The organism is Streptomyces sp. KL116D, from assembly GCF_030766975.1.
Lineage (GTDB): Bacteria > Actinomycetota > Actinomycetes > Streptomycetales > Streptomycetaceae > Streptomyces > Streptomyces longispororuber_A.
In genome coordinates this window covers 110,820-333,908 of record NZ_JASERH010000046.1, presented here as the reverse complement: position 1 = coordinate 333,908, position 223,089 = coordinate 110,820, and the positions used below count along the sequence as shown (strand labels likewise).

Here is a 223,089-nt window from a genome sequence, read left to right as displayed (position 1 = left end):
CGTGTACGAACTCGTCGACCGGGACCTGCCGTGGGACGAGGCGCAGCGCGCGTTCATGCGCGAGTACCGCCCGCAGTCCCTGCTGCAGCGCCTCATCGAACCCGAGGAGATCGCCAACATGGTGGTCTACCTCGGCTCGGACCAGGCGTCGGCGACGACCGGGGGCGCACTGCGCGTCGACGGCGGATACGTGGATTCCATCCTGCCGTGAGCGGTGCCACGGGCGGACCGGGGGTACAACGGACGGCATGGACAATCGCACCTGGCTGACGCTCGCAGCCCTGGCCGCGCTCGCCATGCTGGTGGTGACCGGGGTGCTCCTGGTGCGCGTGGTCAAGGCGCGCAGACTGCTGCTCGACGCGGGCATCCCGCTGCGCAGCAAGGCCCTGTTCTGGGTCGCCGTGCTCTACACGATCTCGCCGGTCGACCTGCTGCCCGACCCCGTCTACCTGGACGACATCGGGCTGCTCCTGGTCGCTCTGAAGGCGCTGCACGCGGCGGCTCGGCGCGAAGGCATCGAGCCGGACAAGCTCTAGCCCAGGCCGCTAGCCCCGGCTGAAGGGGAGCTTCGCCGTGAGCCAGGTGACGAGGGCTCCAGGGTTGCGGCTCTGGGTCCACAGGCGTCCAGGGCCGGTGAACTCGAAGACGAGGCCCTCCCCGGACTTCAGCGTCTGCATCAGCCCGCGCGTCACCTTGCGCGTCGTGTACGTGACCTCGTCGCCGAACGCGACCAGGTGGCCCGAGTCGAGGACGAACCGCTCGCCCGGCTTCAACTCGACCTCGTCCAGGGCCCCGTAGCACGCGGCGACCACCTGGCCCCGGCCCTCGGCGCGGACCAGGAAGCCGCCCTCGCCGCCGGCCAGGTTCTTGAACCCGCCCCACTTCGTCTCCAGCTCGACGCCGTCCGACGAGCAGAGCCACGCGCCGCGCGCCAGGTTCAGGGCGCCGTCGACCGGGACGGCCGTCACGTCGCCCGGCAGCTGCGCCGCGAGATCCACCCAGCCGCCCTCGGCGTCCGCCGTGAACCGGGTGACGAACAGCGACTCGCCCCCCATCACGCTGCGCTTGAGTCCTTTCATGAGCCCGCCCTCGGCCTTCGCCTCCACGGCGATGCCGCCGGACGTCGCCATCATGGCCCCGGACTCGGCCCGGACGGTCTCCCCGGCGGCCAGGTGCACTCGGGCCACCGCGAACGAGGGATTGTGTCGTACGTCGATCTCCATGGCTCCGAGCCTACGAAGCGCCGGCCGTGCACCGCCTCGGCCGAAAGTCGCGAGCCCGTCGACCATCGGCTGTTCCGGGCCTGCCGGACGGGCGAGCGGCCCGGTGCGGTCAGGCGCGGAAGTGGGCCCGCCGCCGCAGCTCCGCCAGGCTGCCGTGGAACACGCTCTCGCCCCCGCCGCCGCCCCGCACCGGCCCTTCGGACGAGTACTGCCAGAACAGCCAGTCGTCCCGGCGCGGCGCGTTCCCCTCCGGGTCGAAGTCGGGCAGCCAGCGCGGGTACGGGGCGAGGGCCGTCGTGCCGTGCAGCTGGTCGCGGACGTAGGCGTCCCTGACGTAGACGATCGGTGGCTCACCCGTCGCGTCCTGCACGGTCCGCAGGAAGGCGAGCACCTCCGACACCTTCGGCTCGGGTGTCGCGAAGGCCGCCTCCAGGTCGAGGACCGGCGGCAGCTCACCCCGGCCGGTCCCCGTGTAGCCGACCTCCTTCGCCTGCCGGAGGAAGTGGCGGGCCTGTGCGGCGCCGCCCGCGTCGGTGCGGAAGAAGTGGTAGAGGCCGGTGATCAGTCCCGCCGAGCGGGCGCCGACGAGTTGGTCGCGCAGTGCCGGGCTGACGAAGCGGGTGCCTTCGGTGGCCTTGATCATGGCGAACTGCTGGGCCGCACCGAGCGCCTCCCAGTCGTTGTCGCGGCTGTAGGAGGACACGTCGGTGCCGTGCACGGGGAAGGCGGCCGCGGACGTCCTGCCCCCGCGGTCGTCGCCGCCGGAACCGGACCCTGCGGCGGCCAGCAGGTACCCGGCCACCGCGGCGCCGCCGGTGACGACGGCGGCGAGCAGCGCGAGGGCGGCCCGCAGCCGAAGGTTCGTGCGTGGCCGTGCGGGACCGTCCGCCGCGAGGGTCCGCTCCAGGCGGTCCAGGGCCCGGTCCTCCTCCTGGTTCACGGCATGGACCCGGCGCAGGCCCGCCGTGATGCCGTCGGTGTCGGTGTCGGTGTCGGCGGTCCGGGGCAGCGCCGGGACCGTCGCCTCCGCGTCGGGCGCCGGCGCCCGGTCCGGCACGGTGCCGTTCAGCGCCCGCACCTGTCGGTCCAGGCCCGTGATCCGGGTGCGCAACCGGGCGGCGACCCGCTCGATCCGGTCCAGCCGGACCCGGGCCAGGGACAGCTCGTCGCGGGCATGGGCGTGCCGGCGCTCCGCACGGGTCAGTGCCACGCCCGCCGGGACGCCGTCCGCCGTCGTCCGCGCGCCCGGCACGGCCAGTTCGTCGATCTGGCGCTTGAGGTGGTTCACGAGGTGCAGCAGGAGCAGGACGAGCTGCTGCGACCGGCTGCGGGCGCGCTCCAGCTCCGCCTGCGCCTCCAGCGCCCGGGTCAGCCGCTCGTACACGTCCACCAGCGCGGCCGGATCGGCGGGCCCGGGCGCCACGGCAGCGGGTTGCCGCGCCGCCCGCAGCAGCGCGAGGGCCCGCTCCCGGCAGACGGCGCGGTCCCGCGGGTGCGGGCACGTCGCCCGCACCAGCCGCACCACGAAGTCCTCGCGCGGCACCTTGCCGCCCAGATACACGCCGAGCTGCGAGGTCGAGTAGCCGACCGGTCCCGACAGCTGGGCGTACGTCAGACCGCTGCGGTGCACCAACGACCGCAGATACGTGGCCAACTCCTCGGCCTGGGGCGTCTCTGCCCGTACCGGGGCGGGGGAGCGGCCCCCGCGGGGGCGGGGTCGGCGGGATTCAGGACCGGTGCCGGACATCCGCACCGCCCTTCCGCGCGGCGTACCCGTCCGGCGCCGTGCGGGACAACCCCCGGGTTGTCCCGACCTCACCAGGGCGGACGCGGCACCGGCGGGCAGGACGACTCCCCGCCTGGCACAGTCCGTCGTCGTCGCCCCGGCCACCACCGGGATCCCCGCCACCGGAGACGTACATGATCGTGCCCCTGTCCCTGCCGTCCCGCGGCCCGGGTACCGGAGCGGCGCCCCGTGCGCTGCTCGTCGCCCTGACCGTGCCGGCCCTGTTCCTGACGACGGCCGCCACGCTGCCCGCGCTCGTCGTGCTGCCCTTCGTGCCCGGCGGAGTCGCCCGGGCCGTCCGCCTGACGTCCGCGCTGACCGCCTTCGCCACGGCGCTGCTCGCGCACAGCCGGGAGACGGGGCGGTGACGCCGCGGGTGCCGTGCCCAACGAAGGGCCGGGGGCCGGGACATGGTCGTAGCGGGGGCGCGGGGAGGCGCCCGGTGTGCGTCAGGGGCGGGGAATTCCGTTGAGAACGCGCCGCCGCTCGGCGAGAGTCTGCGGCATGGAGTTCTTCTGCTACCACCGCGACCGGCCCGGCTCCCGCCCGCTGCGCGAGGAGCTGACCGAGGCGCACTGGTCCTACATGGACGGGTACGCCGAGCAGCTCGTCGCGCGCGGCCCGACGTTCGCCGCCGACGGCGAGACCCTCACCGGCAGCGTGCACATCGTCGACGTGCCCGACGCGGCGGCCGCGCGGGCGTTCGCGTTCGACGAGCCGAGCTATCAGGCCGGTGCGTACCGGGACGTGCTGGTGCGGCGGTGGCGCAACGAACTGGGGCGCACGATGTGGGAGTTCGCGGGCGGCCGCACCGGGGGCAACCGCTATCTCGTGCTCGGGCTCGGTGAGCGGGGCGGCGACGAGCAGGCCGTGCCGGCGCCGGCCGACCGGGACGACCTGATCGCGTTCGGGCCGTTGCTGTCCGATGACGGGGCGACGTGGGTGGGGACGGTGGCGCTGGTGCGGGCCCCTGACCGGGAGGCGGCTCGCGCCGTGCTCCGCGGGGACCGGTATGCCGTGGTCGAGGTCCACGACTGGGAGTTCGGCGGACGTCGCTGAGGTGTGGTCCGGTGCGGGCGTCGCCGTGGTTGCTCGCGCAGTTCCCCGCGCCCCTGGAAAGCCGACTGCGCGCCGTGGGTGCGAGTGGTTGTTTGCCGACCGCGGGTCCGGTGGGGCTTCTCGCGCAGTTCCCCGCGCCCCCAAAAGGCCCGTGGCCGCACCTGTCTGTTTGCCGGGTGCGGGAGCGTCGTGGTTGCTCGCGCAGTTCCCCGCGCCCCTGGGGGCGTGCGGCTTCGCCGCTGCCCCTCGGGCGACCCATGAGACGGCGCACGAAGTGCGCCTCTCAGGGGCGCGGGGAACGGCGCGAGAAGCCCCACCGGACCCGCGCTCGGCGACGCTCCGGAATGTCCCCTACCGCAGCCGATATCCGGACAACCCGCCACGTGAAGACCCCGCGAAACTTCTGTGCTCGCCCGTCCCGCCCCACGTCGGAGACCACCTCACTGACCCGCCGCTTCACCGACCCCTCACACCACATTCCGAACGCACGGCCCAGCGGTGACTCCCGCCCGGCCGCGGCCGGTTGACGTACCGCGCCGCACGCGTTCGATTGACGGGACCACACCGGTACCGCACTGTCGCCGGGGTCACAGCTGGAGTCGCGCCGCCACGTCCTGGCGGCGCCCGGTTCAGGGGGAAACCATCACTCGGCACAGACGTCTCCGCAGTCCTGCCCGCAGCGCCCTGCTCACGCTCTCCGCGCTGCTCGCGACCACCGCACTCACCGTCGCCGCCCTGCCGGGCACGGCCCTCGCGGCCACGCCCGACGCGGACCGCACCCACCAAGTGACCTACCAGGGGCGCACGTTCACCGTGCCCGCGTCCTGGGACGTCGTCGACCTCGACAAGGCGCCGGACAGCTGCGTCCGCTTCGACCGGCACGCCGTCTACCTCGGCACGCCCGGCACACAACAGAACTGTCCGGCCAAGGAGTTGGGCCGCACCGAGGCGCTCCTCGTGGAGCCGGTCAAGGGCGCGGACGCCCACCGCGCGGCGCACGTCACCGAGAACCGCACGGCGAAGACCTACCGGGCGGACGCCGCGGGCATCACCGTCACCGCCGTCTACGGACGCGACAAGGACGCGGTCCAGGACGTGCTGCGCAGCGCGGACCTGCCGGTCGACGACGCGAGCCCGGCCCCGAGTGCCAGGCCGCAGCCGTCGATCCAGGCCGTGCCCAAGGACGCCACGTCCTTCCAGGGCAAGGGCTTCGACAAGTGCGAGGCGCCCTCCACCCAGCAGATGAACGCCTGGCAGGAGTCGTCCCCGTACAGCGCCGTCGGTGTCTACATCGGTGGGGTGAACGCGGGCTGCCCGCCGGACTTCGACGCGGCGTGGGTGCAGACGCAGTACGACAACGGCTGGCGGTTCTTCCCGATCTACGTCGGCCCGCAGGCCGAACGCAGTGCCGGCAGCTGCGACGAGGACTGCGAGGTGATCACCGACCCGCAGGCGCAGGGCGCGGCATCGGCACGGGACGCGGTCGCCCAGGCGCAGGGCCTCGGCTTCGGCGAGGGCTCGGTCCTCTACTACAACATGGAGCACTACGCGCGGGGCGGCGCGGTCACCGGCCGGGTCCTGGACTTCCTGGAGGCGTGGACCACGACCGTCCACGAACTCGGTTACGTCTCCGGCGCCTACGGGAGCGTGTCCTCGCTGATCGTCGACCTCGTGGCCCAGGACGGCACCGGCTACACCCAGCCCGACGTCGTGGACTTCGCCCGCTGGGTCGCCCCCGGCGGCGAGGCGGGCGAGCCGCCGGCCGACACCGCCGACCCGCAGATCCCGGACCACCTGTGGGCGGACCACCAGCGCATCCGGCAGTACTCCGGCGATGTCTCGGAGACGTACGGCGGCGTGACGATGGCCATCGACGCCGATCTGCTGGACGTGGGCGAGGGCGTGGTGCAGCCCCCGCAGCCGAAGGACACCGCGCTCGCCTACACGGGGACGAAGACCCTCTCCAACGGCTCGCCCGCGGAGCTGTCCGCCACGCTCACCGAGAAAGAGGGCGGCGCCCCCGTCGCCGACCGCGAGGTCTCCTTCGCGCTCGGCACCGGGGACACGGCGCAGACCTGTACGGGGAAGTCCGACGCGAAGGGCGTGGCGGCCTGCACCGTTTTGTCGGTCGAGCAGGCGCTCACGGCCGACGCCACCGTGCCGGTCGCCGCGAAGTTCGCCGGCGACGACGCGTACAAGGCGTCGGAGGCGGGCGCCGAGCTGCAGCTCCAGTACGTGACCGGGCGGGCCTACGGTCTGTACGGCAAGGTGTCCGTCCTCGGTCTGCCGGTCGTCACCGGGCCCACCCCGGACACCGGGCAGGTCCGCACGGCGGGCGCGGGCCGCACGGCGCCGCCCTGCACGCAGAGCGTCAGCGCCCTCGTCCTGTCCGCCGACGCCCTGTGCGCCGACGTCACCACGCGGACGGGACCGAGCGGTGCCACGGCGTCCGCGACCGTCGCCAAGGCCCGCATCGGTCTCGCCGGGCTCCCGGTCGTCGAGCTGTCCGGCGTCACCTCGTCGGCGCAGAGCAGCTGTTCGGCGACGAAGGGCAGCACGGACCTGACGCTGAAGATCGCGGGCGCGCCCGTCGACATCGGGGACGCGCCGAACGTCACCGTGGATCTCGGCGCGGGCGCCAAGCTCGTCGTCAACGAGCAGCTCGCGACCGGTGACGGCCTCACCGTCAACGCGGTGCATCTGACCGCGCTGGCCGGCGCCGTGGACATCGTGGTCGCCTCCAGCGCCTCGGCGGCGCACAACTGCGGCTGACCGCAGGGCAGTACGGTGTCCCGGCCGTCGCCGACGGCCGGGACACCGGCACGTGACCCGCTCAGACCGTCGCCTCCCGGGCGTCGGCCACCCGCGCCCCGGCCACCGGCCGCTCACCGAGCTCCTCGGTGGGCACCCGGTGCGTCTCGCGCGCCGTGAGCGCGGCGACGACCGGCGGCAGGCACAGCGCCGCCGTGAACAGGGCCACCGCGAACCAGTCGGCGCCGTCGGGACCCGCGATCTGCGCCGCGAACGTCACCGCGAACCCGGCCACGGCGAAGCCGATCTGGGTGCCGATCGCCATGCCGGAGAGGCGCACCCGCGTCGGGAACATCTCGCCGTAGAAGGCGGGCCACACCGCGTTCGCCGCGCTGTAGACGACGCCGAAGGCGAGGATGCCGAGCGTGAACGTGAGCGCGTACGAGCCCGTGGAGATCGCCCACAGGTACCCGAACATGAGCAGCGCGCTGCCCGCCGCGCCGACGAGGTAGACGGGGCGGCGTCCGATGCGGTCCGCCAGCCGGGCCCATAGCGGGATCGTGCCGAGCGCGACCAGGTTGGCGAGGGCGCCCACCCACAGCATGGCCGAGCGATCCATGCCCACCGCGTCGCTCGTCGCGTACGACAGCGCCCACACGGTGAAGATCGTGCTGACCGACGCGACGAGCGCGCCCGCGATCACCCGCAGCACGTCCGCCCAGTGGTCGCGCAGCAGCACGGCGAGCGGGAGCCGTGCCACGCCGCCGGAGGTGTTGGTCTGCCGGGAGAACTCCGGCGTCTCGTGCAGCGTGCGCCGGATGACGTAGCCGACGACGGCGACCACGACGCTCAGCCAGAACGGGATCCGCCAGCCCCAGGACAGGAGTTGGTCCTCGGGCAGGGCCGCGATCGGCAGGAAGACGAGCGTGGCCAGGAGCTGCCCGGCCTGGGTGCCGCTGAGCGTGAAACTGGTGAAGTAGGCGCGGCGGTGGGCCGGTGCGTGCTCCAGGGTCATCGATCCGGCGCTGGCCTGCTCGCCGGCCGCCGAGATGCCCTGCAGCACCCGGCAGAGCACGAGGAGGAGCGGCGCGAGGCCGCCGACCTGGTCCCGGGTGGGCAGACAGCCGATGAGGAACGTCGACAGGCCCATCAGGACCAGCGTGAACACCATGATCTTGCGGCGGCCGAGGCGGTCCCCGACGTGGCCGAGGAAGAAGGCGCCGACCGGCCGGGCGGCGTAGGCCACGCCGAACGTGGCGAGCGAGAGCAGCGTGGCGTTCGCCGGGTCCGACTCGTCGAAGAACACCTTCGGGAAGACGAGGGCGGCGGCGCTGCCGTAGATGAAGAAGTCGTAGTACTCCAGGGCGCTGCCGATCCAGGCGGCGAGCGCCGCTTTGCGCGGCTGGCCCTGCGGGGCGCGGGGCGGTGCGGCGGGGACGGACACACGGGCTCCTTCGGGGGGACGAGAAGGGGAGAGGTGCCGGGGCCCTGTGGGGTGAGCGGGTCGGCTGGGCCGGAAGCACGTCCGGCTAATTAACCCACTGGATAGTTAGTAGTGGGTGGCTACGGATGTTGCGCCGGTGTCACCCACCTGTCAAGGGGTCGTGCCGAAGGAAGGCTGCCGGGGCGCGGTGCGGGTCAGCCGGCCGGACGTCCGGCCGTGAGATAGGCGATGACCATGTCGCCGAGCATCGTCCGGTAGTGCTCGCGGCGGTCGGCGGCCGTCAGGTCGCGGCCGAACAGGGCGCCGAACGTGTGCCGGTTGGAGACCCGGAAGAAGCAGAACGAGCTGATCATCGCGTGCAGGTCCACCGCGTCCACGTCCGCGGTGAAGAGCCCCTCGGCGCGGCCCGCCTCCAGGATCCGGTGGATCACGTCGATCGCCGGCGAGTTGAGGGAGCTGAGCGTCTCGGACGCGGTGATGTGCTCGGCGTCGTGGATGTTCTCGATGCTGACCAGCCGGATGAAGTCCGGGTGCGCCTCGTGGTGGTCGAAGGTCAGCTCGGCGAGCCGGCGGATCGCGGCGACCGGGTCGAGGTGCTCGACGTCCAGATCCCGCTCCGCGTGCCGGATCACCGCGTAGCTGCGCTCCAGGACGGCCGTGAACAGCTGCTCCTTGCCGCCGAAGTAGTAGTAGATCATCCGCTTCGTGGTGCGGGTGCGGGCGGCGATCTCGTCGACCCGGGCGCCCGTGTACCCGGCGCGGGCGAACTCCTCCGTGGCGACCGCGAGGATCTCGGCCTTCGTGCGGGCCGCGTCGCGGATGCGGCCCTCGCGTCGCGCCGGCTCTTCGACAGTGGTCATGAGGATCCTTCGGGCGGGAGGACGGCTGGCCTGTGCTGTTCCTGGCGATTGTAGAAGCCGGGCCCGCGCACCGTTGTGGCCGTCACCCCTTCCCAGGGGCGGGCCCGGCTTGATATGAGTAACGAACCAGTTCGTACATTAAGTGTTCCCGTTCGTCCGGCCAGGAGGTCCCCGTGCCGCAGGACTCGTATCTCGTCGGCCTGATCGGAGCCGGTATCGGCCCCTCGCTCAGCCCCGCCCTCCACCAGCGCGAGGCCGACCGGCAGGGCCTGCGGTACCTGTACCGGCTCCTCGACCTCGACACCCTCGGCGAACGCCCCGAGGCGGTCGGCGCCCTGCTGCGCGCCGCCCGCGCCACCGGCTTCGACGGCCTGAACATCACCCACCCCTGCAAGCAGCTCGTCATCGAGCACCTCGACGGACTGTCCCCGCAGGCCGCGGCGCTCGGCGCGGTCAACACCGTGGTCTTCGAGGAGGACCGCGCCGTCGGCCACAACACCGACGTCACCGGCTTCGCCGCCTCCTTCGCCCGCGGGCTGCCCGAGGCCCGCATGGAGCGCGTCGTGCAGCTCGGCGCCGGGGGAGCGGGCGCCGCCGTCGCGCACGCCGTCCTCACCCTCGGCGCGGGCCGCGTCACCCTCGTCGACGCGCTGCCCGAGCGGGCCGCCGAGCTGGCCGCCTCCCTCGACCGGCACTTCGGCGCCGGCCGGGCGGTGCCCGCGCCGCCGGACACGCTCGCCGAGCACCTCGCCGACGCCGACGGCATCGTGCACGCCACCCCGACCGGCATGGCCGCCCACCCCGGACTGCCGTTCCCCGCACGGCTGCTGCATCCCGGCCTGTGGGTCGCCGAGGTCGTCTACCGGCCGCTGGAGACCGAGCTCGTCCGCACCGCCCGCGCACTCGGCTGCGCCGTCCTCGACGGCGGCGGCATGGCCGTCTTCCAGGCCGCCGATGCCTTCCGCCTCTTCACCGGACGCGAGCCCGACGCCGCCCGGATGCTCGCCCACTTCGCCGAACTCACCGTCGCCGACGGCGCGGTGGCAGGCGCGAGCTGACCCGATCGGCCACCCTCGCCGTCACGCACCACCCGCCCCGCACCGAAGGAGCCCGCCGTGCGCACCTCCATCGCCACCGTCTCGCTCAGCGGATCGCTCACCGAGAAGCTCACCGCCGCCGCCCGCGCCGGGTTCGACGGCGTCGAGATCTTCGAGAACGACCTGCTGGCCAGCCCCCTCGCGCCCGAGGAGATCCGCTCCCTCTGCGCCGACCTCGGGCTCACCGTCGACCTGTACCAGCCGATGCGCGACATCGAGGGCGTGCCCGCCGACGAGTTCGCCCGCAACCTGCGCCGCGCCGAGCACAAGTTCCGCGTCATGCAGCGCCTCGGCGCCGACACGGTCCTGGTCTGCTCCAGCGTCTCGCCGCTCGCCGAGGACGACGACGCGCTCGCCGCGTACCAGCTGCGCCGACTCGCCGAGCGGGCCGCCGACTTCGGCATCCGCGTCGCCTACGAGGCGCTCGCCTGGGGGCGCCACGTCAACACCTACGACCACGCCTGGCGCATCGTCGAGGCCGCCGACCACCCCGCGCTCGGCACCTGCCTCGACAGCTTCCACATCCTCGCCAGGGGCAGCGACCCCAAGGGCATCGAGGACATCCCCGGTGACAAGGTCTTCTTCCTCCAGCTCGCCGACGCGCCACTGCTCTCCATGGACGTGCTGCGCTGGAGCCGCCACCACCGCGTCTTCCCCGGCCAGGGCGACCTCGACGTCGCCGGGCTCCTCCGGCACGTGCTGCGCACCGGATACCGGGGACCGCTGTCCCTGGAGGTGTTCAACGACGTGTTCCGGCAGGCCGAGGCCGGACCCGCCGCCGTCGACGCGCTGCGCTCCCTGCTCGTCCTCCAGGAAGCCGTCGGCGAGGGCGAGCTGCCCCGCCCCGTCGTGCCCACCGGCGTCGCCTTCACCGAACTCGTCACCCCCGACGTCGAACCCGCTGCGGCCCTCCTCACCGCACTCGGCTTCACCCGCACCGGCCGCCACCGCGGCAAACCCGTCGACCTGTGGGAGCAGGGCGCCGCCCGCGTCCTCCTCAACACCGGACCCGCAGCCCGCCGCGACGGCACCGTCCTGGCCGCCGTCGGCCTGGAGTCGCCCGACCCCGCCGGCGCCGCCCGCCGCGCCGAGGCCCTGCTCGCCCCGGTCCTGCCCCGCCGCCGCACCACCGGTGACGTTTTCCTCGACGCGGTGGCCGCACCCGACGGCACCGAACTCTTCTTCTGTGCCACCGACCGCCCCGGACTCCCCAGCTGGACCGCCGACTTCGAGCCCACCGGCGAACAGGCCGGCCCCACCGGCATCAGCGGCATCGACCACCTCGCCCTCACCCAGCCCTGGCACCAGTTCGACGAGGCGGCCCTCTTCCACCGCGGCGTCCTCGGCCTCGACGCGCACGGCAGCGTCGACGTCGCCGACCCGTACGGACTGCGTCGCAGTCGCGCCTTCGCCACCGCCGACGGCGCCGTCCGCGTGGCCCTCGGCGTCGGACCCGCCCCCGGCGACGAACACACCCACGCTCAGCACATCGCCCTCGCCACCGACGACGTCGTCACCGCGGCCCGCCGCTTCCGCGCCGCCGGCGGACAACTGCTGCCGGTGCCAGGCAACTACTACGACGACCTCGCCGCCCGGTACTCGTTCGCGCCGGGCGAGCTGGAGACGTACCAGGAACTCGGCATCCTCTACGACCGCGACGCCCACGGCACCTTCCGCCACTGCTACACGCACACCGTCGGCCGGGTCTTCTTCGAACTCGCCCAGCGCGACGACGGCTACCGGGGGTACGGCGCGCAGAACGCCCCGGTGCGGCTCGCCGCACAGCACGGATCCGGTTCCGTGGCCGTGCGCTGACGGAAGGTCACGGAATCGCTTCGACTCATCGGCGGCTCAGAAACCACGCTTACGCTCGTAACCCGACAGACCCGAACGCCGGGGCGCGGGTTCGGGGCGCGGGTTCGGGGGGTGGGGAGACCGATGACCAAGGTGAGGTTCCGGGCGGGCCGGGCGCTGTCCGCGCTGCCCTACGGCGTGATGGGGCTGGTCGGGATCGCCGAGCTGGCGACGCCGACCGGGTTCGGACTGCTGCCCCTGATGTCGCTCGGCCCGGCCTTCGCGGGCCTCGTCGGCAGCAAGCGGCGCACCGCGCGGATCGGCATGGTCGCCGTCCTGCTGTGCGTGCTGCTCGCCGCGTACGACGGCACGCTGGGCAAGCGGCGCGTGTACATCGCCGCGATCAGCGTCGCCGGCGTCACCGCGGCCGGTCTCGCCGCCGTCGCCATGCGGGAGCGCAGGGACGCGGAGTTCGCCTCCGTCCGCTCGATCGCGGAGGTCGCCCAGCGGGTCCTGCTGCGACCGGTGCCCCGGGTGGCCGGACAGCTGCGGGTCGCCGTCTCGTACACGTCGGCCGTGGCGCAGGCCAGGATCGGCGGCGACCTGTACGAAGTGGTGGCCTCGGCCGACGGCACCCGGGCCATCATCGGCGACGTCCAGGGCAAGGGACTCGAAGCGGTGGAGACCGCGGCCCTGGTGCTCGGCGCCTTCCGGGAGGCCGCGCACGACGAACCCGAACTCGCCGGTCTGGGAAAGCGGTTGGGCCGCGCCGTCGACCGGGAGCTGCAGGGCGAGAAGTTCGTGACGGCGCTGCTCGTCGAGGTGGCGCCGGACGGGCACGAGGTGACGTTCCTCAACTTCGGGCACCCCGCGCCCCTCCTGGTGCGCGCCGACGGGTCCACGGCCTTCCCCGAGCCCCGGCAGTACGCCCTGCCGCTCGGCCTCGGACTGCACGGCGGCGAGGACCCCGACCCGTACACGGTCGCCTTCGTCCCCGGCGACCAGCTGCTCCTCTACACGGACGGCGTCAGCGAGGCGCGGGACGGCACGGGCGACTTCTACCCGCTGGCGGACCGGGTGGCCCTGCTCAAGGACCCGGATCCGGACGCGGCCCTCGAAGGGCTGCGCACGGACCTCGTGGATCACGCCGCCGGCCCGCTGCACGACGACGCGGCGATGCTGCTGCTGCGCCACCGGGAGGACTGACCCGCCGCCCCTGCTAGCCGCTCCGCCGCGCGATGTCCTCCAGCTCGGCGCGGTACGCCGCCCACTCCCGGGGGTCGCGGGAGGGCAGCGAGTCGTTGTCCTCCTGGTAGCCCACCGCGCCGTCGAGGCTCTCGCGCAGGATGTCGGCGTGCCCCGCGTGGCGCTGCGTGTCGGACAGCACCCGCACCAGGAGGTGGTGGAACGTCGCCTCGTTCCGGCCCTCGGGCCACCACGGCACCGCGCCGACCGCGTCGAGCGCGAGCGCGTCGATCGCCGCGTCGGAGTGGGCCCAGGCCCGCCGGTAGCCCGCCACGATCTGCTCGCGGGTCTCGTCCGCGGTGGCGTACATGTCCTTCTCCGGATCGGTCGGCGGCTCCCCGTGCGGGCGGCCGAACGTGTCGCAGAAGTAGCCGAGTTCGACGGCGGTCAGATGCTTCAGCAGGCCCAGCAGATTCGTCCCCGTCGGCGTCAGCGGCCGCCGCACGTCGTAGTCGGAGAGTCCGTCGAGCTTCCACAGCAGGGCGTCGCGCGCGTCCTGCAGATAGCGGCGCAGATCGGCCTTGTGCCGGGCCTCGCCCGTTCCGAGATCATTCATGGGGGCAGTCTGCCGTCCGCGTCCGCACGGCGGCACCGCGGGTGCGCGGCGGGTGCGGGCGAGCCGCCGATGGGGTTCGATGGACGGGTGCGACACGAGCAGCAGCGCAGCGCGGACGACCCCCTGACCGGCCTCCTCGACCGGGTCCGTGGGAGCCTCAGCGATCTCGACGACGGCGAGCCCGCCTCGTACATCCCCGAGCTCGGCCGCGTCGACCCGGCCCTGTTCGGACTGAGCCTGTGCGCCCTGGACGGACAGGTCTACGGCAGCGGCGACACCACGGCGCCGTTCACCGTGCAGTCGGTGTCCAAGCCGTTCGTCTTCGCTCTCGCGCTCGCCGACCGCGGCCTGGAGCACGTGCTCGGGCGGGTCGGCGCCGAACCGAGCGGCGAGGCCTTCAACTCCATCCGCCTGGAGCCGGTCACCGGACGCCCGCCCAACCCGATGGTCAACGCCGGTGCCATCGTGACCAGTTCGCTCGTCGCGGGGGACACCGCCGACGCCCGCTTCACCCGCATCCTCGACGGCCTCGGCGCCTTCGCGGGCCGCCCCCTCACCGTCGACGAAGCCGTGTACACCTCGGAGTGCGCCACCGGCGACCGCAACCGCGCCCTCGCCTACCTCATGCACAACGCGGGCTCCCTCACCGGCGACGTGGAGGAACAGCTCGGCGTCTACTTCCGGCAGTGCTCCGTCCTCGTCACCTGCGACGACCTCGCCGTCATGCACGCCACCCTGGCGGGCGGCGGCGTCAACCCGGTCACCGGCGAACGCGTCGTCGCCCCGCGCCACGCCCAGCACGTCCTCGCCGTCATGGCGACCTGCGGCATGTACGACGCGTCCGGGCAGTGGATGCTCCAGGTCGGCATGCCCGCCAAGAGCGGCGTCTCCGGCGCGATCGGCGTCGCCCTGCCCGGCCAGTTCGGCATCGGCGTGTTCAGCCCGCCGCTGGAGGAGAAGGGCAACAGCGTGCGCGGCATCGCCGCCTGCCATCTCCTCTCCGACCAGTTCGGACTGCACCTGATGCGCGCCACCGTCCCCCAGCGCAGACCGCTGCCGCCCCGTTCCCTGCACCCGTCCCCGCTGCGCTCGCTGCGCCACCGCCCGCGCGACCAGCGTGCCGCCCTCGACGCCCACCCGGACCGGATCCGCGTCCACGTCCTCCAGGGCGACCTGGACTTCGCCACCGCCGAGCAGACCCTGCGCGCGGCCCGTGAACTGGCGCCCGCCGTCGGCTGGTTCGCCCTCGACCTCACCCGCGTCGGCCGCATCGAACCCGTCGCCGCCGACCTGTTGCGCGCCCTCGGCGAGGACCTGCGTGCCCGCTCCGTGCGCATGGTGCTCGCCGACCCCGACGAGCGGCAGGCCATGGCCCGCACCACCGACGAGTTCCCCGACCTCGGCCGCGCCCTGGAGACCTGCGAGGACGACCTCCTCACCGACCTGGGCCTCGACCCGGACGCCCCGGTCCCGCTCGCCGACTGCGACCTGTTCGGCCGCGCCGACGCCTCCCTGCGCCACGCCCTGTCCGAGGCCTTCGACACGCTGCGGCTGGCCGCCGGGCAGACCGTCGACCAGCCGGCCGAGCGGCTGCGGGAGCGGATCGTCCTCTGGTACGTCGAGTCGGGGCGCCTCGCCGTCTGCGCGGACGCCGTCCCCGCCGACGCGGTCGTCGTGCGGCGCGCCTGGTCGGCGGGCCCGGGCGCGGCCCTCACTCCGGCCGACTTCCCGCCCCGCTTCACCCGCCAGGTCCTTGCCGAACGCGACACGGTGTGCCGCACCCTCACCGCGGAGGGCCTGGCCCGGCTGCGGAAGAGCGTGCCGGAAGCCGTGGCGGTCCTGGAGCGGGCGCCGCTCGAAGGGGCCGAGACGGTGGACCGGGCGGACGGGGTCTGAGCGGCTCTGGGCTGAGCGGCGGGTCAGCGCCCGTTCGCGGAGAAGTGCTGGTAGTCCGGGTGCGCCCAGCGCGCTCCCCACGGCCAGCCGACCCGGCGCATCGCCGTGGTGACCGCGTCCCCGGCGCGCAGCATGCCAGGGGCGCGGCGGCGCCGGTCCAGGTAACGGGCCCCGGCCGCCGGATGGACCCGGCCCCGGCGGTCGACGTACGGGTTCTCCAGGGTGTTGATGTCGAGTGCGTCGCCGTACGAGTGCTGCGAGCGGACTCCCGAATTGCCGGTCACGCCACGGCAGTTGAAGGCCGACGTGTTGTCGTCGGCCATCGCGGCGGGATCGCTGCCGCCGTACGCGGCCATGGTGCGCATCCGCCGGATCGGGAACCGTGCGGCGAACGCCTTGCCCAGCACGTACACGACGTCGTGGACGGCCCGCTCGTGCACGACCAGCTCGCCCTGGTGGACGCGGTGGTCGAACCCCCAGTGGGTGAGCCGGACCAGCCGCAGGCGGCTCGGCCCCACCGGGCACCCGGCGTGCCAGCTGCGGCCGAGGCGCGCCGCGGTGACCTTGCTGACCTGGTACGTGAACCGGGGCGGTGCGGCGGACGGTGCGGGGGCGGCGTGGGCCGGCAGGACGCCGGCGGCCAGGGCGAGGGCCGTCGAGGTCACGGCGAGACGGAGGCGAGGAGGCACCGGGTCACCGTAGAAGGCGCGGGCCGGGCGGGCGGCGGGAAACGCCGGGCGTTGGTGCGTACGGGGTCGGTGCCCCGGCCGGTCACGAGCTGCGGCGGCGCCGCCGGGCCGCGACCGCGAGCGGGTCGACCTCCGGATGGGACCAGCGCCCGGCCAGCGCCAGGGACTCGGCGCGGCCGTCGCTGACGTGGTCGAGCGCGAGAGCGGCCGCCCGGTCCGCGTCACCGGCCGCGATCGCCGCGTACAGCTCCTCGTGCTCGGCGCACTGACGGGCCGGGTCGCGCTGCGCGGTCAGCCGGAACAGCCAGTGCGTGCGCGCTTCCAGGGGCCGCATCATGCTCGTCAGGAGCGGGTTCGCGGCGAGTTCCACGATGTCCGTGTGGAAGCCCGCGTTCGCGGCGGCGATCGCGGCCCTGTCCTGGTCCCGGGTCGCGGCGCGCGCGGCGTCGAGACGGGCCCGCAGCCGGGCGAGCCCCGCCGCGTCGGACCGCTCGGCGGCGAGCCGCGCGGCCAGTGACTCCAGCGACTCCCGTACGTCGAACAGATCGCGGACGTCGGCCGGGGTGAACGGCGCGACCAGTGCGCCCCGGTGCGGCACGAGCAGCACCAGGCCGTCCGCCTCCAGACGGCGCAGTGCCTCGCGCAGCGGGATCCGGGAGACGTCGAGCTCCGCGGCGAGATCGCGCTCCACGAGCCGTTCGCCCGGCTGGAGTTCGGCCTCCAGGATGCGCCGCCGCAGCGTGTCGTACGCACGGTCGCGCAGCGAGCCGCGCGCCGCGCCCGCCGGCTGTGCCGCTGTCACCAAGGGTTTCCTCCGATCGGATGCCGCTCTCACAGTAAGCGGACCGGACGGGGCGGAGCGCACTGCTAACCGGCCGCTAACACGCGGGCAACACGGGGCTCCCAGACTGAGGGCGCGTAACGGTATACCACTAGCGGGCCCGCGGGCCCCTCCCTCTGGAGGCATCTCAGTGGCACACACCCCTCCCCGGCGCGCGGGCGCCGTCGCGGCCGGACTCGGTCTCGTCCTGCTCACCGGGTGCGGCGGCGCGTCATCGGCGCAGACCGGCGCCGCGGACTCCGGCGACCTCAAGGTCGGCGTCCTGTTCCCCGGTTCGCTCTCCGACGACGGATTCATGGAGTCGGCGTACCGCGGATATCAGCGGGCGGCGCGGGAGCACCGGGGCAAGGTCGCGTTCAGCAAGGTCGAACAGGTCCAGGCCGCCGACTACGAGCAGGCCCTCGTCCGCTTCGCCACCACCTCCGACCTCGTCGTCTCGCTCGGCGGGCAGACCGACGCCGACGTCCGCAAGGTCGCCGCCCGCTTCCCGAAGGTGAAGTTCGCCGAGATCGGCGGCCCGGCCGACGCCCGCCCGACGGCCAACCTCGCGCTGTACGACCCGCAGCAGGCCCAGGCCGCGTTCCTGTCCGGCGCGGCCGCCGCACTGCTGTCGCAGAAGAACACGGTCGGCTTCGTCGGCGGCGCCGAACTGCCCGCCATCGTCAACGCGGCCAAGGAGTTCGAGCGCGGTGCCAAGGCGGCCGACCCCGAGGTGAAGGTCCTCGCGCCGAGCTACGTCGGCGACTTCAACGACGCCGCCAAGGCCAAGCAGTCCGCCCTCGCGAACTACGGCGCCGGAGCCGACGTCCTCGGCCAGATCCTCAACCTCGGCCACAAGGGCGTCGCCCAGGCCGCGCACAGCCGCGGCACCACCCTCATCGGCGGCCCGATCGCCCACGAGTGCGGCACCGACGAGGCGTACGCCGGATACGTCGAAACCGACATCGGCGCGGAGATCGAGTACGCCACCGACCGACTGGTGAAGGGCAGTTGGACAGCGGAGGCCGTCCACTTCGGCCTCGCCTCCGACGTGCCGCACAACGACCTCGTGCTGTGCGGCACGGCGGACCCGGCCGTGACCGAGCAGCTCGACGACCTGAAGGCGAAGCTCGCGTCCGGAAAGATCACCACTCGATGACGGCGGCACCCGCACTGGCGATCACCGGACTCACCAAGTCCTACGGCGGCGTACGGGCGTTGGACGGCGTCGACCTCGTCGTCGACGCCGGCACCGTGCACTGCGTCCTCGGCGAGAACGGCGCGGGCAAGTCCACCCTGTGCCACGCCGTCGGCGGCTCGCTCACCCCGGACACGGGCACCCTGCGCCTGTACGGCGAGGAGTACGCGCCGCGCCGCCCCGCCGACGCCCTCGCCGCCGGGGTCGCGATGGTGCACCAGCACTTCAGCCTCGTCGGCACCCTCACCGTCGGCGAGAACCTGCGCCTGCTGCGCCTGCCCGGCCTCGCCCGCCGGGTCGCGCAGGTGCGCGACGAGTACGGACTCGACCTCGAACTCGACGCGCTGGTGGGGGAGTTGCCGGTCGGCGTGCGACAGCGCGTCGAGATCGTGAAGGCGCTGCTGCGCGCACCCCGGCTGCTCGTCCTCGACGAACCGACCGGTGTCCTCGGCCCCGCCGAGACCGACGCGCTGCTCGTGACGTGCCGCCGGATCGCCGACGCCGGACACGCCGTCGTCCTCGTCACGCACAAGCTCGGCGAGGCCGCGCGGGCGGGCGACGCGGCGACCGTCCTGCGCGGCGGCCGGGTCGCGGGCGGCGGACGCCTCGCCGAACTGCCCGCCGAACGCCTCGTCCCGCTGATGATCGGCCGCGCCGCCGAGACGCTCGACGCGTCGCTGGCGGGCGCGGTCGGGCTGGGCGCCCCCGCGCCCGCAGCCCAGGACACCCGCACCGCGCCCACCGGTTCCGCCCTGCGCCTGCACGACATCACGGTCCTTCGCCCCGACGGCACCCGTGCCCTGGACGGCACCGGCCTCGACGTCCGGCTCGGCGAGATCGTCGGCATCGCCGGGGTCGAGGGCAACGGCCAGAGCGAACTGATGGCCGTGCTCGGCGGGTCCCGTACGCCGGAGCGGGGCGTGGTGGAGATCGGCGGCCGGGACCTGACCGGGGCCGGGCCCGCCGCCCGCACCCGCGCGGGACTCGGCGTCGTGCCCGAGGACCGGCACCACGAGGGCTGCGTCCCGCAGCTGTCCGTCGCGGAGAACCTGCACCTGGGCCGCCTCGACCGGTTCCGCAGGATGGGCGTCTTCCTGGACCGGCGCGCCCTGGCCCGGGCCACGGCCGACGTCCTCACCGACCACGCCGTGCGCGCCGCAGGCCCCGACGCCCCGATGGCGTCCCTGTCCGGCGGCAACCAGCAGAAGGTCGTCCTGGCACGGGAGCTGGCGCTCGAACCGCTGGTCTGCCTCGCCGCCGCGCAACCCACCCGCGGTCTCGACATCGGTGCCGTGGACGCCGTGCACACCCGCATCCGCGCCGCCGCCGCGCGCGGCGCGGGCGTCCTCGTCGTCTCCGCCGAACTCGACGAACTCCTCGCCCTGTGCGACCGCGTCCTCGTCGCCTACCGGGGCCGCCTCCTCGGCCCGGTCGACCCCCGCGATCCCGCTGCGCGGGAGCGGATCGGGCAGCTGATGGTGGGCGCCGATCCGGTCGGGACACAGCCGGTCGGGACACAGCCGGTCGGGACACAGCCGGCCGGGGCCGAGTCGACCGGGGCCGAGTCGACCGGGGCCGAGTCGACCGGGGCCGAGTCGACCGGGGCCGAGTCGACCGGGGCCGAGCCGGCCGGGGCCGAGCCCAGCGGGACCGAAGCGACCGGGACCCAGCCGGTCGGCGTCGACTCGGCTTGACGGCACCGCCCGTGTCGTCCTCCCTCTGCGTCGTCCCCGCTCCCGTCACCCCCGCAGGCCCCGCCATCGTCTCCCCGAGGACCCTCATGCCCCTGCCCGCCGCCACCACGGCGCCGCCACCGCCCCCCTCGCCGGCGCCCACGTCCCCTCCGTCTCCTGAGCCGCACCGCGCCACCCGGCTCCACGCCCTGACCCGGCACCCCGTGTCCGTCGCCGTGCTCGCCGGACTCGTCGCCGTCGGCGTCGGGCTGCTGCTCGTCATCGGCGCGGGCGCCGACCCGGCCGTCGCCGGGGCCGCCCTCCGGGAGGGCATGTTCGGCTCGCCGTACGCCATCGGCAGCTCCCTCGACTCGGCCGCCGTGCTCGCCCTCATCGCCACCGGCTTCACCGTCGCCCACCGCGCCGGACTCGTGAACGTCGGCGGCGAGGGCCAGTTGTGCGCGGGCGGCACCGCCGCCGCGGCCACCGGCCTCGCCCTGCCCGCCGGGACGCCGGGCGCTCTCGGTGTGCCGGCGATCCTCGCCGCGGGGTTCCTCGCCGGGGCCGCCTGGGCGGGCATCGCCGCGTGGCTCAAGGTCCGGCGCGGCACCAGCGAGGTGATCACCACCCTGCTGCTGAACTTCGTCGGCATCGGGATGGTCGCCGTCTCCGTGCACGAGGAGGCGCTGCTGCGGCAGCCCGTCACCTCGTCGGAGACGCTGCCGCAGTCCGCACCACTTCCCGCCGGGGCCCAACTGCCCCTGATCGGCGGCCCGGAGTCACCCGCGACGGCCGTCGTCGTCATCGCCGCCGTCCTCGCCGTGGCGACGGGCGTCGTCCTGCGGCACACGGCCGTCGGCCTGCGACTGACCGCCGTGGGGCACTCGCCCGCCGCGGCCGCCCGCCTCGGGTTGCCCGTGGGCCGGCTGGAAGGCGGCGGCCTCGCCTTCGCCGGCGGACTCGCGGGCGTGGCGGGCGCCTGTCTCGTCGCCACCGCCCCGTACGTCCTCGCCGAACACTTCTCCTCCGGCTACGGCTTCTCGGGCCTCGTCGTCGGTCTGCTCGCCCGCGGCTCGCTGACCGCCGTCGCCGCCGCAAGCCTCCTCTTCGGCTTCCTCACCAGCGGCGGCATCAACCTCCAACTCGCCGCCCAGGTACCGGCGTCGACCGTCCAGATCGTGCAGAGCGTGCTCGTCCTGGTCATCGCCGCCGCCCTGCTCGTCACCCACCGCCGCACCGGGAGCACGTCATGAGCGCCGTCCTCGACGAACTCGCCGCAGGCGGCGTACGGATGGCGCTGCCGCTGCTGCTCGCCTCCTCCGGAGAACTCCTCAGCGAACGTGCCGGAGTCCTGAACCTGTCCGTCGAAGGCATGATGCTCACCGGCGCGTTCGCCGGCGCCGCCGGTGCCCACGCCTCCGGCAGCGCGGCCGTCGGCGTGCTGACCGCGCTCACCGCCGGTCTGCTCTTCGCAGCCCTGCAGGCCCTGCTCAGCGTGACCCTGCGCGCCGACCAGATCGTCACCGGCATCACCGCCAACGCCCTCGCCCTCGGCGCGACGACCTACGGCTCCCGCCTGCTGTTCGGCGACGGCTCGCAGGACGCGCTGCCCGGCTTCGACCCGCTGCCCGTACCCCTCCTGCACCGCATCCCCGTCCTCGGTCCGGCCCTGTTCGAGCAGACCCTGCTCGGCTACGCCGCCCTCGCGGTCACCGCCGTGCTCGCCGTGGCGCTGAGCCGCCGCACGACCTGGGGACTCGCCGTCGACGCCGTCGGCGAGGACGCCGTCACCGCCGACCGCTGCGGCCTGCCCGTGCGGACGATCCGGTACGCGACCGTACTGCTCACCGGCGCCACCTCCGCCCTCGCGGGGGCCCAGCTCGCCCTCGCCGACGTGCACGCCTTCAGCGACAACATCACCGGTGGCATCGGCTATCTCGCCGTCGTCGCCGTGATCGCGGGCCGCTGGCGCGCCTGGCCGACGCTGCTCGCCTGCCTCGTCTTCGGCCTCGCCCAGTCCCTCCAGTTCGCCGCGCCCGCCCTCGGCCTGCACCTGTCGGCACCGCTCCTGACCACGCTGCCCTACGTGTTCGCGCTCCTCGCGGTGAGCGGACTCGTGGGCCGCAGCCGCGCCCCGGCGGGGCTCACCACCCCGTTCGTACGCGGCGGCTGACCCGCCCGCGCGCCCCGCACCCGCCCCCGTCCTCACCCGGGAGAATCCGCACGATGACCCTGATCCTCACCCGCTCCACCATCCGCACCCTGCTGGCCGACCAGGTCGAGGCGGTGGAGGCGGCCGTGGCCCGGGCCCACCGCGACCTCGCGCAGCGCAGAGCGGTGCTGCCCGCGCCGCCCGCGATGCAATTCCCCGGCGGTGACGGAACGTTCGTCGCGATGGCCGCGGCCTCCGCCCCGGACCGCCTCGCCACCGTCAAGCTCCTCGCCGACCTGCCGGGCAACCGCGCCGCCGGACTGCCCGTCCAGCGCTCCGCGGTCCTCGCGGTCGACGCGGAGACCGGCGCCTGCGCCGCCCTGCTGGACGGCGCCGAACTCACCCGGGTGCGCACCGCGGCCGCCACCGCCGTGGCCACCCGCGCCCTGGCCCGCCCCGACGCGACGACCCTCGGCCTCGTCGGCACCGGACCCCTCGCCCGCGCCCACGCCCGCGCCCTGCTCCCCGGCCGCCCCTACGACCAGGTCGTCCTGTGGGGCCGCACCCCGGAGCACGCGCACACCCTGGCGTCCTGGATCACCGCCGAACTCGGTGTCCCCGCGAAGGTGCTGGACGATCCGCGCGCCGTCACCGAGGCCGCCGACGTGCTGTGCACCCTCACCCCGTCCCGCGAACCGGTCGTCCGCGGCGCCTGGCTCGCCCCGGGACAGCACGTCAACGCGGTCGGCGCCCCGCCCCGGCCCGACCACCGCGAACTCGACACCGAGGCCGTCGTCCGCTGCCGGATCGTCGTCGACGCCTACGACACGGCACGCACCAAGTCCGGCGAGGTCCTCGTCCCGCTCGCCGAGGGCGCCCTCGGCGAGGACGACTTCCGCACCGAACTCGGCGACGTCCTCACCGGGCGGGCCCCCGGCCGCACCGCCACCGACGATCTGACCCTGTTCGACTCGGTGGGCGTGGGCCTCCAGGACCTCGCCGTGGCCCGGATGCTGATCGACCTGGCCCGGGAGCGGGGGACGGGCATCCCGGTCGACCTGGGCGCGTGACCGCGCGGGCCAGGACGGGCGGGGACCTGCGCCGCCCACCGGCGGTGGCCCCGGCCCGTCACAGCCGGCGCCACCGCGCCTCCGCCCACGAGAACATGCCGAACACGGCGAGGCCCGCCGCGACCGCGGCCAGCAGTCCCGGGCCTGCCGGGGTGTGGCTGAAGGACCGCAGCGTGTCGTCCATGCCCTTGGCGTCCCCGGGGCTGTGGCGCACCGCCGCCACGACGAGGAAGACCCCGACCGCCGCGAAGACACAGCCGCGCGCCGTGCCGCCGACCGTGCCGAGGACGTCCACGCAGCGTTCCACCACGGGGGACATCTCCGACGTCCGCAGGTCCTTGCGGTAGGCGCGCCGGATCGCCTGGACGGCGATCCACCCCGCCGCACCGATGGTGCCCAGACCGACGGCCGCCACGATCCACTGCCCGGCGGGCCAGCCGAGGACGGTCGCCGTGAGGTCGTCGGACTGCTGGTCGGACGCACCGCTTCCGCTGCCCCGGTCCCCGGCCGCGTAGGCGAGCACCGAGTAGCTCACCACGCCGTAGAAGACGAAGCGGCCCGCCCACAGGAGACGTTCGCGCACCTCGTCGTGGCGGAACACCGCCCGTGACAGGCACCACAGCGCGAGCGCGCCGAGGGCGAGCCCGAGCGCCACCAGCAGGAGCGTGCCGAACGGCTGGTGCGCCACCTCGGCCAGCGCCCCGCCCCGGTCCGCCTGCCGGCGCTCGTCCCCGGCGAAGGAGATGCGCAGGGCCAGTACACCGATGAGCAGATAGACGATGCCGCGCGCGACGAACCCGGCCCGCGTCGCACCGCGCGCGGCCCGGCCGTCGGCGACCCGCCGTGCCGTAGCGTCGATTCCCATGGCTGCCGGATGCCCCGCCCCGCGGCGGACACGCTCCCGACCGGCTGGGATCATCGCCGGCATGACGACGACACCGCGATGGAACGGTGACCGCGTCGCCTTCCGGCAGGCGACGCCCGCGCAGACCGACGACGTGCTGGAGGTGCTCGACGAAGCCGCAGGCTGGCTGGCGGACCGGCGGATCGCCCAGTGGCCGGCCCGCTTCGAGGCGGCCTGGATCGAGGAGGCCCTCGCACGCGGTGAGACCTGGCTCGCCCACACCGACGACGGGATCGCGGGCACCGTCACGCTGGACCGTGCCGACCCGCTCTGGGCGGACACCCCGGGCGACGCCGTCTACGTGCACCGGATGGCGGTGCGCCGCCGGGCGGCGGGCCTCGGCGCGGTCGTCCTCGACTGGGTCCAGGACACCGCCGGCCGCGACGGCACACCCACCGTGCGCCTCGACTGCGTGCGCGCCAACGACCGACTGCGCGCGTACTACGCGTCCCACGGGTTCGCCCACCGCGGCGACGTCCCGGTCACCGGCGCACCCGGCCAACGGGGCGCCGGCGGGCCGGTCACCTGGGTCAGCCGCTACGAGCGCACCCGGCCCCCTGCCTGAGCGCGCCCCGGCGCCGACATAATGGCCCGGTGACCGTCACCCCCACCCCCAACTCCCCGTCCCCGGAGCACACTTCGGTCGTCGTCGTGGGCGCGGGTCCCGCCGGGCTCGCCCTCGGCACCGTCCTGCGCGACGCCGGGATCGACTGCGTGGTCCTGGAGTGCGAGACCCGCGCGTTCATCGAGCGGCGCCCCCGGGCCGGCGTCATCGAGGAGTGGGCGGTCGACGCCCTCGACCGGCGCGGCCTCGCCGGGAACCTGCTGAAGCGGGCCGAGCGGCACACCGCCTGCGCGTTCCGCTTCGACGGCGGGCAACACCGCTTTCCCTACACCGAACTGACCGGCCGTCACCACTTCGTGTATCCGCAGCCGCTGCTCGTCACCGACCTGGTCCGGGAGTACGCGGACGTGCGCGGCGGAGACATCCGGTTCGGCGTGCGCGACGTGACGGTGCGGGACGTCGGCACCGACCGGCCGACGGTGACGTACACCTGCGCCGGCACCGGTGAACAGCGTTTGCTGCGGGCCGAGTTCGTGGCCGGCTGCGACGGGGCCCGGGGCGTGACCCGCCGCGCCCTGACCGACGCCGGTGCGCGCGTCGCCCGGCACGACTACGGCATCGGCTGGCTGGCCCTGCTCGCTCAGGCGCCGCCGTCGGCGGACTGCGTCCTGTTCGGCATGCACCCCGACGGGTTCGCGGGACAGATGCCGCGCAGCCCCGAGGTCACCCGCTACTACCTGCAGTGCCCGCCCGGCGACGACCCCGCGAACTGGCCGGACGAGCGGGTCTGGACCCAGCTCCACCGGCGCCTGGCCGCCGACGGGGCGGCGCCGCTCACCGAGGGGCGGCTGATCGAGAAGCGGGTCCTCGACATGCACGACTACGTCGTGGAACCCATGTCCGTCGGGCGGCTCTTCCTCGCCGGGGACGCCGCCCACCTCGTCGCCCCGATCGCCGCCAAGGGCATGAACCTCGCCCTGCACGACGCCTTCCTCCTCGGCGACGCCCTCGTCGCCCACCGGTCCGGCGACGACAGCGCGCTGAGCGCCTACTCACGGGACTGCCTGCGCCGGGTCTGGGACTACCAGGAGTTCTCGCAGTGGCTGTCGGAGGTCTACCACGGGATCTCGCACGGCGACCCGTTCCGCGCGGGCACCACGCTGGCCAGGCTGCGCCGCCTGTTCACCTCGCCCGCCGCGGCGGCCGCCTTCGCCGAGCAGTACCTGGGCACGGCCGACCGCTACTGACCGGACGGGCCGGGCGCTTCACAGCGTGACGGCGATCCCCACGTGCGGCTTCTGGCGCAGCCGCAGTCCCTTGCGCAGCCAGCCGCCGACCCGGGAGAGCAGGTACTTCTCGGCGAGCAGCACCCGGGTGGCGGCGGTGCCCGCCTCGTCGAGGATGCGGGCGGTGCCGGAGGCCGTCGGCGCGTCGGGGGCGGTGCGGCCGCGCACGTCGCAGACGGTGACGTCGACGGCGGGGTTGTTCCGGATCCGCTTGACCTTCCAGGAGTCGGCGGCGGTCAGCACGAGCAGCTCACCGTCCCGCTCCACGTGCCAGAGCGGCGTCGACACCGGGGCGCCGTTCTTGCGGTAGGTCGTGAGGCTGATGTATTTGCTGGGGCGGATCTCGTCCATGGCTGCCACAGCGGCGAGCTTAGATCAGCATCCGCCCCGTCGGCGCTCCGGGGCTCAGCGCATGTCGGCGGGCCGCTGCGTGCCGTCGAAGGGGAAGCGGCGGCGGAAGTCGTCCGCCGCGTCCTCCAGCGTCACGAACGACACGCCCTCGTGCCCGGAGACGTACTCGATGAAGCGCTCCAGCATGAGGAGGACCTGCGGGCGGCCCGACACGTCGGGGTGCAGGGTCACCGGGACGACGGCGTAGTCCAACTCCCGGTGCACCCAGTCGAACTGGTCCTTCCAGTCCTGTTCGAGGGCGCGCGGCGACACGTAGCCGTGGCTGTTGTGGGAGTGCTTGTTGAACATCATGGGCGGCAGGTCGTCGACGTACCAGTTGCCGCAGAACTCGACGAGGTCGACCTCGTGGCCGTGCACCAGCGGCTTCATCCAGTCCTTCGCCTCCGCCGAGTAGTCGATTTTCGTCCAGGAGTCGCCGACGCGGGCGTAGAAGGGCGTGAAGTCCCGGTAGTTCTGGGAGTGGTCGTAGGAGAAGCCGTACTTGTGCAGCAGCGCGGCCGTCGACTCGGACATCTCCCACCACGGGGCGACGTACCCCTTCGGCCGGCGGCCGGTGAACTCCTCGATCAGGTCGACCGACTTGGCGAGGACGTCCTCCTCCTGCCGCGGGGTCATCGCGATCGGGTTCTCGTGCGAGTAACCGTGCGCACCGATCTCGTGGCCCGCCTCGACGACCATCCGGGTCTGCTCGGGGAACGTCTCGATGGAGTGGCCGGGGATGAACCAGGACGTGCGGATGCCGTACCGCTCGAAGAGCTTCAGCAGGCGCGGCGTGCCGATCTCGCCCGCGAAGACGCCGCGCTGGATGTCGTTGGGCGAGTCCTCGCCGCCGTAGCTGCCGAGCCAGCCGGCGACCGCGTCGACGTCGACTCCGAGGGCGATCTGGATGTCTTTGGGCATGAGTGAACTACTCCTTCAGATAGGCGAGGTGGGTTGCCGGGAGAGCCGGGCTAGCGGGGGAGCCGGGCGGTGAGTTCGGCCGTGGCCGTGGCGAGCGCCTCGGTGTCGGCGGGCGCCCAGGCGCGCTCGCGCATGCTGTGCACGGAGATCCAGCCGGTCAGCGCGCCGCCGCTCTGCACCGGCGACAGCATCTGGGCGCGCACGCCGTACACGTCGGTCAGGGCCTGCGGCGGGTGCGGGGCGTCCCGGAAGTGCGGCTGCACCAGTGGGCGCCGCTCGGCCTCCAGCCACTCGACCGTGTTCAGGCGGCGCTGGTCGAGCGAGGCGTCGCGGCGGATGGAGCGGACCCCGGGGCGCAGCGCCTCGCCCGCGGTGAGGTCCACCGCGAGCCCGTGCTCCGGCAGATCGACCCGGAACGTCGTCCGGTCCGCGCCGGTCGCCCGCAGCAGCTCCGTCAGCACCTGCTGGATCCGGGCACGCAGGCTGCCGTCGCGCAGCAGTTGCCCGTACCCGGCCCAGGACGGTCGCGCCCCGGCCAGGTCGAGCGCTCGCCACAGCGTGGCCGTCACGGAGTCGAACACCGGGATGTCCAGGGCCCGTTCGAGCCGCTCGGCTTCGAAGGCGCCGTACACGTTCGTGCACACGACGGCGACGGCCTGCGCCCCGTCGGTCGCCGCCGCCTCGATCTGCCGGGCGACGGCGGCGGCCGGTATCCGGGCGAACGCCTCGTTGTCGGCCTCGCCGAACGGCTCCGCGAGGACGCAGTCGACGCCCTCCTTCGCGTACGTCGCCACGATCGCGTCGGCGACGTCGCGGGTGTAGGGCAGGGCGAGGCCGAGCCTGCGCACGCCGTACGCGGCACAGGCGTCGAGCAGCGCCAGCGTCGACGTGGTCGCCGGGATCCCGGTCCCGGCCGTGAGCGCGGCGGCCAGGGCGCGGTCCCGCTCCACACCGAGCCAGGATCCCGACGTCCCGTTCCAGACGAGGACGTCGACCTTGGCGTCGGCGAGCTGCTCGGCCGCCGCCAGCATCGGCTCCGGGTCGAACTGGGCGTCGCTGCCCGCGTCCAGGGCGATCCGGGTGACCGGCACCCGGGCGAAGTGCGCGGTGGCCGCGCCCGCCGACCCGTGCAGCAGCCCGTACGTCACGGGCTCCAGAGTGGTGTTGGACGACGGGGTGAGCATGCCCACCCGCAACGGGCGTACGGCGTCGGTGAGTTCGGACATCAGGCGGCCAGCCTCCGGGAGTAGTCGATGGCCAGGGACGAGACGGTGAACAGGACGCCCGCGCCGACGAAGTACAGCAGCGCCCAGGTGTAGGAGCCGGTGCCGCCGACGATGAAGCCGACCGCGATCGGGGTGACGATCCCGGCGATGTTGCCGGACAGGTTCATGGCGGCGCCCACCACGCCGGCGTTGGCGCGCCCGCCGAGGATCGACGGCAGCGACCAGTACAGGCCCGCCCAGCGCAGGAAGAACAGCACGACGGAGAGGAGAAGGACGGCGGTGAGCGCGTCCGGGACGAGGACGACCCCGAGCAGGCCGCCGACGACCGCCGCACCCGCCACGCCCATGAGCGTGCGCAGCACCGTGTTGGCCCGTCCGCCGCGGGCCTGCCAGCGGTCCGCGAGCCAGCCGCCGAGCAGCTCGCCGACGAAGCCGGAGCCGAAGATGACGAGCGTCGACCAGCCGATGGTCTTGATGTCGAAGCCCTTGGTCTCCGACAGGTACAGCGGACCCCAGGTGAGCACCCCGTAGAAGACGCCGTTGAAGCCCATCCAGCCCAGGCACATGCCCCAGAACGAGCGGTACTTGAGGTAGGCGGAGAGCCGGGCCCGGACGTCGGCGACGGGGCTCGCCGCGTCCTCCTCGGCATGCGCGCGCTCGACGTAGGCGGCCTCGGCGGCGTTCACCGCGGGGTGCTCGCGCGGGGTGTCGCGCAGGTACCACAGGGCGAACGCGCCGACAGCGACGGTCACCACGCCCGCCACCACGAAGCTGGCGCGCCAGCTGCCCGTCCAGGCGATCAGACCGGAGATGGCGATGCCGCCGAGCGCGGAGCCGAGCGGGGCGCCGCCGTCCATCAGCACGGCGCCGCGCCCGCGCTCCTCGGCGGGCAGCCAGTGCGCGTTGAGCTTGCCGCCCGCCGGCATCACCGGCGCCTCGACCGCGCCCAGCAGCAGCCGGTAGCCGAGCAGCGAGCCGACCCCGGTCGAGGCGGCGGTCAGGGCGGTGGCGAAACCCCAGCCCACGCAGGCGCCGCCGGCCATCCGGCGTGGCCCGAACCGGTCGATGAGCTTGCCCGCGGGGATCTGCATCAGCGCGTACGTCCAGAAGAACGCGCTCAGCACGAACCCGGTGACCTCCTTGGACAGGTGCAGGTCCGCGGTGATGAGCGGGAGTGCCACGGACACGGAACCGCGGTCGATGTAGTTGAGCGTCACGACCCCCAGGAGGAGGACGAAGACCTTCCAACGGGTCCGGCTGGGACGGGAGTTCGCGGCGCCGGGCATGGGCGCGGGCGGTGCGGGTCTGACGGTCTGAACTGGTGGTTCCGTACGCTCCGAGCGGGGAGTTGGCATGGTGGACCCTCGGTTCGGGTGGAGTGAGTGGAGGATCGTGCGGCGGCATGGGGACAGACGGGCACGTCGCTGACGTGCGCCTTACCGCTTATGGCATACCAAAGGATGGAGAGCCGAGGCCCGCTCGTCAAGGGTTTGGTATACCGTGAGGACTTCGTTGCAGGTCAGGCATGGGCCGGACATGGGGGTGTGACATGGCGGGAGCCGAGATCCAGGGGAGCTTGCTGCGTGACCAGGTCTGCGAGGGCATCCGCGACCGGATCATCACCGGCCAACTGCGGCCCGGTGACCGGCTGGTGGAGCGCGAGGTCGCCGAGGAGTTCGGCGTCTCCCGGATCCCCGTGCGCGAGGCGATCCGCGTCCTGCTCGGCGAAGGCTTCCTCCAGGCGCTCTCGCCGCGCCGCATCGTCGTCCGTGAACTCTCCCGCCAGGACGTCCTCAACCTCTTCGACCTGCGCGAGGCCTTGGAGGTGCTCGCCGCGCGCCGGGCGGCCGAGCAGGCGGAGCCTGTTCAAGTACGGCGCCTGGAGCGGTTGTTGGAGAGCGCCCGCAAGGCGACGGCGTCCCGGCGGGCCGACCGGGTGTCGCGCGCCAACACGGCGTTCCACCACCACATCGTGGACCTCGCGGGCAACGAACTCCTCGCGGCCGCGCTGCAACCCCTCGAAGGCCGGATGCGCTGGCTGCTGCAGCAGGTGGACGACCCGGCGGCGGTGTGGGAGGAGCACGCCGCGCTGTGCGAGGCGATCGCGGCGGGGGACGGCGAGAAGGCGGCCCGCCTCGCGCTGGAACACGTACGGCACTACCGGGCCGTGGCGTTGCGTCTGCTGTTCCAGGACGAGGAGGGGGTCGAGAGTGGCGAGGGGGCGGGGGGAGCCGAGTGACCTGAGGGGACTCAGGGGCCCAGGGGATTCAGGGGATTCAGGGGACTTAGGGAACTCAGGGGACTCAGGGAACTGAGCGACGCGGCCGGGCGTCTAGCCGAGCATGTTCGTCCTGCTGATGTACGCCGCGATCCTCGCGGCCCCGCTCTGGGCCATCGCGGTCGCGGTGAAGCTGATCTCGGTCGCGCTGCCGGGCCGCCGCCCCGACTGGGGCAGGGACCTGCTGCGCTGGAGCGCGGCGATGGCCGCGGCGGCGGGCGTGCTCGTCTACGTGATCGGGCTCGGCGCCGTCCAGTGGAGCGCGAGCGAGGCGGAGTCCGGTGCGGGCTCGTCGCCCGCGGAACCCTGCCGGGACCTGGCCCCGGGCGTGCTCGCACGCCTCGCCGGCCATGAACCGTCCTACTTCCCGCTGGGCTTCGACTGCGTCCTCGACGACGGCAGCACGGTCACGGGCAGCGATGGCTATGCGTGGCTGAACGGCCTCGCCGCCGGGTTCGGCCTTGCCGCCGTGCTGCTGGTGCTCGCGGTCGGGTTCCTCGACGAACGCCGGGCACGGGCCGTCAGCCGGACGTGACCGGCGCCGCCAACGCCACCCGCGCCGCGGGCGGCAGCGGCGTGTGCGTGGGGGAGGCCTCGAAGGCCTGGATCACATAGGCCGCGAAGCGCCGGGACGCCGCGATCCGGGTGGCCGCCGAGCGGGCGTGGATGCCCCGCTGCGCCATGACCATGAGGATGAGGTCGTCCAGCACGAAGTCCGGCCGCAGGTGCCCGGTCGCCTTGGCGCGCTCGGCCAGCGTGGCGGTCGCCCGCAGCGTGCTCGTGCGGTCCGCCGCCCAGTCGACCGCGTCCGGATAGGCCGACAGGAACGCGTCGGTGAACCCCCGGTCGAGGGCGTGCACCTCGCAGATCTTCTCGATCACCAGACGGAAGCCGTGCCACGGATCCGGATCGGCGAGCCCCTCGTCGACGATGGTGCGGCACGCCCGCATCTGGTCGGTGAACGCCTCCGTCACCAGCGCCTGCTTGGTGGGGAACCGGCGGTAGAGGGTGGCCGGGCCGACCCCGGCACGCCGGGCGATCTCCCGCATCGGCACGTCGAGCCCGTCGGCGGCGAACAGGTCACGGGCCGCGTCGAGGATGCGCTCCCGGTTGTCCCGGGCGTCGGAGCGCAGGTTGTGAGGCAAACGTTCGGTCACCTCTCTCACTTTACCGAAGTGGACGGGGGCGTCCATTAACGTCCGGAGGCGCATCACACCCCCTAACTACCGCAAACAGTTATGAACCGCCCGCACCAGGAGGCGACAGTGAAAGCAGTCCAGATCCGGTCCTTCGGCAGCCCCGACGGCATGGCCGTCGTCGACGTCCCCGCCCCGGCCCCGGCCGCAGGTCAGGTGCTGATCACCAACGAGGCGATCGGCGTGGGCGGCGTCGACGTCCTGATCCGCAACGGCGCTCTGGCGTCCTACGGCTTCGCCGAGGGGCATGTCCTCGGCAGCGAGGTGGCGGGGACCGTGACCGCGGTCGGCCCGGACGTCGATCCGGCCTGGGTGGGACGGCGGGTGTGGGCGTTCACCGGCACGGGCGGCGGCTACGTCGAGCAGGCCGCCGTACCCGTCGCGCAGGTCCGCCCGATCCCGCGGGAACTCTCCGCCGCGGACGCGGTGACCGTCGGGAGTTCCGTGGTCGTGGCCCATTTCGCGCTGGCCCACGCCCATTTCGCCGCCGGCGAGTCCGTGCTCGTACGGGGCGCGGCGGGCGGCCTCGGCATCAACACGGTCCAGCTCGCGGCCCGCGCCGGAGCCGCCACCGTGGCGGTCACGACGTCGTCGGCCGAGCGCGGCGAGCGGCTGCGGGCGCTCGGCGCGACCCACGTCCTGGACCGCACCGGCAAGGGGGACGCCGACGCGCCGTCGCACTACGACGTCATCATCGACGTCGTCGCGGGACCCGACCTGCCGTCGTTCTTCGACCGGCTCGCCCCCAACGGCCGCATGGTGACCATCGGCCTGCTGGGCGGTCCGCCGCCCGCGGACTTCGGCATGGCGATGATGGGCGCGTTCCGGAGGTCGCTGTCGTTCGCCACCTTCAGCGCCGACACGGTGCCCGCGGCCGGCCAACAGGCGGTGCAGGCCGAGCAGTTCGCCGCCGCGATCCGGGGCGAGCTGGTGTCGGTGGTGCACGAGGTGCTGCCGCTGGAGGACGCCGCACGGGCGCACCGGAAGATGGACGCGGGCGAGGTGTTCGGGCGGGTCGTCCTCACCCCGTAACCGTCCCCGCAACTGCCCCTGACCTGCCATGAACTGGCTGTTCGCCCCGACTCGGCCGCGGGGTGGACAGCCGGTTCCCGTATGCGGCCTCGGCAGCCAATTGCGTGCGGAGCGTTGACATCCAAGTGGCGCACGGTAAATCTGTAGAACCTCATCAGCAAGAAGACGACAGATTCGCGCAATTTCTGTAGCGCACACCCGTACGCCCTCCGGTACTCACCGCCCCCACGGAGTTAGAGGACGCCATGAGATGGAAGCAACGCAGCCGACGGCTGCTCATAGCCGCGTTCGGCGCGGCCCTGATGACCGCCGGGTTCCTCCCCGCCACCGCCACCGCGGCCCCGGCACCGGCCGAAGCGTCGAACCTCGCCCTGAACAAACCGATCGAGGCGTCCTCGTCGACGCAGAACTACGTCGCCTCGAACGCCAACGACAACAGCACCAGCACCTACTGGGAATCCAGCGGCAGCCCGTCGACGCTCACCGTGAAGCTCGGTGCCGACGCCGACCTCGACGCGGTCGTGCTCAAGCTCAACCCCGACGCCGCCTGGGCCACCCGCACCCAGAACATCGAGGTGCTCGGCCGCGCACGGTCCGCGCAGGGCTTCACCACGCTGAAGTCCCGCGCCGACTACACCTTCAACCCGGCGGGCAACCAGAACACCGTCACGATCCCGGTCACCGGCCGCGCCGCCGACGTCCAGCTGAAGATCTACAGCAACAGCTCCGGATACGGTGGCCAGGTCGCCGAGTTCCAGGTCCTGGGCGCCGCGGCCCCCGCACCGGACCTCACCCTGACCGACCTCACCTGGACCCCCGCCCAGCCGTCCGAGAGCGACTCCATCACGGCCGACGCCACCGTCCGCAACACCGGCGCCGTCGCGGCCGCCGCGACGACCGTGAACGTCAGCCTGGACGGCACGGTCGCGGGCAGCGCCCCGGTCGGCGCGCTGGGCGCCGGTGAGTCGGCGACCGTTCCGGTGACCATCGGCAAGAGGGCGCAGGGGAGTTACACCCTGTCCGCCGTCGTCGACCCGACGGACACGATCGCCGAGCAGGACGACACCAACAACAGCCGCACCGCCCCCACCAAGCTGACGGTCGGTCAAAGCCCAGGCCCCGACCTGGAGATCACTGGGATCACCTCCAACCCGGCCAGCCCCGCGGTCGGTTCGAGCGTCTCCTTCACCGCGAAGGTCCACAATCGCGGCACGAGCGCGGTGAGCGCCGGGTCCGTCACCCGCCTGACCGTCGGCGGCGCCACCCTGAACGGCACCACGCCCGCCGTCGCCGCGGGCGCCACCGCCACCGTCGACATCGCCGGAACCTGGACCGCCGCCTCGGGCGGCGCCACCCTCACCGCGACCGCCGACGCCACCGGCGTCGTGGCCGAGACGAACGAGAACAACAACACCTTCGCCCGCTCCATCGTCGTCGGGCGCGGCGCCGCCGTGCCGTACGTCGAGTACGAGGCCGAGGACGCCCGGTACGACGGCACGCTCCTGACGAGCGACGCGGAGCGCACCTTCGGGCACACCAACTTCGCCACCGAGTCCTCGGGCCGCAAGTCGGTCCGCCTCAACTCCACCGGCCAGTACGTGGAGTTCACCTCCACCAGCGCGACCAACTCCATCGTCGTGCGCAACTCCATCCCGGACGCACCGGGTGGCGGCGGCCAGGAGAGGACGCTGAGCCTGTACGCCGACGGCACGTTCGTGCAGAAGCTGACCCTGTCGTCGAAGCACAGCTGGCTGTACGGGAACACCGACCAGCCCGAGGGCCTCACCAACACCCCCGGCGGCGACGCCCGCCGCCTCTTCGACGAGTCGCACGCCCTGCTCGCGCAGACCTACCCGCAGGGCACCACGTTCCGCCTGCAGCGCGACGCCGGTGACGACGCCGCGTACTACGTCGTCGACCTGATCGACCTGGAGCAGGTGGCCCCGGCCGCGAGCAAGCCCGCCGAATGCACCTCCATCACCGCCTACGGAGCCGTCCCCAACGACGGCGTCGACGACACCGCCGCGATCCAGAAGGCCGTGACCGCCGACCAGAACGGCGACATCGACTGCGTGTGGATCCCCGCCGGACAGTGGCGCCAGGAAGAGAAGATCCTCACCGAAGACCCGCAGAACCGCGGCCAGTACAACCAGGTCGGCATCCGCGACGTCACGATCCGCGGCGCCGGCATGTGGCACTCACAGCTCTACACGCTCACCCCGCCGCAGGACGCGGGCGGCATCAACCATCCGCACGAGGGCAACTTCGGCTTCGACATCGACGACAACACCAAGATCTCCGACATCGCCATCTTCGGCTCCGGCACGATCCGCGGCGGCGACGGCAACCAGGAGGGCGGCGTCGGCCTCAACGGACGCTTCGGCAAGAACACCAAGATCAGCAACGTCTGGATCGAGCACGCCAACGTCGGCGTCTGGGTCGGCCGCGACTACAGCAACATCCCCGAACTGTGGAACCCCGGCGACGGGTTGGAGTTCACCGGCATGCGCGTGCGCGACACCTACGCGGACGGCATCAACTTCTCCAACGGCACCCGCAACTCGACCGTCTACAACTCCTCGTTCCGCAACACCGGCGACGACGCGCTCGCCGTCTGGGCCAACAAGTACGTCAAGGACACGTCGGTGGACGTCGGCCACGACAACGCCTTCCGCAACAACACCGTGCAACTGCCCTGGCGCGCCAACGGCATCGCCGTGTACGGCGGTTACGGCAACAAGATCGAGAACAACCTCGTCTCCGACACCATGAACTACCCGGGCATCATGCTCGCCACCGACCACGACCCGCTGCCCTTCTCCGGACAGACCCTCATCGCGAACAACGGCCTGTACCGCACCGGCGGCGCGTTCTGGAACGAGGACCAGGAGTTCGGCGCCATCACCCTGTTCGCCCAGGGCCAGGACATCCCGGGCGTCACCATCCGCGACACCGACATCCACGACTCGACCTACGACGGCATCCAGTTCAAGACGGGCGGCGGAGCCATGCCCGACGTGAAGATCAGTGACGTGACGATCTCCAAGTCGAACAACGGCTCCGGCATCCTCGCCATGGGCGGTGCCCGCGGCAGCGCCACGCTGTCCAACGTGAGGATCAGCGACTCGCGCGACGGCGACGTCCTCGTCGAACCCGGCTCGCAGTTCGTGATCAACGGCGGCCCGGCGGCCCGGCCGGACGCCGCGGTGCCAGGCACCCGGCAGGGCCTGTAACGCGTGCGCGGCTCCCCGCTTCCCGACCGGGTCCGGGGAGCCGCGTGCTGGCGGTCTCCGCCAACCACCGCCTACCATCGGCGTGTTCGTGCCCCAACCGGGGTACGTCATCGACTTCTGCTGCACCGATCACTCTGCCCGGTGACGGAGTCGGCGTGGGGCGCGCGTCCCCGCTGCACGCCGCTCTGGACGGCTCCAGGCGCGATCACGGGTCGGCCCATCCGGACGCCGACGGCCCCGTTGTGACGCGTCCCGCCGGGCGGCGAAGGGACGCGCCGTGCCGTCGGCGAACTATCGCACCGTCCTGCGCACTCCGGGCGCCACCGCCTTCTTCCTCGCGGCCACCGTCGGCCGGGTCGGCGCCGCCATGACCGGCGTCGGCATCGTCTGGCTGGTGCACGCCCGCACCGGCTCGTACGGCGCCGCCGGACTCGTCACCGGCGGCTTCGCCGTCGCCGATGCCGTCGCGGGCACCCAACTCGCCCGGCTCGTCGACCGGTTCGGGCAGACCCGGACCCTGCCGCTCCTCCTGCTCGCCCACGCCGGGGCCGTCACCCTGCTGCTCACCGAAGCAGTGCCCGACCTGCTGGCCGGCATTCTGGTCGGGGCCACCCTGCCCCAGCTCAGCGCCATGAGCGCGGCCCGCTGGTCCGCCCAGCTGTCCGGGACCAGAGCCGCCGAACTGCCCAGCGCCTTCGCCCTGGAGGCCCTCGCCAACGGCCTCTCCTTCCTGGCGGGCCCGGCCCTGGCGAGCGCGCTCGGCGCCGCCGGACGCCCCCGACCGGCCACGCTCCTCGCCGCGACACTCGTGATCGTCGGCGGCCTCGCCCTCGCCGCCCAGCGGCGCACCGCACCCCCGGTCGCCGGAGCCGCCGAACGCCACCGCGCCGGACGCGGCCTGCTCCGTGCCGAGTTCGCCCGGCTCGTCGCGATCACCCTCGCCCTGGGCGTCTACTTCGGCGCCATGCAGGTCTCCATCACGGCGTACGCGGTCGGCCGCGGCACCCCGGATCTCGCCACCCTGCTGTACGCGGCGTCCAACTGCACCAGCCTGCTGGGAGGCTGGGCGTACGGGGCCCGCCGCTGGGCGGCCCGGCCCGCACGCCAGCGGCTCGTCGCCGCCGCGGCCCTGACCGTCGCATGCCTGCCGCTGACCGTGCTCGACGCAGCCGGCCCGGTCGCCGTGTCCCTCGCCCTGACGGGCCTCGTCGTGCCGGTCCTGCTGGTCCTCGCCTCCCTCCTCACGGAGGCGGCCGTGCCACGCGCCGTCCTCACCCAGGCCTTCACCTGGCTCAACTCCGCGAGCGCCGCGGGCTCCGCCGTCGCCGCCGCGCTCGCCGGACGCGCGGTGGACTCGGCCGGGGCGCACGGCGGCTTCGCCGTGGCCGCCGCGGCGGCGGTCGGGATGACCGTCGTCGCGGCGGCCGGCAGCGGCCCGCTCAGTGATCGGCGCAGCAGGGCGTGGGATCCGGGTCCTCGAAAGGCACCAGCGTCCCGCCCACCGCGGGCATGGCGGCGAGGACCAGCTCGCCGTCCTCCCACTGCGGACGAACGAACTCCCGGGTGACCAGCACGGCGTCCGGCTCCGGCGCCGCGGCCGAACCGAGCACCCTGACCCGGCCGATCGCCGAACGGCCCACCAGCTCGGCGACCGTGAGCGTGCCCGTCAACGCGGCCACCCCCGGGAACACCACCGCACGCCCGGCCCCGTCCCAGGCCCCGTCGCTCACCGCGTGGCCCCGCCCGGCCAGCCCGGCGCGAGCGGCGTCGACGACGGCCCGCTCCCGGGCGGCCAGGGACAGCGCGACCCGCGGCCGCCCACCGTCCCTGACGAGGTGGGTGCAGCCGAACACACCGTCGGGCAGGTCGAGGCCGGCCATCAGCTGCAGGAGCAGATGGTCGGCGTCGCGCAGCCGCGCGACCTCGGTGTCGATGCCGATGGCGTACGGCGGCGGGGTCACGAGGGCAGCACCCAGACCGGGTTCGAGTAGAACCACAGGTCGCGCCACGGGTCCGCGTCCCCGACGACGTCGATCGCCGGACCGGCCGGGTCCACGGCCGCCCCCATCGCCCCCACGGCGGACCGGTTTCCGTCGGTGCCGCGCAGCCGCAGGTACACGGGACGGTCGACCCGGCCCAGGTCGTAGCTGAGGGTCACGGTGCCGCTCGACCTGTTCACCTCGTACGACTTCACGACCTTGGCGGTCGGTGCGGTGAAGGCGTCCTTGTCCTTCGCCGCACCGGTGACGTCGCCCTGAATGACGTCGACCCGCGCCAACGACGGCTGGAAGCCCGCCCAGTTGGGACCGCCCGCGAGCGCCACGTCCACGGAGAGCGTGACCCGCGTGCCCTTCTTGACCTGGAGCGCGCCGCCGAGCGTGGCCCACCGGCTGCCACCGGACACCCGCACGTCCAGCCCACTGATCAGCTGCCCGTGGTCCACCCAGACCCGGCCCGCGCGGATGCCGTCCATCACGGCGGCGTACGAGAAGTCCTCGGCGCCCACGTGGGTACGGCTGTACTGGCCGGGCCAGTAGTCGTTCTCCGTGGTGTCGATCTGCCCGGCGTACACCGGGTCGTCGTAGCGGCCGTTGGCGTTGAAGTCGCCGCCCCCGCGGGCCGCGGTGTCACCGTAGACCTGGTGCGAGTCGGAGTTGGCGGTGATCCACCACGGCTTGCCCTCGGCGAGCAGGCTGTCCCAGAGCCCGCCGACCGTGGCCGTCATCCAGTCGAACCCGCCCCACGTGCGGTAGCTCTCCAGCGGGTAGCCGGCGAACGAGTCGCCGCCCGGGCTGTTGTTGTAGATGCCCCGCGCGCCGCCCGGACCGAGCGGCTTGGGCAGGCCGCCCGCCTGGTGGCCGGGAGCGCCCTCGAAACCGACCGCGATGCGCCGGTCGCCGGACGTGGCATCGCGCCAGGCACGGATCTCGTGCGGTGAGTCGATGCCCTTGCGCGCCGGGTGGTTGGCGAGCATCAGCGCGTCCTTGACCTTGCGCCGCCGCACCTGCTCGGACAGGAAGGTGAGCCCGGCGACGGCGAGCGCCTCGTTCGCCGGCGTCGAACCGGTCGCCGCCTTGACGGCCCCGTCGTAGCCCGCCTCGAACTGCCGCAGGACATCGACCTCGTTGGCGCCCGGATGCACGAACACGGTGCCGTGCTCGGCGGCCGGGATGTTCCACTCCAGGCCCTGGAACACCAGCGTGTCCCGGTGCGCGGAGCGCGCCGCCCGGATGTCCGGGTTGACCTTCTCCACGCCGATCTTGGCGTGCGTGCCGCTGCCGTGGTCCGTGATGACCAGCCAGTCCATGCCGTGCCGCGCGCCCTGCCGCACCTGGTCGCCGACCCGGTACTTGCCGTCGCTGCTGTACTGGGTGTGGATGTGGTGGTCGCCCGCGAGCCAGAGGAATCCCTTGCCGCGCCGCCCGCCGGACCGCGAGTCGGCTGCCGCGGGCACGGTCGCCGCGCCGGCCAGCACGCTGCTCGCGGCCAGACCGGCCCCGAGCAGCCCCGCCCGGCGCAACAGGGAGCGCCGCGACTGCTGTTCCGGGCTCAGGGCCTCGTCGGGCACAGAGGTGTCGAACGCGGCGGGGAGCGCCTCCGCCGAGCCGTCCTGGTCGTGGCCGTGGTCGTGGTCGTGGTGATGAGAGTGGTCGTGATCGTGGTGGTGGTGTCCGTGCCCGTGCCCGTGTCCGTGTCCGTGTCCCATGAGGCTCCTCGTGATGGTCGGCCCCGCGTGGGATGTGTGGGCCGCCTGAGGAGAATCGAGGCGGAAGATGAATCTTGAACGACGTCCTGCTGAGCGCCGGGCGTAGTCGGTGCGACCAGTCCAGGCGATCTGTCCGGGCGACCCGCTCCGGGGGACCGGTTCAGGCGGTGTGCGTGTCGCCGAGGGCCGCCGACGGCCGTATCGCCCCGACCGGTCGGCCGTGCCCGAGGACCGGCGCCTCGGTGAGTGCGGACAGGAGCGGGTCGGTGTCGACGTCGACACCGAGGTGGCGCAGGGCCGCGGTCAGGACGACGGCCCGGGGCCTCGACCCACCGTCGGCGATCTTGAGGGCGACGGCGGAACCGTCGGGCAGGCCGAGTGCGTAGACGCCCTCCGCTCCGTCCTTGGCGACGGCCCCGGGCAGCGCTCTCAGGAAGGCGGTGACGTCGCGGCCGGTGCCGCCGACGTACTCGGCGTGGGCGTTCATCGCGGACACCACCCGCTCTTCGTGGCTGCCCGCAGGAGCCGTCGCGAGTGTGGCGAAGGCGCGGGCGAGACCGGCGAGGGTGAGTGCGAACAGCGGCGCCCCGCACCCGTCGACGCCCACCGCCGACGACTTCTCCCCGGCAAGCTCCTCCAACGCGTCCCGCAGGGCGAGCTGCAGCGGGTGGGCCGGGTCGAGGTAGTCCCGGACGGGCCAGCCGGCCGCGACGCACGTGGCCAGCATCGCGGCATGCTTGCCCGAGCAGTTCATGGTGATGCGGGTCGGCCCGAGCCCCGCGGCGAGATGCGCGGGGTGCGCCTCGGCGCCGATCGGCAGCCCCGCCGTGCACCGCAGCGCGTCCTCGGCGAGGCCCGCGCCCGCGAGGATCCGGCGCACCCCGTCCAGGTGGAAGCCCTCCCCGGAGTGGCTGGCACTGGCGAGGGCGAGGAGCTCGCCGTCGAGGTCCAGCCCGGCGCGCAGCATACCGACGCTCTGCAGCGGCTTGTTGGCGGAGCGCGGGAACATCGGCTCGTCGACGGGGCCCGCGGCGAGCACGCGACGGCCCTCGGCGCCGAGCGCCACCACCGAGCCGTGGTGCACGGACTCCAGGAAGTCACCGCGCCACACCTCCGCGATCACGGGGTAGGTGGTCATGCTCGTCCTTTCGGTCGGTTCCGCCGGGAGGCGGTGGAAGTCCTGCAGTCGTGCCGGGAGTTCAGTGCGCCCGCGATGCTCAGCGGACCCGGTCGTACACCAGCGCCAGCGTGCCGTGCTCACCCGCGCTCTGGCTGACGAGCTCCCACCGCCCCGTGGGCAGACCGTCGTCGAAGAGGCGCGGCCCGCCGCCGAGGAAGACCGGGAACACCGTGAGGGCCAGCCGGTCGACCTGGCCGGCCGCCAGCAGTGCCTTGATGACGCTCGCGCTGGACAGCACCAGGATGTCGCCGCTCTCGGTCTCCCTGAGGTCGGTGACGACATCGGCGGCAGGCGCGTCGACGACGGTCGTGCGGTCCCAGGGGGCCTTGCCGGGCGTGGAGTCGAGGGTGGCGGAGAGGACCACCTTGTCGGCGCCGACGAGCCACTTCGCGAAGCCCTCGTCCCGGGGATCGGCTCCCTCCATCCCGATGACGGTGGGCCAGAACCCGAGGAACCCCTCGGCGTTGACCCGCCCCAGCAGGGCCGTCGTCGCCGACTGCCAGAGCCCGGTGAGGTGATCGCGGGCGACGTCGGTCGTGGCGTACGGCATCACCCAGCTCATGTCGACGGGGTTGTCGGGTGCTGCGTAGTGACCGTCGAGGGACAGGCTCATGTTGGTGACGACCCTGCGGCCTGCGAACTGCTGCGTCATTTCCTGCTCCTCGTGTCCGTCGTGGTGTCCGTCGTGCCGTCATTCGTGGTGTCAGTCGTGCCGGTGTCCGCGGTGTCGTCATTCGTGGTGTCCGTCGTGCCGGTGTCCGCGGTGTCGGTGCCCGTCGCGGCGGAGGCACTTGCGTCGATGGCGCTCGCGTCGTGCGCCGCGTCCGGCTGGTGTCGCGCCGCGTCGACCGTCGCCACGAGCTTGTCGAGGCTCTGGCCGAAGCCGATCTCAATGCCCGCGATGAAGTCCGCCGAGTCGACCGTGCTGTCGGTGACCTCGTAGCGGACATCGAGGTCCGTGCCGGGTCCGGAGGGCCGGAACGCGAGCTCGACGTGGGCGGTGAACGCCGTGCCGCCGTCGGGCAGCAGCGGGGAGAGCCGATACGCGAGCCGCTCGCGGGGCAGCGCCTCCTCGACCGTCCCTTCCGCCCGCCCCGCCACGAGATCGGCGTCACCGGCGTCCTCGGCGTCCCGGTACTCCTGGACGATCCGCCCGCCCGGCCGAGCCTCGAAGACGAGCTCGGAGACGCGCAAGTCGTCCGGAGTCCACCAGCGCGCCAGCAGCGGGGCCTCCGTCAGGTGCCGCCACACCGACTCGGGGTCCCCCGCGAGGGACCGCCGGAACCGGAACGAGCGGCCGTCCGCCCACCCCGCCGTCGCCGCGGCCAGTCGCTCCGCACGCAGCTCCGCCCCGTACCGGTCGAAGGCCGCCCGCGGCCCGCCGTCCCGGTCCGCCGCCTCCGCGAGCCGGCCGAGCGCGGTCGCCAACTCACGCAGGGGCGCGGACTCCAGAGCGTAGATCCGGCGCTGGCCCGTCCGCTGCGAGGTGACGACACCGGCCCGCTCAAGCGTCTGGAGGTGCTTGGTCGTCTGCGGCTGCCGCGCCTCGGCGAGCTGCGCGAGGACACCGACCGAGCGGGGCTGGTCGGCCAGCAGGCCCACGAGCCGCCAGCGAACCGGGTCGGCCAATGCGGAGAGGAGTGCGTCCATGACATCGAGTATTCTTGAGAGCGAATATTCGTGTCAAGGAATATCTCTGAGAATCCGCGAGACTCCCGACGATCTTGGATCGGATGGCCCTCAGTGACCGTCATCGAAAAGCAGACGGTCAGTACTTTGATCCGTGTCCTGGAATCGGGCATACTGCGCATGTGTCCGATGGGGAAGACGAGCGTGAACTGGCCGATGCGGTCGCCGTGCTGAAGGCTGCCGAGAGCCGGGTCGCCGAGGCGTTGCGTGCCTACCTGGCTCGGGACCCGGTCACGGGTCGGCCCGTGCACGGACGGATCGGGCGGGCCGCGCAGATCACCGGGTGGGGCGAGCAGCGCGTCAAGGAGACCGTCACCCCGGCCCTGGCCGACCGCCGACGGGCCAAGCGGAAGGACACCGGGGCATGAGTGACTTCGACGCGATCGACTCGCTGCTCGCCTCCGTCACGCCGGACGTCGACCTTCCTGACGTGCAGGTGCGCCGCGACCTGCGCGAGCAGGCGGGCCTGTCGAAGGCCCAGGTCGCGAGGGCGCTCGGGGTGAGCCCCTCCACGGTGAGCGGCTGGGAGACGAGCCGGGAGCCGACCGGTGAGGTCCGTGCGAAGTACGCGTACCTGCTGGACGGCCTGGCCGTGAAACTCGCGCCGCCCGCCCCGGAGCCCGTACAAGCGGAACCTGCGGAACCCGAAGTCGTGGAACCGGAACCCGTTGCGCCGCACAACGCGCACGACACGGACGACGCGGACGACGCGGACGACGCGGACGACGCGGACGACGTCGAGGCGCTGGCCACGCCCGAGCCCTGCGTCCTGTGCGGGAACCCCGCGGGGCAGCGGGTCGCCGGATTCCCCCAGCACCTGGACCCCGCCGACTGCGGCGCCGCCGCGTCGTCCGCCCCGGCCGCCTCATCCGCCCCGCGACAGGAGGAGCAGCCGGCACCGCGGCCCCCGGAGAAGGCGGCGCCCCGGCCCGAGGCGAGGACGGCACCACGGCCCGAGGCAAGGACGGCACCACGGCCCGAGGCGAAGGCAGCCCCGCGGACGATCCGCGACTTCGGTGCCGGACGGCCCAGGACGCCGACGCGGCGCGCCTTCCAGCCGCCGTCCGAGTCGAGCGGCCTGATCGCCCGCTCCGTGGCGGCGGCCCTCGCCGCGTCCGGCGGAGACGTCGACGAGGCGACGGCCGCGCTGGTCAAGAAGGCGATCCCGGACGCGATGGCGCTGCTGGACGAGACCCGCAAGGGCGCCCGCTACGACGTGGTCGCGCACCCGTGGATGCCGGACGTCCTGAAGAAGCAGAGCGCGCGGGGCGCCGACCAGGTCTGGGAGGCCAGGCCCAAGTGGACCCGGGACGCGCTGCCGCCGGGTGAGCACGAGGTGACCGCGCTCGACATCAACGGCGCGTACCTGAGTGCCCTCAAGACCCATCTGCCGATCGGGCAGTTGGAGCACTCGACCGGCTTCGACCACGACCGGCGCCGGGCCGGCGTCCACCTCATCACCCCGCCGCACTGGGAGCACGACGCGGTGCTGCCGAACCCGATCGGGCAGCGCGACGAGCCGGGCCCGCTGTGGGTCACCGAACCCACGCTCCGTCTCCTGCAGCGCCTCTCGGGGCCCAAGCACGCGCTGTGCGAACCGCCGGAGATCCACGAGTCGTTCACGTCCGGGGCGACGGAGAACCTCCTGGAGAAGTTCCGCGTCGAGCTCAAGGAAGCCCGCGACGCCGCGATCGCCGACGACGACGGGGTCACGCTGGAGTACGTGAAGGCGATGTACTCCAAGTTCGTCTCCACGATGGGGGAGTCGAACTACAACCGGGAGCTGTTCCGCCCGGACTGGATGCACCTCATCCGCTCCCAGGCCTTCGCCAACCTCTGGATGAAGGCCCTCAAGGCCCACGAGGAGGGCCTGACCGTCGTGCGCGCCATGGGCACCGACGAGCTCCACGTCATCGGTGACTGGCGCCGCGTCTTCCCCGAAGGGCGTGCCGTGACCGAGGTGAAGGTCAAGGACGTGTACACCGCCGGCACCCCCGTCGACGAGCCGACCGTCCCGGGCGAGCAGGAAGACTGACGCACCAGCCGTGACACCCGCCGCGACATCCCTCGCGGCGGGTGTCACGGCGCTCCGGAACGCCGCGTTCCCCAAGTCGCCGCCGTACGGCCGACGTTGAACGCCGGGTCCAGGCGTGCCCGCGCCCCGCGCGGGAGCCGCGCGGCCACACCCACCATCCGGGCCCCTCCGCCCCGAGCGACCGCTGTCCGCCCATAATCGCGGACCCGTCGTGACGCAGTCGTAATCTTGCAATGTTGGATCCGAATGTTGCGTGCATCTGTGTGCGCTCCTCTTATCGTGATGACGAGGACCACCAGGGCGGTGCTTGGGCGTCACCCTAGAGGAGCCGTAATGAAGCCCCGTAACCTCGCGATCGCTTCTGACGACAGGATGCTCGCACTCACCGCCACCGCCTGCGGCGGAGACTCGAAGAGCTCCGATGCCGGTGGCGACGTCAGCATCACCGTGGCGTGTCAGCCGGCGAGACCGCGCCGAGGACGCGCAAGGCCTGGGACGACGACGTCGCCGCGTTCGAGAGGCGCACCCGGGCGTCACGGTGAAGAGCACCGACCAGCAGCGTGCTTCGACCCGAAGACCTTCGCCGCGAAGCTGGCCGGCGGCCAGATGGAGACCGTCTTCATGGTGCCGGTCACCAACTACGCCGACGTCATCGCCAAGCGGCAGGCCAAGGACATCACCGGGCGAGACCGGTCTGGTGAAGAACTTCGGCGACATCAAGCAGGACGTCCGGGACATGGTCACCAAGGACGGCAAGGTGTACGGCGTCCCACAACGTCAGCTACAGCGTCGGACTCGTCTACAACCGCGCCCTGTTCACCAAGGCGGACTCGACCCCGACGCCCCGCCGAAGACCTGGGACGAGGTGCGCGCCGCGGCGAAGAAGATCGCGGGGCTCGGTGCCGGCTACGTCGGTTACGGCGAGTACGGCGGCGGCAACGTCGGCGGCTGGCACTTCGCGCAGTCCGTCTTCAGCCGCGACGGCGAGATGGTCGTCGACGGCAGGCAGCCTTCAACAGCCCCGAGGCAAGGCCGTGCTGCAGAACCTCCACGACATGCGCTGGGAGGACAAGAGCACCGGCAGCAGGTCCTCATCGGCTGGGAGCGCTGATGCGGCAGATGGCGGCCGGCAGGGCACGGCATGATGCTCGGCGCCCCGGACGTCGTCACCGACGTCGTCCAGAAGTTCCAGGGCAAGGCCGCGGACTACGGCATCACCGGCATACCCGACGGCAAGGCGTCGCTCACCGGCGGCGAGGCGTACATGATCAACCCAGGCGGCGAGCGCCGCCCAGACCAAGGCGGCCATGCGGTGGATCGACTTCGAGTTCAACACCCGAGCAGGGGCCGCTTCGGCTTCGCCCACGTACGGCAAGCCAGCGGCGAGGCCGTCGGCGTCCCGAACAACGCGACTACATGGGTGACTCGGCGACCGGCGAGACCCTCGCAGAAGACCGCAAGAAGAACGCGGCGCTCGGTCGAGAACTACGAGGCCTACGTCGAGTCCGCCACGGGAGTCGCCCTCAAGCTCGAACCGGCCAAGGCCCAGGAGCTCTACGCGGTGCTCGACGTGGCCATGTCCGCGGTCCTGACGCGGGAGAACGCCGACATCGACAAGCTGCTCTCGGACGCCGAGTCCAAGGCGAACTCGATTCTGGCGAAGAGCTGACGGCAACTGTCCCGGTGCCGTTCGGAGGGCGGCACCCCGCGTCGGCCTCGGGGGCCGGAGTCGAACGGGAGATGACGATGGAAACACTCACCATGGAGCCGAAGCGGCAGCTCGCGCCGCGCCGTCGGCCACCGTCGAAGCGGCGCAGGGCGGCGCGGCGGAACCTGACACTGCCTACGGATTCCTGTGCGCCGCGCTGTTCTGCTTCGCCATGTTCGCGTGGTGGCCGATCATCAGGAAGTCGTCCTCAGCTTCCAGCAGACCAACCTCGTCGACCCGCCGACCTGGGTGGGCCTGGACAGCTTCCGTACGGTGGTGGACGATCCGGCGTTCGGCCAGGCCTGGCGCAACACCCTGGCCTTCACCCTGCTGGCGCTGCTGTGCGGCTACGTGGTGCCGTTCGCCGTCGCGATCGTCCTCAACGAACTGCGGCACGCGCGGGGCTACCTCCGCTTCGTCGTCTACCTGCCGGTGATGCTGCCGCCGATCGTCTCGGTCCTGCTCTTCGCTGGTTCTACGGCCCGGGCCCCGGACTGTTCAACCAGGTCCTCGACTTCGTCGGCCTGCCGACCCTCGCCTGGCTCGACTCCACCGACACCGCGCTCATCTCCCTCGTCATCGTCGCCACCTGGATGAACCTGGGATCGGGGTCCTCATCTATCTGGCGGCGCTGCAGAACATCCCCGGCGATCTGTACGAGGCCGCGGAACTCGACGGCGCCGGCATCCTCAAGCGGATCCGGCACGTCACCATCCCTGCAGACCCGGCTGATCCTGCTGCTGATGTTGATGCTCCAGATCGTCGCCACGATGCAGGTGTTCATCGAGCCGTACATGCTCACGGGCGGCGGCCCGGAGAACGCGACGGTCACCGTCGCCTACCTCATGTACCAGTACGCCTTCGTCTACGGCGGCAACTACGGGGCGGGCAGCGCCCTCGGTCTGATGCTCATGATCGTCCTGCTGGCGGTCGCCGCGAGTTCAGCTCGGCTGACCCGAGAGAGAAGTAGCGCCATGGTGAGACACCACCACCGCCCCGAAGCGGCGGCGAGGACCGAGGCGGCGGCGCGGCCGGCCGGCGCGGCGACCGGAAGAAGCGGCGCGGCGGCTGGGCGGACGGCCATTCCAGGACCATCGTCTCGCCACGCTCGAGCTCAGGTCCCGCTGAGCCGGAAGATCTACTGGACGCTGCTCACCGCCGTCGTGATCGTGTTCGCCCTGGTCTTCGTCTTCCCGCTCTACTGGATGGTCACCGGCGCCATGAAGACGGGCGAGGAGAGTCGCCCAGATGCCGCCACCCTGTTCCCGAAGTCGCCGGACTTCGGCGTGTTCGCGGACGCCTGGACTCTTCGACATCGGGACGCTGCTCAGGAACACCGTCTTCTACGCCGTCGGTGCCTGGCTGTTCGCGCTCGCCGTGGACGTCTCCGCCGCCTACGCGCTGTCAAGCAGCGGCCGATGCGCGGAACGTGATCATGGCGGGCATGCTGGCCGCGCTGATGATCCCGCCGATCGTCGTGATGGTCCCCGCGTACATCACGGTCAGCCGACGTGCCGATCCTCGGCTGGCACCTGCTCAACTCGCCCTGGGCGATCTGGTTCCCGGTGGCCGCCAACGGCTTCAACATCTTCCTGCTGAAGCGGTTCTTCGACGCGCCCGCCGGACGAGATCCTGGAGGCCGCCGAGATCGACGGCGTGCGTGGCGCGTCCTCGTCTCATCATCCTGCCGATCTCCCGGCCGATCCTCGGCACGTCGTCTCCATCTTCACCGTCGTCCTCGTGTCTTCGGGACTTCGTCTGGCTGCTGGTCCTTCCCGACAGCGAGAAGATGACCATCAGCGTCGGACTGTGTCCCGAGACCGCGGGCGCGGTGACCCAGAACTCAGATCATGGCCGGTCTCGTCATCGCGAGCGTCCCGGTGATCATCGTGTTCTTCTTCTTCCAGCGCAGCATCATGGCGGGCCTCACCGCCGGCAGCCTCAGGGCTGAACCCGCCCGGCCGCCGACCCGCCCACGCAGAGCACTCCGCGCCGGTCCATCTGTCCATGCCCCGCCCGACCGGCGGCGGAGTTCCCACCTGCCCGAAAGGACCGTCACGTGGCAGCTGTTCCCTCGTCCCGTCACCGCAGACTGGTGGCGCGACGCCGCCATCTACCAGGTGGCATCCCGGAGCTTCGCGGACGGCGACGGCGACGGCACCGGGAGACCTGGCGGGCGTCCGCACCGGCTGCCGTACCTCGCCGAACTCGGCGTCGACGCCGTGTGGTTCACCCCTGGTACCTCTCCCCGCTGGTCGACGGCGGCTACGACGTGGCCGACTACCGGACCATCGACCCCGCCTTCGGCACCACTGCGGAGAGAGGCCGAGAAGCTGATCTCCGAGGCGGCCGACCTGGGCATCCGGGTCATCATCGACATCGTGCCGACCACGTCTCCGACCAGCACGCCTGGTTCCGGGCCGCGTTGAGGCCGGCCCCGGCAGCCCCGAGCGGGAGCTGTTCCGCCTTCAGGCCCGGCCGCGGCACGAGCACGGCGAACTGCCGCCGAACGACTGGCCTTCGCAGTTCGCGGGATCGACCTGGACCCGGGTGCCGACGGCGAGTGGTACCTCCACCTGTTCACGAACAGCCCGACCTCAACTGGGCCCACCCCGCCGTCCGGCGCGAGCACGAGGACGTGCTGCGCTCTGGTTCGAACGCGGCGTCGCCGGCGTCCGCATCGACTCCGCCGCGCTGCCGCCAAGCACCCGCAACTGCCCGACTTCGTCGAGGGCGTCGACCCGCACCGTACATCGACAGGACGAACTCCACGACATCTACCGCTCCTGGCGGGCGCTCGCCGACGAGTACGGCGGCGTGTTCGTCGGCGAGTCTGGCTGCCGGACGCCGAACGCTTCGCCCGCTACCTCCGCCCCGACGAACCGCACACCGCGTTCAGCTTCAACTTCCTCGCCTGCCCCTGGGACGCCGGCCGGCTGCGCCGCACCATCGACGACACCCTCGCCGAGCACGCGCCGGTCGGCGCCCCGGCCACCACGGGTCCTGTGCAACCACGACGTGACCCGCACCGTCACCCGCTACGGCCGCGCCGACACCGCCTTCGACTTCGCCACGAAGGCCTTCGGCACGCCCACCGATCTGGCCCTCGGCACCCGGCGGGCCGCGCCGCGGCCCTGCTCACCCTGGCCCTGCCCGGCTCCGTCTGCCTCTACCAGGGCGAGGAACTGGGCCTGCCGAGGCGGAGATACCGCTGAACCGCATCAGGACCCGATGCACTTCCGCTCGGCGGCACCGATCCGGCCGCGACGGCTGCCGGTTCCCCTGCCGTGGACCGCCGACGCGCCCGCGTACGGCTCCGGTTCGGTCGGCGAACCGTGGCTGCCGCAACCCGACGACTGGGCGCAGGTACGCCGTCGACCGGCAGAGCGCCCGTCCCGACTCATGCTCGCCTCTACCGCACCGCCTGCGCCTGCGCCGGTCCGCGCGGCGAGGCTTCGGGACGGCCCGATGAGCTGGCTCCCGGCCGCGGACGGGGTGCTGGCTTCACCCGCCCGCACGGTCTGATCTGCGTGGTGAACCTCGCCGAGCCACCCGGCCGACCTGCCCGCCCACGGACAACTGCTCCTCTCCAGCGGGCCGTTGGACGCGGACGGCGACTGCCGAGCGATACGGCGGTGTGGCTGAGAGCTCCGACGGTGCGCGGCCGCACCGCTCCGGGCAGGTAGGTCAAGATTCGCAAGGTCCCCACGACCGCAAAGACAGAACAGGAATCTGCGTTAGGCTTGCAATCATGACGCGACGACTTGCTGCAAGTTGCGAAGAAGGTCGGGGTCAGCGAGGCGACGGTGTCAGCCGGTGCTCAACGGAGGGCTGAGCGTCTCCGAGGCGACCCGGCAGTCGGTGCTGACCGCGCTGGACGTGCTGGGGTACGAGCGGCCGACGCAGCTGCGGGGCGAGCGCGCTCACGGCTGGTCGGCCTCGTGCTGCCGGACTGCAGAACCCGATCTTCCCCGCGTTCGCCGGCGTGATCGCGCGCGCTCGCCCAGCGGGGCTCACGCCGGTGCTCTGTGCACGCAGACGAAGGGCGGCGCCGTCGGAGGCGCGACTACGTGGACCTGCTAGCTCCAGCAGCAGGTCTCCGGCGTCGTCTTCGCGGGCGGCCTGTTCGCGCGGAGCCGACGCGCGCGCACGCGCACTACCAGCGGCCTGGCCGAGCGCAACGATGCCCGGTGGTGCTTCGTCAACGCCGTCGAGGCCTCGACTTCCCCTGCGTGCGCCTGCGACGACGTCGGTCGCGGCCGAGCAGGCGTGGCGGCACCTGGCCTCGCTGCGGGCACGAGCGGATCGGCCTCGGGTGCTCGGCCCGCGCGGACCACATGCACCGTCGCAGCGCAAGCTGGCCGCGGCGCGCGGCCGCGGCGCAGGCCTCGGGCGCACCGCTGGCCGACGACGTTCGTCGAGCGGGCCGCTGTTCTCGCTGGAGGGCGGGCAGGCGCGCGGCGGCACGCCTGCTGGCGCGCGGCGTCACCGGCGTCGTCTGCGCCAGCGACCCGCTGGCCCTCGGCGCGGTCCGGCGGCGCCGCTCGGCGCGGGCTCGTTCGGTGCCGCGCGAGCTCGTCGGTGGTCGGTACGACGACTCGTGCGCTTCATGACCTGCACCGAGCCGCGCTGATCGACGGTGCGGCAGCCGATCGAGGCGATGGGCCGGGCGGCGGTCGAGCTGCTGTGCGCGCAGATCCAGGGCAGCCGAGCCGCCCGGCGAGCTGCTCTTCGAGCCCGAGACTGCTGGTGCGCGGCGCGACCGCACCGCCCGCCTCCGGCTGACCGGACCAGGATTCAGCCGGAGGCGGCACTCACCCTGATCCCGGCGAGCACGGTGTCGAGCAGCCGGTCGAACTCCGCCACCGAACCGACGTCGCCCAGCAGGGGAGCGCGGGTGCGGCCGTCGTCGGGTGGGCGGCGGCATCGAACTCCGGTACCGGAGCGGGACTTCGGGTCCTTCACCGGTACGGGCCAGCAGGTGTCCGTCCAGGAACCCGAACAGCACCACGGGCGTGTCCGCCACCACCCGGTCGGGCGCGGCCCCGCCGCGCGCATCGCGGTCACCAGCCGCTCCACGGCGGCGACGGTCACCGGTGAGGTCCGGGCGCGCACGACCACCAGAAGACCCGCGGATGGCGGTAGGCCACGGCCCGTGTGAGCCGTGCGCCGTACGGCGGGCGATCTCTCGCCCAGTCGTCCGACGCGTCTCGCGGTGTCGGACTCCATCTCGCGGAGCACGGCCTCGGAGGCGGCGCGCCGAGCAGCCCCGCCTTGCCCTTCACGCATGGTGATAGATCGACATCGGCGACCCCGAGTTCGCCGGCGAGCCGGCGGACGCGAAGCGCTCCAGACTCGTCGCGGTCGACGAGCGCGACGGCGGCGGTCGCGATGCGGTGCCGGTCGAGACCGGCGAGGTGCCCCGATGCCCGTCGTGCCACGTCCGTCCCCTCCACCCGGCAGAGCCTACGGCGCCAGAACTTACCGTACGCGGCCGGGAGGACGGCCTCCGCCGAACGGTCGCCGCACTCCCTCACAACCGCTCGGCGAACGCCCGCGCGGCGGCCAGGTCCGCATCGCCCGGGCGCCTTGCTGAGACCGCCGACGACCTTGAAGGCGCGCGCACGTGTCGAAGCCCCGGCACGAGAAGGGCGACTCCGTCACCTCGTACCTTGCCTGCGAGGAGCCGGGCCGCCGGCCGGGCGAGCGGCATCAGCGGCAGCTCCGGCGGCCCGCTGGTCGCGAACACGAAGGCCCGGCCCCGCCCGTCGGGAAGCGCCCGGACGAACGCGGTCAGCCGCGGGTGGAGCCTGCCGTAGAACACACCCGAGCCGAATCCGACGAGGTCCGCGGCGGCCACGCCGCCGGGTCTGCCTCCTCGGGCGGACGACCTTCGCGCCCAGGACCTGGGCCATGGCGTCGGCGACCGACGGGTGTTGCCGTGGGACACGGAGGTGCACACGATGACGGCACGTTCATGGCGCTGATCCTTTCACCGGCCTGTGCCCACAGGACTGCACAGCCACGCCGTACGTGACATCCCCAGTACCGGGACCGGCGGCCTCGGATCAGATCTCGAAGATCCCGTAACGAGTCCGTCCGCCCTGATCCGGCCGCCACCGACCTCGACGCCCCGCGCCAGGACCGCAGTGGCGTCGCCGACGGGCGTCCAGCTCGGCCGCGGCGCGGCGCGGATTGACGACGACGAGGTGGTTCCGCCGCGTAGCGTACACCAGGGGATAGCCGTCGTGCAGCACCTCGTGGCCGCCCGCGCGCCCAACTCCGACCGGGACGTGCGCAGTTCGATCAGACGCGGCGGACCAGATGCAGCAGGGAGCCGTCGTCGGCCCGCTGGCGGCGACGTTCGGCCGGGCCGGGTCCGGATCGAGAGGTACAGCCGTTCCGCGGGCGCCGTGGAGAAGCCGGCGTTCTCCGTGCTGCGTCCCACTGCATCGGGGTGCGCGAGCCCGCCCGGTTGTAGCGCGGGCCGAGCCAGAAGCTGCCCTCGTGGTCCGGCAGGCCCGGCACGTACCGCATGCGCCGATCTCGTCGCCGTAGTAGATCGCCGGCACCGTCGGCCAGGTCAGGTGGAAGGCGGAGGCCGCGGGCAACTGCTCCGCCGTGCGCGGCCGCAGGCCAACGGCCGGGAGAAGTCGTGGTTGGCGGTGGGCGGCGGCGTACCCCGCGTCCCCGATGGTGTCGGTGACGGACCGCCAGATGTCGAGGAGGCGATCTGCGGGGAACCGAGGCCGATCGGCGCCGAAGCTACGGCGACAGCGGCTGCCACTGCTCGTTGACCGTGCCCTCGAGAGTTGTGTCCACAGCGAGCGCAGGGCGATCCGTCCCGTGCGGGACCAGGAACTGGAGGGAAGAAGTCGCGGAACCCCGCCGGCACCGACGTCGCCGGATGCACCCCACTCGGACAGCAGGGCGGCCTGCGGATGCCGCGTGTCGAGGCAGATCCCGCAGCTCGCGCGAGATGCTGCACGGTCTCGCTGGCGGGTCGTGCCGCTTGACGAGCGGCGCCAGCCATGTCGACGCGGAACCCGGACAGGCCGAGCGACAGCCAGTGGTCCATCACCTCGCGCAGCGCCTGCCGATTGGCGAGCGGCTCGGCGTCGAGCGGGCGCGCCGCCACGGCTCGGCCGGATCCGGGCGCGACGTAACCCGAAGTTGAGGGGCGGGCTGCGAGGCGAAGAGTTCGGCAGGTAGAAGCCGGGTCAGGGAACCCGGCGCGAGGCGGCATGCGAAGCCGGCGGGCAGCGTCGCCGGGTCCCGCGGATCCGCCCAGATGTACCGCTGGTCGGCGGGGTCGGCGGCGGACGCCGTGAACCACGGGTGCTCGTCCGGCGTGTGCCCGGCCACCAGGTCGAGCAGTACCCGGATGCGCGGCTCCGGGCCGCCTCGGCCAGCCGGACCAGGTCGGCGTCGGTGCAAACGTAGCGCGGAGCGACGGAGAAGTAGTCGCTCACGTCGTAGCGCGTCGCGGAACGGCGAGGCGAAGCACGGATTGAGCCAGACGGTGTTCACCCCGAGCCAGGCGAGGTGGTCGAGCGCGACTCGATGCCGGCGGGTCGCCGATGCCGTCGCCGTCGGAGTCGGCGAAGCTCTGCGGATAGATCTGGTAGAGGACGGCATCGGCGAGCCACTCGGTGGCGGGGCGTGCGGACGGCGACACGGGACGGCCCTTCGCAGGATCGGCTGGGACGGCGGGGAACGGGGCGGCAGCCGGGGCGGGCACGGGTCCCGCCCGGGTCATCCACCTACCCCGCGCCTCACCCCCCGTCCACCTCGCCCTCGTCCGGACCGTCGCCGGCCACCCGCACCAGCGCCCGCACCGGCAGGTGGTGGCTCGGGCGCTACGCCGTCCCGGGCGAAGTCGTCGGCAGCGCGGCCTCGGACCCGCACGACGATCCCGCTTGCGACACCAGGATCAGTCGATGCGCTCGCCGCCCGCGGGACCGGCGGCCGGTGGTCGTGGAAGGTGCCGAGCCCGCCGCGCCGTTCGGCGACGTCCCAGGTGTCCACCAGGTCCGCCGCGTCGAGCAGCGCCGCGATGGACGGGGTCGTCCGCGGGGGCGTTGAAGTCGCCGGTGACCACGCGCGGAAGACCGGGCGCGAGGACCCGCAGCCGCGCCGCGAGGAGCTCCGCCGCGCGCGCCTGGCGTACGCGCTCTCGTGGTCGCGAAGTGGGTGTTGACGGCGAGGAGTTCGCCGGCAGCCCAGATCCGCAGCCGCGCAGGTGGCCATGCGCGTACGGCAGCCGCCCCAGGTCTCGGGCCGGGCACGTCGGGGTGTCCGAGAGCCAGAAGTGGCCGGAGTCCAGCGCTTCGAGGCGCTCGCGGTCGTAATGGCCGATCGCGGCGAACTCGCGCCCCGGTCGCCGGCGTCGCCGGCCCTGCGACCCACCCGTACCGGTCGGTGCCGAGATCGTCACGCGAGGTCGCGCGGCGGCGCCGCGAGACATCCTGGGTGCCGGCGCAGATGGGGGCGCGCCCGGTTCAGCAACTCCCCGGCCAGCGCCGGTCCCGCCACGGGCGGGGAGACGGAGCCGGGCGACGAGCGGTTGAAGGTCATGACCCGGAGCCAGTGCGGTTCGTCGTCCTCTACGTGAGGCCTCCCCGTGGGCTGATGCCAGCACTTGCGTGTACTCGATGAATGCGCTTACATTCTCGGTGCGCGAGAACGCTAACTCCGCGGACAGCGATACGGCAACAGGTAGCAAAGGTATAGAGGTCACCACGTGCTGCGAGCGAACGAATCACAGATCAAGGAACTGCTGGGCCGGATGACGGTCGAGGAGAAGCTCGGACGGCTCCGGCGGCTGACGTGGACGGGGACACCGGACCCGGCGGCGGCCAGACCGCCGAGACGGAGGCGGCGGCGCCGCGCGGCCTGCTCGGCTCGGTGTCCTCAACATCCACGGCGCCCGCCGCACGAACGAACTGCAGCGCATCGCCGTCGAGGAGTCCCGGCTCGGCATCCCGCTGCTTTTCGGCCTCGACGTCATCCACGGCTTCTGGACCACGTTCGATCCCGCTCGCCCAGGCCGCCAGCTTCGACCCCGAGGTGTCGCGGCGCGACGCCGAGGTGTCCGCCGCCGGAGACCAGGACCGAACGGCGTGCGCTGGACCTTCTCCCCGATGATGGACGTCACGCACGAGCCGCGCTGGCCGCATCGCCGAGGGCTGCGGCGAGGACCCCGTACCTGAACGCGGTGTTCGCCGTCGCCAAGGTCCAGGGCTACCAGGGTCCGGCCGACGGCACGGAGCTCGGCCGCGACGGCCGGATCGCCGCCTGCGCCAAGCACTTCGTGGCGTACGGAGGTGCCGAGGGCGGGCGCGACTACAGCACGGTCGACGTGTCCGGAGCAGCGGCTGCGCGACCACTACCTGCCGCCGTTCAAGTCCGCGATCGACGCCGGTGCGGCCACGGTCATGGCCGCGTTCAACACCGTCAGCGGCGTGCCCCGCGCACGGCAACGCCCACACGATGCAGACCGTCCTCCAGCGACGAGTGGGGCTTCGACGGCTTCGTGGTCAGCGACTACACCGGCGTCCAGGAGCTGATCGCGCACGGCTTCGCCGAGGACGGCGCGGACGCGGCGCGCTCGCCCCTCGGTGCCGGGCTCGACATGGAGATGGTCTCAGCACGCACGTCGTCGACCACGGCAGGACGCTCCTCGACGCGCCGGCTCACGATCGAGCGCGTGGACGACGCGGTCACCCGCATCCTGCGCCTGAAGTACGCCCTACGGCCTCTTCGACGACCCCTACTGCGACGAGTCAGCCGAGATCACCGAGCCGACCGCGGCCGCGCGGCGCCGCCGCGCGCGGCGGGACCGCTGCCCGCTGCATGGTGCTGCTCAGGAACGAGGCGGCCGCCCTCCCGCTGGCCGCACCGCCGCGTCGATCGCCGTGGTCGGCCCGTTCGCCGACTCCGCCGATCTGCAGCGGCACGTGGGGCGGCCCCGGCGCGCGCCAGTACCCGTCCGTCAGCATCCTCGACGGTGTGCGCGCGGCCGCCCCGGACGCCGTGGTCAGCCACGCGGGCGCCGACCCGGACGAGGCGGCGGCCGCCTGCCGGAGGCAGCGCGGACGTCACCGTGATCGTGGTCGGCGGGAGGCCGAGCTCAGTGGTGAGGCGGCCGTGCGCAGCGACATCGCGCCTGCCGCGCGGCCAGGAGGAGCTCATCGCGCGCCGTCGCCGCCACCGGCAAGCCGTACGTGGTGGTCCTGGTCAACGGCCGGCCGCTGGTCCTCGGCGACTGGTTCGACGCGGCGCCCGCCGTCCTGGAGGCCTGGCACCCCGGCATCGAGGCCGGTCACGCGGTCGCGGACGTCCTGCTCGGCACGGTCGCCCCGGGCGGCAAGCTGCCGGTGACCTTCCGCGTGCCGTGGGCCAGATCCGTCTACTACAACCACGAGAGCACCGGCCGCCCCTTCGACCCGGCGCACAGACGAGAAGTACGTCTCCACCTACCTGGACCTGGCGGACGGCCGCCGCGGCTGCCGTTCGGTCACGGTCTCGGCTACACGACGTTCACCACCTCGGAGCCGGGCTCGGCCGGGACGAGATCTCCCGTGCGTGAGCTGGCGAGGGCGAGCGGGTCACCGTGCGGGTGACGGTCACCAACACCGGTGAGCGTGCGGGCGACGAGGTCGTCCAGCTCTACGTCCACGACGTCGCGGCGAGCATCGCGCAGCCGGTGCGCCGGCTGCGCGGCTTCGAGCGCGTCACTCTGGAGCGGGCGCGCGCCGCCACGGTCACCTTCGAACTGGGCGAGGAGGACCTGGGGTTCTGGACCAACGACCCGGCGGGCACGTTCCTCGTGGAGCGCGGCCGGTTCGACGTGTACGCGGGCACGAGCTCGACGGCTCGGCGCGGACGACGCTGCGCGTCCTGCAGCCGCGCGCGCGACCGCAGCCGGTCCTGGCCGTGGATGACGCTCTGGACCGGTGCGGGCGGGCGGGGGACCGGTGCGCTACTTCTCCTGCTGCCGGCGCACGATCTCGGCGATCCCGACACGGGCGCGAACGGCGACGTGCAGCCCGGCGAGTCGGATGGTCAGCTTGAGCACTTCCAGGCGCTCGCCGATGTCGACGGCCCGGGCGCGGTGCTCGGCGTGGTCGATGCCGATCTGCGCCAGGCAGTGGTTCATCGCCCACTGGAGGCGGTCCGGGGCGTCCATCATCTCCGCCTCGATGACGTCGAGCAGCCCCGCGAGGTCGAGCCCTGCGGCTTCTTCGCCACGCGCTCGGTGGTCAGCGCCCGGCCCGCGCTCGCGACCACGGGATCCGGGTCGGCGGTCCAGGCCACGCGCAGGTCCTCGGCGTGCAGGCTCTTCTTCACGACGTAGTTCACGAGCCAGTCGTGGACCTGTGGGCGTCCGGGCGTCGCGCACCATGGCGCGTCCAGCTCGTCGCGTCCGAACGCCTTGGGCCGGCAGATCAGCAGCGCCAGCAGCCGCGCGCGGTGTCGGTCGCCCAGAGTTCCTGCGCCAGTTCCTGCTGGGTCTTGAGCCGCTTCGCGAGGGCGCGCAACTTGCCGAGGTTCACCCCGTGATCGTCACCGTGCTTCTCGTTGACCGCGCGTGCCTTCGGGTCCTCCAGCTCGGCCAGCTCGGTCAGTACCTCGGCCACCGTCGTCCCGGCCACGTGAGCCTCCTGTCCGTTCCGTGCGGCACTCAGCGTACGACGCAACGGCGACAGAGTCCGGCCCGTCGGCGTCAGTGCAGCAGGGCGCTGCTGATGTCCCGCGCCGCGTCGGTGACCTGCGCCGCGAGGGCCGCTCTCGGCAGTCCCGCCTCGGTGAGCCGGTCCGTGCGTCCGGCGATGCTCACGGCGCCGACCACCCGCCCCGAACCGTCGCGGATCGGCGCGCCGATCGCGCTCTCCCCCTCGGTCCGCTCGTCGACGGACGCGGCCCAGCCGCGTTGCCGGATCTCGTACAGCTCGGCGGCGAGGGCCGAGGACTCGGTGAGCGTACGGTCGGTGAACCGCGGCGCAGGTCCACGGGGACGTCTCAGACCGTGGTCGAAGGCGAGCAGCGTCTTGCCCACCCCGGAGGCGTGCGAGCGGCAGATGGCCGCCCACCCGCAGGACCTGGGCGCTCTCGTCGGGGCGGAACACGTGGTGGATGACGAGCGCCCGCCCTCGTGCGCGGTGCCGATCCAGACGGACTCGCCGCTGCGCGCGGCCAGGGTGTCGGCGCTGTGCAGGGAGCGGGCCCGCAGTTCGTTCACGTCGAGGTAGCGGGTGCCCAGGTGCGAGGAGCGAGGCCCCGAGGCGGTACCTGCCGGTGGCGGCGTCCTGCTCGACGAGGCCGGCCGTGGCGAGGTGTCGAGGATGCCGGCGAGGTGTCCTCGGTCAGGTCCATCGCCCGGGCCAGGTCGTTCAGACCCAGCAGCCGGGGCCCGGACGCAAGCATGCGCAGGGCCTGGGCGGCGCGCGCTCGACGGACTGGATCCTCTCTGCCACGCCCGACACCGTGGATCGCGGAAAAACCGCAGGCAGGAGAGGCAGTTCCGAGGTACTCGCGGCGGGTTCGTCACGCCTCGCGTGCGGACCGCAGGAGATGGTCGCGTACGAGCGCTACGTGGGGATTCGTCGAGGAACCGGGCCGCTGGACGAGGAAACCGGTGTTGATCGGGGCGTCCTCGGATCGGTCAGCAGCACGAGCGCGCCGGAGGCCAGCTCGGGGGCGCACAGATAGCGCGGCAGCACACTGAATCCGCTGCCGCCGACCACGGCCGGCACTCGAGCCGCCCGCAGATCGGGCACGGTGACCGCGGGAGTGCCGGTCAGCCGCTTGCCGAAGACGTGGCGCCAGTAGCGGCGGACGATCGGCGGAGTCCTCGGCGTACGAGACGAGCGGGACGCCGTGCAGCGCGGCCGGGCCCTCCGCGGCGAGGCGCTGTCCGATGCGCTCGGCCCACGCGGGCGAGGCGACCGGCACGAACTCCTCGTCGGACAGCGGCACCGAGGCGAGCGCGCGCCACGCGCGGTGCGCAGGTGGCCACCGCAGGTCGTGGCGTCCCGCCCGCAGGGCCTCCAGCAGATCGTCGGTGAGGCCGAAGGTGATGCGCAGCCGCGCGCCCGCTACTCGACGAGCGGGGCGACCGTCGGCAGCACGCAGTGGGTGAGGTACTCGGCGGGGCCCGCCACATGGACGGGGTCGCGTCCCCTCGCCGAACAGGCCACGCCCGAGCCGCTGACCGAGCCGAGCGCGTCCAGCGGCTCCATGACCCGCGCGGCGCTCGGCGCGAGCGGGTGGGCGCCACGCCGCGCGGCGCTGCCGCTCGAACGGCTCCCGGCCGAGCTGGCTCTCCAGGGACCGGATCTGCGTCAGCGGCGGTCGGCTGGGACAGGCCAGCAGCCGGGCGCCCGCGGTGAAGCGCGCGCCCGGTACACCGCGAGGAACGTGCGCAGCAGGTTCAGGTCGGAAGCCCGGCCCCGTGCGGCGGCTGCGCGGCCGCCAGGTATTCCCGGGTCCATTCCCGTTGTCGTCGAATCCTATCTCTCACATGTACGAGCCTATTGGATTCCGATGGGGTAGCCTACGGTCGAGGACGTCGCCGCACTGACGAAATGCGTACGGCGGAGTGATCGGAGCCTCGGACGTGTCAGCGGCGGCGACGGACCGTCCCCGATCGTACGCCTCGTGCGGGACCCGCACGCGGAGAACCCTCATGTCGAAGATCCTCTTCGTCGTCACCGGCACGGACCACTGGACGCTGGCCGACGGCGCGCAGCACCCCACCGGCTACCTGGGCCGAGGAGGCCGTCGCCCCCTACCAGGCACGTTCAAGGCGGCCGGTCACGAGATCGATGGTCGCCACCCCCGGTGGCGTCGTGCCCACCGTCGACCAGCAGTCGCGCTGGGCGAGTTCAACGGCGGGCGGAGGGCGCCGACCGGATGGCCGCCGACCTCGCCGCGTTCGCCGAGCTGCAGTCCCCGATCAGCCTGGACGACGTGAACCTCGACGACTACGCCGCCGTCTTCTACCCCGGCGGCCACGGCCCCATGGAGGACCTCGCCGTCGACGCGACCTCGGTGACGTGCTGACGCGCCCTGGAGTCGGCAAGCCCCTCGCCGTCGTCTGCCACGGTCCCGCCGCACTGCTCGCCGCGACCAAGGCGGACGGCACCAACTCCTTCAAGGGCTACGACGTGGCCGCGTTCACCAACGAGGAGGAGACCCAGGGCGGCTTCGCCGACAAGGCCAAGTGGCTGCTCCAGGACCGTCTCACCGAGGCCGGAGTGCGCGTCCGGGCCGGCGAGGCGTGGGCGCCGAAGGTGGTCGTCGACCGCAACCTGGTCACCGGCGAGAACCCGGCCTCCGCCGCCCCGCTCGCCGACGAACTGCTCAAGAAGCTGGTCTGACCCGATGGGCACCGACCGGCTCGACGAGGTCCTCGACGCGACGTACGACTGCCTGACCAGGTACGGCGTACGGCGCACCACGATGGACGACATCGCCACCGCCATGGGGTGTCGGTCCGCGGTCTACCAGTACGTCCGCAGCAAGGACGACGCCTTCCGGCGGCTCGCCGGGCGCCTGCACGAGCGGCCTCGAGCGGCCCGCCGGGCCGCCGCCGACACCGGCGCGACGTACCGGACCGGGTGCGCGGCGTGCTCGCCGCCAAGCTCGACCTCGTCCTCGAACTGTCCGGGGACTCCGCACACCGCCGAACTCCTCGACGACAAGACCCGGCTGTTCGGCGGGATCTGCACCGCCTTCACCACCGATCTGCACGCCCTGCTCACCGGCCTGTTCGCCGAGGCAGGGCACCGTCGCCGGGATCGAACCGGCCGACGCGGCCACCCTGTGCATCGCCCAGGTCATGGGTCTGGAACACACAGGACGCCCGCAGGCTGCTGCCCCTGGCGTCGGACGCGCTCGTGGCGGCGGTGCTGGGCGTGCCCCTCGCACCGGCGGCCGCGCCCGCGGTCGCTGATCCCCCACCACCAGTCGCCTGTTCCTCTCTCACCCCCTCACTCTCGCACCCCCTCACTAGGATCGTCATGTCTTTCTCCAGCCGTGAATGGCACCTCGTCGCCCGTCCGTCGGCGAGCCCCAGCAGTCCGACTTCGCCTTCGAGACCGTCACCGTGCCCGACCCGGGTCCTGGCCAGATCGTCGTCCGCAACGACTACATGTCCGTCGACCCGTACATGCGCGGGCGGATGAACGAAGGCGAGTCGTACATCGCGCAGTTCGAACTGGGCGAGGCCATGACGGGCTCCGCCGTCGGCACCGTCGTCGCTTCGCAGGACGCGGGTGTCCCGGTCGGCGCGACCGTCACCCACTTCCTCGGCTGGCGCGAGTACGCGCTCCTCGACGCCGCCCAGGCCCAGCTCGTCGACACCGAACTCGCTCCCGCCCGGAGCCTGCGAGTGCTCGGTACGACCGGACTGACCGCGTGGGCCAGTCTCAGGAAGTGGCCCCGGTCGAGGAGGGCGACGTCGTCTTCGTCTCCGGCGCCGCGGGCGCGGTCGGCTCCGATCGCCGGGCAGCTCGCCCGCAAGCTCGGCGCGGCCAAGGTCATCGGCTCGGCCGGCGGTCCCGCCAAGGCCAAGCGGCGCACCGAGGACTTCGGCTTCGACGTGGCGCTGGACTACCGCGAGGGCGACATCGCGGGCAGCTCGCCGAGGCGGCGCCCGACGGCATCGACGTCTACCTCGACAACGTCGGCGGCGACCACCTCGACGCCGCGCTGCGGGTCATGAACCTGCGCGGGCGGATCGCCATGGTCGGCGCCATCTCCGGATACAACGCCACCGAACTGCCCGCGGGCCCGCCGCACCTCCCGCTCGCCATCGGCAAGCGCATCAACCTGCGCGGCATGAACGTGAGCGACCACTTCCACCTCGTCCCGGACGCTACGCCCGGCGCAGGCGGGCGGCGCTGGCTCGCGGACGGCTCGCTCGTCGCGGACGAGACCGTCGTCGACGGCATCGAGAACGCGGTCGACGCGTTCGGTTCGATGATGCGCGGCGCCAACACCGGCAAGATGCTCGTCCGCCTTCCCCGGGCCTGACCTGCCTTCCCCGGGTCGGGCCTGACCGCCTTCGGGTCAGACCCGCACGAGGCATCTGAACGGAGCTCCACCACCCCCATGACTGACACCACTGACACCGGTACCGCCACCAGCGCCACCGGGACCGGCACCGCCGCCCTCGTCGCATCGCTGCGAGCCGTCTTCCGGTCCGGCCGGACCCGGCCGATCGCCTGGCGCAGGGCCCAACTCACCGCACTGCGGGCCTGTTCACCGAGAACCGGGACGCCTTCGCCGACGCCCTGTACGCCGACCTGCGCAAGCCGCGCTTCGAGGCGAACGCCGCCGAGATCGACCTGCCGGTCCGCGAGATCGACCACACGCTCGCCCACCTGGAGGAGTGGCTGGCCCCCGAGCCGCTGGCCGCCGAGTCCTCGCCGGACTCCCGGACGGCACGACCGCCGGAACGCACTACGAGCCGCTGGGCACCGTCCTGGTCGTCGCGCCCTGGAACTATCCGGTCCAGCTGTCGCTCGTCCCGGTCGCCGGAGCACTCGCCGCCGGCAACACGGTCATCCTCAAGCCGAGCGAACTCGCCCCCGCCACCTCCGCGTTGATGGCCCGGCTGGTGCCCCGATACCTGGATCCCGGGCGGTCGCCGTCGTCGAGGAGCGGAGTGCCGGAGACCACCGAACTGCTCGCGCAGCGCACCCCGACCACATCTTCTACACCGGCAGCGGCACCGTCGGCCGCATCGTGATGCGTGCCGCCGCCGAGCACCTGACCCCGGTCGCCCTCGAACTCGGCGGCAAGTCACCGGTGTTCGTCGACCGCGACACGGACCTCTCGGTCGTCGCCACCCGCCTCGCCGAGGCCAAGTTCCGCAACGCGGGCCAGACCTGCGTGGCGCCCGACTACGTCCTCACCGACCCGGCCACCGCCCGCGGCCTGGAAGTCGCCCTCGCCGAAGCGGTGCGCCGCATGTTCGGCGACGACCCGCAGACCTCCGACGCGTACGGGCGCATCGTCAACCGGCGCCACTTCGACCGGATCGCCGCCCTCCTCGACTCCGGCACCCTCGCGTTCGGCGGTCGCACCGACCGCGACGACGTGCTGCATCGCGCCGACCGTGCTGACCGGCGTGCGGGGCGACGACGCGGTCATGCGGGAGGAGATCTTCGGCCCCGTGCTGCCGATCGTCGAGGTGGACGGCCTGGACGAGGCCATCGCCTTCATCAACGACCGCGACAAGCCCCTCGCCCTGTACGGCTTCACCGAGAACAGGGAGCCACCCGCGGCCGGCTCGCCGCCGGACCTCGTCCGGCGGCCTCGGTTCGGCCTGCCGATGGCCCATCTGCGCGTGCCCGACCTGCCCTTCGGCGGCGTCGGCGAGTCCGGCACTCGGCAGCTACCACGGCCCCACTCGATCGCCGCGTTCAGCCACCGGCGCGCCCGCCTCGACGTACCGCTGGCTGACTGCTGCCGAGCCGGCCGGGCCGGTCGAGAGAGTGGACGCTCGCCGAGCGTGATTGCTCAGCTGGTTGAGTATGGTGACGGGATCCGTGTCACTTCAGGGGTGGAGTCCGATGTCCGGTCCGCAGACCAACTTCTCGCGTTACGTGGCCCTCGGCGACAGTCAGACCGAGGGGTGGGCGACGAGTGACGACGCGACCGGTCTGCGCGGCTGGGCGGACCGGTTCGCGGAGCGGCTGGCGGCAGAACCCGGCCTGCAGTACGCCAGCCTCGCGGTGCGGGGCCGTCTCGCAGGGCAGGTGCGGGCCGAACAGCTCGCGCCCGCCCTGGCGTTGAAGCCGGACCTGGCGAGCGTGGTGGCCAGGGGTCAACGATCTGCTGCGGCCGCGGTTCGACGCGGACGAGGTGGCCGGAGAGCTGGAGGCGATGTTCGCCGCGCTCACCGCCGCGGGCACCACGTCATCACGCTCACCTTTCGCGTCACCCGCATCATGCCGCTCGCCCGGCCGCTCGGCGGACGCATCACCCTGCTGAACGCGCGGATCCGTGAGGCGGCCGGGCGGCACGGCGTGACCGTCGCCGAGATGAACCACCACGCCGTGGCGACCGACCCGCGGCTGTGGAGCGAGACCGGCTGCACGCCAGCCCACTGGGACACGCACGCATCGCCGCCGCCATGGCGTACACCCTCGGAGTGCCGGGCAGCGACGACACCTGGGCCAGGCCCGTCACGCCCCCGCACCGTCCCTGCCCGGCCTGCCCTGGGGCGGACTGGTCGAGCTCCGCTGGGCCAGGGAGCTTCCTCGGCCCGTGGCTCGTCAGGCGGCTGCGGGGCCGGTCGTCCGGCGACGGACGCTCCGCGAAGCGCCCGGAACTCGCCCTGGTCCAGGTCTAGTCGGACGGTGTGGGTGGCCGGGCGCCCGGAGTGTGTCCGAAGGTGCGGCGGAAGACGTCGATGAACGTGCTGGCGGACGACCAGCCGCACTGATGGGCGACCGCGGTGACGGGCGTGTGGTCGGCCAGCAGGATCAGCGCGTGGTGGAGCCTGATCTGGGTGCGCCACTGGGGGTAGGTGAGGCCGAGCTCGCTCCGCAGGTGCCGGGAGAGGGTGCGTGCGCCGGCCCCGATCTGCCGGCCCAGCTCGTCCAGCGGCCGGTTGTCCGCCGGGTCCGCCCGCAGGATGGCGTGCAGCTCCCGCAGCAGCGGCGTGCTCGGCGTGGGCAGGTGGAGCGGCTGCTGGGGAGAGATCCGCAACTGGTCGAGCAGGACCGCGCGCAGCCGCCGGCGTTGCGGAGCTCTCGTCGTCCGGGGTCGGGTGTAGGCGACGATCAGCTCGCGCAGCGCAGGGGGCTGACGGAGAGGACCGTCGGCGCGTCGAGCGAGCGGGTTCTGCGTGGTGGGCAGGCCCACGAAGATGGAGGTCGAGCTCGCCGTGCGCCTGGTGCCGGTGGACCGTGCCGGCCGGGATCCAGAGCGCGCGGGTGGCGGGCGCGACCCAGGAACCCGCGTCGGTGGTGATCGCGATGATGCCGTGACTGGCATAGACGATCTGGTGGTCGTCGTGGCGGTGCGCGTCGATCTCGCCGCCCGACGTGAGGCGTTGGGTGCGGGTGGGCGCGACGGGAGTGTGGCGGATGTTCTGCATTGGTTGGCAATCTATCGAAAGCGCGACGCGACGGGATCCCGCCAGCATGGAGGCGTGCGAAGGAATGCATCGATCTTTGTGTTGGCCGTGGGCCATGCCTGCGTGGATCGTCTACCAGGGCGCCGTCGCGGCGCTGATCCCGTTCTTCTGTGGCGGAGCGCGACTACAGCTATGCCGTCGCGTCCGGCATCGTGCTCGCCGCTTCGCTGCTGTCGTCGGTGGCGCAACCCGTGTTCGGCGCGCTCACCGACCGGTGGAGCGATGCCGTGGCTGCTGCCGGTGAGCACGCTCCTCGGCGGTGGGCATCGCGCTGAGCGGGCTCGGCGGCTCGTACGGACTGACCCTGACGTTCGTGGCGGTCTCCGGGATCGGGGTCGCCGCCTATCACCCCGAGTCCGCGCGGGTGGCGCGGCGCTCGCCAGCCGGGGCAGTCACAGCGCCATGGGCTGGTTCTCTGCTGGCGGCAACATCGGCTACGCGCTCGCGCCGCTCATCGGTCGCCACCGCGATCGGCCACGGCTCGCTGCACTGGACGCCGGTGCAGCTGCTGCCCGCTCTCGCCGGGACCGCGCTGTGCGTGCCGGTGCTGCGGATGCTGGGCGGCGGCCGGGGGACCGGTCCGTCCACGGCGGCGGCGCGGGGCGCGGACGACGTGGCCTCGTTCGTGCGCCTTTCGCTGGCCGTGGTGTTCCGCTCGGTCGTCTTCATCGGGCTGAGCACCTTCATCTCGCTGTACGCCCAGGAGCGGCTCGGCGGGAGCGCCGCCGCGGGCACGGCGGCCCTGTTCGTGCTGTTCCTGGGCGGTGCCGTGGGCTCGGTGCTCGGCGGCTCACTGGCGGGTCGCTACGACCGGGTCCGGGTCTCGCGCTGGTCCTACCTGACGTCGATCGTCGCCGTGGCCGGAGTGGTCTACGTGCCGGGCCCGGCGCTGTTCGTCTTCGTGGCCCTCACCTCCGCAGGCCTGTACGTGCCGTTCTCGCTCCAAGTCACCCTCGGGCAGGACTACTTGCCCTCCGGGTCGGCACCGCCAGCGGCGTCACCCTCGGACTGACCGTCAGCATCGGCGGTCTGAGTGAGCCCGGTCATCGGCCGACTCGCCGACGCGACTCTCCCTGCGGACGGCGCTCGCCCCGTTGATCGCCATGCCGGCACTGAGCTGGCTGCTCTTCCGCACGCTGCCCGAACCCGCCGTCCGCGAGGCGCAGTTCACGGCGCCGGCGCGGCAGGGCGACGCCGACACGGCGCTGTCGGGAACCTGATGCGGCCGGGACCCGACCGCCGGCTCAGCCGACGACGAGCACGAGCACGCCGCGCGTACGCCCTTCCTCGCCCGCGCGGTGCGCCGCGGCGATGTGGGCGAGCGGAACGTCCGCACGGCGGAACGGTGAGGCGCCCGGCCTCGACCAGTGGGCCGATCTCGTCGAGGACGTACAGGGCGCGGCCGGTGTCGCCGCGAGCTGAACCGGACGCCGTGCTCCTGAGCTCCGGCGACATCGGCGACCGTGAGGACGTTCCCGGGGAGCCCGCGAGCCCGATGAGCTCGGGCAGCACCCGCTGCCCGCGACGTCGAGGGCCAGGTCGACGCCGTCGGGAGCCAGCACGCGGACCCGGCCGGCCATGCCCTCGCCGTAGGTGACGGGTTCGGCTCCGAGGAGCGCAGGTGGTCCTGGTTGGCCGGTCCGGCCGTGCCGATCACCCGCACTCCCGCGTGCCACGGCCAGCTGGACGGCGGCGCTGCCGATGGTGCCGGAGAGGCGCCGTTGACCAGCAGCGTGCGGCCGGCTTCGGCGCCGAGCTGGTCGAGGGCGCGCGCGGCCGTCTCAGGGCGGTGGGCAGGGCCGCCGCCGCGGCGAAGTCGAGCGAGGGCGGCACGCGTACGTAGTGGTCGAGCACCGCGGACTCGGCCTGGGCCGCGCCCGCGCCGGAGAGCCCGACGACGCGGTCGCCGACGCAGACGTCCGACACGCCGTCGCCGAGCGCGTCGACGACGCCCGCCGCCTCGTGGCCCAGGGTCTGCGGAAGCTCCTGGTCCATCAGGCCCCGGCGCTTCTTCCAGTCGCTGGCGTTGACACCGGCGGCGCGCACCGCGATCCGTACCTGACCCGGCCCCGGGTGCGGTTCGGGAAGCTCCACGATCTCCAGCACCTCGGGGCCGCCGAACCTGCTGAACTGCGCTGCCTTCATCGTTCGCTCCGGTTCCGGACCCGAGGTCCACGCGGTGCCGCGGGCGACACCGCCCGACGGTCCGCCCCTCGCAGGCACTCTAGATCGCCGACGCCGGAGCGTCGCTCCGGCCGCGGGCAGGCCGGCGGCCCCGGACGCTCACACCTTCTCGACGACCGTGTCCTCCGGTTCCACCGGCCGGCCGTCCGCCGCCCGGATCTCCAGCCGGTGCAGCGGTCGGCCGGTCCTGCTGGTCGAGGAGGCGGGAGTGCTCCTCGCCGGGGTGAAGCACTCCGCCTCGCCCCACTGGCGCAGCGCGACGATCACCGGGAACAGGGCGCGGCCCTTGTCCGTGAGGCGGTACTCGCGGTGGGAGCCGCCGTCCGGGGCGGGCACGCTCTGCAGCACACCGGCGTCCTCCAGCGAACGCAGCCGCGTGACCAGGATGTTCTTCGCGATGCCGAGGCTGCGGTGGAACTCGCCGAACCGGCGGCTGCCGTCGAAGGCGTCCCGCACGATCAGCAGCGACCACCAGTCGCCGATGGCGTTCACCGACCGGGCGACGGGGCACGGGTCGGCATCGAATCGTGTGCGGGCGACCATCCGCGACTCCTCGTTCTCCAGCCCCCGGACCCTTCGGAGTGGTTGCAACATGCTACCCCGTCCGACTACGGTCACTCCGGTAGCAAGATGCAACCAAATGGAAGGCGGGGCGACATGGCGGTCCAGTGCTCGGAACCGGTCGGCGCATGCGACGGGAGCGGAGCGCGCGCAGAGGAGGCGACCGTGCCGGACGGATCGCCATCCGCCCGGCTCGTACCTGACTCGCCCTCGCCTGCGGCAGCTCGGTCGCCACCGTCTACTTCTCCCAGCCCCTCCTGGTGACCCTCGGCGAACGGTCTCGCGCTCGGCGCGGGATGGCTCGGAGCGATCGTGACCGTGACCCAACTCGGCTACGCCATCACGGCCTGTTGGCCTCGTCCCGCTCGGTGACCTGCTCGACCGCCGACGCCGCGGGTCACCGGCCAGCTCGCACTGCTCGCCGTCGCCCTGCTGGCCGCCGGACTCGCGCCGGGCGCCGTCGCGCTGCTCGCCGCGCTCGCCGCGGTCGGGCTGCTCGCCGTCGTCGCCCAGACGATGGTCGCGGCGGCGGCCGCCCTGACCCCGCCCGCCCGGCGGGGCCGCGCCGTCGGCACGGTCACCGGCGGCATCGTCACCGGGATCCTGCTCGCCCGCGCCGCCGCCGGAGCCCTCGCCGACCTCGCCGGCTGGCGTGCGGTCTACCTCGTGGCCGCGGGCGTGATCCTCGTCCTCACCGTGCTGGTGCGCCGGGCCCTGCCCGCGGGCGCCCCGGCCGTCGACGCGCGCGAGATGTCGTACGGGCGGCTCGTGGCCTCGACCGTCACCCTGTTCGCCCGCCAGCCGCTGCTACGGGTCCGGGGCACGCTCGCCCTGCTGGTGTTCGCCGCGTTCAGCACGCTGTGGAGCGGCATGGCGCAGCCGCTCAGCGGACCGCCGTGGTCGCTGTCGCGCACGGCGATCGGCGCGTTCGGGCTCGCCGGGGCGGCCGGGGCCGTCGCCGCCACCGTGGCCGGACGCTGGAACGACCGGGGCCTCGCCCGGCGCACCACGGGCGTCGGCCTCGCCGTACTGGCCCTGTCCTGGCTCCCGATCGGCCTGACCGGGCGGTCGCTGTGGCGCTCGCGATCGGCGCCGTCCTGCTGGACTTCGCCGTGCAGGCCGTCCACGTCACCAACCAGACCCTGATCCACTCGGTCCGCCCCGACGCGGGCAGCAGGATCATCGGCGGCTACATGGTCTTCTACTCGGCCGGCAGCAGCCTCGGCGCCCTCGGCTCCTCCCTCGCCTACGCGGCCGCCGGCTGGCCGGCTGTCACGGCACTCGGCACGTCCTTCAGCCTCGCGGCCCTGGCACTTTGGGCGACGACCCGGCGCGTGGGGCCGGGCGCGGCCTGAGCGGATCTCGGCTGCCTTCGCCGGATGTTGTGGGTCAGGCAGCGGTCAGGCCCGAACCGAGTCCTGTCGGTGGGGTGTCGTAGCGTCAGCAGCATGATCTCCGAGCCGACTCGTCAGGCCGAGGGCTCTACGATGCGGCCTTTCTGCCGCGGCTGCAGATGTCCTTCGGGCTGCGCCCAAGCCGGTCACGGTCCCGGTGTCGAAGTTCGGCGGGCAGCCGGTCTGGCTGGACGGTCCGGCGTGGCCGGTGCATCCGCGTACGCGTGAGCCGCTCGTGTTCGTCGGCCAGTTCCGGGTGCCAGGGAACGAGGTACGTCTCGCCTACCTCTTTTTGCACGAGGAGGGCCTGGACATGGGCGGCGACGCAGTGGAGGACGGCGAGGCCGTTGTCCTGGTCCAGCCGGGTGGGCGGATACCGTCCTTCGCGTCGATCGGCTCCCCCAGCACCCAGGGGCGAACCCTGTGGCGTTGGGGTCCGGACGAGACAGAGGTTCCCGTTGAATGGCTGATAGACCTGATGCCGATGCCACCGGAGCTCGACAAGGCGGCGAACCATGCCGCCGCCTGGTCGCGATGGCTGCGAAGCGAGGGGCCAGAGGTCGAATCCCTTGACGAGGAGCAACCCACGGACTTCCTAGGAGGTGAGGCCCACTACCCGAACGGCCGAGCCGTCGGCATCGACTCGTCTTGGCTGTTCCTCTGCCAGTTCGCGCAGACCGGGGCGAGGCGGAGTCAGACCCGTTCTTCCTCAACTTCGGCTACGGGAGTGGCTTCATCTTCCTCAGCTCCGACCACCTCGAAGGCCGGTTCATGTCGGACTGCAGCTAGACGACACCTCGGGCCGGCGATCCGATGATCTGAAGGACGATGACCTAGTCGGCTCCGCCTCCGAGCGCGTACAGCTTCGGCAGGTTCACCACGATCGCCTCCTGCGTGCTGCGGGCGATGACGACCACGGCCTCCTCGGCCGGGTCCGGGTTCTCCTCGCGGTGCGGGACGTAGGGCGGTACGAAGATGTAGTCGCCGGGGAGGTGCGCAGCCGGACCTCGTCGGTGCCGTCGCCCGAGTCGTCGACGAACACGAACTCCGGGTGCCCGCTGACCACGTAGATGGCGGTCTCGGACTCGCCGTGGTGGTGGTCCGACGAGGACGTCGACGGGGCGACGTGGGTCTGGCCCATCCACAGCTTCTCCGAGCCCACCGTCCGCCCGCTGACGGCGGCGAAGCGCCGCATGCCGCCGGTCTGCGCGGTGTCGCCGTCCAGGAGTCCGCGCGGACGTGGTGCAGCCTGCTGCGCAGCGGAGGGGTGGACGGGGCGTCGGGGAGGTGCGGGTGGAAGCCCTCGCCAGGAGTGGTCAGCGGGTCGCTCTATGGTCGGGACGCTAGAGCCGCCCGGAAAAGGATGTCAAGAGGTGTCCATTGGTTCCCACCTGCGGCAATCTTCCCGCAACACAGCAGTGACCGGTCATGAAGAGCCTTGCCGCGCGCGGGTGTTCGGGCATGATGGGCGCATGCATCTCTCCGCGAAGGCGGACTACGCCGCGCGCGCCCTGCTGGAGCTCGCACGCGCCCGGACCGCCCGTTGACCTGTGAGGCCATCGCCTCCTCGCAGGGGATTCCGTTCCGCTTCCTGAAGTCGGTGGTGGGCGAGTTGCGCCGGGCGGGCCTGGTGCGCAGCCAGCGCGCGGCTGCGAAGGCGGGTACTGGCTGGGCGGCAGCGCCGACGAGATCACCCTGCTCGACGTCAGCCGTGCCATCGACGGGGACCTGCTGACCTGCGGGGAGAGCCCGTCGGCGGGTTGGCGTATCCGGGCGCCGCGACCGGACTGCCGGACGTGTGGCGCCGGATCAGAAGCCGACGCGGCGGCGGTACTCGGCGGCGTGACGCTGGCCTCGCTGCTGCCCGCGGCGGACGCGGTGCCGGCCGCGAAGGGAGCCGCGTGACGCGCGAGGGCGGTGCGGTGCAGCTCGAAGTCGTCGAGTACACCGACCCGTTGTGCCCCTGGGCCTGGGGTTCGGAGCCCGTCTTCCGGCAGCTCGGGCCGCCCTGGACGGGCGGGTCCGCTGGCGCCGGGCCTACTGCATCCTCTTCGACGACGGCGACGACCCGCCGCCCGACCCGGCCGCGGAGACCGCCTGGTACGCCCGGTACGTCGAGGGGATCTGCGGGCACACGAAGGCCCCGCGGGCGGTGCCGCTGAGCCGGGTCGCGGCGAGCTCCTGGCTCCGCCTCGCTCGTCGCCAAGGCGGCCGAGGCGCAAGGGAGTCGGATCGCCGACCGGGTGCTGCGGCGGCTGCGCGAGACCGTGTTCGTCCGGGGTGAGCCCGCCGACACCATGGACGCGGCCCTCCTCGCCGCCCGCGGAGTGCCGGACCTGGACGGCGATCGGCTGCGCCGCGACGCGGCCTCGGACGCCGTGCGCGAGCGGGTGCGGGGCGACCGTGCCGAGGCGCGCGACCCGCTGCCCGAGGCCCGTCGCGTCGACAGCGGATCACCGCACCCGGGCACGGCCAAGGAGACCCACGACGGTCAACTCCGTTACGCGCTGCCGACGTTGCTGCTCCGCACGGCCGCCGCGCGCCGGATCGTCCCAGGCTGGCGGCCCTACGAGGAGTACGCGGGCGCGGTCGAGGAACTCTGCCCGGGACTGCTGCGGACGGGCCCGGCCGCACTGCCGGCGGCGCAGGCGCTGCGGCACCACCGCAGCCTCTCGGAGCCCGAGCGGCAGGTGCTCGCCGCCGGCCCCTGGCCGCCGCCCGGCGCCGTACGGGTGGACACCGCGGGAGGCCCGCTGTGGCGGTGCGCGGAGGAGGCCCGCGTCTGTCCCGCGCCGGGCGGATCCGCCATCGGTGAAGCCGGCCAGGGAGCATCGGCCGCCCACTGAAAGGCCGTTGACCAGCGACGGAAGACCGTCCGCCGAATGAGACACCCCTAGGTGTCCATTGACACGGACAGTCGGACGACCCCAGGATGTGGGACATGCTCACGACGCACCCCGGTGTGGTGTGCCGCTACGTGGATCTGCGGCGCACCTGTAGCGCCCTCTGTCGCTGACCTGCCGATCCCACGGTTCCGCGCGCCCCTGACGCGCCCTTCCGTCGAGCGCGCTCGCTCCGCCGCGCCGCCCGTCTCCCGGCTCGCCCCCGTGCCTTCCCCTGCCCCGCGCCCGACGGCGTCGCGCCCGAACACCCGTGCCGCGTACGCCTGTTGAGGCGCAGCCCAGGTGTGGTCGAGGGGACGAGCCGCCCCTCGCCCTGCCTCGTGACCGCCGCCCGCGCGGAAACGGGCCTTCGACGAAAGAACCCCCATGCCCGGACGCCGCACGCCCCGACGCCCCGCCGTACGCCTGCGCACCGCAGGTCTCGTGACGGCACTGGCCGCCCTCCTCGCCCCGGCCCTCACCGGCTGCGCCGGCGAAGCCGCCTCCGCGACCGGCTCCTCGACCCTCAAGTGGACCTCCTCGTACTTCCCCGCCCACTGGGACCCCGTCGTCAGCGGCAGTGGCGCCCAGTTCCGTGAACTCGCCCTGGTCTACGCATCGTTGACCCGCACCGACGAGAAGGGGAACGCCGTCCCCGACCTCGCCAGGAGCTGGGAGTACAACAGCAGGGGCGACGAGATCACCTTCCACCTGCGCTCCGGCCTGAAGTTCAGCGACGGCGAACCGGTGAACGGCGCCGCCGTCAAGGCGGCGATCGAACGGGCCGAGAAGCAGAAGAACTCCGCGCTCTTCGGCGACCTCACCTCGATCGAGTCCGTCGACGCCAAGGGCCTCGACGCCGTCGTCCACCTCAGTCAAGTCGACTACCAGATACCGCAGTTGCTCGGACAGCGCGTCCTGCAGATCGCCAGTCCGAAGGCCGCGAAGTCCCCGGCCCGGCTCGACCAGGGACCGGTCGGCGCGGGCCCCTTCACCGTCACCCAGCTCATTCCGGGCACCAAGGCCGTCCTGAAGAAGAACCCGGACTACTGGGACGCCGAGAACATCCACATCGACCAGGTCGAACTGACCTCGGCACCCGACGCCGCCACCGTCATCTCCGGCCTGCAGACCGGCGTCTACAACTTCGCCGACATCGGACCCAGCCAGGCGTCCGCCGCCGAGAAGGCGGGCCTCGACGTGTTCGTCCAGCCCGGCTTCAACGCCTCCAACATCAGCCTCAACGTCAACAAGAAGCCCTTCGACAACGACAAGGTCGTCGACGCCGTCCGCTACGCGGTCGACCGCCAGGAGTTCGTCGACAAGCTGACGTTCGGCTACGGCGAGACCACCGACCAGCCCTTCCCGAAGGGATACGTCGCCTACGACCCGAAGTCGGCGAACGCCTACCCGCACGACCTCGCCAAGGCCAGGAAGTTGCTCGCCGAAGCGGGCTACGACGCGGGCGACCTGAAGCTCGACCTCGTGATCCCCGCCGAGGACCCGCAGGCCGAGATCGTCCAGTCGCAGCTCGCGAAGGCCGGCATCAGCGTCGACATCAAGATCGACAAGAACTGGGCGACCCCGTTCTTCGCCAAGGACCTGACCTTCTCGCTCTACTCCACCACCGGGCGCGACTCCGCCGCACAGACCCTCACCGCCCACTTCGGCCCCGACGGCCCCCTCAACCTCAGCTCCCCGTACGAGCCCGCCGGGTTCGAGGCCGCCATCGCCAAGGTCCGCGAGACACCGCTCGACTCGCCGGAGTACACCGACACCCTGCGGGCGGCGACCCGGGCGGGTCTCGAGAGCAAGGCCCTCGTCTTCACCTACTCCCAGCCCAACCTGATCGCGAAGAGCAAGACCGTCTCGGCCTGCCGAAGAACCCCGCCCACATCGACTGGACCGGCGTCACCATCGGCGGCGCCGAGTGAGCGCACGACGCGCCGCCGGACGCGTCCTGGCCGTGCTCGGCCGGTCGGCCGCGCTCTTCGTGCCGGTCTTCCTCGTCGCCACGTTCGTGACGTTCGCCCTGCGCTCACTGAGCGGACTGAGCCCGCCCGGATCCAGTTGAGGAGGCGACCCCGGAGGCCATCGCCCGCGTCGAGGCCGAATGGGGCCTGGACCGGCCCTTCCTCGTCCAGTACGGGGACTGGTTCGACGGTGTGCTGCACGGCCGGCTCGGCACCAGCTGGACCAACGGCTCCGACATCTCCACCCTCATCGGGGTCGGCCTCGGCGTCAGCCTGTCCGTCGCGACGTTCGCGCTGCTCATCGGCGTGGTCGTCGGCTTCGTCCTGGGCACCGTCGCCGCGCTGCTGCGCGCACCACCTGGATCGACCGGGCCGTCACCGGCTTCGTCACCGTGATCTCGGTGATGCCCGCGTTCGTCGTCGGCATCGTCCTCGTGGCCGTGTTCGCCGTCGGACTCCGGCTGTTCCGTCGGCCGGCTACGTCCCGGCGGCGCAGGGCATCGGCCCGTGGATCGCCCACATCACCCTCCCGGCCGTCGCGCTCAGCTTCGACGTCATCGCCGACGTCGCCCGGCAGTTGCGGACCGGACTGATCGCCGCGTACGGCGAGAACTACGTGACCGGAGCCGTGGTGCGCGGCCTGAGCCCGCGCCGCGTCTTCTTCGGGCACGTGCTGCGTCAACGCGCTCGGCCCCACCCTGGCCACCCTCGGTCTCAAGTTCCCCGCCCTGGTCGGCGCGTCCGTCGTCACCGAGTGGATCTTCGGCCTGCAGGGCTTCGGCCGGTTCGCCAACGACGCCGCCCAGGCCGGCGACGTACCCGCCGTCCAGGGCGTCCTCGTGGTGTCGATCGTCCTGGTCGTCACCTTCAACCTGCTCGTCAACCTGGTCCTGGCCCGCGTCACGCCGGCCTCGCAGAGGGAGTGTGACCGTGATCCGCCGCGTACTCGCCCTGACCTCGGGCCGCATCGCCGTCGCCGTCCTCGCCGTGATCGCCCTCCTCGCGGCCCTCGGCCCGCTGCTCGCCCCGCAGAACCCCCTCGCCACCAGCGTCCGCACGCTCGCCGACCCCTCCGCCGCCCACTGGCTGGGCACCGACTACCTCGGCCGCGACACGTTCAGCCGACTGCTCGACGGCTCGCGCGTCAGCGTCCTCGGCTCGCTCGAAGTCGCCCTGACCGCCCTGGTGGTGGGGGCCGTGCCCGGGATCCTCTCGGTCCACCTCGGCCGCGCCTTCGGAGTGGGTCGCCCTCCGGCTGACCGACACCCTCGTCGCCCTGCCGTTCCTGCTGTTCGCCGTCGCCGTCATCGCCCTGCTCGGCAACGGCATCACGCAGAGCGATGCTCGTCACCGGAGTGCTGGTCTCCCCGCTGTTCTACCGGGTGGCGCGCGCCGCGACCCTGGCCGTGGCCCGCTCCCCGTACGTGGAGGCGGCGATCGTCTCGGGCGCCTCCCTCGGCTGGATCGTGCGACGCCACCTGTGGGCGAAGGTACTGCCGCCGCTCGCGGTCGCCCTCGCGCAGACCATCGGCACCGGCTTCGTGATCGTCTCCTCGCTCACGTTCCTCGGCATCGGTGTCCAGCCGCCCGAGCCGACCTGGGGCGGCCTGCTCGCCTCCGACCTCGGCTACCTCGCCCACCAGCCGTGGGCGCCGGCCGCCCCGCTCTCCTGATCATGGTGACGGTCTGGGCGTGCAACCTGCTGGCCGATGCCGTGCGCGACGTCTCCGGCGAGGCGGGACGCGCCCTCGTCGACCGGCGCAGGGCCGCGATCCACCGCACCGACCAGGCCGTCACCACCCCCGCCGGAGGCGCCCGATGACCTCACCGACCACCCAGCACGCCCGCCCCGAGCAGCCCGGCGACGTCACGGACCCGACGGCCGCACCGGTCCTGTCCGTGCGCGACGTCCACATCACCGACCGGGCGTCCGGCCGCGAGATCGTCCACGGCGTCAGCTTCGACCTGGCGCCCGGCGGACGGTCGGCATCGTCGGCGAGTCCGGCAGCGGCAAGACCCTCACCTGCCGCGCCGCCCTGGGCATCCTGCCCCCGCACTTCGAGGTCACGGCCGGATCCATCGAGATCGCCGACACCGACATCACCACCCTGACCGCCGCCCGCTGGACCGCGCTGCGCGCCACACCACCATCAGCGCCGTCTTCCAGGACCCGGCGTCCTACCTCAACCCCTCGATCCGGGTGGGCGCCCAGATCGCCGAGGTCCTCCGCGTGAAGACGGGCCTCACCCGGCGCGAGGCCCGCGACCGGACCCTGGAACTGCTGCGCGCGGTCCACCTGCGCGATCCTGAGCTCGTCCGGGTCCAGTACCCGCACGAACTCTCCGGCGGCATGCTGCAGCGCGTCCTGATCGCCGCCGCGATCGCATGGCGCGGCCGCGGATCCTCATCGCGGACAGAGGCCACCACCGCGCTCGACGTGACCGTGCAGGCGGAGATCCTCGACCTCCTCGCCGACCTCCGGGAGCGCACCGGCCTCGCGCTCGTCGTCGTCTCCACGACCTCGCCGTCGTCGCCCAGCTCTGCGACGAGGTCCTCGTCCTGCGCCACGGCGAGGTCGTCGAGCAGGGCCCGGTCCGCTCCGTCCTGCACGACCCGAGGGACGACTACACCCGGCTGCTGATCGCCGAGCACGAGCAGTACGGACTGGAGCGGTTCCGCCCGGCGAAGGAGAACGCGTGAGCAGCAACACCCCATCCGGCACACCGAGTTCAGCGCTGGAGATCAGCGGCCTCGACGTGCACTACGGACCACGCCGCCGGCGTCGCCAGGCCCTGAACGGGGTCTCGCTCACGGTGGCGCCCGGCGAGACGGTCGGACTGATCGGCGAGACCGGCTCGGGCAAGTCCACCCTCGCCCGCACCGTCCTCGGGCTCGTCCCGCGACGGCCGGATCGATCGTCGTCGAGGGAGAGGACGTCACCTCCTACGGCCGCCGCCGGTGGCGGGCCCTGCGCCGGCGGGGCGTCGTCCAGTACGTCTTCCAGGACCCGCTGCGCAGCCTCGACCCCGACCTGACCGTCGAGGAGTCCCTGAGCGAGCCGCTCCTGGTGCGCGGCGTGCCGCGGGACGAGACGGCCCGGCGGATCCGCGCCCACCTCGACCGGGTCCGTCTCACCGAGGACCTGCTCGGCCGGCTGCCCGGCGCCCTCTCCGGTGGCCAGCGCCAGCGCGTCGCCGTGGCAAGGGCGCTGGTCACCGAGCGCGCGCGTCCTCATCCTCGACGAACCCGTCAGCGCCCTCGACTCCGCCAACCGCGTCCAGATCCTGAGATCCTCAAGGACCTGCGCGCCGACGGCGTCGCGCTCGTCCTCATCTCCCACGACCTCGGCTCCGTCGCCGGGGTCGCCGACCGGATCGCCGTCCTCTACCGGGGCGAACTCGTCGAGACCGGGACGGCGCACGACATCGTCACGAACCCACAACACCCCTACACCCGACTCCTGTTGGGCTCCGCTCCCACCCTCCACGGCGCCCCCGCCGACCGGGCCGAACGCCAGGCGCTGCGCGCCCTGCTGCACGCCTGAACCCACCCCGCTCACCCCGCTCACCCCTCGCACCCCGCTCACATCACCTCACGTCACCCCTCTCGCGTCTCACGGACCTGGAGCTCTCATGCCCCGCAAGAAGATCCACCTCGCGCTGCACCCGTACGGCGTCGGCGGCGGCCAGCACGGACTGTGGAAGGACCCGCGCGTCGCCAGAACGCCAGCATCGACATCAACTACTACATACGCCAGGCCCAGGCCGCCGAACACGCCCTGTTCGACGCCCTGTTCATCGTCGACAGCCAGTTCATCAACGCCACTACCCCTCGCACTACCTCAACCGCCTCGAACCCCTCACCCTCCTTCCCGCCGTCGCCACCCACACCCGGCACATCGGCACTCGTGGGCACGGCGAGCTCGACGCTACAACTCCCCGTTCAACCTCGCCCGCCGCTTCGCCTCCTCGACCACATCAGCGGCGGCCGGGCCGGCTGGAACGTCGTCACCAGCTTCGACACCGGCACCTCGAAGAACTACGGACTCGACGAACACTCGACTACGCGACCCGCCACGGCCGCGCCCTGGAGTTCGTCCACGTCGCCCGGGGCCTGTGGGACTCCTACGAGGACGACGCGTTCCCCGCCGACGTCGAGCGCAACGTGTTCCTCGGTCCCGCCCGGCTGCACCCGCTCGACCACGAGGGCGAGCACTTCAAGGTCGCGGGCCCGCTCAACCTCTCGCGCTCCCGCAGGACCAGCCGGTGATCTTCCAGGCCGGCGTCTCCGAGGAGGGCCGGGACCTGGCCGCGCAGGTCGCCGAGGGCATCTACGCGCCCGGCGGCTCCCTGGAACAGGCGCGGGAGTACTACACGGACATCAAGGACCGCACCGCCGCCTACGGCCGCGACCCCGACCACATCAAGATCTTCATCCACGGCGGCCCGGTGGTCGCCACCACCGACGAGGCCGCCCGCCGCAGGGAGCGCGAGATCTTCGAGGAGGACAACGACTTCGACCGCCACCTCGCCCTGCTCGGCCGGGTCCTTCGGCGCGTACGACTTCAGCACGCACGACCTGGACGCGCCCTTCCCCGACGTCGCCCACCTCGCGGAGAAGGGCGGCAGGACCGGCGCCGCGAAGCTCATCGAGCGTGCGCGGTCCGAGCAGCTGACTCTGCGTCAAGTGGCCCAGTCGCTGGCCGAGTTCCGCCGCTCGCCGTTCGTCGGCGCGCCGGAGACGGTCGCCGACCGGATCGAGGAGTGGTTCGACGCGGGCACCTTCGACGGCACGTCAACCCGGCCTTCCGCACCGAGGAGTAGTAACTCGCCCTGTTCGTCGGCGGCGTCGTACCGGTCCTCCAGAAGCGCGACCTGTTCCGCACCGAGTACGAGGCCGACACCCTGCGCGGCGGCCTCGGACCGCCCGTCCCGGCCAACCGCCACACCGCCACCCCGGCAGGAGAGGCCGCATGAGCAGCAGCGGTACACCGACCACCAGGTCAGCGCGGGCGCGAACACCCGCAGCGCACGGTCGTCGTGGTCCCGGCCGGGGCGAGTCGATGCCACGCTACGACCGGTCCGGACAGCGGCTCGCCGCGGACGCGCCACCGGGTCCGCGGCAGTCGTCGACGCGCCCGAGCCGCCCGGTGACCGCACTGACCGCGTTGGCTGCGGGAGTTCGCCGCCCGGCTCGCCTGAAGCCGTCCCAGGCCGAGAGCGGCGTCGCGCACCCGCTCGTCCTCGTGGCTCCGACACGGGCGCCGCCGCGCTCGCCGCCCTTTCCGGCCGGCCGGCCACCGGCGCCGCGCCCCGAGCGCGCTTCGTCCTCGCCGGCGCTCCCGGCCCTGCCACCGCGGAAGCCGGCTCCTGAAGAGGAGCCGGACGCTTCAGGACGACGTGCCCCGTCCACCGCAGAGGCCCTCACCCGGGACGCCGGGGTACGGCGCGGGACGCTACCGCCGCGCCGGTGCCGGGACGGCTCCTCGACTCCGCTCACGGCGCCGCGGGAGGTTCCTCCACCTGCTCCTCGTCGGCGACCGCGACCCGCTGGCCGGCCGCGACGCCGTCGCCCGCCTCGCCAGAGAGCCTGCCCGCCGCCCGCCTCGCCGTCGTGCACGGCGCCTCACCACGACGTCCTCAACGACCAGCAGCACCGCTCCGTCGCCGCCGAGATCGTCCTCCTCCTCGAAGCCCTCCGCGGTGGCCGTCCCACGCCCCTGATCACCACCGAGACCAGCTCCTGGTGAACGGCGCGGCACGACCGCGCCCGGCACTCCGCTCACCGAACCCGAAAGGTTCCCCATGGCCGTCATCCTGTCCGTCTCCGGCAGCCCTCCGCCACCTCCCGCACCGGCCGCCTCCTGGGCCACGATCGACCGCCGCCTCACCGACCGCGGCCACGATGTGTGACCCGGCTCGTGGACGTCCGCAGGACCTCCGCCCGCCGAAGCACCGCCGCGTGCCGACGTCCACCACCCGGCGATCGCCGACGCGGCGCTGATGCGCTTCGCGCGGGCCGACGGCACCGTGATCGGCACGTCTGCACAAGGCCGCGTACGGCGGTCTGCCGAAGAGGCGCTGCTCGGTCTGCTCCCGCGGTTCGCCCTGTCCGGCAAGACGGTGCTGCCGCTCGCCACCGGTGGCAGCGTCGCCCACGTCCTGGCTCGACTACGCGCGGCGCCCGGCGGCTGAACTCCGCGGGCGCCGCCCACGTCGTGCCCGGCTGGTTCACCCTCGACAAGGACACATCACCGCCGAGGGCGCACCGCATCTGCACGTCGCGCAGCCCCGGCCGCCGAAGCCCTGGAGCAGGTGACCGACACCTTCGCTCGGCCGCGTGGTGTCCGTGGGCGCGGGCGTCCTGGCGTCGACCGCGTGACATCGCTCCTCACCTGACCCGAGCAGGCGCGTGGAACCGGCGGGACCGGCATGTCATCATGCGATGACATCGCTTGATGACACGAACGGGAATTCCTTGTCTCCCTCCATACCGGCCGCCCCACCGCGAGCCCGCCGCGACGACGCGCGCTGCGCCACCCGCGCGCGCTCGTGCCCGTCCTCGTCTCGCTGGGCATGCTCGTCGCCGCGGTCAGCAGCCTCGGTGCGCTGATCCCGACCATCGCGGCCGAGGACCGCACGTCGCCGTCTCCACACGCGCGAGTGGGCGCTCACGGTGACGATGCTGGTCGGCGCCATCGCCACCCTGGTCATGGGGCGGCTCGGCGACGGGCCGTACCGCAAGCGCGTCATCCTCACCGGCTCGCCGCCGTCATGGCGGGCAGCCTGCCGGCGGCGCTGCCGGTCGGCTTCCCCCGCCCGCTCGCCGGCCGGGCCCTGCAGGGGGTCGGCATGGGGCCCGTCCCGCTCGCCATCGCCACCGCGCGCGACGCGCCGCCGCCGGAGAAGGCGCGGGCCGCGGTGGCGACGCTCATCGCCGACGACCGCGGCGCATCGGCCTCGGCCACCCGATCACCGGTCTCTCTCGCCGAGAGTACCTCGGCATGTACGCCGGGTTCTGGTTCGCCCTTCTGGCCACCGCGGTCGCCGCCTTCGTCGCCACCGCGATCGTACGTGCCCGCGCCGCCGCACCGCGCCACCACCACGATGGACTCTCCGGCGCGCTGCTCCTGGCCGAGCGGCATGCGGCGGCGCTGCTCCTCGCCCTGGCGGAGGGGAGCGTGCTGGGGCTGGGGCTCGCTGTCTGCCGCGCTCGCGGTCGGCGCCGTCGTGCTGCTCGGCGGCTGGGTGGCGCACTCGCTGCGCTCCACGCACCCACTGGTCCGGGTGAGCCTCGTCAAGGACCGTGGCGTGCTGGTCGCCAACCTGACCACGATGGTCGGCGGCGTCGGCACGTACCTCCTGATCGCCCTGGTGACCCGTTACGTCCAGACGCCGGGGTCCGCCGGGTACGGCTTCGGCGCGTCCATCGTCGTCACCGGACTGCTGCTCGTCCCGTTCTCCGCGGCCAGCCTCCTCACCGGCCGGCTGGTCCGGATGCTGGGCAGCGCGGCGACTCCCGCGCGGATGTTGCCCCTGGGCTGTCTGCTCTCCTTCGCGGGCCTCGTCTGCTTCCTCCTCGCCCGCTCCAGCCTGTGGGGGATCGGCGTCATGATGGCGCTGGCCGGACTCGGCGTCGGCGTCACCTTCGCCGTCACCCCCGGCCTGATCGTCGGCGGCGTGCCCGCGGCGGAGACCGGCAGCGCGATGAGCTTCAATCAGGTCGTGAAGTACATCGGATACTCGACCGGCAGCGCGCTCAGCGCGGTCGTCCTCCAGGCCGCCACGGCCCCCGGCTCCGGTCTGCCGACGAACGACGGCTACCGCAGCGCGGGCCTCGTCGGCTGCGCCGCGTTCCTGGTCACCGGGGTGCTCGCGGTGGCCCTCACCCGGTTCGGCGTGCGGCCGCGGCCGTCCGTCGTGGCGGCCGCCCGCGGCGCCGCGGCCGAGGCGAGCCCCGAGCCGAGCCGCCCGTGAGCGGGGAGGGCGCCGACCGGCGCCGCAGCAGCGCCCGCAGCCGCGAGGCGCTGCTGCGAGCGGCGACGGAACTGTTCTCCGAGCGCGGCTACGACCGCACCACCATCCGGGAGATCGGCGAGCGCGCCGGCGTCGACGCCGCGCTGATCGCCCGCTACTTCGGCAGCAAGGCCCTGCTGTACGTGGAGGTGCTGCGCGCCGAGCACGGTGACAGCGCCCCGGACGACCTGCTCACCGAGGCCCGGCTGCGCGAGGTCGCCCAACGGGCGGAGCGGCGCGGGCCGGTGCCGCTGCTGCGCGTCGCCGTCCAGCCGCTCAGTGAGCAGCGGGCCCAGGACGCCACCCGCGCGGCCCTCCAGGCGCGGCTCGTGGAACCGCTGCGGGCCCGCTTCGCCCGCGAGGGCCGCGACCGTCCCGGGCTGCGGGCCGACGTGCTCGTGGCGGCGGTCGCCGGAGTCCTGCTGGCCCGGCACTCCGGGGCGTTCGACGACCTCGCCGACGCGGAGGTCGGCGAGGTCGTCGACGTACTGCTGGAGATGTACGGCGACGGGTGAGGACCGGTCAGCAGACGCTGTCGGTCGGCTTGGGGTTGCCCAGACCGAACAGCGGACGCAGTCGCAGCCCCGCCCAGGTGCCGAGGAGCGCGACGGCGCCCCAGATCCAGCCGTGCAGGGAGCCCGAGGCGATGCCCGCGAGGTAGGCGCCGATGTTGCAGCCGCCCGCGAGCCGCGCGCCGATGCCCATCAGGATGCCGCCGGCGATAGCGGCGAGCGCCGCCCTGGCCGGGATGCCGCGGTGCAGCTGCCACACGCCGCCCGCGGCGGCGGCGACCGCGGCGCCGACCATGATGCCGATGTCGGTGAGGCTGTTCTTGTCGGCCAGCACCGGACCCGTCAACTGGGCGGCGCTGCCCGGCTGTTGCCAGTACGCCCAGGTCTCGGGGGAGCCGCCGAGCGCGCCCACCAGCTTCGAACCCCACAGCGAGAACGCGCTCGTGATGCCCCAGGCGCCGCCCGAGACGAGCAGTACACCGGCGCCCAGCACGGCCAGCACCACGGCGCCCGCGGCCAGCGGCCAGGAACCGCGCACCACGCGGGCGGCCACGCCCCGGGACGAGGGTGCGGCGCCGACCGGGGGCGGATTGCGGCGCGCCTGCACCGTGCGCGCGACGAACCAGACGGCGGCCAGCGCCACGATCGTCACCGCCCAGGACCCGAACCAGCCCACGTGGTCGGAGAGGAGGAACGGGTCGAGCGCCGGCAGGTCGTTCCAGAGCCCGAACTGCCAGGCCGCGAGGGTCGATCCGGTGATGAACCCGAAGAGGGTGAGCACGATCGTGCTCTGCCCGGAGCCGACGGCGAAGAGCGTCCCGGAGGCGCACGCGCCGCCCAGCTGCATGCCGACGGCGAACAGGAAGGCCCCGACGAGCAGGCCCGCGCCGATCGGTCCCGCGCTGGGCGCGGGCACCGCCCCGAACAGGCCGCTGCCGGTCCCGATGATCAGGGCGAAGAGGGTCGCGGTGGTGCCGAGGAGCAGGGTGTGCGCCCGCAGTCCTGTGCCGTTGCCGACGGCGACCAGCTGGCGCCAGGCGGACGTGAACCCGAACCGCGAATGGAACAGGGCGAATCCGAGCGCGATGCCGAGCAGCAGCAGGACGCCGGGCTTGGCCCCGTGCTCGGCGAAGACGTACGCGGCGAGCACGGCCCCGATGACGGCGGCGACGGCGAGCGGCACGCGCCGGACCGGCGGCGCCGGATCGGCCCGCGGCGCGGGGGAGGAGGTGGGGGCGGGACTGAGCAGGGTGCTCCGGGGCGGCGCCCCGGCAGGGGGAGCGGTGGTCAAGGCAGGTCTCCGGAAAGAGCGAGGGGGAACGTCGGACGGGCGGCGACGGTGGCGCGGAGATCCCGCGCCACGGCATCAGCGGCGACAGAGCGCGTCGTCGACGCTCCACGGCGTGGCCGCGAAGAGCGCGAGTGCCAGCTCACGAGCAGGTCCGAACATGTGCGCCACTCTAGGGACCCTGGTGGATTCGTCCCACGGCGTCTCACATGGCGAACGAGCATCCGCGGCTGCACGGTCCGAGCCGGCCTCGCGGACCGGAAACCGGCACGGCCCCGGCCCCGTTGACGGTGTGACGTACCTGATACGTCGTCAAACCCGAAGTGCGGCGCCCGCGCCGGAACACACGTCGGCGGCGGCCTCCGTGAGGAGCGCCGCCGCCGCACGATCCGGTTCAGGACACCTGGGCCGGAACGTCCTCTCTCGTCGCCTGCCGGTGCTCGGTCCTGGCGGCGTCGAGCAGGTGCCGCCAGGAGGCCACCGTGGGACGGCGGCGCAGGAGCGCCCGGCGCTCGCGCTCGGTCATCCCGCCCCAGACTCCGTGCTCGATGCGCTGGTCCAGGGCGTGGGCCAGGCATTCCGTCCTGACCTCGCAGCCGGCGCAGACCCGCTTGGCGCTCGACTGTGCCGCCCCCTCGACGAACAGCTCGTCGGGATCAGTCGTGCGGCACGCTGCGTGCTCCCACCATATGTCCGTGCTGTCTGCCACGGTCCGCCCCTCCGCTTTCCTCGGTCTCGTGCCGTGATCGCCGCGTCACTCTACGGCATGTGCGCACGTCAAGCAGCCTCTCACCAGAGGATGAACAGGGAGTTGCCAATTCCTCCGGCATAGTCAGAACGGAGCCGCATCACCCGTTCGGCCCAGCCTCGTTTGCCTCGACGGGCGCTCGGCCCATGCCCCGCCGAGGCTGTTCGTGGGGGCCGAACGAGTGGGACGAGGTGGAGCAGATGCGCACGAGAGCGTTGGCGTCAGAGTTCATCGGGACCCTTCTGCTGGTGTTCTTCGCGGTGGGCAGCGCTGTCCTGGGAGCGGAGTTCATCGGAACCCTGGGCATCGCGCTGGCCTTCGGATTCACGCTGCTGGCACTGGCCTACACGCTGGGCCCGGTCTCCGGCTGTCACGTGAACCCGGCGGTGACGCTGGGCATGCTGTGCGCACGGCGCATCGACGTGCGGACCGCCGTCGAGTACTGGATCGCCCAGTTCCTGGGCGGGATCGCCGGCGCCGCGCTGCTGTTCCTGATGTCCGAGCAGGTGCCGGGCTTCAAGGCCGACGGCGCGTTCGGCAGCAACGGGTTCGGTGACCGGTCCGCCGTGCACATCAACACCGGCGGCGCGTTCCTCGCCGAGGTCGTCCTCACCTTCCTGCTCGTGTTCGTGGTGCTCGGCGTGACGCACCGCGTCGCGGTGACCGGCTTCGACGGGCTGCCCATCGGCCTCGCGCTCGCCGCCATCCACATCGTGGGCATCCCGCTGACCGGCACGTCGGTGAACCCGGCCCGCAGCCTCGGCCCGGCCCTCTTCGCGGGCGGCGCCGCACTCTCCCAGCTGTGGCTGTTCATCGTCGCGCCACTGGTCGGCGGAGCCATCGCCGCCGTGGTGCACCAGGTGACCCACCCGACGGGCGAGGACCGCAACATCGCGGACGAGGCGGCGGCCGTCTGACGTCGGCACCTCGGGCCGTAGGCCCTGTCCGGCGGATCGGGTCGCGTCCGGGTGGCTGCGATCGGGCGGCCTGCCAGACCCCGCGCCCGCGGCACGATCCGCCGGACAGGCCCTAGCCGATGCGCCGCGACAGTTGGGGCCGGACGGCCCGAGGTCTGGCACGGCCCGCGTACTCGACCGACACCACGAGTTCGGCACCGAGGCAGCGGGCGTAGTGGGACATGGTCTCCAGGTCGAGGATCTCGCCGGCCTCGATCTGCGCGGCCCACAGCGTCGACAGGCCCGCTGCCGTGGCGGCCTCGCGCAACGACAGGTCCTGTTCCTGCCGTATGTCGCGCAGGCGCCGCCCGAGCAGGGCGGCCCGCGTGTCCTGCGCCCGGGCGCCGAAGGGGACCACCACGTCCTCGGCGGCGGCCGGAGCGGGGGCGGGCTCCGGTGCCTGCCGAGTGTGGCCCACCGTGTGCGTGCGCTGCAGGAAGTGCCGCAGGCCCGCCGTGTCGAACCGGAGCGCCGCGAGGCCCTCCGGGGAGTGGAACTCGATGAGGGTGTCCGCCGGGCCGTCGGGCTGCACGCGCACGGTCTCCGTGCGGGCGGGGGCGTCCAGGCCCGCGGCGAGCAGCTCCCGGGCGATCGTCCAGGTGGCGGCCTCGCCGTCGAGGGTGACGTGCGGGGGGAAGTCGAGGCGGACCGCGAGCGGTTCGGCCGAGGTGTGGCGCAGGGTGACGGGGGTGGCGAACTCCCGGCCGTCCGGGGTGAGCAGGCGGGCGCCGGTGGGGGATTCCAGCGAGACGTGCATGAGGGGACTCCGTCGGGGGTCGGGCGTGGGCCGCGTGTGGCTGTTGAGGTGCGAGAGTGCCTGTGAGGCCTCGCATTACGCGGGTTTCCCCTGTGTATTTATGTGATCTGGGCCACTTGGCCGGGCGAGGGCGGTGAGCCGTCCCGCGAAGCCCCGCTTCCGATGTGACGGACGTCACTCTGGGCCAATCCATGTCCTCAGGTCATCATATGACCTGACCGCAGCGCGGCGAGGGGCGTCACGCGCCACGTCGCGGCCGTCGACGGCACGGCCCGCACAGCGAGACAAGGATGGTGCGCATGAACGACCAGGACAGGTCCGTCCCGCCGCGCGTGGGGGTGGTGGGCCTCGGCGCCATGGGTCTCGGGATGGCCGGCAGCCTGCGCCGCGCGGGCCACGACGTCGCGGTCCACGACCTGCGCGCCGAGGTGGCCGCGGACTTCGCGGCCGGGGGCGGCGAGGCCTTCGCCACCGCCGGCGACCTCGCGGCCGCGGTCGACGTCCTGGTCGGCGTGGTGGTCGACGCCGCGCAGATCGAGTCGGTCCTGTTCGGCCCCGACGGCGCCGCCGCCCGGCTCCGCCCGGGATCGGTGTTCGTGATGTGCTCCACGGTCGACCCCGGCTGGTCCGCCGCACTCGCCGACCGGCTCGCCGACCGCGACGTCCGCTACCTGGACGCGCCCATCTCCGGCGGCGCCGCCCGCGCCGCCACCGGCGACCTCACGATGATGACGTCGGGCTCCCCGGCGGCGTACGCGCTCGCCGGCCCGTTCCTCGACGCGATGAGCGCCACGGTCTACCGACTTGGCGAGCTGCCCGGCCTCGGGTCGAAGGTCAAGATCGTCAATCAGCTGCTCGCCGGCGTGCACATCGCCGCCGCTGCCGAGGCGATGGCGCTCGGCATCAGGGCGGGGGTTCCCGCCGAAGCGCTGTACGAGGTCATCACCCACAGCGCCGGCACCTCGTGGATGTTCGAGAACCGCATGGCCCACGTCCTCGCCGGGGACTACACGCCGCTGTCCGCCGTCGACATCTTCGTCAAGGACCTGGGACTCGTCCTCGACGCCGCCCGGCCCGAGCGCTTCCCGCTGCCGCTGGCTGCCACCGCCCACCAGATGTTCCTCCAGGCGTCCGCGTCCGGCCTGGGCGGCGAGGACGACAGCGCGGTCATCAAGATCTTCCCGGGCATCGACCTGCCCCAGCCGGTGGAGCACTGACATGGGCATCCGGCTCGGCTGCATCGCCGACGACTTCACCGGGGCCACCGACCTGGCCAACAACCTCGTGCGCGCGGGCATGCGCGTGGTCCAGCTGATCGACGTACCCGACGGGGGCGACGAACGCGCCGTGCGGCAGGCGGCCGACGCCGACGCCGTCGTGATCGCCCTCAAGTCCCGCACCGTCCCGGCCGCCCACGCCGTCGACGCCTCGCTGCGGGCGCTGGCCTGGCTGCGCGAACAGGGCGCGGAGCAGATCTACTTCAAGTACTGCTCCACCTTCGACTCGACGCCCGCGGGCAACATCGGCCCCGTCACCGAGGCCCTGATGGACGCGCTGGGCACCGACTTCACCGTCGCGACGCCGGCCTTCCCCGACAACGGACGCACCGTCTTCAAGGGCCACCTCTTCGTCGGCGACGTCCTGCTCGGCGAGAGCGGCATGCGCCACCACCCGCTCACCCCGATGACCGACTCCAACCTGGTGGCCGTCCTCGGCGCGCAGACCGTCAGGACCGTCGGCCTCATCGACCACCGGGCTGTCGCCGACGGACCGGCCGCGATCCTGGCCAGGGCGGGGGAGTTGCGCACGGACGGCGTCGGCATCGCCGTCGTCGACGGCGTCTCCAACGACGATCTGGTGCGCCTCGGCGCGGCCGTCGCCGGACTGCCGCTGGTGACCGCCGGATCCGGCCTGGCCATCGGGCTGCCCGCGAACTGGGGGATCAGCCCCACCCCGGCCGCCGCCGAACTGCCCCCGCCCGCCGGACGCCGCGCGATCCTCTCCGGGTCCGTCTCCACCACCACCAACGGCCAGGTCCAGGCGTTCCTGCGCACCGGACGGCCCGCCTACCACGTCGACCCGCTGCGCGTCGTCGCCGGTGACGACGTGGCCGGAGAGGCCGTGGCCTTCACCGCCCGGCAGCCCGCCGACGAACCGGTCCTCGTCTACTCGACCGCACCGGCCGACACCGTACGGGCCGTCCAGGGACGCCTCGGCGCCGCGGAGGCGGGGGAACTCGTGGAGCGGACCCTCGCCCGCGTCGCCCGGGGCCTCGTCGAGCACGGCGTGCGCCAACTCGTCGTCGCGGGCGGCGAGACGTCCGGAGCCGTCGTCCAGGCCCTCGGCATCACCGGCCTGCGCATCGGACCCCAGATCGACCCCGGCGTCCCCTGGTGCGCCGCGGTGCTGCCCGGCGGCGAGCCGCTGCACATCGCCCTCAAGTCGGGGAACTTCGGCGGACCCGACTTCTTCACCGACTCGTTCGCCCTCCTCGGTCTCCTCGACGGAGCGGACCGATGAGCGGGGACGCCGTCGACACCGCACGCCGGGAGATCGTCCGGGTCGGCGCCAGCCTGTTCGCCCGGGGCTACGTCCACGCCGCCGCGGGCAACATCAGCGCCCGCGTCGGCGACGGCCACCTGATCACCCCCACCGACGCCGCCCTCGGCTTCCTCGAACCCGACCGGCTCGCCCTGGTCGACGCCGACGGCACGCAGCGCGCGGGGGACCGCGCCAGCAAGACCCTCACCCTGCACCGCCGCATCTACGCCGCCGACCCCACGGCACGCTGCGTGATCCACACCCACTCCACGCACCTCGTCGGCCTCACCCTGACCGGCGTGTGGCGCACGGACGACGTGCTGCCGCCCCTCACCCCGTACTACGTGATGAAGGTCGGGCACGTCCCGCTCGTCCCGTACCACCGGCCCGGCGACCCGCGCGTCGCCGACCTCGTCGCCGCCCGCATCGCCGACCGCGCCGCGAGCGGCACCCCGATCAGGGCCGTCCTGCTCGACCGGCTCGGCCCCGTCGTCTGGGGACCCGACCCGGCCGCCGCACTCGCCGTCCTCGAAGAACTCGAGGAGACGGCCAGGCTCTGGCTGCTGACCGACCGTCGCCCCGAGCCGCTCCCCGCCGACGCCCTCGCCGAACTGCGCTCCGCGTTCGGCGCGGCCTGGTGAGCCGCACCTCCCCGCTCTCCCCACGCACCACCGCCCGAGAATCCCCGCAGAGCCGCTCAAAGGATTCGTCATGCCCTCCACCGTCGCCGCCGAGGTGCCCGACCTCGACCGCGAGAACGCCGTCTTCCGCAAGGTCGTCCGGCGGATCGTCCCCTTCCTGATCCTCTGTTACATCGTCTCCTACCTCGACCGCGTCAACGTCGGCTTCGCGAAGCTGCAGATGTCCGACGACCTCGGCTTCAGCGAGGCGGCGTACGGACTCGGAGCCGGCCTGTTCTTCATCGGCTACTTCCTCTTCGAGGTCCCCTCGAACCTGTTGCTCCAACGCGTCGGCGCCCGCACCTGGATCGCCCGGATCATGATCAGCTGGGGCGTCGTCTCCGGCCTGTTCGTCTTCGTCACCGACGAAGTGACCTTCTACGTCCTGCGGTTCCTGCTCGGGGTCGCCGAGGCCGGCTTCTACCCCGGCGTGATCCTCTACTGCACCTACTGGTTCCCGTCCCGCCGCCGGGCCCGCGTCATCGCCCTGTTCATGTCCGCGATCCCCGTCGCCGGCATCTTCGGCAACCCCCTCTCCGGCTGGATCCTGGACCGCTTCCACGGGGTGAGCGGCTGGCAGGGCTGGCAGTGGATGTTCTTCCTGGAGGCGCTGCCCGCACTCCTCGTGGGCGTGGCCACGCTGTTCTACCTCGACAACGGCATACGGGACGCGAAGTGGCTCACCGACGAGGAGAAGGCCGTCGTCGAACGGGCCGTCGCCGAGGACGCCGCGCACCGGACGGTGCACGGCCGCACCCTGGACGCCTTCCGCGAGCCCAAGGTGTGGCTCATGTGCCTGATCTACTTCTGCTTCGTGATGGGCCAGTACGCGCTGACCTTCTGGCTGCCCACCCTCGTCGAGGCCACCGGCATCGAGGGCAACCTCGCCATCGGTGCGCTCAGCGCTGTACCGTTCCTGGCCGCACTGGTCGCCATGAACCTGTTCGGCCGCTCCGCGGACCAGCGCGGCGAGCGCCGCTGGCACCTGGTGATCCCCAGCCTCATGGGCGCCGTCGGCTTCTCGCTGTCCGCCTCCTGGTCGGGCTCGACCGCGCTGTCCCTGATCGCGCTGTCGTTCGCCGCGGCCGGCGTCCTGACCTGCGCCCCGCTGTTCTGGTCGCTGCCCACCGCGTTCCTCGGCGGCACCGCCGCGGCGGCCGGGCTCGCCGTCATCAACTCCGTGGGAAACCTGGCCGGGTTCGTCAGCCCGTACATGATCGGCGCGCTCAAGGACGCCACGGGCTCGACGTCCCTGCCCATGTACGTTCTGGCACTCAGCCTGGTCGTGGGCGCCGCCGCGGTGCTCACCACCAAGAAGGACGTCGTCAACCGCTGACCGCCCGCACCGCAAGCACGGCAAGCACAGGAGTCACCATGCCGAGGTTCGCAGCGAACCTGTCCCTGATGTACACCGAACACCCCTTCCTCGACCGCTTCGCCGCGGCCTCGGCGGATGGCTTCGAAGCGGTCGAGTACCTCTTCCCGTACGCCTACGAAGCCGCCGAGCTGCGCCGTCGACTCGACGACAATGGGCTGCGGCAGGTGCTGTTCAACGCGCCGCCCGGCGACTGGGACGCGGGGGAGCGCGGCACCGCGGCGCTGCCCGGACGCGAGCGGGAGACCCGCACCGGGATCGACCGGGCGCTGGAGTACGCGGCCGAACTGGGCTGCGAGCGGGTGCACGTGATGGCCGGGCTGGTGGCGCCCGGGACGACGGACGCGGAGCGGGCCCGGTTCCGCGACACCTACCGGGACAACCTGGCCCACGCCGCCGGACGGGCCGCCGCCGCGGGCGTCGACGTCCTGATCGAACCCATCAACACCCGGGACATGCCCGGCTACTTCCTGAACCGGCAGGCCGACGCCCACGCCCTGGTGCAGGAGGTGGCAGCCGATCGCCTCAAGGTCCAACTCGACCTGTACCACTGCCAGATCGTCGAGGGCGACCTGACCGCCACCCTGCGCCGCGACCTGCCGACCGGCCGCGTCGGCCACCTCCAGATCGCCGGGGTGCCCGACCGCCACGAGCCGGACGCGGGCGAACTGAACATCCGTCATCTGTTCGGCGTCGTCGACGCGTTGGGCTTCGACGGCTGGATCGGCTGCGAGTACGTCCCGCGCGCCGGCACGAGCGAAGGTCTCGGCTGGCTGAACGACTATCGAGGAGAACCCGCATGAGGATCGTCATCACCGGTGGCTTCGGCTTCCTGGGCCGGCAGGTGGCCGGCCGGCTCCTCGGGACCCGGACGTTCCGCGGCGCGCCCGTCGACCGGCTCGTGCTCGCCGACCTGTTCGTCCCGGCCGACGGGCCGCTCGTCGACGACCCCGGCGTCGACGTCGTCCAGGGCGATCTGACGGACCGCCTGGACGAGCTGTTCGCCGAGCCGGTGGACGTCGTCATCCACCTCGCCGCCGCGGTCTCGGCCGCGTGCGAGGCCGACTTCGACCTCGGCATGCGCGCCAACCTCGACACGACCCGCGCCCTGCTCGAAGCCGCCAGGGCCCAGGCCGCCGCGGGCGGGCCCACGGTGCGCCTCGTGTTCGCCAGCAGCGTCGCCGTCTACGGCAGCGACCCCGCGCTGCCGCTGCCGCCGGTCGTCGACGAGTCGACCCTGCCCGCCCCGCGGTCCAGCTACGGCGTCCAGAAGTTCGTCTGCGAGCAGCTCGTCGCGGAGTACACCCGGCGCGGCTACGTCGACGGACGCGTGAGCCGGCTCATGACGGTGTCCGTGCGCCCGGGCAAACCGAACGCGGCGGCCTCCGGCTTCCTGTCCGGCATCGTCCGCGAGCCGCTCGCCGGACTCCCGGCCGTCTGCCCGGTCGACCCCTCCCTGCGGGTCGCCCTGGCCTCGCCCCGGCGCACCGTCGAGGGCATCCTGCGGATCGCGGAACTCGACCGCGGCACGGGACCGGGCCGGCTCGACGGCACCCTTCCCGTGAACCTCCCGGCGCTGACCGTCTCCGTCGCCGAGATCATCGACACGCTGCGGCAGCTCGCCGGGGACGCCGTCGCCGATCTGGTGACCGTCGCACCCGATCCCGCCGTCGAGGCCATCGTCGGCTCGTGGCCCGCCGACTTCGACAACGCGCGCGCCGCCGCCCTCGGCCTCGTACCCGACCCGGACTTCACCGCGGTCCTGCGGGCCTACGTCGCGGAGCACGCCGACGCGGTGACGGCCGCGATCCCGGCGGTCACCGACGGCCGACGGGACGCGGGCCGATAAACTGGCCAGCATGTTTGCCAAGGTGAGCGGCCCGGTACGGCTCGCGGACCAGGTCGCCGCGATCCTCGCGGAGGAGATCGAGTCCGGACGCCTCACCGAGGGCGACAAACTGCCGACCGAGGTGGCGCTGGTCGAGCAACTCGGCGTCAGCCGCACGGTGGTGCGCGAAGCCGTCTCACGGCTGCGCAGCGCGGGCCTGGTCGAACCGCGCCAGGGCCGCGGCGTCTTCGTCCTGCCGCGCCGCGCCCGGCCGCTCGACCTGGAGGCGGAGTCAGTCGGCACCCGGGCCAAGGTGCTGCAGATCGTCGAGGTCCGCTCCGCCCTGGAGGGGGAGGCGGCCGCCCTCGCCGCCACCCGCGCCACGCCGGACGCCGTCGCCCGGATGCGGGCCGCCCTCGACGCGATCGACGGCGCGGTCGCCGCCGGCGGCGACGGCGTCGAGGAGGACCTGGCCTTCCACCGGTCGATCGCCGAGTCGACCGGGAACGACGTCCTGGTGTCGACCGCCCGCTACCTCGGTGAGGTGGCCCGCAGCGGCATCCGCATCACCCGTGCCAACGAGGCGCGGCGGGACGACTTCTTCGAGGCGGTGCGCCATGAGCACCACGCGATCCTCGAAGCCGTCGCGGCGGGCGACGCCGAGGCGGCCCGGGCGGCGGCCCGCACGCATCTGCGGCACGCCGCCGCCCGGCTCAAGGACGCGGACGGCCGGTTCTGGTCCGAGACCGAGGACCTGGACGTGGACCTCGACGCCACGTCCTGAGCCGGCCGGCACCCCGCGGGGGCGCGATCAGGACCCGGCGTCGGCCCTGCGGCGCCGCACGGAGTACACGACACCGGCTCCGGCGACCACGGCGAGGGCGCCGGCGACGCCGGCCGTCGGGACCAGGGAGCCCGCCCCGGTCGCGGCGAGCGAGCCGCCGCTCTGCGGGGAGGCGGAGCTGCCCACGGACGGGCTCGGCGTGGTGGCCGCCGGGCTGCTGGGGCTGCTCGTCGCCGGCGCGGACGACGCCGGGGCGGCGGCCAGGATGTCGAAGTCCACGTACCCGTCCTCGGGGACGCTGTCGCTGCAGGTTCCGTCGGCGTTCACGCTCGCGGCGATCGGGACCACCGCGCCCGCACCGGCCGGGGCCGCGGCGTCGATCTTGATGCGCAGCGGGACGTCGGCGTGCTCGCGGACCGCGAGCTCTCCGGACGTGGGGAACGACCGGTCGTGGGCGCGGTCGATGTCGATGTCGTGCCACCGGTCGCCGTCGGACCACTGCAGGTGCAGGTGGCGCGAGGTGTCCGGGGCGTCCTCGTCGTTGTCCTCGGTGGCGGCGAACGAGGACCCGAACACCTGGGCGCTGGTCGACTCGAAGTCCTTGGCGGTCAGGTTCGAGACGCGGAACGTGAAGGCGTGCCAGCCGGAACCGGCGACGATCTTCGTGGGCAGGCCGCGCAGTTCGGCCAGGACCATCGGGTCGTCCTCGCGGCTGGTGCACTCCGTGGCGTCGCCCGGCTCCTGCGTCGGCACCACAGTCTTGCGGGGCGCCACGGGCGGCGCCGTGGAGGTCGTGCTCGCCGACGGGGACGCGTCCTGCGAGGGCGTGGCGGAGCGGTCGGTGCGGGGGGACTCCGACGGCGCGGCGGGGCCCGTGGCGGGCGCCGTGGTGGTCGTGGGACCCGGCGTCCCACTGTCCGCGAACGCGCCCGGTGCGGACAGGACGGCGACGGGGACGACGGCGGCCGCGGCCGCCGTCACCACTGCGCGGCGAAGCTTCATCATTACCTCGGGGGTTCTCGGTGTGGCTTGGGGGCACAGGTGTGACCCGCGAAGGACCGAAAAGGTTGCCCTCGGCCTGGCGGCGGTCACGTGAGACACCGAGCCCGCCTCGGCATGCGGACCGCGGGCGACGGGCCGCACGGGTCCGCGCCGTCCGCCACCTCCTGATCAGGAACGGCGGGTGTGCTTGGCCCCCCAGAACACGGAGCGGGCCGCGCGGACCCGTGCGGCCTGCCGGTCGCTGTCACGGGCGTGCTCGCAGGCGGTGCGCAGCTCGTCCGCGTCGGCGAGCTGCCCGCCGCCGTCGGGGGCGGTCCGCCAGAGGAAGGAGTGGCGCTGCACGCCGGTGATGCCGTCCGCGCCGGGGGAGGGGACGGTGAACTCGTCCCCCACCGTGAGCACGGTGGAGTCACCGGCGGAGAGGCCGTCCAGGGTGCCGGGTTCGGCGAGGAGGTAGAAGACGGGACGCGGCTGAACGTGCTCCTCGAGCACCGGAATCTTCTGCGCCTGATCGCCGAGTTCCCACAGTACGGCGAGCGCGAACGGCTGCGGCAACCGCAGCACGTCGAACCGCACCCCGGTCGGCAGCACCGCCAGATGCGGAGGTTCCTCCCACTGCTCGTAGACCTGCTCCGGATTCGGATGACAGGCCGCCAACCACTGTTCCCCGTCCATGCGTTGACCGTAGTCGGCATCTCTACGCGCGTCAGGAGAACGGCCGCACACGAGACCGATCCCGAACCGGCTCCACCGTCACGGGGATGGGACGGCGGAGCCGGCCGCCGCACAGAATGCGACAACGCCCATCGTTCCGGATTCAACAGCACGTCGGCCAGGGGGCGTTTTCGGCCATGTGGCGGGATGGTGCGTCGGACGCCGGCCAGGCGCCGCCGCTGGCGTCCGGGCGGCGCGCTCGGCGAGGATGGTGCGATGCGAACGATCTCCTTCCCCCAGACCGAACTGCGGGCCTCGAACGTCGTCCTGGGCCTGATGCGCATCGCCGAGCTCTCCGACGACGACATCCGCACCCTCTACGGCAGCGCCCGTGACGCGGGGATCAACACCTTCGACCACGCCGACATCTACGGACCCTCCCGCCACGCGTGCGAGGAGCGGTTCGGGCAGGCCGTGAAGCTCTCCGCCGCGGAGCGGGAGTCCATCGTCATCCAGAGCAAGGTCGGCATCAGGTCCGGCTTCTTCGACTTCTCCAAAGAGCACATCGTGCGCACGGTCGACGAGTCGCTCACGGCCCTGCGCACCGAGTACCTCGACCTCCTCCTGCTGCACCGGCCGGACACCCTCGTGGAGCCGGAGGAGGTGGCGGCGGCCTTCGACGAGCTGCACGCGGCCGGCAAGGTCGTGAACTTCGGCGTCTCCAACCACACGCCGGGGCAGATCGAGCTGCTCAAGACGGCGGTGCGCCGGCCGCTCGTGGCCAACCAGGTGCAGCTGAGCATCACCCACTGCCCGATGATCGCCTCGGGCATCGCCGCGAACATGGCCGGACTCGACCAGTCGGTCGACCGTGACAACGGCCTGCTCGACTACTCACGTCTGCAGGGGATGACCCTCCAGGCGTGGTCGCCGTTCCAGAAGGGCTTCTTCGACGGGGTCTTCATCGGCGACCGCGAGAACCACGCGGAGCTGAACGACGTCCTCGACGAGCTGGCCGCGAAGTACGACGTGACCCCGACCGGCATCGCCGTCGCCTGGATCACCCGGCACCCCGCGAACATGCAGGTGGTCCTCGGTACCACGAACCCGGGCCGGGTCGCCGAGTCCGCGGCGGGCTCGGAGCTCCCGCTGACCCGCGAGGAGTGGTACCGCCTCTTCCGCGCGGCGGGTCACACGCTGCCCTGACCGCCCGAATCGCCCAGCAGGTCCGCCACTTCGGCGGCGTAGAGCCGGGCCGGGTCGAAGCCCATCCCGTTGAAGTGCCCGGCGAGTTCGAGTGACAGCGCACCGTGCAGCCGGGTCCAGAAGGCCAGGGCCCGGCGCAGCGCCGCCGGCGGGGCGTCGTGGTCACCGGCCCACCGGCGGTGGTCCGCCAGGTGGGCCGTGAACGGCGTGGCGGGCGCGCCGGTGTCGTCGCGGGCCGCGACGGAGGCGTCGAGCAGGGTCGCCATGATCTCCGAGGCGATCCCGGTGATCTCGTCCGGCGCGTGGTAGCCGGGCACGGGCGTGCCGTACACGAGGAAGTAGCGCTGCGGGTCCGCCAGCGCCCAGTCCCGCAGGGCGTGGGCGAGCCCCGCGAGGTCGGCACCGTCGGCCGCCGCCGCGGCGACGGCGTCGGCCAGGCTCCGGTACGCGTCCCTGACCAGCTCGGTGATCAGGTCGTCCCGGCTGGCGAAGTAGCGGTAGAGCGCGGGGCCGGTCATGCCCAGCTGCCGGGCGATGGCGTTGAGGGAGAGCGCGGACGCGCCGGCCGTCGCGATCTGTTCCCGGGCGCGCTCCTTGATCTCGGCGCGCACCTGCTCGCGGTAGCGCTCCCGCGGTGTCTTCGCGTCCGTCCTCGCTTCCGTCCTCGCCACGATCTGCGCCGCCTTCGCTGTCGGTGTCGGACCAGTGAGTTAGAGGCTATCACCAAGGCGTTGACCGCTCACGCCCGACGAGTTATAACCAGTAACGAACGAGTCAAGCTCTTACGTAGCTCACTCGGTCATCCGCCCGTGCCCGCACTCGTTGTACAAGGAGCACCGTCATGCCCGGCATCCGCACCGCCCTGCTCGCCCTCCCCGTCACCCTCGTCTCCGTCGTGGCGCTCGCCACCACGGCCGTCCCCGCCCAGGCCGGCACCCCCCTCACCTGCCGGGGCCAGGGCGTGGACCCTGACGCCCGGGTCCGGTTCCGCACCGAGATCCTGATCCACGCGTCACCGCGCAGCGTCTGGAAGACCCAGACCGACATCGCGCGCTGGCCGTCCTGGCAGCCCGCGGTCACCAGCGCGGAACGCCTCGACGACGGCCCGTTCCGTAAGGGCTCCGCGTTCCACTGGACCACGCCCGTTCCCGCCAACCCCCAGACTCCCGCCACGAGCCTGGACATCACCTCCACCGTCGAGCAGCTCAGGGCCGGCACCTGCATCCGCTGGACCGGCCCCGCCGACGGCGAAGGGCTGCACATCGACGGGGTGCACGTCTGGACCTTCACCGCGGTCAGGGGCGGCGTCCTCGTGCGCACGGAGGAGACCCACACCGGTCCCCAGGTCGACGCCGACGTCCCGGCCGCGACCGAGCTCCTCCAGCAGGGCCTCGAAGCGTGGCTGCGTGATCTGAAGGCCGTGTCCGAGGCGCCGTCCGCCGCGCGGGCCTGAGGCCGTGAGGGATCACTGAGCGCGGTCTTGTCAGTGGGGCTCGTGGTGGATAGGACTGTGCCGGGAGTGATCACGTCCCCGAGGCAAGTGCGGGCACTGCACGATCCGTTGATGTCCGGTCTGCCGGACGGAAGAAGGTGGGGCAGCTCATGACTCAGGTGCCGAAGACCCGGGTGACCCGGCGGCGCGTGCTGGGCACGGCGGCGGGACTGGCCGTCGCCGCGACGGGCGCACGGACCGGGACGGCGTTCGCGGGGACCGAGCAGGGCACGTCCGACGAGACCCGCTGGCGCCGGCACGCCGCCCGGGTCACGATCACCCGCGACGACTGGGGAATTCCGCACGTCGTCGGCGAGAGCGACGCCGACGCTGTCTTCGGGATGATGTACGCGCAGGCCGAGGACGACTTCAACCGGATCGAGCAGAACTACCTCGTCGCCCTGGGCCGCCTCGCCGAGGCCGAGGGCGAGAGCGCCCTCTGGCAGGACCTGCGCCAGCGGCTCTTCCTCGATCCGGCGGACCTGCGCAAGGACTACGCGAAGTGCCCCCAGTGGCTGCGCACGCTGATGCGGGCCTGGGCCGACGGACTCAACTACTACCTCGCCACCCACCCCGAGGTGCGGCCGCGCGTCCTCGACCGGTTCGAGCCGTGGATGCCGCTCGGCTTCTCGGAGGGCAGCATCGGCGGCGACATCGAGTCGGTGCTGCTCACCCAGCTCGAAGCCTTCTACGCCGGCCGGGACGTCCCGATGACCGACGAGGAGCGCGGCCTCGTCCTGCGCGAGCCCACCGGGTCGAACGGCTTCGCGGTCGCGCCCAGCCACACCCGCGACGGCCACGCGCTGCTCCTGATCAACCCGCACACGAGCTTCTTCTTCCGCTCGGAACAGCACGTGACGAGCCGCGAGGGCCTCGACGTCTACGGCGCCGCCACCTGGGGCCAGTTCTTCATCTACCAGGGCTTCAACGCCCGCACGGGCTGGATGCACACGTCCAGCGGCGTCGACAACATCGACGAGTTCGCCGAGACGATCGTGACGGCGCCCGACGGCACCCGCTCCTACCGCTACGGCGACGCGCTGCGCCCCGTCACGACGAAGCGGATCACCCTGTCCTTCCGCACCGAGGCCGGCGGACAGGACGAGCGGACCTTCACCACGTACGCCACCCACCACGGCCCCGTGGTGCGCGAGGCCGACGGCAAGTGGATCACGTGCGCGCTGATGAACAAGCCCGTCGAGGCGCTGAAGCAGAGCTTCCTGCGCACGACGACGGGGAACTATGCGGACTACCTCCGCGTGGCGGGACTGCAGGCCAACAGCTCGAACAACACGCTCTTCGCCGACTCGAAGGGCGAGATCGCCTTCCTGATGCCGCAGTTCATGCCGGTGCGGAGCGACCGCTTCGACTACCTCAAGCCCGTCGACGGCAGCGATCCGGCGACCGACTGGCGCGGACTGCACGGCCTGGACAGCATGCCGCAGGTGGTGAACCCGAAGAACGGCTGGACGTTCAACACCAACAACTGGCCCTGGACCGCGGCCGGCGCCGACAGCCCTGACAGCCCCAGGGCCGCCGACTATCCGCGCTACTTCGACAAGGTCGGTGAGAACCCGCGCGGCCCGCAGGCGGAGCGCGTCCTGACCGCGCGGGACGACTTCACGCCCCAGACGCTCGTCGACGCCGCCTTCGACCCGTACCTGACGGCGTTCGCCCGCCTGCTGCCGGGGCTCGTCGCCGCCTGGGAGCGGCTGCCCGCGGGTGACCGGCGGAGGAAGGCGCTGGCCGGTCCCGTCGGTCTGCTGCGCGACTGGGACCACCGGTGGTCCGCGAAGTCGACCGCGACGTCCCTGGCCGTCTTCTGGGGCGAGGACATCTGGGCGCTCACCTCCCAGGCCGCCGCCGACGCCAGGCTGTCGGTCTGGGACTACATCGCCGGCCGCGCCACCGACACCCAGCGGCTGGCCGCGCTGGAGACGGCGACCGGGCGGCTCGTCCGGGACTTCGGCGACTGGCGGGTCGCCTGGGGCGACATCAACCGCTTCCAGCGCAACGACGGAGCGATCGTCCAGCAGTTCAGCGACGACCGGCCGAGCATCCCCGTGCCGTTCGCCTCCTCGCGCTGGGGCTCCCTCGCCTCCTTCGGCGCGAAGGCGTACCCGGGGACGAAGCGCTACTACGGCACCAGCGGCAACAGCTTCGTGGCGGTCGTGGAGTTCGGGCCGCGCGTGCGGGCCTGGGCGGTGACGGCCGGCGGCGCCAGCGGACACCCCGACTCACCGCACTTCGACGACCAGGCCGGCATCTACGCCTCCGGCGACCTGCGACCGGTCTACTTCCACCCGGACGACCTCAAGGGCCACGTCGAGCGGAGGTACCGGCCGGGCCGGTAGCCGGTCCCGCCTACCGCTTGCGGCCCACGCCGCCGAACATCGCCACTTCGGCGGGCTCGCCCGCACCGGTGTCCCCGACCCGCCAGCGCGAGCACGACACCACGCCCGGCTCCAGCAGGTCGAGCCCGTCGAAGAAGCGGCCGACCTGCTCCGGCGTGCGCTGGTTCAGCCGGGGCGTGCCGTTCTCGTTCCAGAACGCGACGGCCGCGTCCACGTCCGGCATCGCAGGGCTGGTGATGGTGTGCGACAGCACGAGGTGGCTCCCGGCGGGCAGGGCGTCGAGCAGGCGCCGCACGATGCCGTACGGGTCCTCGTCGTCGGCGACGAAGATGACCACGCCGAGCAGGACGAGCGCGACGGGCCGGCTGAGGTCCAGCGTCCTGGCGGCGTGTTCGAGGATCTGGTCGACGTTGCGCAGATCGGCGTCGATGTAGTCGGTGCTGCCCTCCGGCGTGCTCGTGAGCAGCGCCTGTGCGTGCCGCAGGACCATGGGGTCGTTGTCGACGTAGACGATCCGGGCGTCGGGGGCGAGGCGCTGGGCGACCTCATGGGTGTTGTCCACCGTGGGCAGGCCGGTGCCGATGTCGAGGAACTGGCGTATCCCCGCGTCGCGCACCAGATGGCGGACCGCGCGCCCGAGGAAGGCCCGGTCGGCGAGGGCGTAGTCGACGATGCCCGGGTGGAGCTGCCGGATCTGCTCGCCCGCGGCTTCGTCGACGGGGTAGTTGTCCTTGCCGCCGAGCCAGTAGTTCCAGATCCGCGCGGTGTGCGGCCGGCTGGTGTCGATCCGCTGGTGGGGGCGGTCGGGGTGCGCGTCGCTGGTCACGGGTCCCTCTCGTGGCGTCCGTCGATCATGGTCTGGCCCCACCCTAGGCGCTGCCGGGCACGGAGACTCGTCGATCGGCGGACAACTCCCTTGATCCTGTGCGGCGTTGAGCCGACGGTTCGGAAGGGTTCCGTCGCTCGCAAACCCGCAGAGGTCCTCTCCGGGCGGGACGTTCGCCCCGCTTTTCTTTCGCGCCCGAGTGACCTTCTTCCTGAATGGGACATCGGGGATGCCGCGGCCCTCGGGCGCGGGAGCGGGCGGAATGCCGGGGCGGGGTCCGGATCCCGTTCCGGATCGCGGTCCGGTGGCGGCCGGAGTGCGGGCCGCAATTCGCTGATGGGCGGGCTGCCGATGCGCCACACCGGGCCGACGGTCCCGTCCCGAAAGGCCTGAGGTCCTGGGTGTGGATGTGCGGTGAAATGCCCGTTGGATTCCTATAAGTGCTCTTGTACGGTGAATTTGCACACATTGCGGAACCTCCTCGCAGGAATTCCCCTCCGTGCCCGGGTCACCGATCGAAGCGGCCGAGAAGTCGCCGCACGGCCCGCGAGTCCAGCAAGAAACCGTCCGCAGATCCCCGTCGGGAGCCGTCATGACCAGCACCTACCACCAGCCCGTGTCCACCGAGACCGTCCCCCCGCGGGACGAGCTGTCCGCCCGCGGCGAGGTGCTGGCGCCGCCCGCCCCGGCCCGGAGCGGCGACGGGCACCAGCGGGCACTCGTCGTGGCCGCCGCCGGTCTGCTCGCCGTCATGGCTCTCGGCGTGCTCGTCACCGCCATCGTCCTGCTCCTCGTCTAGCCGGCGGAGCCCGCACTGCTCGAATCCGGGACTTCCGCCCGGCTCGGACGGGACCTACGACCGATCCCCAGGGCTCCCGTCCGTGATGTTCTTGTTGAATGGTGAAGCACCTGATGGAGCACCTCTACACCACGGCACCGGCCACGGCCCTGAGCCCGGGCACCCCCGACGCGGCCGCACTCGCCGATCCCGCCCACAGCGAGGAACGCGTCCCGCTGCACCACCGCGGACTGCTTCCCCTCCTCCCGGCCGTTCTCCTGGTCATCTTCGCGACGGTCGACGTGGCCACCAGCGAGGGTTTCCGCAGCATCGTCTGGGTCGTCCTCGTCCCGGGCCTCGCCGCCCTGCTGTGCGGCCTGCGGGCCACCGCCGTGTACAGCGTGCTCACCGTGCTCGTCTACGCGGTGGTCGACGTCCGTTACCCGGGCGGCGGCTTCACCGGACTGCCCGGCCTCATCCTGGTCACGGTCAGCGGCCTGGGCGCACTGGCCGTGTGCAGCGCCCGGCTGCGCGCCCTGCGCCGCACGGACCACATCCGCGAGATCGCCGAGACGACCCGCCGCACCGTCCTGCGCCCCCTGCCCTCCCACTGGGCGGGCCTGGAGCAGGCCGCGGCCTACACCACCGCCGACGTCGCGGCCCAGGTCGGCGGCGACTTCTACGACATCCAGCCCTCGCCGCACGGCAGCCGCCTCGTCCTCGGCGACGTCCAGGGCAAGGGCCTCGACGCCGTGGCCTGCGCCTCCGCGCTCATCGGCAGCTTCCGCGAGGCCGCGTTCTACGAGGCCGACCTCGCCGACGTGGCCCTGCGCATGGACCAGCGGCTGCGCCGCCACCAGGAACACGTCCAGGCGCTCGGCAGCGACGAGAGCGAACGCTTCGCCACCGCGGCGCTGATCAACTTCCCCACGACCGAGGCGGCGGACGACGACACCCACGTCGAGCTCGTCAACTGCGGTCACCTCACCCCGCTCGCCGTCGGCCCGCACGGCGTCCGGCCCCTCAAGGGCGACGCGGCACTGCCCCTGGGCATGCTCGGCCTGACGGGCGAGGCCCCGACCTCCACCCTCGTCCCCGTCCGGGCCGACGAGACGCTCCTGCTGGTGTCCGACGGCGTCACCGAGGCCCGCGACGCCGCCGGCGACTTCTACCCCCTGGCCGAGGACCTCGCCGCCGCACTGCACCGCGACCCGGCCCTGGCGGAACCCCGCCGCCTCGTCTGGCACGTGCGCGCGGCCGCCGCGCGCCACGCCGCCAACGGCCTGACCGACGACACCACGGTCCTCGCGGTGCGCCGGAACCACGACCTCGCGGCCTGACCGGCGGCCCGGCTCAGCCGGACTCCGGCCCGCGCCGCCCCTCGGCACCGGCCCCGCCGACGCGGAGCAGCGCCCGCCGCCCGACGACCACGGCGGCCAGCCCCAGCGGGACGGCCACGACGGCTCCGACCGTCCCGTTGCCCGTACCGGGACCGCCGCTGGACGTGGCCAGGTGCAGCACCGCGAGAGCCACGCCGAGCGCCCCGACCCCGACGGCCGACCGACCGCCCACCCGTGCGTCGCCGAAGCCGACGCGCCCGGTCGCCCGCGCCACGGCCAGCCGGCCGACGACCAGGCCCAGCAGTGCCACGCCCAGCGCCAGATTGGCCCCCGTCCTCCCGTCGCCGATGATGCCGCCCTCGGCCGCCGACAGGATCGCCTGCGATGCGTTCATGGTCCTTCTCCTCTTCCGTTCGTGACGTGACCTGACGTGACGTCACGTGAAGTCGAGCGACGTGATGTGACGTGGCATCGAGCGTCCCCGCGGGGCACCCCTCCGGTCGTCCCGCCGGCGCAGTCACTTCTCGCTGCCGCCGACGCCGCACACCGGTACGCCCGACGCGGCAGGAAGCGGCCGACTACCACGCGCGCGGTAGTCGCAGGTTCGCCCCCGCGGGCGACTCGCCCCCGATCGGCGCCGGGCTAGGGTGCGACTCATGGGCACAGGACGACTCCGCGTCCCGGCCGGGGCGGGGGACTGGGCGATCGCCCTCGCGGTCGCGGCGCTGCAACTGGGCACCGGACTGGCCGGGCAGTGGCCCGACTCCGTCGCCGACCGGCTCGGCGCCGTCCTGCTCGCCTCCGGCGGTCTGGCCCTGATCGCGCTGCGGCGGGCTCCACGGATCGTGCTCGCCGTCACCGCCCTGTGCGCGGTGGGCTACCAGGCGGCCGGGTTCGAGGTGCTGGCCGTGTCGTACCTGATCGCGGTGTACGGCGCGGTACGGGCCGGACACCGCGCCCTGACGGTGGCCGCTTCCGTGACCCTCGTGGCCGCCCTGCAACTGACGGCCCTCGCCTTCCGCGACGGGCCGCCGGGCGAGGCGCTGGCCCAGGCCCGCCACGTCCTCGAACTGGCCTGGCTGATCGCGGCGTTCGCCGCGGGCGAGGCGCTGCGGCAGGCCGAGCGGCGGGCGGCGGAGGCCGAGCGCACCAAGGAGGAGACCGCGCTGCGCCGTGCGGACGAGGAACGGCTGCGCATCGCCCGCGAGTTGCACGACTCGCTCACCCACCAGATCTCGGTCATCAAGGTGCAGGCGGAAGTGGCCGTCCACGTGGCCCGCAGGCGCGGCGAGCAGGTCCCGGAGGCGCTGCTGGCGATCCAGCAGGCCGGCCGCGAGGCGAGCCGGGAACTGCGCGCGACCCTGGAGGCGCTGCGCGACGACGACACGACCCCGCCACCGGGTCTCGACGCCCTGCCCGAACTGGTGAAACGCTTCGAACTGACCGGCAGGGAGGCTTCGTTGACCGTCGAGGGAACCCCGCGCGACGTGCCCGCCGCCGTCGGCCGCACCGCCTACCGCATCGTGCAGGAGTCGCTCACCAACATCGTCCGCCACTCCGCCGCCACCACCGCGTCGGTCCGCGTCGTGCACGGCCCGCACTCCCTGACCGTCCGCGTCGACGACGACGGCGCGGCCCTCGCGGGCGCCCCGCCCGCACCGGGCCTCGGGCTGCTCGGGATGCGGGAGCGCGTCACCGCCCTCGGCGGCAGCCTGCGCGCGGAACCGGCCGACGAGGGCGGCTTCACCGTGCAGGCCGAACTCCCCGCGAACGGAGCACCGTGATCCGCGTCCTCCTGGTCGACGACCAGTCCCTCATCCGCAGCGGTTTTCGCGCGCTCCTCGACCTGGAGGACGACATCGAGGTGGTGGCCGAGGCGGGCGACGGCGCCGAAGGGCTCGACCTGATCAGGGAGCACCTGCCCGACGTCGCGCTCGTCGACATCCAGATGCCCCGCGTCGACGGGATCGAGTGCACCCGCAGGATCGCCGCCGACCCGGCCCTGGCCGGCGTCCACGTCGTCATCCTGACCAACTACGGCATGGACGAGTACGTCCTCGACGGGCTGCGCGCCGGAGCGGCCGGGTTCCTCGTCAAGGACATCGTGCCGGACGACCTCCTGCACGCCGTGCAGGTCGCGGCGCGCGGCGACGCCCTCCTCGCCCCGTCCGTCACCCGCAAGTTGATCGACCGGTACATCAGCCGGCCGGCGCCGTCCGTGACCGGAGCCGGTCTTGCGGATCTGACGGCCCGTGAGCGCGAGGCCGTCGCCCTGGTCGCCCACGGGCTGTCCAATGACGAGATCGCCGGCCACATGGTGATCAGCCCGCTGACGGCGAAGACCCACGTCAACCGCGCCATGACCAAGCTCGGCGCCCGCGACCGCGCCCAACTGGTGGTGCTGGCCTACGAATCCGGCCTCGTCACCCCGGGAGAGCGCTGACGGCCGCCGGACGGACCGTCACCATGGGAGCGATGCCACCGCCAGGACCCGGAGGAGCCGCCCCATGTCCGCAGCCCGACCCCCGGCCGGAACCGACGTGCCGCACCAGCGACCCGTCGAGGACGAGCTGACCCAGGCCGTTCTCGACTCGTTCCGCGACACCGAGGACCCGCGCCTGCGCGAACTGATGCGGTCCCTGGTCCGGCACCTGCACGCGTTCATCCGTGACGTGCGGCTGACCGAGGACGAATGGCAGCAGGCCGTCGCCTTCCTCACCGCGGTGGGCCGCAGCACCACCGACCGCCGCCAGGAGTTCGTGCTCCTGTCCGACGTGCTCGGCGCCTCCATGCAGACGATCAACGTCAACCACGAGACGGTGGACGACGCCACGGAGGCCACCGTCGTCGGCCCCTTCTTCGTCGAAGGAGCCCCGGAGATCCCCCTCGGCGGCGACCTGGCGGGCGGGGCGCCCGGCGAGCCCTGCTGGGTCGAGGGCACGGTCACCGACACCGCGGGAAACCCCGTGCCCGGAGCGCGACTCGACGTCTGGGAAGCCGACGAGGACGGCCTCTACGACGTGCAGTACGGGCCCGACCGGACGGCGGCCCGCGCCCACCTGTTCACCGACGACCACGGCCACTACGCCTTCTGGGGTCTGACACCGACCCCGTACCCGGTCCCGCACGACGGACCGGTCGGCGCCCTCCTGGCCCGGACCGGGCGCTCCCCGCTGCGCGCCTCCCACCTGCACGTCAAGGCGACCGCCGCCGGACTGCGCACCGTGATCACGCACATCTTCGTCGAGGGCGACCGACTCCTCTCCCAGGACGCGGTGTTCGGGGTCAAGGACTCCCTGGTGAAGAAGTTCGACCGGCAGCCGCCCGGCACCCCGACCCCGGACGGCCGCCTCCTGCCCGACCGGAGCTGGACCCGGGTCCGCTTCGACATCGTGCTCCGGCACGCGTGAGCCGCACCGCACGAGGAGAGCCAGGAGAGCCGGCCCATGCGATTCGAGCACGAAACCCTTCCCCAGCGCGTCCGCTTCGGCGCCGGTGAGGCCCGCAGCGGGGTGCGCGCCGAGGTCGAACGGCTCGGCGGCGCACGCGTGTTGGTGATCGCGGCTCCGAGCGCGGCCACTGTCGCGCGCACCGTGACCGCCGACGTACCGGTCGTCGCCCACCACACGGACGTGGCGATGCACGTGCCCCTGGCCACCGCCGAACGGGCCCGGGCCGCTGCGGACCGGCACGCCGCGGACGTGCTGGTCTGCGTCGGCGGCGGGTCGACGACCGGCCTCGCCAAGGCCGTCGCCCTGACGACGGGCCTGCCGATCGTGGCCGTGCCCACCACGTACGCGGGCTCGGAGGCGACCCGCGTCTGGGGGATCACCGACGGCGCCCGCAAGACGACCGGCGTCGACACCCGCGTCCTGCCGCGCGCGATCGTCTACGACGCGACGCTCACCCTGACCCTGCCGGTCGGGACGAGCGTCGCCTCCGGCCTCAACGCCCTGGCCCACTGCGTCGATTCGATGTGGGCACCGCGCACCGACCCGCTGGACCAGGCCCTGGCCGCCGAGGGCATCCGCGCGCTCGCCGCCGGACTCCCGGCCGTCGTCGACGATCCCGTCGGCCCGGCGGGACGGGAGCGGATGCTCTACGGGGCGTATCTGTCGGCCCTGGCGTTCTCGTCGGCGGGATCGGGCCTGCACCACAAGATCTGCCACGTGCTCGGCGGCCGCTACGGCGCGCCGCACGCCGAGACCCACGCGGTGGTGCTGCCCCACGTCCTCGCCTTCAACGCCCCCGAGGCGCCGGACGCCGAGCGCAGGATCGCGGCCGCCCTCGACGCGGTCTCGGCGCTCGCCGGGCTGCGGCGGCTGCGCCGCACGGTGCACGCGCCGACCGCCCTGCGCGACTACGGCCTCACCGAAGCCGACGTCGACGACGCGGTGCCCGCCGTCCTGGACGCGGCACCCGCGGACAACCCGCGCCCGGTCACCGCGGACGGCGTCCGCAAGCTGCTGCGCGCGGCGTGGGAAGGGGCGGAGCCGGTCTGACCGCGGCCGGCCCGGGGACCTAGGTCGTCGGGCCTCGTCCCGGTGGGCGTCGAGACCGGGCGGAGGACCGATCCCCCGCGTCCCGGCACGGGCCAGGATGCTGGCAGACCCGCCCACGCGGGGCCCGTCCATCTGTCCACCCGTCAACCCGCCCACCCGTCACAAGGAGCGCATCGTGTCCTACCCCGAGCACCTCGACTACCCGCAGCCCCGCTACCTCGGCCGCCACGGCGAAGTGAACGCGGCCTTCCGCCCCGCCGACTCCCCGCCCGACCTCTCCGGCCCCGGCGGCGACACCCACTACCTCGCCACCCACGAGTCGACCGGTGGCGAATTCGGCCTCTACCAGGTCGAGTTGGGCCCGAAGTCCGCCGGAGCGAAGGTGCACTTCCACCGCGCCATGTCGGAGTCCTTCTACGTCCTGTCGGGCGAACTGGAGCTCTACGACGGCCAGAAGTGGGTCACGGGCCGCACCGGCGACTTCCTCTACGTCCCGGTCGGCGGCCTGCACGGCTTCAAGAACGTGACCGACGAACCCATGTCGATGCTGATGCTGTTCTCCCCGGGCGCGCCCCGCGAGGAGTACTTCGAGCGCGTCGCGGAGATGTCCCGGCGCGACGCCGAGGAGCTCAAGGAGTTCCGGATCCGGCACGACAGCTACTTCGTGGAGGACTTCGACGACCCGGACGAGCGGTGATCTCCCCCGACCAGGGGTGAATCCTTTTCGGATCTCCCCGCCTCTTATCGGTGTACCGGCCGGACGGGCCGGTGGAACCGGGAGGGAACACCGATGATGGTCACTGGCTTCGTGGTGGTCGGAGTGCTGCTCGTGGGCGCGTGCGGCTGGCATCTCATGCGGCGCTACCGGAGCCGGAGTTGACCACCCTGCCGACGGAGCCTCCCGAGATGAGCACCGCATGAACCCACGTGTCCCGTGGCCGGACGAGCGGCTGATCAAGGCAGCTCAGGACGGCGACGTCACCTCGCTCACCGCCGTCGTCCTGCGCTCGCAGCCGCACGTGCGCAGGTTCGCCCTGTCGCTGTGCGCCTCCCCGCAGGACGCCGAGGACGCGGCGCAGGAGGCACTGATCATCCTGTACCGGAAGATCGGCACCCTGCGGGCCACCGGCGCGCTCGCCTCGTGGATGTTCCGGATCGTGCGCAACGAATGCCTCCGGCACGTACGACGGCTCGTCCCGCGCGGCGACGACGACGCCGTGGACGGGCCGGAGGCGCCCGCGGCACCGTCCGCCGAGGAGGCAGTGCTGCACAGGCTGGAGGTGGAGCGGATCGCGGCCGCGGTCTGCGCGCTGCCTCCTGACCAGCGGCAGGTCCTGATCATGCGGGACGTGCAGGGCCTGCCGGGCAAGGCCGTGGCCCATGCGCTCGGGCTCAGCAACGCCGCCATGAAGTCGCGGCTGCACCGGGCCCGTGCGGTGCTGCGCCACTCACTGACGACGACGGACCGAACCGTCGCCCGACCGGTCGGAGAAGAACCATGACCGTGATGCACACCGACGAGCCCGTGCGGGACGAGCAGCCGCGGACCGCCGTGGAGTCCGCGCCGCCGGGGAAGGACTTCGCCAGCCGGTCCGTCGCGCGCCACCTGGCGCGCGGCGTCGTCGGCTTCGGGCTGATCGCCGGCGCGGTCGGTCTGGTGCCCGTCCTCGGCCCGGCCGCCCTGCTCGCCGCCCCGCCGGCGCTGATCGCCTTCCGAGGCTGCCCCACGTGCTGGCTGGTCGGCCTCGGCCAGACCGTCTCCCGCGGCCGTCTGGAGCGCCGGTGCGCGGACGGCGTCTGCACGCTGACCAAGGCGCACCCCAAGGGGCATTCCGAGGGACACCCCAAGGCACACCCCAAGGGTCACTCCGAGAGTCAGCCCGCCCACCACCGCTGATCCGTCCGCTGACGGCAACGCCCACGAACTGCCGTTGCACTGTGCAAAGATGCCCAGAAGGCTTGGTTGCCGTGATGTCCGATCCGTCGACCCGTGGGCGTTGGTATGAAGCAGATCCCCGCCTTGCTGTTCGTCCTCCACGTCGCCTGCGCGCTGTGCAAGGCGCAGGTGGCGCGGCTGGAGTTCGCGCCGCCGGGAGTGCACCCGGCGAGCTGGTACGCCTGGGCGGCCGTCACGCGCCGGACGTACGCGGGCCGGCGGGATCCCGACGCCTGGTGGCTGATCGTGGAGAGCGACGGCCACGACAACGGCCTGGGGGAGAACGTCACGGAGTCCGAAGTGCTGCGCTATCGGGCGGCGTTCGTCTACCCGCGCAGCTACGACCGGGTGCACACGGCCGGACTGAAGGGGAACGCCGGGTACTGCGACCGGTGCGACGTGCCGTACTGCCGGCAGCACTGGGGCGCGGCGCACGCGGGGCAGCCGGAGAAGTGCCCCCGCGGACACGGGCGTTGACAGCCCTGCATCTTCGCCGTACTCACCGGACGTAGTCAGGGCGGCGAAGGGTACAAGGGTGCCATGGCCAGGAGGGCGGCTCCAGCGATGCGGATGGACGACGACGTGGACGCGGTGACCCGCGCGGTGCTGACGGCGTCACGGGTGCTGGTGGCCGTGTCCGCGCGGTCGCTCGCCGAGGTCGAGGACCGGGTGACCCTGCCCCAGCTGCGCATGCTCGTGGTGCTCTCCACGCGCGGGGCGACCAAACTCGTCACGCTGGCCGAGCTGTTGGAGGTGGCCCCCTCGACGGCGATGCGGATGGTCGACCGGCTGATCGCGGCCGGCCTGGCCGACCGGCGGATCAACCCGGACAACCGGCGCGAGACGCTGCTCGACCTCACCGACGAGGGCCGGCGCACGGTCCAGGAGGTCACGGCGATCCGGCGGCGGGAGTTCGCGGCGATCGTCGAGCGCCTGGCCCCGCAGCAGCGGACCGCGCTCATCGCGGCGCTCACCGACTTCAACGAGGCGAGCGGTGAACCGCCGGCCCCGCTCTCGGACGAGGAGACCGGCCTGCATCCGCTGGGCTGGGCCGACCCGCCGCGCGCCGGCTGAGCGGCCCATTGCCGCCACCCCATAGCCGACAACACCGTAAGTGCCCGAACAGGCGGCCATATTTCACGTGTTGCGGGCGGGGTGTAACGCATTCCGGCAGTCGAGGCGCTGAGGGGGAGAGGAGTCGGCAGAACTCCCGGGCCGCATTTCCGTCCGGAGACGTTCGGGCCGGCATGGCAACTCGTCAGATCGGAATTTCTCGTGAGCAATCCAGACCCGGTTTCCGGATACTCCACGTACCAGCAGCCGCCCGCGCCGGAGCGCCCGGCGCGCCGTCCCGACCACGGACGGCGCCTGGCGCTGACCGTCTGCACGATCGCGGACACCGCCGCCGGCCTGCTGGTTCTATGGGTCCTGCTGTACCTGCTCGACGCGAACAAGGCGAACGTGTTCGTCGATTTCGTGCACGGAACGGCGGACTGGCTGGCCTCGTGGTCGCAGGACATCTTCACCATGGACACAGAAGGTCTACGCGTCGTCCTCAATTATGGACTTCCTGCGGTTCTGTATTTGCTGATCGGTCACGGAATCGCTTCCCGGCTGAACCGGGCATGAATTCCCCGAGGGTTCTTGCCGCGGTTCAGAAATGGCCGCGGAAGACCTACAACGGCTGAAGGACCGACTGTGATGCGCAGCCCCACCGAGAACGTTCCGCACCCGATCTACGACGACCTGGTCCGCGAGTTCGGCGACGTCGTCGCCGAAGCCCAGGTCGCCGCCGAGTTCATGCAGCACCAGGCGGCGCGGCTGCTCGGCGCCCCGGACGAGGGCCGGCAGGTCCGGCCCGGCATGCTGCCCTGAGCCGCCGTACGCAGGGGTCCGGCCGGGCCGCCGCCCAGGCGGCGGCCCGGCCGGTCAGTACCGCAGGTCGGTGTGGAGGATGTGGTGGTCCGAGTACCGGCTGGAGCGCACCCGGTGCGCGAGCGGGACGATGCCCCGCAGGAAGACGTAGTCGAACTTGAGGTGCCAGTCGGTGGTCGGCTCGCAGGCACCGCCGAGCGCGGGACGGCACCCGGGGTCGGTGTCCGTCGCCCGCGCCCACATCGGGCCGAGTTCCGCGGAGTCGGGCACGGCGTTGAAGTCGCCGAGCACGATCGCGCGATCGTGCCGGGCCACCGCCGCGGCGAGCACCCGGACCTGCCCGGCCCTGACCGTCTCCTGACGCCGCTGGGCCAGGTGCGTGTTGAAGACGCGGACGGACCTGCCCCCCACCGTGGTGGTGACCGCCACGTACCCGCGGTCCTCCGAGCCGCCGTCGGGGTACTCCACGACCGTACGGTCGGTCATCGGGGCCGCCGAGAGGATCGCCTGGCCGAAGCCGCCGGGACTCCACGGCAGCCCGCCGCACCGCCCCCAGTTCCGCAGGACCGAGCCGTACGCGACGTGGTAGACCAGCCCGTACAGGGTCTCCAGATGGTCCCTGATCTTCTCCACGTCCCGCACACACGCTTCCTGCAGGCCGATGACCTGCGGCGCGTACGTCGCGATGTCCGCCGCCCGGCCGACGTCGTAGCCGCCGCGGCCGCAGGGGTTGCAGATGTTCCACGTCATGACCCGGTTCGGCACGATGTCCTCGGCGGCGCCGGCCGGCAGCGGCTTCGGGACGAGGGCGCCGCTCGGTGCGCTCGGGCCGATGAGCACCAGGCAGGCCGCGGCCATGGCACCCGCGAGCCAGCGCATGCCTCTTCCGGGCACGGTCCCCTCCTCACAACCGATGCACAGGGCATCACTGGGCGTTCTGGGCACGAGGGTAGGCGACGCGTCCACGACCGGGGGCCGAACTCCTGCCCAGGTGAGGGCAGTTCTGGCCAAGGGCCCGGCCGGTCGGCCGGCCGGGCCCCTTCCGAACGGCGTCGCCTACACGACGGCGCCGGTGTCCTCCCGCCTGGCGCGACGCGCCTCAAGGGGACTGCGCGCACCGGCAGTTCGGCCCGGGCCGCCACCACCGCGCCGACGCGGACCGCCGACAGGCTTGCGCCGCTCCAGCGTCACGGCCATCGGCACGGCCGTGAACACCGTGGACGCCATGCCGATCACCACGCCCGCGATGAGCGCGAGCGAGAAGTCGGCGAGCGAGTCGCCGCCCAGGACGGCGAGCGCCGCGAGGATGAACAGGGCGCCCATCCCGGTGTTCACCGTCCGCGGCAGCGTCTGGATCACCGCCTTGTTGGCCGTCCGCTCCAGATCCGTCCGGGGGTCGCGGCGCCGTGCCTCGCGCACCCGGTCGAAGACGACGACGGTGTCGTTGACCGAGTACCCGATGACCGTGAGCAGCGCCGCCAGGAACACGCTGTCGACGGGCCGGCCGAGCCAGGCGAACAGCCCGACCACGATCAGCACGTCGTGCACCATGGCGCTGACGGCGGCCGCCGCGAACGTCCACCGGAACCGCACGCTGAGGTACGCGAGCTGGGCCAGCACGGCGATGCCGAGCGCCACGAGCGCCTTCACCCGCAGCTCGTCGCCCAGGCTCGGACCGATCATCTCGTCGCGTTCGACGGTCACCTCGCCGCCCGGCCCGGCCAGTGCCTCCTTGACGGTCTGCTGTTCGTCGTCGCTGAGCTCTCCGGTGCGCACGGAGATGCCGCCGTCGCCCGACTCCTGGACGACGGCCCGCGGGAACCCGGCCTCGGACACGACTTCCCGGGCAGTGTCCACGTCCACGGTCCTGCTGGTGCTGTACTCCACCATGCGCCCGCCGGTGAACTCGACGCCGAAGTCGAGCCCGCGCAGGACGATCCCGGCAACGGCCACGACCACCAGGAGGGCGCTCGCGCCGAGCCAGCGCCGCCGGTGCCGCACCAGTTGCGGATCACGCCGCGCCAGCCAGGACCGCACCCGCCCGGTGGACGTGATGCCGGTCCACCGCGGGCGGGCGCGCACGAAGCGGCGCCGTACCGCGAAGTCGGCCAGCACCCGGGTGACGACCAGGGCCGACACCATCGACGCGACGACGCCGATGGAGAGCGTCACCCCGAACCCCTTCACCGGTCCTGTGGCGAAGAAGAACAGCAGTCCGGCCGCCAGCAGAGTGGTGACGTTCGAGTCGATCACCGCGCTCCACGCCTTGCCGAAACCGCGCGCGACGGGCTTGTCCAGCGCCGTGGACCGCGTGCCCAGATACTCCTCCCTGGCCCGCTCGAAGACCAGCACGTTCGCGTCGACCGCCATCCCGATGGCGAGCACGAACCCGGCGAGACCCGGCAGGGTCAGCGTGGCGCCGAGCGCGACCAGCGCCGCGTACGAGACGAGTCCGTACAGCGCGAGCGCGACCGTCGCGAGGGCGCCGAGCAGCCGGTACACCGCGACGATGAACAGGGCCGTCAGCGCGAGACCGATGAGCGCGGCCTGCGCCGACGCCTCGATCGCGGCGGCGCCCAGCGTCGGGCCGACCGTGCGCTGCTCCACGACGTCGACCGGCACGGGCAGCGCGCCGCCCTTCACCAGCGCCGCCAGATCGCGGGCCTCCTCCTGCGAGAACCCGCCGGTGATCCGGGTGTCGCCGCCGGTGATCCCGGTCGAGCACGGCACGTCCGGGTTCATCCCGGGCGCGGAGATGATCTTGTCGTCGAGGACGATGGCCACGCGCCGCTCCGGGGCGCCCTGTGCGGCGCAGGCCGCGGCGCCGGTGAGCCGGGCCCAGTCGCCGGCCGCGTCCTCGCGGAAGGCCAGCCCGACCGTCCAGCCGGCCATGCCCTCCTGGTCGAGGACGGCGTTCGCGTCCTTCACCCCGTCACCGCCGAGCGCGGCCTCGCCGAGCCGCAGATAGGTGCCGGCGGCGTCCGGGTCGGCGAGGGTGCGCGATCCGTCGCGCGGCTTCTCGTCGGTGACGCCGGTGACGGGATGCACGGTCAACTGCGCGGTGCGGCCGATCACGTCGGCGGCCTCGCGCGGGTCCTGGACCCCGGGCAGCTCGACGATGATGCGCCGGTCGCCGGAGCGGGACAGGCTCGGATCGGACACGCCCAGCGCGTCGACGCGCTGGCGCAGCACCTCCAGGGCGCGGTCGGTGGACGCGGCGTCCGCCGCGGTTCCGGTGTCGGGGGAGTCCTGGGTCTCCAGGACGATCTGGGTGCCGCCCCGCAGATCGAGACCCAGGGTCGCGGACTGGGTGAGGGCGATGGCGAGGGACACGGCGATCACCACGAGGGCGATCAGCGCACGCCACAAGGGCATGCGGGACTGCTTGGGGGACATGTGACTGCTCCACGGCAGGACGAAAGGGCAGCGCCCGGCCGTGCGTGACGTCAGGCGCTGATGACGGTGGCTCCGCTGCGCGGCCCGTGCGGCGGCGCGCGCGGCGCGACCGTTCCGGTACGGACCCGGCCGCACTGCCCGCCGGACGTGGCCGCCGCGCCGGGACCGACGCGCGGATCCACCGGCACGCGCGCGTGCGCGAAGGCGGCGACCGGCGGTCCGGTGTGCGGCTGCGGCGCCGCCTCGGGGTGCGCCACGCGTCCGGCGTGCGCGGTGAGGACGGCGTACGCGGCGGGATGCTCACCCCACGCGGCGGTCGGGGCAGGACCCTGCGGCAACGGGCCCCGCACGTCGTGCGGCGCCGACGGGACGAAGAACGTCAACAGGGACAGCAGCGCCGCGGCGGTCAGCACGACGACCCGCGAGGACGCGGGCGCGGGGCGCTGCGGCACGACTGCCTCCCTGCTCTTCTCGTACGGACGTGCGCGGACTGTCAGGCACCAGGCTAAGGGGCCCACTCGCCCGGGGCCCCAAGTAGGCTCACCGAATGTGCCGTTACGCCGAGAAGACCTACAAGCCGCACTACGCGTGCGTGCGCTGCCGGGTCGCGTTCAAGCGGCACCCGGGTCCCGGCGGACACCGGTGTCCCCGCTGCGCGGAGCCGATGGTCTGTGCCGGACGTGACTTCGCCGCCCCGCGGCGCCGGGACACCCGCGCCTGGACCGTCGTGGCGGCGGTGCTGAACGCCGGACTGCGCTACGAGGGCCGCGACGCCTGCGGCTGCGGCAAGGACCGCTCGTTCCGTCCCCGCACCCGGGCGCAGCTGCGGGCCCGGCGCGTCGCGGCGGCCCGGGCCGGTGTCCCGCTCGCCGAGGTGCTGGGGCGGCCGGATCCCTGGACCGCGCCGTGATCCCGCGCCCGCGCCATGCAGCGCCGGACAGGCACTAGTCCAGCTCCGGGTTCTCGTACACCGCCGCCGGTACCCCGACGTCGCGGTAGACGAGCGACGCCTGCCGCCGGAGCAGGTCGGCGGTGTCGCCGTCGGACGTCCGGCGGGCCCGGGCGAGCACGGTCAGGGCGCGGGCCTCGCCGAGCCGGTGGCCGGTCTCCCGGTGGGTCGTGAGCGCCGCCTCGCCGAACGAGACCGCCGTGGCGTACGCCGATTCGGCGCAGGCCACGGCGCCGAGGACGGTGAGGGCCTGACCCTCCACCACGCGGAAGCCGTGCGTGCGGGCCAGGCTCAGGGCTTCCTCGGCCGCCTCCCGGGACTCCCGGTGGTGGCCCAGGCAGAGCCGCGTGCGGGCGAGCCCCATGAGGCTGTCGGCCTCGGCGCGGCGGAACCTCGCCCGGTGCGCCAGGTCGAGGGCCTCGGTGTCGGCCCGCAGAGACGCGTCGAACCGGGACCGGCTGCGGTGGGCGGCCGCGACGGTGTTGAGGATCCCCGAGCGGATCCAGGGCCGGCCCGGGTCCCTGACCATCCCGAAGGCCCGGTCCGTCAGTGCCAGCGCCTCGTCGTGCCGGCCGAGGTCGACGTGGATCCGCGCGGCGGCGTCCAGCATCATCGCCCGGCCGTTGCGGTACCCGCCCCGGTCGTCGGCGGTCACCTTGGGACCGAGGACGGTGAGGCCGTCGGCGAAGCGGCCGAGCTCCCAGTACACCCAGCCCAGGATCTGCAGCGCCAGGCTGTCGTCCCACCAACTCACGTCCGTGTTGCGGCTGATGACCCGTTCCAGGTGGCGTGCGGCCTCCGGCAGCCTGCCCAGGTCACGGGCGGCCATCCCGAGCCCGAGCAGGCCGAACGCCTCGAAGTAGCGGTTCCCGATGGCGTCGGTGATCCCGACGCCCCTGGTGAGCCACTCGTGCGCGCGCTCAAGACGGGCGGTGCTCCAGTCCACGAAGCCGCTGACCCCGTGCGCCGCGGCCTCCGCCTCCGGCCAGCCGATCTCCCGGCCGATCTCCAGGACCCGCTTGCAGTGCTCCGCCGCCTCCCGGGGCCGGCCCAGGTCCCACTCGATGATGCCGAGGTGGGTGTGGAGCACGGCCTGTCCCTGGGTGTCGCCCTCGGCGACGGCGGCGTCCAGCGCGGTCCGGGTGAGCGCGTTCCAGGTCGCCCGCGGCAGATGGAGCCAGAAGTGGCCCAGCGACGACGAGATCAGGTGGACGGCGACGGAGTGGGGACCGTGCAGGCCCGCGTGACCGATCACGGCGAGCAGGTTGGCGCGCTCCACCTCCAGCCAGTGCGCGGCCTCGGCGGCCGACGGCAGGCCCGGCTGGTCGGCGGGCCCCAGGGAGTCGGGCAGTACCGGGTGGAACCAGGTGCCCGCGGCGGCGCGGGTGGCGTGCACGTACCAGATGAGGACGCGCTCCAGCGCGGCGTTCCGGTCCCGCGCCGTCTCCTCGGCCCGCGCGCACTCCCGTGCGTACTCGCGCAGCAGGTCGTGGAACCGGTAGCGGCCCGCCGCCGCGGGGTCGATCAGATGGGCGGCGGCGAGCGTCCCGAGCAGGCGTCTGGCCCGGGCCTGCGGGACCGCGAGCAGGGCGGCGGCCACCTGTGCGGTGAACTCGGGCCCGGGGAACAGGCCGAGCAGCCGGAACAGCCGCCGCGCGTCCGGCGGCAGCACCCGGTACGAGACGGAGAAGGCCAGCCGCAGCGGCGAGTCCGCGGCACCGTCCGGCTCCAACGCCTCCAGACGACTGCCGTCGGACATCTCGTCGACGAGATCGGCGACGCCGAGACCCGGATCGCCCGCGAGCCGGGCGGCGGCCACCCGCAGGGCCAGCGGCAGGCCGCCGCAGAGCCCGATCAGCCGGTCCGCCGCGACCGGCTGCGCGGCCAGTCGCTGCTCGCCGAGCGCCTCGGCGAGCAGCGCCCGGGCCTCGTCGGGGAACAGGGTGCCGAGCGCCAGGGCCTGCGCCCCGTCGCGGACCACCAGATCGCCCAGCCGGTTGCGGCTGGTCACGACGACACAGCAGGACGCGCTGCCCGGCAGCAGCGGACGCATCTGCTCCGCCGACGCGGCGTTGTCCAGCAGGACGAGCAGCCGCCGGTCGGCGACCAGCGTCCGGTACGCGCGTGCCTGGGCCTCCTCGTCGGCGGGGATCTGCGACGCCTCCACCCCGAGACTGCGCAGCAGCATCTCCAGGGCCTCGCCGGCGGCCAGCGGCGGCCGCTCGTGGTCGAACCCGTGCAGGTTCACGTACAGCTGGCCGTCCGGGAAGCGCTCACGGACCTGATGCGCCCAGTGGACGGCGAGCGCGGTCTTGCCGATGCCGGCGGCGCCGCCGATGGCGGAGATCACCACGGCGCTCGCCGACGCCCGGCCCGGCCCCTGCGGCACCATCGCGTGCAGATGGGCGAGTTCGTCGGCCCGGCCGGTGAACCCCGGTGCGGCGTGCGGCAGTTCGGCGGGCGAGCGGGGCCGGCCGTCGCCGGCGGACGGCGTCGGGGCCGGGGTGGGGGGCGGGTCGCTGAGGGGAGCCGCACCCAGGAGGACCGTGTCGTCCTGCCGCAGCACCGCCTCGTGCACCCGGCGCAGCTCCTCGCCGGGCTGGACACCCAGCTCGTCCCGCAGTCGCGCCCGCACGTCCTCGTAGACGGTGAGCGCCTCGGCCTGGCGCTCGCAGCCGTACAGGGCCCGCATCCGCAGCGCCAGCGCCGACTCGTCGTACGGGTCGGCGGCCGTGAGGGCGGCCAGTTCGTCCAGGGCCTCGGTGAACCGGCCGAGCAGCAGCAGGCAGTCGAGTCGTTCGAGGCGGGCCGTGCGCCGCCGCTGGAGGAGCCGCTGCCGCTCGGTGAGCGCGTACGGGCCCGGCAGTCCGGCCAGTGGCTCGCCGGTGAACAGGCCCACGGCGTCCGTCAGTTGGCAGACCGCGCCGGCCGGGTCGCCGCTCGCCCTCGCGCGCCGGGCCGCCTCGACCTGCGCGGCGAAGTCCGCCACGTCGAGCCGCGTCCCGTCCCCGGCGAACCGGTACCCGCCGCGCTCGCCCCTGATCACGGACTGCGCCGGCCCGGTCCCCGCCTCGTCGAGCGACCTGCGCAGCCCGTACACATAGGTGGGCAGCACTTTGTGCCCGGTTGACGGTGGCTCGTCGCCCCAGACCGCGTCGAGCAGCTGCTCGCGGCTCACCAACAGGCCCTGGCGCAGGGCGAGTACGGCCAGCACCGCCTGCTGCCTGACCGGTCCGAGGGGCAGCTGCGCGCCGTCGCGCCAGGCCCGTACCGGCCCGAGGACCGCGAGCCGCAGCCGAGCTCCCACCTCCACCCGAAACCCCCGCCTCACCTTGCGCATCATCAGAATTTCATGGGTATTGCAGCGTCTTCCCTGAGGCTGTGCAAGTGCGGCGGCCGCCCCGGGGGAGCGGCCGCCGCCTCGACCAGCGGAAGGAACCGACGTGACCGTTGTCGACCGGCCCCTTACGGCGCTGCTGAAGCAGCGCGGCCTCTACCTCAACCAGGAGCGCAGCGACGCCGCCGAGATCATGTACGTGTGCCTGCGCGACGGGCTGCCCGGCGGCTATCCGGTCGGCTACGTGCTGCCCTCCCGCACGGGGACCTGGTTCGCCTACGCACGGTCCCGCCCCGGCCGGGTCTTCGCCTGCGACCAGGTCGAATCCGGCCTGTCCAGCGTCGAGTCGGCGGTGCGCGCGGTCCTCGAACACGCCCGGTACGGAGACGTCCTGCGGGCGATGGAACTGGCGGCCGGATCCACCGCCACGTACACGGCGGACCTGCCCCGCAGGCACGCCGCCCGGCTCGCGGCGCTCGCCGAGCCCGACGGCGTCACCCGGCTCGGCGCGGGCCGGGTCCGGCTCACCGCCGCCGCCGTGGCCTATCTGCGCGGCCTGCCGGAACGGCACGGCCCGCACGTCGACCACGAGAACCGGATCTGGCTGACGGGGGACTCGTATCCCCTGCTGCGCGAGCCGCGGGCGCGCTGACACGTCGGCGGGTTCCGCTACGGGACGCGGGCTACGCCGACGTAGAACCCGCTCAGTTCGGCGTCGGGCGCGGGGCCCGACCGGTACCACTTGGTCGCCGAGACCAGGCCGGGCTCCACCAGCTCCAGCCCGTCGAAGAACGGCTCGACCTCGGCGAAGGTGCGCATCCGCAGCGGGATCTCGCCCTTCTTGTACGTCGTCGTCACCGACTTCACCAGGTGCGGGTGTTCGTCGGTGGTGCCGTGCGAGAGCATCAGGAAGCTGCCCGGGGGCAGGGCGCCGACGAGGGTCCGCGTCAGCCCGTAGGGGTCCTCGTCGTCGGTGACGAAGTGCAGCAGCGCGTTCATCGACAGGGCGATCGGACGGCTGAAGTCCAGGAACGTACGGGCGTGTTCGAGGATGGCCCGCGGGTGGCGGACGTCCGCCTCGATGTAGTCGGTGGCACCTTCGGGGGTGCTGACGAGCAGCGCCTGGGCGTGCCGCAGCACGATCGGGTCGTTGTCGACGTAGGCGATCCGGGCCGACGGCACGATGCCCTGCACGATCTGGTGGAGGTTGGGACGGGTCGGGATGCCGGTGCCGATGTCGAGGTACTGGTCGATGCCCTGATCCGCCAGCCAGGCGGCGGCGCGGTGCATGAACGCCCGGTTGCGCCGGGCGTTGTCGCGCGCCTCCGGCGGGAGCTTCCCCGCCACCTCCTGGTCGACGGGGTAGTTGTCCTTGCCGCCCAGCAGCCAGTCGTACACCCGCGCCGGGTGGGGCCTGCTCGTGTCGATGCGGCTCTCGGGGAACTGTGCCTGTGCCGTCATGCCGGGCTCCAGCGAGGGGGAGGCTGTAGAGGACCGGACGATTATGGCCCGAGGGGGGCCGCCCCGCGACGGGCGGCCCCCCTCTTCAGCGCCTCAACGGATGCCGTAGTAGAGCGAGTTGTGCGCGGTGTCCGGCAGGTACAGCACGTCGTTGCCGTCCGAGTCGCGCCGCACCGCGAGCCGGTCGGCGCTGATGCCCGGGGCGGCGGACTGCGCGGTCCAGGCCCCGTCCGCGGACTGGGTCGCCGCGAAGACCCGGTCGGTGCCGGTGGAGGTCACGTAGTAGACCCGCTTGGTGTCCGTCTCGTCCCAGGTGATGCCGAGGGCGGCGGCGGTCTGGCCACCGGCGTACACGGTCTTGCTGACCCAGTCGCTGCCGCTCGGGTAGGCGTAGTACACGCGGAAGTTGCCGCCGCTGTCGGCCGAGCGGTAGCGGTAGGCGACCTTCGGGGTGGCGCCGTCGAGGGTGAGCTTGGCGCTCTGCACGGCCGGGCCCGTGTAGGCGTTGTCGATGCTCCACTCCTCGCCCGTGGTCAGCTCCTGGATGACGTCGGAGGTGGCGGGCGTCACCGGGACGGTGGCCGCGGCGCCCGTGCTGTCGGCGAAGGTTCCGGTGGCCGGATCGTAGCTGAGGTAGGAGAGCTGGTGGCGGAACGCGGTGGCCGGTGCCTTCGCCCACTCGTACAGCAGGTGCACGCGCCCGGCGCCGTCCACCGTCAGGTCGTCGGGGTACACGGAGCGGTTCAGCGCGCCGGCGAACGTGGCGACGACGCTCCACTTCGAGGCGGCGTTGTCCCAGCGGTACAGCTTGCCGGGCCGCTGGTCGGAGCCGGTTCCGACGCGGGCGGCCAGGTACAGGTCGCCGTTGGGCGCCGTGGTCACGACGGGGTAGGTGATGCCCTCGCCCTGGTCGGGGAGTTCGGCGGCGTGATCGGTGACGTCGCCGCCGGGGGCCTCGGTGCGGAAGTAGCGCCACGTGTTGGCGTGCATCGAGGCGAACACGTGCAGCCGGCCGCTGCCGTCGCGGGCGACGGACGGCTGGTTGTGGCCGTTGTCGTCGGGGAACTCGGCCTGCTGGCCGTCGCTGTTGAGCAGCGGGAGCCGGCTCCAGACGCCGTCCGGGTCCCGGCGCGCGATGGCGGGGCGGTGCGTGGCGGCGGTCGAGCCGGGCTCGTTGAAGGCGAAGTACGTGTACTGGCCGCGGCCCTTGTACGTGGCGACCGGCGTCCACCAGGCCGCCTGGTTCGACGAGTCCATCGTGTACGGGACCTTCTCGATCACCGTCGCCGCGGCGGCCGCGCCGTCGGCCTGAGCAGCCGAGACGGGCGTGAGCAGGGCGGCCAGAGCTGCGGCCGAGGTGGCGTACGCGCGTGCCGTGGGACGTCGCAAGGTGAGCTCCTTCGAATGCGTGCGGGTGCGTGCGAGGGCTGGGTGACGAGACGTACGGGACGGCGAAGGGCCCGGTGAGAATCGTTCGACTTCCACCGGGCCCGGACCGTGGCGCGCAGGCTCAGCGCTTGATGAGCGCGGCGACCTCCTCGCCGGCCTGCTTCATGGCGTCCTTCGGCTTGGACTTGCCGACCAGGACGGCTTGGACCTGCTTGGCGACGGCCTCCTCGATCTGGGCGTTCTGCGCGAACTGCCAGAAGGGGCTGCCGGTCGCCGTCTTCGTGATCTTCTCGGTCCACTGGGTGGAGAAGGTGTCGTTGACGACCTTCGGGTCGATCAGGCCCGCCTTGGTCGACGGCGGCAGGGCGCGCTCGGCGAAGTACTGGGCGACCGTGGCCTGGTCGGTCGTGGTGTGCAGGGCGAACTCCGTCGCGGCGTCCTGCCCCTTGCCCTTGACGACGGCGATCACGCCGCCCCACAGCAGCGCCTGCGGCGTGTCGCCCGCCGCCAGCACCGGGCGCTTCATCGGCTGCATCGCGTCGGCCAGCGTCTTGTCCTTGGACTGGGCCGCGGTCACGCCCTTGCCGATGATGGCGTCGTCGTAGAAGGCGGCCTTGCCCTGCCCGAACAGGGCGCGCGCGTCGAAGCGGTCCACGTCGGCGGCGATCAGCTTCTCGTCGTGCAGCTTCTTGTACCAGGTGACCGCGTCGATCGAGGCGTCGTCGCCGATCGTGACCTTCGCGCCGTCGAGGAGCTCACAGCCGAAGGTCTGCATCCACGGGAAGATGTCCTTGAGCTGCGCGACCTTGGTGGCTGCCGCGTAGGGCACCACGCCGCCGCCGAGCCCCTTCAGCTCCCGCAGCGCGGCCTCGAACTCCTCGACGGTGGTGGGGTGCTTCTTGATGCCGGCCTTCTCCAGCAGCTTGGCGTTGGCGATCACGCCGATCGAGCCGGTGTTCCACGGCAGGCCGTACTGCTTGCCGTCGTACTTGCCGCTCTCCAGCGCCACGTCCGTGTAGCCGGCGTCGACGGCCACGGAACCGAGGTCGGCGAGCTTGCCCATCTGCGCCACCGCGGCGAGCCAGGCGATGTCGAGGTGCACGGCGCCGGTCGTCTCGCCGCCGCCGAGCTTGAGGGTGAGCTGGCTCAGGTACTCGTTGTACGGGTACGAGACCGCGCGGATCTTGGACTTCTCGGCCTTCTCCCACGCCGCGATGATCTTCTCGATCGACGGCTTGGCGGCCTCCTCGTTCAGCGACCAGGACGTGAAGTCGAAGTTCTTGGACTTCGTGTCGCCGCCGTTGGAGGAGGTGCTGGCGCCGGACGGTGCGCAGGCGCCGAGCGCCCCGGCGCCGGCCACACCGAGCGCGCCGATGCCGAACATGCGCAGCGCGCCGCGCCGGCTGATGCCAGAGGTGGTCATGGTGTCTCCATGGGGGAGTGAAGGGAGGGAAGGGGAAGCGCGTGGGGGTGGGCTGCGGTCCGGCCCGTTCGGCCGGACCGCGGGGATCAGCTCTTGACCGAGCCGGCGGTCATGCCGCCGACGAGGTAGCGCTGCAGGAACATGAAGGCGATGACCACCGGGACGGACACCACGAGGGACGCGGCCATCAGCTCGGGCCAGGCGGTCTGGAACTCGCCGATGTAGGTGGAGACGAGACCGGGCGGCAGGGTCTGCTTCTCCTTGTCGGCCAGCGTCACCGCGAAGATGAAGTCGTTCCAGCCGCGGACGAAGGCGAACAGGCCGGCGGCGATCATGCCGGGCGCGGCGAGCGGCGCCACGATGGAGTGCAGGGTGCGCCAGCGGGACGCGCCGTCGATGGACGCGGCCTCCAGGAGGGCGTCCGGGATGGTGTCGAAGATGCCCTTCAGCATCCACACGCACAGCGGCATCGTGAACGTGGTGAAGGACAGCACCAGGGCGGTGTACGTGTTCAGCAGGCCGAAGCTGGAGAACACGGCGTACAGCGTCACCAGCAGGAGTGCCTGCGGGAACATCTGGGAGGCCAGCACCAGATGCATCAGCGAGCGGCGCCCGCGGTAGCGGAACTTGGAGAACGAGTAGCCCATGTACGTGGCGACGACCACGCTCAGCACGGCGGTGATCGAGGCGACGACGAGCGAGTTGACCAGGTACTTGATGAGCTGGTCGTTCTCGGCGAGGGCCGTGAAGTTGCTGAAGGTGAGGTCGGTGGGTATCAGCTTCGGCGGGAACTGGAACGTCGACTCGGGGCTGCTCAGGGCGGTCGCGAGCAGCCAGTAGACCGGCAGCAGGCCGAAGGCGCCGATGACGACGACGGCGATCCAGGCGGCGATCCGCGAGCGCACCAGGTCCTTGCGCATCCGGCGCCGCGAGGTGCGCCCCGCGGACGTGGTGGCGGGCCGCAGCACATCGGTGCGGGACAGCGGGGTGGAGGTCGTGGAGGTCATCGGGCGTCGCCCTTCCGCTCGGTGATCCTGAGGTAGACGACGACGAGCACGAGCAGGAGCAGCATCCACAGCCCGCCCAGCGCGGTCGCCCGGCCGATGTCGAAGCCCTTGAAGGCGGTCTGGTAGACGGCGGTCGCGAAGGTCTCGGTGGAGCCGGCCGGACCGCCGCCGGTGAGCACGTAGATGGTGTCGAAGTGCTGGAAGTTCCAGATGAACTCGAGCAGCAGCACGATCGAGGCGACCCCGCGGACCTGCGGCCAGGTGACGGCGAAGAAGCGGCGGATCGACCCCGCCCCGTCCATCGAGGCGGCCTCGTGCAGTTCCTTGGGCACGGTCTGCAGACCGGCCAGGAGCATCACCATCATCCAGGGGAAGCTCGCCCAGGTCTTGGTGATGATCACGGCGAGCATGGCGGTGGTGGGCTGGCCGAGCCAGGAGATCGACTCCTCGATGATCCCGGCCTTCATGAGGATGCCGTTCAGCACGCCGTAGTTCGCGTTGAAGATCCACATCCACAGGAAGGAGACCACCACGCCCGGGATCACCCACGGGAACAGGAAGAGGCCGCGCAGGAAGCCGCTGCCCTTCAGGCCCGAGTTCAGCGCGAGGGCGAGGGCGAAGCCGAGGACGAAGGGGACGATCGTCGCACCGACGGTGAAGACGAGCGTCTGCTTCAGGATGGTGAGGAAGTCGCCGTCCAGCCAGTACGTGAAGTTCTCCAGGCCGACGAACTCGCGGCCCGGCAGCCGCAGGTCCTGCTTGAAGAAGCCGGTGAACAGCGCCGACAGCAGCGGGTAGATGATGATCGCTGCGAACAGGGCGAGCCCGGGCGCGGTCAGCAGCAGGGCGAACGCGCCGTTGGAGAGCCGTCCGCCGGTGCGCTCGCGCGGTGGCGCGGCCTTCTGCGGAGGTGCGGCCGTACTCATGGGTGTGTCCTCTCGAACGGGGCGGGAGCGCCGGGGCCCTGTGTGAACGCCATCCATGCTCCATTGAACGCAAGTTGCAGCATGCGGGATCGTTCTCCATATCGTGCGACGGCGTCAACCCTTTTGGTCGGTGAATCGCCGGTTCTGTGCAGGGCCGGCGAACTCGCCCCACCTGCCGTGAACTTGAACTTCGGCTCGTCACGGCCAGGTCGGCGGCCGCGACGGAAACTTACAACGAATCCCACTGACTGAACAGTGGTTGCACAATATGCATGTGATGTACGTTCGAGACCGCTCCGCAGTGCGGGGCGTGTCCGAGCGTCACACCGAGGAGGCCGCACCGTGCGGGAAGAAGAGGTCCATTACGACATCGCCGTCATCGGCGGTGGCCTGGCGGGGACCTGTGCGGCCATTGCCGCGGCCCGGCTCGGCCGACGTGTCGCCCTGGTCAACAACCGCCCCGTCCTGGGCGGCAACGCGAGCAGCGAGGTCCGCGTCTGGGTCTGCGGCGCCACCGCCCACGGCGTCCACCGCTGGGCCCGCGAGACCGGCATCATGGGCGAGCTGTACACCGAGAACCAGTTCCGCAACCCCGAGGGCAACCCCTACTACTGGGATCAGGTCGTCCTCGACGCCGTCCGCGCCGAGCCGAACATCGACCTGTACCTCAACACCGACGTGCGCGAGGCCGACGCGAGCGGTCCCGAGGACGCCCGCGAGGTGCACTCCTGCACCGGCTGGATGATGGGCTCCGAGCGCCGCATCACCTTCCACGCGCACCAGTTCCTCGACTGCACCGGCGACGGCCTGCTCGGCCACCTCGCCGGCGCCCGCTACCGGATCGGCCGCGAGGCGCACGACGAGTTCGGCGAGCCCTGGGCCCCCGCCGCGGCGGACGAGGCGCTGCTCGGCTCGACGATCCTGTTCCACACCAAGGACACCGGCAGGCCGGTGAAGTTCGTCCCGCCCGCCTACGCCAAGGACCTGTCGACCACGCCCATCCTGCGCAACCGCGTCCTGCGCACCGGCGACAACGGCTGCGACTACTGGTGGATCGAGTGGGGCGGCGAGCTCGACACCGTCCACGACAACGAGCGCATCCGCGACGAACTCCAGGCCGTGATCATGGGCATCTGGGACCACATCAAGAACTCGGGCGAGTTCCCCGACGCCGCGAACCTGACCCTGGAGTGGGTCGGCAGCCTCCCCGGCAAGCGCGAGTACCGCCGCTTCCTCGGCGACCACGTCCTCACCCAGCAGGACATCCTCGAACAGCGGCAGTTCCCCGACCGCGTCGCCTTCGGCGGCTGGTCCGTCGACCTCCACCCCGTCCAGGGCATGTACGCCGACGAGCCCGGCGCCCGCCAGCGCTACGCCGACGGCATCTTCCACATCCCGCTGCGCTCCCTGTACTCGGCGAACGTGACGAACCTGCACTTCGCCGGACGCAACATCTCCGCCACCCACATCGCCTTCGGCGCCACCCGCGTCATGGCCACCTGCGCCACGCTCGGGGAGGCCGCGGGCACCGCCGCTGCCCTGTGCGTCGCCGAGGGCCTCACCCCGCGCGAACTGGCCACCAAGAGACCGGAGCTGGTCCGCCGCACCCTGCTGCGCCAGGACGCCTCCGTGATCGGCCTCGCCGACGACGACCCCGACAACGCGGCCCGCACGGCGCGCGTCACGGCCTCCTCGCACCTGGCGCGCCTGGCCGCCGAACCGACGCCGGCCACGCCCGGCGAGCCGTACCCCCTCACCCGGGACCTCGCCCTCCTCCTGCCGGTCGACCCGGCCCTCGACACGGTCGACCTGCTCGTTCACGGCGCACCCGGCGGGCCCAGCGACCTCACCGTCGAACTGTGGTCCACCGGCACCCCCGAGAACGCCGTCCCCGTCGACCGGCTGCTCACCACCACGGTCACCGTCCCGGCCGACGGACCCCACTGGGTCACGGCCCGACTCGACCACCGCCCCGGCACCCCGCAGAACGCGGTCCTGATCGTCCGCGCCTGTCCGGACACGGCCCTCGTGCTGCTGCCCGAACGCGTCGACGGCGTGCTCGCGCTGCGCAGCCGGGTCGAGGGGGACGCGGCCGTCGACCACGACATCCCGGAGGAGGAGGGCCAGCTGGTCCTGGAGTGGCAGGCCCGCGGCCTGCGCCGCCATTCCTTCGCCTTCCGCGCGACCCCGGACACGGCCGCGTTCCTGCCCGAGCGGTCCGTCGGCGGCTACCAGCGCGCCTACGGAGGACCGCAGATGTGGTCGTCCGAGCCGCTGTCCGCCCCGGACCGCGCCGCGCAGTGGCTGGCGCTCGACTGGGACAAGGAGCAGGAACTCGGCGAGGCCCGCGTCGTGTTCGACGACGACGTCGACGAGTACCTCAACAACCTGCACCGCCACCGCACCCCGTACGAGGTCATGCCGGAACTCGTCCGCGACTACCGGATCCAGAGCCGCGACGCCGACGGAACCTGGCACACGCTCCTGACGGTGACGGACAACCGCCGCCGCCACCGCGTGCACACGCTGCGGGCCGCGGACGGCGGACCCGTGCGCACGGCCGCGCTGCGGCTCGTGGTGGACGCGACGCACGGGGCACGGCACGCCCACGTCATCGCCTTCAAGGCGTACGGCGCGTAGCCCGCACGGCGAAGGGGCCCGGTGAGAGCGGAAGCGCTCCCACCGGGCCCCTTCGTCATGCGGCCGCGGGTCTTACAGGGCGCCGAGTGCCTGGCTGATGGCGTCGGCGGCCTCGATCACCTCGCGGACGAGCTCGGGTCGCTGCCCCTCGCCGTCGGCGTGATGCCCGAGCAGGGAGGCCGGACCCCACAGCGAGATGGCGGCGACGACGTCACCCGAGGCGTCGCGGACGGGCGCCGCGAGCGAGGCGCGGCCCAGGGCGCGCTCCTCCGCCTCGATGGCGTAGCCGGTGCGGCGCACGGTGTCGATCTCGGCGTCGAGCAGATCGTGGCTGGTCGTCGTGAAGTCGGTGTGCGCCGCGAGCGGTTCGGGCAGCAGCTTGCGCCGCTCCTTGGGGCTCAGGCCGGCCAGCAGGCACTTGCCGATGCTGGTGGCGTGCAGCGGGGCGGTGTGCCCTGCCTGCGTGTACGACTTGGGGGCGCGGGACCCCTCGAAGTTGCACAGGAACATCAGCTCGGTGCCGCGCCGCACGGCGACGTTGGCCCCGAGCCCGGTGCGGGTGGCCAGGTCCTGGAGCACCATGCGGGCGGCGCGGTGCACGGGGTGCCGGTTGGCGGCGGTGGCCGCGAGCGGCAGGATGCCGAGGCTCAGCCGGTACAGGTTGCTGACCGGATCGCGCTCGACCATGTCGAGGCGCTCCAGGGTCGACAGCAGCCGGGAGGTGGTGGAGGAACCGAGTCCGGTCAGTTCGGCGACGTCGGAGACGCGTAGTTCGGCGCGGCCTGCATCGAGTGCACGCAACACCGAAACTGCTCGTTCGACGCTCTGGTTCGTCCCGGCGTCGGACGCCCGAGTAACCATGACCCTCCTCATCCTGCAAACGGCTTGCACAATCTGCATCAGCATATCGTGCCGACCTCGGACCTGTACCGGAAAAGTGGCCGTCATGTGCCCCGGGACCGGTGATCGGAAGGACCCGTTCTCGTGCCGTCCGCGCAGCTCACCCCAGAGGACCGCCCGCGCCCGCGCCCCGTCAAGTGACGCTCGGTGCCGCGGTGTTGCGCCGCGTGGTGAAGGCCAGCAGAAGTGCGGCGGTCTGTCGCGGTTCCTCCAGGATGGGCGTGTGTCCCGCCCCGGGCAGCATCTCGACCTTCGCGCCCGGTACGACGCCGTAGTCCGCGGCGGACGAAGGGCGCCACCTGCGGTCCTCGGCACCGAAGATCACCAGGAGCGACTTGCCGAGCGGGGCCAGCCGGTCGGGGAGCGTCCGCTCCTTCAGGTAGCCGGTGGACGACTGCATCGAGGAGACGAACGCTTCGTAGGTCATGCCGCGCAGATCGTCGATCATCACCTGCGGGATCTCGAAGCCCTCGTGGAACGCTCCGCTCGCGAACGCGCGGATCTGCTCATCCGTCGGAGGCCACTGGGACGGGTCGATCGGTACGGTCCCGGGCCCGGTGAAGGCGTCCAGGCCGGGGCCGGTGTTGATGAGGACGAGTTCGGTCACCAGGCCGGGCCGCTCAGCGGCGAGTGCCGTGGCGGAGTAGCCGCCGCTGGAATGCCCGACGAGCGTGGCGCGCGCGACGCCGAGCCGGTCCAGCGCCGCGCCGACGGCCCGGGCCTGCCGCGGGGTCGCGTAGTCGTGATCGAGCGGATCGGGCGAGCGGCCGTGCCCCGGCAGATCGACCCGGATGACGCGGTGGTGCGCGGTCAGCAGCGGGACCAGGGCGTCCCAGGAGCGGAGCGAGGCCCCTGATCCGTGGATGAGGACGAGGGGCGGAGCGTGGCGGGGGCCGTCCTGGCGGACGTAGAGGCCGCCGTTCTCCAGGTGGAGCAGCGTGCCCTCCGAATGTCCGCTCGGCGACGGGGTGTTGTCGCCGTTCGGCTGCGGGTGCCTGTCGGCGGGAGTCCGAGGAGTCATGGGTCCACTGTCACCGGGGATACCGGGACCCGTCTTGGACAAATGTTCCTTCCCCGGCCCGCGTACCATCCAGGGATGGGGGTCACCACGAGTGAGCGTGACGGTGCTGCCGCGTGGGACGTCGCACGTCCGCGGCGGCCCGGCCGATTGAGCGGCGTCGACATGGCCGGCTTCCGGGTGTCGGGGCCGCTGCACGGCGGCCTGCGCGTGGTGCCGCACCCCTCGGTGATGCTGATCCTGGAGTTCGGTGCGGGCATCCCGGCCGTCCACGACGGTGCCGGGCGGCGGTACCGGGGGAGCCTCGTCGCCGGACCCGGCTTCGGTTCCGGCGGCGGAGTGCGGGCCTGGGGCGAGGACGTCGCATGCGTACAGGTGCGGCTGTCCCCGGTGGCGGCGGGCCGGCTCCTCGGCGTCCCGCCCGGCGAACTGTCCGGTGCCGTGGTGTCCCTCGACGACCTGTGGGGCCGCGAGGTGTCCCTGATCCGCGAGCGGCTCGGTGAGACGCCGTCGTGGGAGGACCGGTTCGCACTCGTGGAGGCGCTGCTCGCGCGGCGGGGCGCGGCGCGGGTGCCGGAGGATCCGGCGGTGGCCTGGGCCTGGAACCGGATCGTCGCCGGCAAGGGCCTCGTCCGGATCGACCGCCTGGCGGACGAGCTCGGCTGGAGCCGCAAGCTCCTGTGGTCCCGGTTCCGGTCGCACACCGGCATGCCGCCCAAGCGCGCCGCGAAACTGGTCCGGTTCGACCACGCCGTGCACCGCATGGTCGCGGGTGAGGCCGTGACCCGGGTCGCGGCGGACGGCGGCTACTGCGACCAGTCCCATCTGCACCGGGACGTCGTGGCGTTCACCGGCGCGACGCCGGGGGCCGTGGTCGACGAGCCGTTCCTCACGGTGGACGACCGCGCCTGGCCGACCGCGGTACCGCGCGTCGACGCCGCCCCTGGCCACGCCGCCCCTGGCCACGCCGCTCATGACCACGCCGCTCTGGACGGCGCCGCACTCCGCAGACCGAGGAACCCGATGGTGAAGACCCAATGGTGACGAAGCATCAGCTCGACGGGCTGCCCGAGGACGCCGACCTGCGACGCGCGGACTCCCTGGCGCGGGAGATCTTCTCGGACGTGGCCAACAAGTGGGCGCTCCTCATCATCGAGGCACTCGGTGAACAGACCTTGCGCTTCAGCGAGTTGCGCGACGAGGTCGACGGCATCAGCCACAAGATGCTCACCCAGAACCTGCGGATGCTGGAACGCAACGGCCTGGTCGACCGGCAGGTGCACCCCACCGTCCCGCCCCGGGTCGAGTACACCCTGACCGAGCCCGGCCGCGGCCTGCGCGCCACGGTCGACGCCATGTGCGGCTGGACCCACCAGTACCTCGGTCACATCGAGGACGCCCGCCGCACCTTCGACTCCTGACGCTCAGCGGGCGCGCAGGAGTTCGACGCCGTCGCCCTCCAGGTCGTCGCAGAACGCGGTGCGCCCGGTCATGGCCATCACCAGGGCCAGGGTGGTGCCGGACACGAGCGCGCCGGAACCCGTCGTGAAGGGGCCGTCCGTCGCGACGAGGCGCAGGCCGCCGATGCGCCCCTTGGCCAGGACCACGAGATCCGACCTCTGGTAGTACTCGGCGACCCGCGTGACCGTCTCGACCGGATGGTCGCGGTGGATGCCCAGCGGGCGCCGGATGTCCGTGGCGTGCACGAGCGTCTCGCCCAGCATGGCGACCGTCGGCAGCGGTGGCTTCGTCGTGCTCGGCACGATGCGCCGGAACCGCTCCAGGGTGTCGGCCGGAGTGGTCCCCAACTGCTCGGCCAGCCGGACGGCCACCTGCCGGTCGAAGTCGAACCGGCAGCGGATCACCCCCGCCATCCAGCGCACGGCGTTGAGACTGGCCCCTGCCGTGAGATGGGCGAGGACCTCGCGCACGGACAGCCCGTCGCACAGCGACGGAGTCGCCCACCGTGCCTCGGAGAGGTCGGCGAGATCGGCTGCCAGTGCCGCGCGCTCGGCACGGATCAACTGCCGGACCGTGGCCTTCGGACTGCGGTCGACCGTCGTTTCGGGCTGGGTCATGGGCGGGCGTCTCCTGTTCACGGCCGGTGCATGCACGAGGTGCTGAACGTGTCCAATGCTGTTCAGCGTGTTCGACAGGGAGACTCCCGCCGCGCGGCAAAGTCATCGCCCGCCCGGCCCCGTCCCGGTCAGACGGCGGCCGACCTCTCGGCCAGCCGGCGATGCAGTTCCTTCACGACGGGCACGAGCTCGTCCACGGGGCCCTCGACCCGCACCGAAGGGGCGACCTCCTGGACGGGCAGCGCACGCACCGGAGCCTGAGGCCGGCCCCACTCGGTCAGCCACTGCGTCAACTGCGCCGAGGACGCGACGTACACGATCCGGCCGAGGCCGACCCAGGCGTGCGCGGCCGAGCACATCGGGCAGTGCTCGCCCGAGGTGTAGACGGTGGCGTCCCGGCGCTCCTCCGGTGTGAGGTGCTCCGCGGCCCACCGGGCCAGTTCGAACTCGGGGTGGCGGGTGGAGTCCCCGTCGGCGATCCGGTTGCGGTCCTCGGCCCGCACCGCACCGGCGCCGTCCACCAGGACCGACCCGAACGGTTCGTCGCCCGCGTCCAGCGCCTCGGCGGCCAGTTCCACGGACCGGCGCAGATGCGCCAGTTCACGCTCCTCCATCAGGACCTCTTCTCCACGGCGTGATCGGCACGGCGTGATCGGCTGGGCGTCCGACATGCTGGCACACGGACCGGTGCCCACCGCGCCGACGTGGCTAGTCCCACCAGAACGACCAGGACGTCCGTCCCGCGAGCCGCGTGGCGTACTCGGGGAACGGGGTGGGCGGATCGTCGACGATGTTGTCCGCCGTCGACAGCACGTGCTCCAGCGCGAGCAGGTCCACGTGCCCCGCTTCGACCGGCGGCCGTGTGACCGCGACGTGCAGTTCGCCGCCGAACAGCGCGACGGCCTGGGCGCCGAAGCGGTCCTCCCAGCTCCTCAGGAGCGCGCACAGCAGCGGCAGCGGCGCCTCCGCCGCCCAACCGAGCAACGCCAGGGCGTCGCTGCCGCGTCGGGCGGGGACGAGGACGAGACGGCAGTCCTCCAGTCCGAAAGGGGCGTCGTCGAGGAGCCCGGCCAACAGGCTCGACGCGGCCTCCCCGGGCGTCGGGTCCGCAGCCGTGGCGGGCATCCGCGGCGCCTGACCCGGCCACCGGTCGAAGGGCGGCCCGGGGTCGTGCGGCCACGGCTCGGTTCCGTCAGGTGACAGGCCGGATGTCGGGTCGGCCATCGGGCCGGATGTCGGGTCGGGCGCCGGGTCCGGCGTCGGATCCGTCCAGAAGGGCAGCCTTCCGCGACGGTACTCGGCGAAGTCCGCGGCCAGCACCTCGTCGAGCCGCACGGCGTCGACGTGGTCGAGGCCGAGCGGCCTTCCCAGGCTGCCGGGCCCGCACAGGAGCGGCACCAGGCCGCGCCCGCGCAGATCCTGCAGCAGCCGGGGCCACAGCACTTCGACGTCGTCGGGGAACTCGTCGGAGCTCCACAAGGGGATGGGACCGGACGACAGGTACTGGCCGGGAGGCAGACCATCGGGCAGGGCGAACGGCATGGGACGCACCGTAGACCGGGGCACTGACAACAGGGTCGCCGGCAACGCGCCCCTGGCAATACGCCACTGCCGAAGGGGCGGCGGCGACGTGATTACTGTGCGCGGACCGGATGCTTGCTCAGGATCGACACACGGTTGAACGCGTTGATCGTGATCGCGACCCAGATCACCGCCGACGTCTCGTCGTCCGTGAGATGGCGGCGGGCGTCGTCGTACGCGCTGGTCTGCAGAGCGGCGTCCGCGGGCGCGGTAGTGGCCTCGGCGAGAGCCAGGGCAGCGCGCTCGCGGTCCGTGAACAGTTCCGTGTCGCGCCACGCGGCGAGCACGCCGAGCCGCTGGGACGTCTCGCCCGCGCGCAGCGCCGCCCGCGTGTGCACGTGCAGGCAGAAGGCGCAGCCGTTGAGCTGCGACACCCGCAGGTTGATCAGTTCCACGAGGATGCGGTCGAGCCCCGCGTCCGCGGCGGTCGCGCGGACCGCGTCCGAGGTGTCGACCAGCGCCTGATAGGCCTTCGGGCTCTGCTTGTCGACGAAGACCCGCCGGTCCGTGGAGCCTGCGGCGATGCTCAACTCTGTCTCCTTCGTCAGTGGTTGCGGATCGCGGTCGCCGTACCGGGTACGGCGACGTATGATCAACCATGTAGTTGAATCTTAACCTATTATGTGGGGGTGGCGGAGATGAGCAGTGCCGTCGACGTCTTGACCGCGCGGGACGTACCGCTGGGCGGACCGCGTTCCATGACCGTGCACCGGACGCTGCCGCAGCGGGCCCGGACGCTGATCGGTGCCTGGTGCTTCATCGACCACTACGGTCCCGACGACGTCAGCGTCACCGGGGGCATGGACGTCGCACCGCATCCGCACACCGGACTGCAGACGGTGAGCTGGCTGTTCAGCGGGGAGATCGAGCACCGCGACAGCCTCGGCAGTCACGCCATGGTCAGGCCCGGCGAGCTGAACCTGATGACCGGCGGCCACGGCATCAGCCACACGGAGGTCTCCACCCCCGCCACCACCGTGCTGCACGGCGTCCAGCTCTGGGTCGCCCTGCCCGACGAACACCGGCACGCCGACCGCGACTTCCAGCACTACGTGCCCGACCCGGTCCACGTCGACGGCGCGGAGATCAGCGTCTTCCTGGGGCAGTTGGCCGGATCCGTCTCGCCGGTCCGCACCTTCACGCCCCTGCTCGGCGCCGAACTCGTCCTCGCGCCCCGCACCGAGACCACCCTCGCCGTCGACCCGGCCTTCGAGCACGGCCTCCTCGTCGACCAGGGCGCCGTCCGCCTGTCCGGAACCCTGCTGAACCGGGCCGAGTTGGGCTACGCCGCCCCGGGCAGCCGCACCCTCACCCTCGCCAACGAGACGGACGCGCCCGCCCGCGCCGTCCTGCTGGGCGGTCCGCCGTTCGGCGAGGAGATCGTGATGTGGTGGAACTTCATCGGCCGCACCCACCAGGACATCGCCGAGGCCCGGCAGGCCTGGGAGGCGGCCTCCGACCGCTTCGGCGAGGTCGAGGGCTACCCCGGGGACCGCCTCCCCGCACCCGCCCTGCCCCACGCCACGCTGACCCCCCGCAAGAACCCGCCGCTCTCGGAAGGACCCGCCATGACCGAGCCCGCACCCACCCCGACCGTCCGCCGCGTCGACGAGCGCCACCGCTACGCGATCGAGGTCGACGGTGCCACCGCCGGCTTCACCGCCTACCGCGACCGCGACGACCGGCGGGTCTTCTTCCACACCGAGATCGACGACGCGTACGCGGGCCAGGGCCTCGCCTCGATCCTCGTCAGGGAAGCCCTGGACGACGTGCGGAGCTCCGGCAAGCGGATCGTCCCCGTCTGCCCGTACGTCGCGAAGTTCCTCAAGAAGCACGAGGAGTACGCGGACATCACCGACCCGGTCACCCCCGAGGTCCTGGAGTGGCTGGACGGCGTCCTCAAGCGCTGACCCGACCGGCCGCCGGTCCCTCCGATGGAGGCGTGAGCGAGTCCTCGCGGCGGGTCCGTCGTTGAACACGTGACCATGATCAACGCGTTCGAGGAGACGGCGGATGAGCAACAGGACCAAGAAGAAGGGCCGCAGGCACCGCACGGTCAACCGCACCCCGCGGCCGGTGACCACCACGACGGCGACCGCGGAGCGGACGACGGCACCGGTGCCGCAGCAGCAGAGCGGGCCCGACGTGGACCGGGTCCTGCGCAGACTCGGCTACGGGCGGCTGAGGGTGCCGGCTCCGGCCGCGCCCGCCCCGTACCGGGGAGAGCGCACGGCGCCGCCGGCCCAGGCGGCTCCGGCCCCGGCGGCCCCGGCGGCCCCGGCCGCCCTGGGGGACCTGGGGAAGAACACGCGCCTGACCTGGCAGCGGCTCGAGCAGGCGCCGGACGGCATGACGCTGGAGCAGATGTGTGAGGCGGTCGGCTGGACGCCGCGCACGGTCACCCGCCACCTGAAGGCGCTGACCGACGGCGGCCTGGCCGAACAGACCGAGGACGGACGCTGGTCGGCGACCGCCCCCGAGGCCGCTCCGGCGGCGGCACGCTGACGCCCTCGGTCGGCGCCGCGGGGCGGGCATCCCGGTGCCCGGCCCGCGGCCGCCAGGTTTGAACCGGTCCGGCGCCGGTAACGTCGGTGGGCGTCGGCACATCCGACGTACCACCGGCCACCGCCAGACCGAGGATGAGGAAGCCCCGCATGCACACGCGCTCCATCGGCAACGACACCGTAGGACGGCACGAGGTCGGGGCCGTCGGCCTGGGCCTGATGACGTTCGACCAGACCGGGCCCCAGCCGCGACAGCAGCTGCTCGACACGGTGAGTGCCGCACTGGCCGCCGGCGTCACCCTCTTCGACACCGCCGACGCCTACGGCCCCGGCAAGGAGAAGGGCGCGGGAGCGCAGGGCGAGAACGAGCAGCTGATCGCCGGTCTGCTCGACGAGCTCGGCGTGCGCGACCAGGTGCTGCTCGCCACCAAGGCCGGGCACGTCCGCACCGAGGGCGGCGGCTGGGACACCGACAGTTCGGCACCGCATCTGCGCAAGTCCGTGGACGACTCGCTGCGCCGCCTCGGCGTCGAGCAGATCGCCCTGTGGCAGCACCACCGTCCCGACCCCGCGGTCCCCTACGAGGAGGTCCTCGGCACCCTCAAGGAGGTCCACGACAGCGGCAAGGTCGCCATGCTCGGCCTGTCCAACGCGAACCCCGAGCAGATCAGGCAGGCCCACGCGGTGCTCGGCAGCGCGCTGGTCAGCGTCCAGAACCAGTTCTCGCCCGCCTTCCGCAGCAGCCGCCCCGAGATCGACGTCTGCGCCGAACTCGGCCTGGCCTTCCTGCCGTGGAGCCCGCTCGGCGGCCTCGACCGCGCCAAGGGCCTCGCCGACCGTCACCCCGCCTTCCGGGACGTCGCCGACGAACTCGACGTCAGCCCCCAACAGGTCACCCTGGCCTGGGAACTCGCCCAGTCGCCCGTCGTCGTCCCGATCCCCGGGGCCAAGCGCCCGGCCTCCGTCACCGACTCGGCCGCGGCCGCCGACCTCACCCTCACGCCGGAGCAACTGGCCCGCCTCGACGCGTCATGAGGCCCTGACGGCCGGGAAAACGCGGTGCCGGGCCGGGGCGCGGCTCACTAGCGTGTCCTCATGAGCGAGGACACGTGGGCGGGTGTGCGGGAGCGGGTGCGCGGGTTCGCCCGGCATTCCGGGGCGGACCGGGTCTTCGGGGCCCGCGGGCACGGCTTCCGGCTCGGACCGGTCCTCGGTGAGGAGCAACTGCTGTCCCTGGAGGCCGAGTTGGGTGTGGCCTTGCCCGCGGCGTACCGGAGCTTCCTGCTCGGCGTCGGCTGCGGCGGAGCCGGCCCCCACTACGGCCTGATGACCCCGGTGCGGCAGGACGACGGCTGGCAGTGGCGCGGCGTCGGCCTCGCCTACCAGGGGCAGCCGACCACCGCCGAGTTCGCCGGCCGGCCCTTCGTCGCCGAGGCGCTGCAGACCGAGCTCGACGCACTCGACGCGGACGAGCCGCGGGCGGCCGACTTCGCCGACGACGACGCGTACCGGCAGGCGTCCGCCGCCTGGGACGCGCGCTACGAGGAGCTGTACGACGCCCAGGAGGCGGGCGCCGTGTTCCTCAGCGAGCAGGGGTGCGGCTACACGTCGCTGCTCGTGACGACCGGTCCGCACCGCGGCGAGATCTGGGAGGACCTGCGGCCCATGGACCGGGGCATCGTGCCGACCGGGCTCGACTTCGGGCGGTGGTACCGGCGTTGGCTCGCCCGCACCGCGCAGGAGCTCGACACCGCGGACGCCCGGCCCTAGCCGGGGCCGAGTCCTGGCCGGGGCCGGGTCCGGGGTTCACAGCCACCCGTTGCGCTGCGCCTGCAGGGCAAGCTGGAAGCGGTTGGCGGCGCCGAGCCTGGCCATCAGGATCTGCAGGCGGCGGAAGAGGGTGCGCCGGCTGATGCCCAGCTCGTGGGCGACGACGTCGTCGCCCACGCCGCCCGCCAGCAGCCACAGCAGTCGGCGGTCGGCGGGCGCGAGTCCGCCCGGACGAGCCGTACTGCCGTGGAACGGCAGGGCGTTGTGCCAGGACTGCTCGAACAGCGCCATGAGCGCGGAGAGCAGTCCGCACGGCTGCACGACCAGCATGGTGTTGTGCACGTCGGCTTCCTTGATGGACAGCGACACCAGGGCGTACGCCTCGTCGATGATCACGAGCTTGACCGGGACCGTGGGCAGGACACGGGCCTGCTCACCGGCGTTGACGCACGGTTCGACGACGTTCTTCAGGTGCCCCGGGTGCTCCAGCGAGGCACGGGAGTAGACGACCCGCTGCGTGACCCCGCGGGCCAGGGTGGCCAGCGCGTCCTCGGTGGCCGTGGCCAGCGGGAAGTAGGGCGGGGACTCGAACTGCCGGATCTGTTCGCGGGCGCTCGTCCAGGCCTGCCGTATGCGCGGGCCGACGGCCTCGCCGGTGACGATCTCGACGAGGCCGTCGTTGTAGGCCGCGAGCCGCTGGCGCCGGAACGACTCGAAGGCGCCGCCGACCGCGATCCGCGACTCCTCGACCTCCGCCGCGCGGCGCCGCGCCAGCGCCTCGAGACCGGCCGCGGGCGGCACCGGCGCGACCACGCCGCCGGCGCCGTCGGCGGCGCTCGCCAGACCGGCGTCCACCAGCGCGTCGTACGCCGTGACCAGCGCGGGACCGTCCAGACCGGCCGTGGCCGCGATCTCGGTGAGCGGGGCGGGCGCCTTCTCCAGCAGCGCGAGATAGACCCGGACCGTCGCCCGGTCGAGGCCCAGGAGCCGCAGGGCGTCACCGAGTTTCGCGTTCGTCATGACGGCATTATCGGCCGCCCGCCGCGACGTGTCGTGTCCGATCCGTGCCACTGGCACTCATGGGCGCCGACGGCGGGCGGGGCGGGATAGCGTCCCGACGTCGCCGACGCGCGGCGACAACCGACCCGGGAAGGCGGACGCAGTGGCGGAAGGCCGGAAGAACGGACTGTACTCAGGGATCTCCGAGGAGCTCTCCGCGTTGATGCGGACGGGCTGGGCGGACACCGAGCGGCACGAGCTGCGGCCCGACGAGCAGGCCCCGTACGCGGCCGCCCGCCGCGCCGCGCTCTCCGCGCGCTTCCCCGGCGAGCGGCTCGTGGTCCCCTCGGGCAACCTCAAGGTCCGCTCCAACGACGACACGTACCCGTTCCGCCCGTACTCCGGCTACGTGCACATGACCGGGGACCAGGCCCGCGACGGCGCGCTCGTCCTCGAACCCCGGGCGGACGGCGGCCACGACGCCTACTGCTTCCAGCTGCCGCGCGACAGCAGGAACGACGACGAGTTCTGGACCGGCGCCCACGCCGAGCTGTGGATGGGCCGGCGCCACTCGCTCGCCGAGGCGGAGCGCGTCCTCGGCCTGCCCTGCCGCGACGTCCGCACGGCCGCCGCCGACCTCGCCGGCGGCGCGGCCGTCCCGACCCGGATCGTGCGCGGCGTCGACCCGGCCCTGGAGGCCGCCGTCAGCACCGACCCGGAGCGGGACGCCGAGCTGGAGGAGGCGCTCAGCGACCTGCGCGCCGTGAAGGACGCCTGGGAGATCGGCGAGCTGCGCAAGGCCGTCGACGCCACGGTGCGCGGCTTCACCGACGTCGTCGGAGAGCTGTCCAGGGCCGTCGCCACGTCCGAGCGCTGGATCGAGGGCACCTTCTTCCGCCGCGCCCGGCTTGAGGGCAACGCCGTCGGCTACGGCACGATCTGCGCCGCGGGCGAGCACGCCACGATCATGCACTGGACCGACAACGACGGCCCGGTGCGCCCCGGCGAGCTGCTGCTGCTCGACGCCGGCGTCGAGTCACGCACCCTCTACACCGCGGACGTCACCCGCACCCTCCCCATCGACGGCACGTTCACGCCGGTCCAGCGCACGGTCTACGACGCGGTGCACGAGGCCCAGGAGGCGGGCTTCGCGGCCGTCAAGCCGGGCGCCGCGTACCGGGACTTCCACGAGGCGGCGCAGCGGCACCTGGCGGCGCGGCTGGTCGAGTGGGGTTTCATCGAGGGCCCCGCGGAGCGCGCGTACGAGCTCGGTCTGCAGCGGCGCTTCACGATGGCCGGCACCGGCCACATGCTGGGCCTCGACGTCCACGACTGCGCGCAGGCCAGGACCGAGGAGTACGTCGACGGCACCCTGGAGCCGGGCATGGTGCTCACCGTCGAGCCCGGTCTGTACTTCCAGCCGGACGACCTGACCGTGCCGGAGGAGTGGCGCGGCATCGGCGTCCGCATCGAGGACGACCTGCTCGTCACCGCGGACGGCCACGAGAACCTGTCGGGCGGCCTGCCGCGCTCGGCCGACGAGGTCGAGGCCTGGCTGGCCCGGCACGCGGGCTGACCGAAGTCACTGGCGGCGCCCGCGCGGGCAACGGCATGATGCCCCCATGGATCATGGACAAGCGCGGGCGTTCGTCGACTCCTGGGTGACGGCGTGGAACGCGCACGACCTGGAAGCCCTGCTGGCCCACTTCGCGGACGACGTCACGTTCCGGTCGCCGGTGGCCGCGCAACTCCTCGGCGGCGACGGGGTCATCCGGGGCAAGGACGGGCTGCGCGCCTACTGGACCGAGGGTCTGCGGCGGATCCCGGACCTGCGGTTCGAGGTGGTCGGGCACTACGTCGGCGTGGACTGCGTGGTCATCAACTACCGCAACCAGAAGGGCGGTCTCGTGAACGAGGTGCTGAACTTCGACGGCCCGCTGGTCGTCGACGGGTGCGGCACCTATCTCGGCGAGGACGCCAACCCGGCCGGGGCGCGGGCCTGATCCGGCCCCCGAACGGTCCGGCGTAGCGGCCGCTCAGGGTTCGACGGGCGGGGCTGCCGCCGGGAGTTCCACGGTGACGCGGATGCCGCCGGCCGGGCGCGGGGCGAGGGTGAGTGTCCCGTGGTGGGCCTGGGCGATGGTCTGCACGATGGCCAGGCCGAGGCCGACGCCCGCATGGTCGGTGCGCACGCGCTCGGTGCCGCGTCGGAACGGCTCGGTGAGCGTCGAGACGAAGTCAGGGCCGAGCTTCTCCCCGGTGTTCTCGACCGTGAGCGTCACGGTGCCGGGGCCTGCCGCGGTGTCGACCCACACGGCGCCGTGCCCGGGCAGGTTGTGGACGATCGCGTTGTGCACGAGGTTCGTGGTCAGCTGCAGCAGCAGCGCCTGCGAGCCGTTCGCGCGGGCGATCTCGCCGCGGGTCTCGATGGTGACGCCCTGTTCCTCCGCGAGGGGGAGGAGGGCCTCGGCGGCCTCCTCCGCCAGGAGGGACAGGTCGACGGGTTCCGGGGTGAAGGACCGCTGCTCGGCGCGGCTGAGCAGCAGCAGGGCCTCGGTGAGGTCGATCGCCCGGGTGTTGACCACCCGGAGCCGGTCCAGGAGCCGGCCCATGTCCTGGTCAGGGGTGGCGTGGGCGACGTCGAGGAGCGACTTCGAGATCGCGAGCGGGGTGCGCAGCTCGTGGGAGGCGTTCGCCGCGAACCGCCGCTGCTCGGCGACGTGCGCCTCCAGGCGTGCCAGCATGCCGTCGAAGGCGTCGGCGAGTTCGCGGAACTCGTCCTGGCGGCCCGGCAGTTCGATGCGATGGGCCAGCGACCCGCGGGTGGCGAGCCGGGTGGCGTACGTGATGCGGGTGAGCGGGGCGAGCATGTGTCCCGCGAGGATCCAGCCTCCCAGGAGGCCGACGACCAGCAGCACCGCCATGACGGCGACCGCCGCGGGCAGGAAGCCCCGCAGCAGGTCGGAGCGGATGAGGAGGTGTCCGCCGGCGACGCTGGTCACGTCGGGCAGGGAGCTCACCAGGTACCAGTACATCGCCCCGAGCAGCAGCACCCCGGCGACCATGAGGAATCCGGCGTAGCTGAGGGTGAGTCTGATCCGGACGCTCGGCCCCGGCTCCCTATCCACGGTCCTGGCTCCCGCCGGCCGCGGGCTGTGTGTCGATCCGGTAGCCGACGCCGGGCACGGTGGCGATGATCCAGGGCTCGCCGAGCCGCTTGCGCAGGGCCGAGACGGTGATGCGCACGGCGTTGGTGAACGGATCGGCGTTCTCGTCCCACGCGCGTTCCAGCAGTTCCTCGGCGCTGATGACACCGCCTTCGGCGGCGACGAGCACTTCGAGGACGGCGAACTGCTTCCTGGTCAGGGCGACGTACCGGTCGTCGCGGTAGACCTCCCTGCGGAACGGATCGAGCCGCAGACCCGCGATCTCCCGCACGGGCGGCCGGCTGTGGGCCCGTCTGCGGTCGAGCGCCCTGAGCCTGACCACGAGTTCCTGGAGCGCGAAGGGCTTCGTGAGGTAGTCGTCCGCGCCCAGTTCGAACCCGGACACCTTGTCGTCGAGCCGGTCGGCCGCGGTGAGCATGAGGATCGGCAGGCCGCTGCCGGAGGCGACGATGCGCCGGGCGATCTCGTCCCCGGACGGTCCGGGGACGTCGCGGTCGAGGACGGCGATGTCGTAGCTGTTGACGCTCAGCAGTTCCAGAGCGGTGTCGCCGTCACCGGCGATGTCGGCGGCGACCGCTTCCAGGCGCAGGCCGTCGCGAATGGCTTCTGCCAGATAGGGCTCGTCCTCGACGATCAGCACACGCATGCCGTCGAGGCTACGAGCAGCCGCGTATCGTCGGCATATCGAAAACCGCATACGCGTCGGCAACAGTGCGCTGTCTTGACTGCCGGTATGACTCGAAACCCACCGTCGGCGCGACCGACGCCCCGCCGGATCCGCCCGCTCCTGGTCATCGGCCTGGTGGCCGTGGTCGCGGCGATCACCGCGGTCCTCGTGCACGCGACATCGACGTCGACGTCCTCCACGGCCGCACCACCCCGGGGGACCGCCGCGGCCGAGTCGCCCCCCGGGACAGGCTCGGCGCCCTCGCCGCACACCGGACGCCGGCAGCTGGGCGGCGGGCTGGGCGAGGCGGGCGGCGCGGTGCCCGACGGCGTCACCGTCTTCGACGACACGCTCCCGGCCGTCGCCAACCTCGATCCGGATCTGCTCGAGGTCCTGCGACGGGCGGCGACGGACGCCGGTGACGACGGAGTCTCCTTCTACGTGAACAGCGGCTGGCGCTCCCCGGAGTACCAGACGGAGCTGCTCCGGAAGGCGGTCGCCACGTACGGTTCCGAGGCCGAGGCCGCCCGCTGGGTGGCCACCGCGGACACCTCGCCGCACGTGTCGGGCGACGCGGTCGACCTCGGCCGCTCCGCCGCCACGTCATGGCTGTCCGCCCACGGCGCCGCGTACGGGCTCTGTCAGATCTACGCCAACGAACCCTGGCACTACGAACTGCGCGCCGACGCGACCGACGGCGGTTGCCCGCGCCAGTACGCCGACCCCACCCATGACCCGAGGATGCAGCAGTGACCGGCACCGAGCGAGGAACGACGATGACACCAGGGGACACGGCGGAGCGGCTGGGCGGGGCGGACGTCGGGCGCGGTACCGCCGGGGCCGGCTCCGCGGCGGCCGGGGCCCGGCGGGCGGGCGTCCGCCGGGTGATCCGCAGGGGCACCCGCCCGGACGTCTGGAAGCGCGGCCCGGTGCTCACCGTGCTCGCGCTGCTGCTGGGCCTGCTCCTGCTGCTGCACGCGAGGATCCCGAACGGGTTCGGGAACCTCGGCAGCCTGGTGGAGACCTTCCTGCCGTGGTTCGGCCTGTTCGTGCCCGTGCTGCTGGCCGCGGCGCTGTGGCGGCGCTCCGCCTCCGCACTGGTCGCACTGCTGCTGCCGGTCGTGGCGTGGCTGAGCCTGTTCGGCGGGCTGCTCGGGGACACGTCCGGGCAGGGCGGCGACCTCACCGTGGTGAGCCAGAACGTCGGCGCCGAGAACACCGACCCGGCGGGCACGGCGCGCTCCCTGGCCGCCTCCGGCGCGGACCTGGTGGCGCTGGAGGAACTGGCCGACCGGGCCCGGGGCACGTACGAGAAGGAACTGGCCGAGGCGTACCCGCACCACACGGTGCAGGGCACGGTCGGACTGTGGAGCAGGCTCCCGCTGTCCGACACCGAGCCGGTCGACATCAAGACGGACGTCGGGCCGCTGGGCGACACCAAGTCGGACGCCGTGAAACTGGTCGACAACCGGGCGCTGCGCGCCACGGTGACCACGGACCACGGGCCGCTGGCGGTGTACGTCGCCCACCTCGGCTCGGTCCGGGTGACTCCGCGGACGGGCTTCTGGACGGAGACCAGGGACCGCAACGCGGCGGCGCTGGCGGAGGCCGTCGCCGCCGAGAGGAACGAGCGGGTGGTGCTGCTCGGCGATCTGAACGGCACCACGGACGACCGTGCCTTCGACGGCCTCACCTCGCGGCTGCGCTCGGTCCAGGACGTGGCCGGGGACGGTTTCGGCTTCAGCTGGCCGGCGACGTTCCCGGTGGCGCGGATCGACCAGATCCTGGTCCGCGGGGTCGAGCCGGTGAGTTCGTCGGTGCTGCCGTCGAACGGCAGCGACCACCGCCCGGTGGCGGCGGCGTTGGACTGGTGAGCGGGCTCTGAGCTGACGGCAGATCCTGTGCGCCGCTCGCGGCGCGGCCGCGGCCGCCACGGGCGTGCTCGCCCTGGTGCCCGCCGCCGGCGCCGTCGCACCCCGGAGCGCCACCCTCTTTCCTTCGACTGCGGCACCTGGGGCTCCGGCAGCGCCGCGCTGACGGCCACCCAGAACGCGCCCCGGCCACCGGCCCGGCACGGAACGGACAATTCGCGCCTACGCTCCCTCAGGGGGGCGATATGCGGGTCCGTGTGAGGGCTGCGGGGCGGTGGCGGCCGTTCCTGGCGGCAGGCGGAGGGGCGCTGGCCGTGGCCGGCGCTTTTCCTTGGTGGGTCGGGCAGGACGAGGGCGGCGCCGGTGGATTCGGCACCGCGCCCTGGTGGCTGCGGGTGCCGCTCGCGGTGGCCGGGATGGTGCTCCTCGTCGGAGTGGTGGAGCACCGGCGGCGCTGCGTCACGGCGGCGGCCGGTGTCGCGGCGGCCGTCGCCGTCGGCGGGGCGCTCAGGTTCGTGCTGTGGAGCCGGGCCGACGAGATCGCCGACGCGCGGGCCGCCGACCGGGCCGCCGCGTCGTCGGGCGCGTGGTGGTTCGGGCCGGTCGACCGGGAACTGCACGCCCTGCTGACCGCCTGGCCGACCGCGGCGAGCCTCGCGGTGGCCCTGGCGGCAGCCGGGGTGGCGGTGCTCGCGCTGGCGTCGGCGTCCGGGGCGTGGCCCGCACTCGACGGCGAGCAACCAGCCGCGCCCGAACCGCGGTTGAGGGCGCCGCACCCGCGCGGCGTCGTGTACGGCGCGGTGGCCGGGATCGTGGTGGGTGTGCTGCTGGCCGAGGCGAGCGTCCTCGGGGCCCAGCAGATCCGCGCGACCCGTACGGACGCCCTGGGTCCCTGGTGGAGCGAGTACACCGCGTCGCAGCCCGTACCCGCCGCCGAACTCCATCGAGGCGCACGGCGGCTGACCGAGGCGGACGAGGTGAACAGCGCGAACAAGAGCGGCGACCGGGATGCCAGGGGAGCTGCCGAGCCCGGACTCCCCACCCGGCCCGAACGCGTCGCCTGGCGGCGGACGTTCCACGGCCCCACCGCCCTGAGCACCTGTGCCCACGACGGGCACGCACGCGCGACGCTCGTCGCCCTGGAGCGCACCCGGGCCAGGGCCACGATCACCGGCCACGACACCCGCGACGGCGGCCGCCGCTGGACCTTCACCGTGCGCCTGGGGAAGCGGACGGAACTGGCGCAGGTCGCGGTCAGCGCGGGCTGTTCGGTGTTCGTGCTGATCGGGTCGGTGCTCGTCGGCATCGACGCGTACACGGGGCGGGCCCACGGCGCCACCGTGCTGCCGAAGCCCGGCCGGGGCGGCTGGCGATTCGTCACCTCTTACCGGCAGGCCGACCGGCCGCCCGCCCTGGTGACGCTGCCCGCCGCCGACCTCGTGCACGTGGCCGCCGCCGAGGCCGGTGTCGTCGCCGTCCGGCGCGCGGACGTCCACCCACTGGCCTGGGGTGTCGGCCGGACCTACTGCTCCTACCTCGTCGACTACGGGGGGCCCGGCTCGCCCGGCACCCTGTTCGCCACCGGGTGCGGAGCGGGCGACGTCCTCGTGCGCCTCCCGGACGTCTCCCGCCTCGACCGGCCGGAGCGTGCCGTCGACCACCGCTCCCCGGTCCTGCCCCCGTTGTTCACGGCCGCCGACCTGACGGTGTCCGGCCCCGCCGGGTGCCGGGACGGGGGCGTCGAACGCATCCGCGCCTACGGCTACCACGTGTTCCTGACCGGCAGTTGGGCCTGCGGCAGGACCGGGCGCAGGACCACCGCGAACCGGCGCCTCGACCTGACCCGGCCCGACCCCGACGCCGACCGCTTCACGCCCTGGCGGCGCCGGGCGTCCGACGAGGTGCCCGTACTGCCGATCGCCGAGGCCACGTACGACGACGTGGCGGCGGTCGGCGACGAGGTCGGGCTCGGGTCCGGGGAGGCCGAGATCCACTGGAGGGGACGGGTGACCGTCCGCGCGGGCGAGCGGATCGTGGCGCTCGCCGGCCCCCGCGACAAGGCGGGCGACGGGGACGCACTGCTCGCCCTGGGCGCCTCGGGCCGCCTGACCTCCGTGACGTACCACGTCGACGCGGAGACGACCGACGACGGCCCCTCGATGACGACCCGCCTCGAAGCAGGCCCCACGAGCGACGTCGCCCGCGAGGAATGCGACGGCACGCGGAGCCTGCTCGCCGACACGACCACCGCGACGGCGCTGGTGCTGTGCCGGAACGGCGAGGACGGCACGCGGGTCGTCGCCGTGGTGGACGCACGACAGGGCGGGCGCCGGGAGTGACCGCGGCCACGGAGCACCCCTGACGGGGCGTCATATGACGTACGGCCAGGCGCTCACAGCTCGCGGAAGTAGACCGCGACCGGGAGCGGAGTGCAGCCGAGCCGTTCGTAGAGGGCCCGGGCCGGTGCGTGGAAGGCGTCGCCGCCGGTACCGATCTCGACCGCCTCCGCACCCCGTTCCCGCATGTGCGCGAAGGCGTGCTCGCAGAGGCCGGTGCCCACGTGCTGTCGTCGGTGGCCGTCCGCGACCGCGAGCAGCACCACCGTGCCCTTCCGCCCGGCCGGGTCGACGGTCCACGCCAAGTAGCCCGCGATGGCGTCGTCGACCAGGGCGACGGCGACGTGGGCGTGCCGTTCGGGTGCGTGGAGCCCGGCGACCTGGGTGCGGTAGTCGTCCCGCCAGTTGCCGTGCTGGACCGCGAAGACGGTCTCGCCCACGAGAGGGCGGAAGGAGTCCTCGTAGAACGGCCGGAACGTCTCGACGGTCAGATCGGTGAGGGGTGTCAGGTCGTGCGGTGTGTACGCGCGAATGAGCATGGGAGTGCGCCTTTCGGGCTGAGGCCTGGGATCCGGCAGGCCCTGGTCGACCAGGGCGTCGGGTCGGCCCGCTCACGGCCGGGGACCGGCGGTGAGCCGGGCCCTCAGCGGCGGGTGCGTCCGGCGGCGAAACACTCCATGGCGCGCATCGTAGCCCCGCAGGCGGGCGGACGGGGCCGGCCGGGCCGGCGCGGACTCAGTACCGCAGGCCGTGCCCCACGGGATACAGCACCCGCGACGGGTCGTCAGCCGCCGGGACGGCCACGGGGAGGCGTCCGCGCGGGCCGTGCTCGCCGAGGATCACCTGCACCGCGTGGTCGAGGTTGCCGGTGCCCGTGCCGTACGTCGCGAGGTACAGCGGCGCGGAAGCGAAGCGGTTGATGTCGTACGGGTTGCGCACCCCGATCACGACGACCGGTCGGCCCGTCGCCAACAGGGCCTCGATCAGGGCCACTTGGGCGACGCCGTTCTCCTCCTTCCCGGCCAGGGCCAGACAACTGGCGACGACCACGAGGTCCGCGGACGACGCGGCGCGCACCGCCGCGTCCGTCGTCGCCCGGTCCGGTACGGCGCCGGTCGCCAGCGCGGTCGTGGTGTGGCCGCGCGCGCCGAACGAGGCGTCCAGGTGGGTCACCGCGGTGGCGTCCCAGCCGGTGACCAGCACGCTCCGGGCGCCGGGGGCGAGGGGGAGCGCGGAGCCCTCGTTCCTGATCAGGGTGGTGCTGCGGCCGGTGATCGCGTCGGCGGCGGCCAGGAACGCCGGTGAGCCGACGACGCGTCCGGCTCGCGCCTCGCTGCTCGGGGCGGGGCGCAGGCCGTGGCGGATCTTGTGGCTGAGGATGCGGACGACCGAGGCGTCGAGCCGGGACTCGGGGATCTCTCCTGACCGTACGGCGGCGAGGACGGCCGCGTGGGCGCGCGGCAGGTCGGGGGAGAGGACGAGCATGTCGACGCCCGCGCCGATCGCGGTGACGGCGGCCTTGTCCGGCGGGTAGGCGGCGCTGGCGCCCTGCATGTCGAGCGCGTCGGTGACGATCAGTCCGTCGAAGCCCAGCTCCTCGCGGAGCAGGCCCGTGACGACGGCGCGGGACATGGTGGCCGGCGCGAGGGAGGGATCGAGCGCGGGGACGCTGATGTGCGCGGTCATGACGATGTCGACGCCCGCGGCGACGGCCGCGCGGAACGGCGGCAGGTCGATGGCGTCGAGCTCGGCCCGGCTGTGGGTGATCCGGGGCAGCCCGACGTGGCTGTCGGTGTCCGTGTCCCCGTGGCCGGGGAAGTGCTTGACGGTGGCGGCGACCCCGCCGCGGTGCAGCCCGCGGACGGCGGCCCGGACGAAGGCGGACACGGCCCGTGGCTCCGAGCCGAAGGAGCGGATCCCGATCACCGGATTGGCCGGGTCGGCGTTCACGTCGGCCACCGGCGCGTGGTCGGCGGTGATGCCGCAGGCGTGCAGTTCGGCGCCGGTGATCCGGTACGAGCGGTGGGCGTCCGCCGGTGACCAGGTGGCGCCCAGGGCCATGTTGCCGGGCTGGGGCGTGGCGGGCGGGGTGGGCATCCGGGAGACGGCGCCGCCCTCCTGGTCCACCGAGATGATCAACGGGATGCCCGCGACTCCGGTGGAGGCTTCCTGCAACCCGTTGGAGAGACGGGCGAGTTGACCCGGCGAGCGGAGGTTGTCGTCGCCCCGGGCGGCGAAGTAGATCACTCCGCCCGGGGCGAAGGCGCGGACCGCCTCGGCGGGAGTGGCGACCCCGTAACGCTGCCGGTTGAGCGCCGCGGCCGCCTCGTCCACGTGAAAGGCGTCCTGGCCCGCCACCTCGATGACGAAGAGCTGGCCCACCTTCTGCTCCAGCGTCATCCGGCCGGCGAGCGCACGGGCGGTGTCGCGGACGGCAGCGGCGGCGGAGGGCGACCCGACGCCGCTCAACGCCCAGATGGCACCGGCCAGTCCGGCCAGAGCGTGCCTGCGGGACGTCATCCGGGAACCTGAGGGCTGCGTGGCGATGGGACCGCTCCTTGCCGACGAGAACAAATACGGACGAATCCCCGCACTCTACTGAGCGATGCGACACCTGCCGCGAAGGACGCCTCACCCGGCGAGGCATCCTCCGGTGCGGCTCGGTCAACCCTTCGCTGCCGATGTGCCGGATGCGGCGGGCGCGGGAAGGACGCGGAAGGTGCGCGGGGTGGCCGTGGGAGAGGAAGTCGGCCCCGGCGCACGTGAGTTGGCATGATGGGTGCGTGGAGCTGACCCTCTCCCGGCTCCCGGCCGGTCTCCGGGACGTGCGGTACGACGGCGCGCGCTTCCCCGGGGCGGCCGTCGTGGCCGGGCTGCCCGGGGTCGCGGCGGGGGCCAACTGCCAGCTGTACGCGTACGAGGTGCTGCGGCACTTCGGCCGCCGGCCCGCGGACCTGCGCTCCAGCGAACTGTGGGAGGACGTGGAACACAGCGTGCGCGTGCCGTCCCCTGAGCCCCTGGACCTGCTGCTCTTCAGCGCGGACGGCGACGCCTACGGCGCCCATGTCGGTCTGTGGGCCGGCGAGGACGCGGTGCTCCACCTGTGCGCCGAGGTGGGGCGACCCGCCGTGTGGGGGCCGGCCGAGTTCGCGGCGCGGCGGCGGTATCGCGTCCTGGTGGGGATCAAACGGGTGACCAGAGGGCTGGAGCCGGGCTGATCACCTCGGTGCCGTGGGGGAGAAGGGGCCGTGCAGGGCGGCCCACTGCAGGAGCAGGACGGTCTTGCCGTCCGCGATCCGGCCGTCGCCGACCATGGCCAGGGCCTCCGTGAAGGGGAGTTCGAGCACCTCGATGTCCTCGCCCTCCTCCGCCAGGCCGCCGCCGCTGCCCGTGCGGTCGGCCGGGGTGTACGGAGCGGCGTAGAAGTGCAGGCGTTCGGTGACCGAGCCCGGACTCATGTACGCGTCGAGGACGTGGGTGAGCGGGCCGAGCTCGACGCCGAGCTCCTCGGCCGCCTCGCGCCGGACGGCGGCCTGCGGCGCGTCGTCGTCGAGCAGCCCGGCCGCCGCCTCGACGAGCATGCCGTCGGGATGGTCGTTGACGTAGGCCGGGTACCGGAACTGACGGGTGAGCAGCACGCAGCCGCGCTCCGCGTCGTAGGGGAGCACGACCGCGCCGTTGCCCCGGTCGTACGTCTCGCGCTGCTGCGTCTCCCAGCGGCCGTCGCGGCGCCGGTAGTCGTAGGTGGTGCGGCGCAGCACGTGCCAGCCCTGCGAGGTGAGCTCCACGTCGCGCACGACGACGTCGGGGTTGCGGTCCAGATCGCGTCCGGCACGGTCGAGTCCGGTGCGGCCGCGGTGATCGGGGACGTCGAGGCCGGGGCCCGCCGACAGGCTGGTCACGCGGCCTCCTGCGGTGCGCGGTGGGGGATCTCGTCCACGTGGTGGTAGACGGGCAGGCCGCGACGGCGCGCGACGGCGACGTCCTGATCGGCTCCGGTGGAGTCGCCGGGCAGCCGCAGCACGGCGTCGCAGTGGGTCAGCAGACGCCGGGCGGTCGGATAGAGCACCTGATCGGCGAGGTCGTCGGTGGGGCCCGCGCCGGCCGAACGCAGGACGGGCAGGGCGATCCACTCGCCGATCACGGGAACGTGCCCGGCGGCGAACACCGGCCATGCGGCGGCTTCGAGGCGGGCGAGGTTCGCCGCCATGGCCTCCGGAGAGCCGTCGGTGCCGGAGCGGTAGGGCCCGGCGATGAGGATGAGCATCGGCTTGTCGGTCATGACGCGCTACGATACACAGAGAACGTGCAGAAACGTGCAAGACCTTGAAGGAGTGCGGATGCTGGCCGCTGAGCGACGCGACCACCTGCTGGAACTGCTCGCCCGCGAGGGCAAGATCGTGGCCAAGTCCGTCGCCACGGACCTGGGCATCTCCGAGGACAGCGTGCGGCGCGATCTGCGCGACCTCGCCGCCGAGGGCCTGTGCCAGCGGGTCTACGGCGGGGCCCTCCCGGTGTCCCCGGCCGTCGTCGACTACGCGGCCCGGCAGTCCGTCACGCCCGACGGCAAGCGCAAGGTCGCCGCGGTCGCCGCAGCCCTGGTCCGGCCGGGCGGCACCCTGATCCTGGACGGCGGCACGACCGCCCTCGCCGTGGCCCACGCCCTGCCGCAGGACCTGGACTGCACCGTGATCACGCACAGCCCCACCGTCGCCGCCGCGCTCCTCGACCATCCCCGGGCCGAGCTCTTCCTGCTCGGCGGCCGCGTCTTCAAGCACTCCGCGGTCACCTGCGGCGCCGCCGCGATCGAGGCCGCCCAGAACGTCTCGGCGGACCTCTGCCTGCTCGGTGTCACCGGCGTCCACCCCGATGCGGGACTGACCACGGGCGACGCCGAGGAGGCCGCGATGAAGCGCGCCCTGGCCGCCCGCGCCGCGGACACCTACGTCCTCGCGTCGTCCGAGAAGATCGGAACCGCCTCCCGGTTCCGGGTCCTGCCCTGGGACGGCATCAGCGGACTGATCACCGACGCCGATCCCCGCCACCCGGTCCTCGGGGAACTCGCGGCGCGGGGCGTGGAGGTCCTGGCGGCGGGCTGACCGGCGGGCGACCGCCCTACCGGGTTCCGGCGCCGCCGGTGAGGCAGTCGACGAAGTCCGCGGCGATGGTCCGCAGCTCCTCGGGTGTGTGGTGCGCCCGTTCCATGACGGCGAGACCCCGGGTCGTGGTGACCACGAGGCGGGCCGCCGGGCGCGGTTCGAGGACGGTGCCGGCGTCGCCGACGGCCACCAACCCGTCGTGCACGACCGTTTCGAGGTCGTCGAGGAACGCGCGGACCGCCGTCGCCACCTGCGGGACGTCGGCGCTCGCGTCGATCACCGTTCGGGTGGACAGGCAGCCGCGCGACGGAGTGCCCGAGGTGATCGAGCGGACGCAGTGGTCGAAGAAGGCCAGCAGCGCGGAGCGCGTGTCGGCGGCGCGCAGCGCCCGGGCCGCGTCGGCCAGGAACTCCCGCGTGTAGGTGTCGAAGACGCGCAGGAAGATCTGCTCCTTGCCGCCGTAGGCGTGGTACAGCGAGCCGCGCTGCACCCCGGTCCCGGTGGCGAGGTCCGGCATCGACGTCGCCCGGTACCCGTGCAGGCCGAAGACTTCCAGGGCGCGCCCGAGCGTCTCGCGCTCGTCGAACTGGCGCACTCCGGCCATGGGACCACCTCCGCCGACCCGCCGGCGGAGCCGGCCCGTCCGTTGACATCGGTGTCCAACATAACGCCGGGCCGGCTCGCCCCGAGGGCGCGCCGAAGCCGTCAGGCCGGGGCGGCCGACCCCGCGGTCAGGCGTTGCAGGAGTTCGAACGAGGCCCGCTCCACCCAGTTGTGCTCGAGCTTTCCGTCGGCGCGCACCGCCCAGACGGCCGTGCCGCTGACGGAGATCGCCCGGCCGTCGGGCTCGGTGCCCAGGACACCGTTGTTCCTGCCGTGGATCACCCAGCGCGAGGCGACCCGGCTGCCGTCCTCGTTCTGGAACGTCTCGACGATCTCCAGCTCCAGGTCGTGCACGGTCTCCAGGAACGCCGTGACCCACGCCTTGAAGTTCTCCCGGCCCTCGATCCGGACGCCCGCGTTGGTGATCACGAAGTCCTCGGTGACGAAGTCGTCGATCCGCTCCGGCGCGTGGGCGTTCCACACCTCCTCCCAGAACGCTTCGACGATCTCTACGGAACTGGCATACGCCATGGGGTCCACCGCCTGCTCGGTTCGATGTTTGACAGTGCTGTCAAACATAAAGGGCGGTCGATGTGTGCGGCAATCCGGGGGCTTCCGGCGCGCCGCTCGCGGTTATGTGGACGGCGCGTTCATTTCATGGTTATATGGACGCAGCGTTCATTTGAAGTGATCGAAGGAGAACCCTCATGAGCACCCCTCTCACCGACCGCGTCGCCCTCGTCACCGGCGGCTCCGGCGGCATCGGCCGGGCCGTGGCCGAGCGGCTCGCCCAGGACGGCCTCGCGGTCGCCGTGCACTACGCGGGGAACCGGGCCAAGGCCGAGGACACGGTGGCCGCGATCACCGCGGCGGGCGGCAGGGCCATGGCCGTGGGCGGCGACGTCGCCGACGAGACCGACATGGGCGCCGCGTTCGACGCGGTCGAGTCGGCCTTCGGCGGCATCGACGTGGTCGTCAACACCGCGGGCATCATGGTCCTGGCGCCGATCGCGACGTTCGACCTCGCCGACCTCGACCGCATGCACCGCACGAACATCCGCGGCACCTTCGTCGTCGCCCAGCAGGCCGCGCGGCGCATCCGCCCCGGCGGCGCGATCGTCAACTTCTCCACGTCCGTGGTCCGCACCCAACTGCCCACCTACGGCGCCTACGTGGCCAGCAAGGCCGCCGTCGAGGGCATGACCCTCACGCTGGCCCGCGAACTGCGCGGCCGCGACATCACCGTCAACGTCGTCGCGCCCGGCCCCACCGCCACCCCGCTGTTCCTGGACGGCAAGGACGACGCCACCATCGCGAAGTTCGGCCAGGCGACCCCGCTCGAACGACTGGGCCGCCCCGAGGACATCGCCGAGGCCGTCTCGTTCCTCGCCGGACCCGCGCGCTGGGTCAACGGACAGGTCCTCTACGCCAACGGCGGCCTCGCCTGACCGGCGCCGCCCACCGAGCCCCCGCCCCACCGGCCTCCCCGGAAGGAACCACGATCATGACCACCACCACCGGCGACATCGTCGTCATCACCGGCGCCTCCAGCGGCTTCGGGGCGCTCACCGCCCGCGCACTGGCCGACGCAGGCCACACCGTGTACGCCGGCATGCGCCTGACCACCGGCCGCAACGCGCCGCAGGTGCAGGCCGCCGCGGACTACGCGCAGGAGCACCAGGTCGACCTGCGCGCCGTCGAACTCGACGTGAACTCGCAGGAGTCGGTCGACGCGGCGATCGCCCGGATCGAGGCCGAGCACGGCCGCATCGACGTACTGATCCACAACGCCGGGCACATGGCGACCGGCCCCGCCGAGGCGTTCACCCCCGACCAGCTCGCCGAGCTCTACGACGTGAACGTGCTGTCCACCCAGCGCGTCAACCGCGCGGCGCTGCCCGGCATGCGGCGGCGCGGCCGGGGACTGGTGCTCTGGGTGTCCAGTTCGAGCGTCAAGGGCGGCACCCCGCCCTACCTCGCCCCGTACTTCGCCGCCAAGGCGGCCATGGACTCGCTCGCCGTGTCCTACGCGGGTGAACTCGCGCGCTGGGGCGTGGAGACCACCATCGTCGTCCCCGGCTCCTTCACCAGCGGCACCAACCACTTCGCCCACTCCGGCCACCGCGACGCGCCGTCGAGGCGCGTACGAGACCAGTACGCCGGGCTGATGGACCAGGTGGCGGCAAGCTCATGACGACCTCGCCCCGAGGCGCGACCGCTCGCTCGTCTCCGACGAGATCGCCCGCGTCTCGCCCTGCCCGCCGGGAAGCGCGCTTCCGCGTGCACGTCGACCCCGCCGGCGACGGGTCCCAGGAGGTCTCCGAGACCGCCGACCGGATCCGCCGCGAGTTCCTCACCACGCATCGACCTCGCCGAGCTACTCCTCACGGTCCGGTCACAGAGGCGACCCGAGGCGCCCCGAGGCGACCTGAGACGATCGGCACGGCCAGCTGGTGACGCCGGTCCGCCACCACCCGCAACCCAGCAGGAGCACACGTGACGAACAAGACCGGCGGACCGGCCGCCAAGGAAGGCGGCGGCCGCGAGGCGAGGCGCCGTCCCGCGGACGAGGTCCGGGCGGACGTCCTGCGCACCGTCGGTGACCTGCTCCTCGCCGAGGCACCGGCGACCTCACGCTTCGAACGCGTCGCCAAGGCCGCGGCGTCAGCAAGACCACCTCGACAAGTGGTGGCCTCAAGGGCGCGCTCGCCCTCGACGGCTACTTCCACGCCGTCGAGAGACGCAGCCTTCCCCGACACCGGGGACGTCCGCGCCGATCTGCTCACCCAGCTCCGCTCCTTCGCCCACGTCGCTGACCCGGACCCCGGGGGAGCGGGTGCTGTGCCGACTGATCGGCGCGGCGCAGACGGACAAGGACCTGGCCGCCGCGTACCGAAGCTGTACTCCTCGCACCGGCGCCGGCTGGCGGAGAGCGTCACTCAGCGGGCGCAGGAAGCCGGCCAGATCGCGCCGACGTCGATGATGCAGGTCCTCGTCGACCAGCTCTGGGCGCCGCGTACCACCGGCTCCTCATCGGACGAACCGTCACCGACGCCTTCGTGGTCGCGCTCGTCTGGCAACCTCCTGGACGGCGTCGGCCCAAGTAGGCGGGAGCCGGCCGGGCGGTCGCGGTGCGCGCGGTGACGCGCTGAACCTTGACGGAGGTGGCGAGGCGGCCAACAACTGATCGCGATCTGACAACGTTGTCGTAAGGGTGGGGCGCCATGAAGTTCTCAGGGTCCGGTCGAGCCGTCGCCGGTTCGTCCAACTGGCGGAGGCTCGGCCGACCCGCGTTGACTCACGGTGCGACACTCGCGTTCCCGGAACGGCGGTGGCCCGCGCCGGGACGCACCCGGCACCGACGAGGTGGCGGACGCGTACTACCGCGTGCTCCTGGACCACACGCGGTGGTCGGAGGCCCAGTGGGACGCCGCCCGCGGCTTCTACACGGACAGGACTTCGGAGTTCGCCGTCGTCCTCGGCCACGCTAGGCCTGCTGACCCGTGGCACGTACGACGCCGAGACGCGCCGGAGTCGACCGGAGACCCTGCGGAAGCGGACGCTGGCCACCATCAAGCAGTTCGCGGCGACCAACCGGCTGACCGGCGGCAGCGTGTGGGGCAAGCAAGCTGTTCTTCGACACGACGTTCCAGTCGTACTTCGTCACGCCGCCCGCCTGCTCTGGGCCGACCTGGACGACGAGGTCCGGGCGGACATCGACGCCATCACCCGCGAGCAGGCGCAGTTCACCACGGGGTTGGGTACGGCCGACGACCCGGCGTCCGGCGACTGGACGCCGCACGGGCGCGAACCGGCGGATTCGTCGGCGACGCACCAAGCGCTGGAGGAGATGGGCGTCTACGCGCGGTCCACGCTCCCGCCCTCGCGTGAGCGCCGGACGATCCGCGCCACGGCGACTGGAGCGACGCGTTCGGCCGGTGGAGCCGCAACGAGGCCGGGCTGCCGGCCGCGGACCTCGCGCAATCCGGCGCGCGTGGACGGCGTGCCGGTGGCCGCCCAGCCACGGCGCAGAACCTCTACGACACGTTCATCGTCGAGAACCACGGCTCGTTCGGCCCGCACTACCAGGAAGAACTGTGGCGCACCGCGGGCGCAGCGCCGTCCACTTCCTGCTCGCCGGGCGGGAGCTGCCCGGTCCTCACCGACCAGCCGAACGCGGGGCCGCTCTGGCGCACCCTGCTCGCGGTGATGAGCGACGCGGGCGAGCCGCTGATGCCGATGGTCGCCGACCGGGAGCACCTGTACGGCAGGGACGTGATTCCGCTCGCCTTCCTCGCCCAGGTCACAGGCGACCGGTCGGCGACCGCGGCCTGCGAACGCTCGCCCTGGCCCGGCGTCTGGAGGCGGCACCAGCAGTATCCGCCGACCCACCGCGTCGCCAAGTTCTCCGGCGAGCCAAGTACGAGCGGAGGCGCGCCGAGTCGCCATCGCTACCTCTTCCACAGAGTGGCGGTCCCGCTCCGGCCGCCCGGCCGTACGCCTGACGCAGAAGGAGTTGTTCGAGCAGGCCGGTGGGGCCGTGGACTACGGGACGGGCCCCGGTCTGGTGGCGCATCAGACGCGCCGGGCCTGGGCCGGCGCCGTGAGCAAGGCCGGGTTCGTGAAGTTCGCCTGGCAGCCCGGCCACGGCGACTGGCTGTTCGCGCTCAGCGGCAGCACCCGGTGTTCCTGCCGTCGACCGCCGCCAAGGTCACCGGCCGCAAATCCGTCGTCGCCTACGCGAAGGGCGGGACGGCTTCGAGGCGAGTGCCTCCCTGTTCGCCCTCGACGGCGCCGGGTACGCCGGGTTCGCCACGCTGCCGTCCGGCGCGGTGGTCTACGCGACGACCGGCACGGGCCGAAGGCGTCGTCAAGGTCCACAACCTCGACATGCCGGGCATGCCGGGCTGACCGGCCGCGCACCTTCCGGACGGCCGAGGCACGGCGGACGTCACGCCGGCCCAGGACGGGGCGGCCCGCGCGTGGACGAGCTCACCTTCCCGCGCAGCCGGGTGCGGCGCGCGTGCGGATGCTCGGCGTGCGGCCGCCCGCCTACGGGTACTCGCTGCACGCGTTCGAGGTCCGCCGGCGCCGACGGAACGGACCTGGCCCGGGGCGCCGCCTGCGCCGCGTCCTCCTCCGACACGGGCAGAGGAGCCGGCCCGCGCGGTCGACGGCGACGCCGCGGCGGTGGGCCGTGTCCCGCGCCGACCGGCGCGTGCGGACAGCGCTGGATCGCCGCCGACCTGGGCGCGCGGAACGGAGGTCTGACCGGGTGACGCTGCGCTGGGAGAGCGCCGCCGGACACGCAGCGCTTCCGGGCACAGGGCTCGACGGACGCGGCCGCACCTGGACGAGACCTCGTCGTGTGGCCCGGGCCCGTGACTCACCGGTACCGACTGGCTCGACGTCGACGGGCGGGCCGGATTCGTCCTGCGCCGCGGTGCGGGGCCACCCGGGCCGCCAACCCGCTGTCGGTGTGCGGCAACACCGCTGATCCTGTCGGACGGCGGGCCCGATGCCGCTGCTCGCCGAAGGACACCCCGGCGCGAGACGCAGCAGGAGCTCGGCGACCTGGCCGCAGCGCTCGACGCCCACGACCGACGCGCCCCAGGTACGAGCGGCGCAGCTAAACGTGGACGCACCTGACCCTGTTCAGCCTGTCGGACGCGCGCCGTCACCACCCGGGTCCGCGTGCCGAAGACCGCGACGATCCTGTTCGAGGGGGCGCAGACCGTGCGGGACGACGGCACCGAGCTGGCGAGATCCGTCTGGAAGCCGCCCGAGGCGGTGGTCCTGCCACCTGCGGATGACCTCTCACGGCTGCCCGGATCCCGCAGGCCTGCGCGCCGAGGTCGTCGACGCGGCGACGGTGCGGCTGGCGGTGCCGCGGGCCGGAGTGACATCGTGACGGCGCAGGGCCGCAGCAGGCGAGGCCGTGGTGCACGCCGGGCGGACGACGGCGGCCCGCAGCGGTGCCGCGGGCCGTGCGCTTCCCCGTGGCCGATCTCGCGCTGGGACGGACCACGCTCCCGGCCGCGCCACGGCCGGCCGGGATGGCGGACCCGGCGGTCCTGGTCGGCGGCGACCCGGCCACCGCCTGGACGCCGGGCTGCGACGGCCGCATGGTCGTCGACCTCGGAGCGGTCCGCCCGATCGCGGACGTGCGGGTCGCCTGGCTCACGCACGTCGACTGGTACGCGGAGTTCAGCGAGGACGGCCGTACCTACCGGCGCGCCACGGCCGACGTGCGTGGCAGAGCAGCGTCCGGCTCGACGGCACCGCGCGGTACGTCGCCGTCGGCGTGATCGGCTGGTCCCGACCGACGCCCGGCCTCGGCGGTCACCGTCACGCCCGGATCCTGAACGTCGACGGCGCCCCGGTCCGCCGCGCCACCGGCTCTGGGATCCTCGGCACGGACGAGGAGGCCGGATGACGTTCGCGGAACGGGTGCAGCAAGCCAGCCGACGAGGTGGTCGGCGGATTTCCGGCGGATCGCGGGATCTACGCGGTGACGTTCCGACCGACAGCGTGGACCAGGATCCGCGCCGTCCCTACGTGGCCGTCGGCTACACCACCGAGGCCGACGCGGCGGAGGCCGCCGGGCAGACGTCGGACGCGTGGGAGGCGCGCTGGAGTTACGCGTTCTTCCCGCCGACGGCCTCGAAGGCGTACGCGTCGTCGGCCGGGACGACGGCGCGGGCGTCGGCCCACCGGCGAGGCCGAGGCCCGGGGACTGTGGTTCGAGGACGACGAGGAGCCGGACGAGCGCGACGAGCGGCTGGCCGAGTGGTTCGCCGAGGTGTGCAGTGGGCGCGGCCCGGCACCTGCACGAGAGCGGCCGGATCGTGGCGTGGCGCTGGCCGCCGACGCCCGTGGTCCCGTACGACATGTTCGATCCCGACGCAGATGCCTCGCACTGACCGCGGCCGCCAACCCGGCCGACCTGGTGGGAGAGTTCATGGCCGAAGCGGACCCGGCGCGGACTAGGGCGTCGTCGTCAAATCTCCCGCCTGCCCCGCGGCGCCTGGCACGCACGCTCGCCGCGTTGCCGAAAGCCCGCGTAGCTCCGCTACTAGGAGCCCTCCCGGCGCCTTGCGATCGCACGCACCAGACACGCGCGCGGGCCGCCCTTCGGGCGACGACGGGAGCTTTGCCGACAGGCCCTAGGGCCGTGGTCCCGGCGCGAGAAAGAAGCTTCCCGCATCCCGTCACACCTTCGCGAGCCGGTCCGTCAGTGACAGTGAAGACGCCGACCGGGCCGGCAGGCCGGAGCGAAGGAGACCAGCCATGACGCAGCACCTCGATCTCGCGGAGTGCCCAGCACCGAGTTCGTACCGGAGTTGGGCGGCGACATCGGTGCCGCCCTGTTCCGCGCCACGGGCAACCGCTCGGTGCTGCGCACCACGATGAGCCTCGTGCACCTGCGCGCCGGACAGATCTGCGTCCACAACACCTATCTGACCATCCTCAACACCGGTTTCCTGCGCAAGGCCGGGGAGTCCGGGACCGCATCACCGCGTCTCCTCCTGGCAGGACGCCCCGCACTTCACCGCCGCCGAGCGCGCCGCGCTCGCCCTGGTGAGAGGCGACCCTCCAGCCCGCCACGCAGACCGGCACGGAGCGCGTCTCCGACATGAGCTGTACGCCGAGGTGGCCCGGCACTACGACCAGAAGGCGCTGGCCGCCCTGATGATCGCGATCGGCCAGATCAGCTGCTGCATCGCCCTGGCCGTCATCTGGCAAGCCGCAGCCCGTCGACTCCCTCGCCCAGGAGCAGTGGGACCGAGACCGCCATCGGACGCCGCCCGGGACCTTCGGCGCGGCGATGAGTCTGCGGGCGCCCGCCGAACGATTTCTCTGCTCTTGACGGGAACGACCGACTCACCGGGAGCAGACCATGGGCCTCATCCACCTCGAGCTCTTCGCCACCCTCGACCTGGTCGCGCAGGCGCCCGGCGGCCCGGAGGAGGATCCGGCCGGCTTCCGGTTCGGCGGCTGGCAGGCGCCCCTGATCGACGAGACCGTCGGAGCGTCAGATCCAGGCCGCCTACGAGGGCACCGACGCGCTGCTGCTGGGCCGGCGCACGTACGACATCTTCGCGCCGCCTACTGGCCGCACCAGAAGGGCGGCCCCGACAACGAGATCGCCACGCTCTTCAACAGCATCCCGAAGTACGTGGCCTCGCGCGGCAAGCCCGACCTGCCGTGGGACGGGTCCACCCAGCTCGGCCCTGACCTGGCCGACGCGGTGCGCGAGCTCCGCGAGCGGCACGAGAACATCAAGGTGGTCGGAAGCCTGGACCTCGTGCAGAGCCTGCTGCGCGAGCGGCTCTTCGACCGCATCGACCTCTGGCTGCACCCCATCGTGCTCGGCGCCGGCAAGAAGGTGTTCGAGGACGGCGCGGTGCCCACCAACGTCACGCTGCTCGGCCCCCCGGTCGCCAGCTCCAGGGCGCCGTGTACCTGCGCTACGGGCTCGCCGACGGCGTCCCCGCCACCGGCGACATGAGCGCGCCCGACCGGGGCCTCGGGAGTGCCGAGCTGACCGGGCGTACCGCGACGGACACGCGGGCGGTTCCGCGTCGGGGAGAACACGGCCGGCCGCCGCTCGCGCTGCGGACGCGGCTTGACCCTCACGGTGCGGGAGGGCTGAAGGTGGCGTCCATGAGCGACTACTACAACGCGTTCGAGATGAGCCCCGTGCCCGACCCCGGCCCGGACGCCGTGCCGCCGGAGCTGTTCCGCGGCATCTACGGCATGCCCGCGTTCGTGACGATCCCGACGGACGACCTGGCGGCGTCGGTGGACTTCTGGACCCGTGGACTCGGATTCTTCGAACTGTTCGGCATCCCGGGCAGACTCGTCCATCTGCGCCGGTGGGCGTTCCAGGACGTACTCTCGTCACCGGGGCGAGCACGCCGGACACCGCGCCGGCGATCTCCGTCAGCTTCGCGTGCGTGCTCGGCCAGGTCGACTCCCTGGTCGAGGCCTGCCGTGCGGTGCGCCCGGACTCGGTCGACGGGCCGCGGGACACTGCGTGGAACACGCGCGACGTGGAAGTGATCACCCCCGAGCACGCGCGATCGTCTTCACCGCGGCGAAGCCGTACGACCCGGCAAGCGAGGAGGCTCGGAACCTTGCGGCCATCGGGATCACCGGACCCGACAGCGGCGGCCGGGGCGACAATGTGGACCATGCATGACGCACGTGACACCGAGGGCCTGACCGTCGGTCAGGCCGGGGCGCGGAGTGGGCGTGACGGTCCGCGCGCTGCACCACTGGGACGAGATCGGCCTGGCGCGACCCTCGCTGCGCACGGCCGCCGGAGTACCGGCTCTACACCGCCGCGGACCTGGAGCGGCTGCACCGCATCGTGGTGTACCGCGAGCTGGGTCTCGGCCTGGACCGGATCCGCCGTCCTGGACGACCCGGCCACGGACGTCCCCTGACGCCCTGCGGGCCCAGCGCACCCAGGTAGCCGAGCGGATCGAACGGCTCCAGCGGCTCGGCGCCGGACTCGACCGGATGATCGACGCCCACGAGCGCGGCCTGCTGCTCACCATCGAGGAGCAGGCCGCGGTCTTCGGCCCCGGCTGGGATCCCGAAGGGCCTGTCAAGGCACGCCAGTCCGACGGGGACACGACGCAGTGGCAGCAGTTCGCCGAGCGCTCCGCCGCGCGCGGCCCGGAGGACTGGCAGGCTGTCACCGACGCGATGACCGACCTCGACCGGGCGCTGGCCGAGGCGATGGACGCCGGTGTGACGCCGGGCAGTCCGGCGGCGAACGAACTCGTCGAGCGGCACCGCGACGTGTTCGCCGCGCACTTTCCGCTGACCCGGCAGATGCAGGTGTGCCTCGGCCGCAAGTACGAGGCCGATCCCGGGTTCGCCGCCCACTACGACGGCATCCGCCCCGGCCTCGCCGCCTGGTTCCGGCGCATCGTCGATGCCGGCGCACGCGCCCACGGCATCGACCCGGACACCGCGACCTGGGAGTAGTGGTGGGCGGGGCCGGGCGTCACGTCCGGGGAGCGAGTGTGCCGGTCAGGTGGTCGTAGGCGACGTTGCAGTGCAGGCGCACGCCCTGCAGCAGGGCGTCGTCGTTCACGCAGAAGCGCGGGTTGTGGTTGGGGATCATCCCGCGTCCGCCCGGGACCGGTTCGAGGCCGCCGTTCTCGCCGAGCCTGCAGTCCTGCGCGCCCAGCATCACGTACACGCCGCCGTAGGTGTTCACGAACTCCGAGACGTCGTCGTAGCCGAGGGTCGGTGAGGTCTCGAAGACCGCGTCGCTCGCCGACGACGCGCCGGACGGTCGGCAGGACGGCGTCGATCCACTCTTGCGGTTGTGCACCGCCGGAACGTCCTGAGGTACTCGACCGAGGCGGTGCAGTGGTAGGCGGCGGCGGTCTGTTCTGCGAGGGTGGCGAGCCGTTTCTGGACCTCACTCATGTCCTGCTCCACCGCGCACCGGATGGTGCCCCACAGCGTGACCTCGCCGGGCACGATGTTGAACCGGCCGACGTCCTCGACGTGCCCGATGGTGACGGTGATCGCGTCGAAGGCGGAGACCTGCCGGTACAGCTGCCCGATGCCGACGATGACGGCGCGCCGGCCGCGGGCATCGGGTCGACGCCCATCCACGGGGTGGAGCCGTGCACCTGCTGCCCGGTGAGCACGATCCTGATCATGCAGGAGGCGCCGAACTGATTGCCGACCCGGTAGCCGACGTACTTGTTCGGCAGCGGGCCCACGTGCATGCCGAACGCCATCGAGGGCACCGGGTCGTCGCACGCGCCCTGGGCGAGCATCTCCTTCGCCCCCGCCGTCTCACCGGGCGGAGCGCCCTCTCGGCCGGCTGGAAGACGAACAGCACGGTGCCGGGCAGCCGTTCGCGGACGCCGGCCAGACGGTGGCGGCGCCCAGCAGCATCGCGGTGTGCGCGTCGTGGCCGCAGGCGTGCGCCACGGGGAACGGCCCGCCGGGATAGTCCTCGTCCACGACCGTGGAGGCGAAGCTCTCGCCGCTGTCCTCCTTGACCGGCAGTGCGTCGGTGTCGGCCCGCAGCGCGATCACCCGGTCACCGGACCCGGCGCCCCTGAGCACGCCGACCACGCCGTGACCGGAGATGCCGGTGCGGACCTCGTCGAGCCCCAGGGAGGTCAGATGGTCCGCGATCAGCCCGGCCGTGGCGGCTTCCCGGTTGGACAGCTCCGGGTTCCGGTGGAGGTGGTGCCGCCACGCGACGACCTGCTGCTCGACCGCCGCGGCCCGCCGGTCCAACTCGGCGTGGATCGGATCGTCGCTCATGCCCCGGCTCCTTCGAAGGCCGTTCCCACTGTCATCCGAACGCTAGGGATCCGGGCGATGACCGCCGCTGGTGGTGCAACCGGGTGACGGCGGCGGAGGCGGCGTCACCCTCTGATCCGGCTCCTGACCGGCCGGATCAGAGGGTGGAAGGCCGCCTCGGTGGCACGGGGAATCCACCGAGACGGCCGCTCACAGCGTAGGCACCAAGGGCGTGCGGGCGTGGCGCGTGAGCGGACGTCTTGGCCGGATGCGCACCGGCGTCCCGGCGGGGAGGGCCGCCCGGGCGGGCGGTGGATCCGGCCCGTACGTGCGGAGTTCCGGTACGCGCGGCCGCCCCGGTGTGCGGCGGGCCGGGGAGGCCTGGGACGGAGGGCGGGCCGATTGTGCCGTGACGGCCGCGGAGGCGGACTTTCCGGGTCCGTCTGCCGTGGTGGACATCGCGTGCGCACGGTGCGCAGGCACGGTGCGGCCGGTCAACGGCGGTTCTTCCGGGCGCGGACATCTCACCTGTGCGGGTGATTCCCGATCTGGCGCACAACCGGGGTACGAAGGGCGCGTTGGGAGTGCGTGACTCCCGAGCAGTGACGGTTCTGCAGTGGTCGGTCCGGCATCGCTGTCCGGGCCTGCGGCAGTGTCCGGGCAGGCAGGGAGGCCTGAACGATCCGCACCAGAACCACCGGGGACACAGCGTGCTGCACCAGCCCAGAATCACTCTGCCGACAGCGGATCGGCCCGCCGGGCGAGCCGGGCGAACTCATCGGCAGGGAAGGGGAGTTGGCGCAACTGGGTGACCTGCTGGCCCGCCACCAGGTGGTCACCGTCACCGGGCGGACCGGGGTCGGCAAGAGCCATCTCGCCCGGGCCGCGGTCAGGGCCTTCCAGGCGTCCTGGCAGAGCGCCGCCTGCCTGCGCTGCCCCGGCGGCCCCACGGCCCAGGAACGGCTCGCCCGCGCCGCCGACGACGCGTTGGCCGGACTGCGCCCGCACCGCAGGGCGGCGCCGCGCACGACGGGTCCGCGCGGCAGCCGGGGCCGGGCCCTGCTGCTGCTCGACGACGTCGACGCGGCCCACCCCGAGTGCGCGGGCTGGGTGCAGCGGGCCGTCATGCAGCGGCCGTGGCTGCACGTGCTGGTCACCTCGTGCCAACCCCTGGGACTCGGCGCAGAGGCCCTGCTCGAACTCGCCCCGCTGGCCACGGAGACCCCCGTGGACGGCGCCCCGTCGCCCGCGGCCGCGCTGTTCCTCGGCCGAGCCGCCCGGCTGACCGGTCTGCGCCAGGACCGCACCGCGCTGCGGGCCGCCGAGGACATCGGCCGCGCCGTGGAAGGGCTGCCCCTGGCGCTCGAACTGGCCGCGGCGAAGACCCGTACGCACTCGGCGCAGCAGCTGGCCGAACTCGTGCGGCACGGCCAGTGCTGGCTCAGCAGCCCGCATCCGGCACTGCGCCGCCACCGCAGCCTGGCCCGGGCCATCGGCGCCGGCTACGCCCGCTGCGAGCGGCAGTTGCGGATCGTGTGGAGCCGCGCGAGCGTCTTCGCCGGGCCGTTCGGCCAGGCCGCCGCGGAACTGGTGTGCGCCGGAGGCGGAGTGGCGGCGCACGAGGTGCCGGGACTGCTGGCCCAGTTGGCCGCGCAGGGCGTCCTGGAGAGCGACCACGATCCGCACGGCCCGGCGCAGCCCCGCTACCGGATGCCGCACGCGGTACGGGAGTTCGGCGGCCGGCGGCTGGCCGAGGCGGGCGAGACCGAGGTCGCGCTGGAGCGGCGGGCCAGCCACGTACGGCAGGTCGCGCAGATCGCCGAGCACCTGTGGCAGCACGGCTGCCAGGGCCACGCCATGCAGCTCCTGGAAGAGGAACAGCACGACCTGAAGGCCATGATGCGGCACGCGGCGCACCGGCCCGACCTCGCCCAGGACGCCCTCGACGCCGCGGGCCGGCTGTGGTTCTGGTGGACCAAGCGCCAGCACACGTCGGAGGGCCTGCGCCATCTGCTGCAGCTGCTCAGCCTCCACCCCTGGACCGGCCGGAGACCGGCACCGCCCGGTGGCTCGCCGCCTGGCTGGCCGCACGCAGCGACCCGACACCGCCGAGACCCTGCTGGGCCACCTGTGGCCGCAGGCGCTGCTGGCCGGCGACGACCTGCTGATCGCCCGGATCTCCCACGTGCAGGGGCTCGTCGCGCTGTTCCGCGGGGACACGGTCAAGGCCGCCGAGTGCTTCGAGCACGCGAGCGAGTGCACGCCCGACCGGGCGCCCGGGGACCGGGAGGGCCGTCTACCTCGCCGCGCTCGCGGTCGCCCGCACCGTCCAGGACCCGGCCGCGGCGCAGCGGGCCGCCCGCGCCGCACTGGCCCAGCCCGAACTGCGCGACGACCAGTGGTCGGCGCTGCGCGCCCACTACGCGCGGGCCTTCGTCGACCGGCAGCAGGGACGCACCGCCCGGGCCTGGAACCCGGGCGAGGCGGGCGCTGGCCCAGCCGGGCGCCGCCTCCTGCGCGCCGAACACGTACGCCGCGCTCAGGACCTGCTGAACGCCGTCGAGTCGGGCGAGACGGTGCCGTGCGCCACCCGGGTGGAGCGGGCCGCCGCCGTCCTCGACCGCCGGCCCGTCCCGGGAATCTCCCGGTGACCCCCGGCAGGAGGGCTTTGGTCCCGGGTCCTCGGGCTGCGTCCGGGACGTTCTCACCGCGACACGGCAGCGGTTCCGGCATTGACTGGAACGATGACGGGTGCACCAGAGACACAGCCGCCCCGGCTCCGTGAGGAGCCGGCGGCACCGTGGTCGCTGTCCGGTCGGGCGGTCCTCGACCGCCTGGACTCGGCGCAGGACGGCCTGACCGGAACCGAGGCCGCCCGCCGCCTCGCCGAGACGGGCCCCAACCGGCTCGCGCCACCCGCGCCCACGCCACTGTGGCGACGGATCCTGTCGCACTTCCAGGACGTCCTGATCTACATCCTGCTCGTCTCCGCCGTGCTGAAGGCACTGCTCGGCGACTGGGTGGACTCTCGGTGATCCTCGCCGTCGCGGTGATCAACGCCGCCATCGGCTTCGTCCAGGAGGGGCGGGCGGAGAAGGCGCTCGACGGCATCCGGGCGATGCTCTCCGTCTCGCGCACGTTCACCGACGGCGCATGGGCGGAGGTCGACGCCGAGGACCTGGTGCCGGGCGACGTGGTGCGGCTGCGGTCGGGCGACCGGATCCCGGCGGACCTGCGCCTGCTGGAGGCCACCGCGCTGCAGGTCGACGAAGCGGCGCTGACCGGCGAGTCCGTGACCGCGGCCAAGCGCACCGACCCGGTCGACGCCGACGCCGGGATCGGCGACAGGACCTCGATGCTGTACTCCGGCACCCTGGTCGCGGCGGGCACCGGCACCGGCGTGGTCGTCGCCACCGGTGCGGCCACCGAGATCGGCCGGATCCAGACGATGATCGACGAGGTCGAGTCGCTGGAGACACCGCTGTCCCGGACCCTCGCCGCGTTCGGCAAGCGGCTCGCGGTGGTGATCCTGGTGGCGGCCGCCGTGATGCTCCTCGTCGGCGGGGTCCTGCACGACTTCACCGGGTCGGAGCTCGTCTCGGCGGCCATCGGCTTCGCCGTCGCGGCGGTCCCTGAGGGCCTGCCCGCGCTGGTGACCATCACCCTGGCGCTCGGCGTGCAGCAGATGGCCCGCCGTCGGGCCATCACGCGCAAGCTGCCCGCCGTGGAGGCGCTCGGCTCCGTCACCACGATCTGCTCCGACAAGACGGGCACGCTCACCACCAACGAGATGACCGCCCGGCTCGTCCGCACCCGCGCGCACGCCTACGACGTCAGCGGCTCGGCTACGCGCCCGAGGGCGAGGTGACCCTGGACGGCGCACCGGCCCCGCTCGCCGCCCACCCGGACCTGCGCGCGCTGATCGAGGTGATGGCCGAGTGCAACGACGCCCGCGTCGTGCGCGGCGAGAGCGGCCGCTGGGAACTGGTCGGCGAGCCCACCGAGGCGCGCTGCGCACGCTCGGCATGACCGCGGGCCACGACGGGGCGGAGCACCGGCGGCACGCGGTGATCCCCTTCGAGTCCGACACCAAGTACATGGCCGTGCTCGACGAGGCCGCCGACGGCTCCCGGCACGTCCTCGTCAAGGCGCCCCGGACCGGATCCTCGCCCGCAGCACCACCCAGACCGCCGCCGACGGCACCGCCGAGCCGCTGGACACCGGCTTCTGGGAGGCGCGGATCGACGAGATCGGGGCGCGCGGGCTGCGCGTGCTGGCCGCCGCACGGCTCCCGGCCGCCCCCGACCGTGCCCGGCTCGACCCCGCCGACGTCGGGACCGGCCTGGAGTTCGTCGGTGTCGTCGGCATCGTGGACCCGCCGCGCCCCGAGGCCGTCACGGCCATCGCCGAGTGCCTGCGGGCCGGCATCCGCGTCAAGATGATCACCGGTGACCACGCGGGCACGGCCGTCGCCATCGCCCGGGAGATGGGCATCGTCGACGCCCCCGAACCGCGCCGCCTCACCGGTGCCGAACTGGAGGCCATGGACGACGCGGAACTGCGGCAGGTGGTGCGCGACGTCGACGTGTACGCACGGACATCGCCCGAGCACAAGATCCGCATCGTGTCCGCGCTGCAGCACCACGGCGAAGTGGTCGCCATGACCGGCGACGGCGTCAACGACGCCCCGGCGCTGACCCAGGCCGACATCGGCGTCGCCATGGGCATCAAGGGCACCGAGGCGACCAAGGACGCGGCGGAGATCGTGCTCGCCGACGACAACTTCGCCACCATCGAGCGCGCGGTCGAGGAAGGCCGCAGGATCTACGACAACCTGCGCAAGTCGGTGCTGTTCCTGCTGCCCACCAACGGCGCCCAGTCACTGGTCATCCTCATCGCCGTGCTGTTCGGCTGGACCCTGCCGCTGCAGCCCGTGCAGGTGCTGTGGATCAACATGGTCACCGCGGTCACCCTCTCCCTCGCGCTGGCCGGCGAGAAGGCCGAGACCGGCATCATGACCAGGCCGCCGCGCGCCCCCGACGCCCCGCTGCTGAACGCGGAGTTCGCCCGGCGCATCGCCGTCGGCTCGGTTCTGATCGGCGCGGCGACGATGGGCGTCTTCTACCTGGAGACCGCGCGGGCGTGCCGCTGGCCGAGGCGCAGACGACGGCCGTCCTCATGCTGGCGCTCGGCCAGTTGGCGTACCTGTTCAACTGCCGCTTCCTGAACCGTTCCAGCCTCACCCCCGACGTGCTGCGCGGAAATCCCGTCATCTGGTGGTCGAGCGCCCTGCTGGTGGCCTTCCAGGTCTTCTTCACGTACACCCCGTTCATGCACGACTGGTTCGCGACCGCCTCGGTGGGGCTGCGGGAGTGGGGGCTCACCATCGCGTTCGCCGTGCTGATCTTCCTGCTGGTCGAGGCGGGCAAGGCGTGGGAGCGCCGCCGCGCACGGGCGTCCCTCGCGGTCCCGACAACGGCGCGGCTGCGTAGGGTCTGTCGAGTGACGATCACCGTGCGCAGGTCCCGGCCCGACGACCACGAAGCGATCCTGGCCCTGATGGACCGCGCCCGCGGCGTCGGGCTCAGCGACGAGGAGCGGGCCCGGCGCGGCTTCGTGCAGGGGCGCATGACCGCGGAGCTCCTGGACCGGTTCCAGGACGGGCCAGGCGTCTTCGTCGCCGACGCCGCCGGGGAGCTCGCGGGCTTCGCGATCACCAGCGAGGCGGGCGGACTTCCGCCCGAGCACCCTGCGTCGGCGGCCGTCACCGCCGTCGTCGAAGCGGCCCGAGGACGCGACCTGGGCAGGATGTTCCTCTACGGGCCGGTCGCCGTCGACGACCGGTTCCAGGGCCGCGGCGTACTGACGCGGCTGATCACGGCGCTGAGCCGGGCCCTGCGGGACGACTTCGATCTCGGGTCGCGTTCGTCGAGACGGCCAACGAACGCTCCCTCGCGGTCCACCGCCACTACGGGATGACCGAGGCGGCCCGGTTCGAACAGGGCGGACGCACCTACGTGGCGTTCACCTTCTCACCGGCGGCCTTCGCGGCGCGCGCGTCCTGAACCGGTCGGTCGGGCGACGCGGGCCCGACCCGCTCACCAGGGCCGACGGCTGCTGCCCAGTCGTGACAGCGGGATCCTGGCCGGGGTGAACCCGCCCGTGTTCGACTGACCGGCATGCCCGCACACCCCACCGAGCGTGACCGGCGTCGCGTGATCCGTCTGTTCGCGGTGACCGCTCGCCGTGCTGGCCGCCGGAGCCCTCGCCGTGCTCGCCCTCACCGAGTTCCGGGCGGGCCCCGCACCGGGTGAACGGCCCGTGCTCACGGCGCCCGGCACCTATCACGTGAAGCCGCCCGGCGGCCGGAAGCGGCCGAGCGCGACAAGCGCCTCCACATCCGGTACGCGCCGGACGACCCGGACGCCGTGGGCGAAGTGGGCCGAAGTCGGGGCACTTGACCATGGACGTCCGTGCCTCCAAGGACGTGCTGCGGCTGAAGAAGTTCGGCAGCGGCTGCACGAACACCGCGGATCTCGTCGTGGTGTGCGACGTCGGTACGCGGTACGACAGTTGGGCGGGCTGGTCCGGTGCGCTGCCCTACGCGGCGCCCGGCAGCAAGGCCGGCGACACCGGCCGGCTGCGCATGACGTACGAGGCTCCCGACGGGCACGTCGCGACCGCGACGACGCGCGTGGTGGTCGGCGGACCGATCCTCGAGGTCCGCGCCCCGAAGGTCGTCGGCGGGATCCGCCCCGGCGCCGAGACGAGCATGGACTCTGGCGGTGCGCAACACGGGCGAGACCACCGCCCACGGCGTCGCCCTGCTGCTGACCGTCGACAACGAGCTGCCGCTGTCACAGCACTTCGCGAACTGCCGCTACAGCGGGGCCGATCGCGGCGCGCAGACCGCGTACTGCACGTTCCCCGACCTGCGCTCGCCACCGGGCCGGACCGTGGTGTTCGGCCCCGGCCTGCGGATGCGCACCCCAAGGTCATCGACCACGCCGATCTGCGCCAGTCGGCCTGGCCGCTCGACCTCGGCCCGTACGAAGCCGTGCGCATGACGAGCCCGGGACCGGCCGGCGACGGTCCCCGGCTCGAACCGGTGAGTGCGCACGGGCGGCCGGGGCGCGTGGAGCGATGACGCCGAGGTGTGGACCATGGTCCACACGGACAATCCGGCGGACTACGCCGCGATCGGCGACCGCGGCGGGCGCGCCGGGCGACGTGCGCGACGTGCGGATCGGCGCGCGCAACGACGGCCCGGGCGACCCCGGCCAGGGCGGCGCCTTCGACCTCGTCTTCACCCGCCGCGGGGCAGCACGGTGGTGAAGGAGCCGATGCAGTGAGATCGACGAGGACGTCTTCGAGCCGCTGTGCCGGCACAAGGGGACACCTACACCTGCCCGGGCACCGCCCACGAGCCCGGCGAGGAGCGGACCCTCACCTTCACGCTGCGCCTGGGGGCGGACGACGCCGACGGACTCGTACGGCTGAAGCCGCGCGGCGCGGACGAGCGGACCGCCGATCCCGATCCGTCCGACAACACGGCCCGGGTCGTGGTGGTTCCGGCCGAGGCCGCCCCGCCCGCGGCGCGGAGCAACACCCTCGCCTGGACGGTCGGCGCCGTCGCGCTGGCCGCGGTGACGGCCGGCGGAACGCTGCTGCTGCGCCGACGTGCGCGGAGGGCGTCAGGGGACCGTCGGGACTCGCCGTCGAAGGGGTGATGATCGACGGGCGCCCGGGGCGACCCGGATATCAATGGAGCCCCCAACAAGGAGGTTCTCCCATGTCATCCCGCATCCGTCCGGTTCTCGGAGCCGCCGCCGGCGCCGTGACCCTGCTGCTCGCGGCACCGGTGGCGACCGCCGCGGCCCCGGACGAGTCCTGTGACCATCGACAAGGTCGGTACCGTCGCCCCGGACGGCACGGTGACGCTGTCCGGCACGTACCGGTGCCACGACACCTCGGGCCTCGCCTTCGTCTCTGTCGTCGGTGCGGCAGGGCTCCGACCCCGCGCGGCACGGCATCGGCGGCACCCGGCCGTGTGCGACGGCCTGAGCACCCGTGGGTGAACACCGGCACGCCGCCGGCGGACACGGTCGCGCCGGGCGCCGTGCAGATCGAGGCGACCGTCATGGAACTCCGCTCCCGCGACGGTCTGCCCCTGCCGTACTTCCACGCGGTGGACAAGGAGGACGCGACGCTGATGGCGCAGGACTGAGCCCGCGCGGCACGACGGCCGTCCGACGCCCGCTCGAACTGGCCCCGTACCTCCCCGGTCCCGCCGTGGTGCTCACCGGCCCCTGGACGGCAGGGAGGCGGCGGCCAGTGTCGCGGCGGTGAGCGTGCCCCAGAGGGCGGCCGGGCCGTGCGGTGCGAGCGCGGTGATCGCCGCGGGGGAGACGGCCAGGCCCAGGCCGGTGGAGAGTTCGAAGCGGGCGAGGGTGCGGCCCAGGACGCGGGCCGGGGCGAGTGCGGTGACGAGCGCGGTGGCGCTGCCCGCGTAGAGGATCTCGCCGAGCGTGCAGAGCGACGGAGACGGCGGCGACGGCCGGGGCGCCCCAGCCGGGTCCCAGCGACGCCGCCGCGAGGAAGCCCAGGTAGGACAGGGCGAGCACCACCCCGGCGAGCGCGAGGACGGTGCGGCGCGGGAAGCGGGACATGAACGCGGTGACCGGCACCTGGAGGGTGACCACCAGCACCGTGTTGGCCACGAAGACGGCCGCCGACCACACCGGGGACGCGTGCAGCTGCGTGACCAGGATCAACGGGAGGGCGATCTCGGGGACGTTGAGGCAGAAGACGTAGATCACGTTGGCGGCGAGGAGGGCGCGCATGCGGGGCACGGGGCCGTTGCCCGTGTCAGGGTCCGCGTCCGGGTCCGTGGACGGGGTGGCGGGCCGGGCGTGCAGGTGGACCGACCAGGCCAGGGCCGCCGCGCCGAGATAGGCGACCCCGGTGACGGCGGTCGAGCACCTGAGCGCGGTGGTGCCACCGGCCAGACAGGCGGTGGCGATGAGCGCGCCCACGCCCAGTGCGCCGTTGCGCAGCGCGCGGCCCGCCGCGAGGGCGGTGTCGCGCTCCCGGCCGTGGGCGACGGTCGCCACGAGCGCCGCGTGGGCGGCCGGCCAGGCCTGGCTGCCGACTCCGAGGAAGAGTGCCGCCGCCGCGAACAGCCCGCTGTTCCCTCGGGGGTGGCCAGGAGCAGCGCGACGCCCACCACGCGGACCAGCATCGACGCCGCCACGACCGTGCTGCGGGCGCCCCGGTCCAGCCACCGGCCCACCGCGGGCATGCACACGAGACCGGCCACGACGCCGACGGTCATGGCGACGCCGGTCACCGGCGCGGACAGTCGCAGGACCGTCACCCCGTAGAGCAGCAGGAAGGGCCGGAGCAGGCCGGTGCCGAGCGCGTCCACCGCCAGGGCGACGGCGTAGCGGGGGCCTCCGGAGGCACGGACGAGGGCGCGGGGCCGCAGGCCGGTCGTGGTCGTCATGGCACCGAACGATGCGGTCGACACCCGACCGGGCACGTCGGTTGACGTTATCCGTCAACCGACGCCGGCGCCGCCCGGCGGAGCGGTGATCAAGTGAGGGGATGACGTTGAGATCGACATCGGCGGTGTGCCGGCGGAGCGGCTGCGGTTCGCGGCCTCCCGCTGGCCGAACTGACCGCGATGCTGCACGTGCTGGCCGAGCCGGGGCACCATCCGCAGCACGCGGTGTGGGCCGCGGACGTCTGGGCCGGACTGCGGCCCGAGCTGGCCGAGCGGCTCAGGAGGCGGAGTTCCTCTGGCGGTCCTCGCAGGCCGACTTCCTGTTCCCCGCACGACCCGGCGGGCGCTCGCCGACGAGCTGGACGACGTGGACCGGATCGACGACGAGACGTACGTGACCGCCGCGCTCGTCACCACGTGTGCGGCGGCACCCGGGCGCCCGTCGCCGCGCGGTCGCCGCTCACCGACGCGAGGGCGCGGAGCGGGCGCTGGACCCGGCCCAGGCCCGTGGCCCGCGTCAGGAGGCCTTCGCGGAACGGCTGCTCGCGGACCCGGCGGCGGTGCGGGAACGGGTGCGGGACACCCTCACCCAGTGCGCCGAAGCCTTCTTCGACACGGCTCTGGACGGCTGCCGCGGTCCGGCTCGCCACCGATCTGCGCCCGAAGAACGACCTGCTCGAGCGGAGCCAGGGCGCGGCGGCCGCGCTCGCCTCGGTCTCCGGTGCGGTCACCCTGTCGCCGGACGGCGACCGCATCCTGGTGGACAAGTTGCAGGACAAGGCGACACAGGCCGACGACACCGGAGTCACCTTCATCCCCAGCGTGTTCAACAGCCCGCACCTGGTGGTGGTCCACGCACCCGGCTGGCACCCGGTGGTGCAGTACCCGGTGGCCGAGCCGAACCCGGCGGAACCGGTGTCCCTGGAGACGGTCACCCTGCGCCTGGAGGCGCTCGCCCATCCGGTGCGCTGCGGCTGCTGCGCACGCTGGCCCGCGCGGCCCGCACACCACCGGAGAGCTGGCCCACGTCTGGGAACTGTCCCGCCCGGAGGTGTCCCGCCATCTCGCCGTGCCGCGCCGCGCGGGCCTGCTCACCGCGCGGCGGCACGGCCGGCAACGTCCGGCACGCCCTCGAACCGTCCAGCAGCCTGACGGCGCTGGGCACCGATCTGCTGGCGGCCGTGCTGCGCTGAGGCGCGGACGGGCGGGGGCGGCTAGTAGTAGCCCTTGGACCCGTCGAGCAGCTCCCGCACGATGTCCGCGTGGCTCCGCGTGCCGGCCGGTCTCCTCGACGAGGTGGAGGAGGATCCAGCGGAGGCTGGCCTTGGCGGAGCGGCAGTCGGGGTGGCGGCCGACGTCGTCGAGGGAGGCCGCGGCCACGATCTCGTCGCTGCGGGCGCACTGCGCCTCGTAGGCCGCGAGCAGGTCCTTCAGCGCGGCGCCGTCGGTGTGCCAGTCGGCGTCCTCGTCCGTCTCGTCGAAGGACGGGTTCTGCTTCTCGTCGCCGCCGAGGAACAGCACCTCCAGCCAGGTGTGTTCGACCCACCGCATGTGGCTGATCAGCCCGGCCATCGTCATCGCCGGGGAGGTCGGGACGACGGCGCGGTGTGCGTCCGCCTCGGCCAGGCCCTCGCACTTCCACCGCAGGATCTGGCGCTGGAGGTCCAGCCAGCCGACGAGTGCGGTCCGTTCGTCGGCCTGAAGGGAGGACGCTCGAGTGAAGGGCCCATGCCGCGGACGCCAGCCTGCCCGATCACCGGCTGTCGTCACGTTTTCGCGAGGTTCTGCCGGGCGGGGGAGACCGGGCGCTGTTCGGCCCCGACGGAACGATGAGCCTCGACGTGCGGCTGACCTCGCGCACCCACGACTTCCGGACCACCCGCTCTTCGAGACCGGCGCCGGTCCTGACACTCGTACGGCGTCCGGCCCACGAGCGCCCCTGGTGACGAGCTCGTAGCCTTGGTCCATGGCGGAAGCCACATCCGACGGCGGGCCGGACGACCGCCCCGACCTTCCCACGTGGACCACGGCCCTCGGCTGGCTCGGCGTCGCCGGGCTGATCTACCTGCTGATCTGTGCCGTGAGCATCATCAGCCGCGGCTTCGCGGGTCTGGGCAGCGACGCGGCGCGCACCATGTTCGCCTTCGCCGCGAGCCCGCGGGTCGGACTGAGCGTCGGCGTCCTCGGCACATCGTCCTGATCCAGCCGTCGACCGCGACGATTTCGGCCATCGCCGTCACCGCCGTGGGTCGGGCGCGCGCTGCCCATCCAGGGAGCGATCCCCATCATCCTCGGCGCGAACGTCGGCACGCACGGTGACGACGAACCTAGGTCGCCCTGACCTTCATCGGAAACCGCACGGAGTTCCGCGCCGGGCGCTGGGCGCCTCGACCGTCCACGACTTACTACAACTGGCTCGCGCTGCTGATCTCTCTTCCCGATCGAGCTGATGATCTGGCATCCGCCCGGGAGCACATCAGCGGGACGCTGACCGACGCGCTGTGCGGCACGGACTGGCTGCCGAACCCGGCCCACTTCACCTTCATATCCGCGGCCACCAGACCGGTGGAGCACGGCGTGATCCACGCGACCTCGCACGTCAGCGGCGCCTCGGCCGCGCTGTTCACGTCGTGATCGGCGCGGCCCTGATCCTGTCCGCCGATCAGCTACGCGGCAGCTGCTCAAGCTCCTGCAGTCGGCTCGGCAGGCCCGCGACGTCCTGATCAGGGCCGTCGGCCGCAACGCCTACCTCGCCATGGCCTCGGGCATGGTGACCGTCGTCACCCAGTCGTCGACCATCACCACGTCCGTCCTGGTCCCCTTCGTCGGCACGGGCATCCTGATCACCGGCGCAGGTGTGTATCCCGTCGTCGTCGGCTCCAACCTCGGCACGACGTTCACGGTGCAGGTCTTCGCGGCGTTCGCCGGCGTCGGACGGACGCGAGGATCGGCCTCCAGGCGGCCTCGTGTCACGCTGCCACGGCCTCTTCGCGATCGTCGCGATCTACGTGATCCCGCTCCTGCGCCCCGTGCCGCTGTTCTGCGCCGGGAGCCTCGCGCCCGCGTCGCCGCCGAGCGCCGGTGGGTCCTCGCCGTCTACCTCGGCACGGTCTTCGTCGCCCTGCCCGCCCTGGTCATCGTGCTGGTGGGCGTCGTCTGAGTCGGCCGAGCGGGTCGGCGGTGCCGCGGCGGCTCCTCATGCGCGTCCGCGGAGCATCAGGTTCCAGTAGAGGAACGGCAGTCCGTAGCGCTTCAGGTACCACATGTCCCGGCGCTCGCGCGTGGTGTCGATCAGGGGAGGGTGGGGCGGTGCTGCAGCGTGTAGTCGAACTCGGCGAGCAGCATGCTGTGCCGTGAGGTGGTGATGGGGCAGGAGGCGTACCCGTCGTACGACGCGGGCGGCGCCTCGGCGCCCGCCAGGTCGGCGACGACGTTCCGGGCGACCACCGGCGCCTGCTGCGGATCGCCGCGCCCGTCTTGGAGTTGGGCGAGGAACCGGCGTCGCCGAGGGCGTAGACGTCGGGGTGGCGCACATGGCGCAGAGGTGTACTTGTCGATCTCCACGTAACCGGCCGGGTTCGCCGGATCGGCCAGGTCGGTCGCCTTCAGCCAGTCGGGGGCCGACTGCGGCGGCACCACGTGCAGCAGGTCGAACCCGATGCGGTCCTTCGCGCCGGTCCCGTGGTCGACCACCGTCGCGGCGCGGCCGTCCGGGTCCACCTCGACCAGCTCGCTGCCGGTGCGCACCTCGATGCCGTACCGGGCCGCGACCCGCTCCAGTTCCCGGGCGAACACGGGGACGCCGAACATTTTGGGCGTCGGCAGCACGAGCACCACCCGGATGTCCTTGAGGACGCCTTGCTCACGCCAGTGGTCGGCGGCCAGGTAGGCGATCTTCTGCGGCGCACCCGCGCACTTGATCGGCCCCGACGGCATCGTGAACACGGCCGTGCCCGAGCGCATCGGACGGATCAGGTCCCAGGTCTGGGTGCCAGTTCGTAGGCGTAGCTGCTGGAGGTGTGCGGCGCGGTGACGGCCTGCGCCATGCCGGGCACCGCGTCCCAGTCGAGCTGGATGCCCGGGCAGACGACGAGCCGGTCGTAGCCGACGGTCCGGCCGCCGGCCAGGGCGACCGTCCGCTCCCGGGAGTCACGCCCGCCACGCGGTCGCGGATCCAGGAGACCCTCCTTCGGCATGACGGAACGCTGCGGCCGGGCACTCTCCCCGGCGCGCGCCCGGCCGCCGCCGACCAGGGTCACAGCGGCTGGTAGTAGTGCGTCGCCGACGGTTCGGCCAGTCCGACGTCCGCGACGCCCTGGCGCCGCAGCCGCGCGCGGCGACGCTGACGCCGGCGCTGCCGCCGCCGACGATGAGGACCTTGTGGTGCGCGTGCGTGGTCAGTCCCGTGCTCCATCCGGTTCGAGGGGTCGCTGCCGACTGGCCGGTGCGGGGTCGAGCCTCCCTGTTCTGGCGGTGCGCGTTAATGTACGTACATTAGCTATCCAAATGTACGTACACAAGGATGGGATCATGAGCGAGGAACCCACTCCCGAGGGCGGCGGGACCGGACCCCGCTGTGGCGTCATGTGCGGGACGACCTCAGGGACCGACTGGAGCAGGGAGAGTTCGGCGACTCCTTCCCGGTGAGATGGAGCTGACCAAGCGGTACGAGGTGAGCCGGCACACCGTTCGGCCGCGCTGCGCGACCTGCGGCAGGAAGGTCTGAGACCGCGGCCCGCGGCCGACGGCCACGGGCCGCGGGCGAGGCGTCATAGAGCAGCCCGTCGGCGCCGTCTACAGCCTGTTCGCCTCCGTCGAGGCGGCCGGTCTGGAGCAGCGCAGCATCGTCCGCGCCCTCGACGTCCGTGCGGACGCGCACGTCGCGGTGCGCCTCGGCATGGAGGAGTCCACGCCCCTGCTGTACCTGGAGCGCATCCGCCTGGCCGACGGCGAACCCCTCGCGCACGACAAGGTGTGGATGCTGGCCTCGGACGCCCGCGCCCTGCTCGACGTCGACTTCAGTCACACCGCTCTCTACGACGAACTCGCCGTGCGCTGCGGCATCCGTCTGGTCGGCGGCGAGGAGCACATCAAGGCCGTCACCCCCACGGCCGCCGAGCAGAAGACTCCTCGGCCTGCCCGACGGTGTGGCCGCGTTCTCCATCGAGCGGCTCGGCCGTACGCACGGCCGCACCGTCGAATGGCGCACGACCCTCATCCGCGGCGACCGCTTCAGCGTCGTCGCCCGCTTCGACGCCCGCACCGGATACCGCCTGGACCCCGCTCCGGCCCCTTCACCCGCCCGCGCCGGAGCGTCTCCACGCGGACTCGACCCGGTCCTCTGAACCCCACGGGGCCGGACCCGTCCGCAAGAGAAGCAGTCACCACCCACACCCGCACCCGGCGGCCCACAGGCCGGCCGGGTACCGGAAGGAGCGCACGCCATGTTCTTCGTCGACACCATCGAGACGGCCGGACTCGGCAACCGCAGCTACCTCGCGGGCGGGGAGCGCACCGCCGTCGCGTCGACCCGCCGCGCGACATCGACCGGGTGCTCGCGGCGGCGGCCCGCCGCGGGGTGCGGATCTCGCACGTCGCCGAGACGCACGTCCACAACGACTACGTCACCGGCGGCCTGGAACTGGCTCGCCTCACGGGCGCCGCCTATCTCGTGCCCGCCAAGGCCGGCGTCTCCTTCGAGCGGACACCCGTCCACGACGGCGACCGCATCACCGTCGACACCGGCCTCGTCCTCGAAGCGCTGGCCACCCCCGGACACACCCCGCACCACACCGCGTACGCGCTCAGAACAGCACGGCACGGTGGCCGCGGTGTTCACCGGGGGATCGCTGCTGATCGGCACCGTGGGCCGCCCCGACCTGGTCGAACCACGACTGACCGAGGAGCTGGCCCGGGCCCAGCACGCCTCCGCCCACCGGCTCGCCGGCGAACTGCCCGACGCCACCGCCGTGCTGCCCACCCACGGCTTCGGCGGCTTCTGCTCCGCGGGGCAGGGCACGGGGACCGAGACCACCATCGGCAAGGAGAAGGCGTCCAACGACGCCCTCACCCAGGACGTCGACACCTTCGTCACCGCATCCTGGCCGGCCTCGACGAACACCCCGCCTACTACGCCCACATGGCCCCCACCAACTCCGCCGGACCCGCCCCGTCGACCTCACCGCCCCCGCGGTCGCCGACGCCGAGGAGATAGCCGCCCGGCTCGCCGCCGGCGAATGGGTCGTCGACCTGCGCAACCGGATCGCGTTCGCCGAAGGCCATGTCACCGGCACCTACAACTTCGAGGCCGACGGTCAACTGGCCACCTATCTGGCCTGGTTGATCCCCTGGGGCAAACCGGTGACCCTGCTCGCCGAGTCCGCCGGGCAACTCGCCGACGCGCAGCGCGAACTGGTGCGCGTCGGCATCGACCGCCCGGCCGCCGCCGCCACCGGAGAGCCGGCCGCCTGGCTCGTCGAGGGAGCCGGCCCTGCCACCTTCCCCCGCGCCACCTTCGCCGACCTGGCCGAGCGCCGTCGGACGCGCGACCGGACGCGCGACCGGACGGACGACGTCGTCGTGCTGGACGTCCGACGCGCCTCCGAGACGGGCCGCGGGCTTCGTCGAGGGCTCGGTCCACATCCCGCTGCACGCCCTGCACCAGCGCCTCGACGACGTGCCGCCCGGCGTGGTCTGGGTGCACTGCGCGAGCGGCATGCGCGCGGCGATCGCCGCCTCCCTGCTCGACGCGGCGGGCCGCGACGTCGTCGCCGTCGACGACTCCTTCACCGCCGCCGAACCGGCCGGACTCCCGCTCCGCGCCGCCTGAGCCGCACCAGACCGACCCACCCTTACGCACGAGGCGAGGACCGCCCATGACCACATCCCCGTTCGGCCCCGGCCGGATCACCGTAGAAGAAGCGGCCCGGCGCACCGGACACACCGAGGACGGCACTGGCCCGCGACGGCGGGCACGTTCTGCTGGACGTCCGTGAACTCGACGAGTGGAGAGCGGGACACATACCCGGTGCCCTGCTCCTCCCGCTGTCGCGGCTCGCCGCGGCGTGCCGCTGCCGGGCGAGGCGGAAGCGACGCCCCCTGGTCGTCATCTGCCGCTCGGGCAGGCGCTCCCAGCAGGCGGTCGACCTGCTGACGCGGGGCGGCGCGGACGCGGTCGACGTCGTCGGCGGCATACAGGAGTGGGCGCTGTCCGCACTGCCCGTGGTGAACGCGCAGGGCCTGCCCGGTACGGTCGCGTGACTCACTGATCCTGGCTCTCGTGGCGGGCGCGGTCGTCGGACTGTCGCTCGGCGCGCTCGGCGGCGGTGGCAGCGTCCTGGCCGTCCCCGCACCGATCTACCTGCTCGGTTTCACCCCGTGGCGGCCACCACCGCGGGGCTCGTGAGTCGTCACAGCTCACCTCGGTCACGGCGTGGCTGACCGAGTCACGCGCGCGACGGGCACGTCAGATGGCGTGCCGGACTGCTCTCGCCGCGGCCGGGATCGGCCCGGCGATGCAGCTCCGCGCTCGCCGCGGCATTCCCGGCGCCGTGCTGCAGGCGGCCTTCTCGGTCGTCGCCGCGGGCGCGGCCGTGCGCATGCTGCGGGCGGGGAGGAACGGAGGGCGAACACGGCGCCGGGCCCGTCCGTGCGGCAGGGGCCGGCGCGGGCCTCGGCGCGGTCACCGGTGTCCTCGGCGTCGGAGGCGGATTCCTCGCCGTGCCCGCGCTCGTCGGCCTGCTCGGACTGCGGATGCGCGCGGCCGTCGGCACGAGCCTGCTGGTCATCACCGTCAACTCGCTCGGCGCGCTCGCCCTGCGCGGCGGCACCTGCACGAACTGGACTGGGCGGCGGTCGCGCCCTTCGTCGGCGCCGCGGTCCTGGGCGCGTGGGACGGCAGAGCGCCTCTCGTCGAAGTGAGCGAAGGGAACTCACCACTGCGCAAATCGCGCTCTTCGCGGTGGCGCTGCTGCTGCAGTGGCCGCCTGCATCGCATCGTCGACGCCGTGCATCTGGCGCTGTGTGCTGGCACCTGTGCTCTGACGCCCGCGGTGCGTCAGAGCGGGGTGTCCCGGCGAGTCAGTCGCTCTCGGTCGGCTCCTCGGCATTGCGCCACGCCAAAGTCACGTCGAGCGTGACGTGGTCGGCGCGAGTCGTTCGGCACCCGACTTGCCGCGGTAGGTCACCACCACCGCGACGTGGCCGGAGTCGCTGAGGACGCAGATCTGCGACCGTCGTCAGCTGGTCGAGGTCGATCTTCTCGGTGAAGCGGGTCTCCGTGCGGCATGACCTGCAAGGACCTGCTGCGCGTTGTTGAGGAGGACCAGCTTGCGCGATGTCGGAGCCGATCTTCTTCTCTCCGGTGACCGGCTGTCCGAGTAGTAGTAGACGTCACCGCCCATGTACGAGGCGGTGCCGCCGCCGTCGAGCGGCTTGGGCGCGTTGTCGCCCATCTTGAGGTAGTGGATTCTCGGTCGGTCGAGTGCCCTGGTAGCTCGCCGGCTTGGGTCGGGCTGCTTCGCGCCGCCAGCACTTGGCCGCGTTGCCCGAACCGCCGGAGCTCGACGAGCTGGAGGACCCGGACCCGCCGTCGCTCTTCTCCCCGTCGGGGATCAGCGCGCCGATGATCCCCAGCACGACGAACGCGCCCACCACGACCGCGGCGATGATCGGGCCCGTCGTTTCTTCTTCGGCAGGGAGCGGCGCCGCCGCCATGGCCTGCCGACCATGCCAGGACCCTGCGGCGGCGCGTAGCCGCTGGTTCCACTGCGGCGCGGGCGTCGGGTGGCCCCGCTGCCCCGGCATGGTGTCTGGTGCGGGGCGTGGCCGGGGACGGCCTGGTGGGGTGCGGTGTGCGCGTACGGGGACGGGGCGGCGTGTGCGGGCTGAACGCGGTCGGTGCGTGCGGGGCGCCCGGCGGAGGCGCGGGCGTCGCCGTCGCGGTCGGCGGGGGAGGCGTCGGCGCGGTCGCGGCGGGCGGCGGCGTCGGTGCGGGCTCCGGCGGCCGCAGCCGCTCGGTGATGGAGCTGGCGAAGGTCTGCGGGAGCCAGTCCTCGCCCTGCCGCAGCGGGGTCGGGGACAGCTCGTGGCACCGCTCGATGATCTCGGTCGAGGCTGGGCCGGTCGGCGGGGTCGCGGCTGAGGCAGTGCGTCACCAACGGCCGCAGTTCGTCGGGCAGTTGGCTCAGGTCAGGGGTCCTCGTGGACGATGCGGTAGAGGACCGCGTGCGAGAACCCTCACCGAACGCCGGTCGGCCGATGGCGGCGAAGGCGGTGATCTGGCCGAGTGCGAAGACGTCGGTGGCGGGGAGTGACGGTGCCGGCCGCCGCCTGCACGGGGCCATGAAGTGCTGGCGTGCCGACGGACACGCCGGTGCCCGTGAGCGAGGTGGCGTCGGCCGCGCGGGCGATGCACCGGAGTCGATGACCCGGGGGCCGTCGGCGGCGGCGAGCAGGACGTTGGCGGGCTGAGGTCGCGGTGCACGATGCCCGCGCCGTGGATCACGTGCAGCGCCTCGGCGACGCCGACCGTGAGCAGCAGGGAGCTGCGCAGCGGCAGCGCGCCGTGCTGGGCGACGGCGTGCGCGAGCGAGGGGCTCGGACGTACGCGGTGGCCAGCCAGGGCTGCTGCCCCTCTGGTGTCGCCGTCGATGACGGGCGCCGTGTAGAGGCCCTGCACCCGCTGCGCGGAGTTGACCTCTCCTGCTCGAACCGGCGCTCTGAATTCCGGATCTTGACAGCCGAACTCCGGCCGGATCACCTTGAGCGCGTGATGGGCCGGCCGCCCGGCGTGTACGGAGGTACACGCTGCCCATGCCGCCGGTGCCGAGCACCGCGGCCAGTCGGCAACCGCCCACCACCGGCGGGTCGTCGGCCCCGAGCGAGCTGGAACAGCTCCGCCGAAGGTGAAACCATGTCGCATTCCCTTGCTCAAGGTGGCAGCCCGCCACCCGAACCCGAAGTCCCCGGAAGATACCGAAGGAGCGAACCGTTTTTGTCGGCCCGTCCGCAACAGGCGCGCTACAGAACCCGGTTCCGGTTGCGTGCGATCCCGAACTCTTGGGCCAACCGCCGTTCCTCCGCAGCGAGTTCAGGGGCGGGAGTCGCGCCGTGAGGGGGATGGTGCGCCGCCGTACCGGACTGCTCACCGCGGGGATCCCCATCGGCCGTTTCACCGCGGGTGGTTGGGGCCCGACGGCGCGCGGACCGACGCCCACCTGACCGCCTGTAGATACCACCGAGTTACCCTGCGGACCTGTCACCGCCCCATGACCGTTCAGCCAGGAGCCCGTGTGAGACCCGTCGCCACCACCGCCGTCGCCCTCGTGGCACTTGTCCTGCTCGCCGGCTGCGGGCGGAGCGGTCGGAGCTGAAACCGCCGCGGAACGCCGGGGAAGGGACGCCTGGTACGCGAGCAGCAAGGACGAGCGGCGGGAGTTCTGCGAGGCCTATCGGGCGAACGATCCGCAGAAGCGATCCACATGCCCACGGCCGCTCGTCGGAGGACCCCATGGACTTCGACGAGGAGTTCGACGACGTGCTCAAGGAGAAGTGCTGACCGGCACGGGAGTGCTGCCGTCGCGCCCGGCCCCAGAGGAAGGCCGGGGGCGCTGAGAGTGCCGGCCGGCGGCGGGTCCGTCCGGCAGATGCTTTCCACCAGCCGCTGCCAGCCGCGTCGCCGAGCCGGTCCGCGACCGGGCGCCGGCGAGCTCCTCGGGCCGGGGTGCCGAGAGGTAGAGCATGAACGGCCCCTCCAGCGCCGCCGTGAGCTGCAGGGCGAGGTGTCGACGTCGGTGGCGTCGGGCGGGCGAGGCGCAGGAGCAGGCGGAGGTGCATGCGCGTCAGGGTGGCGCCCGCCCCGGCGGGCACTTTTTCGGTTTGTGCGGTCGAGTGAGAGGCGCGGACGATCGCCAGGTGGTCCGCGAGTGCTTAGCGGTGCGGCGCGGCCGTGGCGATGAGCCGGCGATCGGCTCGGCGCCCGGCCCGAGCGGCGGCGGCCCGCTGAGACCTGCTCCTGGAAGACGTGCTCGTCGTCGTCGGCAGCGCGTGGAAGATCCCGGCCCGCGTGCCGAAGCGGCGGTAGACCGTGCCCGCTTGCCGAGTCCCGCCCGCTCCGCGAGCCGTCCATCGTGACCTTCTCCACGCCCAGCTCGGCCATCATCTCGCGCGCCGTGGTCAGCAGCTGCGCGCGGTTGCGGGCCGCGTCCGCACGCTCGGCGCGCGGCCGGCCGAGCGGCACCAATGGGCTGTTCATGGGCTCCAACCTACTGCCGGAATAGAAACGGTGAAGTCCGTTTATGCTTCCGTTCGACGCGAGGAGCAAGCCCGGCGCCTCCGCCCCGTAGCGACAGGACGTACCGTGACCCTCTTTCTCTGGATCCTGCAGATCCTGCTGGCCCTCGTGATGCTGGCCGCGGGCGGCGGCAAGCTCGCGCAGCCGTACGCCAGGGACCGCCGAGGCCATGCCCTGGGCCAGGCGCTTCGGCGGCGCAGGTCAAGGGCATCGCGCCGCGGCCGAGGTCCTCGGGCCCTCGGCCTCGACCTGCCGGCGGCCACCGGAATCGCCCGGTCCTCACACCGCTCGCCGCGACCGGCCTGGCGCTGGTCATGCGCGGCGCCGTGGCCACGCACGCCCGGACGAGGAGTGGTCGCGCACATCGCCGTCAACGTCGTGCTGCTAGCCGTCGCCGTGGTCGTCGCCTGGGGCCGCTTCGGCCCGTACGCCTGGTGAGCCCGGCCGAACCCGGACCCCACCCACACACACGCACCCCTCCCGGCACACGAAGGAGCACCCGTCGTGTCGAACTCCTCTTCGGCCTGGACACGTTCGGCGACGTCCCGCACGACGACACCGGCCGGCCGGTCTCGTACGCGCAGGCCATCCGCCAGGTCGTCGGCGAGGCCGTCCTCGCCGACCAGATCGGCGTCGACGCCCTCGCGCTCGGTGAGCACCACCGCCCGAGTACAGCCATCTCGACGCCCGAGACCGTGCTGGCCGGCATCGCCACCCGCACCGACCGCATCAAGCTCGGCTCCGGCGTGACAGTGCTCAGCTCCGACACGACCCGGTCCGCGTCTTCCAGCGTTTCGCGACGCTCGGCCTTGCTGGCTACGCGGACGGCGGGCCGAAGTCATCCTGGGGCGCGGCTCGTTCACCGAGTCGTTCCCGCTGTTCGGCTACGACCTCGCCGACTACGACGTCCTCTTCGAGGAGAAGATCGAGCTCTGCGCGAAGCTGGTGGAGGAGAAGCCCGTCACCTGGAGCGGCACCGTGCGGTCGCCGCTGACGGACGCGGACGTCTTCCCCAAGACCGAGGCGGGGCTGACCACCTGGGTCGGCGTCGGCGGCTCGCCGCAGTCCGTCGTGCGCACCGCGAAGTACGGCTTCCCGCTGATGCTCGCCGTGATCGGCGGCGGCCCAGAACGCTTCGCGCCGTACATCGCGCTGTACCAGCGGGCCACCGAGCAGTTCGGCACCACGGCGCACCCGTCGGGATGCACTCGCCCGGCCTGGTCGCCGACACACCGACGACGAGGCACGCGCGCAGCACTGGCCGCACTACCAGGAGATGCGGGACCGGATCGGCGCGCTGCGCGGCTGGCGCCGATCACCCGTGCCGAGTACGAGCGCGAGATCGAGCAGGGCTCGTTGTACATCGGGTCGCCCGAGACGGTCGCGCGCAAGATCACGCGGGCCGTGCGGGCGCTCGGCATCGGCCGCTTCGACATGATCTACGGCTCCGGCACGGTGCCCGTCAGCACGCGGCTGCGCGCTCCGTCGAGCGCTGTACGGCACCAAGGTGATCCCGATGGTCCGCGACATGCTGGCCGGCTGACGACAGCGACGATCCACGAGTGAGGAGGAGGACGACATGACGGTCCACGACGTACGCACCCTCGGCATCCTGGGCGCCGGCAAGGTCGGCACCACCGTGCTCGCGCGGCTCGCCTTGCGCGCCGGATACCGGTGCTGATCGCGGTTCGGGCGATCCGGCGGCGATCGCCTGACGGTAGAGTGCTCACGCCCGGCGCAGTCGCGGTCACCGCCCGGGAGGTGGCCGCGGCCGGCGCGGACGCCGTCGTCCTCGCGCTGCCGCTCGGCAAGTACCGCACGGTCCCCGCCGACGCCCTGCGCGGCAAGCTGGTGATCGACGCGATGAACTACTGAGGTGGGAGACCGACGGCGTCGCGACGACCTGACCGACCCCGGACCTCGTCCAGCGAGATCGTGCAGGACTTCTCACCGGGGCGCACGTGGTCAAGGCCTTCAACCACATGGGCTACCACGACCTGGAGGAGGGCGCCCTGCGCCCGGCGCCGCGGACCGCAGGGCCATCGCGCTCGCCGGTGACGACACCGACGCCGTCGACTCCGTCGCGCACCTGGTCGACATGCTCGGCTTCGACCCGGTCATGGCCGGCCCGCTCGCCGAAGGAGCCCGCCTGCAGCCCGGGAACGAGACGTTCGGCGCGAACGTGGGCGCCGCCGAGCTCCGTACGCTGCTCGACCGGTCCGCGCCCCGCACCCCGGCCCCGAACCGGACGCGCCACCAGGAAGGTGACGCGGGAACCCGGCACCGAAACTCCCCGTACCGTTTCCGGCAGAGAGCGAGGATCGGAGGAACACGTGCTGGGCCTTGTGCTGAGTGGTGCTGCTGGGGGTCGCCGTACTGCTGGGATCCGCCTGGGGGGAGCGGCTGCGGGTCGCCCTCCCGTCGTCCTGCTCACCACTCGGCGTGCTGATCGGCTTCGTGCCGTCGCGCTGCGCGCCGTGGAACTGCCGTCCGAGGTGGTGCTGCTGCTCTTCCTGCCCGCGCTGCTGTTCTGGGAGAGCCTCAACGCCTCGCTGCGGGAGATCCGCCGCCATCTCACCGACGTGACGCGCTCGCCGCGACGGTGCTGGTGCTCGCCTCGGCGGGCGCCGTCGCCTGCGAAATCGCCCACGAGATGGGCCTCGACAGGGCCCCGCCTGGGCGCTGGGCGCCGCTCGTCGCACCGACGGACGCGACCGCCGTCGGCGTCGTCGCCCGGCTCCTGCCGCCGCGACATCACGCTGCTGCGCGCGGAGAGCCTGCTCAACGACGGTACGGCGCTGGTCGTCTACGGCATCGCGATCGGCGTCACCGTCGGCACCGAGCACGTCACCGTGCCCCACGTCAGCTGGCTGTTCGTCCTCGGCGGCTGCGGCGGCGGTGCCTGATCGACTCGTGTCCGCCGTCCTGATGCAGCGGCTGCGGGCGAAGACGGCCGACGGGGACGCGCTGCGCGGGCAGGTGCTGCTGTTGCTGACCCCGTTCAGCGCGCGTACCTCGTCGCCGAGTACGCCGAGGCGTCCGGGTGGTCGCGGTCGTCGTGTGCGGCCTGATGCTCAGTCAGAGCGGACCGCGCACCGAGCGCGCCGAGGTCGGGTGCAGGCACAGAGCACTACCGGACCGTCGCCACGTACCTCCTCAACGGCTCGCTGTTCGTCTGATCGGCGCGTCGAACTCGTCCACTCCGTCATGGAGCACGAGGGCGGCCAGCAGCTGCCCGGGCGTTCGGGGCGGCTTCGCCGTCGCCGGGACGCTGATCGCGGTGCGGTTCGCGTACTACTTCAGTGGTGCCGCCGGTTCTTCCGCGTCGCCCGGCGCGGCACGCGCGCGCGTCCGGGACGACGTACTCCGCGCGGCGGCTCGCCGTCAGCGCCCTGTCCGGGATTCCGGGGCGCGATCTCGCTGGCTGCCGCGCTCGGTGTCCCCTCGACGCTGGAGGACGGATCGCCCTTCCCCGACCGCGGGATTGATCGTGCTCGTCACCGGTGTCGTGATCAGTGGTGACGATGGCGCAGTCGGTGATCCTGCCCTGGGTGGTGCGGTGGGCACGGATCCCGTGGACCGGTCGGTGGTGCGGGAGGAGTGGCGCGCCGAGTCCGACGCCCTGAACGAGGCGCTCGCCGCGCTCCCCGTGCTCGTCGAGCGGCTGGACACGCGCCCGAGGTCGCGGAGGCGGTCAGGGTCGCCTGGCGGAGGCGGAGGCCGACGCGCTCGCGCTGCGCTGCCAGGCGGAACCGTCGACCTGGCCTTCCACCCGCAGCGCCTCACCGACGACGCGCACCGCGCTGCGCCTGGCGATCCTCGCCGAACGCCGGACCGTCGTGGTCGGCGCTGCGTGACCGGGCGAGATCGACGACACGGTGCTGCGCCGCCTCCAGGGCGGCTCGACTCCGAGGAACTCCACCTGCTGCGCCACGTACCGGTCAGACTCGCAGGGACTGACCGAGGGACCGCCTGTCTCACCGACCTGCTGTCTCACCGACCCGCTGACTCACTGACTGGCACAGGTCCGCACCGTGCAGCCAGTAGCCTCGTGCGACATGGGAATACGTCGGACCGATGTCGAAGCGAGTTACGCGACCCACGACGAGATGGAGCGGGTGCTCGAGGCTGGCGGAGGCGGTCGACGAGCCCGTCACCCTCACGATCGCGTGGGAGGGCGGTGTGGCCGCGACTCCACGGCGTGCTGGTGTGCCATGGCGGCCATGCGCGCGCTCTGGGAACACTGGGCGCCGGCGCCTACCCTCGAGCAGCCGCATCAGCCGGATCAGCCGGAATCTCGGCGCATCTCCGGCGGAGTTCGGCCCTTCACGCTCTACCGCCGCCGGGCGGGCGGGCGCACGGCGGTCGCCCGTGACGGCGTGGTCGCCGCCGAGCTCCTCGACCCGGCCGAGGCGCGCTGGCTGGAGGAGAAGCGCCCGCAACGTCCGCCAGGGCTTCATGGATCCGAGGCAGAAGGCGGCGCCTCGAGGAGTTCCTCGCCCGGCAGGCCGCACGCGAGAAACAGTGACGCACGAGTAGCTGGGGCGCAGGGGCGGGCCGCCGGAGACCGGCGCGGCCCGCCCGGGCACCGGTGGGTTCAGTCCTGCAGCGGCGGGGGCGGCGGGGTCGGTGCCCCGGCCGGGAGCGATCTTCGCGTACGTACGGGAGACGGCGGTCTCGCCGCCCGCGTTCTCGTCGTGCTGCTCGGGCCGGTCCTCGGGCGGCGGCAGCGCGGCGCGCTTGGCGCCCGGGTCCCAGCCGGTCTCCACGACCCGCTTCTGCCACACGATCGCCGCGCCGAGGATGACGAGTCCGACCACGAGCATCAGGACGATCCCCGCCACGCTGCCGGCCTTCGCGACGTTGCCGAGGATCAGGCCGAGCCAGCCGAAGTCGGCGTCACCGAACGTCGTGTTGGCCGACCCGAACGAGCCGAGGACGCCGAGAGGCGGAACGCGGGCGGAAGGTGATCAGGACGCCGTTCAGGAACGAGCCGATGGCCGCTCCCGCCGGCCGCCGGTCGCGTTGCCGAAGACGCCCGCCGCACCACCGGTGAAGAAGTGCGGACGAGTCCGGGCAGCACCAGGGCCGTGCCGAAGGCGGGCTTGAACACGCGCGACGAGCAGCCCCAGGCTGACCAGGCCGCCGACGAACGAGCAGGTAGAAGCCGACGAGCACGGCGTTCTGCGCGTACACGGGAAGACGATCGGCGCGTCCAGGGCCGGGATGGCGCCGGGCACGACCTTCTGCGCGGTGATGCCCTGGAAGGCGGTGGGACGAGAGCTCGCCGAGGATGGTGCGCACACCGAGCAGGATCACGGCGACGGCGATGCCGAACTGCAGCCCCTGACCGAGCGCCGCCATCAGGTAGTTGCCGGCGTCGCCGAGCGCGCGCCGCCGTCCGTATGAAGCGCAGAGCCTTGAACGCCTCTGCTGCCACGACCTTGGCGAGGAAGATGATGGCCATGATCGTGTAGATCAGGACCATCGACAGGGCGGTAGGCCACCATCGAGTCGCGCAGGAAGCGCAGCCCGCACGGGCAGGTTCATCTCTCCGATGGAGCGGCTCTTCTTGCCGACCACCTGACCGGTGGCCCGGAGACGATGTACCCGGCGGTCCCGAAGTGCCCGACGGCGACCGTGTTGTTGCCGGTGACGCGCTTGGTCCACGGATGCGCGAAGGCGGGCATGGAGACCAGCATGATGCCCAGGAGCGCGCGCGCCGACGACGACCACGGCCAGGAAGTGACTCCCGCCGTGGCCATCACCTCATGTGTCGCGCAGGGTGGCCATGAACAGCATGTGATGCCCGGTCAGGAACACGTACGACAGCGGGGTGAACCGGGCGAGGAGCAGGCTGATGAGGAAGCCGAGGATCATCAGCCACGCGACGCGCGATCCGTACTCGGCCTGGGCGATGCCGACGATCGCCTCGTTCGTGGGGATCACGCCGTGCGAGCCGGTCGCACCCGTGATCATGGTGCCCAGCGGTGCGAGGGAGTTGGTGACCAGCGTGGCGCCCGCGCCGATCAGCAGGAAGCCGAGCGTCGCCTTGATGGCGCCGCCGATGATCTGCCCCGTCGTCTTCTTCAGGGCGATGAGACCGACGGCCGTGATGATGCCGATGAGGTACGCGGGGACGCTCAGGATCTCGTTGACGATGAACTTGGCGATGTCCACGAGGACATTCATGGGAACTCCGAACGGGGAAAGGGCAGGTGGAGCGGGGGTGGCGGCGTGGGTCAGACGTCGTAGAGGTCACGCAGGGCCGCGTCGACCTCCTTGGTGCTGGTGAAGTCCTCGATCACCCGCACCGGGATGCCGACGTCGCCGAGCGTGCGCCCGATCTCCCGCGACGTCATGATCGCGACGGCCTCGGACGCCTTGCCCTTCGCGGAGATGGTGTCGGTTGCCTCGGTGGTGATGTACCGGCCCCAGTTCCACCGGTCGAGCACCTTGTCCAGCGTGGACTTCAGGAACAGGCTCGTGCCGACGCCGTTGCCGCACACCGTCAGGATCTTGTGCATCCCATGGCCCGACTTCTTGGGCGCGGCCGCCTCGCCGCCCCCGGACGAGGCCGTGGGGGAGGAGGCCGCGTCGGACGGGGCCGTGTCGGTCGAGGCCGTGTCGCCCGCGAGGATCTGCCGCAGTGCCTGGGGTGTCGCCGCGTGGTCGAGGGCCGCCGAGGTGTCGGAGTCCGCGAGCAGCCGGGCCAGCGCGCCCATCGCCTCGGTGTGGGCACCGGCGTCGGTGGCGGCGAGCGCGACGACGAGGTGGACCGGATCGTTGGTCTCGTGGCCGAAGTTCACCGGGGAGGCGAGCCGCACCCAGGACATGCCGGTGCGGCGCACCGCGGGCGAGGGCCGGGCGTGCGCGAAGGCGAAGCCGGGCGCGATGACGATGTACGGCCCGTTCTCCGCGACGTTGCGGATCATCTCCTGTGTGTACGTGTCCGTACTGACACCGGTCTCCACCAACAGGTTTCCGGCCGTTCGCACCGCGGCCTGCCAATCGGGTGCGGCGACGTCGAGATGGATCGCCTCGACGGGGATCAGTTCACTCAGTTCGCTCATGAATGCAGTCGTGTGGACGTGCCGCGCCAGCGCACGGACGCCACACCGCGCGTTACTGATTCGTTATTCCCGCTGGCCCGGTCGGGGGATCTCCTGCCGTCAGGTGGTCCTGGGTCGGTGCCGGCTCGTGTTCGCTCCAGGGCCGGCCCGAGACGTCCGGCAGATGGTCCGGCTGCCGTGCCGTGTCGGGCCAGTGGCCGGGTTGCAGTGCGGGGTCGCGCTCGACGACGGGCTGCTGGAAAGGCATCGACTGCTCCGGGGAGACGGCGACCTGAGTCGCCTCCCCGGTCGAATGGCCGGTGGTTCCCGGCCGTACGTTGATCGTCGGCTGTCCGTCCGGGCCCGGCGGGGGACCCAGGCGCAGCCGGATCGTGTGCACCCGTGCGTCGCCCGACGTGGCCGAGCGCCCGCCGCCGGCCTCGGCTCCCGACAGCCACGGAAGAACCTGGAACTTGAGCTTCGCGTCCCCATGGGTCGTGCGCTCCCGAGTGACGGTCACCGAGAGCTCGATCTCTGCTTCCTGGACCACGAGCCCGTACGGATTGCCCGTGGCGGCGGCTCGCTGACTGGCGCGGCGCAAGTCGTCCCCCAGTGCGGACAGTACTTGCTCCAGGCCGAACCCTGTTCCCTCTGCTTCCCCGTTGTTCCCCATGCCCGCACGGTAGGTGATGCCGTGTCAGATCGGTGTCAGTGTGCGTGCGGGCCGCCTCTGGGACCTGAGGAGTCAGGGTGGGAACGGACGGTCTCAGGCCGATTCCGGCGCGGCGGAGGCGGCGACGGGTGCCGGCTCCGCGGCGGGGGAGGCCGCCGTGTAGAAGACGGAGGTCCCCTGCTTGCTGCGCTCCGCGTGGCCCTTGGCGACCAGGGCCTCCACGGTGCTGCGGACCACGGTCGTCTTGATGGTGCGGTCGGGGTGGGCCTGGGTGAGGGACTGGGTGATCTCGGTGGCGGACCGGGGCTCGCTCTGCTCGGTCAGGCAGGAGCGGACCAGGTCGACGAGCGTGGGGCCGGAGTCCTTGGCGGCGGCCTTGGCGGGCTTCGACGACTTCACGGCCTTGGCCGTCCTGCTCGCCTTGGCCTGCTTGGGCGCCTTGGTCGAGTTGGCCGAACCGGCCGACTTGGCCGCGGAGCGAGTGGACTGGGCGCGGGACTTGGGCGCGGACTTCGCCTTCGACTCGGCCTTCGGCTCGGACTTCGAGTCGGCCTTCGACGCGGTCGCGGGTTCGGCCGGCGCGGTCTCCTCGGGCTTGGTCTGCGCGGGAATGGCGGCCGCCGGGGCGGTGGGGAGTTCGGTGTCACTGCCGGAGAGCGCCTGCTGCATCCCGGCGAGCAACTCCTGGTCCTTGCGCAGGATCTCCAGCCGCTCCTCGAGCGCGGCGATCTCCGTGTTGACGGTCGCGAGGTCGGAGGTGAGCTGGGAGGTGTAACGGCTGGTGAGGTCGGAGGAAGGCTGGGCGGAACTGTTCGACATGGTGGGGCCCTTTCGTCAGTGCGTCTCGCGGAAGCCGGGGTACACACCCGCCACGGGGCGTGACCAGTCCCGGCACAAGTGGACGGTGCAACTCCTGTGGCCTGCTTGAGTGTAGGCGGCTTGTCAGTGAGTGAACCCTTCCGGGCGGATCGAGTGACTCGTCTCCGTCGAGAACCGGGCTCTGCGTACGTGCGGTAACTCGACTGTTCAGTGAACTGGCATACGGGTAACGGCAGGCCTCACCTCGTGTCCCGGTGGCCGGTCGGCCGTTGGGGGAGTCGTGAGCAGCACACCCGACAGCGGCACATCGACTGACCTGGCACCATGCGACTGGGCCGCGTTGCGTGGCCGCCGGGTCGTCCTCGACGACCGGCGGACCGGTGACGACGACCTCGCGGAGCGCGGGACGCGGCACCAGGGCGTGGTCAGTGACATCGGCGGAGGTGACACGGGCGCGGTCGAGTTGACCCTGACCCGCTACGACGGCAGCACGCGACTGCTGCGACCCGTCGGCCGGTTCACGGTGACCGACGGCGACACCGGTGACGTCCTCTACACGCCCACCCGCCCCACCGCACCGAGGATCCCGCAGGAGTTCATCGAGGCGGTGCGCAGTGTCGCCCCCGAGCGCTGGGACGACCTGGAGCGGTTGATGGCGACGATGTCGGTCGACGGGCTCCCGCCGCACGAGGCCGGGGAACTGGTCGACACCGCGACCCACGTCGAGTGGGAGTGCACACGCGAGCGCGACGTCCTGGACGATCCCACGTCACCGGCGACGGCGTACGCCCGGGCGGCACGTCATGTCGTCGAGACGTGGGAGGCCGATGCCCAGCCCCCTCGGGCGTGACCGGTTGCTGAGGACCGAGCGGGCGGCTTAGCGTCGTCGGATGGTGCAGAGTGCCGCGAAGGACGTCGACGCATACCTGGCCGAGGTGCCCGACGAGCGCAGGGAGGCCCTGACCGGACTGCGGGAGCTGTGCCGCCAGGAGCTGACGGGCTTCACTGAGGTCATGGCGTACGGCATGCCCGCGTACGAGCGGGACGGTGTCCCCGAGATCGCCTTCGCCAGCCAGAAGCAGTACGTCTCCTTCTACCTGATGCGCAGCGACGTGCGCGAGGCGTTCACCGAACGGCTGGCGGGTCAGGACATGGGCAAGGGATGCCTGCGGTTCCGCACGGTGCAGTCCATGGACTTCGTCCTCCTGCGGGACCTGCTGCGAGCGACCGCGACACGGCCCGGCACCGTCTGCTGAGCCGGGCCGCCGCCCGGGCGGCGGCCCTTCTCATCCCTCGATCAGCATCCCCACCGGAATCGGCCCCGACGGACTGCCCTGGGCCGTGCAACTCGTGGCCCGCCACCACCGCGAGGACCTCGCACTCGCAGCAGCCGGACTCCGGAGAACACCCTGGGCACCCTGCACCCACAGGCCCTCACCACCACCGGCTGAGCGAAAAATCGGGTGCTCGACCTCCGGTGGAGGAGGCAGGATCCCGGCATGGCCACCGAGATAGACGGGTTGATCGAATGCAGGCCGGGCGCGCGCCTGTGGGGTCCCGATGACGAGGACTCCGTCTGGTACGCGGCCGTCGAACTGTGGCTGCTCAACGTCGGCAACGCCTACGACGCGTTGGCCTGCCTGTTCGGGGTCCGTAACTCGTACGGCTTCCGCCCTCTCGCCGAGAACCGGGGGCTGCCGGCCGACGCGTCCGATGCCCTGGCCGCCCAGCACGCGGTCGGCGGAGCGCCCGAGGACGTGTACGGCCCCACATGGATCACCTGGTCCGAGCTGCTGCGCGTCGACTGGCAGGAGACCGATCTCGGCGGTACCCGAACCCGCGCCCAGGCCGCGGGCGACGCCACGCACTGGGGGCCCGCCTGGAGCGTGATGCGGCTGCTGAGCGAGCTGCACGGGGCGGCCAACGTGCGGCTCGTCGTCTGGTTCTCCTGACTGCAGGGCGACTGCGTGCGGAGGCTTCTTGTTCGTGTTCGTCTGTGCCCGCTGCGACGCGGAACTGACCGTCCCCGTGACCGAGGTCGCCCTTCCGGTTCACGCCCACCAGATCTACGGGAACGGGGCCCAACTCCCGGTCCTCATGGAGGCGGGGACGTTCGCCGTGGACCCGGAGCCCTCGGGGCCTCCCTGGTTGATGTGGGACGAGATCGACGCGGGCGATGCTGAGGCCCGCGGCTTCTACGCGCCGGTCTGGTCCCTGTCCATGGGAGCACCTGGCGCGGTCGTGGTCGCCCCGGGTGATGTCCGGGGTACCCACCTGGTTCCGGAGGCGGGCGGCGGGGCCTGTTGCGGCCTCGACGGGAGGGACGGGCCGAATGCGGTCTGCGAGGCGTGTGGCCGGCCCGTGGCGACGCGGCTCGACGACTGTTCGCTCTGGCAGGCGGTGTGGCTGGAGCCGACTGCCGTGCGTCGCCTGCCTGTTGGCGGTGCGGACGATGCGCAGCTCTCCTGGGACGAACTGGTGGGGACGGTGCACAGCACGCCGCCGGTGGAGCCGATCGGCACGTGGGGAGGCGGGCGCTTCGGAAGGAGTCACTACTGGTCGTGGAGTCCGCGGTGGGAAGCGGCGGCCGGCAAGGCTCTGGCCCACCTGCTGGCGGCGTCCGAACGGCGTCCGGTCACGGTGCCGGGCGGCCTGACCGCCGACGTGTTCCAGCGTGCCCTCGACGCCATGCTTCCCGCGGGTGGCCCGAGTCGGCGTGCGGTGCTGGCCGGGCCTGGGCGGCCCGCACCTGACGCGGGCGCCGACATCCTCCTCGTACCGGTCCATCCGCGGACGGGCCTAACCTGGACACCGCCCGATCCGACGGCAGTGACCCACCTGGTTCCGCTGCCGCTCGGGATATGGCTGTGGCTGACCTCGCCGCGGCCGCACCTGCCGACCCCCGCTTCGGGTGGTCTGCCCGGCGGCGTCGTGCGCGACGACCCGCTCCCACCGCGCCCCAACTCCCTGTTCCAGGTGGACGCGCGAACGTTCCACCACACGATGGCCCGATTGCCGGCCGCCCGTAGCCGATGGCTGCACGAGATCCTCCAGAAGCTTCCGGAATACACGTCGCGCGGTCTCTTCTAGCGGCCTCGTGGACCAGCGGCAGCACCCCGGATCAGCTGGTGCCCGTCCGCCCGGCAGTCCCGGTCCTGGGGTGGTTGGCGTGGAAGCGCGCCTTCTTCTGGCGGTTCCCGCACGTGTTCATGTCGCACCATTTGCGGGTGCGGCTCTGGCTGCTGTCGAAGAACGCCGCTCGGCAGGTCGGTGACGCGCACAGGGCCAGCTTTCCGTCGCGCTCGCCCGCGACGATGCCGATCGCGTCGGCGGCGATGACGCCCAGGGCGTCCTCCACGCAGGACGCCGGGTCAAGGCGCCATCGACGGCTTCCCTCGGGCGTCAGAACGGCTGCGGCCCGGCCCCGGACGCTCACGTCGTTGAGGACGTCGACAGCGGACGCGGGGAGTGCTTCGTGGAGCGCGGCCGCCGTCGCCGCGGCATGCACCGCTTCCCTGAGTTCCCTGGCGCGTTCGAGCTGGGCGGTGGTGCAGGAGTCCACGGCCAGGCCGCTCACCGCCAGCCAGTCGACGAGCCGCCGCGGCGTGGGAATCCGCTCCACAGGTGTGCCGTGACGCTCCGAGAGGGTCCCCGTGAAGCTGGTCGCCAGCACGGTGCCGAGGCGGAAGTCAGGAAACTCAGCGGGCATGGAACCACCTTAGCCCAGGCGGAAGTTCCGGGTTCCGACGCCGTGACCTGCGGCCTTCCTGAAGCGCCTCGGCCGCCTGGTTGAAGGCGCCATGGATGCGTGCTAGAACCGGCTAAGCCGGTTCCGCGATGGCCAGGAGGTTCCATGTCCAGCCCAAGCAGCGACGTGCAGGCATTCGAAGCCCGTGCGAGCGAAGCCGACCTCGACGATCTGCGCGCGCGGCTGGCCGCGGCGCGGCTGCCGGAGGCCGAGACGGTCCACGGCGCCGGGCCGGGCCCCGGCCGATGGGACCAGGGCGTTCCCCTCGCCGACCTCGTCGACGTCGTGAACTACTGGCGCACCGGGTACGACTGGCGGTCGTTCGAGGAGCGCCTCGACCGGATCGGCCAGTTCCGCACGACCGTCGACGGCCTGGGCATCCACTTCCTGCACCGCCGGTCCCCGCGCGCCGATGCCACCCCGCTGATCGTGACGCACGGCTGGCCCGGCAGTATCGCCGAGTTCGTCGACGTGGTGGACGAGCTGGCGGACCCGAAGGACGCGGACGCGCCCGCCTTCCACGTCGTCGTCCCGTCGCTGCCGGGCTTCGGCCACAGCGACAAGCCGGCCGCCACCGGATGGGGCACCGAACGGATCGCGGCCGCATGGGTGGACCTGATGGGAAGGCTCGGCTACCGCACCTTCCTGGCGCACGGCGGTGACTGGGGAGGCAACATCACGACCGTGCTCGCCGGCCGGTTCCCGGCGCATGTCCTCGGCATCCACACGACGTTCGCCGAGGGACCGCCCGGACTGACCACGGACGGGCTGACGGCGGTCGAACGCCGGTGGACCGAGGAGACCCACCACTTCTGGCGCCAGCGCGCGGCGTACGCGAAGCAGCAGGCGACCCGGCCGCAGACCATCGGCTACTCGCTCGTCGACTCGCCGGTCGGGCTCCTCGCCTGGATCCTCGACAAGTTCGCCGAGTGGTCGGACACCGAGGACAGCCCGTTCGAGACGATCTCCCGGGACCGGATCCTCGACGACGTCACCCTGTACTGGCTGACGCGGACCGGAGCATCGGCGGCCCGCATCTACTACGAGAGCCACAACTCCCTGGACCCCGAACTCCGGGTCGACGTCCCGGCGGCCGTCACCATGTACCCCCGCGACATCGAGAAGTACCCGCGCGCCTGGGCGCAGGAGCGGTACCGGCAGATCGTCCGGTGGCGCACGCCCGAAGCCGGGGGGCACTTCCCGTCGCTGGAGGTCCCCGAGTACTTCGTCGAGGATCTGCGAGAAGGCCTCGCGGCAGTACTGGCGGCTGCCGGCCGCTGAACACCGGTTCGAGGCGGCACGCCGCGGCACGCCGCGGCACCACGCGGCACGGCGCGAAACGGCGCGACACGACACGACGACACCTCCGTGTCCGCGACGCGGAGGGGCCCGCCCAGTAGCGTCGGCCCCGTGAGCGGAGACGATGCGAACCGGCGGTGGACGCGGTCCATGCCCGAGGCCTATGAGCGCTACCTGGTACCGGTGTTCTTCAGTCCCTTCGCCGCCGATCTGGCGGCCAGGGCGGCAGCACTGCGGCCCCGTGCCGTCCTCGAACTGGCCGCCGGGACAGGGGCGTTGACGTCGGAGCTGCTCGCCGGGGCGCCCGACGCCTCGGTGGTGGCGACCGACCTGAACGAGGCGATGGTCGAGTGCGGGTCGGCCCGGCAGCCGCGGGCACGGTGGCGGCAGGCCGACGCCCAGGAGCTGCCGTTCGCGGACGGCGCCTTCGACCTCGTCGTCTGCCAGTTCGGGGTGATGTTCTTCCCGGACAGACCCGGCGCCTACGGGGAGGTGCGCCGGGTCCTCGCCCCGCAGGGAAGGTTCCTGTTCAGCAGCTGGGGCCCGCTGGCCTCGCACGGTTTCGGGGCGGCGTTCCAGGCCGCTCTCGAGGCGGCGATCCCCGAAGGGGCGCCCTCCTTCCTGCCCGACGTGCCGCACGGGTACAGCGATCCGGACGTCGTGGCCGCGGACCTGGCCGCCGCCGGGCTGGTGCTGGACTCGGCGGAGGAAGTGACGCTGGACGGCGTCGCGGAGTCGGCGGCCTCCGTCGCCACCGGGTTCCTCACCGGCACGCCGGTGAGCGCGGCGGTGGCGGCTCGCGGTGACGCGGAGGCCGTCCGGGCCGCCGTGACCCGGGAGATGACGGACCGGCTGGGGACAGGACCGGTGACGGCGTCGATGTCGGCGATGGTCTACACGGCCCGGCGCGACGTCTGAGACTGTCGGTGGGGTGCGGTGGAATGGTCGCGTGACCGTACACGAGGTGGCCCGGGCCCTGCCGGGCATCGAGGACCTGCGCGACCACTGCCGTGGCCTCGCGACGCTGGACGCCGTGCTCTGCCCGGAGTGGGACTACCGGTTCTTCTCCTTCGACGCGCACTGGGCCGAGGGTGAGCACTTGGCGTCGATGCGCGACGGGATGGGCAGCGAGTTCTCGATCGTGTTCTCGGCCGCCGGTGCGTACGTCCGCGGCTTCGACCACCGGTCCCTCATGAGCCCGTGGGCCAGCCCGGACGTCCCCGCCGTGTGGCCCGGCGTGCTGGACGAGGTGCCGGACGTCTTCCGCGCGTACGTCAGCGAACCGGCCTTCCGCGACAAGGACGGGGTGCCCACCGTCACGTGCTGCCTGTGGCGGGAGGCGGGCGACACCGCCTGGCGGGCGGGCGCCGTCGAGTTCCCCGAGGGCGGCGACGGCGACCCGGACGGGGCGGACGTCCTCTTCGAGCTCCTCGTCGACCGCTCGCCGCAGGCCTACGCGGCGTGGGCGTCGGACTACTACGAGACGACCGTGGACGCCGAGGCGGTCCGTGCCGTGCTGACCGGGCGCCCCCTGACGCGGCAGCTCGTCGCCGGACTGAACCCGGACGTCGAACTCGCCGATCTGGCCGCGGACATCGAGCGGATCGGATGACCCGACGCCCGCCGCCCGCCGCCCGCCGCCCTGCCGGCCCCGTCAGGAGTGCAGCGTGGTCCGCGGCGTGCAGCCGTATTCGGCGCGGTAGGCGGCGGAGAAGCGGCTCGGGTGGAGGAATCCCCACTGGGCGGCGATCTGGGTGACGGTCACCCCGGTGAGCGGGTCGGCGGCCTTGAGGGCGGCGTGGGCGTGGCCGAGGCGGACACGCCGCAAGTAGGCCATCGGCGTGGTGTCCAGGTGCTGCCGGAAGGCGGACTGCAGGGCGCGGGGGGTGACCTGGGCGGCGGCCGCGATGTCGCTGAGGCCGATGTCGGTGTGCGCGTGCTCGTCGATGTACGCCGTCGCGCGGACCGTCGTCGAAGGGGTGGCGTCACGGGTGTCGGGCAGGGTCGGCTCGTGGCCCATGACCGTGTTGGGGAAGACCTGGAGGACCGCTCCGGCCAGCAGCCGGGCCACCGGGCCGATGAGCAGCGGGCCCGCGTCGGCCCCGAGTTCGCAGACACTGCGCGCGTAGGCGCGCATCCGTTCCCAGTGGGCGGCGTGTTGCGGATCGGCCGGGACGAGGCCGGTGAACCGCAGAGGGCGCACGCGGCGTGCGTCGACGGTGGCCGCGGCCTGGCCGAGGAGACCGGCGGGCAGGGTGACGGCCGACGCGAGGACGTCCGCCGCGGCACCCGAGCACTCCTGCGTCGGCACGTGGCCCACGTAGACGTCTCCCGCGGCGTAGTGGCCGTCCTGCCGGCCCAAGCGGCGCCGCACCTGGCCGCTCTCGATGCTCACCACGACCAGATTGCCCTGCGGCTCCTTGGCGAACTCGAAGCGCGCGGGCAGTGCCATCTCGCTGTACTCGAAGGCGTCGGCGTCGAACCGCCGCATGAGGTGCTCCCGGCCGCGCGGCACCGACCTCGCGCGGAACTCCCGCCCGTAGGCAGCCTGCAGCAGACCCTGCGCCTCGTGCCCCGAGCGCGTACGCGTCTCGGTGAGTTTTACCGGCCCGTCGCTCACAACTCCGACTCCGATTCAGGGCATGGGCGCACGCTAGCCATCGAACTGGCATATGCCTCCGTAGATTACCCGACGAGTGCAGACCGTGCGGGGCTTCCGTCCTGATTCGCAGGTCAGAGCGCGGTGAGTTCGGCGCGGCCCTCGGTGATCTCGGAGGCCACCTCCGCGATCTTCCGTTGGTGGGAGCGGGCGTAACTGCGCAGGCGGGCGAAGGCCTCGTCCAGGGGGACGCCGAACCGGACCGACAGCATCCCCTTGGCCTGCTCGATGACGACCCGGCTGGTCAGCGCGTGCTGGAGCTGCGCGGCCAGGGCACGACCTTGCTCCACCTCCCGCAGCAGGAACAGTGCGTCGGCCGTCATCCTCGTGTGCGAGCGGACCAGCGTCAGGGCCCGCTCGTCCAGGGACCGCCCCTGGCCGCTGACCAGGATGAGCGCACCGACCGGGGCGCCGGCACCGGACAGCGGCAGCGCCGTGACCCGGTCCACTCCCAGTGCCCTGGCGCGCGGCACCCAGCGGGGCCAGCGCACCCGGGCCGGCGCGCTCGTCACGTCCAGGTCGACGAGTGGACGGTCCGTGATGCGTGCCTCGGGTCCCGGGCCTTCGTTCCATGCCGCGGCATCGGCCGTCAGCGCACGGACCGCGCTGCTGGTCCCCTCCGCCACGACGGCGCTGCTGCCCTGCGGCACGTAGTGCACGGCCGCGTCGGGGACACCTGCCAGCTGCCGGACGCTATCCACGAACGTGGCCAGCACTCTCGTCACGTCGTGCGGCTCACGATCCGCTTCGCCCATCAACCGCGCAGCCGCAGAAGCGAGTTCCACATCCAACAACATCACGACGACAACCCCTCGAACCATCCCACGGGCGCACCCGTCATCCCGGGCCGGAGCCGCAGGCCGAATCCCCACCCTCATCATCACGACCACAGGCCCCGTCGCGCCGCCCGCAAAACGACGGACCGACGGTCAACTGTCCGCAAAACGCACAGGTCTGCAGACGTTCGACCGTCGTCAGCCCGTCACCAGCCGGTCAGCAGCAGATGGTTGACGGCCAGGGCGACCACCGCCTGCGCGGCGAGCCATCCTCGCGGCCTGGGCAGGAACGCACCGGCGGCGAGCAGCCACAGGGCGAAGGGCAGCCAGATGCGTTCCGTCTCCGCCTTGCTCATGCCGGACAGGTCGGCGAGGAGCAGGGCCAGCAGAGCGGCAAGGGCGAGGACGGCGAGGCGGACCTCGGGTTCGGCGAGGCGCGCGCGAAGTCCGGCGCGCGGCAGCAGTGCTGCCCCGGCGCGGCGCAGACCCGCCACCGTCGCCGGTCCCGCGATCAGGACCGTACAGGCGAGATTGGCCCACACCCAGTACCAGTAGGGGCGGATGCCGCCCGCGCCCTGGTAGTAGCGGGTGACCAACAGGCGGTACGCCTCCCACCAGTTGAACCCGAGGAGGGTGAACACCGCCGGGACGACGAGCAGTCCGCCGAGCAGCGGCAGCGCCAGCCGCACCGGTCGCTCGCGGACGCGCCGGTGGCCGATGAGTAGCACCGCGCCCGCGATGACGGCGAACAGCGTGAGGCCGTAGCTGAGATAGCAGGTCAGACCGAACAGGAGACCGGCACCCGCCGCCCACCACGGGGAGCGTCCGGTGACGGCCAGGGCGAGCAGGGCCACGGCCCAGGCGGCGACGGCCGCGAAGTACGCGTCGGCCGACGCCCCCATCCACACCGCGGCCGGGGCGAGGACCAGGAACGGCGCCGCCCGCCGCGCCAACTCCTCGGAGGCGAGCGCCCGTACGGCGATCAGGACCGCCACGCAGGCACTCGCGCCGGTGACCACGCACCACGTGCCCGCCCATCCGCCGCCGCCGAGCCCCGCACGGTCGAGGAGGACGAAGGTGAGCGGGGCGGCCGGCGGATGGCCCGCGGTGTGGGCGGGCCAGTGGTCGGGGGAGTCGATGAGGATGTGGTGCGTGTAGTCCCGCACGGTCGCGGGGATGTCCTGGAAGCGGTCGATGACCCGCAAGTACTCGTACTTGGTGGTGAGCCGGCGGGCGATGCCCCGGTGCCAGCCGTCGATGAGGGCGAGGGAGAGGATCCAGGCGGTCGCCGTCGCCCAGGACGCGGCGAGCAGGGTCCGCCAGCGCAGCCGTGCGGCGAGGGCCGGACCGTACGCCACGACCGCCGCCGCCACCACGAGTGCGGCGGGGGTGCCGGGGCCGGCGTGCGGCAGCCAGTCGGCGTACAGCGGCGGCCAGCCGACGTGCAGGGTGTGGGCGGTGTCCTCGACGTGCCGGCCGACCAGCACGGCGGCCACCACGAGGACGGCGCCGGCCGATGCGGCGCACACGTCCCGGCGGTTGCCGCCGGTGTCCGGCGCGGGACGGGACGAGGGCGTGGGGCGGACGGAGCGGCTGGTGCGGATCACAGGGGAACGCTAGGCCGGGAAAGGACACGGACCCCGCCGTCCGGGCCGGACGTCAGCGTTTCGTCATGAGTCGCGCACCCTTTTGCCGGGGGTCGCCGCCCTACCGTCACAGCATGCGCGACTCCCTCCGTCTGCCCACCTCGCCCGGATTCTGGCGCAGCCCGCTGCGCGGCACCCGGTTCACGTCGGTGCTCGGCCTCGTCCTGCTCGTCGGCATCGTCGTCGTGTTCGTGACGGGACTGCTCTCGTACGCGGCGTACAACCCTGACCTCGCGGCGGTGAACGACAAGACTCCCGGCAAGGGGCTGCTCGGCTTCTACCTGTTCTCCTGGCCCACCGACCCGCACTGGCTGTACCGCCTCACCCAGGGCGTCCACGTCACGCTCGGCATCACCCTGATCCCGGTGCTGCTCGCCAAGCTGTGGTCGGTGGTGCCGAAGCTGTTCGAGCTGCCCCCGGTGCGCTCCGTCGCCCACGGTCTGGAGCGGCTCTCGCTCGTCCTGCTCGTCGGCGGCGGACTGTTCGAGTTCACGACGGGCGTGCTCAACGTCCAGCTCGACTACCTCTTCCCCGGCTCCTTCTATCCGCTGCACTTCTACGGGGCATGGGTGTTCTTCGCCGCGTTCCTCGCGCACGCGGCGCTGAAGGTGCCGACCGCGCTGCGCAACGTGCGCCGCATGCGGGCGGGCGAACCGGTCGACGGGGGACCGGCCCGTGAGGAGTCGACGGCGCCGACCCCGGATCCGCCGACCGTCTCCCGGCGCGGCGCGCTGGGGTTCGTCGCCGGGGGATCGCTGCTGCTGTTCGCCACGACGGCCGGGCGCAGCTTCGACGGACTGCGAGGTACGGCCCTGCTCGCCCCGCACGGCGGGGCGGACCCGGGCAGCGGACCGAACGGCTTCCAGATCAACAAGACCGCGGCGTACGCGGGCATCCGCGCCGCCGACACCGGCGCCGACAGCTGGCGCCTGACGGTGACGGGACGCGGCGGCACGGTCCGGCTCAGCCGCGCGGAACTGGACGGACTCGCCCGGCACAGTGCCGATCTGCCGATCGCCTGCGTCGAGGGCTGGTCGACGTCCGACCAGCGGTGGCGCGGGGTGCGGCTGCGCGACCTCGCGGCGCTGGTCGGCCACGACGGTGATCCGCCGGACGTGCTCGTCGAGTCCCTGCAGACGCACGGCGCGTTCCGCCACGCGGCGCTGCGCGCCAACCAGGTCGCCGATCCGCGCTCCCTGCTCGCGCTGTACGTCAACGGCGCACGGCTGTCCCCCGACCACGGTTACCCGGCGCGGATCATCGTGCCCGCCGCGCCCGGTGTGCTGAACACCAAGTGGGTGGCCCGGCTGACGTTCGGAAGGCCCTGACCATGGAGAGCAGGAACCTCATGCGGGACGCACGCGCCGCACTCCACCGCATCCGCAAGCCCCGAGCGCTCCGGCCCCGGCTCGGCAGCCCTTTCCAACTCGCCCTGCTGATCTGCTCGTTCGCACTCGCCGCCTACGCGGGCGTGCGGCTCCTCGACCGTGACTGGCTCGGGGTGACGGTGTGGATCGTGGGGGCGGCGCTGCTGCACGACCTCGTGCTGGTACCGCTCTACTCGGCCGCCGACCGGGCACTGCTCGCGGCGGCGGGGGCGATGGGACAGCGGGCGCGGGTGGGGTACGTACGGGTCCCGGCGGCCCTGTCCCTCCTGCTGCTGCTCGTCTGGTTCCCGCTGATCAGCGGGATGACGGACGCACGCTACCGCTCGGCGACCGGAGTGCCTGCGGACGCCTTCCTGCCCCACTGGCTGCTGATCACCGCGGCTCTGTTCGGCGGTTCCGCGGTGCTGCTCGCGGGATCGGTGCTGCGGGAGCGCAGGACGACCGAGCGACACCGGCCGTCGGCGTGACGAGCGGCTCCCGAGCGTGCTCCATGAGCCGCATGCACAGGCGCCTCCGCATCACGTGGACCGCGGCGTCGGCCGGTCCGCCCGGGTCCTAGCCGACCTTGAAGTCCGCCGCCCTGGGGTCCGAGGTCGTCGTGCCGTTCTTCGCGGTGGCCAGGACCGCGACGTGCCAGGTGCCGCGCGGGGAATCGGCGGCGTCGGAGCGGGTGACGGCGGTGGTGTAGGTGCAGCGCACGGTGTCGTCGGCGGCGGGCTCGCAGGTGGCGGACTCGACGTCGGCCATCTCCTCGGCCGTCGGACCCTTCTCGCCGAGCGCGGAGTCGGCCGGCCACGCCAGGACCTTCAGGCTGTCGATGCCGGAGGACGCGGTGACGTCGGTGGTGAAGGTGAACGAGCCGTCGCGGTCACCGGTGGGCGCGGTGTACCGGGCGGTGCTGTGCGCGAGGGCCGGGGACCGCTCCCCGGCCTGGGCGGCGGTGAAGGCTCCGACGCCGGCGAGGGCGACGGCACCGGCGGCGACGGACAGGGCGACACGACGACGGGGCATGAGCGGACTCTCCGTGACGGGACGGGGCTGCCACGGCGGTTCGGGCCTTTGAGGGACCGGGCCTGGCCGGGGCGGCCGGGTGGGTGCCGGAGCCTTCGTCCGCGCCGGCAAGATCCATCCTCGCGGGCCGGAGCCGACCGGACCTGAGTACGGCTACTCAACTCGCCCTGGGTGATCGTCCCGCACCCGGTCCGAGCCGGGGAAGACGCGGCAGATCAGATCGGTGGCCGACGCCGCCGCCGGGCCGGTGCGCCGGGCCGTGACGGTGGCGGAGTCGAGCAGGGCCGACAGGGCCGCGTCGGTGCCGCCCCGGAGGGCCGGTGTCGCCTACGGCTGCTCGGCACCCTCGCGTTCACCGGCGCTGACCAGGCCGGTCTCGTAGGCGACGATGACGGCCTGGACGCGGTCGCGCAGGGCGAGCTTGGCGAGGATGCGTGCGACGTGGGTCTTCACGGTGGCCTCGGCCAGGTGGAGACGGGCGGCCAGCTCGGCGTTGCTCAGGCCGCGCGCCAGCAGGCCGAGCACCTCCAGTTCGCGCGGGGTGAGCGAGGCGAGGTCGCGGTGGAGGGCGGCGGTGTCGTCACTGTTCCGGGTGAACCGCTGGACGAGGCGGCGGGTGATGGCGGGCGCCAGCAGGGCGTCGCCGGCGCGGACCGTGCGGACGGCCGCGGTCAGCTGCTCGGGCGTGACGTCCTTGAGGAGGAATCCGCTGGCTCCCGCGGACAGGGCCGCGTAGACGTACCGGTCGAGGTCGAAGGTGGTCAGGATGATGACGCGCGGCGGGTCCGCGGCGTCCGTGAGGATGCGCCGGGTGGCTTCCAGTCCGTCCATCTCGGGCATCCGCACGTCCATCAGGACCACGTCGGGGCGGGTGCGGCGGACCGCGTCGACCGCTTCCGACCCGTTCGTCGCCTCGGCGACGACGTCGATGCCGTCGGCACCGAGGATCATCCGGAATCCGGTGCGGACCAGGGTCTGGTCGTCGGCGAGGAGCACCCGCAGGGGCTTGGTCACGGTGTCTCCAGGGGGATGAGGGCCTCCACACGGTAGCCGCCGGTGAGGCGTCGGCCGGTGTGCAGGGTTCCGTCGTAGACGCCGAGGCGTTCGCGCAGCCCGATCAGGCCCCGGCCGCCTCCGGTGCCCGCGCCCGGCCGGCCGCCGGTGTCGGTGACTTCCACCCGGAGGCGCCGGGCGCCGTAGTCCACGGTGACGGCCGCGTCGGCGCCGACCGCGTGCTTCACCGTGTTGGTCAGGGCCTCCTGGACCACGCGGTAGGCGGCGAGTTCGAGGCCGGGCGGGAGCGGCCGGGGCGGCCCCGTCACGGTCAGGGCGACCTTCAGCCCGGTGGCCCTGACCCGCCCGACGAGCGACTCCAGCTGGTCCAGGCCGGGTTGCGGGGCCAGCTCCACGACCGGGTCGGCCACGCTCGCCCCGTCGTCCGCTCCCACGTCGCGTGCGTCCTCGTCGGGCAGGGTGAGCAGCCCCATGACGTGGCGCAGTTCGGTCATCGCGGCCCGGCCGCCCGCCTCGACGGCGAGCAGCGCCTCGCCGGCCTGCTCGGGAGAACTCTTCATGATCTTGCGGGCGGCGCCGGCCTGGATGACCATCACGCTGACGTTGTGCGTGACGACGTCGTGCAGTTCGCGGGCGATCCGGGCCCGTTCGTGCTCGACGGCCCGGCGCAGCGCCGCCGCCTGTTCGCGTTCCAGCGCGGAGAGCCGGGACCGGCCCTCGTCGGTCCGCAGCTTCCACGTGCGCAGGCCCACGGCGGCCATGGCCATCGGGACCAGGATCAGCAGCGCGATGTACTCGTTGGGCACGATCGGCGTCACCGAGTTCCCCGCGGTGCCGACCAGCAGGACCGACACCGACAGCGCCGTCAGCGCCGCCACCCGGTACGGGCTGTGGACGGCGGCGCTGTAGACGGCGATGACGAACGCGTAGAAGGTCAGCCGCATGACGCTCTGCGGCGTCGCCAGGGTCGCGGCCGTCACGACGCCGAGGACGGCGAGCGGGCAGCGGCGGCGCAGCGCCAGGGCGCCGGAGGCGACGGCCGCGAGGGCCGTCATCGCGGCCAGGCCGCCGGGACCGGACGGGCGTGGCACGACGACCGCCACGCCGGGAGCGATCTCCCGTACGACGACGTTGCCCGCGTTGTCGATGCCGTAGTAGACCGTGACGACCGCGAGAACCAGCGCCACCAGCACGTCGAACTGCCAGGCACGCCGGGTGGGTCGCAGCGGCGGACCGCTCGGCGTCCGGGCGTCACGGACCGTCCGGATGACGGCCTCCCGCAGCAGCTCCGGCGCCTTCCGCAGCGGCTCCGGCGTCGTCCGCGGCGGCTCCAGCGTCGTACGTACGTTCATCACCGGCTCATTGTCGTCGCCGCGCACGCCCGGGGAGTCCGCCTCGGTGGCCATTCCGGGCGCCGCGGATACCCAGCTCGCCTACATCGCAGGGATGACGTGCGCGCGGTTCGTCCCAGCGCGGTATCGCAAGGGGTCCGGGCGGGCGACGCGGGCCGCCCCGGGCCGCTCCTAGCGTTCGGGCAGCCAACCGCCCGTGTCCGAGGAGCCCTTCATGACCATGCCGGTGATCGAACTGCGCGGAGTGAGCCGCCGCTACGACGACGGTCCGCCCGCCCTGGACGACGTGTCGCTCACCGTGAACCCCGGCGAGGCCGTCGCGATCCTCGGCCCGTCGGGCAGCGGCAAGTCCACGCTGCTCAACCTGATCGCGGGCCTGGACCGGCCCGACGCGGGCACCGTCACCGTCGACGGGGTGCGGGTGGGGGAGCTGGGCGAGGCCGGATCGGCCCGGTTCCGGCGGTCGAGGATCGGCTTGGTCTTCCAGTTCTTCAACCTGCTCGACGACCTGACCGTCACCGACAACGTCGTGCTGCCCGCGCGACTGGCGGGGATGGGCCGTCGCGTCGCGGACCGGCGGGCCGCGGAGCTCCTGGAAGGGCTCGGCGTCGCCCGGCACGCCCGGACCCGACCGGGTCGGCTGTCCGGCGGTGAGCGGCAACGCGTCGCGGTGGCCCGGGCGTTGATGAACCGGCCGCCGCTGCTGCTGGCCGACGAGCCGACCGGCGCGCTGGACACGGCCGCGGGACAGGACGTCAGCCGACTGCTCACGGAACTCAACGCGGAGGGCCGGACCGTCGTCGTGGTCACCCACGACCTGGCGCTGGCCCGGTCCTGCACGAACCGTACGGTCCGGATCGGCGACGGCCGGATCACCGAGGACGTCCGGGTGCCGGCCCTCGCCCCGGAGACCGCCCGATGAGCACGCTCGGCACGGTGGTGCGCGCGGGGGTCGGACGACGCCGGGTGCAGACGCTGGTGATCGCACTCGCCACGATGATGGCGGTGGCCGCGTCGGTCATGGGGGGAACGCTGCTGGTGGTCTCCGGCGCCCCCTTCGAGGACGCCTTCCGCACGCAGCACGGCGCCCATCTGTCCGTCCGGTTCGACGCGGGCAGGGTGACCGCCGCGGAGCTCGCGAGGTCCGCGACCGCCGACGGGGTCAGCGGCGCGGCCGGGCCGTTCCGCACGGCGACGGTCGTTCCCCGGCCGGACGAGGCGGGTCCTGGCTGGCCGATGACCGTGGCCGGCAGGTCCGGTCCCGGTCACGGCGTGGACGCGGTGGCGCTGCTCGACGGCCGGTGGCCGACCCGGTCCGGCGAGATCGTGGTGTCCGCCGATTCGTCCCTCGTCCCGACCCTGGGCAGGAAGCTCGCCTTCTCGCAGCCGTCCGACGGGCCGACGCTGACGGTGGTCGGCGTCGCCCGCTCGGTCACGCGGACCGCCGACGCCTGGGTGCTGCCCGCGCAGCTGCCGGCGCTCACCGTGCCGGGCGACGGCGGCTACCAGATGCTCTACCGCTTCACGGCCGCGGACACCCCGGCGCAGATCGCCGCGGGCGGCCGGGCCGTGACCGAGTCCCTGGAGCGGGGCGCCGCCGTAGGCCGGCAGTCCTGGCTCACCGTCAAGAAGAACGCCGAGCGGGACACCGCCCTCTACGTCCCCTTCCTCATCGCGTTCGGCGCCCTCGGCCTCGTCATGTCGGTGCTCATCGTCGGCAACATCGTCGCGTCGGCCGTGGGCACGGCCACCCGCCGCATCGGCGTGCTCAAAGCCGTCGGCTTCACCCCGGCCCAGGTCGTGCGCGCCTACGTGGCCCAGGCGCTGGTCCCGGCCGCCGTCGGTGCGGCCCTCGGCCTCCTCGCCGGGCACCTGCTCGCCGTCCCCGTACTGGCCGAGGCCGAGGAGGCGTACGGATCGTCGTCCCTGGCCGTCGCCCCGTGGGTGGATCTGACGGTGCTCGCGGGGATGCTCGGCCTGGTGGCGGTGACGGCCTGGATCGGTGCGCTGCGGGCCGGCCGGCTGCGGACGGTCGACGCGCTCGCCGTCGGGCGCACCGTGCAGGCGGGGCGCGGCCGCCTGGCGGCCAGGGTCGCCGGACGGCTGCCGCTGCCGGTCGCCCTCGGACTGACCCGGCCCCTGGCGCGGCCCGCCCGCGCGCTCGCCATGGGCACCGCGATCCTGTTCGGCACCGTCGCCGTCACGTTCACCGTCGGCATGGGCGCCTCCCTCGGGCAGGTGATGAAGGCCAAGGCCCACGACGTGGCGGACGTCGTCGTCCCCGCGCCCGTGCCCGACTTCGGACCCCCGGGCCGCGCCCCCGGGAAGAAGCGGCCGACGACCGATCCCGCCGCGGTCGCCGCGGCCGTCCAGGACACCGCGGGAACGGGCAGGTACTACCGCGCGTCGACGGTACGGGCCACGATCTCCGGCGTGACCGGCACGGTCGACGTGGTCGCCTTCACCGGCGACGCCTCCTGGGGCGGCTACGCCATGGTCGCGGGGCGCTGGCTCCACGGGCCCGGCGAGGCCGTGGTCCCCACGCCGTTCCTCGCCGCCACCGGAACCCGCATCGGCGACACCGTCACCCTCGACGGCATGGCCGAACCGGTCACCGCCCGCATCGTCGGCGAGGTCCTCGACCCCCGCAACGAAGGCATGCAGGTCTTCACCGACGCCGCGACCCTCGCGGCCGCGCACCCCGACCTGACGGACACCAGCCATCACGTCGCCGTGACCGCGGGCACCGACATCGCCGGCTACGTCACCACGCTGAACAAGGAGTTGGCGCCGCTGGGAGCCACCGCACGGGCCGGCGGTCCCGACGGCGACAGCGACATGGTCGCCACGCTCGACGCGCTGTCCGCGATCCTCACCCTGATGCTCGTCGCCGTCGCCGCGCTCGGCGTGCTCAACGGCGTCCTGCTCGACACCCGCGACCGCGTCCGGGAGATCGGCGTCCACAAGGCCCTCGGCATGACCCCGCGCCAGACCGTCGCGATGGTCCTCACCTCCGTCGTGCTGACCGGGCTCGTCGGCGGAGCCCTGGGCGTCCCGCTCGGCATCGCCCTGCACGGCCGGATCTTCCCGGCGATGGCCGACGGCGTGGGGCTGCGCCTGCCCGATTCCGTCCTGTCCGTCTACCACGGTCCCGAACTGCTGCCGCTCGCACTCGGCGGCCTGCTCATCGCCACGCTGGGCGCCCTCCTGCCGGCCGGCTGGGCCGCCAGGGCCCGCACCGCCACGGCTCTGCGCACCGAGTGACGCCGCGCAACGGAACCCGCGGGGACCGGACTTGCGATCCGCCGGGCACACCAAGGGGCGGCGTGCTCTACTCACGGTCATGCCGCTGCTCCTGCTGGACCTCGACAACACCCTGGTCGACCGCGACACCGCGTTCTGCGACGCCGTCGCCGAGTTCCTGGCCGCGTACGACCTGCCGCGGTCCGAACTCCCGTGGATCAGGGGCCTCGACGAGGGCGGCTACGCCCCTCGCGCGCAGATCGCCGCCGCGATGAACCGCCGGTACGGTCCCGCGGTGCCCGCCACCGCCGTCCAGTCCTTGCTGGACGGCGGTGGCGACGACCGGGTCACGGTGGCGGAGTCGACGCGCGAGGCGCTGGAGAAGGCCCATGTCGCCGGGTGGGTGAGCGTGATCGTCACCAACGGCACCACCGCGCAGCAGGAGTCGAAGATCCGCATCACCGGCCTCGACCGCCTCGTCCGGGCCTGGGTGGTCTCCGAAGCGGTGGGCCACAAGAAGCCCGAGCCCGAGATCTTCCACGCCGCGGCACGGGCGGCGGGACAGCCCCTCACGGGTGCGTGGATGGTCGGAGACTCCGCGCACGCCGACATCGCCGGCGCCAACGCCCTCGGCCTGCCCAGCGTATGGGTGTCCAACGGGCGTACCTGGACCGAGGAGAGCCACCGCCCCACCCACGTCGCGGCCCACGTGGGCGCGGCCGTCGAGCACGTCGTCGGCACGCTGTCGGCGTAGGGCGGGGCCCGGGGGCGGTCGCGCCGACGGGCCCGGGCTCACATCCGGGAACGCAGGACGTCCACCTCACAGCCGGGCGCCGCCGGGTCGAAGCCGTGCTCGACCAGCCAGCGGACGATCAGCAGGCTGCGCAACGACCACCACGCGCGGATCACGTCGAGGTCGACGGCGGCGCCGTAGCCCGCGAGGAGGTCGTCGAGGTGTTCCTCGTGGCCGAGCGTCAGGGTCGCGAGGTTGAACAGGGCGTCTCCCCGGCCCGCTTCGGACCAGTCGATGATGCCGGTGACCTCGTCGCCGTCGACGAACACGTGGGCGATCTGCAGGTCGCCGTGCGTGAACACCGGCGTCCAGGGACGCAGCGCGGCCTCGGCGATCTCGCGGTTGCGCGTGACCAGGTCGGCGGGCAGGACGCCGTTCGCGACGAGCCACGCGCACTCGCCGTCGAGATCCGGCGTCAACCGGCCGACGCCCGGCCCGGACCAGGGCGGCAGCGGTGCGTCGTGCACCTTCCGGACGGCGGCGCCCGCCGCTGCCCACGCCGCCGACGACGCGGTCGACGGCTCGCCGAGACGGCCGAGCGGCGTCCCCGGGACCGCGGCGATCGCGAGCACGGGCGGCTCGCGCCACAGGACCCGCGGAGTCGGGACCGGTGCCAGCGCCATCGCCTCGACCTCGACGTCCATGCGTGCCTGATCGGCGTCCACCTTCAGGAACACGTCCCCGACCCGCAGCGTCGCACGCTCGGAATGGGCGACGACGACCTCGACCTCATCCATGGGCACCAGTATCCCGAGGCGACAACGCCCGCCAGAGGTACTGAGGGAATACTGCGGGGCATGGAACTGCGTGGGGACAAGGTCGTGTTGCGGCCCGTGACGGCGGACGACGGAGAGATCCTGCACGGGATCGTGCGGGAGCCGGAGGTCGCGGCGTGGTGGTCGCCGCCGGAGGACTTCGACAAGATGCTCGCCGTCCTGCACGAGGGCGAGGTCATCGGAGCGGTCCAGTTCGACGAGGAGACCGATCCCGAGTTCCGGCGGGCCGGGATCGACATCTTCCTGTCGGCGCGCCACCACGGCAGGGGACTCGGCACCGACGTCGTACGGACTCTGGCCCGGTGGCTGGTGGACGAGCGGGGCCACCACCGGCTGACCATCGATCCAGCGGCGGCGAACGCCGCGGCGATCCGCAGCTACGGCAAGGTCGGTTTCAAGCCCGTCGGGATCATGCGGGCGTACTGGCTCGACCACCGGACGGGGCGCTGGGAGGACGGCCTGCTGATGGACCTGCTCGCCGAGGAGCTCACCTGACCTGATCTGACCTGACCGAGAGGCCGACGACCTTCGCGAATCGCAGCAGGGAGCCGCCTCGCCGGCCCACACTCTCCCTACGCGAGAACGCACGGACGGCGGGGGTGGAACGACCATGGCGGACGGATTGCGGACCCTGCTGGTCGACGACCACGAAGACACGCTCGTGGCCCTGGAGGCCGCCCTCGCACCGCTCGGGCACGCCGTGGAACGGGCCGGCAGCGGCACCTGCGCGCTCAAGGCGGTGCTGAAGGGCGGGGTGGGCCTGATCGTCATGGACCTGCGCATGCCGGTGCTCAGCGGGATGGAAGTGGCGCGCTGTCCGCGGCGGTTGGAGCAGACGTGCCGCATTCCGATCTTCCTGGTCACGGGGATGCGGCTGGACGACGATCTGGCGGCGGAGGCGCTGGAGGTCGGCGTCGCCGACATCGTGAGCAAGCCGATCGACCTCAACGCCCTGCGGGTCAAGGCCAACTACGTGATGTGCGGGGGCGGGCAGACCTCCGGGCCCCGCTGAGGGTCCCATATCCCTCTTGTCGCGAACCTTCTGGAAAACCCGGAAGGTCGCGCCGGGTGGCGGATTGTCGGCCCTAACATCCCCTCACGCGCACACGTCCCTGGGGAGGCGGCATGGTGTGGTTTCGCCCCGCACAGCACGTCCAGTTGAAGGTCACCGGTTCCGAGAAGCTCGCCGTCGTCCATGTGGCGGGCGAGTTGGACGTCGCGTCCGTGCCCGCCGTGGACCGGGAGGTGCGGCAGCTGATGACCGAGGCGGACGCCGTGGCGCTGGACCTGAGCCGCGTCACCTTCTGCGGAGTGGCCGCGGTGAACTGGCTGACGGACCTCCTCTGCCGGCCGGCCACCGCGGGGCGGGTGGTCGTCGAGCGTGCCCACAGCGAGGTCGTCCGGATGCTCCGGCTCCGCGGCGAGCCGACCACCCTCCAGATCGCCCGGAACTGCCGGACGGGCGTCGGGATCCCGGACCGCCGTGACGACATCGCCTACCTGGACGAGCTGCTCAGCACGGCCCTGCGGATCAGCGGCACCGGCAAGGGCAACGCCCAGCTGTACGTACCCGAGCGCCGCGCCCTGGTCATCGCGGCCCAGCACGGCTTCCACCGGCCCTTCCTGAGCTACTTCGAGGCGGTTGCGGACGACGACGAGCAGACGAGCTGCGGCACCGCCGCGGGGGACCGCGCGGCCGTCTTCGTGGAGGAGGCGGCGACCTCGCCCATCTTCTGGCGCACGCCGTCGCTGGACGTGCTGGACGAGGAGCACGTGGCCGCCGTCGCCTCCGTGCCGATCACGGCTCCGGGCGGCCGGCTGATGGGAGTCGTGTCCGTGCACGCGGCGAGCCCGCGGCGCTGGAGCCTGGAGCAGCGCCGGGCCCTGTCCAGCCTGGCCCGGGCCAACCAGTCGTCGCCACGGCCCCGCAAAGCCCTCGTGTGACACCCGGTTGACCCGCGCCTACGCGGTCTTGACCGCTCCGCCGTCGATGCGGTGGTCGGTGCCGGTCGTCGCGGCGGCGCGGGGCGAGGTAGGTGACGAGCGCCGCGACCTCCTTCCCGACGTTGTTGACGAGGATGTCGATCCCGCCCAGCGCGTTCCGGCTTCGGCGACCAGGTGCTCGGCTCCCGCCGGGTCCGCCAGGTCGACCTTGACGGGTACGACGCCGAACGCTTCCAACTCCGGGGTGACGGTGCGGGCAGCGGCGACGACGCGCACGCCCTCGGCGGTCAGCGCGCGGACGACCGCTCGGCCGACCCCTCGGCCGGCACCGTCGGTGGCCGCGCGTACGGTCGCCGCATGACTGATCATCAGTGGGCCGGTGTGCGACGGCAGATCGAGGCGATGGGTGCCCGGTCGGGCGACGCGGTGTTCGGGGCGGCGCAGCACGGGTGGGTGCTCGAGGAGCCGCTTTCCGAAGAGGAGGTGGGTGAGCTCGAAGCGCAGATAGGTGTGCGGCTGCCGGAGGAGTACCGGACCTTCCTGCTGCACGTCGGCGCGGGCGGCGCGGGCCCCGCGCACGGCCTCTTTCCGGTGCGCCGCATCCAGGGGCGCTGGCGATGGGAAGGGGACGGCGCGGACATGACCGACCTGTCCCGACTGGCCGAGCCGTTCCCCGATCGCGGGCCCGACCCCGAAGTGCTCGACGCCCTGCTGTCCGAGCGTCCCGAGGAGGAGGACTTCGACGTCATCGAGGACTTCGACGACGCCATCGAGGCGTGGGACGAGCGATGGGACGCGGTGATGTTCGCCCCGGAGCGCACCGTCGGCGGCGTCAGCATCTGCCATCTGGGCTGTGCCCAGCGGGAGTTGCTCGTCGTCAGTGGCCGGCACCGCGGCACGATGTGGTCCGACCGGCGGGTGGACGACGTCGATCTCGAACCGCTCCTCGACGGCGACGGCCGGCCCATGACGTTCGCCCGCTGGTACACCGACTGGCTGCGCGACGCGGCCGGGCAATCCCGGGAAGATCCTTCCCGTGACTGAGCACCCGACCGCTCGCGAGGCCCCGTGGGCAGGCGAACAGACCCTGTACGACGTCGTCCCCCATCTCGACGCCCTGATCGAGACGATCGGCCGGGACCTGGTTCTGGGGGAGTTCGCGCTCGCCCGCGACACGGTCCCCGCGGCGGCGCAGATGCTCGTGGAGCAGGGGGAGTCGTCGGGGATCCGCGACGAGGCGACCGCGCTGCTCGTCGTCCGCGCGCTCGCCGAGGCGGCGGCCGCCACGGAGCGGGCGACCGACGCGGCGGGTTCGTAGCGCTGCCGGCCGGTCGCCGCGTCCACGGAAATGCACTTGTCCGCGGGTGTGGTGGGTGGCGAGGGTGGCCGGGTGAGATCCGATCTGTGGCCGCGCCTGCTGACCTGGGACGAGGTCGACCCCGCCCGGCATCCCTTCGACGCCGAGCGGGCCGCCCGTGACGTACCGCTGCTCGGCCCGGCCCGGTGCGTACCGCGGCGCCCCGAGCTCCACGCCGCCGATCCGGCGATGAGCGCCTGGAGCCACGGCGAGGGCAGGTTGTGGGCGGATGCCATGACGTACGCGCTGATCGAGCGGTACGGCCGGTGGGCGGCGGGCTGGCGGTGGGCGCACGACGAGGGCGACTTCGACGGCGGGCCCGTCGGGAGCTGGTGCTGCCCGCGGGACTCGATCACCACACCGGAGGAGACGCTCGACCGGGTCGTCGCCGCGTTGTGCGAGTGGCGGGACTGGCTGGAGGGCCTCGCCGCACCGTTCGACGCGTATCCCCTGGACCCCGCCGCCGTGGACGACCAGCGGATCCTGTGGGAGCGCGCCGCCAGGAGACTGATCGAGCGGGTCGCCGACCGCACGGGCTGCGGCAGCGGCTGGCACGCGCACTGCCGACAGGTGCTCAGCTGGTTCCTCAGCCGATGGGGCGTCGACCCGGACGTGGCGCGGGAGTTGGTCGAGTCGGCCGTCGGCGGGCGGTTCCACAGCTGGACGGAACCCGACACCGTGGTGATCGACGACGTCTCCGAGCGCCTCGCGCTGCTGCTGCCGGCGGACGACCGGCCGCGACCGTCGTCCGATCGGCCCGCCGACCACCTCGAGGAATGGCTCGCGGTACGTGGCGGTGTCGCCTGGGCCGAGGTACCCGCCGACCCGGACGAGGGACAGCCCGTGACGGCGGTGTGCGACGGCGCGGCCGAGGACATCCGCGCCTTCGACGCCGCTCTCGACCCTGCCCGCGCCCAGGGCCTGCTCACCGCACTCGACCTGCTCCGCGCCGACGCGGCGCGCGGCACCCGGCTCGACTTCGAGCTGCTCCGGTCGTGGCAGCGGCACGTCCTGGACGCCCCTGGACCGCCCGCGTTCCGCACCCTCCCCGCCTTCGCCAAGGACGGCCGCGAACGCTACGGCATCGCCGCGGACACCCGAGAGCGCCTGGACGCCTGCCTGCACGAGAGCGCCAAGAACCACGGAGCGCCCCTCGCCCTGGCCGCCCGCGCCGCGCGCGCCTACCTGGACGTCTGCTTCTTCCACCCCTTCGACGACGGCAACGCCCGCTCCGCCTTCCTCGCCCTCGTCTACGTCCTGGCGCGCGAAGGCGTCACGCTCGACAGCGTCTCTCTCCTGCGCCGCATCTCCTTCCAGGCCGGCAGCGCGCAGGACGCCCTGAGCCTCACCCGCTACGTCGGCCTGCACATCGCGGGGGCGCGGCGGCCGGAGGCGAGCTGACATTCGGGGCCCCTGAACTGTCGTAGGGGCAAGGCGGCCCGAGCCGGCTCGGGCCCGAACCCGGAAAGGGCAGATCATGACGTTCACCTCGCACACCCTGCACCTCACCGCGCGCGGCACGGACGAGGCATCCGCCTGGTACCAGCGGGCGTTCGGGGCCGAGGAGCTCACCCGGCTGGTGGTCCCCGGCGGCCGGCTGATCCACGTCCAGGTCCGCATCGGCACGCTCACCCTGATGCTGGCCGACGAGTTCCCCGAGCTTGAGTCCTTCGGGCCGCGGCACTTCGGCGGCACGTACGGTGCCGTCTACCTGCACGTCGGCGACGTCGACGCGGCCTGGCAGCGGGCCGTGGAGGCCGGGGCCACCGTGATCCGGCCATTGAGCGACGCCTTCTGGGGCGAGCGGGAGGGGCAGCTGCTCGATCCGTTCGGTCATCGATGGGGCCTGACGCAGCACCTCCGCGACGTTCCGACGGCCGAACTGCAGAAGCTCACGACCGAGGCGTTCTCGCAGCCCGGCTGACCGCGTAGCCGTGGCCGGCGGACGCCAACAGCACGGGCTCTCGGCCGAGTTGGGGCCAGGCGCGGAATCCGGTCGGATCATGGCCGAGACGCACGGCCTCCATTGACACGCCTCCGGGGACTTCGTAGCTTCTCCAATCGTCGGGAATGCCGATGATTAGAGTTCTAGATCGTTAAGATTTCGGGGGAACGATGTCCGGACGAACGACGCCGACCGGGGGCCGGGGCTGGACCCTGGCCGTGGTGTGCGTGGCCACGTTCATGCTGTTGCTCGACCTGACCGTGGTGAATGTGGCGCTGCCCGACATCAGGGACGCGTTCGACGCGAGCTTCACCTCGCTCCAGTGGGTGCTCGACGCCTACGCGCTGGGGCTCGCGGCGGTGCTCCTGACGGCCGGCTCGCTGGCCGACCGGCTGGGCCGCAAGCGGGTCTTCAACGTGGGATTCGTCGTGTTCCTGCTGGCGTCACTGGCCTGCGGCCTGGCGAACGACGTCGCCGTGCTGTCCGTGGCCCGAGGCGTGCAGGGTCTCGGCGGAGCCGTGCTCTTCGCCGTCGGACCGGCCCTCATCGGACAGGAGTTCCAGGGCAAGGACCGCGGCAAGGCCTTCGGGATCTTCGGCGGTGTGGTCGGGCTGTCCATCGCCTTCGGGCCGCTCATCGGCGGCGCCCTCACCGACGGGCTGAGCTGGCGCTGGATCTTCCTGGTGAACGTCCCGGTCGGGCTGCTGGCCCTGGCCGTGAGCGGGCTGCGGATGCGGGAGTCCCGCGCGGAGGTGGCCTCCGCCGTCGACTGGTGGGGCATGGTGCTCTTCACCGGCGCGCTCACCCTGCTGGTCCTCGCGCTGCTGCGGGGCGAGGACGAAGGGTGGGGCAGCGCGCCCATCCTGGGCATGTTCGCGGCCTCCGCCGTCCTCCTCGCCCTGTTCGCCGTCGTGGAGCGGCAGCGCGGCGAACGGGCGATGTTCCAGCTGGCGTTGTTCAGGAACGTGACGTTCAACGGGGTGTCGGTGGTGACCCTGTCTGCGCCGCCGCCACGATGTCGGCGATCTTCCTGCTCGTCTCGTACGTGCAGAACGTGCTGGGGTACTCGCCGTGGGAGACCGGTCTGCGGTTCCTTCCGCTGACCGGCACGCTGTTCGTCGCCGCGGCGATCGCGGGCTCACTCACCACCCGCGTGCCGCAGCGGCTGCTGATGGGGACCTCCTGGGCCTCATCGCGATCGGCTCGGCCTGGTCGCCCTCACGGGCCCGGACACGCCGTGGACCGCGCTGCTGCCGAGCATGTTCGGCATCGGCCTGGGCATGGGGCTGTTCAACCCGCCGCGCGCGTCGCTGTCCATCGCCGTCGTCGAACCGGACAAGGCGGGCATGGCGTCGGGGATCAACGAGACGTTCCAGCAAGTGGGCGTGGCGATCGGGATCGCCGGCTTCGGAGCGGCGTTCCAGGGCCGGGTGAGCGATCTGTTTGCCCAGTCCGACGCGGGCCGCCAACTCGGCGCATCCGCCCACGAGTTCGGCGACGCCGTCGCCGCGGGCGGCGGTGCCGAGGCGATCGACCGCGCACCGTCCGGCTCGCGCCGGCCCTCGAGACAGCGGCCCGCACCGCGTTCGTGGACGGCCTGACCGACGTGATGCTGGTGTGCGCGGCTCTCGCGGTCGTCGGCTCGCTCGTGGGCTTCCTCTTCATCCGCACCAGGGACCTGCACGAGAGCGCCCGGGGGACACTGCGAACAGCCAGGACGCGCAAGGGGGTTCGGGAGACGGAGCCACGGGCGGGCGGCCCGTGGGGGAGCCCGTGCCCGCCGGTGGGGAGCGCTAGGCCCCGACCGGACACCGAAGCACTGGCGGTGGCACCGGCCTTGAGGCCCGGTGCCACCGCCAGTACGCTTTGCCGGACCGACGATCGGTGTCAGCGACGTTCGACGGCGCCGAGCGACTCAGCCGAGCGACTCAGCCGAGCAGCTGAGCCGAGCAACTCAGAACGGCCGCATGGCACAGGCGACGCCCACCCCGGCGCAGACCGCCGGGTTCGACTTCCCTCTGCGTCCGCAGGACCGGCTACCTGCTGAACAAGGCCGGCTCGATCCTCATGGAGGACGCGGAGCACGCGCTCGCCGAACAGGGCATGCGGCTGCGCTACTTCTACGTGCTCGCCGCGCTGGAGAGCGATCTGAGCCTGTCCCAGCAGGACCTGAGCCGACTGCTCCACCTCGACCCCACGACCATGGTGGCCCTCATCGACGAGATGGAGCGGGCCGGCCACGTGGAGCGGCGGCGCAACCCCGCGGACCGCAGGCGGTACATCCTGCGCCTCACCGACGACGGGCGAGCGGCCCTGGAGCGTGCGGGGCGGGCCGTCGACGCCGTCGAGCGGGACTTCCTCGCGGCGGTGCCCGCGGAGGACCGCGACCGGCTGCGCGCGCTGCTCGGCGAACTCCTCGCCGACCGCTGGCCCCGCGTGATCGCCTGCGAATGAGATCCGGGACTCCGGTGTTTTGGCTAAACCCGAAGGAGAATCCGGACCAGAACCGAACGAGAACCGGAAACTGGAATTGTTGAATCCCTTTATGGGAAACCCTTTGGATGGATCTGTGGAGGGTGTCACATCCTCTTCCTGTGAAGCGCTTTCTCCGAAGTGCGCCGTGTTAGACTCTGTTCGGGCCGCGCGGTCCGAACACGGGGGAAGGTTTAACGGGGAATGAACTGCATAGGGAACGGCAAGAACAGCAAAGAGTTATTCTACGGATCTCTTGACAGCTGCCTGGGGCCGGGCGCTCGCGCTGCTTCGGAGCGGGTACAAGCGCGTCACGCAGACCCTCACGCACATCACCACCGACGGCGGCGCCCGGCCGGGTGCGCTCGTCACCGCACGCGGGACGCTCACGTACCCGCACGACTGGTCCCGCGAAGTCGGGGGCCGGAGACCTCCGGCCGCATCTGAGCAGCATCGACGCGCTGGTGCTCGCCGCCACTCTGGCGGAGGTGCACATCGCCCGGGCCTCGCCTCGACCCGCCGAGCGACGCAGGATCTGGCTGCGGCACGCCGACGTACGCGGGCCGGGAGCAGCCCGCACGAGGAGCTCACGGACTTTCCGTGGAAGGCAGGCTCGTCACCGTCGAAGGCCCGGCCGACGACGCCACCCTGGCCAGCACGTTCGAGTGCCGGGTCGGACGGCTGAAGGTGCGCTGCACGCTCGTCCACGCACAGCGGCAGGCCGGCGAGCGGTCACGTACTCCGACGGAAGCAGGCCCTCGGCCGGCCCGGTCCCGCCACTACGGCGCGGGCTGCAAGCAGCACGAACAGCACGCCGAGCAGGTCCGCGTCGACCTGGACCGCCAGCAGGTCAGCGTCCTTCAGCGCGTCGTCGCCGACGCCACCGCGCCCACCTGCGGAGCGGAAGCGGCCTACGGTCGCTTCGGTCTCCCTGGTCGACGCGCTCGTGGGCGTGGCCCAGCTGGCCCAGATCCTGCTCTACGCCCAGGACGGACTGTCGCGCGGCGACAGCGACACCCTCTGGATGCGGCGCTTCGTCATCAACGCGCGCGCACGCCGCACGCCCGCTCGGACGCAGCTACGTCCCTGACCGTGCGCTACCGAGAACAGCAGGATCCTGCCATGGGCGGCATGCGCTGGCGCGACCGCGGAACATGGCGGTCGACGACTTCGCCGGATCGCGGGCGCTGTTGGCTCGCCCACCGTCTGCTCGGACGCCGCGTAAGACGCTCAGCTACCGGTCAATTCTGTATCCGGGCTGCCCATGGCGTCCGGGTGCAGGATTTCGGAGAATTCGGTGGCTACCGGAAAGCGTCGGTTTCATTAATTCCGGACCGCCGGACGGCGATGCACCGCTCGATTCGCCGTCCGGCAGTCCCGGCACTGCGCAGGAGTCGAGCCGCTGCGCGCGCGTTTCACGCCAGAAACACCAACGGGGAACCACGTCATGCGTTTTACACCCACGCTCCGATTAGGGGACGTGCTCGTCATACTCGAAGGCCCGGCCCGCGTGGTCTGGCACGAGACCGCCACCGGGCACGGAAGAAGAACTGGACACCGACGGGGCTGTGGCCGGACGAGGCTGCAGCGCACGCTCGGTGCGCGAGCACCTCGACGGCGAGCGGCCGCTGCTCGTCCTGCTGGACGACGCCC

At 72.9% G+C, this 223,089-nt stretch carries 205 protein-coding genes and 34 pseudogenes (1 of these 239 cut by a window edge); 152 read left to right on the top strand and 87 right to left on the bottom strand.

Annotated elements, in window-relative coordinates:
- Window positions 1–211 carry the final stretch of an SDR family NAD(P)-dependent oxidoreductase gene (locus RBJ77_RS20045; RefSeq protein ID WP_372346274.1) on the top strand. Its footprint begins 584 nt before the window's first position, so 211 of the gene's 795 nt are visible here — the last part of the coding sequence; the start codon falls outside the window, past its left edge; its stop codon occupies window positions 209–211.
- A 37-nt stretch (window positions 212–248) separates the two neighbouring features.
- On the top strand, window positions 249–536 hold the full coding sequence (locus tag RBJ77_RS20040) for a YkvA family protein (RefSeq protein ID WP_372346273.1): 288 nt from the start codon (window positions 249–251) through the stop codon (window positions 534–536).
- A 9-nt stretch (window positions 537–545) separates the two neighbouring features.
- Here RBJ77_RS20040 and RBJ77_RS20035 read toward each other — a convergent pair whose 3' ends face one another.
- Both RBJ77_RS20035 and RBJ77_RS20030 read right to left on the bottom strand, forming a co-directional pair.
- Entirely contained in the window at window positions 546–1,223 is a 678-nt protein-coding gene (locus RBJ77_RS20035) for a TIGR00266 family protein (protein ID WP_372346272.1), read from the bottom strand.
- 109 nt (window positions 1,224–1,332) lie between these two features.
- The gene (locus RBJ77_RS20030; RefSeq protein ID WP_372346271.1) at window positions 1,333–2,970 is read right to left on the bottom strand and encodes a GH25 family lysozyme; all 1,638 of its coding nucleotides are present in this window, start codon (window positions 2,968–2,970) and stop codon (window positions 1,333–1,335) included.
- Window positions 2,971–3,143: 173 nt separating this feature from the next.
- On the opposite strand from RBJ77_RS20030, the gene RBJ77_RS20025 reads away from it, so the two are divergent.
- The 3 genes from RBJ77_RS20025 (at window position 3,144) to RBJ77_RS20015 (ending at window position 6,840) form a co-directional block, all read left to right on the top strand.
- A complete protein-coding gene (locus tag RBJ77_RS20025) occupies window positions 3,144–3,377 on the top strand; it encodes a hypothetical protein (protein ID WP_372346270.1) in 234 nt (77 codons plus the stop codon).
- Window positions 3,378–3,513: 136 nt separating this feature from the next.
- The gene (locus tag RBJ77_RS20020; RefSeq protein WP_372346269.1) at window positions 3,514–4,068 is read left to right on the top strand and encodes a YciI family protein; all 555 of its coding nucleotides are present in this window, start codon (window positions 3,514–3,516) and stop codon (window positions 4,066–4,068) included.
- Window positions 4,069–4,854: 786 nt separating this feature from the next.
- The gene (locus RBJ77_RS20015; RefSeq protein WP_372346268.1) at window positions 4,855–6,840 is read left to right on the top strand and encodes a choice-of-anchor P family protein; all 1,986 of its coding nucleotides are present in this window, start codon (window positions 4,855–4,857) and stop codon (window positions 6,838–6,840) included.
- Between the two features lie 61 nt (window positions 6,841–6,901).
- Here the strand turns inward: RBJ77_RS20015 and RBJ77_RS20010 are convergent, their stop codons facing one another.
- A complete protein-coding gene (locus tag RBJ77_RS20010; RefSeq protein ID WP_372346267.1) occupies window positions 6,902–8,263 on the bottom strand; it encodes an MFS transporter in 1,362 nt (453 codons plus the stop codon).
- A gap of 194 nt (window positions 8,264–8,457) precedes the next feature.
- Entirely contained in the window at window positions 8,458–9,123 is a 666-nt protein-coding gene (locus RBJ77_RS20005; RefSeq protein WP_372346266.1) for a TetR/AcrR family transcriptional regulator, read from the bottom strand.
- 173 nt (window positions 9,124–9,296) lie between these two features.
- Between RBJ77_RS20005 and RBJ77_RS20000 the strand changes: the two genes are divergently transcribed.
- From RBJ77_RS20000 to RBJ77_RS19990, 3 genes are all read left to right on the top strand, one after another.
- Window positions 9,297–10,181 carry a shikimate dehydrogenase gene (locus tag RBJ77_RS20000; RefSeq protein WP_372346265.1) on the top strand — a complete coding sequence of 295 codons (885 nt, stop codon included), beginning with the start codon at window positions 9,297–9,299 and terminating at the stop codon, window positions 10,179–10,181.
- Between the two features lie 57 nt (window positions 10,182–10,238).
- Window positions 10,239–12,035 carry a bifunctional sugar phosphate isomerase/epimerase/4-hydroxyphenylpyruvate dioxygenase family protein gene (locus tag RBJ77_RS19995; RefSeq protein ID WP_372346264.1) on the top strand — a complete coding sequence of 599 codons (1,797 nt, stop codon included), beginning with the start codon at window positions 10,239–10,241 and terminating at the stop codon, window positions 12,033–12,035.
- 123 nt (window positions 12,036–12,158) lie between these two features.
- Window positions 12,159–13,220, top strand: a complete 1,062-nt coding sequence (locus RBJ77_RS19990; RefSeq protein ID WP_372346263.1) for a PP2C family protein-serine/threonine phosphatase — start codon at window positions 12,159–12,161, stop codon at window positions 13,218–13,220.
- 13 nt (window positions 13,221–13,233) lie between these two features.
- On the opposite strand, the gene RBJ77_RS19985 is transcribed toward RBJ77_RS19990, so the two are convergent.
- A complete protein-coding gene (locus RBJ77_RS19985) occupies window positions 13,234–13,815 on the bottom strand; it encodes a DinB family protein (protein ID WP_372346262.1) in 582 nt (193 codons plus the stop codon).
- Window positions 13,816–13,902: 87 nt separating this feature from the next.
- On the opposite strand from RBJ77_RS19985, the gene glsA reads away from it, so the two are divergent.
- Window positions 13,903–15,711, top strand: coding sequence for a glutaminase A (gene glsA, locus RBJ77_RS19980; protein ID WP_372346261.1), 1,809 nt, complete (start codon window positions 13,903–13,905; stop codon window positions 15,709–15,711).
- Window positions 15,712–15,734: 23 nt separating this feature from the next.
- Here the strand turns inward: glsA and RBJ77_RS19975 are convergent, their stop codons facing one another.
- Both RBJ77_RS19975 and RBJ77_RS19970 read right to left on the bottom strand, forming a co-directional pair.
- Complete coding sequence (locus RBJ77_RS19975) at window positions 15,735–16,400, bottom strand: M15 family metallopeptidase (RefSeq protein WP_372346260.1); 666 nt, start codon at window positions 16,398–16,400, stop codon at window positions 15,735–15,737.
- A gap of 82 nt (window positions 16,401–16,482) precedes the next feature.
- Entirely contained in the window at window positions 16,483–17,202 is a 720-nt protein-coding gene (locus RBJ77_RS19970) for a GntR family transcriptional regulator (protein WP_372346259.1), read from the bottom strand.
- A 169-nt stretch (window positions 17,203–17,371) separates the two neighbouring features.
- On the opposite strand from RBJ77_RS19970, the gene RBJ77_RS19965 reads away from it, so the two are divergent.
- The 5 genes from RBJ77_RS19965 to RBJ77_RS19945 are packed head-to-tail and all read left to right on the top strand — an operon-like array spanning window position 17,372 to window position 23,313.
- Complete coding sequence (locus RBJ77_RS19965) at window positions 17,372–18,379, top strand: BMP family ABC transporter substrate-binding protein (RefSeq protein ID WP_372346258.1); 1,008 nt, start codon at window positions 17,372–17,374, stop codon at window positions 18,377–18,379.
- Window positions 18,376–20,112: an ABC transporter ATP-binding protein gene (locus tag RBJ77_RS19960; protein WP_372346257.1), complete on the top strand. Its 1,737-nt coding sequence runs from the start codon at window positions 18,376–18,378 to the stop codon at window positions 20,110–20,112. The genes RBJ77_RS19965 and RBJ77_RS19960 overlap by 4 nt, the downstream gene beginning before the upstream one ends.
- A gap of 11 nt (window positions 20,113–20,123) precedes the next feature.
- Window positions 20,124–21,344 carry an ABC transporter permease gene (locus tag RBJ77_RS19955; protein WP_372346256.1) on the top strand — a complete coding sequence of 407 codons (1,221 nt, stop codon included), beginning with the start codon at window positions 20,124–20,126 and terminating at the stop codon, window positions 21,342–21,344.
- Window positions 21,341–22,264, top strand: a complete 924-nt coding sequence (locus RBJ77_RS19950) for an ABC transporter permease (RefSeq protein WP_372346255.1) — start codon at window positions 21,341–21,343, stop codon at window positions 22,262–22,264. Before RBJ77_RS19955 ends, RBJ77_RS19950 begins: the two co-directional genes overlap by 4 nt.
- A 53-nt stretch (window positions 22,265–22,317) precedes the next feature.
- Entirely contained in the window at window positions 22,318–23,313 is a 996-nt protein-coding gene (locus tag RBJ77_RS19945) for an ornithine cyclodeaminase family protein (protein WP_372346254.1), read from the top strand.
- A 58-nt stretch (window positions 23,314–23,371) separates the two neighbouring features.
- On the opposite strand, the gene RBJ77_RS19940 is transcribed toward RBJ77_RS19945, so the two are convergent.
- Window positions 23,372–24,178 (bottom strand): DUF1206 domain-containing protein, encoded by an 807-nt coding sequence (locus RBJ77_RS19940; RefSeq protein ID WP_372346253.1) that lies wholly within the window; start codon window positions 24,176–24,178, stop codon window positions 23,372–23,374.
- A 61-nt stretch (window positions 24,179–24,239) separates the two neighbouring features.
- On the opposite strand from RBJ77_RS19940, the gene RBJ77_RS19935 reads away from it, so the two are divergent.
- Window positions 24,240–24,782: a GNAT family N-acetyltransferase gene (locus tag RBJ77_RS19935; RefSeq protein ID WP_372346252.1), complete on the top strand. Its 543-nt coding sequence runs from the start codon at window positions 24,240–24,242 to the stop codon at window positions 24,780–24,782.
- A gap of 29 nt (window positions 24,783–24,811) precedes the next feature.
- Window positions 24,812–26,029, top strand: a complete 1,218-nt coding sequence (locus RBJ77_RS19930) for a 4-hydroxybenzoate 3-monooxygenase (RefSeq protein ID WP_372346251.1) — start codon at window positions 24,812–24,814, stop codon at window positions 26,027–26,029.
- Window positions 26,030–26,047: 18 nt separating this feature from the next.
- On the opposite strand, the gene RBJ77_RS19925 is transcribed toward RBJ77_RS19930, so the two are convergent.
- The 4 genes from RBJ77_RS19925 to RBJ77_RS19910 are packed head-to-tail and all read right to left on the bottom strand — an operon-like array spanning window position 26,048 to window position 29,891.
- The gene (locus RBJ77_RS19925) at window positions 26,048–26,419 is read right to left on the bottom strand and encodes a PPOX class F420-dependent oxidoreductase (RefSeq protein WP_372346331.1); all 372 of its coding nucleotides are present in this window, start codon (window positions 26,417–26,419) and stop codon (window positions 26,048–26,050) included.
- Between the two features lie 54 nt (window positions 26,420–26,473).
- A complete protein-coding gene (locus RBJ77_RS19920; protein ID WP_372346250.1) occupies window positions 26,474–27,379 on the bottom strand; it encodes a polysaccharide deacetylase in 906 nt (301 codons plus the stop codon).
- 50 nt (window positions 27,380–27,429) lie between these two features.
- Window positions 27,430–28,605, bottom strand: a complete 1,176-nt coding sequence (locus RBJ77_RS19915; RefSeq protein ID WP_372346249.1) for a GAF domain-containing protein — start codon at window positions 28,603–28,605, stop codon at window positions 27,430–27,432.
- The gene (locus tag RBJ77_RS19910; protein ID WP_372346248.1) at window positions 28,605–29,891 is read right to left on the bottom strand and encodes an MFS transporter; all 1,287 of its coding nucleotides are present in this window, start codon (window positions 29,889–29,891) and stop codon (window positions 28,605–28,607) included. The genes RBJ77_RS19915 and RBJ77_RS19910 overlap by 1 nt, the downstream gene beginning before the upstream one ends.
- Window positions 29,892–30,154: 263 nt before the next feature.
- Between RBJ77_RS19910 and RBJ77_RS19905 the strand changes: the two genes are divergently transcribed.
- On the top strand, window positions 30,155–30,844 hold the full coding sequence (locus RBJ77_RS19905; RefSeq protein ID WP_372346247.1) for a GntR family transcriptional regulator: 690 nt from the start codon (window positions 30,155–30,157) through the stop codon (window positions 30,842–30,844).
- Between the two features lie 103 nt (window positions 30,845–30,947).
- The gene (locus tag RBJ77_RS19900; protein ID WP_372346246.1) at window positions 30,948–31,418 is read left to right on the top strand and encodes a hypothetical protein; all 471 of its coding nucleotides are present in this window, start codon (window positions 30,948–30,950) and stop codon (window positions 31,416–31,418) included.
- Here RBJ77_RS19900 and RBJ77_RS19895 read toward each other — a convergent pair.
- A complete protein-coding gene (locus RBJ77_RS19895) occupies window positions 31,405–32,040 on the bottom strand; it encodes a TetR/AcrR family transcriptional regulator (RefSeq protein ID WP_372346245.1) in 636 nt (211 codons plus the stop codon). The genes RBJ77_RS19900 and RBJ77_RS19895 overlap by 14 nt on opposite strands.
- Window positions 32,041–32,148: 108 nt before the next feature.
- Here RBJ77_RS19895 and RBJ77_RS19890 point away from each other — a divergent pair, with 108 nt between their 5' ends.
- The 3 genes and pseudogenes from RBJ77_RS19890 to RBJ77_RS19880 form a co-directional block, all read left to right on the top strand.
- Window positions 32,149–33,111, top strand: coding sequence for a zinc-binding dehydrogenase (locus RBJ77_RS19890; protein ID WP_372346244.1), 963 nt, complete (start codon window positions 32,149–32,151; stop codon window positions 33,109–33,111).
- A 245-nt stretch (window positions 33,112–33,356) separates the two neighbouring features.
- On the top strand, window positions 33,357–36,344 hold the full coding sequence (locus tag RBJ77_RS19885) for a CARDB domain-containing protein (protein ID WP_372346243.1): 2,988 nt from the start codon (window positions 33,357–33,359) through the stop codon (window positions 36,342–36,344).
- Window positions 36,345–36,621: 277 nt separating this feature from the next.
- A pseudogene (locus RBJ77_RS19880) lies at window positions 36,622–37,497 on the top strand (MFS transporter); the annotation flags it as partial.
- A gap of 286 nt (window positions 37,498–37,783) precedes the next feature.
- Here the strand turns inward: RBJ77_RS19880 and RBJ77_RS19875 are convergent.
- The 5 genes from RBJ77_RS19875 to RBJ77_RS19855 form a co-directional block, all read right to left on the bottom strand.
- Window positions 37,784–38,305 (bottom strand): hypothetical protein, encoded by a 522-nt coding sequence (locus RBJ77_RS19875; protein WP_372346242.1) that lies wholly within the window; start codon window positions 38,303–38,305, stop codon window positions 37,784–37,786.
- A complete protein-coding gene (locus tag RBJ77_RS19870) occupies window positions 38,302–40,050 on the bottom strand; it encodes a PHP domain-containing protein (RefSeq protein ID WP_372346241.1) in 1,749 nt (582 codons plus the stop codon). Before RBJ77_RS19870 ends, RBJ77_RS19875 begins: the two co-directional genes overlap by 4 nt.
- A 160-nt stretch (window positions 40,051–40,210) precedes the next feature.
- On the bottom strand, window positions 40,211–41,188 hold the full coding sequence (locus RBJ77_RS19865) for an asparaginase (RefSeq protein WP_372346240.1): 978 nt from the start codon (window positions 41,186–41,188) through the stop codon (window positions 40,211–40,213).
- A gap of 79 nt (window positions 41,189–41,267) precedes the next feature.
- Window positions 41,268–41,882 carry a dihydrofolate reductase family protein gene (locus RBJ77_RS19860; protein WP_372346239.1) on the bottom strand — a complete coding sequence of 205 codons (615 nt, stop codon included), beginning with the start codon at window positions 41,880–41,882 and terminating at the stop codon, window positions 41,268–41,270.
- The gene (locus RBJ77_RS19855; RefSeq protein ID WP_372346238.1) at window positions 41,879–42,880 is read right to left on the bottom strand and encodes a metalloregulator ArsR/SmtB family transcription factor; all 1,002 of its coding nucleotides are present in this window, start codon (window positions 42,878–42,880) and stop codon (window positions 41,879–41,881) included. The genes RBJ77_RS19860 and RBJ77_RS19855 overlap by 4 nt, the downstream gene beginning before the upstream one ends.
- 161 nt (window positions 42,881–43,041) lie before the next feature.
- Between RBJ77_RS19855 and RBJ77_RS19850 the strand changes: the two genes are divergently transcribed.
- The 7 genes and pseudogenes from RBJ77_RS19850 (at window position 43,042) to RBJ77_RS19820 (ending at window position 51,447) form a co-directional block, all read left to right on the top strand.
- A complete protein-coding gene (locus RBJ77_RS19850) occupies window positions 43,042–43,287 on the top strand; it encodes a hypothetical protein (protein ID WP_372346237.1) in 246 nt (81 codons plus the stop codon).
- The gene (locus tag RBJ77_RS19845) at window positions 43,284–44,954 is read left to right on the top strand and encodes a helix-turn-helix domain-containing protein (protein ID WP_372346236.1); all 1,671 of its coding nucleotides are present in this window, start codon (window positions 43,284–43,286) and stop codon (window positions 44,952–44,954) included. Before RBJ77_RS19850 ends, RBJ77_RS19845 begins: the two co-directional genes overlap by 4 nt.
- A 697-nt stretch (window positions 44,955–45,651) precedes the next feature.
- Window positions 45,652–46,065: a hypothetical protein gene (locus tag RBJ77_RS19840; protein ID WP_372346235.1), complete on the top strand. Its 414-nt coding sequence runs from the start codon at window positions 45,652–45,654 to the stop codon at window positions 46,063–46,065.
- Between the two features lie 30 nt (window positions 46,066–46,095).
- Window positions 46,096–46,623: a hypothetical protein gene (locus RBJ77_RS19835; RefSeq protein WP_372346234.1), complete on the top strand. Its 528-nt coding sequence runs from the start codon at window positions 46,096–46,098 to the stop codon at window positions 46,621–46,623.
- A gap of 77 nt (window positions 46,624–46,700) precedes the next feature.
- A pseudogene (locus RBJ77_RS19830) lies at window positions 46,701–47,621 on the top strand (carbohydrate ABC transporter permease); the annotation flags it as partial.
- A gap of 1,107 nt (window positions 47,622–48,728) precedes the next feature.
- Window positions 48,729–50,348 (top strand): annotated as a pseudogene (locus RBJ77_RS19825) (alpha-amylase family glycosyl hydrolase).
- A 65-nt stretch (window positions 50,349–50,413) separates the two neighbouring features.
- A pseudogene (locus RBJ77_RS19820) lies at window positions 50,414–51,447 on the top strand (LacI family DNA-binding transcriptional regulator).
- 12 nt (window positions 51,448–51,459) lie between these two features.
- On the opposite strand, the gene RBJ77_RS19815 reads toward RBJ77_RS19820, so the two are convergent.
- The 5 genes from RBJ77_RS19815 to RBJ77_RS19795 form a co-directional block, all read right to left on the bottom strand.
- Complete coding sequence (locus RBJ77_RS19815) at window positions 51,460–51,777, bottom strand: hypothetical protein (protein ID WP_372346233.1); 318 nt, start codon at window positions 51,775–51,777, stop codon at window positions 51,460–51,462.
- 418 nt (window positions 51,778–52,195) lie between these two features.
- Entirely contained in the window at window positions 52,196–52,522 is a 327-nt protein-coding gene (locus RBJ77_RS19810) for a flavodoxin (RefSeq protein ID WP_372346232.1), read from the bottom strand.
- 446 nt (window positions 52,523–52,968) lie between these two features.
- Entirely contained in the window at window positions 52,969–53,199 is a 231-nt protein-coding gene (locus tag RBJ77_RS19805; protein ID WP_372346231.1) for a hypothetical protein, read from the bottom strand.
- Window positions 53,200–54,595: 1,396 nt separating this feature from the next.
- On the bottom strand, window positions 54,596–55,099 hold the full coding sequence (locus RBJ77_RS19800) for an endonuclease/exonuclease/phosphatase family protein (protein WP_372346230.1): 504 nt from the start codon (window positions 55,097–55,099) through the stop codon (window positions 54,596–54,598).
- Window positions 55,096–55,239: a hypothetical protein gene (locus RBJ77_RS19795; RefSeq protein ID WP_372346229.1), complete on the bottom strand. Its 144-nt coding sequence runs from the start codon at window positions 55,237–55,239 to the stop codon at window positions 55,096–55,098. Before RBJ77_RS19795 ends, RBJ77_RS19800 begins: the two co-directional genes overlap by 4 nt.
- Window positions 55,240–55,580: 341 nt before the next feature.
- Here RBJ77_RS19795 and RBJ77_RS19790 point away from each other — a divergent pair, with 341 nt between their 5' ends.
- The 4 genes and pseudogenes from RBJ77_RS19790 to RBJ77_RS19775 form a co-directional block, all read left to right on the top strand.
- Window positions 55,581–55,874: a glycoside hydrolase family 3 N-terminal domain-containing protein gene (locus tag RBJ77_RS19790; protein ID WP_372346330.1), complete on the top strand. Its 294-nt coding sequence runs from the start codon at window positions 55,581–55,583 to the stop codon at window positions 55,872–55,874.
- A 5-nt stretch (window positions 55,875–55,879) separates the two neighbouring features.
- Window positions 55,880–56,344 (top strand): annotated as a pseudogene (locus RBJ77_RS19785) (glycoside hydrolase family 3 N-terminal domain-containing protein); the annotation flags it as partial.
- 547 nt (window positions 56,345–56,891) lie between these two features.
- Window positions 56,892–57,287, top strand: a complete 396-nt coding sequence (locus RBJ77_RS19780) for a glycoside hydrolase family 3 C-terminal domain-containing protein (protein ID WP_372346228.1) — start codon at window positions 56,892–56,894, stop codon at window positions 57,285–57,287.
- Window positions 57,278–57,475: pseudogene (locus RBJ77_RS19775) on the top strand (fibronectin type III-like domain-contianing protein); the annotation flags it as partial. The gene RBJ77_RS19780 and the pseudogene RBJ77_RS19775, both read left to right, overlap by 10 nt.
- A 171-nt stretch (window positions 57,476–57,646) precedes the next feature.
- Here the strand turns inward: RBJ77_RS19775 and RBJ77_RS19770 are convergent.
- From RBJ77_RS19770 to RBJ77_RS19760, 3 genes and pseudogenes are all read right to left on the bottom strand, one after another.
- Window positions 57,647–58,319 (bottom strand): annotated as a pseudogene (locus RBJ77_RS19770) (DNA alkylation repair protein).
- Window positions 58,320–58,390: 71 nt separating this feature from the next.
- On the bottom strand, window positions 58,391–58,906 hold the full coding sequence (locus tag RBJ77_RS19765) for an IclR family transcriptional regulator C-terminal domain-containing protein (protein WP_372346227.1): 516 nt from the start codon (window positions 58,904–58,906) through the stop codon (window positions 58,391–58,393).
- A gap of 856 nt (window positions 58,907–59,762) precedes the next feature.
- On the bottom strand, window positions 59,763–59,906 hold the full coding sequence (locus tag RBJ77_RS19760; protein WP_372346226.1) for a hypothetical protein: 144 nt from the start codon (window positions 59,904–59,906) through the stop codon (window positions 59,763–59,765).
- A gap of 446 nt (window positions 59,907–60,352) precedes the next feature.
- Here RBJ77_RS19760 and RBJ77_RS19755 point away from each other — a divergent pair.
- From RBJ77_RS19755 to RBJ77_RS19725, 7 genes and pseudogenes are all read left to right on the top strand, one after another.
- A pseudogene (locus tag RBJ77_RS19755) lies at window positions 60,353–61,046 on the top strand (type 1 glutamine amidotransferase domain-containing protein).
- A gap of 642 nt (window positions 61,047–61,688) precedes the next feature.
- Window positions 61,689–62,703, top strand: a pseudogene (locus tag RBJ77_RS19750) (NADP-dependent oxidoreductase).
- 358 nt (window positions 62,704–63,061) lie between these two features.
- The gene (locus RBJ77_RS19745; protein WP_372346225.1) at window positions 63,062–63,421 is read left to right on the top strand and encodes an aldehyde dehydrogenase family protein; all 360 of its coding nucleotides are present in this window, start codon (window positions 63,062–63,064) and stop codon (window positions 63,419–63,421) included.
- Window positions 63,382–63,675: pseudogene (locus tag RBJ77_RS19740) on the top strand (aldehyde dehydrogenase family protein); the annotation flags it as partial. The gene RBJ77_RS19745 and the pseudogene RBJ77_RS19740, both read left to right, overlap by 40 nt.
- A 115-nt stretch (window positions 63,676–63,790) precedes the next feature.
- Window positions 63,791–64,324: an aldehyde dehydrogenase family protein gene (locus RBJ77_RS19735; protein WP_372346224.1), complete on the top strand. Its 534-nt coding sequence runs from the start codon at window positions 63,791–63,793 to the stop codon at window positions 64,322–64,324.
- Window positions 64,209–64,706 (top strand): annotated as a pseudogene (locus RBJ77_RS19730) (GDSL-type esterase/lipase family protein); the annotation flags it as partial. The gene RBJ77_RS19735 and the pseudogene RBJ77_RS19730, both read left to right, overlap by 116 nt.
- Before the next feature lie 224 nt (window positions 64,707–64,930).
- Window positions 64,931–65,029, top strand: a pseudogene (locus tag RBJ77_RS19725) (SGNH/GDSL hydrolase family protein); the annotation flags it as partial.
- On the opposite strand, the gene RBJ77_RS19720 reads toward RBJ77_RS19725, so the two are convergent.
- Entirely contained in the window at window positions 65,026–65,538 is a 513-nt protein-coding gene (locus RBJ77_RS19720) for a helix-turn-helix transcriptional regulator (protein WP_372346329.1), read from the bottom strand. The pseudogene RBJ77_RS19725 and the gene RBJ77_RS19720 overlap by 4 nt on opposite strands.
- 4 nt (window positions 65,539–65,542) lie before the next feature.
- A pseudogene (locus RBJ77_RS19715) lies at window positions 65,543–65,779 on the bottom strand (cupin domain-containing protein); the annotation flags it as partial.
- 54 nt (window positions 65,780–65,833) lie between these two features.
- Here RBJ77_RS19715 and RBJ77_RS19710 point away from each other — a divergent pair.
- Window positions 65,834–67,038: pseudogene (locus tag RBJ77_RS19710) on the top strand (MFS transporter).
- Window positions 67,039–67,062: 24 nt separating this feature from the next.
- Here RBJ77_RS19710 and RBJ77_RS19705 read toward each other — a convergent pair.
- Together RBJ77_RS19705 and RBJ77_RS19700 are read right to left on the bottom strand one after the other, a co-directional pair.
- Window positions 67,063–67,963 (bottom strand): annotated as a pseudogene (locus tag RBJ77_RS19705) (NADP-dependent oxidoreductase).
- 138 nt (window positions 67,964–68,101) lie between these two features.
- On the bottom strand, window positions 68,102–68,545 hold the full coding sequence (locus RBJ77_RS19700) for a winged helix-turn-helix transcriptional regulator (RefSeq protein ID WP_372346223.1): 444 nt from the start codon (window positions 68,543–68,545) through the stop codon (window positions 68,102–68,104).
- A gap of 432 nt (window positions 68,546–68,977) precedes the next feature.
- On the opposite strand from RBJ77_RS19700, the gene RBJ77_RS19695 reads away from it, so the two are divergent.
- The 3 genes from RBJ77_RS19695 (at window position 68,978) to RBJ77_RS19685 (ending at window position 70,774) form a co-directional block, all read left to right on the top strand.
- The gene (locus RBJ77_RS19695; RefSeq protein ID WP_372346328.1) at window positions 68,978–69,709 is read left to right on the top strand and encodes an MFS transporter; all 732 of its coding nucleotides are present in this window, start codon (window positions 68,978–68,980) and stop codon (window positions 69,707–69,709) included.
- A complete protein-coding gene (locus RBJ77_RS19690) occupies window positions 69,676–69,918 on the top strand; it encodes a hypothetical protein (protein WP_372346222.1) in 243 nt (80 codons plus the stop codon). The genes RBJ77_RS19695 and RBJ77_RS19690 overlap by 34 nt, the downstream gene beginning before the upstream one ends.
- A gap of 196 nt (window positions 69,919–70,114) precedes the next feature.
- The gene (locus RBJ77_RS19685; RefSeq protein WP_372346221.1) at window positions 70,115–70,774 is read left to right on the top strand and encodes a hypothetical protein; all 660 of its coding nucleotides are present in this window, start codon (window positions 70,115–70,117) and stop codon (window positions 70,772–70,774) included.
- A 16-nt stretch (window positions 70,775–70,790) separates the two neighbouring features.
- Here the strand turns inward: RBJ77_RS19685 and RBJ77_RS19680 are convergent.
- Window positions 70,791–71,277, bottom strand: a pseudogene (locus RBJ77_RS19680) (cupin domain-containing protein).
- A gap of 223 nt (window positions 71,278–71,500) precedes the next feature.
- Here RBJ77_RS19680 and RBJ77_RS19675 point away from each other — a divergent pair.
- The 13 genes and pseudogenes from RBJ77_RS19675 to RBJ77_RS19615 all read left to right on the top strand — a co-directional run bounded on the left by RBJ77_RS19675 (window position 71,501) and on the right by RBJ77_RS19615 (window position 83,342).
- Complete coding sequence (locus RBJ77_RS19675; protein WP_372346220.1) at window positions 71,501–71,692, top strand: hypothetical protein; 192 nt, start codon at window positions 71,501–71,503, stop codon at window positions 71,690–71,692.
- A complete protein-coding gene (locus RBJ77_RS19670) occupies window positions 71,626–71,862 on the top strand; it encodes a hypothetical protein (protein ID WP_372346327.1) in 237 nt (78 codons plus the stop codon). Before RBJ77_RS19675 ends, RBJ77_RS19670 begins: the two co-directional genes overlap by 67 nt.
- Window positions 71,859–72,803: pseudogene (locus RBJ77_RS19665) on the top strand (DsbA family protein). The gene RBJ77_RS19670 and the pseudogene RBJ77_RS19665 overlap by 4 nt, the downstream one beginning before the upstream one ends.
- A gap of 423 nt (window positions 72,804–73,226) precedes the next feature.
- Window positions 73,227–74,773: pseudogene (locus RBJ77_RS19660) on the top strand (ABC transporter substrate-binding protein).
- A gap of 2 nt (window positions 74,774–74,775) precedes the next feature.
- A pseudogene (locus RBJ77_RS19655) lies at window positions 74,776–75,732 on the top strand (ABC transporter permease); the annotation flags it as partial.
- Between the two features lie 10 nt (window positions 75,733–75,742).
- A pseudogene (locus RBJ77_RS19650) lies at window positions 75,743–76,634 on the top strand (ABC transporter permease).
- Window positions 76,631–76,924 carry a hypothetical protein gene (locus tag RBJ77_RS19645; RefSeq protein ID WP_372346341.1) on the top strand — a complete coding sequence of 98 codons (294 nt, stop codon included), beginning with the start codon at window positions 76,631–76,633 and terminating at the stop codon, window positions 76,922–76,924. Before RBJ77_RS19650 ends, RBJ77_RS19645 begins: the two are co-directional and overlap by 4 nt.
- Window positions 76,849–77,453, top strand: a pseudogene (locus RBJ77_RS19640) (ATP-binding cassette domain-containing protein). Before RBJ77_RS19645 ends, RBJ77_RS19640 begins: the two are co-directional and overlap by 76 nt.
- Before the next feature lie 55 nt (window positions 77,454–77,508).
- A pseudogene (locus RBJ77_RS19635) lies at window positions 77,509–78,356 on the top strand (ABC transporter ATP-binding protein).
- A gap of 721 nt (window positions 78,357–79,077) precedes the next feature.
- Window positions 79,078–79,635 (top strand): LLM class flavin-dependent oxidoreductase, encoded by a 558-nt coding sequence (locus RBJ77_RS19630; protein WP_372346219.1) that lies wholly within the window; start codon window positions 79,078–79,080, stop codon window positions 79,633–79,635.
- Window positions 79,636–80,814: 1,179 nt separating this feature from the next.
- The gene (locus tag RBJ77_RS19625) at window positions 80,815–81,006 is read left to right on the top strand and encodes a hypothetical protein (RefSeq protein WP_372346218.1); all 192 of its coding nucleotides are present in this window, start codon (window positions 80,815–80,817) and stop codon (window positions 81,004–81,006) included.
- 579 nt (window positions 81,007–81,585) lie between these two features.
- Window positions 81,586–82,788: an MFS transporter gene (locus RBJ77_RS19620; RefSeq protein ID WP_372346217.1), complete on the top strand. Its 1,203-nt coding sequence runs from the start codon at window positions 81,586–81,588 to the stop codon at window positions 82,786–82,788.
- Entirely contained in the window at window positions 82,785–83,342 is a 558-nt protein-coding gene (locus RBJ77_RS19615) for a TetR family transcriptional regulator (RefSeq protein ID WP_372346216.1), read from the top strand. The genes RBJ77_RS19620 and RBJ77_RS19615 overlap by 4 nt, the downstream gene beginning before the upstream one ends.
- Window positions 83,343–83,349: 7 nt before the next feature.
- Here RBJ77_RS19615 and RBJ77_RS19610 read toward each other — a convergent pair whose 3' ends face one another.
- Window positions 83,350–84,630, bottom strand: coding sequence for a YeeE/YedE family protein (locus RBJ77_RS19610; protein ID WP_372346215.1), 1,281 nt, complete (start codon window positions 84,628–84,630; stop codon window positions 83,350–83,352).
- 391 nt (window positions 84,631–85,021) lie between these two features.
- Window positions 85,022–85,336, bottom strand: coding sequence for a WhiB family transcriptional regulator (locus tag RBJ77_RS19605; RefSeq protein WP_372346214.1), 315 nt, complete (start codon window positions 85,334–85,336; stop codon window positions 85,022–85,024).
- A gap of 239 nt (window positions 85,337–85,575) precedes the next feature.
- Between RBJ77_RS19605 and RBJ77_RS19600 the strand changes: the two genes are divergently transcribed.
- Window positions 85,576–86,292: an MIP family channel protein gene (locus RBJ77_RS19600; RefSeq protein WP_372346213.1), complete on the top strand. Its 717-nt coding sequence runs from the start codon at window positions 85,576–85,578 to the stop codon at window positions 86,290–86,292.
- 112 nt (window positions 86,293–86,404) lie between these two features.
- On the opposite strand, the gene RBJ77_RS19595 is transcribed toward RBJ77_RS19600, so the two are convergent.
- A complete protein-coding gene (locus RBJ77_RS19595; RefSeq protein ID WP_372346212.1) occupies window positions 86,405–87,088 on the bottom strand; it encodes an SsgA family sporulation/cell division regulator in 684 nt (227 codons plus the stop codon).
- 299 nt (window positions 87,089–87,387) lie between these two features.
- On the opposite strand from RBJ77_RS19595, the gene ltnD reads away from it, so the two are divergent.
- The 7 genes from ltnD to RBJ77_RS19560 all read left to right on the top strand — a co-directional run bounded on the left by ltnD (window position 87,388) and on the right by RBJ77_RS19560 (window position 94,296).
- On the top strand, window positions 87,388–88,305 hold the full coding sequence (ltnD, locus tag RBJ77_RS19590; RefSeq protein WP_372346211.1) for an L-threonate dehydrogenase: 918 nt from the start codon (window positions 87,388–87,390) through the stop codon (window positions 88,303–88,305).
- 1 nt (window position 88,306) lies between these two features.
- Window positions 88,307–89,608 (top strand): 3-oxo-tetronate kinase, encoded by a 1,302-nt coding sequence (gene otnK / locus RBJ77_RS19585; RefSeq protein ID WP_372346210.1) that lies wholly within the window; start codon window positions 88,307–88,309, stop codon window positions 89,606–89,608.
- Entirely contained in the window at window positions 89,605–90,270 is a 666-nt protein-coding gene (locus tag RBJ77_RS19580; RefSeq protein ID WP_372346209.1) for an aldolase, read from the top strand. Before otnK ends, RBJ77_RS19580 begins: the two co-directional genes overlap by 4 nt.
- A gap of 70 nt (window positions 90,271–90,340) precedes the next feature.
- Window positions 90,341–91,645, top strand: a complete 1,305-nt coding sequence (locus RBJ77_RS19575) for an MFS transporter (RefSeq protein ID WP_372346208.1) — start codon at window positions 90,341–90,343, stop codon at window positions 91,643–91,645.
- Between the two features lie 38 nt (window positions 91,646–91,683).
- On the top strand, window positions 91,684–92,487 hold the full coding sequence (otnI, locus tag RBJ77_RS19570) for a 2-oxo-tetronate isomerase (RefSeq protein ID WP_372346207.1): 804 nt from the start codon (window positions 91,684–91,686) through the stop codon (window positions 92,485–92,487).
- Window positions 92,484–93,533, top strand: coding sequence for a D-erythronate dehydrogenase (gene denD / locus RBJ77_RS19565; RefSeq protein ID WP_372346206.1), 1,050 nt, complete (start codon window positions 92,484–92,486; stop codon window positions 93,531–93,533). The genes otnI and denD overlap by 4 nt, the downstream gene beginning before the upstream one ends.
- Window positions 93,534–93,543: 10 nt before the next feature.
- Entirely contained in the window at window positions 93,544–94,296 is a 753-nt protein-coding gene (locus RBJ77_RS19560; protein WP_372346205.1) for a FadR/GntR family transcriptional regulator, read from the top strand.
- 27 nt (window positions 94,297–94,323) lie between these two features.
- On the opposite strand, the gene RBJ77_RS19555 is transcribed toward RBJ77_RS19560, so the two are convergent.
- Both RBJ77_RS19555 and RBJ77_RS19550 read right to left on the bottom strand, forming a co-directional pair.
- On the bottom strand, window positions 94,324–95,301 hold the full coding sequence (locus RBJ77_RS19555; RefSeq protein WP_372346204.1) for a hypothetical protein: 978 nt from the start codon (window positions 95,299–95,301) through the stop codon (window positions 94,324–94,326).
- 165 nt (window positions 95,302–95,466) lie between these two features.
- Window positions 95,467–95,973 (bottom strand): hypothetical protein, encoded by a 507-nt coding sequence (locus RBJ77_RS19550; RefSeq protein WP_372346203.1) that lies wholly within the window; start codon window positions 95,971–95,973, stop codon window positions 95,467–95,469.
- Window positions 95,974–96,228: 255 nt separating this feature from the next.
- On the opposite strand from RBJ77_RS19550, the gene RBJ77_RS19545 reads away from it, so the two are divergent.
- Window positions 96,229–97,158, top strand: a complete 930-nt coding sequence (locus RBJ77_RS19545) for an aldo/keto reductase family oxidoreductase (protein ID WP_372346202.1) — start codon at window positions 96,229–96,231, stop codon at window positions 97,156–97,158.
- On the opposite strand, the gene RBJ77_RS19540 is transcribed toward RBJ77_RS19545, so the two are convergent.
- A complete protein-coding gene (locus tag RBJ77_RS19540; protein WP_372346201.1) occupies window positions 97,143–97,829 on the bottom strand; it encodes a TetR/AcrR family transcriptional regulator in 687 nt (228 codons plus the stop codon). The genes RBJ77_RS19545 and RBJ77_RS19540 overlap by 16 nt on opposite strands.
- Before the next feature lie 170 nt (window positions 97,830–97,999).
- On the opposite strand from RBJ77_RS19540, the gene RBJ77_RS19535 reads away from it, so the two are divergent.
- Window positions 98,000–98,611 carry an SRPBCC family protein gene (locus RBJ77_RS19535; RefSeq protein ID WP_372346200.1) on the top strand — a complete coding sequence of 204 codons (612 nt, stop codon included), beginning with the start codon at window positions 98,000–98,002 and terminating at the stop codon, window positions 98,609–98,611.
- A 149-nt stretch (window positions 98,612–98,760) separates the two neighbouring features.
- Window positions 98,761–101,004: a penicillin acylase family protein gene (locus RBJ77_RS19530; protein WP_372346199.1), complete on the top strand. Its 2,244-nt coding sequence runs from the start codon at window positions 98,761–98,763 to the stop codon at window positions 101,002–101,004.
- A 10-nt stretch (window positions 101,005–101,014) separates the two neighbouring features.
- Here RBJ77_RS19530 and RBJ77_RS19525 read toward each other — a convergent pair whose 3' ends face one another.
- On the bottom strand, window positions 101,015–101,830 hold the full coding sequence (locus tag RBJ77_RS19525) for an SAM-dependent methyltransferase (RefSeq protein WP_372346198.1): 816 nt from the start codon (window positions 101,828–101,830) through the stop codon (window positions 101,015–101,017).
- A gap of 592 nt (window positions 101,831–102,422) precedes the next feature.
- Between RBJ77_RS19525 and RBJ77_RS19520 the strand changes: the two genes are divergently transcribed.
- Together RBJ77_RS19520 and RBJ77_RS19515 are read left to right on the top strand one after the other, a co-directional pair.
- Complete coding sequence (locus tag RBJ77_RS19520) at window positions 102,423–102,629, top strand: hypothetical protein (RefSeq protein WP_372346197.1); 207 nt, start codon at window positions 102,423–102,425, stop codon at window positions 102,627–102,629.
- A gap of 98 nt (window positions 102,630–102,727) precedes the next feature.
- On the top strand, window positions 102,728–103,948 hold the full coding sequence (locus tag RBJ77_RS19515; RefSeq protein ID WP_372346196.1) for a PP2C family protein-serine/threonine phosphatase: 1,221 nt from the start codon (window positions 102,728–102,730) through the stop codon (window positions 103,946–103,948).
- A gap of 13 nt (window positions 103,949–103,961) precedes the next feature.
- Here the strand turns inward: RBJ77_RS19515 and RBJ77_RS19510 are convergent, their stop codons facing one another.
- The gene (locus RBJ77_RS19510) at window positions 103,962–104,342 is read right to left on the bottom strand and encodes a DUF6223 family protein (protein WP_372346195.1); all 381 of its coding nucleotides are present in this window, start codon (window positions 104,340–104,342) and stop codon (window positions 103,962–103,964) included.
- Window positions 104,343–104,604: 262 nt separating this feature from the next.
- On the opposite strand from RBJ77_RS19510, the gene RBJ77_RS19505 reads away from it, so the two are divergent.
- The 11 genes from RBJ77_RS19505 (at window position 104,605) to RBJ77_RS19455 (ending at window position 112,261) form a co-directional block, all read left to right on the top strand.
- Window positions 104,605–105,732, top strand: coding sequence for a sensor histidine kinase (locus RBJ77_RS19505; protein WP_372346194.1), 1,128 nt, complete (start codon window positions 104,605–104,607; stop codon window positions 105,730–105,732).
- Window positions 105,729–106,391, top strand: a complete 663-nt coding sequence (locus tag RBJ77_RS19500) for a response regulator (RefSeq protein ID WP_372346193.1) — start codon at window positions 105,729–105,731, stop codon at window positions 106,389–106,391. The genes RBJ77_RS19505 and RBJ77_RS19500 overlap by 4 nt, the downstream gene beginning before the upstream one ends.
- Window positions 106,392–106,455: 64 nt before the next feature.
- The gene (locus RBJ77_RS19495; protein WP_372346192.1) at window positions 106,456–107,358 is read left to right on the top strand and encodes a dioxygenase; all 903 of its coding nucleotides are present in this window, start codon (window positions 106,456–106,458) and stop codon (window positions 107,356–107,358) included.
- Between the two features lie 36 nt (window positions 107,359–107,394).
- Complete coding sequence (locus RBJ77_RS19490; protein WP_372346191.1) at window positions 107,395–108,450, top strand: maleylacetate reductase; 1,056 nt, start codon at window positions 107,395–107,397, stop codon at window positions 108,448–108,450.
- A gap of 175 nt (window positions 108,451–108,625) precedes the next feature.
- Entirely contained in the window at window positions 108,626–109,147 is a 522-nt protein-coding gene (locus RBJ77_RS19485; protein WP_372346190.1) for a cupin domain-containing protein, read from the top strand.
- 220 nt (window positions 109,148–109,367) lie between these two features.
- Window positions 109,368–109,952, top strand: a complete 585-nt coding sequence (locus tag RBJ77_RS19480; protein ID WP_372346189.1) for an RNA polymerase sigma factor — start codon at window positions 109,368–109,370, stop codon at window positions 109,950–109,952.
- A complete protein-coding gene (locus tag RBJ77_RS19475; RefSeq protein ID WP_372346188.1) occupies window positions 109,949–110,347 on the top strand; it encodes a hypothetical protein in 399 nt (132 codons plus the stop codon). Before RBJ77_RS19480 ends, RBJ77_RS19475 begins: the two co-directional genes overlap by 4 nt.
- A gap of 105 nt (window positions 110,348–110,452) precedes the next feature.
- On the top strand, window positions 110,453–110,863 hold the full coding sequence (locus RBJ77_RS19470) for a hypothetical protein (protein WP_372346187.1): 411 nt from the start codon (window positions 110,453–110,455) through the stop codon (window positions 110,861–110,863).
- A gap of 63 nt (window positions 110,864–110,926) precedes the next feature.
- Entirely contained in the window at window positions 110,927–111,460 is a 534-nt protein-coding gene (locus tag RBJ77_RS19465) for a MarR family winged helix-turn-helix transcriptional regulator (RefSeq protein WP_372346186.1), read from the top strand.
- 201 nt (window positions 111,461–111,661) lie between these two features.
- The gene (locus RBJ77_RS19460) at window positions 111,662–112,015 is read left to right on the top strand and encodes a hypothetical protein (protein WP_372346185.1); all 354 of its coding nucleotides are present in this window, start codon (window positions 111,662–111,664) and stop codon (window positions 112,013–112,015) included.
- 72 nt (window positions 112,016–112,087) lie between these two features.
- Window positions 112,088–112,261 (top strand): hypothetical protein, encoded by a 174-nt coding sequence (locus RBJ77_RS19455; protein ID WP_372346184.1) that lies wholly within the window; start codon window positions 112,088–112,090, stop codon window positions 112,259–112,261.
- A gap of 54 nt (window positions 112,262–112,315) precedes the next feature.
- Here RBJ77_RS19455 and RBJ77_RS19450 read toward each other — a convergent pair whose 3' ends face one another.
- The 3 genes from RBJ77_RS19450 to RBJ77_RS19440 form a co-directional block, all read right to left on the bottom strand.
- Window positions 112,316–113,140 carry an endonuclease/exonuclease/phosphatase family protein gene (locus tag RBJ77_RS19450; RefSeq protein ID WP_372346326.1) on the bottom strand — a complete coding sequence of 275 codons (825 nt, stop codon included), beginning with the start codon at window positions 113,138–113,140 and terminating at the stop codon, window positions 112,316–112,318.
- A 177-nt stretch (window positions 113,141–113,317) separates the two neighbouring features.
- Window positions 113,318–115,657 carry a protein translocase subunit SecD gene (secD, locus tag RBJ77_RS19445; RefSeq protein WP_372346183.1) on the bottom strand — a complete coding sequence of 780 codons (2,340 nt, stop codon included), beginning with the start codon at window positions 115,655–115,657 and terminating at the stop codon, window positions 113,318–113,320.
- 50 nt (window positions 115,658–115,707) lie between these two features.
- Window positions 115,708–116,109 (bottom strand): hypothetical protein, encoded by a 402-nt coding sequence (locus RBJ77_RS19440; protein WP_372346182.1) that lies wholly within the window; start codon window positions 116,107–116,109, stop codon window positions 115,708–115,710.
- A gap of 95 nt (window positions 116,110–116,204) precedes the next feature.
- Here RBJ77_RS19440 and RBJ77_RS19435 point away from each other — a divergent pair, with 95 nt between their 5' ends.
- Window positions 116,205–116,567 (top strand): hypothetical protein, encoded by a 363-nt coding sequence (locus RBJ77_RS19435; protein ID WP_372346181.1) that lies wholly within the window; start codon window positions 116,205–116,207, stop codon window positions 116,565–116,567.
- Window positions 116,568–116,601: 34 nt separating this feature from the next.
- Here the strand turns inward: RBJ77_RS19435 and RBJ77_RS19430 are convergent, their stop codons facing one another.
- On the bottom strand, window positions 116,602–119,937 hold the full coding sequence (locus RBJ77_RS19430) for a BTAD domain-containing putative transcriptional regulator (RefSeq protein WP_372346180.1): 3,336 nt from the start codon (window positions 119,935–119,937) through the stop codon (window positions 116,602–116,604).
- A 112-nt stretch (window positions 119,938–120,049) separates the two neighbouring features.
- Between RBJ77_RS19430 and RBJ77_RS19425 the strand changes: the two genes are divergently transcribed.
- Window positions 120,050–120,595: a hypothetical protein gene (locus RBJ77_RS19425; RefSeq protein ID WP_372346179.1), complete on the top strand. Its 546-nt coding sequence runs from the start codon at window positions 120,050–120,052 to the stop codon at window positions 120,593–120,595.
- 17 nt (window positions 120,596–120,612) lie between these two features.
- Here RBJ77_RS19425 and RBJ77_RS19420 read toward each other — a convergent pair whose 3' ends face one another.
- From RBJ77_RS19420 to RBJ77_RS19400, 5 genes are all read right to left on the bottom strand, one after another.
- Window positions 120,613–121,404, bottom strand: coding sequence for an SAM-dependent methyltransferase (locus RBJ77_RS19420; RefSeq protein WP_372346178.1), 792 nt, complete (start codon window positions 121,402–121,404; stop codon window positions 120,613–120,615).
- A gap of 93 nt (window positions 121,405–121,497) precedes the next feature.
- A complete protein-coding gene (locus RBJ77_RS19415; protein ID WP_372346177.1) occupies window positions 121,498–122,793 on the bottom strand; it encodes a BNR-4 repeat-containing protein in 1,296 nt (431 codons plus the stop codon).
- 121 nt (window positions 122,794–122,914) lie between these two features.
- Entirely contained in the window at window positions 122,915–124,216 is a 1,302-nt protein-coding gene (locus tag RBJ77_RS19410) for an extracellular solute-binding protein (RefSeq protein ID WP_372346176.1), read from the bottom strand.
- An 86-nt stretch (window positions 124,217–124,302) separates the two neighbouring features.
- Window positions 124,303–125,223 (bottom strand): carbohydrate ABC transporter permease, encoded by a 921-nt coding sequence (locus RBJ77_RS19405; protein ID WP_372346175.1) that lies wholly within the window; start codon window positions 125,221–125,223, stop codon window positions 124,303–124,305.
- A complete protein-coding gene (locus RBJ77_RS19400; RefSeq protein WP_372346174.1) occupies window positions 125,220–126,149 on the bottom strand; it encodes a carbohydrate ABC transporter permease in 930 nt (309 codons plus the stop codon). The genes RBJ77_RS19405 and RBJ77_RS19400 overlap by 4 nt, the downstream gene beginning before the upstream one ends.
- A 342-nt stretch (window positions 126,150–126,491) precedes the next feature.
- On the opposite strand from RBJ77_RS19400, the gene RBJ77_RS19395 reads away from it, so the two are divergent.
- A complete protein-coding gene (locus RBJ77_RS19395; RefSeq protein ID WP_372346173.1) occupies window positions 126,492–128,789 on the top strand; it encodes an FAD-dependent oxidoreductase in 2,298 nt (765 codons plus the stop codon).
- A 72-nt stretch (window positions 128,790–128,861) separates the two neighbouring features.
- Here RBJ77_RS19395 and RBJ77_RS19390 read toward each other — a convergent pair whose 3' ends face one another.
- A complete protein-coding gene (locus RBJ77_RS19390; protein ID WP_372346172.1) occupies window positions 128,862–129,650 on the bottom strand; it encodes an IclR family transcriptional regulator in 789 nt (262 codons plus the stop codon).
- Window positions 129,651–129,822: 172 nt separating this feature from the next.
- Window positions 129,823–130,710, bottom strand: coding sequence for an alpha/beta fold hydrolase (locus tag RBJ77_RS19385; protein ID WP_372346171.1), 888 nt, complete (start codon window positions 130,708–130,710; stop codon window positions 129,823–129,825).
- 75 nt (window positions 130,711–130,785) lie between these two features.
- Between RBJ77_RS19385 and RBJ77_RS19380 the strand changes: the two genes are divergently transcribed.
- Both RBJ77_RS19380 and RBJ77_RS19375 read left to right on the top strand, forming a co-directional pair.
- Window positions 130,786–131,751 (top strand): helix-turn-helix domain-containing protein, encoded by a 966-nt coding sequence (locus tag RBJ77_RS19380; RefSeq protein ID WP_372346170.1) that lies wholly within the window; start codon window positions 130,786–130,788, stop codon window positions 131,749–131,751.
- Window positions 131,745–132,128, top strand: a complete 384-nt coding sequence (locus RBJ77_RS19375; RefSeq protein ID WP_255980458.1) for a helix-turn-helix domain-containing protein — start codon at window positions 131,745–131,747, stop codon at window positions 132,126–132,128. Before RBJ77_RS19380 ends, RBJ77_RS19375 begins: the two co-directional genes overlap by 7 nt.
- Before the next feature lie 3 nt (window positions 132,129–132,131).
- Here the strand turns inward: RBJ77_RS19375 and RBJ77_RS19370 are convergent, their stop codons facing one another.
- From RBJ77_RS19370 to RBJ77_RS19355, 4 genes are all read right to left on the bottom strand, one after another.
- Window positions 132,132–132,785 carry a maleylpyruvate isomerase family mycothiol-dependent enzyme gene (locus RBJ77_RS19370; RefSeq protein ID WP_372346169.1) on the bottom strand — a complete coding sequence of 218 codons (654 nt, stop codon included), beginning with the start codon at window positions 132,783–132,785 and terminating at the stop codon, window positions 132,132–132,134.
- 128 nt (window positions 132,786–132,913) lie between these two features.
- The gene (locus tag RBJ77_RS19365; protein ID WP_372346168.1) at window positions 132,914–133,399 is read right to left on the bottom strand and encodes a nucleoside deaminase; all 486 of its coding nucleotides are present in this window, start codon (window positions 133,397–133,399) and stop codon (window positions 132,914–132,916) included.
- Window positions 133,400–133,493: 94 nt separating this feature from the next.
- Window positions 133,494–134,327 (bottom strand): DUF4253 domain-containing protein, encoded by an 834-nt coding sequence (locus RBJ77_RS19360; protein ID WP_372346167.1) that lies wholly within the window; start codon window positions 134,325–134,327, stop codon window positions 133,494–133,496.
- Window positions 134,328–134,419: 92 nt separating this feature from the next.
- On the bottom strand, window positions 134,420–134,896 hold the full coding sequence (locus RBJ77_RS19355; RefSeq protein ID WP_372346166.1) for a carboxymuconolactone decarboxylase family protein: 477 nt from the start codon (window positions 134,894–134,896) through the stop codon (window positions 134,420–134,422).
- 108 nt (window positions 134,897–135,004) lie between these two features.
- Here RBJ77_RS19355 and RBJ77_RS19350 point away from each other — a divergent pair, with 108 nt between their 5' ends.
- From RBJ77_RS19350 to RBJ77_RS19335, 4 genes are all read left to right on the top strand, one after another.
- The gene (locus RBJ77_RS19350; protein WP_372346165.1) at window positions 135,005–136,276 is read left to right on the top strand and encodes a bifunctional pirin family protein/GNAT family N-acetyltransferase; all 1,272 of its coding nucleotides are present in this window, start codon (window positions 135,005–135,007) and stop codon (window positions 136,274–136,276) included.
- 103 nt (window positions 136,277–136,379) lie between these two features.
- The gene (locus RBJ77_RS19345; protein WP_372346164.1) at window positions 136,380–136,871 is read left to right on the top strand and encodes a winged helix-turn-helix domain-containing protein; all 492 of its coding nucleotides are present in this window, start codon (window positions 136,380–136,382) and stop codon (window positions 136,869–136,871) included.
- A 149-nt stretch (window positions 136,872–137,020) separates the two neighbouring features.
- A complete protein-coding gene (locus RBJ77_RS19340; RefSeq protein WP_372346163.1) occupies window positions 137,021–137,905 on the top strand; it encodes an aldo/keto reductase in 885 nt (294 codons plus the stop codon).
- A 60-nt stretch (window positions 137,906–137,965) separates the two neighbouring features.
- Window positions 137,966–138,640, top strand: a complete 675-nt coding sequence (locus tag RBJ77_RS19335; RefSeq protein WP_372346162.1) for an SMI1/KNR4 family protein — start codon at window positions 137,966–137,968, stop codon at window positions 138,638–138,640.
- 36 nt (window positions 138,641–138,676) lie between these two features.
- On the opposite strand, the gene RBJ77_RS19330 is transcribed toward RBJ77_RS19335, so the two are convergent.
- Window positions 138,677–139,660: a LuxR family transcriptional regulator gene (locus tag RBJ77_RS19330; protein ID WP_372346161.1), complete on the bottom strand. Its 984-nt coding sequence runs from the start codon at window positions 139,658–139,660 to the stop codon at window positions 138,677–138,679.
- 142 nt (window positions 139,661–139,802) lie between these two features.
- Here RBJ77_RS19330 and RBJ77_RS19325 point away from each other — a divergent pair, with 142 nt between their 5' ends.
- A complete protein-coding gene (locus tag RBJ77_RS19325; RefSeq protein WP_372346160.1) occupies window positions 139,803–141,215 on the top strand; it encodes an aminopeptidase P family protein in 1,413 nt (470 codons plus the stop codon).
- Between the two features lie 46 nt (window positions 141,216–141,261).
- Window positions 141,262–141,642, top strand: a complete 381-nt coding sequence (locus RBJ77_RS19320) for a nuclear transport factor 2 family protein (RefSeq protein ID WP_372346159.1) — start codon at window positions 141,262–141,264, stop codon at window positions 141,640–141,642.
- Between the two features lie 33 nt (window positions 141,643–141,675).
- Here RBJ77_RS19320 and RBJ77_RS19315 read toward each other — a convergent pair whose 3' ends face one another.
- Together RBJ77_RS19315 and RBJ77_RS19310 are read right to left on the bottom strand one after the other, a co-directional pair.
- On the bottom strand, window positions 141,676–142,767 hold the full coding sequence (locus tag RBJ77_RS19315) for a sensor histidine kinase (protein WP_372346158.1): 1,092 nt from the start codon (window positions 142,765–142,767) through the stop codon (window positions 141,676–141,678).
- Window positions 142,760–143,452 (bottom strand): response regulator transcription factor, encoded by a 693-nt coding sequence (locus RBJ77_RS19310; RefSeq protein ID WP_372346157.1) that lies wholly within the window; start codon window positions 143,450–143,452, stop codon window positions 142,760–142,762. Before RBJ77_RS19310 ends, RBJ77_RS19315 begins: the two co-directional genes overlap by 8 nt.
- Before the next feature lie 87 nt (window positions 143,453–143,539).
- Between RBJ77_RS19310 and RBJ77_RS19305 the strand changes: the two genes are divergently transcribed.
- The 3 genes from RBJ77_RS19305 to RBJ77_RS19295 all read left to right on the top strand — a co-directional run bounded on the left by RBJ77_RS19305 (window position 143,540) and on the right by RBJ77_RS19295 (window position 147,683).
- Complete coding sequence (locus RBJ77_RS19305) at window positions 143,540–144,226, top strand: M15 family metallopeptidase (RefSeq protein ID WP_372346156.1); 687 nt, start codon at window positions 143,540–143,542, stop codon at window positions 144,224–144,226.
- A gap of 23 nt (window positions 144,227–144,249) precedes the next feature.
- The gene (locus tag RBJ77_RS19300) at window positions 144,250–145,347 is read left to right on the top strand and encodes an endonuclease/exonuclease/phosphatase family protein (RefSeq protein ID WP_372346155.1); all 1,098 of its coding nucleotides are present in this window, start codon (window positions 144,250–144,252) and stop codon (window positions 145,345–145,347) included.
- Between the two features lie 311 nt (window positions 145,348–145,658).
- Complete coding sequence (locus RBJ77_RS19295) at window positions 145,659–147,683, top strand: hypothetical protein (protein WP_372346154.1); 2,025 nt, start codon at window positions 145,659–145,661, stop codon at window positions 147,681–147,683.
- Between the two features lie 53 nt (window positions 147,684–147,736).
- On the opposite strand, the gene RBJ77_RS19290 is transcribed toward RBJ77_RS19295, so the two are convergent.
- Window positions 147,737–148,219 (bottom strand): GNAT family N-acetyltransferase, encoded by a 483-nt coding sequence (locus tag RBJ77_RS19290; RefSeq protein ID WP_372346153.1) that lies wholly within the window; start codon window positions 148,217–148,219, stop codon window positions 147,737–147,739.
- Window positions 148,220–148,415: 196 nt separating this feature from the next.
- Window positions 148,416–150,200, bottom strand: coding sequence for a glycoside hydrolase family 3 protein (locus RBJ77_RS19285; RefSeq protein WP_372346152.1), 1,785 nt, complete (start codon window positions 150,198–150,200; stop codon window positions 148,416–148,418).
- A gap of 263 nt (window positions 150,201–150,463) precedes the next feature.
- Here RBJ77_RS19285 and RBJ77_RS19280 point away from each other — a divergent pair, with 263 nt between their 5' ends.
- Window positions 150,464–150,898, top strand: a complete 435-nt coding sequence (locus tag RBJ77_RS19280; RefSeq protein ID WP_372346151.1) for a hydrolase — start codon at window positions 150,464–150,466, stop codon at window positions 150,896–150,898.
- Here RBJ77_RS19280 and RBJ77_RS19275 read toward each other — a convergent pair whose 3' ends face one another.
- Both RBJ77_RS19275 and RBJ77_RS19270 read right to left on the bottom strand, forming a co-directional pair.
- Entirely contained in the window at window positions 150,899–151,573 is a 675-nt protein-coding gene (locus RBJ77_RS19275) for an NUDIX domain-containing protein (RefSeq protein WP_372346325.1), read from the bottom strand.
- Between the two features lie 5 nt (window positions 151,574–151,578).
- A complete protein-coding gene (locus tag RBJ77_RS19270) occupies window positions 151,579–151,962 on the bottom strand; it encodes a DUF4406 domain-containing protein (RefSeq protein ID WP_372346150.1) in 384 nt (127 codons plus the stop codon).
- A 58-nt stretch (window positions 151,963–152,020) separates the two neighbouring features.
- Between RBJ77_RS19270 and RBJ77_RS19265 the strand changes: the two genes are divergently transcribed.
- On the top strand, window positions 152,021–152,779 hold the full coding sequence (locus RBJ77_RS19265) for a DeoR/GlpR family DNA-binding transcription regulator (protein ID WP_372346149.1): 759 nt from the start codon (window positions 152,021–152,023) through the stop codon (window positions 152,777–152,779).
- A 16-nt stretch (window positions 152,780–152,795) separates the two neighbouring features.
- Here the strand turns inward: RBJ77_RS19265 and RBJ77_RS19260 are convergent, their stop codons facing one another.
- Window positions 152,796–153,383: a TetR/AcrR family transcriptional regulator gene (locus RBJ77_RS19260; RefSeq protein ID WP_372346148.1), complete on the bottom strand. Its 588-nt coding sequence runs from the start codon at window positions 153,381–153,383 to the stop codon at window positions 152,796–152,798.
- Window positions 153,384–153,484: 101 nt separating this feature from the next.
- A complete protein-coding gene (locus RBJ77_RS19255) occupies window positions 153,485–153,913 on the bottom strand; it encodes an ester cyclase (RefSeq protein ID WP_372346147.1) in 429 nt (142 codons plus the stop codon).
- A gap of 176 nt (window positions 153,914–154,089) precedes the next feature.
- On the opposite strand from RBJ77_RS19255, the gene RBJ77_RS19250 reads away from it, so the two are divergent.
- The 9 genes and pseudogenes from RBJ77_RS19250 to RBJ77_RS19210 all read left to right on the top strand — a co-directional run bounded on the left by RBJ77_RS19250 (window position 154,090) and on the right by RBJ77_RS19210 (window position 163,384).
- The gene (locus RBJ77_RS19250; RefSeq protein WP_372346146.1) at window positions 154,090–154,830 is read left to right on the top strand and encodes an SDR family oxidoreductase; all 741 of its coding nucleotides are present in this window, start codon (window positions 154,090–154,092) and stop codon (window positions 154,828–154,830) included.
- Window positions 154,831–154,886: 56 nt separating this feature from the next.
- A complete protein-coding gene (locus RBJ77_RS19245; RefSeq protein ID WP_372346145.1) occupies window positions 154,887–155,576 on the top strand; it encodes an SDR family oxidoreductase in 690 nt (229 codons plus the stop codon).
- Window positions 155,577–155,878: 302 nt separating this feature from the next.
- Window positions 155,879–156,526, top strand: coding sequence for a TetR-like C-terminal domain-containing protein (locus RBJ77_RS19240; RefSeq protein WP_372346144.1), 648 nt, complete (start codon window positions 155,879–155,881; stop codon window positions 156,524–156,526).
- 2,843 nt (window positions 156,527–159,369) lie between these two features.
- Entirely contained in the window at window positions 159,370–159,690 is a 321-nt protein-coding gene (locus tag RBJ77_RS19235) for a hypothetical protein (RefSeq protein WP_372346143.1), read from the top strand.
- Window positions 159,687–159,818 carry a hypothetical protein gene (locus RBJ77_RS19230; protein ID WP_372346142.1) on the top strand — a complete coding sequence of 44 codons (132 nt, stop codon included), beginning with the start codon at window positions 159,687–159,689 and terminating at the stop codon, window positions 159,816–159,818. The genes RBJ77_RS19235 and RBJ77_RS19230 overlap by 4 nt, the downstream gene beginning before the upstream one ends.
- A gap of 880 nt (window positions 159,819–160,698) precedes the next feature.
- Complete coding sequence (locus tag RBJ77_RS19225) at window positions 160,699–161,022, top strand: hypothetical protein (RefSeq protein ID WP_372346141.1); 324 nt, start codon at window positions 160,699–160,701, stop codon at window positions 161,020–161,022.
- Between the two features lie 260 nt (window positions 161,023–161,282).
- On the top strand, window positions 161,283–161,894 hold the full coding sequence (locus tag RBJ77_RS19220; protein WP_372346140.1) for a dihydrofolate reductase family protein: 612 nt from the start codon (window positions 161,283–161,285) through the stop codon (window positions 161,892–161,894).
- A gap of 155 nt (window positions 161,895–162,049) precedes the next feature.
- Window positions 162,050–162,587 (top strand): annotated as a pseudogene (locus RBJ77_RS19215) (VOC family protein).
- Window positions 162,580–163,384: pseudogene (locus RBJ77_RS19210) on the top strand (MerR family transcriptional regulator). Before RBJ77_RS19215 ends, RBJ77_RS19210 begins: the two co-directional pseudogenes overlap by 8 nt.
- A gap of 19 nt (window positions 163,385–163,403) precedes the next feature.
- On the opposite strand, the gene RBJ77_RS19205 reads toward RBJ77_RS19210, so the two are convergent.
- From RBJ77_RS19205 to RBJ77_RS19195, 3 genes and pseudogenes are all read right to left on the bottom strand, one after another.
- A complete protein-coding gene (locus RBJ77_RS19205) occupies window positions 163,404–163,736 on the bottom strand; it encodes a hypothetical protein (RefSeq protein WP_372346340.1) in 333 nt (110 codons plus the stop codon).
- Between the two features lie 101 nt (window positions 163,737–163,837).
- Window positions 163,838–164,026: pseudogene (locus RBJ77_RS19200) on the bottom strand (hypothetical protein); the annotation flags it as partial.
- 186 nt (window positions 164,027–164,212) lie between these two features.
- Window positions 164,213–164,692, bottom strand: a complete 480-nt coding sequence (locus RBJ77_RS19195) for a M20/M25/M40 family metallo-hydrolase (protein WP_372346139.1) — start codon at window positions 164,690–164,692, stop codon at window positions 164,213–164,215.
- A gap of 774 nt (window positions 164,693–165,466) precedes the next feature.
- On the opposite strand from RBJ77_RS19195, the gene RBJ77_RS19190 reads away from it, so the two are divergent.
- The 9 genes and pseudogenes from RBJ77_RS19190 to RBJ77_RS19150 all read left to right on the top strand — a co-directional run bounded on the left by RBJ77_RS19190 (window position 165,467) and on the right by RBJ77_RS19150 (window position 172,898).
- The gene (locus RBJ77_RS19190; protein WP_372346138.1) at window positions 165,467–167,224 is read left to right on the top strand and encodes a hypothetical protein; all 1,758 of its coding nucleotides are present in this window, start codon (window positions 165,467–165,469) and stop codon (window positions 167,222–167,224) included.
- Window positions 167,225–167,415: 191 nt separating this feature from the next.
- Window positions 167,416–167,706, top strand: coding sequence for a cation-transporting P-type ATPase (locus RBJ77_RS19185; RefSeq protein ID WP_372346137.1), 291 nt, complete (start codon window positions 167,416–167,418; stop codon window positions 167,704–167,706).
- Window positions 167,703–168,539 carry an HAD-IC family P-type ATPase gene (locus RBJ77_RS19180; protein ID WP_372346136.1) on the top strand — a complete coding sequence of 279 codons (837 nt, stop codon included), beginning with the start codon at window positions 167,703–167,705 and terminating at the stop codon, window positions 168,537–168,539. Before RBJ77_RS19185 ends, RBJ77_RS19180 begins: the two co-directional genes overlap by 4 nt.
- Entirely contained in the window at window positions 168,536–168,700 is a 165-nt protein-coding gene (locus tag RBJ77_RS19175; RefSeq protein ID WP_372346135.1) for a hypothetical protein, read from the top strand. Before RBJ77_RS19180 ends, RBJ77_RS19175 begins: the two co-directional genes overlap by 4 nt.
- Before the next feature lie 241 nt (window positions 168,701–168,941).
- Complete coding sequence (locus RBJ77_RS19170; protein ID WP_372346134.1) at window positions 168,942–169,898, top strand: HAD-IC family P-type ATPase; 957 nt, start codon at window positions 168,942–168,944, stop codon at window positions 169,896–169,898.
- Window positions 169,814–170,650: a cation transporting ATPase C-terminal domain-containing protein gene (locus RBJ77_RS19165; protein WP_372346133.1), complete on the top strand. Its 837-nt coding sequence runs from the start codon at window positions 169,814–169,816 to the stop codon at window positions 170,648–170,650. Before RBJ77_RS19170 ends, RBJ77_RS19165 begins: the two co-directional genes overlap by 85 nt.
- 484 nt (window positions 170,651–171,134) lie before the next feature.
- On the top strand, window positions 171,135–171,818 hold the full coding sequence (locus tag RBJ77_RS19160; protein WP_372346132.1) for a hypothetical protein: 684 nt from the start codon (window positions 171,135–171,137) through the stop codon (window positions 171,816–171,818).
- A gap of 232 nt (window positions 171,819–172,050) precedes the next feature.
- A complete protein-coding gene (locus RBJ77_RS19155) occupies window positions 172,051–172,401 on the top strand; it encodes a hypothetical protein (protein WP_372346131.1) in 351 nt (116 codons plus the stop codon).
- 162 nt (window positions 172,402–172,563) lie between these two features.
- A pseudogene (locus RBJ77_RS19150) lies at window positions 172,564–172,898 on the top strand (DUF6299 family protein).
- 72 nt (window positions 172,899–172,970) lie between these two features.
- On the opposite strand, the pseudogene RBJ77_RS19145 reads toward RBJ77_RS19150, so the two are convergent.
- A pseudogene (locus RBJ77_RS19145) lies at window positions 172,971–174,176 on the bottom strand (MFS transporter).
- Between the two features lie 112 nt (window positions 174,177–174,288).
- On the opposite strand from RBJ77_RS19145, the pseudogene RBJ77_RS19140 reads away from it, so the two are divergent.
- A pseudogene (locus tag RBJ77_RS19140) lies at window positions 174,289–175,369 on the top strand (DUF5937 family protein).
- A 21-nt stretch (window positions 175,370–175,390) separates the two neighbouring features.
- Here the strand turns inward: RBJ77_RS19140 and RBJ77_RS19135 are convergent.
- Window positions 175,391–175,906: pseudogene (locus tag RBJ77_RS19135) on the bottom strand (DinB family protein).
- 236 nt (window positions 175,907–176,142) lie between these two features.
- Here RBJ77_RS19135 and RBJ77_RS19130 point away from each other — a divergent pair.
- Complete coding sequence (locus RBJ77_RS19130; protein ID WP_372346130.1) at window positions 176,143–176,376, top strand: hypothetical protein; 234 nt, start codon at window positions 176,143–176,145, stop codon at window positions 176,374–176,376.
- A gap of 205 nt (window positions 176,377–176,581) precedes the next feature.
- Here RBJ77_RS19130 and RBJ77_RS19125 read toward each other — a convergent pair whose 3' ends face one another.
- Window positions 176,582–176,803, bottom strand: a complete 222-nt coding sequence (locus tag RBJ77_RS19125; protein ID WP_372346129.1) for a hypothetical protein — start codon at window positions 176,801–176,803, stop codon at window positions 176,582–176,584.
- A gap of 50 nt (window positions 176,804–176,853) precedes the next feature.
- Between RBJ77_RS19125 and RBJ77_RS19120 the strand changes: the two genes are divergently transcribed.
- Window positions 176,854–177,336: a hypothetical protein gene (locus tag RBJ77_RS19120; RefSeq protein ID WP_372346324.1), complete on the top strand. Its 483-nt coding sequence runs from the start codon at window positions 176,854–176,856 to the stop codon at window positions 177,334–177,336.
- Between the two features lie 131 nt (window positions 177,337–177,467).
- On the opposite strand, the gene RBJ77_RS19115 is transcribed toward RBJ77_RS19120, so the two are convergent.
- Both RBJ77_RS19115 and RBJ77_RS19110 read right to left on the bottom strand, forming a co-directional pair.
- Window positions 177,468–178,139, bottom strand: a complete 672-nt coding sequence (locus RBJ77_RS19115; RefSeq protein WP_372346128.1) for an FAD/NAD(P)-binding oxidoreductase — start codon at window positions 178,137–178,139, stop codon at window positions 177,468–177,470.
- A gap of 8 nt (window positions 178,140–178,147) precedes the next feature.
- A complete protein-coding gene (locus tag RBJ77_RS19110; RefSeq protein WP_372346127.1) occupies window positions 178,148–178,372 on the bottom strand; it encodes a hypothetical protein in 225 nt (74 codons plus the stop codon).
- Window positions 178,373–179,073: 701 nt separating this feature from the next.
- On the opposite strand from RBJ77_RS19110, the pseudogene RBJ77_RS19105 reads away from it, so the two are divergent.
- The 5 genes and pseudogenes from RBJ77_RS19105 to RBJ77_RS19085 all read left to right on the top strand — a co-directional run.
- Window positions 179,074–179,241: pseudogene (locus RBJ77_RS19105) on the top strand (UTRA domain-containing protein); the annotation flags it as partial.
- A 70-nt stretch (window positions 179,242–179,311) separates the two neighbouring features.
- The gene (locus RBJ77_RS19100) at window positions 179,312–179,521 is read left to right on the top strand and encodes a hypothetical protein (RefSeq protein ID WP_372346323.1); all 210 of its coding nucleotides are present in this window, start codon (window positions 179,312–179,314) and stop codon (window positions 179,519–179,521) included.
- Window positions 179,522–179,620: 99 nt separating this feature from the next.
- Window positions 179,621–181,005, top strand: a pseudogene (locus RBJ77_RS19095) (rhodanese-like domain-containing protein).
- A gap of 191 nt (window positions 181,006–181,196) precedes the next feature.
- A complete protein-coding gene (locus RBJ77_RS19090) occupies window positions 181,197–181,436 on the top strand; it encodes a rhodanese-like domain-containing protein (protein WP_372346322.1) in 240 nt (79 codons plus the stop codon).
- A 4-nt stretch (window positions 181,437–181,440) separates the two neighbouring features.
- Window positions 181,441–182,098, top strand: a pseudogene (locus RBJ77_RS19085) (TSUP family transporter); the annotation flags it as partial.
- A 315-nt stretch (window positions 182,099–182,413) separates the two neighbouring features.
- Here RBJ77_RS19085 and RBJ77_RS19080 read toward each other — a convergent pair.
- Window positions 182,414–182,629, bottom strand: coding sequence for a hypothetical protein (locus RBJ77_RS19080; protein ID WP_372346126.1), 216 nt, complete (start codon window positions 182,627–182,629; stop codon window positions 182,414–182,416).
- 2,906 nt (window positions 182,630–185,535) lie between these two features.
- Here RBJ77_RS19080 and RBJ77_RS19075 point away from each other — a divergent pair.
- The 5 genes and pseudogenes from RBJ77_RS19075 (at window position 185,536) to RBJ77_RS19055 (ending at window position 188,375) form a co-directional block, all read left to right on the top strand.
- Window positions 185,536–185,907, top strand: a complete 372-nt coding sequence (locus RBJ77_RS19075) for a DoxX family protein (RefSeq protein ID WP_372346125.1) — start codon at window positions 185,536–185,538, stop codon at window positions 185,905–185,907.
- Window positions 185,796–186,191 (top strand): annotated as a pseudogene (locus tag RBJ77_RS19070) (hypothetical protein); the annotation flags it as partial. The gene RBJ77_RS19075 and the pseudogene RBJ77_RS19070, both read left to right, overlap by 112 nt.
- Window positions 186,192–186,309: 118 nt before the next feature.
- Window positions 186,310–187,035: an LLM class flavin-dependent oxidoreductase gene (locus tag RBJ77_RS19065; RefSeq protein WP_372346321.1), complete on the top strand. Its 726-nt coding sequence runs from the start codon at window positions 186,310–186,312 to the stop codon at window positions 187,033–187,035.
- A 156-nt stretch (window positions 187,036–187,191) separates the two neighbouring features.
- Complete coding sequence (locus RBJ77_RS19060; protein WP_372346124.1) at window positions 187,192–187,344, top strand: NAD(P)-binding domain-containing protein; 153 nt, start codon at window positions 187,192–187,194, stop codon at window positions 187,342–187,344.
- Between the two features lie 602 nt (window positions 187,345–187,946).
- Window positions 187,947–188,375, top strand: a complete 429-nt coding sequence (locus RBJ77_RS19055) for a hypothetical protein (protein WP_372346123.1) — start codon at window positions 187,947–187,949, stop codon at window positions 188,373–188,375.
- A 2,076-nt stretch (window positions 188,376–190,451) separates the two neighbouring features.
- Here RBJ77_RS19055 and RBJ77_RS19050 read toward each other — a convergent pair.
- Window positions 190,452–190,709, bottom strand: coding sequence for a PTS transporter subunit IIC (locus tag RBJ77_RS19050; protein WP_372346122.1), 258 nt, complete (start codon window positions 190,707–190,709; stop codon window positions 190,452–190,454).
- On the opposite strand from RBJ77_RS19050, the gene RBJ77_RS19045 reads away from it, so the two are divergent.
- Complete coding sequence (locus tag RBJ77_RS19045) at window positions 190,696–190,878, top strand: hypothetical protein (protein WP_372346339.1); 183 nt, start codon at window positions 190,696–190,698, stop codon at window positions 190,876–190,878. The two genes, RBJ77_RS19050 and RBJ77_RS19045, sit on opposite strands and share 14 nt — an antisense overlap.
- A gap of 137 nt (window positions 190,879–191,015) precedes the next feature.
- Here the strand turns inward: RBJ77_RS19045 and RBJ77_RS19040 are convergent, their stop codons facing one another.
- The 5 genes from RBJ77_RS19040 to RBJ77_RS19020 all read right to left on the bottom strand — a co-directional run bounded on the left by RBJ77_RS19040 (window position 191,016) and on the right by RBJ77_RS19020 (window position 194,013).
- Window positions 191,016–191,234 (bottom strand): PTS transporter subunit IIC, encoded by a 219-nt coding sequence (locus RBJ77_RS19040; protein WP_372346121.1) that lies wholly within the window; start codon window positions 191,232–191,234, stop codon window positions 191,016–191,018.
- Window positions 191,235–191,238: 4 nt separating this feature from the next.
- Window positions 191,239–191,661 (bottom strand): PTS transporter subunit IIC, encoded by a 423-nt coding sequence (locus tag RBJ77_RS19035; RefSeq protein ID WP_372346120.1) that lies wholly within the window; start codon window positions 191,659–191,661, stop codon window positions 191,239–191,241.
- 50 nt (window positions 191,662–191,711) lie between these two features.
- Entirely contained in the window at window positions 191,712–192,542 is an 831-nt protein-coding gene (locus tag RBJ77_RS19030) for a PTS sugar transporter subunit IIA (protein ID WP_372346119.1), read from the bottom strand.
- Window positions 192,543–192,594: 52 nt separating this feature from the next.
- A complete protein-coding gene (locus tag RBJ77_RS19025; RefSeq protein ID WP_372346118.1) occupies window positions 192,595–193,194 on the bottom strand; it encodes a trypco2 family protein in 600 nt (199 codons plus the stop codon).
- A gap of 93 nt (window positions 193,195–193,287) precedes the next feature.
- The gene (locus tag RBJ77_RS19020) at window positions 193,288–194,013 is read right to left on the bottom strand and encodes a hypothetical protein (RefSeq protein WP_372346117.1); all 726 of its coding nucleotides are present in this window, start codon (window positions 194,011–194,013) and stop codon (window positions 193,288–193,290) included.
- Window positions 194,014–194,293: 280 nt separating this feature from the next.
- Between RBJ77_RS19020 and RBJ77_RS19015 the strand changes: the two genes are divergently transcribed.
- The 4 genes from RBJ77_RS19015 to RBJ77_RS19000 all read left to right on the top strand — a co-directional run bounded on the left by RBJ77_RS19015 (window position 194,294) and on the right by RBJ77_RS19000 (window position 197,103).
- Window positions 194,294–194,863, top strand: coding sequence for a hypothetical protein (locus tag RBJ77_RS19015; RefSeq protein ID WP_372346116.1), 570 nt, complete (start codon window positions 194,294–194,296; stop codon window positions 194,861–194,863).
- Between the two features lie 40 nt (window positions 194,864–194,903).
- Window positions 194,904–195,269 carry an iron chaperone gene (locus RBJ77_RS19010; protein ID WP_372346115.1) on the top strand — a complete coding sequence of 122 codons (366 nt, stop codon included), beginning with the start codon at window positions 194,904–194,906 and terminating at the stop codon, window positions 195,267–195,269.
- A gap of 243 nt (window positions 195,270–195,512) precedes the next feature.
- On the top strand, window positions 195,513–195,965 hold the full coding sequence (locus RBJ77_RS19005; RefSeq protein ID WP_372346114.1) for a hypothetical protein: 453 nt from the start codon (window positions 195,513–195,515) through the stop codon (window positions 195,963–195,965).
- A 28-nt stretch (window positions 195,966–195,993) separates the two neighbouring features.
- Entirely contained in the window at window positions 195,994–197,103 is a 1,110-nt protein-coding gene (locus tag RBJ77_RS19000; RefSeq protein WP_372346113.1) for a hypothetical protein, read from the top strand.
- A gap of 31 nt (window positions 197,104–197,134) precedes the next feature.
- Here RBJ77_RS19000 and RBJ77_RS18995 read toward each other — a convergent pair whose 3' ends face one another.
- Window positions 197,135–197,722 carry an ABATE domain-containing protein gene (locus tag RBJ77_RS18995; RefSeq protein WP_372346112.1) on the bottom strand — a complete coding sequence of 196 codons (588 nt, stop codon included), beginning with the start codon at window positions 197,720–197,722 and terminating at the stop codon, window positions 197,135–197,137.
- 144 nt (window positions 197,723–197,866) lie between these two features.
- On the opposite strand from RBJ77_RS18995, the gene RBJ77_RS18990 reads away from it, so the two are divergent.
- The 3 genes from RBJ77_RS18990 to RBJ77_RS18980 all read left to right on the top strand — a co-directional run bounded on the left by RBJ77_RS18990 (window position 197,867) and on the right by RBJ77_RS18980 (window position 200,672).
- Window positions 197,867–199,042 (top strand): epoxide hydrolase family protein, encoded by a 1,176-nt coding sequence (locus RBJ77_RS18990; protein WP_372346111.1) that lies wholly within the window; start codon window positions 197,867–197,869, stop codon window positions 199,040–199,042.
- Window positions 199,043–199,210: 168 nt separating this feature from the next.
- The gene (locus RBJ77_RS18985; protein ID WP_372346110.1) at window positions 199,211–199,978 is read left to right on the top strand and encodes a class I SAM-dependent methyltransferase; all 768 of its coding nucleotides are present in this window, start codon (window positions 199,211–199,213) and stop codon (window positions 199,976–199,978) included.
- A gap of 31 nt (window positions 199,979–200,009) precedes the next feature.
- Window positions 200,010–200,672 carry a hypothetical protein gene (locus RBJ77_RS18980; RefSeq protein WP_372346109.1) on the top strand — a complete coding sequence of 221 codons (663 nt, stop codon included), beginning with the start codon at window positions 200,010–200,012 and terminating at the stop codon, window positions 200,670–200,672.
- 42 nt (window positions 200,673–200,714) lie between these two features.
- On the opposite strand, the gene RBJ77_RS18975 is transcribed toward RBJ77_RS18980, so the two are convergent.
- The 3 genes from RBJ77_RS18975 to RBJ77_RS18965 all read right to left on the bottom strand — a co-directional run bounded on the left by RBJ77_RS18975 (window position 200,715) and on the right by RBJ77_RS18965 (window position 204,099).
- The gene (locus tag RBJ77_RS18975) at window positions 200,715–201,680 is read right to left on the bottom strand and encodes a helix-turn-helix transcriptional regulator (RefSeq protein WP_372346108.1); all 966 of its coding nucleotides are present in this window, start codon (window positions 201,678–201,680) and stop codon (window positions 200,715–200,717) included.
- A gap of 113 nt (window positions 201,681–201,793) precedes the next feature.
- Window positions 201,794–202,444 carry a GAF and ANTAR domain-containing protein gene (locus RBJ77_RS18970; protein ID WP_372346107.1) on the bottom strand — a complete coding sequence of 217 codons (651 nt, stop codon included), beginning with the start codon at window positions 202,442–202,444 and terminating at the stop codon, window positions 201,794–201,796.
- A 257-nt stretch (window positions 202,445–202,701) separates the two neighbouring features.
- Window positions 202,702–204,099: a hypothetical protein gene (locus RBJ77_RS18965; RefSeq protein WP_372346320.1), complete on the bottom strand. Its 1,398-nt coding sequence runs from the start codon at window positions 204,097–204,099 to the stop codon at window positions 202,702–202,704.
- A 116-nt stretch (window positions 204,100–204,215) separates the two neighbouring features.
- Here RBJ77_RS18965 and RBJ77_RS18960 point away from each other — a divergent pair, with 116 nt between their 5' ends.
- Both RBJ77_RS18960 and RBJ77_RS18955 read left to right on the top strand, forming a co-directional pair.
- Window positions 204,216–205,469 (top strand): molybdopterin-dependent oxidoreductase, encoded by a 1,254-nt coding sequence (locus RBJ77_RS18960; RefSeq protein ID WP_372346106.1) that lies wholly within the window; start codon window positions 204,216–204,218, stop codon window positions 205,467–205,469.
- Between the two features lie 20 nt (window positions 205,470–205,489).
- Window positions 205,490–205,996 carry a hypothetical protein gene (locus RBJ77_RS18955; protein WP_372346105.1) on the top strand — a complete coding sequence of 169 codons (507 nt, stop codon included), beginning with the start codon at window positions 205,490–205,492 and terminating at the stop codon, window positions 205,994–205,996.
- 88 nt (window positions 205,997–206,084) lie between these two features.
- Here the strand turns inward: RBJ77_RS18955 and RBJ77_RS18950 are convergent, their stop codons facing one another.
- The 3 genes from RBJ77_RS18950 to RBJ77_RS18940 all read right to left on the bottom strand — a co-directional run bounded on the left by RBJ77_RS18950 (window position 206,085) and on the right by RBJ77_RS18940 (window position 208,906).
- Entirely contained in the window at window positions 206,085–206,540 is a 456-nt protein-coding gene (locus RBJ77_RS18950; RefSeq protein ID WP_372346104.1) for a DUF5707 domain-containing protein, read from the bottom strand.
- 327 nt (window positions 206,541–206,867) lie between these two features.
- Entirely contained in the window at window positions 206,868–207,554 is a 687-nt protein-coding gene (locus tag RBJ77_RS18945; protein WP_372346103.1) for a response regulator, read from the bottom strand.
- Window positions 207,551–208,906, bottom strand: coding sequence for a sensor histidine kinase (locus RBJ77_RS18940; RefSeq protein WP_372346102.1), 1,356 nt, complete (start codon window positions 208,904–208,906; stop codon window positions 207,551–207,553). Before RBJ77_RS18940 ends, RBJ77_RS18945 begins: the two co-directional genes overlap by 4 nt.
- A 214-nt stretch (window positions 208,907–209,120) precedes the next feature.
- Here RBJ77_RS18940 and RBJ77_RS18935 point away from each other — a divergent pair, with 214 nt between their 5' ends.
- From RBJ77_RS18935 to RBJ77_RS18925, 3 genes are all read left to right on the top strand, one after another.
- Window positions 209,121–209,828 (top strand): ABC transporter ATP-binding protein, encoded by a 708-nt coding sequence (locus RBJ77_RS18935; protein WP_372346101.1) that lies wholly within the window; start codon window positions 209,121–209,123, stop codon window positions 209,826–209,828.
- Complete coding sequence (locus RBJ77_RS18930; RefSeq protein ID WP_372346100.1) at window positions 209,825–212,170, top strand: FtsX-like permease family protein; 2,346 nt, start codon at window positions 209,825–209,827, stop codon at window positions 212,168–212,170. Before RBJ77_RS18935 ends, RBJ77_RS18930 begins: the two co-directional genes overlap by 4 nt.
- 79 nt (window positions 212,171–212,249) lie before the next feature.
- A complete protein-coding gene (locus tag RBJ77_RS18925) occupies window positions 212,250–212,903 on the top strand; it encodes an HAD family hydrolase (protein WP_372346099.1) in 654 nt (217 codons plus the stop codon).
- 38 nt (window positions 212,904–212,941) lie between these two features.
- Here RBJ77_RS18925 and RBJ77_RS18920 read toward each other — a convergent pair whose 3' ends face one another.
- A complete protein-coding gene (locus RBJ77_RS18920; RefSeq protein ID WP_372346098.1) occupies window positions 212,942–213,679 on the bottom strand; it encodes a phosphotransferase family protein in 738 nt (245 codons plus the stop codon).
- 60 nt (window positions 213,680–213,739) lie between these two features.
- On the opposite strand from RBJ77_RS18920, the gene aac(6') reads away from it, so the two are divergent.
- The 3 genes from aac(6') (at window position 213,740) to RBJ77_RS18905 (ending at window position 215,662) form a co-directional block, all read left to right on the top strand.
- Complete coding sequence (gene aac(6') / locus RBJ77_RS18915) at window positions 213,740–214,213, top strand: aminoglycoside 6'-N-acetyltransferase (protein ID WP_372346097.1); 474 nt, start codon at window positions 213,740–213,742, stop codon at window positions 214,211–214,213.
- Window positions 214,214–214,328: 115 nt separating this feature from the next.
- Window positions 214,329–214,730: a response regulator gene (locus tag RBJ77_RS18910; protein ID WP_372346096.1), complete on the top strand. Its 402-nt coding sequence runs from the start codon at window positions 214,329–214,331 to the stop codon at window positions 214,728–214,730.
- 113 nt (window positions 214,731–214,843) lie between these two features.
- A complete protein-coding gene (locus tag RBJ77_RS18905; RefSeq protein WP_372346095.1) occupies window positions 214,844–215,662 on the top strand; it encodes an STAS domain-containing protein in 819 nt (272 codons plus the stop codon).
- A gap of 18 nt (window positions 215,663–215,680) precedes the next feature.
- Here RBJ77_RS18905 and RBJ77_RS18900 read toward each other — a convergent pair whose 3' ends face one another.
- Complete coding sequence (locus tag RBJ77_RS18900) at window positions 215,681–216,031, bottom strand: hypothetical protein (RefSeq protein ID WP_372346094.1); 351 nt, start codon at window positions 216,029–216,031, stop codon at window positions 215,681–215,683.
- On the opposite strand from RBJ77_RS18900, the gene RBJ77_RS18895 reads away from it, so the two are divergent.
- The 9 genes and pseudogenes from RBJ77_RS18895 (at window position 216,020) to RBJ77_RS18855 (ending at window position 222,526) form a co-directional block, all read left to right on the top strand.
- Entirely contained in the window at window positions 216,020–216,706 is a 687-nt protein-coding gene (locus RBJ77_RS18895) for an SMI1/KNR4 family protein (RefSeq protein WP_372346093.1), read from the top strand. The genes RBJ77_RS18900 and RBJ77_RS18895 overlap by 12 nt on opposite strands.
- Window positions 216,699–216,980: a hypothetical protein gene (locus tag RBJ77_RS18890; RefSeq protein WP_372346092.1), complete on the top strand. Its 282-nt coding sequence runs from the start codon at window positions 216,699–216,701 to the stop codon at window positions 216,978–216,980. The genes RBJ77_RS18895 and RBJ77_RS18890 overlap by 8 nt, the downstream gene beginning before the upstream one ends.
- A 72-nt stretch (window positions 216,981–217,052) precedes the next feature.
- Complete coding sequence (locus tag RBJ77_RS18885; protein WP_372346091.1) at window positions 217,053–218,420, top strand: Fic family protein; 1,368 nt, start codon at window positions 217,053–217,055, stop codon at window positions 218,418–218,420.
- 76 nt (window positions 218,421–218,496) lie between these two features.
- Complete coding sequence (locus RBJ77_RS18880; RefSeq protein ID WP_372346090.1) at window positions 218,497–218,943, top strand: VOC family protein; 447 nt, start codon at window positions 218,497–218,499, stop codon at window positions 218,941–218,943.
- 191 nt (window positions 218,944–219,134) lie between these two features.
- Window positions 219,135–220,067, top strand: coding sequence for an MFS transporter (locus RBJ77_RS18875; protein WP_372346089.1), 933 nt, complete (start codon window positions 219,135–219,137; stop codon window positions 220,065–220,067).
- 156 nt (window positions 220,068–220,223) lie between these two features.
- Complete coding sequence (locus tag RBJ77_RS18870; RefSeq protein WP_372346088.1) at window positions 220,224–220,565, top strand: hypothetical protein; 342 nt, start codon at window positions 220,224–220,226, stop codon at window positions 220,563–220,565.
- 466 nt (window positions 220,566–221,031) lie between these two features.
- On the top strand, window positions 221,032–221,418 hold the full coding sequence (locus tag RBJ77_RS18865) for a MarR family winged helix-turn-helix transcriptional regulator (RefSeq protein ID WP_372346087.1): 387 nt from the start codon (window positions 221,032–221,034) through the stop codon (window positions 221,416–221,418).
- Between the two features lie 377 nt (window positions 221,419–221,795).
- A pseudogene (locus RBJ77_RS18860) lies at window positions 221,796–221,939 on the top strand (AvrD family protein); the annotation flags it as partial.
- Between the two features lie 449 nt (window positions 221,940–222,388).
- Window positions 222,389–222,526: an AvrD family protein gene (locus tag RBJ77_RS18855; protein ID WP_372346086.1), complete on the top strand. Its 138-nt coding sequence runs from the start codon at window positions 222,389–222,391 to the stop codon at window positions 222,524–222,526.
- Window positions 222,527–223,089: the final 563 nt, after the last annotated feature.

What these genes read in the sequence shown, in the direction of transcription:
- RBJ77_RS20040 (WP_372346273.1), top strand. Translation starts at nt 249, where the DNA reads ATGGACAATCGCACCTGGCTGACGCTCGCAGCCCTGGCCGCGCTCGCC.
- RBJ77_RS20035 (WP_372346272.1), bottom strand. Translation starts at nt 1,223, where the DNA reads ATGGAGATCGACGTACGACACAATCCCTCGTTCGCGGTGGCCCGAGTG.
- RBJ77_RS20030 (WP_372346271.1), bottom strand. Translation starts at nt 2,970, where the DNA reads ATGTCCGGCACCGGTCCTGAATCCCGCCGACCCCGCCCCCGCGGGGGC.
- RBJ77_RS20025 (WP_372346270.1), top strand. Translation starts at nt 3,144, where the DNA reads ATGATCGTGCCCCTGTCCCTGCCGTCCCGCGGCCCGGGTACCGGAGCG.
- RBJ77_RS20020 (WP_372346269.1), top strand. Translation starts at nt 3,514, where the DNA reads ATGGAGTTCTTCTGCTACCACCGCGACCGGCCCGGCTCCCGCCCGCTG.
- RBJ77_RS20005 (WP_372346266.1), bottom strand. Translation starts at nt 9,123, where the DNA reads ATGACCACTGTCGAAGAGCCGGCGCGACGCGAGGGCCGCATCCGCGAC.
- RBJ77_RS19990 (WP_372346263.1), top strand. Translation starts at nt 12,159, where the DNA reads ATGACCAAGGTGAGGTTCCGGGCGGGCCGGGCGCTGTCCGCGCTGCCC.
- RBJ77_RS19985 (WP_372346262.1), bottom strand. Translation starts at nt 13,815, where the DNA reads ATGAATGATCTCGGAACGGGCGAGGCCCGGCACAAGGCCGATCTGCGC.
- RBJ77_RS19960 (WP_372346257.1), top strand. Translation starts at nt 18,376, where the DNA reads ATGACGGCGGCACCCGCACTGGCGATCACCGGACTCACCAAGTCCTAC.
- RBJ77_RS19950 (WP_372346255.1), top strand. Translation starts at nt 21,341, where the DNA reads ATGAGCGCCGTCCTCGACGAACTCGCCGCAGGCGGCGTACGGATGGCG.
- RBJ77_RS19945 (WP_372346254.1), top strand. Translation starts at nt 22,318, where the DNA reads ATGACCCTGATCCTCACCCGCTCCACCATCCGCACCCTGCTGGCCGAC.
- RBJ77_RS19940 (WP_372346253.1), bottom strand. Translation starts at nt 24,178, where the DNA reads ATGGGAATCGACGCTACGGCACGGCGGGTCGCCGACGGCCGGGCCGCG.
- RBJ77_RS19935 (WP_372346252.1), top strand. Translation starts at nt 24,240, where the DNA reads ATGACGACGACACCGCGATGGAACGGTGACCGCGTCGCCTTCCGGCAG.
- RBJ77_RS19925 (WP_372346331.1), bottom strand. Translation starts at nt 26,419, where the DNA reads ATGGACGAGATCCGCCCCAGCAAATACATCAGCCTCACGACCTACCGC.
- RBJ77_RS19920 (WP_372346250.1), bottom strand. Translation starts at nt 27,379, where the DNA reads ATGCCCAAAGACATCCAGATCGCCCTCGGAGTCGACGTCGACGCGGTC.
- RBJ77_RS19915 (WP_372346249.1), bottom strand. Translation starts at nt 28,605, where the DNA reads ATGTCCGAACTCACCGACGCCGTACGCCCGTTGCGGGTGGGCATGCTC.
- RBJ77_RS19910 (WP_372346248.1), bottom strand. Translation starts at nt 29,891, where the DNA reads ATGCCCGGCGCCGCGAACTCCCGTCCCAGCCGGACCCGTTGGAAGGTC.
- RBJ77_RS19905 (WP_372346247.1), top strand. Translation starts at nt 30,155, where the DNA reads ATGGCGGGAGCCGAGATCCAGGGGAGCTTGCTGCGTGACCAGGTCTGC.
- RBJ77_RS19900 (WP_372346246.1), top strand. Translation starts at nt 30,948, where the DNA reads ATGTTCGTCCTGCTGATGTACGCCGCGATCCTCGCGGCCCCGCTCTGG.
- RBJ77_RS19885 (WP_372346243.1), top strand. Translation starts at nt 33,357, where the DNA reads ATGAGATGGAAGCAACGCAGCCGACGGCTGCTCATAGCCGCGTTCGGC.
- RBJ77_RS19870 (WP_372346241.1), bottom strand. Translation starts at nt 40,050, where the DNA reads ATGGGACACGGACACGGACACGGGCACGGGCACGGACACCACCACCAC.
- RBJ77_RS19865 (WP_372346240.1), bottom strand. Translation starts at nt 41,188, where the DNA reads ATGACCACCTACCCCGTGATCGCGGAGGTGTGGCGCGGTGACTTCCTG.
- RBJ77_RS19860 (WP_372346239.1), bottom strand. Translation starts at nt 41,882, where the DNA reads ATGACGCAGCAGTTCGCAGGCCGCAGGGTCGTCACCAACATGAGCCTG.
- RBJ77_RS19855 (WP_372346238.1), bottom strand. Translation starts at nt 42,880, where the DNA reads ATGGACGCACTCCTCTCCGCATTGGCCGACCCGGTTCGCTGGCGGCTC.
- RBJ77_RS19845 (WP_372346236.1), top strand. Translation starts at nt 43,284, where the DNA reads ATGAGTGACTTCGACGCGATCGACTCGCTGCTCGCCTCCGTCACGCCG.
- RBJ77_RS19835 (WP_372346234.1), top strand. Translation starts at nt 46,096, where the DNA reads ATGATGCTCGGCGCCCCGGACGTCGTCACCGACGTCGTCCAGAAGTTC.
- RBJ77_RS19805 (WP_372346231.1), bottom strand. Translation starts at nt 53,199, where the DNA reads ATGCGGTACGTGCCGGGCCTGCCGGACCACGAGGGCAGCTTCTGGCTC.
- RBJ77_RS19795 (WP_372346229.1), bottom strand. Translation starts at nt 55,239, where the DNA reads ATGACCTTCAACCGCTCGTCGCCCGGCTCCGTCTCCCCGCCCGTGGCG.
- RBJ77_RS19760 (WP_372346226.1), bottom strand. Translation starts at nt 59,906, where the DNA reads ATGGAGCCGCTGGACGCGCTCGGCTCGGTCAGCGGCTCGGGCGTGGCC.
- RBJ77_RS19700 (WP_372346223.1), bottom strand. Translation starts at nt 68,545, where the DNA reads ATGGTCGCCCGCACACGATTCGATGCCGACCCGTGCCCCGTCGCCCGG.
- RBJ77_RS19645 (WP_372346341.1), top strand. Translation starts at nt 76,631, where the DNA reads ATGACCTCACCGACCACCCAGCACGCCCGCCCCGAGCAGCCCGGCGAC.
- RBJ77_RS19625 (WP_372346218.1), top strand. Translation starts at nt 80,815, where the DNA reads ATGCGCTTCGCGCGGGCCGACGGCACCGTGATCGGCACGTCTGCACAA.
- RBJ77_RS19620 (WP_372346217.1), top strand. Translation starts at nt 81,586, where the DNA reads ATGGCGGGCAGCCTGCCGGCGGCGCTGCCGGTCGGCTTCCCCCGCCCG.
- RBJ77_RS19600 (WP_372346213.1), top strand. Translation starts at nt 85,576, where the DNA reads ATGCGCACGAGAGCGTTGGCGTCAGAGTTCATCGGGACCCTTCTGCTG.
- RBJ77_RS19595 (WP_372346212.1), bottom strand. Translation starts at nt 87,088, where the DNA reads ATGCACGTCTCGCTGGAATCCCCCACCGGCGCCCGCCTGCTCACCCCG.
- ltnD (WP_372346211.1), top strand. Translation starts at nt 87,388, where the DNA reads ATGAACGACCAGGACAGGTCCGTCCCGCCGCGCGTGGGGGTGGTGGGC.
- otnK (WP_372346210.1), top strand. Translation starts at nt 88,307, where the DNA reads ATGGGCATCCGGCTCGGCTGCATCGCCGACGACTTCACCGGGGCCACC.
- RBJ77_RS19580 (WP_372346209.1), top strand. Translation starts at nt 89,605, where the DNA reads ATGAGCGGGGACGCCGTCGACACCGCACGCCGGGAGATCGTCCGGGTC.
- RBJ77_RS19575 (WP_372346208.1), top strand. Translation starts at nt 90,341, where the DNA reads ATGCCCTCCACCGTCGCCGCCGAGGTGCCCGACCTCGACCGCGAGAAC.
- otnI (WP_372346207.1), top strand. Translation starts at nt 91,684, where the DNA reads ATGCCGAGGTTCGCAGCGAACCTGTCCCTGATGTACACCGAACACCCC.
- denD (WP_372346206.1), top strand. Translation starts at nt 92,484, where the DNA reads ATGAGGATCGTCATCACCGGTGGCTTCGGCTTCCTGGGCCGGCAGGTG.
- RBJ77_RS19560 (WP_372346205.1), top strand. Translation starts at nt 93,544, where the DNA reads ATGTTTGCCAAGGTGAGCGGCCCGGTACGGCTCGCGGACCAGGTCGCC.
- RBJ77_RS19555 (WP_372346204.1), bottom strand. Translation starts at nt 95,301, where the DNA reads ATGATGAAGCTTCGCCGCGCAGTGGTGACGGCGGCCGCGGCCGCCGTC.
- RBJ77_RS19550 (WP_372346203.1), bottom strand. Translation starts at nt 95,973, where the DNA reads ATGGACGGGGAACAGTGGTTGGCGGCCTGTCATCCGAATCCGGAGCAG.
- RBJ77_RS19545 (WP_372346202.1), top strand. Translation starts at nt 96,229, where the DNA reads ATGCGAACGATCTCCTTCCCCCAGACCGAACTGCGGGCCTCGAACGTC.
- RBJ77_RS19535 (WP_372346200.1), top strand. Translation starts at nt 98,000, where the DNA reads ATGCCCGGCATCCGCACCGCCCTGCTCGCCCTCCCCGTCACCCTCGTC.
- RBJ77_RS19530 (WP_372346199.1), top strand. Translation starts at nt 98,761, where the DNA reads ATGACTCAGGTGCCGAAGACCCGGGTGACCCGGCGGCGCGTGCTGGGC.
- RBJ77_RS19520 (WP_372346197.1), top strand. Translation starts at nt 102,423, where the DNA reads ATGACCAGCACCTACCACCAGCCCGTGTCCACCGAGACCGTCCCCCCG.
- RBJ77_RS19515 (WP_372346196.1), top strand. Translation starts at nt 102,728, where the DNA reads ATGGTGAAGCACCTGATGGAGCACCTCTACACCACGGCACCGGCCACG.
- RBJ77_RS19510 (WP_372346195.1), bottom strand. Translation starts at nt 104,342, where the DNA reads ATGAACGCATCGCAGGCGATCCTGTCGGCGGCCGAGGGCGGCATCATC.
- RBJ77_RS19505 (WP_372346194.1), top strand. Translation starts at nt 104,605, where the DNA reads ATGGGCACAGGACGACTCCGCGTCCCGGCCGGGGCGGGGGACTGGGCG.
- RBJ77_RS19495 (WP_372346192.1), top strand. Translation starts at nt 106,456, where the DNA reads ATGTCCGCAGCCCGACCCCCGGCCGGAACCGACGTGCCGCACCAGCGA.
- RBJ77_RS19490 (WP_372346191.1), top strand. Translation starts at nt 107,395, where the DNA reads ATGCGATTCGAGCACGAAACCCTTCCCCAGCGCGTCCGCTTCGGCGCC.
- RBJ77_RS19480 (WP_372346189.1), top strand. Translation starts at nt 109,368, where the DNA reads ATGAACCCACGTGTCCCGTGGCCGGACGAGCGGCTGATCAAGGCAGCT.
- RBJ77_RS19475 (WP_372346188.1), top strand. Translation starts at nt 109,949, where the DNA reads ATGACCGTGATGCACACCGACGAGCCCGTGCGGGACGAGCAGCCGCGG.
- RBJ77_RS19470 (WP_372346187.1), top strand. Translation starts at nt 110,453, where the DNA reads ATGAAGCAGATCCCCGCCTTGCTGTTCGTCCTCCACGTCGCCTGCGCG.
- RBJ77_RS19465 (WP_372346186.1), top strand. Translation starts at nt 110,927, where the DNA reads ATGGCCAGGAGGGCGGCTCCAGCGATGCGGATGGACGACGACGTGGAC.
- RBJ77_RS19455 (WP_372346184.1), top strand. Translation starts at nt 112,088, where the DNA reads ATGCGCAGCCCCACCGAGAACGTTCCGCACCCGATCTACGACGACCTG.
- RBJ77_RS19450 (WP_372346326.1), bottom strand. Translation starts at nt 113,140, where the DNA reads ATGCGCTGGCTCGCGGGTGCCATGGCCGCGGCCTGCCTGGTGCTCATC.
- secD (WP_372346183.1), bottom strand. Translation starts at nt 115,657, where the DNA reads ATGTCCCCCAAGCAGTCCCGCATGCCCTTGTGGCGTGCGCTGATCGCC.
- RBJ77_RS19435 (WP_372346181.1), top strand. Translation starts at nt 116,205, where the DNA reads ATGTGCCGTTACGCCGAGAAGACCTACAAGCCGCACTACGCGTGCGTG.
- RBJ77_RS19420 (WP_372346178.1), bottom strand. Translation starts at nt 121,404, where the DNA reads ATGACGGCACAGGCACAGTTCCCCGAGAGCCGCATCGACACGAGCAGG.
- RBJ77_RS19410 (WP_372346176.1), bottom strand. Translation starts at nt 124,216, where the DNA reads ATGACCACCTCTGGCATCAGCCGGCGCGGCGCGCTGCGCATGTTCGGC.
- RBJ77_RS19405 (WP_372346175.1), bottom strand. Translation starts at nt 125,223, where the DNA reads ATGACCTCCACGACCTCCACCCCGCTGTCCCGCACCGATGTGCTGCGG.
- RBJ77_RS19400 (WP_372346174.1), bottom strand. Translation starts at nt 126,149, where the DNA reads ATGAGTACGGCCGCACCTCCGCAGAAGGCCGCGCCACCGCGCGAGCGC.
- RBJ77_RS19390 (WP_372346172.1), bottom strand. Translation starts at nt 129,650, where the DNA reads ATGGTTACTCGGGCGTCCGACGCCGGGACGAACCAGAGCGTCGAACGA.
- RBJ77_RS19385 (WP_372346171.1), bottom strand. Translation starts at nt 130,710, where the DNA reads ATGACTCCTCGGACTCCCGCCGACAGGCACCCGCAGCCGAACGGCGAC.
- RBJ77_RS19380 (WP_372346170.1), top strand. Translation starts at nt 130,786, where the DNA reads ATGGGGGTCACCACGAGTGAGCGTGACGGTGCTGCCGCGTGGGACGTC.
- RBJ77_RS19375 (WP_255980458.1), top strand. Translation starts at nt 131,745, where the DNA reads ATGGTGACGAAGCATCAGCTCGACGGGCTGCCCGAGGACGCCGACCTG.
- RBJ77_RS19370 (WP_372346169.1), bottom strand. Translation starts at nt 132,785, where the DNA reads ATGACCCAGCCCGAAACGACGGTCGACCGCAGTCCGAAGGCCACGGTC.
- RBJ77_RS19365 (WP_372346168.1), bottom strand. Translation starts at nt 133,399, where the DNA reads ATGGAGGAGCGTGAACTGGCGCATCTGCGCCGGTCCGTGGAACTGGCC.
- RBJ77_RS19360 (WP_372346167.1), bottom strand. Translation starts at nt 134,327, where the DNA reads ATGCCGTTCGCCCTGCCCGATGGTCTGCCTCCCGGCCAGTACCTGTCG.
- RBJ77_RS19350 (WP_372346165.1), top strand. Translation starts at nt 135,005, where the DNA reads ATGAGCAGTGCCGTCGACGTCTTGACCGCGCGGGACGTACCGCTGGGC.
- RBJ77_RS19345 (WP_372346164.1), top strand. Translation starts at nt 136,380, where the DNA reads ATGAGCAACAGGACCAAGAAGAAGGGCCGCAGGCACCGCACGGTCAAC.
- RBJ77_RS19340 (WP_372346163.1), top strand. Translation starts at nt 137,021, where the DNA reads ATGCACACGCGCTCCATCGGCAACGACACCGTAGGACGGCACGAGGTC.
- RBJ77_RS19335 (WP_372346162.1), top strand. Translation starts at nt 137,966, where the DNA reads ATGAGCGAGGACACGTGGGCGGGTGTGCGGGAGCGGGTGCGCGGGTTC.
- RBJ77_RS19330 (WP_372346161.1), bottom strand. Translation starts at nt 139,660, where the DNA reads ATGACGAACGCGAAACTCGGTGACGCCCTGCGGCTCCTGGGCCTCGAC.
- RBJ77_RS19320 (WP_372346159.1), top strand. Translation starts at nt 141,262, where the DNA reads ATGGATCATGGACAAGCGCGGGCGTTCGTCGACTCCTGGGTGACGGCG.
- RBJ77_RS19310 (WP_372346157.1), bottom strand. Translation starts at nt 143,452, where the DNA reads ATGCGTGTGCTGATCGTCGAGGACGAGCCCTATCTGGCAGAAGCCATT.
- RBJ77_RS19305 (WP_372346156.1), top strand. Translation starts at nt 143,540, where the DNA reads ATGACTCGAAACCCACCGTCGGCGCGACCGACGCCCCGCCGGATCCGC.
- RBJ77_RS19300 (WP_372346155.1), top strand. Translation starts at nt 144,250, where the DNA reads ATGACACCAGGGGACACGGCGGAGCGGCTGGGCGGGGCGGACGTCGGG.
- RBJ77_RS19290 (WP_372346153.1), bottom strand. Translation starts at nt 148,219, where the DNA reads ATGCTCATTCGCGCGTACACACCGCACGACCTGACACCCCTCACCGAT.
- RBJ77_RS19285 (WP_372346152.1), bottom strand. Translation starts at nt 150,200, where the DNA reads ATGACGTCCCGCAGGCACGCTCTGGCCGGACTGGCCGGTGCCATCTGG.
- RBJ77_RS19270 (WP_372346150.1), bottom strand. Translation starts at nt 151,962, where the DNA reads ATGACCGACAAGCCGATGCTCATCCTCATCGCCGGGCCCTACCGCTCC.
- RBJ77_RS19265 (WP_372346149.1), top strand. Translation starts at nt 152,021, where the DNA reads ATGCTGGCCGCTGAGCGACGCGACCACCTGCTGGAACTGCTCGCCCGC.
- RBJ77_RS19260 (WP_372346148.1), bottom strand. Translation starts at nt 153,383, where the DNA reads ATGGCCGGAGTGCGCCAGTTCGACGAGCGCGAGACGCTCGGGCGCGCC.
- RBJ77_RS19255 (WP_372346147.1), bottom strand. Translation starts at nt 153,913, where the DNA reads ATGGCGTATGCCAGTTCCGTAGAGATCGTCGAAGCGTTCTGGGAGGAG.
- RBJ77_RS19250 (WP_372346146.1), top strand. Translation starts at nt 154,090, where the DNA reads ATGAGCACCCCTCTCACCGACCGCGTCGCCCTCGTCACCGGCGGCTCC.
- RBJ77_RS19245 (WP_372346145.1), top strand. Translation starts at nt 154,887, where the DNA reads ATGACCACCACCACCGGCGACATCGTCGTCATCACCGGCGCCTCCAGC.
- RBJ77_RS19220 (WP_372346140.1), top strand. Translation starts at nt 161,283, where the DNA reads ATGGGCCTCATCCACCTCGAGCTCTTCGCCACCCTCGACCTGGTCGCG.
- RBJ77_RS19195 (WP_372346139.1), bottom strand. Translation starts at nt 164,692, where the DNA reads ATGAGCGACGATCCGATCCACGCCGAGTTGGACCGGCGGGCCGCGGCG.
- RBJ77_RS19185 (WP_372346137.1), top strand. Translation starts at nt 167,416, where the DNA reads ATGACGGGTGCACCAGAGACACAGCCGCCCCGGCTCCGTGAGGAGCCG.
- RBJ77_RS19160 (WP_372346132.1), top strand. Translation starts at nt 171,135, where the DNA reads ATGGACGTCCGTGCCTCCAAGGACGTGCTGCGGCTGAAGAAGTTCGGC.
- RBJ77_RS19130 (WP_372346130.1), top strand. Translation starts at nt 176,143, where the DNA reads ATGGCGGAAGCCACATCCGACGGCGGGCCGGACGACCGCCCCGACCTT.
- RBJ77_RS19115 (WP_372346128.1), bottom strand. Translation starts at nt 178,139, where the DNA reads ATGCGCTCGGGCACGGCCGTGTTCACGATGCCGTCGGGGCCGATCAAG.
- RBJ77_RS19110 (WP_372346127.1), bottom strand. Translation starts at nt 178,372, where the DNA reads ATGCCGAAGGAGGGTCTCCTGGATCCGCGACCGCGTGGCGGGCGTGAC.
- RBJ77_RS19080 (WP_372346126.1), bottom strand. Translation starts at nt 182,629, where the DNA reads ATGGGCGACAACGCGCCCAAGCCGCTCGACGGCGGCGGCACCGCCTCG.
- RBJ77_RS19045 (WP_372346339.1), top strand. Translation starts at nt 190,696, where the DNA reads ATGGCGCCGGGCACGACCTTCTGCGCGGTGATGCCCTGGAAGGCGGTG.
- RBJ77_RS19040 (WP_372346121.1), bottom strand. Translation starts at nt 191,234, where the DNA reads ATGGCCACGGCGGGAGTCACTTCCTGGCCGTGGTCGTCGTCGGCGCGC.
- RBJ77_RS19035 (WP_372346120.1), bottom strand. Translation starts at nt 191,661, where the DNA reads ATGAATGTCCTCGTGGACATCGCCAAGTTCATCGTCAACGAGATCCTG.
- RBJ77_RS19030 (WP_372346119.1), bottom strand. Translation starts at nt 192,542, where the DNA reads ATGAGCGAACTGAGTGAACTGATCCCCGTCGAGGCGATCCATCTCGAC.
- RBJ77_RS19025 (WP_372346118.1), bottom strand. Translation starts at nt 193,194, where the DNA reads ATGGGGAACAACGGGGAAGCAGAGGGAACAGGGTTCGGCCTGGAGCAA.
- RBJ77_RS19020 (WP_372346117.1), bottom strand. Translation starts at nt 194,013, where the DNA reads ATGTCGAACAGTTCCGCCCAGCCTTCCTCCGACCTCACCAGCCGTTAC.
- RBJ77_RS19010 (WP_372346115.1), top strand. Translation starts at nt 194,904, where the DNA reads ATGGTGCAGAGTGCCGCGAAGGACGTCGACGCATACCTGGCCGAGGTG.
- RBJ77_RS19005 (WP_372346114.1), top strand. Translation starts at nt 195,513, where the DNA reads ATGGCCACCGAGATAGACGGGTTGATCGAATGCAGGCCGGGCGCGCGC.
- RBJ77_RS18995 (WP_372346112.1), bottom strand. Translation starts at nt 197,722, where the DNA reads ATGCCCGCTGAGTTTCCTGACTTCCGCCTCGGCACCGTGCTGGCGACC.
- RBJ77_RS18990 (WP_372346111.1), top strand. Translation starts at nt 197,867, where the DNA reads ATGTCCAGCCCAAGCAGCGACGTGCAGGCATTCGAAGCCCGTGCGAGC.
- RBJ77_RS18985 (WP_372346110.1), top strand. Translation starts at nt 199,211, where the DNA reads ATGCCCGAGGCCTATGAGCGCTACCTGGTACCGGTGTTCTTCAGTCCC.
- RBJ77_RS18960 (WP_372346106.1), top strand. Translation starts at nt 204,216, where the DNA reads ATGCGCGACTCCCTCCGTCTGCCCACCTCGCCCGGATTCTGGCGCAGC.
- RBJ77_RS18955 (WP_372346105.1), top strand. Translation starts at nt 205,490, where the DNA reads ATGCGGGACGCACGCGCCGCACTCCACCGCATCCGCAAGCCCCGAGCG.
- RBJ77_RS18950 (WP_372346104.1), bottom strand. Translation starts at nt 206,540, where the DNA reads ATGCCCCGTCGTCGTGTCGCCCTGTCCGTCGCCGCCGGTGCCGTCGCC.
- RBJ77_RS18940 (WP_372346102.1), bottom strand. Translation starts at nt 208,906, where the DNA reads ATGAACGTACGTACGACGCTGGAGCCGCCGCGGACGACGCCGGAGCCG.
- RBJ77_RS18935 (WP_372346101.1), top strand. Translation starts at nt 209,121, where the DNA reads ATGACCATGCCGGTGATCGAACTGCGCGGAGTGAGCCGCCGCTACGAC.
- RBJ77_RS18930 (WP_372346100.1), top strand. Translation starts at nt 209,825, where the DNA reads ATGAGCACGCTCGGCACGGTGGTGCGCGCGGGGGTCGGACGACGCCGG.
- RBJ77_RS18925 (WP_372346099.1), top strand. Translation starts at nt 212,250, where the DNA reads ATGCCGCTGCTCCTGCTGGACCTCGACAACACCCTGGTCGACCGCGAC.
- RBJ77_RS18920 (WP_372346098.1), bottom strand. Translation starts at nt 213,679, where the DNA reads ATGGATGAGGTCGAGGTCGTCGTCGCCCATTCCGAGCGTGCGACGCTG.
- RBJ77_RS18910 (WP_372346096.1), top strand. Translation starts at nt 214,329, where the DNA reads ATGGCGGACGGATTGCGGACCCTGCTGGTCGACGACCACGAAGACACG.
- RBJ77_RS18905 (WP_372346095.1), top strand. Translation starts at nt 214,844, where the DNA reads ATGGTGTGGTTTCGCCCCGCACAGCACGTCCAGTTGAAGGTCACCGGT.
- RBJ77_RS18895 (WP_372346093.1), top strand. Translation starts at nt 216,020, where the DNA reads ATGACTGATCATCAGTGGGCCGGTGTGCGACGGCAGATCGAGGCGATG.
- RBJ77_RS18900 (WP_372346094.1), bottom strand. Translation starts at nt 216,031, where the DNA reads ATGATCAGTCATGCGGCGACCGTACGCGCGGCCACCGACGGTGCCGGC.
- RBJ77_RS18880 (WP_372346090.1), top strand. Translation starts at nt 218,497, where the DNA reads ATGACGTTCACCTCGCACACCCTGCACCTCACCGCGCGCGGCACGGAC.
- RBJ77_RS18875 (WP_372346089.1), top strand. Translation starts at nt 219,135, where the DNA reads ATGTCCGGACGAACGACGCCGACCGGGGGCCGGGGCTGGACCCTGGCC.
- RBJ77_RS18870 (WP_372346088.1), top strand. Translation starts at nt 220,224, where the DNA reads ATGTTCGGCATCGGCCTGGGCATGGGGCTGTTCAACCCGCCGCGCGCG.
- RBJ77_RS18865 (WP_372346087.1), top strand. Translation starts at nt 221,032, where the DNA reads ATGGAGGACGCGGAGCACGCGCTCGCCGAACAGGGCATGCGGCTGCGC.